This is a genomic window from Pseudocitrobacter faecalis (genome assembly GCF_965231525.1).
GTDB classification, from domain to species: domain Bacteria; phylum Pseudomonadota; class Gammaproteobacteria; order Enterobacterales; family Enterobacteriaceae; genus Pseudocitrobacter; species Pseudocitrobacter faecalis.
This window is the reverse complement of the sequence record NZ_CBDDNJ010000002.1, coordinates 4,658,127-4,887,313: the sequence shown is the minus strand read 5'-3', so window position 1 is coordinate 4,887,313 and position 229,187 is coordinate 4,658,127. Positions and strand designations below refer to the sequence as shown.

The window sequence follows — 229,187 nt, the reverse complement described above, 5'->3', positions numbered from 1 at the left end:
TGTTTCTTAACCAGGTTGATACCTTCAACAATGACCTTGCCGGAAGACAGGACATTTTTTACTTTACCGCGTTTACCTTTATCTTTACCGGTTAACACGATAACTTCGTCATCACGACGGATCTTCGCTGCCATGATTCGCTCCTTAGAGTACTTCTGGTGCCAGAGAGATAATTTTCATGAACTTCTCGTTACGAAGTTCACGAGTTACCGGCCCAAAAATACGCGTACCGATAGGCTGCTCGCTGTTATTGTTTAAAATAACGCATGCATTACCATCGAAGCGAATGACAGAACCGTCCGGGCGACGAACACCCTTCTTGGTGCGCACCACTACCGCCTTCAGCACATCACCTTTTTTGACCTTACCACGCGGAATTGCTTCCTTGATGGTGATCTTGATGATGTCGCCTACGCCTGCGTAGCGACGGTGCGAGCCACCCAGAACCTTGATACACATTACGCGACGTGCACCGGAGTTGTCGGCGACGTTCAGCATAGTCTGTTCTTGGATCATTTTAGTGCTCCGCTAATGTCAACTACTACTGAGACCCGAAAGTCAGGCCATTAAAAAGCCCCATATATCGAGGGCGCGGCATTATAACACCACTCTCAAGATATGGGTAGAAAAAATAAACGGCTCATCGCTGAGCCGTTTATTCGTATCGAGAATGCGTACTGTATTACAGAACCGCTTTCTCTACAACGCGAACCAGCGTCCAGGACTTAGTCTTGGACAGCGGACGGCATTCACGGATTTCAACCTTGTCGCCGATACCGCATTCGTTGTTCTCGTCATGTACGTGCAGTTTGGTCGTACGCTTAATGAATTTACCGTAGATCGGGTGTTTCACAAAACGTTCGATAGCAACAACAATGGATTTCTCCATTTTATCGCTAACAACGCGACCTTGCAGAGTACGGATTTTATCGGTCATTACGCACCCGCCTTCTCAGTCAGTAAAGTCTTAACACGTGCAACATCACGACGCACTTGCTTCAGCAGATGAGTCTGTTGCAGCTGGCCACTTGCAGCCTGCATGCGCAGGTTGAACTGCTCACGCAGCAAGTTCAGCAGCTCAGCGTTCAGATCTTCAACGCTTTTTTCACGCAGCTCTTTTGCTTTCATTACATCACCGTCTTAGTTACAAAGGTGGTTTTGATCGGCAGTTTCGCGGCTGCGAGGCCGAATGCTTCACGGGCCAGCTCTTCCGGTACACCGTCCATTTCATACAGGACTTTGCCCGGCTGAATCAAGGCAACCCAATACTCCACGTTACCTTTACCTTTACCCATACGAACTTCAAGAGGCTTCTCGGTAATCGGTTTGTCCGGGAATACACGGATCCAGATTTTACCTTGACGCTTCACTGCACGGGTCATAGCACGACGTGCTGCTTCGATCTGACGTGCAGTCAGACGACCACGGCCAACAGCTTTCAGACCGAAAGTGCCGAAGCTAACATCCGTACCCTGCGCCAGACCGCGGTTACGGCCTTTGTGCACTTTACGGAATTTTGTACGCTTTGGTTGTAACATCAGCGACGCTCCTTATTTACGGCCTTTACGCTGCTGCTTTTTAGGTTGAGCAGCCGGTTCCGGTTGTTCAACAGCAGCCATACCACCCAGGATCTCACCTTTGAAGATCCATACCTTAACGCCGATTACACCGTAAGTGGTGTGCGCTTCAGAGGTGTTGTAGTCGATGTCAGCACGCAGAGTGTGCAGCGGTACACGACCTTCGCGGTACCATTCGGTACGTGCGATTTCCGCGCCGCCCAGACGGCCGCTAACTTCAACTTTGATACCTTTAGCGCCCAGACGCATTGCGTTCTGTACAGCACGCTTCATAGCACGACGGAACATAACACGACGTTCCAGCTGAGAAGTGATGCTGTCAGCAACCAATTTAGCGTCCAGTTCAGGCTTACGAACTTCGGCGATATTGATCTGAGCAGGAACGCCAGCGATATCCGCTACGACCTTGCGCAGTTTTTCTACGTCTTCGCCTTTCTTACCGATAACGATACCCGGGCGAGCAGTGTGAATAGTCACACGGATGCTCTTAGCCGGACGCTCGATAACGATACGAGATACGGACGCTTTTGCCAGTTCCTTCGTCAGGTACTGACGGACTTTAAAATCGCTGTCCAGGTTGTCAGCGAATTCTTTGGTGTTCGCGAACCAGGTAGAGTTCCATGGTTTGACAATACCCAGGCGAATACCATTAGGATGTACTTTCTGACCCATTGCTAGTCTCCAGAGTCTCAGCGATCGGACACAACCACAGTAATGTGGCTGGTGCGCTTCAGGATGCGATCTGCACGACCTTTTGCACGCGGCATAATGCGCTTCATGCTCGGGCCTTCGTCTACGAAAATTTTCGCAACTTTCAGATCGTCAATGTCAGCGCCATCGTTGTGTTCAGCGTTAGCAATGGCAGATTCCAGTACTTTCTTGACCAGTACAGCCGCTTTCTTATTGGTGTAGGTCAGAATATCCAGGGCCTGCGACACTTTCTTACCGCGAATCAGGTCAGCAACAAGGCGAACCTTCTGAGCAGAAGAACGAGCATGGCGATGTTGAGCTAAAGTTTCCATCTCTTCCTCCTACCTTATTTCTTCTTCGCTTTTTTATCAGCAGCGTGGCCGCGATAAGTACGAGTCGGTGCGAATTCACCCAGTTTGTGACCAACCATTTCGTCGGTTACAAAGACTGGAACGTGCTGACGACCATTATGGACAGCGATGGTCAAACCGATCATGTTAGGAAAGATCGTTGAACGACGGGACCAAGTGCGCAGGGGCTTCTTGTCTCCGCTTTCCACCGCTTTCTCTACCTTCTTCAGCAAGTGCAGGTCAATAAAAGGACCTTTCTTGAGAGAACGTGGCATGGCTTATCCTCTAAAATTATTTGCTACGGCGACGTACGATGAATTTATCAGTACGCTTGTTGCTGCGGGTCTTCTTACCTTTGGTCTGCAGGCCCCACGGGGATACCGGGTGCTTACCAAAGTTACGACCTTCACCACCACCATGTGGGTGGTCGACTGGGTTCATCGCAGTACCGCGAACGGTAGGACGAACACCACGCCAGCGTGCAGCACCTGCTTTACCCAGAACGCGCAGCATATGCTCAGCATTGCCAACTTCGCCCAGAGTTGCACGGCAGTCTGCTTCGACTTTACGCATTTCACCAGAACGCAGACGCAGGGTGACATAAGCACCATCACGAGCAACGATCTGAACGTAAGTACCAGCGGAACGTGCCAGCTGACCGCCTTTACCTGGTTTCATTTCTACGTTATGAACGGTAGAACCAACCGGGATATTGCGCATCGGCAGGGTGTTACCTGCTTTGATTGCAGCATCAACGCCAGACTGAATCTGGTCGCCAGCTTTCAGGCCTTTAGGGGCCAGGATGTAACGGCGTTCGCCGTCTTTGTACAGAACCAGCGCGATGTTCGCGGAGCGGTTCGGATCGTACTCAAGACGTTCAACTGTTGCCGGGATACCGTCTTTGTTGCGTTTGAAGTCAACAATACGATAAGCCTGCTTATGGCCACCACCGATGTGACGAGTGGTGATACGGCCATTGTTGTTACGACCACCGGATTTGCTGTTTTTTTCCAGCAACGGAGCAAAAGGTTTGCCCTTGTGCAGCTCAGGGTTAACCACTTTAACTACGTGGCGACGACCCGGAGATGTCGGTTTACATTTAACAACTGCCATTGTATTACTCCTCCGACTTACTCAGCGCCGCCAACGAAGTCCAGATTCTGGCCTTCTTTCAGGGTGACGTAAGCTTTTTTCCAGTCGCTACGACGACCGATACGCTGTCCGTGACGTTTAACTTTCCCTTTAACGACCAGGGTGTTAACGACTTCGACTTCGACTTCAAACAGTTTCTGCACAGCAGCTTTGATTTCTGCTTTGGTCGCGTCTTTAGCAACTTTGAGAACGATGGTGTTAGTTTTTTCCATCGCAGTAGACGCTTTTTCAGAAACGTGCGGTGCGCGCAGCACCTTCAGCAGACGTTCTTCACGAATCATGCCAGCATCTCCTCAACTTGCTTAACAGCATCAGCAGTCATTACGACTTTGTCGAAGGCGATCAGGCTAACCGGGTCGATACCCGTTGCATCGCGAACGTCAACCTTGTGCAGGTTACGTGCTGCGAGGAACAGATTTTCGTCCAGCTCACCGGTGATGATCAGCACATCTTCCAGAGCCATGTCTTTCAGTTTCTGAGCCAGCAGCTTAGTTTTAGGCGCTTCTACAGAGAACTTCTCGACAACGATCAGACGATCCTGACGTACCAGTTCGGACAGAATGCTTTTCAGCGCGCCGCGGTACATCTTTTTGTTAACTTTTTGACTGTGGTCCTGCGGACGCGCAGCGAAGGTTACGCCACCTGAACGCCAGATCGGGCTCTTGATAGAACCTGAACGCGCACGGCCGGTACCTTTCTGGCGCCATGGTTTTTTACCAGAACCAGTTACTTCAGCACGAGTCTTCTGAGCACGAGTACCCTGACGAGCACCAGCTGCATAAGCAACAACAACCTGGTGAACCAGCGCTTCGTTGAAATCACGACCGAAGGTAGTTTCGGAAACAGTCAGCGCGCTCTGCGCGTCTTTCAATACTAATTCCATTGCTATCCCCTTACGCCTTCACAGCTGGTTTAACGATCAGGTCGCTACCGGTTGCACCCGGGACCGCACCTTTCACCAGCAGCAGGTTGCGCTCAGCGTCAACACGTACTACGTCCAGGCTCTGAACAGTTACACGTTCGTTACCCAGCTGACCTGCCATTTTCTTGCCTTTGAACACTTTGCCCGGAGTCTGGTTCTGACCGATAGAACCCGGAACGCGGTGAGACAAGGAGTTACCGTGAGTAGCGTCCTGGGTACGGAAGTTCCAGCGCTTAACGGTACCAGCAAAACCTTTACCTTTAGAGGTACCGGTTACGTCAACTTTTTTAACTTCAGCAAACAGCTCGACGCTGATGTTCTGACCAACAGTGAATTCTTCACCATCTGCCAGACGGAATTCCCACAGGCCGCGACCAGCTTCTACGCCAGCTTTAGCGAAATGGCCAGCTTCCGGCTTGGTTACACGGTTTGCTTTTTTAGCACCGGTGGTAACCTGAATAGCACGATAGCCATCGTTAGCCAGGTCTTTAACCTGAGTAACACGGTTTGCTTCAACTTCGATTACGGTTACTGGGATAGATACGCCATCTTCAGTGAAGATGCGGGTCATACCCACTTTTTTACCGACTAAACCAATCATTGTATCAACCTCTCAATCGCTCGATGACCTGATTAACCCAGGCTGATCTGCACGTCTACACCGGCAGCCAGGTCCAGACGCATCAGAGCATCAACGGTTTTCTCGGTTGGCTCAACGATGTCAACCAGACGCTTGTGAGTGCGAATTTCGTACTGATCGCGCGCGTCTTTGTTAACGTGCGGAGAGATCAGAACGGTAAAGCGCTCTTTGCGGGTCGGCAGCGGGATCGGACCGCGAACCTGCGCACCAGTGCGCTTGGCAGTCTCGACGATTTCCGCGGTTGATTGATCGATCAGACGATGATCAAACGCTTTAAGGCGGATACGGATTCTTTGGTTCTGCATGAGACCAGAGCTCCAATTATTTTATAGACGAAATGATTACTCCTCAAACCCATTACGATTGATGGGAGAGTGTAACCGTTCTTACGTAGCCCCCCAATTGGGGGCATTGTTGATGACCAAAAAGCGCCATCGGGTTCAGATTGAACCGCTGTCAATATTAGACAAGCCCGCGTATTATACGCAAATACCAGCGTGAAGCAAGGGGTGTTTAGAAATTAGTCATGATAATTTGCGGCGCTGCGCGCACTGCGTCCGGTAAATAATGTCATCCATGAAGAAATGCCGGATAACACCTCGCACTGCTGTCTTTTGCCTTTTGCACTCTGAACGCGCCTTCGCCACACTCCTGGCCAGGATAATTTACCGGACGCGAGTATGTCTTATGCCCCCCTGCCCTTTTTCGTTGTCTACACGCTGTTAACTCTGGCGCTTAGCTGGCATGACTGGCGTACCGGCCTCCTGCCTGACCGCCTGACCTGCCCGCTTTTATGGGGTGGCGTGCTTTATCATCTGTGCTTTTATCCTGCACGTTTATCTTTATCATTGTGGGGAGCCATCGGCGGATACATTGCCTTTGCGCTGATTTACTGGGGTTACCGAAGCCTGCGTCACCGGGAAGGATTAGGGTATGGCGATGTGAAATTTCTTGCCGCGCTGGGGGCGTGGCATGGCTGGCAAGCGCTACCGGAACTGATTCTTACTGCCACGTTGTTGGCCCTGATTTTCATCAGCCTGTCAGCGCTTCATCTGCGTGAATGGCAGGCACTAAAAAACCCGCTGCCTTTCGGCCCTTTTCTGGCCGCAGCGGGTTTCATCATATACGGGCTTGGGGTGACTTAGTCTTCGACTTTAATTTGTGACTGCAGATAATTTTGCAGACCAATTTTACCGATCAGATCCAGCTCAGTTTCGAGCCAGTCGATATGATGCTCTTCTTCACTGAGGATATTGATAAGCATATCGCGGCTCACATAGTCGTGAACACTGTCGGTATACGCAATGGCTTCACGTAAATCTTTCGCACCTTCCAGCTCAAGGCGGAGATCCGATTGCAACATCTCTTCCACATCTTCGCCAATTTGCAGTTTGCCAAGATCCTGAAGATTCGGTATCCCCTCGAGAAACAAAATACGCTCGATATATTTATCGGCATGTTTCATCTCATCAATTGATTCGTGGTACTCAATGTCATTGAGGCGCATCAGGCCCCAGTTTTTGAACATTCTCGCGTGGAGAAAGTATTGGTTTATTGCGACAAGCTCGTTTCCCAATAATTTATTGAGATAATTTATAACCTTAACATCACCTTTCATTATGTAGTCCCTCCGCTTCCACTTATTGAAGCGTAGAACGGGCTACAGGGATGTCAAAAAAAGAATAGGGCTCAGGCGATTTCCTGATATTCCGGCATCTGCGTTAATTCATCTTCCATCACTTCGCGGGCCGCACGTACGCACTTACCGCATTGATTTCCAACGGGTATAAATTTGCGTAATTGCTGGAAAGATTGTGGATGAAACTGGCGAACTGCCTGGCGAATTTTTTTATCGCTTACACCGTTACACAAACAAACGTACATAATCACTCCCGCTTAATTTATGAACAGAGTGTAAATGAGAATAGTTATGATTACAATAGCAGATGACAAATGACGCAGCGGGGGCGCATTTTAAAATAAATAAGAAGGCAGGTATCAGACAGCAAAAAGGGCGCCGAAGCGCCCTTTTTAAGCTCAAAACTAATTAATTAATAATTAGCTCATTACTTTAGCAACAACGCCCGCGCCAACGGTACGGCCGCCTTCACGGATTGCGAAACGCAGACCGTCGTCCATCGCGATCGGGTGGATCAGGGTAACAACCATTTTGATGTTGTCGCCCGGCATTACCATCTCTACGCCTTCCGGCAGTTCGATGGTGCCAGTCACGTCAGTAGTACGGAAGTAGAACTGCGGACGGTAGCCTTTGAAGAACGGAGTATGACGGCCGCCTTCATCTTTGGACAGGATATAAACTTCAGATTCGAATTTGGTGTGCGGCTTGATGGAACCCGGCTTAGCCAGTACCTGACCACGTTCGATTTCTTCACGTTTGATACCACGCAGCAGAACACCAACGTTCTCACCCGCACGGCCTTCGTCCAGCAGTTTGCGGAACATTTCAACGCCAGTACAGGTAGACTTAGCAGTCTCTTTGATACCAACGATTTCAACTTCTTCACCAACTTTGATGATACCGCGTTCTACACGACCGGTAACAACGGTACCACGACCGGAGATGGAGAATACGTCTTCGATCGGCAGCAGGAACGGCTTGTCAATCGCACGCTCTGGTTCCGGGATGTAAGAATCCAGGAAGCCAGCCAGTTCGATGATTTTCGCTTCCCACTCTGCTTCGCCTTCCAGCGCTTTCAGAGCAGAACCACGAACGATCGGCGTGTCGTCGCCCGGGAAATCGTACTGAGACAGAAGTTCACGAACTTCCATTTCTACCAGTTCCAGCAGCTCTTCGTCATCAACCATGTCGCATTTGTTCAGGAACACGATGATGTACGGAACGCCTACCTGACGACCCAGCAGGATGTGCTCACGAGTCTGCGGCATCGGGCCGTCAGTCGCAGCAACAACCAGGATCGCGCCGTCCATCTGCGCAGCACCGGTGATCATGTTTTTAACATAGTCGGCGTGGCCCGGGCAGTCTACGTGCGCGTAGTGGCGAGTCGGGGTGTCATATTCAACGTGAGAAGTGTTGATGGTGATACCACGAGCTTTTTCTTCCGGTGCGTTATCGATCTGGTCGAAAGCACGAGCAGCACCGCCGTAGGTTTTAGCCAGTACGGTGGTGATTGCAGCGGTCAGAGTAGTTTTACCGTGGTCGACGTGGCCGATAGTACCAACGTTGACGTGCGGTTTTGTACGTTCAAATTTTTCTTTAGACACGGCTATATTCCTTACTATAGTGCTCTCCCCTTCAGGAGAGAGCACGGGACTTAGGTTTTAACCCCGGGGATTATTTACCACGGGCTTCGATTACGGCCTGAGCAACGTTGTTCGGCGCATCATCATACTTCAGGAATTCCATGGTGTATGATGCACGACCTTTGGTCAGAGAACGCAGCTGAGTTGCATATCCGAACATTTCAGACAGCGGAACTTCAGCGTGGATCTTAACGCCAGTTACTTCAGATTCCTGACCGCGCAGCATACCGCGACGACGGCTCAAGTCACCGATAACATCACCAGTGTTCTCTTCCGGAGTTTCTACTTCAACCTTCATGATAGGCTCAAGCAGAACAGGTTTTGCTTTCTTAAAGCCTTCTTTAAAGGCAATAGAAGCAGCCAGTTTAAACGCCAGTTCAGAGGAGTCAACGTCGTGGTAAGAACCGAAGTGCAGACGAATACCCATGTCTACAACCGGATAACCAGCCAGCGGACCAGACTTCAGCTGCTCCTGGATGCCTTTATCAACGGCCGGGATGTATTCGCCAGGAATTACACCACCTTTGATGTCGTTGATGAACTCGTAACCTTTCGGGTTAGAGCCCGGCTCCAGCGGGTACATGTCGATAACGACGTGACCATACTGACCGCGACCACCAGACTGTTTCGCGTGTTTACCTTCGATATCGGTTACTTTCGCGCGAATCGCTTCGCGGTAAGCAACCTGAGGTTTACCGACGTTCGCTTCAACGTTGAATTCACGTTTCATACGGTCAACGATGATGTCGAGGTGCAGCTCACCCATACCAGCGATGATGGTCTGGTTAGATTCTTCGTCAGTCCATACGCGGAATGACGGGTCTTCTTTAGCCAGACGACCCAGAGCCAGACCCATTTTTTCCTGGTCAGCTTTGGTTTTCGGTTCTACTGCGATGGAGATTACCGGCTCAGGGAATTCCATACGTTCCAGAATGATCGGCGCATCTTGATCACACAGCGTGTCACCAGTGGTTACGTCTTTCAGACCGATTGCAGCAGCGATATCGCCCGCGCGAACTTCTTTGATCTCTTCACGTTTGTTAGCGTGCATCTGAACGATACGACCGAAACGCTCACGTGCAGCTTTCACGGAGTTCAGTACGGTATCACCAGAGTTAACCACACCGGAGTACACACGGAAGAAGGTCAGGTTACCTACGAACGGGTCGGTAGCAATTTTGAACGCCAGAGCAGCGAACGGCTCGTCATCACTTGCGTGACGCTCAGCCGGCGTGTCTTTACCGTCGTCCAGGATACCGTTGATCGCCGGAACATCGATTGGGGATGGCAGGTAATCAATTACCGCATCCAGCATCGCCTGAACACCTTTGTTCTTGAACGCAGAACCACAGGTTACCAGGATGATTTCGTTGTTCAGAACACGCTGACGCAGAGCAGTTTTGATCTCTTCTTCAGTCAGTTCTTCACCACCCAGGTATTTCTCCATCAGCTCTTCAGAAGCTTCAGCAGCGGATTCCAGCAGGTTCTGGTGCCATTCGTTGGCCAGTTCAACCATGTCAGCAGGGATATCTTCGTATTCGAAGGTAACGCCCTGGTCTGCATCGTTCCAGTTGATGGCTTTCATTTTCACCAGGTCAACAACACCGGTGAAATGTTCTTCAGCACCAATTGCCAGCTGCAGCGGAACCGGGTTCGCGCCCAGACGGGTTTTGATCTGACCAACAACTTTCAGGAAGTTAGCGCCCATACGGTCCATTTTGTTAACGAACGCGATGCGCGGAACTTTATATTTGTTAGCCTGACGCCATACGGTTTCAGACTGTGGCTGAACACCACCGACTGCGCAGTAAACCATTACCGCACCATCAAGAACACGCATGGAACGTTCTACTTCGATTGTGAAGTCAACGTGCCCCGGGGTGTCGATGATGTTTACGCGATGCGGTTCATACTGCTTAGCCATACCAGACCAGAATGCAGTAGTCGCTGCGGAAGTGATGGTAATACCACGTTCCTGCTCCTGCTCCATCCAGTCCATGGTAGCGGCGCCGTCATGAACTTCACCGATTTTATGGTTTACACCGGTGTAGAACAGAATACGTTCGGTAGTGGTGGTTTTACCGGCGTCGATGTGCGCACTGATACCGATGTTACGGTAGCGTGCGATGGGTGTTGTACGAGCCATTTGATTCCTCGTTTATCTTTTTAGGCGTTCAGTTAAGTAACCCAAAGCGGGCTGCTTCGCTGAAGCGCCCGCCTGGTGACTAATACTCCGAAGGGATTACCAACGGTAGTGTGCGAACGCCTTGTTGGCTTCGGCCATACGGTGAACGTCTTCACGTTTCTTAACTGCAGTACCTTTGTTCTCTGCAGCATCAGTGAGTTCGTTCGCCAGGCGCAGAGCCATGGATTTATCACCGCGTTTACGAGCAGCTTCAACGATCCAACGCATTGCCAGAGCATTACGGCGGACCGGACGGACTTCAACTGGTACCTGATAAGTAGAACCACCAACGCGGCGAGACTTAACTTCGACAGTCGGGCGCACGTTTTCGAGAGCTACTTCGAAAGCTTCCAGTTCATTTTTACCAGAACGCTGAGCCAGGGTCTCCAGCGCGCTGTATACGATAGTTTCTGCAGTAGATTTTTTACCATCTACCATCAGGATATTTACAAATTTAGCCAGCAGTTCTGATCCGAACTTAGGATCCGGCAGGATTTTACGCTGACCAATGACGCGACGACGTGGCATGGAAATACTCCGTTGTTAATTCAGGATTGTCCAAAACTCAAAGAGTTTAGTTTGACATTAATTTAAAACGTTTGGCCTTACTTAACGGAGAACCATTAAGCCTTAGGACGCTTCACGCCATACTTGGAGCGAGCTTGCTTACGGTCTTTAACGCCGGAGCAGTCAAGCGCACCACGAACGGTGTGGTAACGAACACCCGGAAGGTCTTTTACACGACCGCCACGGATCAGGATCACGGAGTGCTCCTGCAGGTTATGACCTTCACCACCGATGTAGGAGGTCACTTCAAAACCGTTAGTCAGACGAACACGGCAAACTTTACGCAGTGCGGAGTTCGGTTTTTTAGGAGTGGTAGTATATACACGAGTACATACGCCACGTTTCTGCGGGCAGGCTTCCAGTGCAGGCACGTTGCTTTTTGCAACTTTGCGAGCACGTGGTTTGCGAACCAGCTGGTTAACTGTTGCCATTAAATAGCTCCTGGTTTTAGCTTTTGCTTCGTAAACACGTAATAAATCGCCTCATATAATATGAGGACGCAGAATTTTAGGGCGGTGTCGAAAAGGTGTCAAGAAATATACAACAACCTGGCATCTACCAGGCCATCTGAGACGCATGTTTTACCGCCAGCCTGACGAAGTCAGTATAGCTAACCCTGACGACACTGTTCGAAATTTGACCACATAGCCCACGCGCTTCAACATCTTCTTGCAGCACGTGAAGGGATATGGGGGCGGAACGGAGGATATCAAGAAAGCGGCTGCCTTCAATTGCAGCCACCACGCCATCAGCACGAAGCAGCAAATCATCCCCCTCTTTCAGCACGCGCATCAGCGCGTTCATGTCCGTATGCCAGGGAGAAATACTTAAGGTATGCAGCATAGACGCCTCAGAAGCGGAGAATCACATCATAGCCATCAAGCTGCTGACGGAGCGCATCAGGCTCCAGCAACTCGACATCGGTGACAAAGGTCGTGGACGCACCTAAGCCGCGCTCCCGCAGCGACGCCGCGCACATCCAGACATTCTCAATATCGTAGAGCGACATCAGCTTAAAGGTCGCGATGTAATCGCGCGCCAGCACCGCTGACGGCTTTTGCTCGTTCAGTAGCTGAAACACCCCGTCGCCAATGAAAAATACACCGAGGTCTTCGCTTAATGCGGAGGCGGCCAGCAGGGCATCAAGCCCTTCACGGCCAGAAGCGCTCCCGTGCGGCGCCGTCGAAAAAATAAAAGCGACACGTTTCATCAGAACTGCACCATGCGATCGCAGGTCAGCGAAGCTTGCGCCAGCGCCCCCAGCCCGCTCAGAGAGAAGCCCGGCTGAAGATTAAAACCTGGCAGCGACAGATTTTTCGCTTCGGTTTCGTCCGTCACACCGCGACGTAATGCCGCCGCCACGCAAATATGCAGCTCGACACCCTGTTCATCATGCAGCCTCTGCCAGCCACGCACCACGTCAAACTCATCGCTGGCAGGTGCTGTAAGCTGATTGGCGTTGTAGACGCCCTCGCGATAAAAGAACACGCAGGCAAGCTCGTGACCTTCGCTCAGCACCGCCTGCGCAAACTGCAGCGCACTGCTGGCATGTTGCGTTCCGTAAGCCGGGCCGGTCACCATGATGGCAAAACGCATTACTTATCTTGCCCCACAAAGTCGCCGCTCTTGAACTGGCGGATGTAGAGATACACCGTGTGTTTGGAGATGTTCAGGCGGTCGGCCACCTGATTAATCGCATCCTTGATATCAAAGATTCCTTTCTCGTAAAGGTTAAGCACGATCTGGCGATTTTTAGCGTTATTGGAAACGTTGCGATCGGCATTCACCTCTTCAATCGTGAACTCCAGCGTTTGGGTCACCAGGTCTTCAACCGAAGAGGCAAAGTTAACCTGCGAGTTCACTTCCGGCGTTTCCGGCGGAATAAAGGTATTCATGATTTGGGAGAAAGGCACATCAAGATTCATGTTGATGCACAGCAGCCCGATAACGCGTTGTTCGCGGTTGCGAATCGCGATAGTTACGGACTTCATCAGCACTCCACTTTTGGCACGAGTAAAATAGCATTTGGAAACACTGCTATCTGCGCCGGTCATATCGTGCAGCATACGCAGGGCCAGGTCGGTAATCGGCGAGCCGATTTTCCGCCCGGTATGTTCACCGTTAGCGATTCGAATGGCCGAGCACTTCAGGTCCTGCAAAGAATGCAGCACAATTTCACAATGGGAACCAATGAGCATCGCTAACCCGTCCACGACCGCTTCGTAGGACTTCAGGATCTCGAAATCGGTTTTATCGAAAGGACGTTGATCCAGTAAATCAAGTTCACTGGTTTCGTTGGTTAAAAGCGACCTGGACATGTAAAAAAGCACTCCTTTTCAGGAGCCTGTCGTTATGTTGTCAGGGCAGGCTCATCACTAATAGGGGGATCTAAAGTAATACGCGCATCAGGCGCTTTCCAGCATTAATTATATCAGGCAGGTAATAAAAAGCCGCCGCCCAGTGGGCGGCGGCGGTCAGACTCTTATTTTTTATCTGCGGTTGCCGCTTTCTCAGCTGGCGCAGCGTCAGCTTTCGCGTCCGCTTTTGGTGCTGGCTTAACGTCTAACAGTTCAACGTCGAAGACCAGGGTGGAGTTAGCCGGGATCCCCGGAACGCCGGTTTTACCGTAAGCCAGATCTGGTGGGATAACCAGTTTGATTTTGCCACCTTTCTTGATGTTTTTCAGGCCTTCAGTCCAGCCTGGGATCACGCCATCAAGACGGAAGGAGAGCGGTTCGCCACGGGTATAAGAGTTATCGAACTCTTTACCGTCGATAAGCGTACCTTTGTAGTTGACCACCACGGTGTCGCTATCGGTCGGCGCGCTACCGGTACCCGCTTTCTCTACTTTGTAGAGCAGACCAGTAGACGAGGTTTTCACGTCTTTTTCTTTAGCAAATTTCGCGCGGTACTCTTTACCTTTCGCTTCGTTATCTGCGGCGTCTTTTTCCATCTTCGCCTGAGCGGAAGACTTCACGCGCGCTTCGAAAGCCTGCAGTGTTTGCTCGATTTCCTGATCGGACAGTTTGCTCTTATCAGCAAACGCATCCTGAACACCGGCGATCAGCTGATCTTTATCCAGTTTGATGCCCAGTTTTTCCTGTTCTTTCAGGGAGTTTTCCATGTAACGACCCAGCGATGCACCCAGTGCATAGGCGGATTTCTGGTCGTCGTTTTTGAAAGCGGATTTGCTTTCTGCGGCTGCTGCGGTTTTCGCGGAGTCAGCGGCAAACGCCAGCGGCGCATTCAGTGCAACGGCCATCGTGGTTGCCAGAAGCGTTACTTTAAACAGTGATTTCATCCATCTCTCCAGGGCCGGGGCCTCTCGCCCCAAGATTTACTAAGTGAGAAGCGTACTATATAGCCTTGCAGAACAAATCTACATACGAACGCTCCTGATTCTCGACACTTTTCAGACTATTTTTGTTTAAATTAGTTTCCCCCTTGACGAAGGAATGCTGCGTGGGTGCCGAAAGTTAAGTAGAATCCGCGGCACCGGGAAGTACGCCGGAACTAACAGCGAAGAGGTTAATGATGCAAGAAATGAGTATTGAAGCGCGGATGGAAGAACTTGAAAGCCGCCTGGCGTTTCAGGAGATCACCATTGAAGATCTTAACCAGACGGTCACCCAGCATGAGCTGGAAATGTCGAAGCTACGTGAACATCTGCGGTTACTGACGGAAAAACTGAAGGCCAGTCAGCCATCGCACATCGCGTCTCAGTCAGAAGAGACGCCACCGCCTCACTATTAAGACGTAAAAAAAGCGGGATTATTCCCGCTTTTTTGTTGCCGGATAGCGGTGCAAGCCCCTTGTCCGGCGAAGGCTAAATTAATGGCAACCGCAACCGCCGTTACCACAACCGCCTTTACCGTGTTCGTGACCATGGTCGTGACCGTGGCCGCCGCAGCAACCATCGTGGCCATGATCGTGATCGTGGTCGTGACCGTTCGCACCGTGAACGTGGCCATGAGCCAGTTCTTCTTCGGTAGCTTCACGGATAGCCACAACTTCCACGTTAAATTTCAGATTCTGACCCGCCAGCATGTGGTTACCATCAACCACAACGTGATCGTCTTCAACTTCAGTGATTTCAACCGGAACCGGGCCCTGGTCAGTTTCTGCCAGGAAGCGCATGCCAACCTGCAGTTCGTCAACGCCCATGAACACGTCTTTAGGAACGCGCTGCACCAGGTTTTCGTCATACTGACCGTAAGCGTCGTTCGCGCCGACAGCCACATCGAATTTATCGCCAACTTCGTGACCTTCCAGCGCTGTTTCCAGGCCAGAGATCAGGGAACCGTGACCATGCAGATAGTCCAGCGGCGCACTTACCGGAGACTCATCAACCAACACACCGTCTTCTGTACGTACCTGATAGGCCAGGCTGACCACCAGGTCTTTTGCTACTTTCATGATATCTCCTGAGCAAGGGAAGAATAGTGGCGCAGATTGTAGCGGAATTCTGCACCCGTGTACCCCTTAGCTTAAAAAAAGGCGAGCGATAACGCTAGTCGGGATGAAAAATGCCAATCACTTGCTCATCTTTGCGAACGTGCTCGCGCGCTTCTTTATCCGCTTCCCGCATCTGATGACCGCACTTAACACATTCAACAATATCAACATTATTTTCGCGCCACATGGCCATGGAATCCTGCGCCTGACACGCCGGGCATTTCGCGCCCGCGATAAACCGTTTACGTACCGCCATACTTCACCTTTTATTCAAATTCGTCCCAGCCATCCAGTTGGCGTCGCTCTTGTTGCATCTCTCGCTGGAAGATTTCTTCCAGTTCACGCCGGGCTTCCCGTACGCGCGAAATCTGCTGTGTATCGCTATGCACCGGCATCAGTTCACGCAGCATCCGCATATCGAGGCGACGGAAGTGCAGTTGCGCCCGCTGTGCCTGATGCGGATGCATTCCCGTCGAGATGAGCGCCTTACGCCCCAGTTCCAGCGCGCTGGAAAAGGTCTCACGGGAAAACTGTAACACGCCCGCCTGCAGCAGTTCGTGCGCTTCCACACGTCCCCGGGCACGCGCCATAATATTAAGGTGAGGAAAATGCTGCTGGCAGATTTCCACCAGCTTCATGGTGTCCTCCGGGTCGTTACAGGTGATGACTATCGACTGCGCCTGCTCCGCACCGGCAGAACGCAGTAACTCAACCTGCGTCGCGTCGCCGTAGTAGACCTTATAGCCATATTTTCGCATCAGGTTTACCGCACTGATATCGCGCTCCAGCACGGTGATGCGCAGCTTGTTCGCCATCAGCAAACGACCAATCACCTGACCAAAACGGCCAAAGCCAACCACAATCACCTGCGGCTTATCGTCTTCCACCCACGGCGCTTCCTCTTCTTCTTCCGGGCCGTTGAAGCGGCGCGACAGCACACGGTCGATTGTTTTCATCAGCAGTGGTGTGGTCATCATTGACAGGGTTACGGTCACCAGCAGCAGCGCCATCTGGTCGCCTTTAAACAGCTTCACGCTCGATGCGGCGGAAAAAAGCACAAACGCGAACTCCCCCCCCTGGCTGAGTACGCCAGCGAACTGCATCCGCTCGGAGCTACGCAGTCCATGCAGTCGCGCCAGCACATACAGCACCAGCGTTTTCACTGCCACCAGCACCACCACACTGCCGACCACCCACAGAATGTGGGTGTAGAGCACGCCAAGATTGAGCGCCATGCCCACAGAAATAAAGAACAGCCCCAGCAGCAGCCCTTAAAGGGCTCGATTGCTGTTTCCAGTTCATGGCGATATTCACTTTCCGCCAGCAGCACCCCGGCGATAAACGTTCCGAGAGCCATCGACAGCCCCAGCGCATCCATAAACAGTGCGGAGCCCAACACCAACAGAAGCGTCGCCGCCGTAAACACTTCACGCACGCCCGACGCCGCAATAAAGCGGAACACCGGACGCAACAGATAGCGTCCACCAATCAGTACACCACCAAACACCAGCACCTTCATGCCGATGGACATCCAGTCAAAATGGTCATCGCCCGATCCCGCCAGCAGAGGTACCAGCGCCAGCGCGGGGATCACCGCTAAATCCTGAAACAGCAGCACCGAAAAACCGAGTTGCCCCGATTCACTACGGTTCATCCCCTTCTCACGCATCAGTTGCAACGCCATCGCCGTTGACGACATCGCCAGGCCCAGCCCGCCAATCACCGCCGCTTGCCAGGAGAAATCCGTCAGCAGCAACAGGCCGCCGAGGATAAATGCACTCAACATGACTTGTGCCGCACCAATACCGAAGATAGGTCGCCGGAGTTGCCAGAGCTTGGCCGGGTTCAGTTCAAGCCCGATAATAAACATCAGAAAGACGACACCTAACTCCGAAAAATGAAGAATTTCATCGACGTCGCTGATAAAACCCAGCCCCCACGGGCCGATAGCAATCCCCGCCAGCAGGTAGCCCAGTACTGCGCCAATGCCCAAACGGGCAGCGAGCGGCACCGCCACCACCGCGGCAAACAGAAACAGCACACCGGCCAGTAACAGATCCGAACCTTCCATCAGCGGCCTCCTGGTGCAATCGGTGAGGCGAGCCACTCGCCATAGGCTCTCGCATGGCTCGCCAGCGCTTCCGGCGATTGACGGCGAGCCCAGTAGATGATCATCGGATTCATCCAGTGCATGCGACACATCGCCGCGGTCAGTTCAAAGGGACGTAAAATATCGCTCATCGGGTAGCGGTTCAGCGCGTCATAACGGTAGGCGCTTTCCGGTTCACCTGTAGTAATGACGCTACGCCAGTACTTTCCCGCCAGTTGGTTGCCCCCCACCCCGCTGGCAAAGCCGCGGCTGAGCACCCGGTCGAGCCACTCTTTAAGCAGCGCCGGGCAACTGTAGGTATAAAGCGGATGCTGGAACACAATCACCTCGTGCTCGCGCAGTAGCGCCTGTTCACGCGGGATATCAATAAAAAAATCAGGATAGTTTGCGTACAAGTCATGCACGGTCACGTTGCTCAGCTGCGTGGCAGGTTTGAGCAAAACCCGGTTCGCTACCGAGTCCTGTGATTCCGGATGGGCATACAGCAGCAATACTTTCGGCGTCTGCGACATCATTCCCCTCCGTTTATCATTTCCGGGCGCACGCGCAGCAGGAATGATTTTGTGTATCGTCATCATTTTGGGCTACCATTGCGGCCCGGTGTGGCGATTCGCTCACCACATTACATTATCACAATGACAATTTAACATACCCAGAACATACGGCGCCTTATGATTGTTTTCTCCTCGTTACAAATTCGACGCGGCGTGCGCGTCCTGCTGGACAACGCAACGGCCACCATCAACCCAGGGCAAAAAGTCGGCCTGGTGGGGAAAAACGGCTGCGGCAAATCCACGCTGCTGGCGTTATTGAAGAACGAGTTAAGCGCCGATGGCGGTAGCTTTACCTTCCCTGGCAACTGGCAACTGGCCTGGGTGAATCAGGAAACGCCTGCCCTTGCGGAGCCCGCGCTGGAGTATGTTATTGACGGCGATCGCGAATATCGTCAGCTTGAAGCGCAACTGAATGCCGCCAACGAGCGCAACGATGGCCACGCCATCGCCACCGTACACGGAAAGCTGGACGCCATCGACGCGTGGACCATCCGCTCACGTGCGTCCAGTCTGCTGCATGGTCTTGGCTTCAGTAATGAGCAGTTGAACAACCCGGTCAGCGACTTTTCGGGCGGTTGGCGTATGCGTTTAAACCTGGCGCAGGCGCTGATTTGCCGTTCCGATTTACTGCTGCTTGATGAACCGACCAACCACCTCGATCTTGACGCGGTTATCTGGCTGGAGAAATGGCTGAAGAGCTATCAGGGCACGCTGATCCTGATTTCCCATGACCGCGACTTCCTCGATCCGATCGTCGACAAAATTATTCATATCGAACAGCAGTCGATGTTCGAGTACACCGGGAACTACAGCTCCTTTGAGCGTCAGCGTGCTACGCGTCTTGCCCAGCAGCAGGCCACCTATGAAAGCCAGCAGCAGCGCGTCGCGCATCTGCAAAGCTTCATCGACCGCTTTAAAGCCAAAGCCAGCAAAGCGAAACAGGCACAAAGCCGCGTAAAAATGCTGGAACGTATGGAGCTTATCGCCCCGGCGCACGTCGATAACCCGTTCCACTTTAGTTTCCGCGCGCCAGAAAGCCTGCCAAGCCCGCTTCTTAAAATGGAGAAAGTCAGCGCGGGCTACGGCGAGCGCATTATTCTCGACTCTATTAAACTGAATCTGGTACCCGGCTCACGCATTGGCCTGCTTGGGCGTAACGGCGCGGGTAAATCGACGCTGATTAAAATGCTGGCGGGGGAACTTGCCCCAATAAGCGGCGAGATTGGTCTGGCGAAAGGCATTAAGCTTGGCTACTTTGCTCAGCATCAACTGGAGTTCCTGCGTGCCGATGAATCCCCAATTCAACATCTCGCGCGCTTAGCGCCGCAGGAGTTAGAGCAGAAGCTGCGTGACTACCTCGGCGGTTTCGGCTTCCAGGGCGACAAAGTGAGCGAGCCAACCGGGCGTTTCTCCGGCGGCGAAAAAGCACGCCTGGTGCTGGCGTTAATCGTCTGGCAGCGCCCGAACCTGCTGCTGCTCGATGAACCAACCAACCACCTTGACCTCGATATGCGTCAGGCGTTGACTGAAGCATTGATTGAGTTTGAAGGCGCACTGGTCGTTGTCTCGCACGACCGTCACCTGCTGCGCTCGACCACCGATGATCTCTATCTGGTGCACGATGGCAAAGTCGAACCGTTCGACGGCGACCTGGAGGATTATCAGAAGTGGCTGAGCGATTCGCAAAAACAAGAAGCGCAGGCAGAGGACGCACCGAAAGATAACGTCAACAGCGCCCAGGCACGTAAAGATCAGAAACGTCGTGAAGCCGAGCTGCGTACGCTTACGCAGCCACTGCGCAAGGAGATCGCCCGCCTGGAAAAAGAGATGGAGAAACTCAACGCGCAGCTTGCCAGCGCTGAAGAGAAACTGGGCGACAGCGACCTTTACGATCAGAGCCGCAAAGCTGAACTGACCGAATGTCTGCAACAGCAGGCGCAGGCAAAAGCAGGGCTGGAAGACGCAGAGATGGCCTGGCTGGACGCGCAGGAACAACTGGAAGCGATGCTTCAGAGCGAATAAAGGCGACACACCATGAACCCGGTCACGACCAACGACATCACATTCCGCAAGCTGGCCATCTTCATGACCTTTATGGAGAAGGGCAATATCGCGCGGACTGCTGAAGCGCTGGAACTCAGCGGCGTAAGCGTGCATCGCGCGCTGCACACGCTGGAAGAGAATGTTCGTTGTCCGTTGTTCATCCATAAAGGCCGCAATCTCGTCGCACTTCCGGCGGCCTGGACGCTGCTGGAGTATTGCCAGGAAGTGACCCAGTTGATGGCGCGCGGTCTGGAAGAGGCGCGTAAAACGGCGGGTGTTGGTCAGGGGCGTCTGCGCGTCGGCACGCTCTATTCACTGACACTGGAAACCGTGCCGCGCCTGATCATGGGGATGAAATTGCGGCGTCCGGATCTGGAGCTTGACCTCACAATGGGCTCTAACGACACCTTGCTGCATATGCTGGAAGACGGCACGCTGGATGCAATCATCATCTCTATCTCTGAGAGCGATATCGACCGCAACAACATGGAAGTGCTGCCGCTGTTCCACGATGATATTTTTCTCGCCGCGCCTGCCTCAGCCTCGCTGAATACCGACTCACTCGCCGATCTGCGTGATTATCGTGACCAGAAGTTTGTCTCGCTGGCGGAAGGGTTTGCCACCTACGCCGGTTTTCAGGAAGCGTTTCATATCGCCGGGTTTGAACCGGAGATCGTGACAAGGGTGAATGATATTTTCTCGATGTTGAGTTTAGTGCAGGCAGGAGTCGGTTTTACCCTGATGCCGGGGCGTATGAAGAAGGTGTATGAGAGTTCAGTACAGTTGCTGAAGTTGTCGCAGCCGTACCAGATGCAGCAGCTCATCGCGATCGTGTTCAGCCGCAACCGCGAGCAGGATCCAAACCTCCGCGCCCTCGCCGCTGAAGGACGCATGTACGCGCGGAGCCTGGAAGAAATCCCACACGGCCACACGGCCCCGTAGGCCTGATAAGCGCATCAGGCATTATCCGGCCTGGCGCAACCGCTGTGCCAGATGCACTGCCACATCCACGCCGCTACGCTCCAGCGAAATCGACTCGCCTTCCCACGCGGCCTGACGCGTTAAGCAGGTCAAAATACCGCCCGGCGGCATCTCAATCGCCAGCCGCGCTTCGCGTTCATTAGCGGAAATGACCGCCTCCTGCCAGCGCACGGTGCGCGCCATGTTCATTGCTAAATCATCAGCGATGCGTTCCGGCTGCCACAATACGCGCCCGGTGCTGCCACTCAGATACGCATAACGCGGACGCTTAAGCATCACACCGTTAAATGCCTGCACCAGCTTCTGCGCCGGTTGCGCCAGCAGTTCACAGTGCGACGGTACGCTTACCGCCAGGCGCGGCGCTTTGGTTGCGCCCTTCGCCATCGCGCGTTTTGCAACGATGGCCATGCCTTCATCCGGCCCGGCAATCACCGTCTGGGTTTCGGCATTGAGATTGGCGATGTACGTTCCCGTCCCCTCCAGCAACGGCTCAACCTGGCTCAGGGTTAACCCCATAATCGCCGTTAACCCGTAACCGTGGGGATACGCCTGCTCCATCAAATCACCACGCAGCGCCACCAGCGTCAGCGCATCACGGAAATCCAGCGCCCCCGCTACCACGGCGGCAGGATACGCGCCAATCGACAAACCGCTGACGATATCCGGCGCAACATCACGCCGCTCCAGCTCACGCGCCCAGGCAACGCCCGCAATCAGCAGCGACAGCTGTACCGCGCGCGTATGTTTCAGCGCATCGGGCGTATCCAGCGTCAGCGCCTCATCGCCCAGCACTTCACGGGCTTGCGCCAGTTCATCACCGGGCAGGTGTTGCAACATGCCGGGATGCTGCGTGCCCTGGCCGGGAAAGGTAAACAGAATTTTCATTATTCCTCCCTGCTCCAGGGGGAGCGAACAAGTCGCGGCCCCTGGCTGGTTTTCAGCAGCGCTTTGCCATCGCGCAGCCACTCCGCCAGCGCAAACGCGCCTTCCGGTGTTTCCACCTGGGTGTCAGCGCGGCACAGCGCGCCCGTCAGTTGCTGCTGCCAGCGCTGTAGCGCATCGCGTGTTAACGGCTCAGGCGCGCGGATCAACAGATCCAGATCGCTGGCGGCATGGATCACCGGGATGCCCGTTGCCAGCGCATAACCGGTACTGCCGGTGACGCCCCACGTCCACGGCCAGCGTTGTTGGGCCAGCATTAACGCCAGTTGTACGGGAGGCTGTGAAACAAACGGAGAACGGAGTAATTCGAGGGGATTGACCAGCGATTCAGGCGTGCATACGCGAACGACAGATTCTCGTTTAACCCACCCTGCGGCACGCTGGTCTCGACGCATTCCGCGCACCCCAACCGGGATGCGCCCCTGCGCATCAACATCACGCCGCACCACCACCGGCAGACCGGTATGCCAGATACCGTCTACCCACTCCTCTGTTACGGATTCCAGCGCATCGCGGGAATTAAGCCAGATAAGGTCGTGCGGGCGTAATGTCGTGGTCATAACTTAGATTCCTGAAGTCAGCGAGATAAACAGCGGCAGCGACAGGATACACAGAACCGAACTCAGCAGCAGCACCGCTTCCGCATCCGGCGATTGCACGCCAAATCGGTTACCGAATACCACGCCGAAGAAACCGGCAGAGAGTGCAATCATCAGAATAGCAGTGATGGCGACAGAACCATGCAGGCCAAACGCCAGCACGATACCCCATGCGATAAACGGCTGAATCAGCAGTTTGGCGATAGTCGCACTAATGACCATGGTGTTGATTTGCAGTTTACGCGCAGAGAGGATCACCCCGGTCAGGAACAGCGCCGCAGCGGTTGCCGACAGGCCCAGCGGTTTAATCGACGCCAGCAGCATTTCCGGCATTTTGATGCCAATTGCGGAGAGGATCACCCCCAGCAACGGGCCCATGACGATCGGTTTTTTCAGCGAGCGCCACATCAACACCGGAAGCATTGAAAGGGTATTACCGCTGTTACCGCCTTCGGCACGCGCTTTTTCACGTTCCAGAATCAGCAGGCAGAACGGCGTCATCAGTACGGAACCACAGGCAATAGAGACCGCCACAGACAGCGAGGTCGCCGGGGTTTCACCCAGCACACTGCCCAGAATCGGCAGGCCAAGCGCGGCGTAGTTCGGCAGTGCGACGGTCAGCGTCAGCACGGCAGCATCCTGCGGCGATTTATTGAAGACTTTCACGGCCATGAAGTAGATAGCCGCGTAGATAATCCACATCGCCAGGGTCAGTACCACAATCAGCGGCGACTGAGCGACAATCCCGGCCCACGGAGTTTGTACGGTGGCGCTGAACAGCGCGGCAGGCAGTGCGAAATCCATGACAAAAATATTAAGCAGGGAAACATTCTTGTTATCGACCATTTTGGCCTTACCTGCCCAGAATCCCAGTAGCATGATCACGAAAATCGGTGCAAGGGCATGAATAATTACGTAAGTCATAAATCACCTGTAGTTAAAAAGAAAAGTCACTGACGCGATGGTTATTATTTTCAGAGTGCAGACTCCCGGTGGGCGCAGCGGCTGTGCCCACGGGGTTGACTCTGGCAGGTCTCTTTTTACTTACCAGCTGGCGCGCATACGTTCACGAACGAGCGCCGAACTGCGGCGGTTGTCAGCACCCAGGCGATTTTTCAGCGAGGTGTCCTGACGAGCGTCTTTGATGGCCTGTTGCAGCGTGTTGTTCACCTGCGTCAGATCGTTATCGGTTGGGGCATCCGGGTTGCTGATATCCAGCAGTTTCGCCAGCAGGCCCAGCGTGGCGTAGTTGCTGATGTCATACGCCATCGGCGGAATGGTCGCCGCCAGTTTTTCCAGCGCTTCAACGGTACGCAGGGTGATACGCGCGGCAGACTCTTTGCCCATCGCGTGAATCAACACGCCGGAATCATTGAAGGCAATCAGTTGGTTAGCCTGATAGCCGTGCGCCAGAAACGCACCAGACATCGCTTTACCGACAATCAAACCAATCACCGGGTGGCCCGCCAGACGCGCATTGGCATACGCCCCTGCAGCACCGGCCAGCGCCTGGTGAATACCGAACGCTTCTTCACGACGGCCATAGGCCTGGCTCGGCACATCAATCACCGCGATAATCGGGCGTTTAACCGCTTTATCGGCATCGGCGGCGACCGTTTCGCTGACCACTTTCGCCAGCGTCCAGCCTTCAAGCAGGCCCACTTCGCCTTTTGCCGCGCGTGGGAAGTGGTTATTGGCATCGGGAACAACTGCCACAAAACGTACTGCTTCCCCATTAATTTCGCCATCAGCCGCCTGGACTGACGGGCAAAGACCTTGTACGCGTTGTGCGTTCGGGGCCAGTTTTTCCAGCCACAATGCCCCACGGCTTACTGAGTTACTCATCATTTCACCTCCCGGGCAAAAAGCGCTTTAATCTGTTCAGAATCAGCCTGTTTGCGGGTGTCGAAATTCGTCAGGCGATTCAGATACCAGTCGTAATTATCGGTGCGATGTTTCGCCGGTACGCCTTTAGCAATCGCGTCGTTCATCGCCGCTTTCACCGCGTTAACGCCGTCGCCCACCAGCGCATCGACCAGCCCGCTTTCATAACGCACTTCGCCACCGGTCATGCTCCAGATAAACGGACGATCGCGGGAGTCATATTCGGCAATCCCGGCTTCCTGTTCGATAACCTGCGGGCCGTTCAGGCCGAGACGCGCTTCGCGGGTGACAATCAGATAGCTGCAAAGCGCAGCAGCGATAGACATCCCGCCGAAGCAACCTACGGTACCGGCGACAATCCCGATCACCGGGGTATAACGGCGCAGGTCAACAATCGCGGCATGGATATCGGCAATTGCCGCCAGGCCGAGGTTAGCTTCCTGTAAACGCACACCACCGGTTTCGAGGCAAAGTACGGCCTGTGTTGGGATACCGTTACGGTTATCTTCCGCCGCCAGTTCAAGCGCCGCCGCCATTTTGGCACCGGAGACTTCGCCCATGCTGCCGCCCTGGAACGCGCCTTCAATCGCCACAACCACGGCCGGTTGACCGTTGATGGTGCCTTTGGCGACAACCATGCCGTCATCGGCCTGCGGCACGATGCCCTGCGGCCCAAGCCACGGTGAAACAATGCCTTCGAACGGGTCCAGCAGTTCGCGATAGCTGCCGTCATCCAGCAGCGCGTGCGCACGCTGACGTGCTTTTAATTCGATAAAACTGCGGTCATCACGCATAGCTCACCTCCTCAAAGACCTGTTCGATACGAATGCGAGCCACGCCCGGTGTTGCACCAAAATCGTGGACAACCAGCTTGCCGGATGGCAGTTCGCTCACAAGGCTCAGGCGGTTGAACAGCGCTTCCCAACGGGCGCGGCTGTTGTCCACCGAGGTGGTGATATCAATTGTCAGGGTTTTCTCCTGGTCGGCGGTGAATAACACCTCCATATCCCCGGAGCCCACAACGCCTGCCAGTGCTTTGCCGCTTAGTGTGCGGCTGGCAGGCAAAGAGATCGTAATGTGTTCCATAACATCCTCTTAATTCGGTAAATAAGGCGCGGAAGACGCGTCAATACGGTCGAGAAACAGCGTGGCGGCCAGCAGGTCGGCAGCGCCGCCCGGTGAAGCGTTGAGCGCCAGCATTTGTGCATCCAGCTTTGCCAGCGCCTCGCGCCCTTCGGGCTGTGCGGTGCCGCCAGCCAGCAGGACAGAACGCGCGCCGTTTTGCATGGTTTCCAGGCCGTGCATTCCGCTACGCGAGAGCACGCAGGTGTCGCTGAGCGAGGTCATGATCGCCATCAGCGCATCCAGCCTGGCGTGCGTTTCGCTGCTGCCGTTCAGGCGGCTTAAACGAAGCTGCGGCAATGCACGCTGCATCACATGCGGGAAAGCCTGTTGCGCTTCTTCTCTCGCGCCCGGCACTCGATAGCGGTGGGTGGCACGAAGCCCTTTGCTGAACACTTTCGGCGCGACAGCATCCGGCAACATCGCCAGTTTCGCCGCCGTGGTGCTGATGGCTTTCGCCGTACCAGCACCGCCGAGCATCGCCACCGCGCTAACCAGCAGACCCAGCGCCCAAATTGCGCCACGGTGAGTATTTACACCCTGGGTGGCGGCCATCATCTGTTGCTCGCCTTCGCGTCCCAGCCGCCCAATGGTTTGTCTGAGCGCAACATCCGCCGGACGCTGCCAGCTTTGCTGCGCCAGGGCATGAAACGTTGGGGTCAGGCTGTGGGCGGAACGCTCCATCAGCGCCAGCGTCAGGTCGTGATGCGCCCCGCTGCCCCGGCTGTCCACCAGACCGGGTTTCGGGCTTAAACGTGCTTCGTCGACAAGACATTGCGTGGCGGTTCGCGCCAGCCATTCGGCACCGCCTTCAACCTGAATCTGTGGCAGAAGTTTCATTACCAGCTCCGGAATTTCGCAGGTGGGTTGTACAAACCACCGGACCATTCCACCAGGTCGGACACGCTGCTGGCAGCCAGCAGGGAACGGGTGGCGTCGGTACGGCGAATGCCCATATCTTCCGGATAAACCACTTTGCCGCTCTTACGCAGCTCAGCGACGCGTTTGGCGTCAACGCCAAGGCCAATATCGGTAATACCGGCAACGGCGGCGACCATCGCGCGACGCTCTTCCAGGCTTTCCGCACGGTAGAGGTAAGCGATACCTTCTTCGGTCAGCACGTGGGTCACGTCATCGCCGTAAATCATGACCGGCGCCAGCGGCATCCCGGAGGATTTCGCCACTTCAACGGCATCCAGCGTTTCGACGAAGGTCGGTTTCACACCCGCCTGGAAGGTTTCCACCATCTGAACGACGAGTTTTTTACCGCGCTGCATTGGGTCTGGTTCGGTGATCATGTTCAGCCAGGCAGGCGTTGCATGACGACGACCGTGCGGGTCATGGCCCATGTTTGGCGCGCCGCCGAAACCGGAGAGACGACCACGGGTGACAGTCGAGGAGTTGGCGAGGCCATCAACCTGTAACGTTGAACCGATGAACATATCCACCGCGTACTGACCTGCTAACTGGCAGAACGCGCGGTTAGAACGCATTGAACCATCGGCACCGGTAAAGAACACGTCAGGACGGGCGCGGATGTACTCTTCCATTCCCAGTTCACCACCGAAGCAGTGCACACTTTCCACCCAACCGCTCTCAATCGCCGGGATCAGCGTCGGATGCGGGTTAAGCGTCCAGTGTTTACAGATTTTGCCTTTCAGGCCGAGCTGTTCGCCGTAGGTTGGCAGCAGCAGTTCAATCGCGGCGGTGTTAAAACCGATACCGTGGTTGAGTGACTGCACCTGATGCTCTGCGTAGATGCCTTTAATCGCCATCATCGCCATCAGGATGTGTTCTTGTTTAATCAGACGCGGGTCACGAGTAAACAGCGGTTCGATAAAGAACGGTTTGTCCGCAACGACCACGAAATCAATCCACGAACCGGGAATATCCACGCGCGGCAGGTCGCATTCGTCGTCCACCAGTTCGTTCACCTGTGCGATGACGATACCGTCATGGAAGGCGGCCGCTTCAACCAGCGCTGGCGTATCTTCGGTACTGGCGCCGGTGTAAAGGTTGCCTTTGCTGTCGGCTTTAAAACCGGCAATCAGCGCCACGTTCGGGGCCAGGTCAACATAGAGGCGAGAGTAGAGTTCGATGTAGGTGTGAATTGCACCGATTTCCAGCAGGCCATCTTCCAACAGCTGCGAAATACGCAGGCTTTGCGTACCGGAGAAAGAGAAGTCCAGCTTGTGGGCGATACCTTTCTCGAAGATGTCGAGGTGTTCACTACGACCGACGCTTGGCATGATCATATGCAGGTCGTGAACAATCTGCGGGTTGACTTCAGCAAGGGAACGAGACAGGAAATCTGCCTGTTTTTGGTTATTCCCTTCTAATACCACTCTGTCGCCCGGCGCGATCAGTTTTTCCAGCATTGCGACAAGGTCTGCCGTCGGTAGCACCTTGCCCTGCACCGGTACAGACGCCAGGCGGCGCTGTTTCTCGGTGCGTCGCGTGTTCCATACCCGTGCGGGTGTTTGCCCAGATAACATTATTAACCTCCTGATTCAGCGAATCATTTTGATTTGCTTAACACTGAGAAGAGTCTGAACCCTGGTGAGAAAGTCATCAATTAAGCTTAGGAAGGAATCATTAGCTTGAGAGTAATAATCACATGAAAAATTTGTGACGCAGGTCAACCCTAAAAGGAGTAAAAGAGGCTACCACCGCCCATTTTTTTAAACACAATCAAAAAGTGACGGTATAGTAGTCAGCAGATTAAAAGAGAACATCGCAACGTTATGGCCCAAATTACTCCCGCAGAGTTTGATGTCCCGCAGGACGACTCCTCATCCTTTCGTCCGATGCCTGGCATCAGCAACCCACATCTGCAAACTATGCTGCCGAGGCTTATCCGCCGTCGGCTACACTTTACGCCGCACTGGCAGCGCCTCGATTTACCTGACGGCGACTTTCTGGATATTGCCTGGAGCGAAGACCCGATGCAGGCGAAGCACAAGCCGCGTCTGGTGGTGTTCCACGGTCTGGAAGGCAGCCTGCACAGCCCCTATGCGCACGGCCTGATTCAGGCGGCGAAAGAACGCGGCTGGCTCGGCGTGGTGATGCATTTTCGCGGCTGCAGTGGCGAACCGAATCGCCTTAACCGTATTTATCACTCCGGTGAAACAGAAGATGGCACCTGGTTTTTAAACTGGCTGAAGCAGGAACTGGGTGAGGCGCCCACGGCGGCGGTCGGGTATTCGCTCGGCGGCAATATGCTCGCCTGTCTGCTGGCGAAAGAAGGCCACACGGTACCGCTGGATGCAGCGGTGATCGTCTCCGCGCCGTTCGTGCTGGAAGCCTGTAGTTACCATATGGAAAAAGGCTTTTCGCGGGTGTATCAGCGCTATTTGCTCAACCTGCTAAAAGGCAACGCGTCGCGCAAACTGGCGGCGTATCCCGGCACGCTGCCGGTCGATTTACGCCAGCTTAAGCGCGTGCGCAAAATTCGTGAATTTGATGACCTGATCACCGCCAAAATTCACGGTTTCGCCGACGCTATCGACTATTATCGTCAATGTAGCGCCATGCCGTTGCTCAATCAGATAGCGATTCCGACGCTGATTATTCACGCGAAGGATGATCCGTTTATGGATCACCACGTTATCCCTGACGCTGACACACTTCCTGCCTGCGTCGAATACCAGTTAACGGAACATGGCGGCCACGTTGGCTTTATCGGCGGTACCTTCCGGCGACCGCAAATGTGGCTGGAGAGACGTATTCCCGACTGGCTGATGCCGTGGCTTGGAGGTGAAAGATGATCATTCCCTGGCAAGATATCGACCCTGAAACGCTCGATAACCTGATTGAAAGCTTTGTGTTGCGTGAAGGCACCGATTATGGTGAATATGAACGTTCACTTGCGCAAAAGGTCGCCGACGTAAAACAGCAACTACAACGCGGCGAAGCGGTTCTGGTGTGGTCGGAACTTCATGAAACCGTCAACATCATGCCCCGCAGCCAGTTTCGCGGTTAATCTTACCGACTCGGGAGTTGTTCGCTATGTCTGCCAAACATCCGGTTATCGCCGTCACGGGTTCCAGCGGGGCGGGAACCACCACCACCAGCCTCGCGTTCCGCAAAATTTTCGCCCAGCTTAAGCTTCACGCCGCAGAGGTGGAAGGCGACAGTTTTCACCGCTACACGCGTCCGGAAATGGACTTAGCCATCCGTAAGGCGCGCGATATGGGGCGCCATATCAGCTACTTCGGCCCGGATGCCAACGACTTCAGCCTGCTGGAACAGACGTTCCGCGAGTACGGGCACAGCGGCACCGGACAGTCGCGAAAATATCTGCATACCTACGATGAAGCGGTGCCGTGGAATCAGGTGCCGGGAACCTTCACCCCGTGGCAACCTCTGCCAGAGCCAACCGACGTGCTGTTTTTTGAAGGGCTGCACGGTGGCGTGGTGACGCCGCATCACGATGTGGCGAAACATGTGGATTTACTGGTCGGCGTAGTGCCAATCGTTAACCTGGAGTGGATCCAGAAGATGATCCGCGACACCAGCGAGCGCGGTCACTCCCGCGAGGCGGTGATGGATTCCGTCGTGCGCTCAATGGAAGATTACATCAACTTCATCACGCCGCAGTTCTCACGCACACATCTCAACTTCCAGCGCGTCCCGACGGTCGACACCTCTGACCCGTTCGCCGCCAAAGGCATTCCGTCACTGGATGAGAGCTTTGTGGTGATCCACTTCCGCAATCTCGACAATATCGATTTCCCCTGGCTGCTGGCGATGCTGCAGGGATCATTCATCTCGCATATGAATACGCTGGTCGTTCCCGGCGGCAAGATGGGGCTGGCGATGGAATTGATCATGACGCCGCTGGTGCAGAGATTGATGGAAGGGAAGAAGATTGGGTGAACGGTGCGGGCTGGGCCCCTCACCCTAACCCTCTCCCAGAGGGAGAGGGTACCGATTGTGCGGTTTTCTCCCTCTCCCTCTGGGAGAGGGCCGGAGTGAGGGGGGCCGTCAACTTACCCCTCCACCACCTCATAAGAATGGGTAATGTTCACCGCTTTGCCCAGCATCAGCGCCACTGAACAATATTTCTCAGCCGACAAATCTACGGCACGGGACACCGCCGCATCTTTCAGCTCTTTGCCGGTCACTATGAAGTGCAGATTAATATGCGTGAACAGACGCGGCGCTTCTTCACGGCGTTCAGACGTCAATTTAACTTCACAATCGGTCACGTCATAGCGGCCCTTTTGCAAAATAGACACCACGTCGATGGCGCTACAGCCACCCGCCGCCATCAGCACGACTTCCATGGGGCTTGGCGCTTTATCACCTGAGTTGCCATCCATCAAAATCTGGTGCCCGGAAGCCGACTCACCCAGGAAGGTTAACCCTTCCACCCATTTCACACGCGCTTGCATAATTGTCACTCCAGAGTTGCAAATTTATTGTCAGATTACGCGCACATAACAAATCTCGCAACGGAAGTAGACCTGGGTCATGCTGAAGCGAGACACCAGGAGACACACGGCGAAAGCTATGCTAAAACAGTCGGGATGCTACAGAGATACATAAACGTACTGCATGTATGCAGAGGACATCACTTACTGGTCGCGACAATCTTTGACGGCCAACTTCCCAGGTAGAGGGAAGGATATTATTTCAACCAGTGGCGGCCTGATTTATGCCGCTGGCGATAGCTTATAACAGAGGATAACCGCGCATGGTGCTTGGCAAACCGCAAACAGACCCGACACTCGAATGGTTCTTGTCTCATTGCCACATTCATAAGTACCCATCGAAGAGCACGCTGATTCACCAGGGTGAAAAAGCGGAAACGCTGTATTACATCGTTAAAGGCTCCGTGGCAGTACTCATCAAGGATGAGGAAGGCAAAGAGATGATCCTTTCCTACCTCAACCAGGGCGATTTCATCGGCGAACTGGGCCTGTTTGAAGAAGGTCAGGAACGTAGCGCCTGGGTTCGGGCGAAAACCGCCTGTGAAGTGGCTGAAATCTCCTACAAAAAATTCCGTCAGCTTATCCAGGTTAACCCGGATATCCTGATGCGTCTCTCCTCTCAGATGGCGCGCCGTCTGCAGGTGACCTCTGAGAAAGTCGGTAACCTGGCGTTCCTCGACGTAACCGGTCGTATCGCGCAGACGCTGCTGAATCTGGCGAAACAGCCGGATGCCATGACCCACCCGGACGGTATGCAGATCAAAATTACCCGTCAGGAAATCGGTCAGATCGTCGGCTGCTCCCGCGAAACAGTGGGCCGCATCCTGAAGATGCTGGAAGATCAGAACCTGATCTCTGCACACGGTAAAACGATCGTCGTTTACGGCACGCGTTAATCTCGTCTGACGGCGTATTGTTCGCACAATACGCCGTTTTTGTCTCTTATGTGGCGCAGGCTGATTTACCACCCGGAAGTCAACTATGCACTGCGGCAAACGCTGGTGTTATGTTTGCCGGTCGCCGTCGGCCTGATCCTCGGCCAACTTCAACACGGTTTACTGTTTTCTTTGGTGCCTGCCTGCTGCAACATCGCCGGGCTGGATACTCCTCATAAACGCTTCTTCAAACGCCTGATTATCGGTGGGTCGCTGTTCGCTGGTTGCAGCCTGATTGTGCAACTGCTGCTGGCCGATGATATCCCGCTACCGTTTATCCTCACCGGGCTGGCGATGGTGCTGGGCGTTACCGCCGAAATCAGCGCCCTGCACGGGCGATTACTTCCGGCCTCGCTGATAGCCGCCATTTTTACCCTGAGCCTGGCGGGCAATATGCCCATCTGGGAGCCGCTACTTATCTACGCGCTCGGCACGTTGTGGTACGGGCTGTTTAACTGGTTTTGGTTCTGGTTGTGGCGTGAACAACCGCTGCGCGAGTCGTTGAGCCTGCTCTATCGCCAACTGGCCGAGTACTGCGAAGCTAAATATAGCTTGCTGACGCAACATACCGATCCCAATACCGCCCTGCCGCCGTTGCTTAACCGTCAGCAGAAAGTGGTCGATCTGATTTCCCAGTGTTACCAGCAAATGCATATGCTGGCAGCCAATCAACACAATGATTACAAGCGTCTGCTGCGCGCCTTCCAGATGGGGCTGGATTTGCAGGAGCACATTTCAGTGAGCCTGCATCAGCCGGAAGAGGTGCAAAAGCTGGTTGAGCGTAGCCACGCCGAAGCGGTGATTCGCTGGAACGCGCAGACCGTCGCCGCACGCCTGCGGGTCATGGCCGATGATATTCTCTATCACCGCTTCCCGACGCGCTTCAACATGGATAAACAAATTGGCGCGCTGGAGAAAATTGCCCGTCAGCATCCGGATAACCCGGTCGGGCAGTTCTGCGCCTGGCACTTCAGCCGCATCGCCAAAGTGTTGCGCGCGCAGCGCCCCCTTTATCCGCGAAACCTGATGGCCGACAAAGAACGTCGCCTGCCCCTGTTCCCGGCGCTGAAAAGCTATCTGTCGCTGAAATCGCCCGCGCTGCGTAATGCTGCGCGCTTAAGCGTCATGTTGAGCATCGCCAGCCTGATGGGGGCGGCGCTGCATCTGCCAAAACCCTATTGGATCTTAATGACCGTGCTGCTGGTGACACAAAACGGCTACGGCGCGACACGCGTGCGTATCTTCCACCGAGCGGCAGGCACGCTGGCGGGGCTGGTGATTGCCGCCGTAACGTTGCACTACCATTTCCCGGAAGGGTTTGCGCTGACCGCAATGCTGGTGATCACCCTGATAAGCTATCTGATTATTCGCAAAAGCTACGGCTGGGCGACGGTCGGTTTCACCATTACGGCGGTGTACACCCTGCAATTGCTGACGCTCAACGGCGAGCAGTTTATCGTAGCGCGTTTCGCCGACACCATTATCGGCTGCCTGATTGCTTTTGGCGGCATGCTGTGGCTGTGGCCGCAGTGGCAAAGTGGCCTGCTGCGCAAAAATGCACACTCCGCGCTGGAAGCGGATCAGGAAGCAATACAGTTAATTTTGAGTGACGACCCTCCTGCCGAAAAACTGGCGTATCAACGTATGCGCGTCAATCAGGCGCATAACGCCCTGTTTAACTCACTCAATCAGGCAATGCAGGAGCCGGGCTTTAATACGCACTATCTGGAAGATATGAAACTTTGGGTGACGCACAGCCAGTTCATCGTTGAACATATCAACGCCATGACCACGCTGGCGCGTGAGCACGATACGCTCTCACCGGAGCTGATGCAGCGTTATCTGGAATCGTGTGAAGTCGCCCTGCAACGCTGTCAGCAGCGGCTGGAGTATGATGAATCGGGCAGTAGCGGGGATGTGAACATCATGGAGTCACCGGATACGCTGTCCCACGGGCCACTCAGCACCATGGAACAGCATCTCCAGCGTGTTCTGGGCCACCTCAACACCATGCACACCATTTCGTCGGTGGCATGGCGTCAGCGGCCACGGCACGGTATCTGGCTAAACCGGCATATCAACTGACGACTTTCGCCACCGCCTGTGCAAAGCGCGTCATACCCTCGTCGATATCTTTCTCTTCCACCACCAGCGACGGCGCGAAACGCATCACGTCCGGCCCGGCGTTCAGCACCATGACACCGGCATCAGCGGCCGCATAAAGGAATTCACGCGCGCGGCCTTTATACGGTTCTTTCAACTCCGCGCCAATCAGCAGGCCCATTCCGCGAATATCGCTGAAGACATCATACTTCGCGTCGATATCCTGCAAATGCTTCACGAAACGTTCGCGTTTGGTATGAACGCCATCGAGTACGTCAGGCGTATTGATAATATCGAATGCCGCCCCTGCCACGGCGCACGCCAGTGGGTTACCACCGTAGGTCGAGCCGTGGGAGCCAACATGGAATGCGCTGGCAATCTCTTCGGTGGTGAGCATGGCGCTAATCGGGAAACCGCCGCCCAATGCTTTCGCGCTGGTGAGGATATCCGGCGTCACGCCATAGTGCATGTACGCGAACAGCGAACCAGTACGCCCCATACCGCTCTGCACTTCATCAAACACTAACAGCGCCTGATGCTTATCGCACAGATCCCGCAGCCCCTGTAAAAATTCCGGCGTAGCGGCCAGCACGCCACCTTCACCCTGAACAGGTTCCACCACAATCGCGCAAGTATGGTCGTCAATCACCGCTTCAACCGCGTGCAAATCGTTAAACGGAACATGGACGATATCCGCCGGTTTCGGGCCAAAGCCATCGGAATATTTTGGCTGACCGCCGACGGAAACCGTAAACAGCGAGCGACCATGGAAAGCGTTGTGGAAAGCAATAATCTTGCTTTTGTACGGGCTATGACGCGTGGAGGCGTAGTAACGCGCCAGTTTAAACGCGGTTTCGTTGGCTTCTGTACCGGAGTTCATGAACACCACGCGCTCGGCAAAGGTAGCGTCCACCAGCTTCTGACCCAGACGTAGCGCCGGTTCGTTGGTGAACACGTTACTGGTGTGCCACAGGGTTTCGCCCTGCGATTTCAGCGCCTCAACCAGCGCCGGATGGCAATGCCCCAGCGCCGTTACGGCAATCCCGCCCGCGAAATCGACGTACTCTTTCCCCTGCTGATCCCACACGCGGCTACCTTTGCCTTTTACCGGGATAAACTCCGCCGGTGCATAAATTGGCAGGATCACCTGATCGAATGTCGCGCGGGTAATTGCAGGTTGTTTGGTTGTCATGTCATGCCCTTCTGTGATTATGCAGCAATGATTATGAAATTATAATCACAAAATATGCATAAAAAATCACTTGATAGCAATGACTAAATTAGCGATTAAGGAAGTTTGCCAGCAGCGCATGCCCTTGTTCGCTGAGAATACTTTCCGGGTGGAACTGCACGCCCTCGATATCCCACTGGCGATGGCGAATGCCCATGATCTCGCCGCTTTCACTGCGCGCGGTCACCTCGAAGTTTTCCGGTAGCGTAGCCGGCTCGATCAGCAGGGAATGGTAGCGGGTGACGGTCAAAGGGTTATTCAGCCCCTGAAAAACGCCCTGCCCGTTATGCGTGATGGGCGAGGTTTTGCCGTGCATGACCTTTTGCGCCCGCACAATGCGCGCGCCAAACGCCTGCGCAATCGCCTGATGCCCCAGGCACACGCCCAGCAGCGGCGTTTTCCCGGCGTAATGGCGAATGACCGCCAGTGAAATTCCCGCCTCATCCGGCGTGCAGGGGCCGGGAGAGATCACGATTTTCGCCGGGTTGAGTACATCGATTTGCGCGAGGGTGATGTCATCGTTGCGCTTCACCAACACTTCAGCACCCAGCTCGCAAAAATACTGGTAAAGGTTCCAGGTAAAGGAATCGTAGTTATCAATTAGCAGGATCATGGCGGCTCCGGTTACAGCAAACCGGAGCATTCTACCGTTTGTAAGGCGTCTGGACGATGAAAAGGTGAGGGCTCGATCGGTTCCCTCTCCCTGTGGGAGAGGGTTAGAGTGAGGGGGAAACACTCCCCTCTCTCACCACTTTCGTAAACAACGCCAGCAGCGGCTTCAAATCGCCCATCGCCCCCTGCTGATTCGCATCATTCCAGCGCAGCGGTTCAATATCCCGCCAGTCCAGCACGTAGCCTGCGTGAATCGCCAATTGTTCGAAGAAAATACGCTGTGCCAGACCACTGCCAATGCGAAACGGATGCAGCACGTTGATTTCGCAGTAATACCAGGTCAGGCGTTCAATAAACGCCTCCTTTTCCAGCCCCGCTAACCAATCCTCATCTTCCAGTTCCTGCATCAGCGCATTGCCCTCTTTCTCGATGCGCGTGAAATGGCAGAACGGTGTGTCGCCGTGATAGATATTGATTTCCCGATACTTCCCCGCCCAGTCAAATATATCCTGATAGAGCTGATAATGAATGGCGCACAGCCAGGGAAGCCCGCGCACCTGCGGGCCCAGTTCGAGGGTGGCGGCACGCAGAGAGGTGAGTTCCCACGCGGCCTGTTCAAGACGAGTGGCTTCGTGAATGCCCAGTTTATTACGCATCACGTTTAAACCGGGGAACAGATAGGGGTCGCGGTCGTTACCGAATTTATCGCTCATAGTGCCCCCTCAGTTCTTCAATACGTGTCAGCGCGTCTTCAGCGCTAAGGGTGACTAACGGGATATCAACACCTTCCAGGCGGCGACTGGCCTGAAAATTCTCGTTGCGTGTTTTTTCCCAGAGCTGAGCTTTTTGCTTGTCGGTGAGTTTTTTCATGCAGCCTCCCTGAATCGTTCCCGTTTGCCACAAGTATAAGCAGCAAATGAATGTTATGCAGGAAGGCAAGAACGCGCGGACGATATGCCCGCGCGAAGAAGAATTTACGGCAGGACTTTCGCGGAGAGGATAACAACCGGTTTAGACGGCACATTCTGGTACGGCCCGACATTATGAGTCTGCACCTGTGAAATCTTATCGGCGACATCCATCCCTTTGACAACCTTACCAAATACCGCGTAACCAAAATCACGCTGGCCGTGATCAAGGAAGGCATTATCCGCCACGTTGATGAAGAACTGGCTGGTTGCGCTATCTTTATCTGCAGTACGCGCCATTGCGATGGTGCCGCGGGTGTTACGCAGGCCATTGTCCGCTTCGTTCTTGATGGGCGGGTTCGGCTGTTTCTGCTGCATCTGCTCGTTAAAACCGCCGCCCTGCACCATAAACCCGGGGATCACACGGTGGAAGGTCGTGTTGTTATAGAAACCGCTGTTAACGTAGTTCACGAAGTTTTCCACGGAAACCGGCGCTTTCTGGCTATTCAGCTCCAGCTCAATATTCCCTGCGGAGGTCGTCAGCAGCACATGCGGATCGCCAGTCGCAGCCAGGGCAGCCGGGGAGATCGCGGAGAGTGCAAAAACAGCCGTCATGGCCGCCAGAGTTGATTTGAGCATGAGAATTCCTTAACGGGTGCAGTAACAAAGGCAAGTGGCTTGATTCTAAAGAGGGTTTGCACCCCAGGCCAGACTTTTACTTAAGTTTACTTAGTTGAAACAGATGTAACCAGCGCGGCGCGGAGATCGACGTATTTTTAATGTGATACAAGTCACGTTAGTTAATGCAATAAATAACATCAGTGCAATAAAACTAGGAATGCATCACTTAAATGAATAAAATCTGCGCACCCGGCGGGGTGTCAACGCGTTTTACGTTTCTATTCACACAGGCCAGTCATGACTAACAGCAACCGTATCAAGCTCACATGGATCAGCTTCTTCTCCTACGCCCTTACCGGTGCGTTGGTGATTGTCACCGGGATGGTGATGGGAAATATCGCCGATTACTTTAATCTGCCCGTTTCCAGCATGAGTAACACCTTCACCTTCCTGAACGCCGGGATCCTGATTTCAATCTTCCTGAACGCGTGGCTGATGGAAATTGTGCCGCTGAAAACGCAGCTTCGCTTCGGCTTTGTGCTGATGGTGCTGGCGGTTGCCGGTCTGATGACCACGCACAGCCTGGCGCTGTTCTCTGCTGCGATGTTCGTTCTTGGGCTGGTTAGCGGGATCACCATGTCCATCGGGACGTTCCTGATTACCCACATGTATGAAGGCCGCCAGCGTGGCGCGCGTCTGCTGTTCACCGACTCCTTCTTTAGCATGGCCGGAATGATCTTCCCGATGGTCGCCGCGGTTCTGCTGGCGCGCAGTATCGAGTGGTACTGGGTATATGCCTGTATTGGTCTGGTCTACGTGGCAATCTTCATTCTGACCTTCGGCTGCGACTTCCCGGTTCTCGGCAAGAAAGCCGCGCCGGATGCACAGCCAGTGGTGAAAGAAAAATGGGGTATCGGCGTATTGTTCCTGTCGATTGCCGCACTGTGTTATATCCTCGGCCAGCTCGGCTTCATCTCCTGGGTGCCGGAATATGCCAAAGGCCTGGGCATGAGCCTGAACGACGCGGGTAAACTGGTCAGTGATTTCTGGATGTCTTATATGTTCGGGATGTGGGCATTCAGCTTCATTCTGCGCTTCTTTGACCTGCAACGTATTCTGACCGTGCTGGCGGGCCTGGCGACCGTGCTGATGTACTTCTTCATCCACGGCGAACCGCAGCATCTGGCATGGTTTATTCTGACGCTGGGCTTCTTCTCCAGCGCGATTTACACCTCAATCATTACCCTGGGTTCGCTGCAAACCAAAGTGGCCTCGCCGAAGCTGGTTAACTTCGTGCTGACCTGCGGCACTATCGGCACCATGCTGACCTTCGTGGTGACCGGCCCGATTGTGGCCCACAGCGGCCCGCAGGCTGCACTGATTACCGCTAACGCGCTTTATGCCGTAGTCTTCGTGATGTGTGCGATCCTCGGCTTCGTTAGCCGCCACCGCCAGCACGGCGCGGCGTCTCACTAAGGTGATTGTTGTGCCCGGTGGCGCTGGCGCTCACCGGGCCTACAAGGTGTGCCGCGTTGTAGGCCGGATAAGCGCCAGCGCCATCCGGCATTTCTTATCATCCGGCATTTCGCGTGAAACTCACGCTCTCTCCCCGAACCCAGGTCTGTGCTGGCTGCGTTTCGGCAATCACCTTTCCTTCCCGAATCGACCAGCGAACCGGCACCTGACGACGCACCGCCTCAAAGCCATTCTCCGCTGGCAAAATAATCAGGTTAGCCCTATTCCCCGCGGCGATGCCGTAATCCGTCACGCCAAACGTCCGCGCGCTATGGTGCGTAATCAGCTTCAGCCCATCATGGATTTGCTGATACCCCATCAACTGACACACATGCAGCCCCATATGCAGCACCTGCAACATATTCCCGGTGCCGAGCGGATACCACGGATCAAAAACATCATCATGCCCGAAGCAGACATTAATCTCAGCTGCCAGCATCTCTTTTACGCGGGTAATGCCGCGACGTTTGGGATAGTCATCAAAGCGGCCTTGCAGATGAATATTCACCAGCGGGTTGGCGACAAAGTTAATACCTGACATCTTCAGCAAGCGGAACAGTCGGGAGGTATAGGCACCGTTATAGGAATGCATCGCCGTGGTATGGCTCGCCGTCACCCGCGCGCCAATGCCCTCTTTCAGCGCCAGCGCCGCCACGGTTTCAACAAAGCGCGACTGCTCGTCGTCGATTTCGTCACAATGGATATCCAGCGGGCGGTCATATTTTTGCGCCAGACGAAATGCGATATGCAGTGATTCCACGCCATACTCGCGGGTAAATTCAAAGTGTGGGATCGCGCCAACCACATCCGCGCCGAGCTTTAATGCCTCTTCCAGCAACGCTTCGCCGTTGGGATAAGACATAATCCCTTCCTGCGGGAAGGCCACAATTTGCAGGTCAACCCACGGCGCAACTTCCTGCTTCACCTCAAGCATGGCTTTCAATGCCGTGAGCGATGGATCGGAGACATCCACGTGGGTGCGCACATACTGAATGCCATTCGCCATCTGCCACTTCAGGGTTTTCCACGCCCGGGCTTTCACATCATCATGACTCAGCAGCGCTTTGCGCTCGGCCCAACGTTCAATACCTTCAAACAAGGTGCCGGAGTGATTCCAGTTTGGCTCACCCGCCGTTTGCGTGGTGTCGAGATGAATATGCGGCTCAATAAATGGCGGTAGCGCTAAACCGCCCTCCGCGTCGAGAACCTGCGGATCGTCCGCCAGCCCCTCCCCCATAGGAGTAATGGCACCAAACCGGCCATTTTCTATCGTGATTTGCCATCGCCCTTCCTGGTCTGGCAAACGCGCATTCTGGATTAAGCGAAGCGGTACCGTTGTCATTCCTTTCTCCCCGTAGTAGTCGCTGTTTTTTTCATCAGCACGAAATGTTTACCCACCCCTGTTTTGTACATAAAAAGAGCAACCAGGAAAAGCGTGTCTTTTCCGCAACTTATAAAAATACTGACAAATCAGTGATATACCCATTAAGTGGTAGGCAAAGGTGTATTTGATTTGTATCAATAATCGCCATAGCTGAATCGTTAAGGTAGGCAGTAATAGAAAAGAAATCGAGGCAATAATGAGCAAAGTCAGACTCGCAATTATCGGTAACGGCATGGTCGGCCACCGCTTCATCGAGGATCTTCTCGATAAGTCCGACGCCAGCCTTTACGACATCACCGTCTTCTGTGAAGAACCGCGTAAAGCCTATGACCGCGTGCACCTTTCTTCCTACTTCTCTCATCATACAGCGGAAGAGCTGTCGCTGGTGCGCGAAGGTTACTATGAAAAGCATGGCGTTAAAGTACTGGTTGGCGAACGCGCCATTACCATTAACCGTCAGGAAAAGGTGATCCACTCCAGCGCCGGTCGTACCGTTTTTTATGACAAATTGATCATGGCAACGGGTTCATATCCGTGGGTACCGCCAATCAAGGGCTCTGAAACGCAGGACTGCTTTGTTTATCGTACCATCGAAGATCTCAACGCTATTGAATCCTGCGCGCGTCGCAGCAAACGCGGCGCAGTGGTTGGCGGCGGGTTGCTTGGTCTGGAAGCGGCCGGCGCACTGAAAAGTTTAGGTGTAGAAACCCACGTCATCGAGTTCGCACCGATGCTGATGGCTGAACAGCTTGATCAGATGGGCGGCGAGCAGTTACGTCGTAAGATTGAAAGCATGGGCGTGCGCGTGCACACCAGCAAAAATACCAAAGAGATCGTTCAGGAAGGTAAAGAGGCGCGTAAAACCATGCGCTTTGCCGACGGTAGCGATTTAGAAGTCGACTTTATCGTCTTCTCTACCGGTATTCGCCCACGCGACAAACTGGCAACCCAGTGCGGTCTTGCCGTGGCGCAGCGCGGCGGTATCGTGATTAATGATACCTGCCAGACCTCCGACCCGGATATCTATGCGATTGGCGAATGTGCGAGCTGGAACAACCGTGTCTACGGTCTGGTTGCTCCTGGCTACAAAATGGCGCAGGTCGCCGTTGACCATATTCTCGGTACGCAGAATGCGTTCCAGGGCGCAGACCTCAGCGCCAAACTGAAGCTGCTGGGCGTTGACGTCGGCGGCATCGGCGATGCGCACGGTCGCACGCCGGGCGCGCGCAGCTACGTTTACCTCGACGAAAGCAAAGAAGTCTATAAACGCCTGATCGTCAGCGAAGACAACAAATACCTGCTTGGCGCGGTACTGGTGGGTGATACCAGCGACTACGGCAACCTGCTGCAACTGGAGATGAACAAGATTGAGTTGCCGGAAAACCCGGACTCCTTGATTCTTCCTGCACACGCGGGCAGCGGGAAACCCTCTATCGGCGTTGATAAACTGCCGGATAGCGCACAAATCTGCTCCTGCTTCGACGTCACCAAAGGCGACCTTGTTGCGGCGATTAACCGTGGCTGTCACACCGTTGCGGCGCTGAAAGCGGAAACCAAAGCCGGTACCGGCTGCGGCGGTTGTATCCCGCTGGTGACGCAAGTGTTGAACGCGGAGCTGTCGAAACAGGGTATCGAAGTTAACAATAACCTGTGTGAACACTTCGCCTTCACCCGCCAGGAGCTGTATCACCTCATCCGTGTGGAAGGCATCAAAACCTTCGAGGAACTGCTGAAAAAATACGGTAAAGGCTACGGCTGCGAAGTGTGTAAACCCACTGTCGGTTCGCTGCTAGCCTCCTGCTGGAATGAGTACATCCTCAAACCAGAACACACGCCGTTACAGGATACCAACGATAACTTCCTGGCAAACATCCAGAAAGACGGTACCTACTCCGTTATTCCACGCTCCGCGGGCGGTGAAATCACGCCGGAAGGGTTGGTGGCTGTAGGCCGTATCGCGCGTGAATTTAACCTGTACACCAAAATTACCGGTTCCCAGCGTATCGGCCTGTTCGGTGCACAGAAAGACGACCTGCCGGAAATCTGGCGTCAACTGATTGAAGCGGGCTTCGAAACTGGCCACGCGTATGCGAAAGCGCTGCGTATGGCCAAAACCTGCGTAGGCAGCACCTGGTGCCGCTATGGTGTGGGCGATAGCGTGGGCTTCGGCGTTGAACTGGAAAACCGCTACAAAGGCATTCGCACGCCGCACAAAATGAAGTTTGGCGTCTCCGGCTGTACCCGTGAATGTGCGGAAGCGCAGGGTAAAGATGTGGGCATCATCGCCACCGAGAAAGGCTGGAACCTGTACGTCTGCGGTAACGGCGGGATGAAACCACGTCACGCTGACCTGCTGGCGGCTGACCTCGATCGCGACACGCTGGTGAAATATCTTGACCGCTTTATGATGTTCTACATCCGTACCGCCGACAAGCTGACGCGTACCGCGCCGTGGCTGGATAACCTGGAAGGCGGGATCGACTACCTGCGCGCCGTGATCATCGACGACAAACTGGGTCTGAACGAACATCTGGAATCAGAAATTGCGCGTCTGCGTGCGGCCTTCGCCTGCGAGTGGACAGAAACCGTTAACAACCCGGCGGCGCAGGTTCGTTTCCAACACTTTATCAACAGCGAGCAGCGTGACCCGAACGTGCAGGTTGTGCCTGAACGTGAACAACATCGCCCGGCAACGCCGTACGAACGCATCCCGGTCACTATGGTGGAGGAAAAAGCATGAGCCAGTGGGTAAATATCTGCAAAATCGATGCAATTTTGCCGGCAACCGGCGTCTGCGCGCTACTGGGCAACCAGCAGGTGGCGATTTTCCGCCCGTATGCTGACGACCAGGTTTTCGCTATCAGCAACATCGATCCGTTCTTTGAGTCCAGCGTATTGTCGCGCGGCCTGATTGCAGAACATCAGGGCGATTTGTGGGTCGCCAGCCCACTGAAAAAGCAGCGTTTCCGCTTAAGCGATGGATTATGCATGGAAGATGAAAGTCACTCTGTCGCCCATTTTGAAGTTCGTGTCAAAGACGGCCAGGTGCAGCTCAAAGCCTGACGTTACGGGTCATAGGTTCCTCCTATGACCTCTTAGAGGTAACAGCAGGAAAAGTCGTATGTTTCATACGGCTTCTGCTGTTATCCTACCCGCCCTGTTCACCCTGTTCTGTCCATTTAAGAGGCTACTCCGTGGATCACTTACCTATCTTCTGCCAGTTACACGACCGTGACTGTTTATTGGTTGGCGGCGGTGATGTTGCTGAACGTAAGGCCCGCTTGCTGCTTGATGCTGGCGCCCGTCTGACGGTCAACGCGCTGGAGTATGTTCCTCAGTTCAGAATATGGGAAGACGCGGGCATGCTGACCCTGGTTGAGGGCGAGTTTACTCCGTTGCTCCTTGATACCTGCTGGCTGGCGATTGCCGCGACGGATAACGATGTGGTGAATCAGCAGGTCAGTGACGCGGCCGAAGCACGACGCATCTTCTGCAACGTGGTGGATGCGCCGAAAGCCGCCAGTTTTATCATGCCGTCAATTATTGACCGCTCGCCGCTGATGGTTGCGGTCTCTTCCGGCGGTACGTCCCCGGTGCTGGCGCGTCTGCTGCGCGAAAAACTGGAATCGCTGCTGCCGCTGCATCTTGGACAGGTAGCACACTACGCAGGCCAGCTACGTTCACGGGTGAAAAAACAGTTTGCCACTATCGCGGAACGCCGCCGTTTCTGGGAAAAACTGTTCAGCCATGACCGTTTAGCCCAGTCACTGGCAAATCAGGATAAGATCGCCATTGAACAGGTCACCGAACACCTGCTCACCGAACCGCTGGATCATCGTGGTGAGGTCGTGCTGGTGGGCGCCGGGCCGGGCGATGCGGGTTTGCTGACGCTTAAAGGGCTACAACAAATCCAGCAGGCGGATGTAGTGGTTTATGACCGACTGGTCTCAGATGACATTATGAATCTGGTGCGCCGCGATGCCGACCGCGTCTTCGTGGGTAAACGCGCGGGTTATCACTGTGTGCCGCAGGATGAGATCAACCAAATCCTGCTGCGTGAAGCGCAGAAAGGGAAACGCGTGGTGCGGCTGAAAGGTGGCGATCCGTTTATCTTTGGGCGTGGGGGAGAGGAGCTTGAAACGCTGTGCGACGCCGGTATTCCTTTCTCTGTTGTACCGGGTATTACGGCGGCATCCGGTTGCTCGGCGTATTCCGGGATCCCGCTGACTCACCGCGATTACGCGCAAAGCGTGCGCCTGGTCACCGGTCACCTGAAGACTGGCAGTGAGCTGGACTGGGAAAATCTGGCGGCAGAAAAACAGACGCTGGTGTTCTATATGGGCCTGAATCAGGCGGCAACCATCCAGCAAAAACTGATTGAGCACGGTATGACCGCGTCAATGCCGGTCGCCATTGTGGAAAACGGTACGGCGATTACACAGCGCGTCGTTGACGGCACGCTGGCAGAACTGGGTGTTCTTGCGCAGCAAATGGCAAGCCCGGCGCTGATTATAGTAGGCAAGGTGGTTGCGCTTCGCGAGAAACTCAACTGGTTTTCACATCACTAATACCTTTCGGGCGCGGTACATCTGCCGCGCCCATATACTGTCAAGCCGTCTTTAAGCCAGGCACGCATTATTAATTCTTAAAACCCCTTTAAGTTAATCGAATTATTAATTTATTAATTCATGCCGTTAAATGAATGCCGCTGAGACCGAAATTACCATAGCTCAGTACAGGGATTTATTGAATTGTATTAATACCAGGGATATTTTATGAAGAAGATGTTAAAAGCAGCAGCCGTTGTGCTGGCACTCTCCACTTTGACTGCATGTACGGGTCACATCGAGAATAAAAGCAAAAACTGCTCTTACGATTATTTGCTGCATCCGGCAATTTCTGTTTCTAAAATCATTGGCGGTTGCGGCCCTGCTGCTGAGCAATAATTTAGAGAATATAAAAAAGCCGGGATATATCCCGGCTTAATGATTTACAGCGCTGGCTTACCGACAAATCCAATCGCCTCATACACCGCTTTCAGGGTTTGCCCGGCGCGTGCACTGGCTTTATCGGCACCCTCTTGCATAATTTTGTTGAGCAGCGCTTCATCGTTACGGAAACGATGGTAACGTTCCTGAAGCTCGGTCAGCATGCCAGAAACCGCTTCTGCCACTTCGCCTTTCAGGTGACCATACATTTTACCTTCGAAGTGTTTTTCCAGCTCAGGAATGCTCTGGCCGGTAACGGCAGAGAGAATATCCAGCAGATTGGAAACACCCGCTTTTTCTTTGACGTCATAACGCACCACCGGCGGCTCTTCCGAATCGGTCATCGCGCGTTTGATTTTTTTCACGACAGATTTCGGATCTTCCAGCAGGCCGATAACGTTATTACGGTTGTCGTCCGATTTGGACATCTTCTTGGTCGGCTCCAGCAGCGACATTACGCGCGCGCCGGATTTCGGAATGAACGGCTCAGGCACTTTAAAGATATCGCCGTAAATGGCGTTAAAACGCTGGGCGATATCGCGGCTCAGTTCCAGATGCTGTTTCTGATCTTCCCCAACCGGTACCTGGTTGGTTTGATACAGCAGGATATCTGCCGCCATCAGCACCGGGTAGTCGAACAGACCGGCATTAATGTTTTCCGCATAACGAGCGGATTTATCTTTGAACTGGGTCATGCGGCTCAGTTCGCCAAAATAGGTATAGCAGTTCAGTACCCAGCTCAGTTGCGCGTGCTCCGGCACGTGAGACTGAACGAAGATGGTGCTTTTCTCCGGATCGATGCCGCAGGCCAGATAGAGCGCCAGGGTATCTAACGTCGCTTTGCGCAGCGCCTGCGGATCCTGACGCACGGTGATCGCGTGCTGGTCAACGATGCAGTAGATGCAATGGTAGTCATCCTGCATGTTAACCCACTGACGCAGCGCACCCATGTAGTTGCCAATGGTCAATTCACCTGACGGCTGTGCGCCACTAAAAACGATGGGCTTAGTCATTTTCTAATTCCTGATTTTCACTGTGCGGAAGCCCGAGCGCGGGCAAGAGTTCATTAAACTGGTCGAAGATATAATCGGGCGAGCTGAGCGCGATGGATTCGCCATAGTTGTAGCCGTAGGTCAGCCCCACAGAGCAGCAGCCCGCCGCCTGTGCCGCCTGAATGTCGTTGCGTGAATCGCCCACAAACAGCAGATCAGCCGGTTCGATTTCGAGGCGCTTCGCCACCAGCAACAGCGGCTCCGGATGCGGCTTTTTGTTCTGCACATCATCGCCGCCAATCACCACGCTAAAGAAGCGCGCGATCCCGAGCGACTCAAGCAGTGGCGCGACAAACGGCGTCGGCTTGTTGGTCACCAGCGCCAGCGGCAGGCCTTTTTCATGCAGCGCCGCCAGCGTTTGTTCAACATGCGGGAAGAGAAAACTGCCCTCTTCGGCAAACTCGGCGTAATAGCGATCAAACAGGCGACGCAGCACGCGCAGCTGTTCATCCTGCGGGATATCCGCATGGTCAACGGAAGGTTTTCCCTGCGCCGCACGTTGCGTTGCACGCTCCTGACGAGACCAGGCCAGCGCCCGCTCCATCAAAACATCGGCACCGTTGCCAATCCAGGTCACCACGCGTTCTTCGCCAGCGACCGGGAGCTCCAGCGCGTAGAGCGCGCTATCTACCGCCGCGGTCAGCCCCGGCGCGCTATCCACCAGCGTGCCGTCGAGATCGAAAGCGACGCCGCGGAGGTTATGCAATTTATCCATGACTTACCTTTGCCAGTTCACTGCGCATTTCATCAATCACTTTTTTGTAATCCGGCTGGTCGAAAATCGCGGAGCCTGCAACAAACATATCTGCCCCGGCGGCGGCGATTTCGCCAATGTTGTTCACCTTCACTCCGCCGTCCACTTCCAGGCGGATGTCGTAGCCAGATTCATCAATACGACGACGCACTTCACGCAGCTTATCGAGGGTATGGGGAATAAAGGACTGGCCGCCAAAGCCTGGGTTTACCGACATCAGCAGGATCACGTCCAGCTTATCCATAACATAATCGAGATAGCTCAGCGGCGTCGCCGGGTTAAACACCAGCCCCGCTTTACAGCCGTGCTCTTTAATCAGTTGCAGCGTGCGGTCAACATGCTCAGACGCTTCAGGATGGAAGGTAATAATGCTGGCGCCTGCCGCCGCGAAATCGGGAACAATGCGGTCAACCGGTTTCACCATCAGGTGAACGTCGATAGGCGCGGTAATGCCGTATTTGCGCAGGGCCTTCAGCACCATCGGGCCGATGGTCAGGTTCGGTACATAGTGGTTATCCATAACATCGAAATGAACCACATCCGCACCGGCTGCCAGTGCGTTGGCGGTGTCTTCACCCAGGCGGGCAAAATCAGCCGACAGAATTGAAGGGGCAATCAAAAACTGTTTCATCCGCATCTCCTAAAAACTATTTTTTATCTGCCGGGCGATACAACGCCAGCAGCTCATCCACCTTATTACGCGTGCCGCCATTGCGGCTAATACTGCGTCGCACTTTTACGACGTGCTGTACTGCGTTGTTATACCACGCCACCGTCTCGGGTGTGCGATGGTTTGAAATCAGTACCGGAATACGCTTTGCCACCAGCTCTTCGGCTTTATTGGCCAACTGTTTCTGCTGTTCGCTGCTGAAGCTGTTTGTGTGATAGGCGGTAAAATTGGCCGTCGCTGAAAGCGGCGCATAGGGCGGATCGCAGTAGACAACCGCTTTATTTGCCTGATGGGCGCGGTCCATACACACTTCATATGACTCGCAATAAAACTCTGCATTCTGCGCTTTTTCAGCGAAGTGATACAGCTCGGCTTCCGGGAAGTAAGGCTTTTTGTATCGGCCAAAAGGCACATTGAACTCGCCGCGCAAATTGTAACGGCACAGGCCATTGTATCCATGGCGATTCAAATACAAGAAGAGAACCGCACGGCGCATTTTATCCGTGCTGGCGTTGAATTCTGTGCGAAACGCGTAGTAGCGTTCGGCATCATTCGTTTCTGGCGTGAAAACCTTACGCGCCTCAGCAACGTAGTCTTCAGGCTGGGTTTTTACGATGTTGTAGAGATCGATAAGATCGCTGTTGATATCAGCAAGGATATAACGAGAAAAGTCGGTATTAAGAAATACCGACCCGGCACCGACGAAAGGCTCTACCAGGCATTCGCCCTTGGGCAGGTGTCGGTCAATATCTTCGAGCAGGGGGTACTTACCCCCTGCCCATTTCAAAAAAGCGCGATTTTTCTTCATGCTGCCTAACTAATTACACTCTCTCCGGCTGTGGAGAAAGCTCCGACAGCATCCTGCGCTTGTAGCACGTCACATTACTTCAGGTCAGATTGCACCTGATGCAACGGTTTCGCCCACGGATTTTTTGCCTGTACATCGGCAGGCAGCGTGGTGACCGCGCGTTTCGCATCATCTTTCGAGGCGTAAACACCCGTTACCAGCACATACCACGGCTGACCGTTACGCGTGGTTTGATAAACCACGTAGTTTTTCAGATTCTCTTTCTTCGCCCAACCATTCAGGTTGTCGTAGTTGGAAGAGGAACTGAGCTGCAGCGTGTAATGGCCGCCAGGCGCAGATTTCAGTGAGTTCACATCGCCTGAGGATTTCGCCGCGCTGCTGGCTGCCGGGGCGCTGGTTGCCGCAGTGGCAGCCGGAGCGGTTGTTGCCGCAGGTGCCGTCGTGGTTGCCGTTGCAGCCGGTTTCGCCGGAGCTGTCGAGGTGGCAGGCGTTTTCGCCGGCGTGCTCGTGGTTGCGGTTTCGGTGTGTTTCGGCGGCTGAGCAACAGGTTTAGGCGTTGTCACCGGCGCCGGTTTTGCTGCCGCGGTGCTTTGCGGTTTGCTCTGCGGTTTCGGTTCAATCACAGCTTGTTTACGTTCAGGACGCGTTGCCGCGGCCTGCTGACGCGGTGCGGTTTCCGTTGCCGCCGGACGAGAAGCCGCGCCGTGACGGACAGGTGCCACGGTCGCCGGTTCGGTTGGCAGCGTGGAGTTAACCACCACGTTATCAACCTGACCCTGCTGCTGAGTCAGTGCGTTGTTCAGATCGCCCTGTACTTCCACACGCTGCTGTCCTTCAGCCGTTGCGGCTGGCTGACCCTGAGTCGGTGTAGAAGAGATTGGCGGCAGAGAAACGTCCTGCTGCGGATTAGCACCTGCGGTCTGCTCAGCGGAGGTGGTGCCTGGCGCTGGCTGAGTGCCATTTGCCTGATCGGCAGCATCACCGGAGAGATCGATATTTTTTTCCGCCGACGCGCTCTGGTCGCTGGAAGAGGAAGACGGTGATTTCAGCGCCGAACCGATGCCGACGATCAGCAGCAGCAGCACCAGAATCCCGACGCCCATCATAATGTACTGGCGGGAAGCCGGTTTACGCGGTGGGGATTTACGTTTACGCGGACGACGTTCGACGACCTCTTCCGCCTCGACATCTTCGTCGTCATACAGCTCATCTTCGGGCTCGACATCTTCACGTGCCTTGCGGCTACGTGCCGGACGGCGCTCATCCGCTTCCAGCTCCACATCATCAAAATTGATCTGCGGCTCATTGTCACGATCGGAAGATTGACGAGAGCGACCAGTACGACGATCGCTGGGATCGGGTTTCAGCTCGTCTTCTGGTTTAAATTCATCCATTTAACACCCCACTAAAAGGCTTACGCCCACAACTATTGCACTTCACCTGAAGATAAAACGCCGCGCGAACGCGGCTTGACCTTTCTTATTGTTACGCTCGCTGAGTATCAGCGATAGCGCCAAGAACCACATCATGCGGCACACCGCCGCGCACTTCACTTTTACCGATTGCCAGCGGGAGGACGAGTCGCATCTCACCGGCTAAAACTTTTTTGTCGCGCATCATGTGCGGCAGATAGGCTTGTGCCGACATCTCCTGCGGGCCTGTGACCGGCAGGTTTGCGCGCTTGAGCAGCGTAATAATACGCTGCGTCTCTTCCGGCTTAAACTGACCTAAGCGTTCAGAGGTATGCGCCGCCATAACCATGCCTGCGGCAACCGCTTCACCGTGGAGCCAGTTACCGTACCCCATCTCGGCTTCAATCGCATGTCCAAATGTATGTCCAAGATTGAGTAAAGCACGTAAGCCCGTTTCGCGCTCGTCCGCAGCCACAACTTCTGCTTTTAATTCACAGCAACGACGAATGCAGTACGCCATGGCTTTCTCATCAAGGGCCATCAGGGCATCAATATTCTCTTCCAGCCACTCAAAGAACGGCGCGTCGAGGATGATGCCATATTTGATCACTTCAGCGAGCCCAGAAGAGAGTTCACGCGCGGGCAGGGTTTTCAGGCAGTTCAAATCGACCACCACGGAAGCCGGTTGCCAGAACGCGCCAATCATATTCTTGCCAAGGGGATGGTTTACGGCTGTTTTGCCGCCAACCGAGGAATCTACCTGCGAAAGCAGCGTGGTAGGAACCTGAATAAAGCGCACGCCGCGCTGATAGCTCGCCGCCGCAAACCCGGTTAAATCGCCAATGACGCCACCGCCAAGGGCCACCAGGGTCGTATCGCGACCGTGCGGTTTTTGCAGAAGTGCAGTGAAGACGGTGTCCATCACGGCCAGGCTTTTATACTTCTCGCCGTCGGGAAGGATCACGCTATCGACCTTGACGCCAGCCTGTTCTAACACAGAGCGGACGTTATCAAGATAGAGCGGCGCCAGCGTTTCGTTGGTGACCAGCATAACCTGGCTGCCAGACTTGAGCGGTAAGAAGGAAGCTGGATCGTTAAACAAACCAGCCGCGATGGTTATCGGGTAACTACGTTCCCCGAGAGTTACAGTAAGCCTCTCCATAACGCGACGTCCACCTTGGTTACTTATATTCGCTTAAACGCTTTACGCTGACGCGGTGTTCGCTGCCCAGTATCAGTTGCTTTCCAGCATATGGATGATCTGGTTTGCGACCACTTTTGCACTCTGATCGTCAGTACGGATAGTGATGTCGGCAATCTCTTCATACAACGGGTTGCGCTCATCGGCCAACGCCACGAAGACATCGCGCTGCGGTGCATCCACCTGCAACAGCGGACGTTTTTTATCGCGCTGCGTACGTGCCAGCTGTTTTTCGATGGTTGTTTCGAGATAAACCACCACGCCGCGGGCGGAGAGACGATTGCGCGTTTCGCGAGATTTAACAGAGCCACCACCTGTCGCCAGAACAATGCCCTGTTTTTCGGTCAGCTCGTTGATGATCTTTTCTTCGCGGTCACGGAAACCTTCTTCGCCTTCGACATCAAAGACCCAGCCCACGTCAGCGCCTGTCCGTTTCTCAATCTCTTGATCAGAATCGTAAAATTCCATATTGAGCTGTTGGGCTAACTGGCGCCCAATAGTGCTTTTGCCGGCACCCATAGGTCCAACCAGAAAGATATTGCGTTTCTCTGCCATTTTTTTGGTACTACTAAGACTATTCGTTAATGATAAATCCGCGCCGCAAACATTCTGGCGTCGCCGGACATGAACTGAAACCTCTTGTGCGATACTGCGAGAGTCAGACTGAAAATTATCTCAATACTCCGGCTGGTTTGGCAACAGAATAAATTGCCGTCTTAAAGGAGACGGGAAAGAGGCGCCGACGCTCAAATCGGTACTCCTTGTATGCTAAATCCTGTCTCACGTCAAACACCTGACGCCAGTTCGTAAAGAAATTTCAGCGACTAGCGGGCGGAAATGATCCTTGGCGTGATAAACACCACCAGCTCTCGTCGCTCGTTATCTTTGCCATCATGGCGGAAAAGTTGGCCCAATAGTGGAATATCGCCCAGTAAAGGTACACCATCCCGCGCGGTTTTGTTTTTTTGCGAGAATATTCCGCCCAACGCCAGCGTCTCGCCGCTCTGTACTTCCACCTGGGTTTCAATTTCCTGCTTATCGATAGCCAGCACTTCACCATCGGCCTGCTGCAGTACCTGCCCCGGCATATTCTCACTGATGTGCAGTTTCAGACGAACGCGGTTTTTCTGTAGCACTGTAGGGGTCACTTCCATCCCCAGCACCGCCTCTTTAAATTCTACCGAGGTCGCGCCACTTTCGCCGCTGGAAACCTGATAGGGAATTTCGCTCCCCTGCTTGATGCTGGCAGGTTGCAGGTGCGAAGCCAGTAAACGCGGGCTGGCGATAATTTCCAGTTGCTGCTTTTGTTCCAGTGCCGAAAGTTCCAGCTCCAGCAGGCGACCATTAATACGGCCAATGTTAAACCCGGCGCGGGTTGTCGCATCCGTCACAGATAAATCGCTACTGAGGGTCGTCACTTTGCCCAACCCCGGCGGATTGGCTGCATCCGCCAGCGTCCACTTCACGCCAAGCTCACGCAGGCTCTTTTCATTAATAGTCACGATGTGGGCCGCCAGCTCAACCTGGCCCACGGGAATATCCATTTCGCTGGCCCAGCTATCAAACAGCGGCAGATGGTTTTCATCATCGCGCAGAATGAGCCGATTGGTGCGTTTATCAACGGTGAGCGTGCCGCGCGGGCTCAGCAACTTTTCCCCGGCTTTGGCGAGCTCCGTCGCATCGGCGTGATACAAAACGATACTGCGACTTTTCAGCGGAAGCGCCTGCTGGCGTTTTTCCTGCTCGGCCTGTGCTCGCTGCTGACGCGCTTCCTGCCAGGCCTGTGAGTGAATGGCGATAACGCTGCCTTCCTGGGTCATCGTTAATCCGCTGCTGGTTAAGACGGTTTGCAGCGCCTGCTTCCACGGTACATTTTTCAGCTGCAACGACAACGTACCCTGCACATCCGGCGCAATCACCATATTGCGCTGTTCGAGATCGGCCAGAGTTTGCAGCACCTGCGTCACCGGCACCTCATCGACAACCAACGACACATTTTTACTGGCGGCCAGCAGCGGCAGCAGTAACAGCGCCAGCAGGCTTATCCTTTTTATCATGCTCAACTTCTCCTTTAATGATTCGCCACTGCGACGGCTCGCAGGCTTCGCCCGTCTCCATCGTCAGACTTTCCGCTGTGATTTCCGTGATACGCCAGCCAGACATGACCAGGTCTTCTCGCTGTATTCGTCGCCACTTTCCTTTTTCGTCGCGCAAAAATGCAATCTGTCGTTGCCCGCTATCCACACTGCCCGCGTACCGTAACTGGCTGAGCTGCGCGATTCGACAGGGATCGTCTACCGGCAAAAATGGATCGCGCATGCCCAGCAGCAACGGGAGAAACAGCATCAGCGCGCTGCGTGATTTACTCTGCATCGTCCCCCTCCAGTTGCAGTGTCAGCACGTGCCGCGGCTCACCGGCCTTGAGGGAAAACGCCACTACCCGCATTCCCCGCTCAGCGAGTAGCGCAAAAACCGATGGCACCTGCTGCCACACGGTTTCCAGTACCAGCTCACCGCCGTGTCCGGTGGGCGACCAGCTCATCAGTTCCGCCCCTGGACGTTGAAAAGCCATCGGGGAAAAAGGCTTGCTCGCAGCCAGGCCTGTGTCACCGCCAACCTTCAGCGCCGCCTGTAGCGGCATCACGCTCCGCCAGCGGGCGATACGTAATATCTGCTGTTGCGTCCAGACGTTCTGTGGGATGGATGCAGGTCGTAGCAGGTACGCCACGCCGCTCCCCCCCAGCAACAGCAGCCCGGCAATCCCAATGAGCCAGCGTTCAGGGCGCAGCATCGACGGCCCTCCTTTTCATCTGATAGTTGAACAGCCAACGCCCGTCTTTATCGCGCGCCATTTTTCCGGCGATGGCCGGCTGGAAACCGTCAATGTGCTGCATCTGCTCATCAAGGGAGTGCAAGGCGGAAAAACGCACCAGAACGCCGGAAAGCTGCAAAACGTCGTTCTGGTAACTCAGACCGGTCAGCCATGCCTGCGTGGGCAACTGTTCGGCAAGCGCCGCCAGCCGCGCCTGCCAGGCAAGGGTTTGCCGTCGCGCAGTCTGTTGCCGCAGCTGCTGCTCGCGTTCCTGCAGACGGAGTCCGATCTGCTCTTCACGCAGGGTTAGTGCGCGAATCACCTGGCGCTCGGCATCAACATGGCAAACCAGCAGCCTCTCTTGCAGTCGCGATTGCGCTAACCTGCTGGCCCCTGACATCAAGAGCGCCAGCATGACACCGGCCAAAACGTGGCACCCAAGGCGGCGTCGTTTTCGCTGGCGGGATTGCCGCCAGGGGAGAAAATTTACCGAAGCGCTCATCCCTGTGCTCCTAACGCCAGGCCAATAGCGATGGCAAACGCATCGCTGTCTGCTGGCAGCGGCGGCTGAATTTGCCCCATCACACACCAGGGATCGAAGCGAGGAACGTTCTCAGCCTGCACGCAACAAAACGTCAGCTCAGGCATGGCTAGTCGCGTACTGAGTTGCTGTAACGAAGGCACCTCCGCCCGCGACACGCTTCCCCAGCCTGAGGCGCTGGCCCATAGCCACTGGCGACTATCCTTCCACGCCAGCCCGCCCGCCTCATGAGGCAGCCAGGGAAGAAAGTGCCGCAGTGCACAGGCGTCGGGCGTAATCGCCGTCACATGCAAACGGAGCGCGTGCGCGACGCGCTGTAACGGGTCGATGTCCTTACGCTGAGCCGCTGTCACGCTCCAGCCATCTGCCAGTATGTTTGGCTGATAATCGAAACAGAGCGCAGCAGGCTCCATTGCCAACTGCTGCGACATCGCGCTGGCGATCCACTGCGCCTGCTCGCTGTCACGCAGCGTCATGGCCGCCTGCGGCAGCGTTTTCTGTAAGGTGCGGTGTGCAGGAAATGCCAGGCTAACCGCATGTTGCCACGGAAGCTCGCGCCGCCAGGCAGAGAGTGCCGCCACCAGCGCGTTTTCCGTCTGGGCGGGTGAAAGTGAGGAGAAATCCGCGGGCAGCGGCAGAAGCCACCAGCGACGCAACGCCCAGCCGCCGCGCACGCGTTGCAGCGCGATGGCCGCGATTTTATCCTGTTGAATATGAAGACCTATTTGCCAGCATCCGAAAGCCATTTCGTGATATCCCTTAAACGCCATCATGGTGACGGCTATATCAATGCATCTGGCTTGCCTTTATACTACCGCGCGTTTGTTTATAAACTGCCCAAATGAAACTAAATGGGAAATCTCCGGTGAAGTTCGTAAAGTATTTATTAATCCTTGCAGTCTGTTGCATTCTGCTGGGAGCAGGCTCGGTTTATGGCCTCTACAAGTATATTGAGCCCCAGCTTCCTGATGTTGCGACGCTCAGAGACGTGCGTCTGCAAATTCCAATGCAGGTTTACAGCGCAGACGGCGAGCTGATCGCCCAGTATGGCGAAAAACGGCGTATTCCGGTCACCCTCAGTCAAATGCCGCCTGAGCTGGTGAAGGCGTTTATTGCCACGGAAGACAGCCGTTTCTACGAGCACCACGGGGTTGACCCGGTGGGGATTTTCCGTGCCGCCAGCGTCGCGCTGTTCTCCGGTCACGCATCGCAGGGGGCGAGTACCATCACCCAGCAGCTGGCGCGTAACTTCTTCCTCAGCCCTGAAAAGACGTTGATGCGTAAAATAAAGGAAGTGTTCCTGGCCATTCGCATCGAGCAGTTGCTGAGCAAAGATGAGATCCTCGAACTCTATCTGAACAAAATTTACCTCGGTTACCGCGCTTACGGCGTGGGCGCTGCGGCGCATGTCTATTTCGGCAAATCCATCGATCAGCTGAGCCTGAGCGAAATGGCGGTGATTGCCGGTTTGCCGAAAGCGCCTTCCACCTTCAACCCGCTCTATTCAATGGATCGCGCAACCGCCCGTCGTAACGTAGTGCTGTCGCGTATGCTGAACGAGGGGTATATCACTCAGGCACAGTACGATCAGGCGCGTAGCCAGCCGATTGATGCCGACTACCATGCCCCGGAAATCGCCTTCTCTGCTCCCTACCTGACCGAAATGGTGCGCCAGGAGATGGTGAAGCGCTACGGCGAGCAGGCGTATGAAGACGGCTATCGCGTTTACACCACCATCACGCGCAAAAATCAGCAGGCCGCGCAATTAGCCGTGCGAACCAATGTGATGGATTACGATATGCGCCACGGCTACCGCGGCCCGTCTAATGTGCTGTGGAAAGTGGGCGAAACGCCGTGGGATAGCAAAAGAATTACCGATTCTCTGAAAGCGCTGCCAACCTACGGGCCGTTGCGCCCGGCGGTGGTGATGTCTGCCAGCGCAACGGAAGCGACCGCACAGCTGGCCGATGGCACCTCTGTTTCCCTGACAATGGAAGGCGTTCGCTGGGCACGCGCCTGGCGTTCCGACACCTCGCAGGGGCCAACCCCGCGCCGCGTTAACGAAGTCGTACAGGCCGGGCAGCAGATTTGGGTACGTCAGGTTGGCGACAGTTGGTGGTTGTCGCAGGTGCCGGATGTAAACTCGGCACTGGTTTCCATCAACCCGCAGAATGGCGCGATCATCGCGCTGGTCGGCGGTTTCGATTTCAACCAGAGCAAATTTAACCGCGCCACCCAGGCGCTGCGTCAGGTGGGTTCCAACATCAAGCCGTTCCTGTACACGGCGGCGATGGACAAAGGCTTAACGCTCGCCAGCATCCTGAACGACGTGCCAATCTCCCGCTGGGATGCCGGGGCCGGTTCAGACTGGCGTCCGAAGAACTCGCCAAATGAATACGCGGGCCCGATTCGCCTGCGCCAGGGTTTAGGTCAGTCGAAAAACGTGGTGATGGTTCGTGCCATGCGTGCAATGGGCGTCGATTATGCGGCGGAGTATCTCCAGCGCTTTGGCTTCCCGTCGGAGAACATCGTTCGCACGGAATCACTGGCACTGGGTTCACCGTCCTTCACCCCGCTACAGGTCGCACGCGGCTATGCGGTAATGGCGAACGGCGGCTTCCTGGTTGATCCGTACTTTATCAGCAAGATTGAGAACGATCAGGGCGGTGTCATTTTCGAAGCGAAACCCAAAATCGCCTGTCCGGAGTGTAATATCCCGGTAATTTACGGTGAAACGAAGAAATCTGACGTGCTGGAAAACAAAAACGTTGAGGATGTCGCCGCATCTCAAACGCCGCAGAATTCCAGCGTACCGATGCCACAGCTTGAACAAGCTAACCAGTCGCTGGTTGCACAGACCGGCGCGCAGGAGTATGCCCCGCATGTGATCAACACGCCGCTGTCGTTCCTGATTAAGAGCGCAATGAATACCAACATCTTCGGCGAGCCGGGCTGGCAGGGTACTGGCTGGCGCGCGGGCCGTGACCTGCAACGCCACGATATCGGCGGTAAAACCGGGACGACCAACAGTTCGAAAGATGCGTGGTTCTCAGGCTACGGCCCGGGCGCGGTAACCTCAGTGTGGATTGGCTTTGACGATCACCGCCGCGATCTTGGCAGAACGTCTGCTTCTGGCGCGATTAAAGATCAAATTTCCGGTTACGAAGGCGGTGCAAAAAGTGCGCAGCCTGCGTGGGATGCATTTATGAAAGCCATTCTGGCCGGCGTACCGGAGCAGCCGTTAACGCCGCCGCCGGGTATCGTCACGATCAATATTGACCGCAGCACCGGCCAGTTGGCCAGCGGCGGCAACAGCCGTGCCGAGTACTTTATCGAAGGCACCCAACCGACGCATCAATCTATTCGCGAGGTGGGAACGGAAATTATTGATAACGGGGAATCGCAGGAGTTGTTCTGACAGCAGAGCGAAATTGCCTGATGCGCTTCGCTTATCAGGCCTACAAGATGCATGAATTGTAGGCCGGGTAAGCGAAACGCTAACCGGCTGATCTCTTTAAAGCCTGCCCTGCCCCTTCAACCACTCACGCACCAAAAACAGCGCGCTCACATTACGGGCTTCGTTGAAATCCGGCTCTTCCAGCAGTTCCATCATATTGGCGATAGGCCAGCGCACCTGCGGCAGCGGTTCCGGTTCATCGCCTTCCAGCGATTCGGGATAAAGGTCTTCCGCCACCACGATATTCATCTTACTGGAGAAGTAAGACGGCGCCATGCTGAGCTGTTTCAGGAATGTCAGGTTGTTGGCCCCGAATCCTACTTCTTCTTTCAGCTCGCGGTTCGCGGCTTCAAAAACGCTTTCACCCGGGTCGATGAGCCCTTTAGAGAACCCCAGTTCATAGGATTCGGTGCCCACAGCATATTCACGGATGAGAATTAAGTGATCGTCCACCACCGGCACAATCATGACGGCTTCACGCGACGACGGTTTCATGCGTTCATAAACGCGGCGTACTCCGTTACTAAACTCCAGATCCACGCTTTCAACATTAAATAAACGGGAGCGCGCGACCGTTTCAACATGGAGAATCGTGGGTTTTTGTAATGGTTTACTCATTGGACCGTTCTTTGCTGTGATGACTGTTGTCATTGTGAGCCAGGAGGCGCATTCCGGCAATTTAAAATGGCTGTTATTTACATTTTCGTAACTATTGTTTTTGATAACCCTTATTTGTTCCAAAAAGTCAAGAAGTTGAAACAAATTTGAGAATTTGCTGATATTCGCTGCCAGAGGGGTTTGTTATCCTCGCGAGTTGCGATAGTGTGCAACAAATCTGTGAAGACCTGAGTCATTCGTATTAAAAGTGAATAATAAAAAAGACGAATGAAGCGACCGACAAAAATAAGGATAATGGCAATAGCATGGGCACATTGACTCTCTTTACCGCTGCGATACTGGTCTGTGCCCTGGTGGCGGGCTGGTATATTCGCATGCGCGCAAAGCGACGCCGTTTACCCTGGCTGCATGCGTTCCCTGGCGCGACCACGCGCAAATTAACCGACGAAGAACGTCGCGGCATTGAGAACTATCTTGAAGATCTCAACCAGAGCCAGCAAATCCCCGCGTCGGGTTCCACGGTCGCCCCTGCGCTTATCTCGTTGAATGCGCAAAGCAATACCGTTTTCACCCTGACCCGTGCCATTACCCGCTACGGCATTACGACCGACGATCCCAACAAATGGCGCTATTTCCTCGACTCCATCGAAGTGCATCTGCCCCCCTTCTGGGAACAGCACATCAACGACGAAAACAGCATCGAGCTTATCGTCACCGAGGATATTCCGCTGGTGATTGCCCTCAACGGTTATTCTCTGAAAGAGTACACCCTTGAAGGCCAGCGTAAAGCGCTGGAATCACCCACCTCGACGCAGGCGTCGATTCGCGGTGAAGAGAGCGAACAAATCGAGTTGCTCAATATTCGTCAGGAGACGCATGAAGAGTACGCGCTAAGCCGCCCGGACGGGCTACGGGAAGCGCTGCTGATAGTTGGCGCGTTTCTGCTTTTCTATTGCAGCCTGGTCCTGCCTGGCATGTTTACCCCGTGGTTGCTGGGCGGTGCGGTTTTACTGCTGCTGGCCGGTCTGTGGGGGCTGTTTGCGCCGCCGACCAAAACGTCGCTGCGTGAGATCCACTGCCTGCGCGGCACGCCAAAACGCTGGGGTCTGTTCGGTGAAAACGATCAGGAGCACATTAACAACATCTCGCTCGGCATTATCGACCTGATCTATCCACGCCACTGGCAGCCGTTTGTCGCACAAGATCTTGGTCAGCAAACCGATATCGATATCTATCTCGACCGCCACGTGGTGCGCCAGGGACGTTTCCTGTCACTGCATGATGAGGTCAAAAATTTCCCGCTTCAGCACTGGCTGCGTAGCGCCGTTATTGCCGGTGGCGCGCTGCTGGTGGTGGTGATGCTATGGGTGAGCGTGCCGCTCAACATGCCGTTTAAATTCACGCTCTCCTGGCTGAAAGGCGCGCAGGTGATTGAAGCCACCACCGTCGATCAGCTTACTAAAGCAGGCGTGCGCGTCGGTGATACGCTACAGCTTCAGGGCACCGGGATGTGTAATATTCACTCGCCGGGCACCTGGACGGCACAGGAGAGTTCGCCATTCCTGCCATTCGACTGCTCGCAGATTATCTGGAATAACGCGCCGCGCCTGCCGCTGCCGGAATCCGATATCGTCAATAAAGCTACGGCGCTGGTGCAGGCGGTGAACCGTCAGCTGCACCCAACGCCGGATGACAGCTCGCGCGTCAGCCCGGCTCTGCGCTCGGCGATTCAAAAATCAGGCATGGTGCTGCTGGATGACTTTGCCGATATTGTGCTGAAAACCAAAGATCTCTGTTCGGCAGCAGACGAATGTTCGCGCCTCAAAAATGCGCTGGTGAACCTGGGGAATACGCGCGATTGGGAAACGCTGGTCAAGCGCGCTAATTCGGGGCGTCTGGACGGCGTGAACGTTCTACTGCGACCGGTTAGCGCTGAGTCGCTCGATAATCTGGTCGATACTTCCACCGCGCCATTTATTCTGCGGGAAACTTCGCGCGCGGCACAGGCGCTGAACAGCCCGGCACCCGGCGGTTTTCTTATCACCAGCGATGAAGGCAGCGATCTCGTCACCCAACCTTATCCGACGATGAGCCTGTATGACTTTCCGGCGCATCAGCAGTGGAGCGAGTTCCAGCGTCTGGCGGGAATGCTGATGCACACCCCGTTCCACGCAGAAGGCATCGTCACCAATATCTTTACCGACGCTAACGGCACGCAGCACGTTAACCTGCACCGCATGCCGGACAGTAGCGGTCTGTGGCGCTATCTGGCGACCACCCTGTTGATGATTACGATGATTATCTGCGCCGTCTACAATGGCGTTCAGGCGCTACGCCGGTATCAGCGTCATCGCGAGCGTTTGGTCGAAATTCAGAAATATTACGAAAGCTGCACCAACCCTGTTTTGCTCTCCAACCCTGAGGATTATGAGCAAAATATGCCGCATCAATGATCCCATCCACAATGAAGCAAAGCGGCAGGTTGTGCTAACCTGTCGCGCAATTCTTTGGCTGGAGGCTCCCCATGCATTTTGACATCACCTGGCAGGACGTCGATACCGTCCTGCTGGATATGGATGGTACGCTGCTCGACCTCGCATTCGATAATTACTTCTGGCAAACGCTGGTGCCTGAGACTTATGGCAGCCAGAAAGGTCTGACGCCACAGGAAGCGCGTGACGCGCTGCGCCAGGAGTACCACGATGTGCAGCATACGCTAAACTGGTACTGTCTTGATTACTGGAGTGACCGGCTGGGTTTGGATATTTGTGCGATGACCCGCGAGCAGGGGCCGCGTGCGGCGCTGCGTGATGATACTGTGCCTTTTCTCAATGCCTTACAGGCGAGCGGTAAGCGGCGCATTCTGCTGACCAACGCGCATCCGTACAACCTTTCCGTCAAGCTGGAACACACCGGTCTTGATGCACACCTTGATTTATTGCTTTCCACCCACACATTTGGTTATCCGAAAGAGGATCAGCGGTTGTGGCAGGCGGTAGCGGAACATACAGGGCTGAAAGCGGAGCGCACGCTGTTTATCGACGACAGCGAGGCGATTCTGGACGCGGCAGCGACATTTGGGATTCGCTACTGTTTAGGCGTCACCAACCCGGACTCCGGTCTGGCGGACAAAAGCTATTTACGTCATCCCGCCCTGAATGATTACCGTCGTCTGATCCCCTCACTCAAGTGAAGGAGTGACCATGAAAGAGAAGTCCGTAGCGGGCGTTCGGCTGGATAAATGGTTATGGGCCGCACGCTTCTATAAAACCCGGGCACTGGCGAGGGAGATGGTTGACGGTGGCAAGGTTCACTATAACGGGCAGCGCAGCAAACCCAGTAAAATAGTCGAACTCAACGCACAGATAACCTTACGCCAGGGCAACGACGAACGCGTGGTAGTGGTGAAAAACATTACCGAACAGCGTCGCCCGGCCAGCGAAGCCATGCTGCTTTATGAAGAGACGGCTGAAAGCATTGAGAAGCGCGAGAAAGTCGCGCTGGCACGTAAACTCAACGCGCTGACGATGCCGCATCCGGACCGACGCCCGGATAAAAAAGAGCGCCGCGACCTGGTGAGATTTAAATATGGCGACAGTGAGTGACTGGCGCCTCAAGAGAGAAAATTATGACTCAACACGATCAATTACATCGCTATCTGTTTGAAAACTATGCCGTCCGTGGCGAACTGGTCACCGTATCAGACACCCTCGAACAGATCCTCGCGAACCACGACTACCCGCAGCCGGTGAAAAACGTGCTGGCCGAGCTGCTGGTTGCCACCAGCCTGCTGACCGCAACGCTGAAGTTCGCGGGCGATATTACCGTTCAGTTGCAGGGTGATGGCCCGATGACGCTGGCCGTGATCAACGGCAACAACCAGCAGCAGCTGCGCGGCGTGGCGCGCGTGCAGGGCGATATTCCTGCCGATGCAGACCTGAAAGCGCTGGTCGGGAATGGCTATCTGGTTATCACCATTACCCCGGAAGAGGGCGAACGCTATCAGGGCGTGGTGGGTCTGGAAGGTGATACGCTGGCGGCATGTCTGGAAGATTACTTCCAGCGCTCTGAGCAGTTACCGACGCGTCTGTTTATCCGCACCGGCGAAGCGAACGGTAAACCCGCGGCTGGCGGTATGCTGTTGCAGGTGATGCCTGCACAGGACGCGCAGCGTGATGATTTCGATCACCTGGCAGCGCTAACCGAGACCATCAAAGGCGAAGAGCTGTTCACCCTGCCGGCGAACGATGTGCTGTGGCGTCTGTATCACGAAGAAGAAGTGACGATCTACGACCCGCAGGACGTTGAGTTCAAGTGTACCTGCTCCCGTGAGCGCTGCGCTGGCGCGCTGAAAACGCTGCCGGATGAAGAAATCGACAGCATCCTGGCCGATGAAGGCGAAATCGATATGCACTGCGATTACTGCGGTAGCCATTACGTTTTCAACGCCATGGATATTGCGGAAATCCGCAATAATGCCTCTCCGGCAGATCCGCAGGTGCATTAATTATCCGCCTTTGAAAAATGCCATATGTAGGCCCGGTAAGCGTAACGCCACCGGGCATTTTTTTAAATTCTGTTGTATCCCCAGAGTAACAACTTTAGCTCTCGAACATCACGTGGGGCGGGAAAATTCAACGTTATCCCTGTCCGTATCCACCAATGGGCTGTAAGCGCGAATATCACATTGGGTCTGCTATCAGGCTCAGAATGTGTGTAAATTCGCAAAATGGCTCAGCGAGGTGAATCGATTTTTTTCATGAAAGGGTTACGTAATTTTCTTTCAGAAATGCGATTACATTCACATAAACATCGTATTTTAAACCATTTTTTAACCAATTAAGAACATTTACCCCAATTCAAGTCATTTTCCTGCCATAATCGGTGCCGCTTCGTGACAGGAGTCACAATGAATTCGTAAGTAGACGTTTTGTCGGGATACGTAAATCTATGAGCCTGGTCGCGGTCAACACCCCTAAAATACCCATAGAATTTGTAGCAATACAATTGGCTAAGGAGCAGTGAAATGCGCAATGGTTTAACTCCGCAGGATCTCAAGGCTTATGGTATCAACGACGCACAGGAGATTGTCTACAATCCGGATTACGACACGCTGTATCAGGAAGAGCTTGATCCTAACCTGGAAGGTTACGAGCGTGGCGTCCTGACCAATCTCGGTGCTATCAACGTCGACACCGGTATCTTTACCGGCCGTTCACCGAAAGATAAGTACATCGTCCGTGATGACACAACCCGTGATACCGTTTGGTGGTCTGATAAAGGCAAAGGAAAGAACGACAACAAGCCGCTCTCTCAGGAAACCTGGCAGCACCTGAAAGGACTCGTTTCAAAACAACTTTCTGGTAAGCGTCTGTTTATTATCGACGCTTTCTGTGGCGCGAACGAAGATACCCGTCTTTCCGTGCGCTTCATCACCGAGGTCGCCTGGCAGGCACACTTCGTCAAAAACATGTTTATTCGCCCCACTGAAGAAGAACTGGCAACCTTCAAGCCAGACTTTATCGTGATGAACGGCGCGAAATGCACCAACCCGCAGTGGAAAGAACAGGGTCTGAACTCTGAGAACTTCATTGCCTTCAACCTGACCGAGCGCATTCAGCTGATTGGCGGTACCTGGTACGGCGGCGAAATGAAAAAAGGGATGTTCTCTATCATGAACTACCTGCTGCCGCTGAAGGGCATCGCGTCCATGCACTGCTCCGCAAACGTGGGCGAGAAAGGTGATGTGGCGGTCTTCTTTGGTCTTTCCGGCACCGGCAAAACCACGCTGTCCACCGATCCCAAACGTCGCCTGATTGGCGATGACGAGCACGGCTGGGACGACGATGGCGTCTTCAATTTCGAAGGCGGTTGCTACGCGAAAACCATCAAGCTCTCTAAAGAAGCGGAACCGGAAATCTACAACGCGATTCGCCGCGATGCGCTGCTGGAAAACGTGGTAGTACGTGCCGATGGCACCATCGATTTCGACGACAACTCGAAAACCGAGAACACCCGCGTCTCTTACCCGATTTATCACATCGATAATATCGTGAAGCCCGTTTCCAAAGCAGGTCACGCGACCAAAGTTATCTTCCTGACGGCAGATGCGTTTGGTGTACTGCCGCCGGTTTCTCGTCTGACCGCCGATCAAACGCAGTACCACTTCCTGTCTGGCTTTACCGCCAAACTGGCCGGCACCGAGCGTGGCGTTAACGAACCAACGCCAACCTTCTCCTCCTGCTTCGGCGCGGCATTCCTGTCGCTGCACCCGACGCAGTACGCAGAAGTGCTGGTGAAACGCATGAAAGCCTCTGGCGCGCAGGCGTACCTGGTCAACACCGGCTGGAACGGTACCGGCAAACGTATCTCGATTAAAGATACCCGCGCCATTATCGACGCCATTCTGAACGGTTCGCTGGATAATGCAGAAACCTTCACCCTGCCGATGTTCGATTTGCAGAACCCAACCGAACTGCCGGGCGTGGATACGCACATTCTCGACCCGCGTAACACCTACGGCTCACCGGAACAGTGGCAGGAAAAAGCCACCGCACTGGCGAAACTGTTTATCGAGAACTTCGAGAAATACACCGATACTCCAGCAGGTGCCGCGCTGGTCAGCGCTGGGCCAAAGCTGTAATCGGCCAGGATAGATGATGAAATCCCCCTTCCGTGAGGTTGGGGGATTTTTTTTGGCCAGGGTTTAGCGAGTGTGCCCGGCCTGCGACAACCCCTCACCCCGGCCCTCTCCCACAGGGAGAGGGGGAAAACAACGAGCACGATCGGTTCCCTCTCCCTGAGGGAGAGGGTTAGGGTGAGGGGGCTTTAACCCTCTTTCACCGGCCCCTGTACATGCGCCACCGGAATCGGAAGCCAGGCGCGAATCAACAGTCCGCCACGTTCGCTGGTGTCAATCTCCAGTAGGCCGTTATGGTTATCGATAATACGCTGCACAATTGCCAGCCCGAGCCCCGTGCCGCTGGTGCTGCGGGCGCTATCGCCGCGCACAAACGGCTGGAACAGATGTTTGCGCTGCTCGGGTTTAATCCCCGGGCCGTTATCTTCCACCTGGAACCACGCGCGGTTGAGTTCGCTGCCGCTGCTAACTTTAATCCAGCCATTACCGTAACGCGCCGCGTTCACCACCATATTCGCCAGCGCGCGTTTGATGGAGAGCGGATGCATACGCAGCAGAATTTCCCCTGCCTGGAGATCGGTCTCAATCTCGCGCTCATAACCACTTTCGGCGGCAATCACTTCGCCAAGCACAGCATTAAGATCCGCCATCTCCATCGGCATCTCCTGTCCGGTGCGCAGGTAGTCGATGAACTGTTCGATAATGGCGTTGCACTCTTCGATATCTTTGTTGATCGACTCCGCCAGATAGCCGTCCTGCTCGCCCATCATCTCCGTCGCCAGACGAATACGGGTGAGCGGCGTGCGCAGGTCGTGGCTGACGCCCGCCATCAGCAAGGTGCGGTCATCGGCCAGTTGTTTCACGCCCGCGGCCATATGGTTAAAGGCGCGGGTTACCGAACGCACTTCCGACGCGCCATATTCGCGCAGCGGCGGCGGGATCATCCCTTTACCGACCTGGAGCGCCGCATGTTCGAGGTCGACTAACGGTCGGTTCTGAATGCGGATAAACAGCCACGCACCGCCTATCGCCAGCAGCATGATTGCAAGTGTGTAACGGAACAGCGGCGAGAAATCGCCCTGATGAATTTCAGTGAGAGGAACGCGTACCCAGATGTTGGGAGACAACCAGGTTTTCAGCCAGACGACGGGCGAGCTTTTGTTGACCTCGACGCGCACTTCCGTTGGGCCACCCAGTTGCGTCGCCATCTGCTGGCTTAAAAATTCATAATGCTGCGCCCAGCGCAGCCCCGCCTCTTCCGCCGCTTCATCGGAATAGAGCGAGATACCAAGTTCGCGGTAAATTTCGCGGCGGAACGCAGGCGGCACCACCAGCTGCGTTCCGTCCTCCAGCTCAAGTTTATCGGTCATCAGCATACGGACTTCGTAGGCGAGAACCTTATTAAACTGCTGGAGGCTTGGCAGAATCGCGAAGTTCAGCACCACAAGATAGGTTGTCACCAGGCTGACAAACAGCAAGGTGACAATCAGCAATAACGTGCGGGCAAACGAGCTTCGCGGCGAGAAGCGCAATCGCCTCATGCCTTCGAACCGTCCGGGACAAAGACGTAACCCAGGCCCCAAACGGTCTGAATATAGCGCGGATGGGCCGGATCTTCTTCCACCATGCGGCGCAGGCGGGAGATCTGGACGTCGATGGAACGCTCCATCGCGGAGTACTCGCGACCGCGCGCCAGGTTCATCAGCTTATCGCGGGAGAGCGGTTCACGCGGATGGCTCACCAGCGCTTTGAGTACTGCAAATTCCCCGCTGGTCAGCGGCATCGGCTCATCTTCACGGAACATTTCACGCGTACCGAGGTTCAGCTTGAACTTACCGAAGGCAATCACCGCCTCTTCCTGAGAAGGCGCGCCCGGCAGTTCGTTCGCCTGACGACGCAGCACCGCACGGATACGGGCCAGCAGTTCACGCGGGTTGAACGGTTTTGGAATGTAGTCGTCAGCACCGATTTCCAGCCCGACGATACGGTCAACTTCTTCGCCCTTCGCCGTCACCATGATGATCGGCATAGGGTTGCTTTGGCTACGCAGACGGCGGCAAATGGACAAACCGTCTTCGCCTGGCAGCATTAAATCCAGTACCATAAGATGGAAGGATTCGCGGGTTAACAGGCGATCCATCTGTTCGGCGTTGGCTACGCTTCGAACCTGGAAACCCTGCTCGGTCAGATAACGTTCAAGCAGCGCACGCAGGCGCATGTCGTCATCGACCACCAGAATCTTATAATTCTCTTGCATTGTTTTTACTCCCAAAGGTTCGCAACAATTATGAGTGCGTATTCTTAAAAAAGCGTAAGCCGGTCACCAGTTAAATCTGGTATAAATTCCAGGCTAAATTGTTACAAAGCATATTTTACAGCGGCTTAAGTATACATTTAATCATAAGACACATTATTCATCCTGTTGGACTCTTTTGTGCTTTCCAACAGGCCAGCAGAAGGCAGGAAACGCGGATGAAAACGCCTTTAATTACCCGTGAAGGGTATGAAAAACTGAAAAAAGAGATGGATTACCTCTGGCGCGAGGAACGCCCGGAAGTCACCAAAAAAGTGACCTGGGCTGCAAGCCTTGGCGATCGCAGTGAAAACGCCGATTACCAGTACAATAAAAAGCGCCTGCGTGAAATCGACCGCCGCGTGCGTTATCTCACCAAATGTCTGGAAAACCTGAAAATTGTTGATTATTCACCGCAGCAGGAAGGAAAAGTCTTCTTTGGCGCATGGGTGGAAATTGAAAACGATGACGGCGATGTGAAACGCTTTCGCATTGTCGGCTACGATGAAATATTTGGCCGTAATGACTACATCTCAATTGATTCGCCAATGGCGCGCGGCCTGCTAAAAAAAGAGGTTGGCGATCTGGCGGTGGTGCAAACACCCGCCGGTGAAGCGAGCTGGTACATCAATGAGATCGAATATGTGAAGTAGCGCGCCTGGAACAATCCGAGAGAATACGGTGGCGACTGGCATTTTTGCCGGTCAATCCGTATAACTATCCCCTGATTTTTTCGACCCAACAGATGACAACACCATGATGAATGATTCGCTCTGCCGCATTATTGCGGGTGAACTTCAGGCACGCGCAGAACAGGTGGAAGCCGCCGTTCGCCTGCTTGATGATGGGAATACCGTGCCATTTATTGCACGTTATCGTAAGGAAGTCACCGGCGGTCTGGATGACACGCAGTTGCGTAATCTGGAATCCCGACTGGGCTATTTGCGTGAGCTTGAAGATCGTCGCCAGACCATCCTCAAGTCAATCAGCGAGCAAGGTAAGCTCACCGAATCGCTGGAAAAAGCCATTAATGGCACCCTCAGTAAAACAGAACTCGAAGACCTCTACCTCCCGTATAAACAAAAACGTCGCACACGCGGGCAAATCGCCATTGAAGCCGGGCTGGAACCGCTGGCTGAGCTGCTGTGGAACGAACCGTCACATGACCCGGAAACGGAAGCCGCCAAATTTATCGATGCCGACAAAGGCGTAGCGGACACCAAAGCCGCGCTGGATGGCGCGCGCTATATCCTGATGGAGCGTTTTGCTGAAGACGCGGGCCTGCTGGCGAAAGTGCGTGATTATCTGTGGAAAAACGCCCACATCGTGGCGACCGTGGTGGCAGGCAAAGAGGAAGAAGGCGCGAAATTCCGCGACTACTTCGACCATCACGAACCGATTTCTACCGTGCCGTCTCACCGCGCGCTGGCGATGTTCCGTGGCCGCAACGAAGGCATCCTGCAACTCTCACTTAATGCCGACCCGCAGTTCGACGAGCCGCCGAAAGAGAGCCACGGTGAACAGATTATTATCGATCACCTCGACCTGCGCCTGAACAACGCCCCGGCGGATAGCTGGCGTAAAGGCGTGGTGAGCTGGACGTGGCGCATCAAGGTGCTGATGCATCTGGAAACTGAACTGATGGGCACCGTGCGCGAGCGCGCGGAAGACGAAGCAATTAACGTCTTTGCCCGTAACCTGCACGACCTGCTGATGGCGGCGCCTGCGGGCCTGCGCGCGACGATGGGCCTCGATCCGGGCCTGCGTACTGGCGTGAAAGTGGCTGTGGTCGATGCGACGGGCAAACTGGTCGCCACCGACACCATCTACCCGCATACGGGGCAAGCGGCGAAAGCAGCCGTTGCCGTGGCAGCGCTGTGCGAGAAACATAACGTTGAGCTGGTTGCTATCGGTAACGGTACGGCTTCGCGCGAAACGGAACGTTTCTTCCTCGACGTACAGAAGCAGTTCCCGAAAGTGACGGCGCAGAAAGTGATCGTCAGCGAAGCGGGCGCATCGGTTTACTCGGCATCAGAACTGGCGGCACAGGAGTTCCCCGACCTCGACGTTTCCCTGCGTGGCGCGGTCTCTATCGCCCGTCGTTTGCAAGACCCGCTCGCCGAGCTGGTAAAAATCGACCCGAAATCTATCGGTGTCGGCCAGTATCAGCACGACGTCAGCCAGACTTCACTGGCGCGTAAGCTGGATGCGGTGGTGGAAGACTGCGTAAACGCCGTGGGCGTAGACCTGAATACCGCTTCTGTGCCGCTGTTAACGCGCGTGGCGGGGCTGACGCGCATGATGGCGCAGAATATTGTCAGCTGGCGCGATGAGAACGGTCAGTTCCAGAACCGTCAGCAACTGCTGAAAGTCAGCCGTCTGGGGCCCAAAGCCTTTGAACAGTGCGCGGGCTTCCTGCGTATTAACCACGGCGACAACCCGCTGGATGCCTCAACGGTGCACCCGGAAGCGTATCCGGTGGTCGAGCGTATCCTGGCGCGGACTCAGCAGGCGCTGAAAGATCTGATGGGCAACAGCAGCGAGCTGCGTAATCTGAAAGCCTCTGAATTCACCGACGAGCGTTTCGGCGTGCCAACCGTCACCGATATCATCAAAGAGCTGGAAAAACCGGGCCGTGACCCGCGCCCTGAGTTTAAAACCGCGAAGTTCGCTGATGGCGTTGAGACCATGAACGACCTGCTGCCGGGGATGATTCTGGAAGGTGCGGTTACCAACGTCACTAACTTTGGCGCTTTTGTCGATATCGGCGTGCATCAGGATGGTCTGGTTCACATCTCATCGCTGGCGGATAAGTTCGTGGAAGATCCGCACACAGTGGTGAAAGCCGGTGATATCGTCAAAGTGAAAGTGCTGGAAGTGGACCTGCCGCGTAAACGTATTGCGCTGACCATGCGTCTGGACGAGCAGCCGGGTGAAACCAACGCCCGTCGCGGCGGTAGCAGTAATGAGCGCAACCAGGGCAATCGCCCGGCGGCCAAAGCGGCAAAACCACGCGGTCGCGATGCGCAGCCTGCGGGTAACAGCGCGATGATGGATGCGCTGGCGGCGGCGATGGGAAAAAAACGCTAAATCGTGCGCTTTGTTTTGCCGGGTGGCGCTGCGCTGACCCGGCCTACACAATATAAACGTCTGTGGGCCCGATAACGTTATCGGGCTTTTTTATTTCAGAAATATATTAATTGTTTTTATATTTAGCATTATTATCACCCCATTAACATTCAATGAAATAAACAAACATACGGTTTACCCGAATTGTTTTGAGCCAAATCAACTTTGCGCCACTTTATTCTCAGAAAGAACATCCGCTCACATTTTATCTATTGAAGATACAAACCATTCTCATTATCATCGTATTGTAGATTAATTAACCTCTCTCATGTTCGCGCGCCTTTCCGTTCGTTTCTTTTGAACCCGCGCGACAGTGACTCGCGATGAAATAAGTAGGCCCTATGCAATTTACTCCTGATAGTGCGTGGAAAATTACTGGCTTCTCCCGTGAAATCAGCCCGGCCTGGCGTCAGAAACTGCTGTCGCTCGGTATGCTGCCCGGCTCCTCTTTCCAGGTTGTGCGTGTCGCGCCATTAGGCGATCCCATTCATATTGAAACGCGTCGAGTCAGTTTAGTCCTACGCAAAAAAGATTTGGAATTTCTGGATCTTGAATCCATTTCCCGTTAATCCGATTTAGCTGTTATAGAGTTCACAAAAATGAAAAAACTAACCATTGGCTTAATTGGTAATCCTAATTCCGGCAAGACAACTTTATTTAATCAATTAACCGGCGCGCGTCAGCGTGTGGGGAACTGGTCCGGGGTAACGGTCGAGCGTAAAGAAGGTACGTTTTCAACCACCGATCACATCGTCACGCTGGTCGACCTGCCGGGCACCTACTCCCTGACCACTATCTCCGCGCAAACCTCGCTCGATGAACAAATCGCCTGCCACTACATTTTAAGCGGCGACGCCGACTTACTGATTAACGTCGTCGATGCTTCAAACCTTGAGCGTAACCTCTATCTGACGCTGCAACTGCTTGAGCTGGGCATTCCCTGCATCGTGGCGCTTAACATGCTGGATATCGCGGAAAAACAGCAAATCCGCATTGATATCGACGCCCTCTCCGCCCGTCTGGGTTGCCCGGTGGTTCCGCTGGTTTCCACGCGTGGCCGCGGGATCGACGCCCTGAAGCTGGCGGTTGACCGTTATCAAAGTAACGATGAGATTGAACTGGTGCATTACGCGGCTCCCCTGTTACGGGAAGCAGGGAACCTGGCGCGCGCGATGCCGGAATCCATCCCCGAGAAACAGCGCCACTGGCTCGGGATGCAGATGCTGGAAGGCGATATCTATAGCCGCGCCTATGCGGGCAATGCGGCGGATAAACTCACTGTCGCGCTGGCTAACCTGAGCGACGAACTGGATGACCCGGCGCTACATATTGCCGATGCGCGTTATCAAAGCATCTCCGCCATTTGCGACAGCGTCAGTAACACGCTGACCGCCGAGCCCAGCCGCTTCACCGCGGCGGTGGATAAAATCGTGCTCAACCGCGTGCTGGGGCTACCGATTTTCCTGTTCGTGATGTACCTGATGTTCCTGCTGGCGATTAACATCGGCGGCGCATTGCAGCCCATTTTCGACGGCGGCTCGGTCGCTATCTTTATTCACGGCATTCAATGGGTTGGGGCAACGCTGCACTTCCCGGAATGGCTAACGATTTTCCTCGCCCAGGGGATTGGCGGCGGGATCAACACCGTGCTGCCGCTGGTGCCGCAAATCGGCATGATGTACCTGTTCCTCTCCTTCCTTGAAGACTCCGGCTACATGGCGCGTGCCGCATTCGTGATGGACCGTTTAATGCAGTCGCTTGGTCTGCCGGGCAAATCCTTCGTACCGCTGATTGTCGGTTTCGGCTGTAACGTGCCGTCGGTGATGGGCGCACGTACACTCGATGCGCCGCGTGAACGCTTGATGACCATTATGATGGCACCGTTTATGTCCTGCGGCGCACGTCTGGCGATCTTCGCCGTCTTCGCGGCGGCCTTCTTTGGTCAGCAGGGCGCGCTGGCTGTATTTTCGCTTTACGTGCTGGGCATCGTGATGGCGATCCTCACCGGTCTGATGCTCAAATACACCATCATGCGTGGTGAAGCCTCGCCGTTCGTGATGGAGCTGCCGGTTTATCACATTCCGCATCTCAAGAGCTTGTTTATCCAGACCTGGCAACGCCTGAAAGGTTTTGTAGTTCGCGCGGGTAAAGTCATCGTTATCGTCAGTATTTTCCTGAGTGCGCTGAACAGCTTCTCGCTGAGCGGCCAGGCGGTTGATAACATCAATGACTCTGCCCTCGCCTCTGTCAGCCGTCAGTTAACGCCGCTGCTGAAACCGATTGGCGTGCATGAAGACAACTGGCAGGCGGCAGTGGGCCTGTTTACCGGGGCGATGGCGAAAGAAGTGGTGGTCGGTACGCTGAACACCCTCTACACGGCTGAAAATATCCAGGAAGAAGATTTCGACCCGGCCACCTTCAGCCTGACCGATGAGCTTTTGGGCGCAGCCGATGAAACCTGGCAGAGCCTGAAAGACACCTTCAGCCTGAGCGTGCTGGCGAACCCAATCGAAGCCAGTAAGGGCGATGGGGAAATGGCGACCGGTGCAATGGGCGTGATGAGCAGCAAATTCGGCAGCGCGGCAGCAGCCTACAGCTACCTGATTTTCGTCCTGCTCTACATTCCATGCATTTCGGTAATGGGCGCGATTGCACGCGAATCCAGCCGTGGCTGGATGGGCTTCTCGGTGCTGTGGGGGCTGAATATCGCCTACTCGCTGTCTACGCTGTTCTATCAGGTCACCAGCTTCAAACAGCATCCACAATACAGCCTGGTGTGCATTCTGGCGGTGATTCTGTTTAACGTAATCGTGATTGGCGCGCTGCGCCGGGCTCGTAGCCGCGTAGATGTGAACCTGCTGGCGACGCGTAAAACCGTTCATGCCCACGAAACCTCTGGCAGTTGCCACTAAGGAGAGGTGATGGCATCGTTAATTGAGGTTCGCGATATGCTGGCACTGCAAGGGCGCATGGAAGCATCACAGCTCAGCGCGCAGTTACACACGCCGCAGCCGATGATCGATGCCATGCTGGAACGTCTGGAAGCGATGGGCAAAGCCCGTCGCATACAGGAAGAGGTGGATGGCTGTCTGTCAGGAAGTTGTAAGCAGTGCCCGGAAGGACGCGCTTGCCTGAGCGAATGGTGGGTGCTGTGCTGATGACAGAGTGCGCTTTGTTCTTGCCGGATGCGGCGTGAACGCCTTACCCGGCCTACAAAATAGTGCAAATTCAATATATTGCAGAAACCTGTAGACCTGATAAGCATAGCGCATCAGGCAATGTTGCGTTTGCTATCACTCTCAAGCGGGCCCGAAGACCCGCTTTTTTAATTACTTGTAAACGTCTGCGTTACCGTGCACGGTTTTTTCATTCTTTGAACCGGCGATAATCACATAGTACTTCCCGCCCAGCTCATCCGCTTTTTTTGACAAATCGCGCTTCGCATCCATCGGTGAAGTGGTGCGTGAGGTCGTAATTTCACCAATTTTGGTGAGATTCATCTTCGCGACATCTTCTTTCTGAATTTCTTTCGCCGCTAATGCACCGAAAGAGAGCGAGCCCATAACCAGCGTCGCGACAATACCTGTAACGAGTTTCATAACGTTATCCTTATATAAGTTTTTGTTTTATATACGGTACGCAACGGCTATCAACGCATTAAGCGTACCGGCAGGATAAGTATTATTCCGCTTTGAAACTTTTGCCATGTGGGCGCAAAAATTAAATTTTAGCGTCAGCAAACTCGCGAATAACCTGACAAAATTCATCCGGATGCGAGATAAACGGTGCATGGGCGGCTTTGGCAAAAAGGTACGATTCACTCTGTGGCCACAGGGCATCAAGCTCAGGAACTATCTTGCGTGGTACCAGACCATCCAGTCGGCCATAAAGACGCAGGAAAGGTTTCTCCAGCGAGGTCAGCGCCTGACGCAAATCAGCGGTTTTCAGGATCTCCAGCCCGCCATTAAGCGCATCGACGGTCGGCATCGGCAGTGAAAGCACTGTGCTTTTCAGCGCTCGCGCATCCTGCCTGGCGCTTTCCGTGCCCAGCGTTTGCAGTGCGAGGAAACGCTCAACGGTACGCTGAAAATCTTCGCTCAATTGCTGCTGGAAGCCCGCCAGAATCTCGGGCTTGATACCGGCCCAGTCGTCCTGCGCGCAGAAGCACGGGGATGACGCGACGGTAATCAGCGCCTGGACGCGCTGCGGGTGTGTCAGGGCTATCTGACTCGCCACCAGCCCACCGAGGCTCCAGCCCAACCAAATCGCCTGTTCAGGTGCCTGCGCGAGAACATGTTCCGCCATCGCATCCAGCGACATTGCACCGAAATCGCGGCTGCGGCCAAAGCCTGGCAGGTCGACAAGATGCAGCGTGAAATGCGCGCTCAGTTCCGCCGTGATGCAATCCCACACCTGCGCATTCAGTCCCCATCCGTGCAGCAGCACAAGATGACAATCTCCTTCACCTTTGGTTTGCCACCAAACGTTGTTCATCAGTTATTGTTCCCACATCCAGCTTTCGAGGTGCAATATGCTAACAGTCCACAGCTTGTGCTGGCTATGCCAAATGCCGTTGGCGATTTCACGATGGGGCGTCTGCTCCCGCTGCGCGCGAACGTTATTCAACACACAACCGCGCTGCCCACAGTGCGGCCTTCCGGCGGCCGCCGGGCATGTCGTATGTGGGCGCTGCCTGCGTAAGGCGCCGCCCTGGAGCCGGTTAATAGCGGTGAATGATTATCTCCCGCCGCTCAGTCATTTGATTCATGAATTTAAATTCTGCGATAAACCGGAGCTCGCCCCGATTCTGGCACGGCTAATGCTGCTGAAGGCGCGGCAAACGCCGGAATTCCCCCGGCCAGATCGGCTCATCAGCGTGCCGCTTTGGCAGCGGCGTCACTGGCGACGGGGATTTAATCAGAGCGATCTGTTGTGTCAGTCGCTCGCGAAATGGCTTGGCTGCGCCTGGCATCCTCACGCGCTTAAACGCGTGCGAAAAACCGCCACCCAGCACCAGCTCAGCGCAAGGTTACGCGCCCACAACCTGAAAAATGCCTTCCGGCTTGAATTACCGGTGAAGGGGCTCCATATGGTGATTGTGGATGATGTCGTCACCACGGGCAGCACTGTCGCCGAAATTTCCCGCCTGCTTTTGCGAAACGGCGCGGCGAGCGTTCAGGTATGGTGCCTGTGTCGCACCTTGTAGACCCCCTCTGATGGGCGTATTATAACCAACTAAAGTAGTCAACTATTAGGCCAAAGCTATGATCCGTATTTCCGATGCTGCACAAGCGCACTTTGCCAAACTGCTGGTAAATCAGGAAGAAGGTACACAAATCCGCGTATTTGTTATCAATCCTGGCACGCCAAACGCAGAATGTGGCGTTTCTTATTGCCCGCCGGATGCGGTGGAAGCAAGTGACACAGCCCTGAAATTTGAACAACTCACCGCTTATGTCGATGAGCTGAGCGCACCGTATCTGGAAGATGCGGAAATTGATTTTGTTACCGACCAGTTGGGTTCTCAGCTGACCCTGAAAGCGCCTAACGCCAAAATGCGTAAAGTGTCTGATGATGCGCCGCTGATGGAGCGCGTTGAATACATGATTCAGTCGCAGGTTAACCCGCAGCTGGCCGGCCACGGTGGCCGCGTGACGCTGATGGAAATCACCGACGAAGGTTACGCAATTCTTCAGTTCGGCGGCGGCTGTAACGGTTGCTCGATGGTAGATGTGACGCTGAAAGAAGGGATTGAAAAGCAGCTGCTTGCCGAATTCCCGGAACTAAAAGGCGTGCGCGACCTGACCGAACACCAGCGCGGCGAACACTCTTACTACTAAGTTTTACCCCCTTCCCTTTTGCCCGGTGGCGCTGCGCTTACCGGGCCTACGGTTTTGTGCTCGCTGTTGCCCGATGCGCTTTGCTTATCGGGCCTACGTGACTGTGCCTGCTATTGCCCGATCGGGCCTACGTTTTGTGCAGATTTTGTAGGCCGGATAAGGCGCAAGCCGCATCCGGCGAATGTCTCACCCCGCACACATCCACCACCGTAATGTTACCGCGCAACATGGCTCGCAATTCCCTATACACATCTTTGCAAAACCCCGGCAAATAGTATGACATCTGTCGCAATTTTTACATTTATGCTGCACAGGTAATTCTCACTCCCGCATGTTACCCGTATCATCCGCCCCATAGCGTCGTCACGCAGATCAATAGCCAGCTATCCTTTAGCTGGCATAAGTGAGATTCCGACGCAAAGAAGTGTGTCCACCCTCTCCGGGGACAATTGGACGTTGTCACTGAAACAATGACGTTACCCATATAAATTAAAGGCCAGGTGCATCATGCCATTAGTCATAGTAGCTATCGGGGTTATCCTGTTATTACTGCTGATGATCCGTTTTAAAATGAACGGCTTTATTGCCCTTATCCTGGTGGCGCTCGCCGTCGGGTTAATGCAGGGAATGCCGCTCGACAAAGTCATCGTCTCCATCAAAAACGGTGTAGGTGGAACCCTGGGCAGCCTTGCGCTGATTATGGGCTTCGGCGCAATGCTCGGAAAACTGCTGGCAGACTGCGGCGGTGCTCAGCGTATCGCCACCACGCTTATCGAAAAATTCGGTCGTAAAAATATTCAGTGGGCAGTGGTTCTGACCGGTTTCACCGTCGGTTTTGCCCTGTTCTATGAAGTCGGCTTCGTCCTGTTGCTGCCGCTGGTGTTCACCATCGCCGCTTCCGCACGTATTCCGCTGCTGTATATCGGTGTGCCGATGGCTGCTGCGCTGTCCGTTACACACGGCTTCCTGCCGCCGCACCCAGGCCCAACTGCGATTGCAACCATCTTCCACGCAGACATGGGGAAAACCCTGCTGTACGGTACGCTGCTGGCCATCCCGACCGTAATTCTGGCGGGCCCGGTTTATGCGCGCTGCCTGAAAAGCATCGATAAGCCGATTCCGGAAGGCCTGCACAACCCGAAAACCTTCACTGAAGAAGAAATGCCTTCTTTCAGCGTGAGCGTCTGGACGGCTCTGGTTCCGGTTATTCTGATGGCCCTGCGCGCCATTGCAGAAATGGTGCTGCCGAAAGGCCACGCGGTGCTGCCGTACGCTGAGTTTTTCGGTGACCCGGTCATGGCAACGCTGATTGCCGTCCTGATTGCCGTGTTCACGTTCGGCCTGAATCGTGGTCGTAACATGGATCAGGTGAACGATACGCTGACCTCATCCATCAAAATCATTGCCATGATGCTGTTGATCATCGGCGGTGGTGGCGCATTCAAACAGGTTCTGGTTGATAGTGGCGTGGACAAATACATCGCTTCAATGATGCATGGCTCCAGTGTTTCTCCGCTGCTGATGGCCTGGTCTATCGCCGCTGTGCTGCGTATCGCACTGGGTTCTGCAACCGTTGCAGCGATTACTGCTGGTGGTATCGCAGCCCCGCTGATTGCCACTACTGGCGTGAGCCCGGAGCTGATGGTTATCGCGGTTGGTTCCGGTAGTGTTATCTTCTCTCACGTGAACGATCCAGGTTTCTGGCTGTTCAAAGAGTACTTCAACCTGACTATCGGCGAGACCATCAAATCCTGGTCGATGCTGGAAACCATCATCTCCGTGTGTGGTCTGGTAGGTTGTCTGCTGCTCGGAATGGTTGTTTGATGTGAGATTTTCACCCTCACCCTTACCCTCTCCCTTAGGGAGAGGGCCGGGGTGAGGGGAATACTTTGCTTCGCGTTTACTTCTTCTTACCTGCCGCTTTGCGCCGCTTATCCAAATCCTTAATCAGCTTATTCACCCGTTCATCGGCAAACATCTGCTCAAGACTGGTAGTCAGCTTACGACGCCAGTTTTTGTACTGATCGCTGGTACCAGGGATATTGACCGGCTCTTCCATATTCAGCCAGTCTTCCGGTTGCAGCCCCAGCAGCGCACTGTTGCTGTCAGCGATATAACGCTGCATACCGCGGTTGAGCGTGTCGGTCATGCTCATCAGGCTGGCTTTATGACCGGCGCGTTTTGGCAGCACGCCATATTTGTGTAACGCATCCAGCAAGCCCTGCTTCGCCAGTTCGCGATCCTGATACAAACCACGCAGCACCACTTCATCCGGATAAAGCCCCAGCGCCCGACCGAGCGTCAGGTCACCGCTTTCCCAGTAGCCGCGCAGCGTCGGCAGATCATGGGTAGTGGCAACCGCCATGGATTGTTCCGGGTAAGCTTTTGGTGCGCGGAAGGTTTTGTCGCTGTCATTTTCGAAGTAGAGCACTTTGTACGAGTAAACCCCGCTTTTGCGCAGCTTGCCGACAATCTCCACCGGTACAGTACCGAGATCTTCACCAATCACCATGCAGCGATGGCGTTTACTCTCCAGCGCCAGAATCGACAGTAAATCATCCACCGGGTAATGCACATACGCGCCGTGGTCTGCCGTTTCACCGTAAGGGATCCACCACAGACGCAGCACGGACATCACATGGTCGATACGCAGCGCGCCGCAGTTTTTCATGTTTGCGCGCAGCAGGTCGATAAACGGCTCGTAGGCACGCGCGGTAATGATGTGCGGATCCATCGGCGGCAGGCCCCAGTTTTGCCCCAACGGCCCAAGGATATCCGGTGGTGCACCCACTGACGCTTTCAGGCAGTAAAGCTCACGGTCACACCAGGTTTCCGCGCCGCCTTCCGCCACGCCCACAGCCAGGTCGCGATAGAGGCCAATCGGCATGTCATATTGCTGGCTTTCCTGCCAGCAGACAGCAAACTGGGTGTACGCCAGCCATTGCAGCCAAAGATAGAAATCGACTTCATCGGCATGTTGCTCGCAGAAGGCGCGGACTTCCGGGCTATCGACGTCCTGATACGCTTCCGGCCAGGCAGGCCAGCCCCAGCGCAGTTTGTCGATTTTCACCTGGTTGGCGTGCAGCGCGTCATACGCCGCCTGCCAATAGAGGCTGTCACCTTCACGTTCAACAAAGTGACGGAACTGGGTCATCTGTGCGTCATCGCGTTTAGCGAAACGCGTCCACGCCATACGCAACGCGGTCATTTTCAGTTCCGTTACCGCCGTATAATCAACCCACACTGCATCGCAGGCGGCCTTCAGCGCGTTCTGCGTAGCCGGTTTTTTCCACCAGGCCTGCGCTTCTTCGCTGAGCTGGAAATCCTCCACCGCGTTGACGTCGATATAAATGACATTCAGCCAGCGGCGTGAAGACGGGCTGTACGGGCTGGCGCTTTCCGGGTTCGCCGGGTAGAGCGCGTGAATCGGGTTGAGGCCAATAAATGCCCCGCCGCGTTTGGCTATCTCAGGCAGCATCGCTTTCAGGTCGCCAAAGTCGCCAATTCCCCAGTTCTTTTCAGAACGCAGGGTGTAGAGCTGCACGCAGGCGCCCCACAGTTTTTCTTTCTCTTTCAACGCCAGCGGTTCGTAGCAGCGTTCCGGGGCAACAATCACCCGGCAATGCCAGCGTTCATCAGACTGAGTCAGCGTGAGGGAGTGATAGCCCTCAGGCAGCCGCGCGGGCAGCGCCAGGTTTTTGCCTCCTGTCGCTTCGCCCTGATACTGCTTGCCCTCTTCGGTGGTCAGCAGCCAGTGAAACTCACCGCTGCCTTCAACCGTCAGGGCCATTTTTTTGCCATGCGTCCAGACCATGACGTTCGGGACGGGCGTCACCGCCACTTTCGTGGCGGTAGCGTGCATTGCGTCCAGCAAACGCCGTTTGGTGTCAGCACCGATAGACTGCGGTTTACCGTGCGCATTGATATAGTTGGGGCTGATCCCCGCCGCCATCGCGGCATTGTCGAGGCGTTTGCTTTCCATAGGCCTGTCCTTAGCGTTTTGCCTGCCAGATACGTTTCTGATAATCGCGGATGGAGCGATCGGAGCTAAACATGCCGCAGCGCGCGGTATTCAGGATAGTGGCGCGAGTCCACGCTTCCTGGTCGCGATACAGCACATCAACCTGCTTCTGCGCTTCCACATAGGCTTCAAAATCGGCCAACACCAGGTACGGGTCGCCGCCTTTCAGCAGGCTGTGCAGCATCTGGTCGAACGCGTGTTTGTCGCCATCGCTGTATTTACCGCTCTCCAGCTCTTTAAGCACCGCATCCAGCAGTTTGTCTTTCTTACGCCATTTCAGCGGGTCGTAACCTTTGGCTTTCAGCGCCTTCACCTGTTCTACGGTGTTGCCGAAAATGAAGATGTTTTCATCGCCAACCACTTCCGCGATTTCCACGTTCGCACCATCCAGCGTGCCAACCGTCAACGCGCCGTTCAGCGCCAGCTTCATGTTGCCAGTACCAGACGCTTCTTTCCCTGCGGTAGAGATCTGCTCGGAGACGTCCGCCGCCGGGATCATTTTTTCCGCCGCCGACACACAGTAATCCGGCAGGAAGACCACTTTCAGCTTGTCGCCCACTTTCGGATCGTTGTTGACCGCTTCTGCCACCTTGTTAATCGCGAAGATAATGTTCTTCGCTAGGTAGTAGCCCGGAGCGGCTTTCGCGCCGAAGAGGAATACACGCGGTACGCGGTCTGCCTGCGGGTTCTCGCGGATCTCTTTATACAGCGCCAGAATGTGCAGCAGGTTCAGGTGCTGACGTTTGTACTCATGCAGGCGTTTGATCTGAATATCAAAAATCGCCTGAGTATTGATTTCAATGCCGGTACGCGCTTTCACGAACTCAGCCAGACGCTCTTTGTTGGCCTGTTTGATCTCACGGTATGTCTGGCGGAATTTGGCGTCGTCAGCGAATTTTTCCAGATTGATCAACTGGTCGAGATCGTTCGCCCACTCTTTCTTCAGCGACTTATCGAGCAGCGCAGCCAGTGCCGGGTTGCACTGTTTGATCCAGCGACGTGGCGTAATGCCGTTGGTGACGTTATGGAATTTGTTCGGCCACAGCTGGTGATATTCCGGGAAGAGATCTTTCACCACCAGGTCGGAGTGCAGCGCGGCGACGCCGTTCACCGCAAAACCACTGACCACGCACATGTTCGCCATGCGCACCTGTTTGTCATGCACGACCGCCAGTTTCGCCCACACCGCTTTGTCGCCCGGCCAGGTTTTATCCACCAGCTTCTTAAAGCGGGCGTTGATTTCGTTGATAATCTGCATATGGCGCGGCAGCAGCGCTTTAATCAGTTTTTCATCCCAGCACTCGAGCGCTTCCGGCATCAGGGTGTGGTTGGTGTAGGCGAACGTTTTGCTGGTGATAGCCCAGGCGTCGTCCCAGCTCAACTGGTGCTCATCAATCAGCACGCGCAGCAGCTCAGGAATGGCGATCGTCGGGTGCGTATCGTTAAGCTGAATGACTTCGAAATTCGCCAGTTCATGCAGTTTGCGGCCCGCCAGATGATGACGGCGCAGAATGTCAGCAACCGAACAGGCGCACTGGAAGTACTGCTGCATCAGGCGCAGTTTTTTACCCGCCGTGTGGTTGTCATTCGGGTAAAGTACTTTTGTCAGTTTTTCGGCGTCGATGCCCTGCTGCTCTGCGCGCAGGAAGTCGCCGTCGTTGAATTTGGTCAGGTTAAATGGATGCGCGTGCTTCGCCTGCCACAGACGCAGCGGTTGTGCGACGCCGTTACGGTAACCCAGTACCGGCAGATCCCAGGCTTCACCGGTAATTTCAAATGCCGGAGTCCAGTGGCCCTCTTTACTGACTTTGCCACCGATACCAACCAGCACATCCAGCGCCGCGTTGTGGCGGAACCACGGGTAGCTCCCGCGCTGCCAGTCATCCGGCGCTTCCATCTGCTGACCCTCTACGAAGGACTGACGGAACAGGCCATATTGATAGTTCAGGCCGTAGCCCGTTGCCGACTGCCCCACGGTCGCCATGGAGTCGAGGAAGCACGCCGCCAGACGCCCCAGACCGCCGTTGCCCAGCGCCGGATCGGTCTCTTCTTCCAGCAGGTCTGTCAGGTTGATATTAAACGGCTTCAACGCATCGCTCACGCCTTCATACCAGCCGAGGTTCAACAGGTTATTACCGGTCAGTCGACCAATCAGAAACTCCATCGAAATGTAGTTTACATGGCGTTGATCCTTCGCCGGTTTCGCTACGGGCTGAGCGGACAGCATTTCTGCCAGCGCACCGCTCACAGCCTGCCACCACTGGTGAGAGTTCATCTCAGAAGCCGCCTGTAAACCAAATCGTTGCCACTGACGCGTCAGGGCCGCCTGAAACAGTTCTTTATTGAAGGTTGGCTGTGACATAGGGAATTCGAGTCCTTTTTACATAAACGTTAGTGATAGTTTGCCTGGCTGACTGTGTGTCTTCCTCATCCCGTCCCGGATTAGGCGGGGAGGAGTCGCAGGGATGAGCGAAAAGTGTGATCGCAGACACTATTACGTTAGTGACTAACCCTGAGATTGCGCAAATTTCACACGCTCTCAGGCGGCCATCCATTCTGCCTGGCGGCAGTTTCGGGTATCAGAACGAAGATATCCGCGCGGCATGTCAAAAAAATGAAATGGTGTTTTTCCTAATTTACATTCTCAAGGAAATAGTCACTCTGATGAAATACCCTGAAACGAAAATAAGATGATTCATAAGCCAAATAGCGCATCCGACGGCAAATTTATTAGTAGTTTAATTAACCCCATGGTGTTTGTTCCTTTTTCAGAGTTTTACTCTTTTTGACAAACCCAGACACCACGCGCTCTGTAACCGGTCTCCGTAATTTAAATAGGCGATAAGAAGATTTGTGACAGAGTGCAAATTCGCAAACATCAAAAACGGACATAACTTGCAATAGATTGTCATTTGGCCGACCTTTGTATTGATTAATTACGAGCCCTAAAAAAAATCTTTTTCTCTCCTCACAGTGAAGTGATTGCTATGTTGATTCCGTCAAAATTAAGTCGACCCGTCCGTCTTGAACACACAGTGATTCGGGAACGGCTGCTGGCGAAGCTTTCAGGCGCGAACAATTATCGTCTGGCGCTGATCACCAGCCCTGCAGGTTATGGCAAGACGACGCTCATTTCACAGTGGGCGGCGGGAAAAAACGAACTGGGTTGGTACTCTCTTGATGAAGGGGATAACCAGCAGGAACGGTTCGCCAGCTACCTTATCGCTGCGATTCAGCAGGCGACGGGCGGCCATTGCAGCGCCAGTGAAAACATGGTGCAAAAACGCCAGTATGCGAGCCTGTCGTCACTGTTTTCGCAGCTTTTTGTCGAGCTGAGCGAATGGCAGAAACCGCTGTATCTGGTGATTGATGACTATCACCTGATCACCAACCCGGTGATCCACGACGCCATGCGCTTTTTCCTGCGCCATCAGCCGGAAAACCTGACGCTGGTCGTTCTGTCGCGTAATTTACCGCAGTTGGGTATCGCCAACCTGCGCGTACGCGACCAGTTACTGGAAATCGGCAGCCAACAACTGGCCTTTAACCACTCTGAAACCAAACAATTCTTCGACTGCCGCCTCACCTCGCCTATCGAGTTGGCTGAGAGTGGCCGTCTGTGTGACGACGTTGCCGGTTGGGCAACGGCGTTGCAGCTGATCGCCCTGTCGGCGCGTCAGCGTAATAACGCCACGCAGCACTCCGCCCGCCGTCTCTCCGGCATTAACGCGAGCCATCTGTCCGATTATCTGGTTGATGAAGTGCTCGATAACGTGGAGCCTGCCACGCGTAATTTCCTGCTCAAAAGCTCACTGCTGCGCTCCATGAACGACGCGCTCATTGTGCGCGTCACCGGCGAAGAAAATGGCCAGATGCGCCTGGAAGAGATTGAGCGTCAGGGGTTGTTCCTGCAACGCATGGATGACTCCGGTGAGTGGTTTAACTATCACCCGCTGTTCTGTAGTTTCCTGCGCCAGCGCTGTCAGTGGGAACTGGCGACAGAGTTACCCGATATTCATCGCGCCGCCGCCGAAAGCTGGATGACGCAAGGCTTCCCGAGCGAGGCGATTCATCACGCCCTTGCGGCGGGCGATCCAAAAATGCTGCGCGATATCCTGCTGAATCACGCCTGGGGTCTGTTCCATCACAGCGAACTCGCGCTGCTGGAAGAGTCGCTCTCCGCCCTGCCGTGGGAAAGCCTGCTGGAAAACCCACGTCTGGTGCTGTTACAGGCATGGCTGATGCAGAGCCAGCATCGCTATAGCGAAGTTAATACCCTGCTGGCGCGTGCCGAGCAGGAGATGGACTTCGAGATGGACAAAGCCCTGCATGGCGATTTCAACGCCCTGCGCGCGCAGGTGGCAATCAACGACGGCGATCCGGAAGAAGCCGAACGTCTGGCGATGGTTGCCCTTGATGAGCTGCCGCTGGCAAGCTTCTACAGCCGTATCGTCGCCACTTCAGTGCACGGCGAAGTGCTGCACTGTAAAGGGCAACTGGGTCAATCGTTGTCTGTAATGCAGCAAACGGAGCAGATGGCGCGCCGTCATGATGTCTGGCACTACGCCCTGTGGAGCCTGATTCAACAAAGTGAAATTCTGTTTGCCCAGGGCTTTTTACAGGCCGCCTGGGAGTGCCAGGAAAAGGCATTCCAGCTGGTGCGCGATCAGCACCTCGAACAACTGCCTATGCACGAGTTCCTGCTGCGCATTCGCGCGCAGTTACTGTGGGCGTGGGCGCGTCTGGACGAGGCTGAAGCCAGTGCGCGTACCGGCATGGACGTGCTGGTTAACTATCAGCCACAGCAGCAGCTTCAGTGCCTGGCCCTACTGGTGCAATGTTCTCTGGCGCGCGGCGATCTCGACAATGCTCGCAGCCATCTGAACCGTCTGGAAAATTTACTCGGCAATGGCCCGTATCACAGCGACTGGGTCTCTAACGCCGACAAAGTGCGCGTCATTTACTGGCAAATGGTCGGCGATAAAAAATCCGCCGCCAACTGGCTGCGCCATACGCCAAAACCGGCATTCGCCAACAACCACTTCCTGCAAAGCCAGTGGCGCAACATCGCCCGTGTTCAGATCCTGCTCGGCGAATTTGATGCCGCTGAAATGGTGCTGGAAGAGTTGAACGAAAATGCGCGTTCGCTGCGTCTGATGAGCGATCTCAACCGCAACCTGCTGTTGTTGAATCAACTGTACTGGCAGGCCGGAAGGAAAAATGAAGCCCAGCACGTGCTGCTGGAAGCACTGACGCTGGCCAACCGCACCGGGTTTATCAGCCACTTTGTGATTGAAGGTGAAGCGATGGCGCAGCAACTGCGCCAGCTAATTCAGCTCAACACGCTGCCGGAACTTGATCAGCATCGCGCTCAGCGTATCCTGCGCGAAATCAATCAACATCATCGGCATAAGTTTGCGCATTTTGACGAGAACTTCGTCGAACGTCTGCTGAATCACCCGGAAGTGCCAGAGCTTATCCGTACCAGCCCGCTCACTCAGCGTGAATGGCAGGTGCTGGGTCTAATCTACTCCGGCTACAGTAATGAACAAATTGCCGGTGAGCTGGACGTCGCCGCCACCACCATCAAGACGCATATTCGTAATTTGTACCAAAAACTGGGCGTAGCGCATCGTCAGGATGCAGTACAGCATGCGCAACATCTGCTGAAAATGATGGGATATGGTGTTTAATATATTTGGATGGTGAATTACACGCCATCCGAATATATTATATATTAATTTCCACGCCCAGGAAGAGATAGCTACGTCACATTAGAGAAGAAACATAAATCAGAAGTGAAAAATTAGAATATTTCTTCTTCGCCCCACCTTTTATAACTACCACGCGAGTTGGCACGTTATAAAAGGGTGAATATATGTCGGCATTAACCGAAAAAGTCAGTGCTAAAGAGAAATTTGGATTTGGTTTGGGCGATGCTGCAAGCCATATCGTTTTCGATTCCTCTGTTGCTATTCTGGCGTACTTCTACACAAATATTTATGGCTTACCCCCAGCCGTTATGGGGACATTATTTTTAGTCGTCAGAGTTCTTGACGCTATTACCGATCCGATCATGGGGGCCATTGCAGACCAGACAAAAAGTCGCTGGGGTCGTTTTCGTCCATGGCTGTTAATTATCTGCGTACCGTTTGCCGTTAGCTGTATTTTGGTTTATTCCACGCCAGACTTCGATCAGACCGGAAAAATTATTTACGCCGTTATCGCCTATATATTTATGACATTAATGTATACCGCGATTAATATTCCTTACTGCTCGCTCGGCGCAGCCATTACTGCCGATCCGTCAGAAAACCTCTCGCTGCAATCCTGGCGTTTTGCCATCGCGCCTATCGGCGGTGCAATGGGTACAGCGTTGATTCTACCGCTGGCAGACTTCCTCGCACCGGGCGATCGCGCAAGCGGTATGCAATGGGCGATGGGAATATTTGGCGTGATTGGTTGCATTATGTTCCTCATCTGCTTCCTGACCACCAAAGAACGTATTGAGCCGGTGAAAGAAGAAAACCTGAATATTCTGCGCGACGTGAAAATTCTGGCGAAAAACGATCAGTGGTGGATTCTGTCGGTTTATAATCTGGCAATGCTGTGTGGTGTGGTTGTGCGCGGCAGTTTACTGGTCTATTTCGTGCAATATATCCTCAATCAGGGTAGCAGCGTTATTTCCATGTTTATGCTGGCGACAACGGTCGCTGCGGTGGTCGGAAGCCTGGCCGCGAAACCATTGGGTTCAAAAGTATGTAAAATCCGCGCGTCTGTGTGGGTAAACATTCTGAGCGCCTTAATTGGATTGCTGTTCCTTGTATTGCCGAGCGAATACTGGATCCCTGCATTTATCGTTCACATTATTCTGAACGTATTACAGGGTATTAACGCGCCGCTACAGTGGTCAATGATCACCGACGCCAACAACTATGGCGAATGGAAAACCCAGCGTCGTATTACGGGTATGAACGTCGCAGCGAATATCTTTATCATCAAACTGGGCGTGGCAATTGGCGGGGCGCTCACCGGCTGGGGTCTGGCTTTCTATGGCTATCAGGCTGGCGTCGAGCAGCAGTCTGCCGAAGCAATTCGCGGCGTACTGATTCTGTTCACCGTGCTACCGGCTATCTTCTATCTGATTACCGCAATTTCCATTCGCTTCTATCAGCTGACGGAAGACAAAATGAATACCATCGTGACTGACCTGAGCAAAGGGCAGTTCCAGATGTAATCGATGCCTCCGGCCTACAAGCACTCCGTAGGCCGGATAAGGCGTAGCCGCATCCGGCAATTCTCACCGTTACTCCCGACACAACTCCAGTTGGATGTTATGTTCGGCAATCACCTTCATCACCCCATCCGGCGGCAGGGTATCTGTATAAACCGCATCGACCATGCTGATACTGCCCATATTCACCATCGCATTACGGCCAAACTTAGAATGGTCGACCACCAGCATGACATGGCGCGAGTTCTCAATAATGGCGCGCTTGGTGCGCACTTCATGGTAATCAAACTCAAGCAGCGAACCGTCGCTGTCGATACCGCTAATCCCCAGAATGCCGAAATCGAGGCGGAACTGGGAGATAAAATCGAGCGTGGCTTCCCCGATAATTCCACCGTCACGGCTACGCAATTCGCCGCCAGCAAGGATAATACGGAAATCCTCTTTCACCATCAGTGTGTTCGCGACATTGAGGTTGTTAGTAACGATACGCAGGTCGCTGTGATTCAGCAGGGCGTGAGCGACCGCTTCCGGTGTGGTGCCGATATCGATAAACAGCGTAGAGCCGTTAGGGATTTCGCTTGCCACCTTGCGGGCAATGCGCTCTTTCTCCGCCGTTTGCGTCGATTTTCGGTCGTGCCACGAAGCGTTTACCGAGCTTGATGGTAACGCCGCACCGCCGTGGTGGCGCAGGATCATCTTCTGCTCCGCAAGGTCGTTCAGGTCGCGGCGGATGGTTTGTGGACTAACGGAAAAGTGCTCCACCAATTCTTCAGTGCTGACATAGCCCTGCAATTTAACCAGCTCAATTATCGCGTCATGACGTTGTGTTTGTTTCATGGTGAGTCCCTGAAAAATTTACGCGCGCTTTCGCGCATTTAGCGTATCGACAAACGCCATCGCCAGACCGACCACCAGGCCGGTAACATGTGCGCCATTGGCAATCGACATGCCAAAAAGATCAAACCAACCGGCAACCAGCCAGACCAACGAAAAGATAATCAACCCACGCTGCAGGTAAATTCCGCTGTCCGGATCGCGCTCGCCGCGCAGCCAGACGTACCCCATCAGCGCATACACCACGCCAGACAACCCGCCAAACCAGGGGCCGCTAAACTGATGCTGTATAAAACCGCTCAACAGCGCGCTGATGGCGGTAATCACCACCAGTTTACCGCTGCCAATGCGTTTCTCCACTGCCCCGCCGAGATACCACCACCACAGCAGGTTAAACAAAATATGTAGCACCGAGAAATGCATCAGCGCGTGGCTAAAGTAGCGCCAGGCTTCAAACTGCACTGAACTGTCATAGGGCCATGCCAGCCAGATCATCACAGCCTGATCGCCCACCACGTTCATCAGGACGAAAACCAGAATACAGGCGATCATCACCGCCATGGTCACCGGCCCCGCGTTCGCTTTCAGCGTTTCGAGGAACGGGAAACGACGATAGTGCAACCCGCTATTGGTGTGGCCCGCTTGCCAGCTCGCCGCCAGATAACGCGGATCTGCCGGGTTTTCCAAAAAGCGGGTCAACTCGGCACGCACGCGTTCGGCCTGGCTTTCATCGGCGAGCCAGACATCACTCTGAGTATGTTGTTGTATTGTCAGGATAACACCCTGCGTCGCCATGTAGTCCACAAAGGCCTGGGCAACGCGTGGGTTAGTAAAAGAGGTGATCATCAACATGCAGAGGGTCGCTTATTCCACACAAAGGGGGACAGTATAACATCGCATTCAAATGCCTAAAGCGCGATGTGCTCAACCTCAGCCGGGAAGTGGCGATGCCAGGCGTCGAAGCCGCCGTCCACGCTATACACTTCATCATAGCCCTGCTGTAACAAATATTGCGCCGCGCCCTTGCTACTGTTGCCGTGATAGCACATCACCATCACCGGCGTGTCAAAATCATTATCGCGCATAAACGCGCCCAGCGTATCGTTGGTCAGATGAAACGCGCCCGGCGTGTGGCCCAGCGCATAGCTCTGCGGGTCACGAATATCTACCAGCACCGCGGTCTGCTGGCGTAATTTCTGGTGCGCTTCTTCTACATTGATACACACAAACTGTTCCATGGTTTTTCATCTCTTTATTGCAGGTGGGCGAACTCACGCCATTTTACCGCCAAGTGTACGTCCTGACGGCAGTGAAACGCCAATATGTTACACACATCACTGTAAATTGTTTTTTTGATGTTACCAAACGCGCGTTTGTTTGCTATTATTTTCGTTATCGAGCATTATTGAGCTATAACGAAAGTGAACGAGGTAGCGAGCATGGAAACCAAAGATCTGATTGTGATAGGTGGCGGGATCAACGGCGCAGGGATCGCAGCGGATGCCGCCGGACGCGGATTATCCGTTTTGATGCTGGAAGCGCAGGATCTGGCATGCGCCACCTCCAGCGCCAGTTCTAAGCTCATCCACGGCGGCCTTCGCTACCTTGAACACTATGAATTTCGCCTGGTGAGTGAAGCGCTCGCCGAGCGTGAAGTGCTGTTAAAAATGGCACCGCATATCGCTTTCCCGATGCGTTTTCGTCTGCCGCATCGCCCGCATCTGCGACCGGCGTGGATGATTCGCATTGGTTTGTTTATGTACGATCACCTGGGCAAACGCACCAGTTTGCCGGGGTCAACCGGTTTGCGTTTTGGCGCAGAATCGGTACTTAAGCCAGAAATCGTGCGCGGATTCGAATATTCCGACTGCTGGGTTGACGATGCGCGCCTGGTATTAGCCAACGCGCAGATGGTGGTGCGTAAAGGCGGTGAGGTACTGACTCGCACGCGCGCGACTTCCGCTCGCCGTGAAAATGGCCTGTGGATTGTTGAAGCGGAAGATATCGATACCGGCAAAAAATACACCTGGCAGGCGCGTGGCCTGGTTAACGCCACCGGCCCGTGGGTGAAGCAGTTCTTCGATGATGGTATGCACCTGCCCTCGCCTTACGGCATCCGCCTGATTAAAGGCAGCCATATTGTGGTGCCGCGCGTCCACACGCAGAAACAGGCGTACATCCTGCAAAACGAAGATAAGCGAATTGTGTTCGTGATCCCGTGGATGGATGAGTTTTCGATTATCGGTACGACCGATCAGGAGTACCACGGCGATCCGAAAAATGTCGAAATCGATGAAGGGGAAATCAGCTACCTGCTGAAAGTGTATAACGCACACTTCAAAAAACAGCTGGGGCGTGACGACATAGTCTGGACTTATTCCGGTGTGCGTCCGCTTTGTGATGATGAATCGGATTCACCGCAGGCTATTACCCGCGACTACACGCTGGATGTGCATGACGTCGATAACCAGGCGCCGTTGCTTTCAGTCTTTGGCGGGAAACTCACTACCTATCGTAAGCTTGCCGAGCATGCTCTGGAGAAACTGGCACCGTATTACAAAAATATCGGCCCGGCGTGGACTAAAGGCGCAACGCTGCCCGGCGGAGACATCAACGGCGACCGCGATGATTACGCCGCAACCTTACGCCGCCGTTATCCGTTTATCAGCGAATCGCTGGCGCGTCATTTTGCGCGCACCTACGGCAGCAACAGCGAACTGTTACTGGGTCAGGCGAAAAGTGTGGCTGATTTAGGTGAAGATTTCGGTCATGAGTTTTATGAAGTTGAACTGCGTTATCTGGTTGAGCATGAATGGGTACGCCGCGCCGATGACGCGCTGTGGCGCAGGACCAAGCAGGGAATGTGGCTGAACGCCGAACAGCAGTCGCGCGTGGCGCAATGGCTGCTGCAAAATGCGGGAAAGCGTGAACTGTCGCTGGCGTCTTAATAGCAATATCGCCGGACGCCGGTTTATCAATGTACTGAAGGGGCCGATTGGCCCCTTCATATTTTTAGTCCACTACAACCTTACCGGGTCAATATGCCAGATATTTTTGGCATATTCCTGAATCGTGCGGTCAGAAGAGAAGTAGCCCATATTGGCGATATTGTGCATCGCTTTAGTCGTCCACTCTTCCGGATTACGGTACAGCTCATCCACTTTATCCTGCGTGTCGATATAGCTGCGGTAATCCGCCAACACCTGATAGTGGTCGCCAAAGTTGATCAGAGAGTCGACCAGGTCGCGGTAGCGCCCCGGCTCTTCCGGGCTGAATAGCCCACTGCCGATTTGTGTCAGCACCTGATGCAGCTCTTCGTCCTGCTCGTAGTAGTCACGCGGTTTGTAGCCGTTCCGGCGCAGTTCTTCCACTTCTTCGGCGGTGTTGCCGAAGATGAAGATATTGTCTTCGCCCACTTTCTCCTGCATCTCAACGTTTGCGCCATCCAGCGTGCCGATGGTGAGCGCGCCGTTCAGGGCAAACTTCATGTTACTGGTGCCGGAGGCTTCTGTGCCTGCCAGCGAGATCTGCTCGGAGAGATCGGCGGCCGGAATGATCACCTGTGCCAGACTCACGCTGTAGTTCGGCACAAACACCACTTTCAGCTTATCGCCGATTTGCGGATCGTTGTTGATCACATTGGCAACATCGTTGATCAGGTGAATGATGTGCTTCGCCATGTAGTACGCCGATGCCGCTTTCCCGGCAAAGATGTTAACGCGCGGCACCCAATCGGCGGTTGGCTCGGCCTTGATGCGGTTGTAACGGGTAATCACGTGCAGCACGTTCATTAACTGCCGTTTGTACTCGTGGATACGCTTGATCTGCACATCAAACAGCGCGTTCGGGTTAACCACCACGTTAAGATGCTGGGCAATCGCCGCGGCCAGGCGTTTTTTGTTTTCCAGCTTGGCGCGATGCACCGCCTGATTCACCGTCGGATAATCGATATGCTGCTCAAGCTCACTAAGCTGGCTAAGATCGGTACGCCAGGTGCGGCCAATGTTCTCATCCAGAACCTCTGACAGTGGCGGATTCGCCAGGGCCAGCCAGCGGCGCGGCGTAACACCGTTCGTCACGTTGGTAAAACGCATCGGGAAGATCGTGGCGAAATCGGCAAACAGCGATTGCACCATCAGGTTGGAGTGCAACTCAGACACGCCGTTTACCTTGTGACTGGCGACAACCGCCAGCCACGCCATCCGCACGCGGCGACCATTAGACTCATCAATGATAGAGGTACGGCTCAGCAGCCCCATATCCTGCGGGTATTGCTCTTGCAGGGTTTTGAGGAAGTAGTCGTTGATTTCAAAGATGATTTGCAGGTGACGCGGCAGAATTTTACCCAGCATGTCGACCGGCCAGGTTTCCAGCGCTTCGCTCATCAGCGTGTGGTTGGTGTAGGAGAAGACCTGACAGGTCACCTCAAACGCGTCGTCCCAGCTGAATTTGTGCTCATCAATTAACAGGCGCATCAGCTCAGGAATCGACAGCACCGGATGGGTGTCATTGAGGTGAATCGCGATTTTGTCCGCCAGGTTGGCATAGGTTTTATGCAACTGATAGTGACGGCTCAAAATATCCTGGATGGTGGCCGATACCAGGAAATATTCCTGACGCAGGCGCAGTTCACGGCCCGAGTAGGTCGAGTCATCCGGATAAAGAACGCGCGAGACGTTTTCCGAGTGGTTTTTGTCTTCCACCGCCGCGAAGTAGTCGCCCTGGTTAAATTTACCGAGATTGATTTCACTGCTCGCCTGGGCGCTCCACAGACGCAGTGTGTTGGTCGCGTCGGTGTCGTAGCCGGGAATGATTTGGTCGTAGGCTTCGGCTATGATCTCTTCGGTTTCGACCCAGCGGCTCTTTTTGCCTTCCTGCTGGATACGACCACCAAAGCGCACTTTGTAGCGGGTATTGTGACGCTCAAACTCCCACGGGTTACCGTATTCCAGCCAGTAATCCGGTGATTCTTTCTGGCGACCGTCAACGATGTTCTGGCGGAACATACCGTAGTCATAACGAATACCGTAGCCACGCCCCGGCAGGCCGAGAGTGGCGAGAGAATCCAGGAAGCAGGCCGCCAGTCGGCCCAAGCCGCCGTTGCCGAGCCCTGGGTCGTTTTCTTCGTCGATCAACTCTTCGAGGTCTAACCCCATCCCTTCCAGCGCGTTTTTGACATCTTCGTAAATGCCGAGGGATAACAGCGCGTTGGAAAGGGTGCGGCCAATCAAAAACTCCATCGACAGGTAATAAACCTGTCGCGTTTCCTGAGAAAGCTGTGCGCGGTTGGAGCGCAACCAGCGCTCCACCATACGGTCACGCACCGCAAACAGCGTGGCGTTCAGCCACTCGTGTTTATTGGCAATGGCCGGATCTTTCCCAATCGTGAACATCAACTTATAGGCAATAGAGTGCTTGAGAGCCTCAACGCTAAGGGTCGGTGATGCATAGGTAAATGGTGCATTCATAGAAATGATTCCTGTGATTACATCAAGCGTTGATAAAGCTCGCGGTAAGAGTGCGCCGCGACTTGCCAGCTAAAATCCACGCTCATCGCCTGACGCTGTACATAGCGCCAGAGTGATGGGCGAGACCACAACACGAAAGCACGCCGGATGGCTCTTAATAGCGACCAGGCATTACTGTCCTCAAAGACAAAACCGCTGGCGACGCCATCGGCCAGGTTTTCCAGTGAACTGTCTGAGACGGTATCTGCCAGACCACCAGTACGACGCACAAGCGGTAGCGTGCCGTACTTCAGGCCATAAAGCTGCGTTAAGCCGCAAGGCTCGAAGCGGCTTGGCACAAGAATGACGTCGGCACCGCCCATAATGCGGTGCGAGAAGGCTTCGTGATAGCCTATCTGGACGCCAACCTGCCCCGGATGCTCCGCCGCAGCCGCAAGGAAGCCCTCCTGCAGAACAGGATCGCCGGCACCCAGCAGCGCCAGTTGCCCGCCTTGCTCCAGCAAGCCCGGTAAAGCTTCCAGAACCAGATCCAGACCTTTCTGGCTGGTTAATCGGCTGACAACAGCAAACAGCGGCACTTTATCGTTAACATTAAGGCCCATCGCAATTTGTAGCTGGCGTTTGTTTTCCGCTTTCTCCTCAAGAGTATCGCGGTTATAGCGCGACGCCAGCAGTAAGTCCTTTTCCGGACTCCATACGTTGTCATCCACGCCGTTCAGGATGCCGGAAAGTCGGCCCTCCTGGTGGCGCTGGCGCAGCAATCCTTCCATGCCATAAGCAAACTGCGGCTCGGTAATTTCCCGTGCATAGGTTGGGCTCACCGCCGTGATGTGATCGGCGTAGTAAAGCCCGGCTTTCAGGAACGAAATCTGGCCGTTAAACTCCAGCCCGTGCATGTTGAAGAACGACCACGGCAGGTCGATGTCATTCATGTGGTGCGCATAGAACATGCCCTGATAGGCCAGGTTATGCACCGTAAATACCGACTTCGCCGGTCGGCCACGCGCCGCGAGATACGCCGGAGCCAGCCCCGCGTGCCAGTCATGCGCGTGCACCACTTCCGGGCGCCAGAACGGGTCGAGCCCGCAGGCCATTTCACAGCCTACCCAGCCCAGCAGCGCAAAGCGCAGGACGTTATCGGTGTAGGCATGCAGGTTAGTGTCGTGGTACGGGCTCCCTGGGCGGTCATACAAATGCGGCGCGTCGATCAGGTAAATGCCCACTCCGTTAAAATGCCCGAACAGCAGCGAAATCGGCCCGGCAAAGGTTTGTCGACGCGTCACTACCTGCGCATCGGTGATACCCCGGCGAATATCCGGGAACCCCGGCAGCAGCACGCGCGTATCCGTTCCATCCGCAATTTGCGCTGCAGGCAGTGCACCAATGACATCAGCCAGACCGCCAGTTTTCAATAACGGGAACATCTCTGAACAAACATGTAAAACCTGCATTATCGCTCCTGTTTGACCTGCAATTTGCGCAGCATGTCACGCGTTACCAGCACAATACCCTCTTCCGAGCGGTAGAAACGGCGAGCATCGTCTTCCGCATTTTCACCAATCACCATTCCTTCTGGAATGACGCAGGCGCGGTCGATAACACAGCGGCGTAAGCGGCATGAACGCCCAACCCAAACGTCCGGTAATAAGACTGCCGAATCAATGTTACAGAACGAGTTCACGCGCACGCGCGGGAACAGAACGGATTGCACCACCACGGAACCTGAAATAATACAGCCGCCGGAAACCAGCGAGTTCAGGGTCATGCCATGGCTACCGGAGCGGTCCTGTACGAACTTCGCCGGCGGCAGGGATTCCATGTGAGTACGAATCGGCCAGTTCTGGTCATACATGTCCAGTTCGGGCGTAACGGACGCCAGGTCAAGGTTCGCTTTCCAGTACGCTTCCAGCGTACCCACATCACGCCAGTACGGTTCTGCATTCGGGTCAGACTGTACACAGGAGAGTGGGAAAGGATGTGCATAAGCCATGCCAGCTTTGGTGATTTTCGGGATGATGTCTTTGCCGAAGTCGTGGCTGGAGTTCTCGTCCAGATCGTCCTCTTTCAGCAGTTCATAAAGATAATCTGCATCAAAGACATAGATACCCATACTGGCAAGTGATTTGCCTGGGTCATTCGGCATCGCCGGTGGGTTTGCCGGTTTTTCGACAAAGTCGATAATCTTCTCGCTTTCGTCTACCGCCATCACACCAAACGCAGTTGCTTCTTCAATGGGCACCGGCATGCACGCAACGGTGCAGCGCGCCCCTTTTTCGACGTGGTCGATGAGCATGCGCGAGTAATCTTGTTTGTAGATATGGTCGCCCGCGAGGATCACCACATATTCCGCTTTATAGCGACTAATGATGTCGAGGTTCTGGGTTACCGCATCAGCGGTGCCGCGATACCAGTTTTCACCATGTACGCGCTGCTGAGCAGGCAGAAGATCGACAAACTCGTTCATCTCTTCACTAAAGAAGGACCAGCCGCGCTGAATGTGTTGTACCAGCGTGTGTGACTGATACTGTGTAATCACGCCAATACGACGAATCCCTGAGTTGATGCAGTTCGACAGTGCGAAGTCGATGATGCGGAATTTCCCGCCAAAGTGCACCGCCGGTTTCGCACGCTTGATAGTGAGATCTTTTAAGCGCGTGCCGCGGCCCCCCGCGAGGATCAGCGCAACCGTTTTATTCGGTAACTGGCGCGCCAGCATTAAGGGATCGTTTTTTTCCAGCCTAACCATGATTAACTCCTTTTGTTGCTCGTCTTCATCCGCCATCCGCGGAATGTTCAGAGCCTATGACCTTTGAAATACGCACACTCCGTGCGCGGGCCCATGCCAGACAGCCATGACGACCGGATTATCCTCTCCGGCGAAGGGGGGAACAGCGCGCCACTCCCCCTCAGGTAAAACGAGTGTAGCCACGTCGTGCGTCGCATTGAGCGTAATAAGCCAACGATGGGAAAGCAGGACTTGCATCCGCCTTACGCCGTTTTGCCACTCATCAGGATGCAGCGGTTGCGCATTCTGATTGAGCCACTGCACATTGCCGTCACCTTCTTGCCACCAGGCATCCTGCGTTAAGGCAGGGATGTTCTGGCGCAGATGAATCAGCGCGGCGGTAAATGCGGTAAGCCCGACATTGGCGTTTTCCCAATCCAGCCAGGTCAACGGATTGTCCTGGCAGTAGGCGTTGTTATTACCGTGCTGGCTGTGGCCATGTTCGTCACCGGCCAGCAGCATCGGTGTTCCCTGAGACAGCAGCAGCGTTGTCAGCAGCGCATGCACGCTGGCCCGACGGCGCTCAATAATGTCCAGGTTACCACCTAATCCTTCTATACCATGATTATTGCTATGGTTATTGCTGGTGCCGTCGCGATTTTCCTCACCGTTGGCTTCGTTATGCTTATTATTGAAGCAAACGCAGTCACGCAGCGTGAAGCCGTCGTGGGCCGTCACCAGATTCACCGCCGCCGATGGGCTGCGGCCATTTCGCGCAAAAACATCGCTGGAAGCAGCGAAACGTTGGGCAAATTCGCCCAGCGAGAGAGTCTCCTGCAACCAAAATCGGCGCATTGCATCGCGGAAATGGTCATTCCACTCCATAAACAGCGGCGGAAAATTACCGACCTGGTAACCGCCCATCCCGATATCCCACGGCTCGGCAATCAGCTTCACCGCAGAGAGAACCGGGTCGTGTTTAATCGCTTCAAACAGCGGCGCATCCTGACGAAATTCCGGCGTACGCCCCATGATGGTGGCTAAATCGAAACGAAAACCATCAACATGGCAGACATCCACCCAAAAACGCAGGCACTGGCGGGCGTACTCTACGCCACCCGGATGACTGAGATTGAGCGTGTTTCCACACCCCGTCCAGTTGTGGTAATCGCCATCTTCCCTGATCCAATAATAGCTACGGTTGTCGATTCCGCGCAGGGAGAAGGTTGGGCCATCGAGGTCAATCTCCGCGCTATGGTTCAGCACAACGTCGAGAATCACTTCGATTCCGGCGCGATGCAGCGCTTTTATCGCATCGCGAAATTCATCCAGCGCGCGCTCCGGTGAGCTGGCGTAGCGTGGTTCGAGGGCAAACATGGCCATTGGGTTGTAGCCCCAATAATTGCTTAGCCCCATGCGTTGAAGACGCGGTTCGCTGGCAAAATGCGCCACCGGCATCAGTTCCAGCGCGGTAATGCCCAGCGTGTTGAAGTAGTTGATCATCACCGGGTGTGCGAGCGCTTTGTAGGTGCCGCGAATCTCCTGCGGGATACCCGGATGGCGATAGGTCAGCCCCTTCACATGCGCTTCGTAGATGACGGTTTTACCCCACGCTGTGCGTGGCGGCGCGTCATCTTCCCACTGATAGTCCAGCGCGGTCACCACCGATTTCGGCGCGATCGCGGCGCTGTCGCTGTTATCCGGCTGCTGATACCCGCCGTGAAGGCCCGGCTCATCTTTCAGCGTGCCATCAACCCGATAGCAGCACGGGTCGATAAGCAGTTTCGCCGGGTTAAAACGATGCCCCTGCGCAGGTTCCCACGGGCCGTGGACACGATAGCCATAACGCAGCCCTGGGCGCGCTTTTGCCAGGTAACCGTGCCAGATATCGCCGCTGCGCGCGGGAAGGTCGTAGCGCGACTCGTTACCCTGCGCATCGAACACGCAGAGTTCCACCCGTTCAGCGTGGGCAGAGAAGAGCGTGAAATTTACGCCCTTGCCGTCATAGCGTGCGCCTAACGGCGTGGGTGTACCTGCGGCGAGTACGGTCATTCCCCCTCCCGAACCAGCCAGATGGTCGACAGCGGCGGCAGCGTCAGGCTCAGGGAGTGCTCACGACCATGGCTGGCAATGTGATCGCTGTGTACGACGCCGCCATTTCCGGCGTTGCTGCCGTGATAGTGCGAGGAGTCGGTATTCAGCTCTTCACGCCAGCGGCCTGGCTGATTGATACCGAAACGATAATTGTGGCGCGGTACGGGCGTAAAGTTGCTGGCGACAATCAGTTCGTTGCCCTGCTTATCACGGCGCACAAAGATAAACACCGACCGCTCGTGGTCATCGACAACCAGCCATTCGAAACCGTACGGGTCGAAGTCGAGCTCGTGCAGTGCTTTATGGTGGCGATAAGTGTGGTTCAGGTCACGCACCAGACGCTGAACGCCGTGGTGCCAGTTGTCGCCGCCTTCCAGCAGATGCCAGTCGAGGCTGCCGTCATGGTTCCACTCACGCCCCTGCGCAAATTCGTTGCCCATAAACAGCAGCTTTTTGCCCGGGAACGCGAACAGCCAGCCGTAGTAGGCGCGCAGGTTGGCAAACTTCTGCCACGCATCGCCCGGCATACGGTCAAGAATTGATTTTTTACCGTGGACGACTTCATCATGCGACAACGGCAGCACGAAGTTTTCCGTATAGTTGTACAGCAGACCAAAGGTCATTTTGTCGTGATGATACTGACGATATACCGGGTCAAGCTTCATGTAATCGAGCGTGTCGTGCATCCAGCCCAGATTCCACTTATACCAGAAGCCCAGACCGCCGGAGTCCTGCGGGCGCGAAACGCCGGGAAAATCGGTCGACTCTTCCGCCATACTCACCGCGCCGGGTACCTGCTCGCCCAGCACGCGGTTGGTATTTCGCAGGAATTCAATCGCTTCGAGGTTTTCGCGGCCACCAAATTCATTGGGGATCCACTCACCTTCTTTACGGCTGTAATCGCGGTAAATCATGGAAGCCACCGCATCCACGCGCAGCGCGTCAATGCCGAAGCGTTCGACCCAGTAGAGCGCATTGCCCTGCAGGTAGTTGCTGACTTCGCGGCGGCCATAGTTGTAAATCAGGGTATTCCAGTCCTGATGGTAGCCTTCACGCGGGTCATCATGTTCGTAGAGTTTGGTGCCGTCGAATTCCGCCAGCGCGAAGTCATCCGACGGGAAGTGGCCAGGCACCCAGTCGAGAATCACGTTCAGGCCCGCAGCGTGTGCGGCATTGATAAAGTAGCGGAAATCTTCACGCGTACCGAAACGGCGGGTTGGCGCGTACAGCCCGGTCGGCTGATAACCCCAGCTACCGTCGAAGGGATGCTCGTTAACCGGCAGCAGTTCCAGATGGGTAAACCCCATCCATTTCGCGTAGGGCACCAACTGATCAGCCAGTTCGCGATAGCTCAGCCAGAAATTGTTATCCGTATGACGACGCCAGGAACCGAGATGCACTTCATAGATAGAAATCGGCGCATCGAAGCCATTCGCCTTCTTACGCTCTTCCGTCTGCACCACTTTGTCCGGCAGGCCGCAAATCAGCGATGCCGTTTCCGGGCGCATCTGAGCTTCAAAGGCGTAAGGATCGGCTTTGATGCGAAGCTGGCCGCGCGCGTCGATCATTTCAAATTTGTAGAGCTGACCGTTATGCGCGCCGGGCACAAACAGTTCCCATATACCGGTTTCTTTACGCAGACGCATTGGGTGACGACGGCCATCCCAGTAGTTAAACTGCCCGACCACAGAGACGCGGCGGGCGTTAGGCGCCCACACCGAGAACCGCGTGCCGGTAACGCCGTCCATTGTGTCGGCATGCGCGCCCAGCGTTTCGTACGGGCGCAGGTGCGTACCTTCAGACAACAGCCACGCGTCCATCTCCTGCAACAGCGGGCCGAAACGATACGGGTCATCGATCAGATTCTGCTGGCCGTGCCAAACCACCGCCAGTTGATAACGAAAAGGATTTTTACGTCGCGGCAGAACGCCGCAAAAGAAACCGCGCGAGTCTAAACACTCGAGCTTACCGACTTTACGCCCGGTTTTCGGTTCGATAACCCAGACATCAGTCGCATCAGGTAAAAGCGCCCGGACTTCCAGCCCTGCTTCGGTGCTATGCATCCCCAGAACGGAAAAAGGATCCGCAAAATGGCCAGCAATTAGCGCGTTAATCACGTCTCTATCAATACGATCGGACATGGTTCATCATCCTGTTATATGAGTGTCGTCTCGTTCCAGTCATGTGGACGACATTTTTGACCTGCACGGCGCAGCACAATGTGCTTCCTCTCTGCCCCGCCCAACCTTCAGCCAAGGTCGCAAAAATTTAACCTTGCTTACAGCATAGCCAACGCTTTATTGAACCTCTGAGAAAAATGAATACATTCGCGTTTACTCCTTGTAGTACGCAAAACCTATCAGATGTAAACAGGGGGGCATAAAGCCCCCCTGAGAATATTAAGCCAGCTGACGCAACATGCGGCGCAGCGGTTCTGCTGCCCCCCACAATAACTGGTCGCCAACCGTAAAGGCTGAGAGATACTCCGGCCCCATGTTTAGTTTACGCAGACGCCCAACCGGCGTGGTCAGCGTGCCGGTGACCGCCGCAGGAGTCAGCTCGCGCATGGTGATGTCGCGATCGTTCGGGATGACTTTCGCCCACGGGTTGTGAGCCGCCAGCAGCTCTTCAACGGTAGCGATAGAGATATCTTTTTTCAGCTTCAGCGTGAAAGCCTGGCTGTGACAGCGCAGCGCGCCGACACGGACACAAAGGCCATCAACCGGAATGGTGGACGCGGTAGCGAGGATTTTGTTGGTCTCAGCCTGGCCTTTCCACTCTTCACGGCTCTGGCCGTTATCAAGCTGTTTGTCGATCCACGGGATCAGACTGCCTGCCAGCGGAACGCCGAAGTTATCGACCGGCAGGTCGCCGCTGCGCGTCAACGCCGTAACTTTACGTTCGATATCGAGAATGGCGGAAGCCGGGTTCGCCAGTTCATCAGCGACGTGATTGTGCAGTAGCCCCATTTGAGTCAGCAGCTCACGCATATGACGCGCGCCGCCGCCGGAAGCTGCCTGATAGGTAGCAACGGACGCCCACTCTACAAGGTCATTCGCAAACAGGCCGCCTAAGGACATCAGCATCAGGCTGACGGTACAGTTGCCGCCCACAAAGGTTTTCACGCCGTTGTTCAGGCCATCGGTGATGACTTTCTGGTTAACCGGGTCAAGAATGATAATGGCGTCGTCTTTCATGCGCAGCGAAGAGGCCGCGTCAATCCAGTAGCCCTGCCAGCCGCTTTCACGAAGCTTTGGATAGATTTCGTTGGTATAATCGCCGCCCTGGCAGGTGACAATAATGTCCAGGGCCTTCAGCGCGTCAAGATCGTAAGCATCCTGCAGCGTACCACCGCTGGTGGTGCCAAAAGACGGCGCCGCCTGCCCAAGCTGGGAGGTGGAGAAGAAGACCGGGCGAATGGCGTCGAAATCTCGCTCTTCCACCATGCGTTGCATGAGTACAGAGCCGACCATTCCACGCCAGCCGATAAAACCAACATTTTTCATAACGTTTTTTTCCTGCAGAGATGTGCTGTTAATGTCACCAGATCCGGTGCGACATCCTTCACATTACAAAAAGCAGCCAAAGTCGCAAGTGAAATTAATCAATGATTGCGCAGCAATCAGAAATGCAACTTATTACCCCCATTTTGGGAGCCAACACGCGCCACTTCGGAAACCGTTCCATCGGTCACGTGTTAAGCAGAAAATCCGTAATAATTATCAGGGAATTTTGGTTATGAATGAAATCTTTTCTGCATCGGTTTTATTGATCCTGATTATGGATCCATTAGGAAACTTGCCGATTTTTATGTCGGTATTAAAACACACGGAACCCAGGCGCCGCAGGGCGATCATGATACGTGAGCTTTTAATCGCACTCCTCGTCATGCTGATTTTTCTGTTCGCGGGCGAGAAGATTTTGGCCTTTTTGAACCTGCGTGCCGAAACGGTTTCTATCTCTGGTGGCATCATTCTGTTTTTGATTGCCATTAAGATGATCTTTCCCAGCAGCTCCGAAAACAGTTCCGGTTTACCGGCGGGTGAAGAACCTTTTATTGTGCCGCTCGCCATCCCGCTGGTCGCCGGGCCGACGCTGTTGGCCACGCTCATGCTACTGTCGCATCAATATCCCAACAATATAAGCCACCTCGTTATCGCCCTGCTCATCGCCTGGGGCGGCACGGTGGCTATTCTGCTGCAATCATCGCTATTCTTACGCCTGCTGGGCGAGAAAGGCGTGAACGCGCTTGAGCGCCTGATGGGGCTGATTCTGGTGATGATGGCAACGCAGATGTTCCTGGATGGGATTCGGATGTGGATGAAGGGGTGAAGAGTTGACCCACTGACAATAAAAAACCCCGGAGCCATTGAGATGATTCCGGGGTTATATCCTTTCGCCTGATATCGAAGAACTGGCACCACGACAAGGTGGGAGAAGAACTCTCGATTGGCTGCCAGACAAGTTTAGCTATTCAGAACGTACGCATCAAGATATCTCCCTCCTTTCCAGGCGAAGGTGAGTGTCCCGATCTGGACATATGTAACCTGATTCTTCTTTGAAATAATGGGGAAAACTGTCAGAGTTCTCCATCATGCCCGAAAACTACGATTATGCTGAACCCACTCGCTTACTAAGTACGGTGCGCCTGAGCAGCTACAAATCCTCCTTTCAACCTCAAAATGATGCCCAGCTTTTCGGTGCCTATTGCTGGAATCTTGCTGTCGTCAGCGCGTTTTATCCATTGCTACAAATGGTCGAAGTTTGCCTGCGTAATACGCTTAATCAGGTAGCCGCTGCGAAGTATCAAAGACATGATCAGGCGTTATGGTTTTCGGTCATCCCAGCCTGGCAAGATCACGATTTCAGTGGTTGCGAAGGCAAAGCGGAACAAGTTCGTAAATTTTGCGACAATATCAAAATTGCGACGAAAAGCGCCAAACGAAATCTTGAAGGAAAAGGGATTACGAACCCCGCCCCCACGCTTGACCAGATTATCTCTCAGAGCGATTTCTCAACATGGGAATACCTTCTTGATAAGCATTTTTATGATGGCGCTGACAAACGCTTTCTGTGGCCTCATGAATTGACGAAGGCCTTTCGGAAACTCCCACGACTCTCGGGCAGCAAAAATCCGATGTTTCATCAACGCGATATCATTCGCAGAAGGATAGAAGAAGTGCGCGCCTTCAGGAACCGTATCTCCCATAACGAACCCGCCTGGCGGATGGGTGAGGTTAAAAACCGGCAGGATGTTATTGCAGGGCTGACTGAAAAACTGGAAAAGATTCTGGAACTGGTATTCTGGATCTCTCCAAAATTTAGAAAATATGTGGCAGATATCGGCGTAGAGTCTCGAGTTCGTCAGGTACTCAACATCCATGAACTCGATAGGTATATGCAGCTCTATAAACGTCAAAATATCAGACAATTAAGAGAATTAAGCGAACTTCTAACGTTCTCGAATAGCCAAAATTTACGTTGCTACTTCATGCTCGACGATACGCCAGGCATCCTTTCACCTTGTACAACGTCGCTCTTACAATAAAAAAGGGCTTCCATCAGGAAGCCCTTTCGCAATAACGTTCTGTACAACCTAGCTCAGCAGGGTAAACGCAATCATACCGACAATCGCGCCCACGGTACCGAGGATGGTTTCCATCATGGTCCAGGTTTTCAGTGTCTGTGCTTCGGTGGCATTCGTAAACTTACCGAATAACCAGAAACCGGCGTCGTTCACGTGGCTGACAACAATGGAGCCACCCGCGATACAGATAGACAATGCCGCCATCTGCGCGCCGTTGTAGTTCAGTTGTTCGATAACTGGCATCACCAGGCCAACCGCCGTTAAGCAGGCAACCGTTGCGGAACCCTGAATGATACGTACCGCAGCCGCCAGGATGAAGCAGGTCAGCGCAATCGGCAGACCCATACCGGTCAGTGCTTCGCCCAGTGCCGGGCCCACGCCAGAATCAACCAGAACCTGTTTGAACACACCGCCTGCACCGATAACCAGCAGGATAATGCCCGCAGGTTGCAGCGCGTGACCACAAATTTCCATCACTTTGTCTTTCGCCATGCCCTGGCGATACGCCAGACCATAAATGGCAACCAGGCACGCAATCAGAATTGCAGTGAAGGGGTGACCGATAAATTCAAACCATTCGTACGCGGTAGAACCTTCAGCAACAAAGCGTGCGGCGATGGTTTTCAGACCGACCAGCACCAGCGGCAGCAGGATCAGCGCCAGGCTGAAACCGAAGGATGGCATTTTGCCTTCGCCCAGGTGCGGCTCGGTGATGTCTTCCGGAATGCTCAGCTCAACGTAGCGGCTGATGAAGTTGCCCCACAGCGGGCCCGCAATGATCATGCCCGGGATTGCCGCGCACAGACCAATCAGAATCATCCAGCCGAAATCAGCGTGCATCTGGGACGCCAGCAGCATGGGCGCAGGCCCAGGCAGCAGGAACGCCGCCGCAGCAGCAACACCGGCGAACAGCGGGATCACCAGTTTCACCAGGTTAGTCCCGGTGTGACGCGCCATAGAGAACGCGACGCTAATCAGCAGCACAATCGCCACTTCGAAGAACAGCGGCAGCGCACAAATCAGACCGGCCAGGCCAATCGCGTAGTGTGCGCGATTATGGCCAAAGGATTTCAGCATTTTGACGGCAATCTGATCGACTGCGCCCGTTTCATGCAGAATTTTGCCGAACATCGCGCCCAGCGCGACCACGATAGCCAGGAAGCCCAGCGTACCGCCCATCCCTTTCTCCATGGTTTGCGCGATTTTAATCAGCGGCATCCCCGAGAAAAGACCTGCTCCAATAGAAACCACCATCAAAGCCAGGAAGGCGTGCATACGCGCCTTCATGACTAAAAACAACAGCAGCAGAACGGAGCCGACTGCTGTTAAAACCAGCGTTAAAGTTGTCACGCGTTACTGCCTTTGTTAATCACTTCAATAGTACTGTTGATAACGCCTTCCAGCGGCTGATCGATATCAACCACCAGCACATCGCGTTCATCAGCGCTCGGTTCCTGCAGCGTTTCGAACTGCGTCACCAGCATTTGCGTTTTGAAGAAGTGGCCTTTACGTGCTTTCAGACGGCTTTCGATCAGGTCGAAATCGCCTTTCAGGTACACGAAGGAGAGATTCGGGTTACCTTCACGCAGAATGTCGCGGTACGCTTTTTTCAGCGCAGAGCAAACAATCAGGGAAACTTTGTTAGTACGCTGCATCGCAAATGCGGCATCGTTCAGGGCCTGCAGCCACGGTTTGCGATCGTCGTCGTTCAGCGGTTCGCCGGAGGACATTTTGACGATGTTGCTACGCGGATGAAGGAAATCGCCATCAAGAAACGCGGCATTCAGTCGATGCGCCACTTCACTGGCGACTGCGGATTTACCACTGCCAGATACGCCCATCAGAACGTAGACATGGTGATCATGATTAGTCGTGCTCAAAGCGTCCTCCTGCTGGACACAAGAATTTGTTACGGGTAACTGTTATCGGTAACATTGTCATGCCGGGCCAGTGGAGAAGCAATCACCATTCGTGCCGGAAATGAATATGTGTGATCTAGTTCAAATTTGTCAGGGCTAAATTGAACCGCCCGGTGACAAAGTGAAACCTAAATCTAACATTTTAGGCGTAACTGCTTCACCTCGGATCCGTGCTAACAGGCGTTCCGCGCCGATGCGGCCCATGCGCTCACGCGGCGTCAGGACGCTTGCCAGGCGGGGCTCCATCACTTGCCCGATGTCATGGCCGTGGAAACCGGCGATGGCGATATCATCAGGGATACGCAATCCCAGACGTTGGCACTCAAAGGATGCGCCTACCGCAAGGTCATCGTTGGTACAGAAGATGCCGTCCAACTGCGGATATTCACGACGCGCCTGACGCATCAGCTCAATCCCCGACGAGTAGGACGACGACTGCTCGACCATCACGCTGTAAGGCACCAGCCCGGCATCGAGCATTGCCTGCTCGTAACCCTTCTGTTTGATGATAGTACGTTCATCGAGACGCGCGCCAAGATAGGCGATATGGCGATGGCCGCGCGCGATAATCGCCGCCGTCATCTGCCGCGCGGCTTCGAAGTTATCGAAACCGACCGCAATGTCGAGGCACGGCGATTTGCTGTCCATCAGCTCAACGACCGGAATGCCGGCGACTTCAATCATCTTCAGGGTACGCGGCGTGTGTGAACGTTCGGTGAGGATCAGGCCGTCAATATTCCACGACAGCATTGATTCCAGCCGCTCCTGCTCCAGTTCCGGCTTATAGCCGTAGTGGGCGAGCATCGTCTGATAACCATAGGCGTCGGTCACGCTTTCAATGCCACGCAGCACTTCAGCGAAGACCTGGTTAGTTAAGGAAGGAAGGAGTACCCCAACCGCGCGGCTGGTGGCATTGGAGAGGATATCAGGAGCACGATTAGGAATATAACCCAGTTCATCAAGGGCTTGTGCAATTTTACCTCGCAGTGCGACGGAGACCTGCTCCGGATTGCGTAAGAAACGGCTGACCGTCATTTTGGTCACGCCAACGCGATCGGCCACATCCTGAAGTACGGGTCTTTTCTTTTTCATCGTCCTGAGAGAAATAAAAGTGAAACATTCCCTCAGTTTACCACGGAGATAAGAGAACCTCCCCGGTTGATTGGGGAGGTTCTCTTATTTATTTACGCATGATTATACTGGCGGCAGATCAAAGAGCAGAATTTCGCTTTCACTGTCAGCATGAACAGAAATCGCCTGCTCATCCCAAATCGCCAGGCCATCACTGGTGGTGGCTTTGGTACCATTGATGGTGACGTTACCTTTTACCACCTGAATCCACACGCGACGGTCAGCAGCAATCTGATGCACCGACTGCTCATCTTTCGCCAGCGCCCAACGATACAGTTCCATATCCTGGTGCACTTTCAGCGAACCATCACGCGCATCCGGCGACAACACCAGTTGTTTACCCTGCTCGGCGTCGAAGCGGCGCTGTTCGTAGCGCGGCGTAATACCGGTTTCTTCTGGAATGATCCAGATTTGGTACAGGCGCAGACGGTCGGTGCTGCTTGGGTTGTACTCGGAGTGACGCACGCCGGTACCCGCACTCATAATCTGGAACTCACCCGCCGGAACCTGTTCTTTGTTACCCATGCTGTCCTGGTGCTCAACGGCACCTTCCAGAACATAGGTCAAAATTTCCATATCTTTGTGCGGGTGCGTACCGAACCCCTGACCTGCGTCAATCACGTCATCGTTGATCACGCGCAGTGCCGAGAAGCCCATAAAATTCGGGTCGTAATAGTTAGCAAACGAGAAGGTATGCCAGGAATCCAGCCAACCATGATTTGCATGACCACGTTCATTTGCTTTGCGTAAGAAAATCATTTGTTACCCCCTCATGTTTTCGATGGAGTAAGTGTGGCCCTAAACCGACCGAGATGATAGTGGGTGAAAATTGACTCCTCTATTCAAAAAATGTGAACAAGAATAGAGGAGTCTTAACATCTTATCTGGCGAAGGTGATTGTGGCAGGCGAGGCCTGCTCGAAGGCGCGTTGGAGGATCTCAAGGTTAGTCAGAACGTCAGATTCCTTGACGTAATTTGGCGCCCCCTGGGTGATGGTTTGATACAGCGCATCGTAGACGCGGCCATAGTCGCCGGTCTCCGGTTTTACCTCTTCTTTCACCGTCACGCCTTCATCGTTGACGTACTCCAGCTGGCCGATGGAGTCATCAGCCGCAAAGCCCGGCTCACCCGGCATGATATTGGCTTTCAGGCTGGTTTCCTGCTGGTCGATGCCGTATTTCAGGTACGAGCCTTTGGTGCCATGCACAATAAATTTCGGGTAATCGATTTTCACCAGATGGCTGGTTTTGACGATGGCCTTCAGATCCCCGTAAAAAAGCTGCGCTTCGAAGGTGTCGTCCGGGTTGGCTTTATTCCGCAGGCTGCGGATGTCGTACGCGACGTGATCCGGGCGGCCAAACAGAGAAATGATCTGGTCCATCGTATGCACGCCCAGGCCGTAAAACGCGCCGTCCTGCGGTAATCCCGGTTTGGTTTCCGCTACCGGACGGAAGTAGTCAAAGTGGCTTTCGATTTCCACAATGTCACCGAGCTTGCCGCTTTCAATCGCTTTTTTCGCGGTGAGGAAGCAGGAGTCAAAGCGACGGTTCTGATACGGCGTTACGGTCAGCCCTTTGCTTTTCGCCAGCGCAAACAGTCCTTTCGCTTCGGCAAGCGTGGGGGTGAACGGCTTTTCAACCAGCACGTTTTTCCCGGCTTCCAGCGCACGCTTTGCGTAATCAAAATGGCTATCAGCGTGGGTACACACGACCACCAGCTTCACTTCCGGGTCATTCAGCACTTCATCCAGATCGCTGGTGAAATGAATGTGAGAATACTGCGGATGCTGCTCTTCCGGCTTCGCGCTGCGACGATAGATATGCGCTACGTGCCAGCTATCTTTGCGGTTCAGAACATAGGGAAGATGATAGCGCGTGGTACTTTTACCAAAACCAATGAATGCACAGTGTAGGGCCATGATGTCGTCCTTTAAAGGTATCTGGTTACACCATAGCGCAAAGTGAAGAGAGACAAAATGAGGAAGTTTGGCGAAGAAATGGCACAAATGCCCGCGCAGCAACCGGAGCGTACTTAATGTACGTGAGGATGGCGAGCACAGCCCGGGAACAAAATGGCAAGTAAGCCAGGCTGGAACACACCCCAAAAAAAAGCCAGCACGAGGCTGGCTAAAGTAATACTGGAAGCAATGTGAGCAATGTCGTGCTTTCAGGTTCTCCCTCAGGGGTCTTCCTGAATGCAGGACAATAATAATCATTCTCATTCGCACTTGTCCAACACTTTTTGCAAAAAATGTCAGTTGACTCCGCTTTTAAAGTCAATGATGTTGAAAGGGATAATCACCCCACGGAGGAAACAAGGAATGAGTGAGATAGTAATACGCCACGCCGAACCGAAAGACTACGCTGCCATTCGGCAGATCCACGCCCAGCCGGAGGTGTATTACAACACGCTACAGGTTCCTCATCCTTCTGAGCAGATGTGGGAAACGCGGCTGGCCGACCAGCCCGGCATCAAACAGCTTGTCGCCTGCATTGACGACACCGTGGTCGGGCATCTGTGCATCGACGTGGCGCAACGCCCTCGCCGCAGTCACGTGGCTGATTTCGGCATTTGCGTTGATGCGCGCTGGCAAAACCGCGGCGTCGCCAGCGCCCTGATGCGCGAGATGATTGATATGTGCGACAACTGGCTGCGCGTGGAGCGTATTGAGCTTACGGTATTCGTCGATAACGCCCCGGCGGTTGCGGTGTATAAGAAGCACGGATTTGTAATTGAAGGCACCGGGAAGAAGTACGGGCTGCGCAACGGGGAATATGTGGATGCGTATTTTATGACGCGTGTGAAAGGAATGAGTGCGGCCTGATGCCCTCACCCCGGCCCTCTCCCACAGGGAGAGGGAGAATCGGTCCCCTTTCCCTTGAGGGAGAGGGTTAGGATGAGGGAGGCAAATTCAGTACCCCGCCGCCAAATCATCCACCGAGCGCGGGTCAGACGCGCCATACAGCGTGCCATCTGGCCCAACCATAATACTTTGCGTACTGCCCATCGCCTCTTTCAGCGCCACTTTCTGCCCCTTCTGCTCAAGCAACTTCAGCGTATCCGGGCTAAAGCCCTTCTCCACGCGCAGCTCATCCGGCAGCCACTGATGGTGGAATCGCGGCGCGTTAGTGGCTTCCGCAACATTCATCCCATAATCGATGGTATTTACCACCATTTGCAGCACCGTGGTGATAATCCTGCTGCCGCCAGGGCTGCCGGTAACCAGCCAGGTTTTGCCGTCTTTCACCACAATCGTTGGCGACATGGATGACAGCGGGCGCTTCTTCGGCCCTACCGCATTCGCATCACCGCCGACCAGGCCATAAACGTTCGGCACACCCGGCTTGGCTGAAAAATCATCCATCTGGTTATTCATCAGAATGCCACTGTTTCCGGCGACAATCCCGGTGCCAAAGGTGGTGTTCAGCGTATAAGTCACCGCCACCGCGTTACCGTCTTTATCCACCACCGAGAAATGGGTCGTTTGATTGCTCTCATAAGGCGCGAGCTTGCCGGGGCGAATTTCGCTGGACGGTTTCGCCTTATTGAGGTCAATCTGTTCGGCGAGCGATTTCGCATAGGCTTTACTGGTCAGCGCCTGCCAGGGCACCTTCACAAAATCCGGGTCACCAAGGTATTCCGAGCGATCCGCATAGGCATGTTTCTCCGCTTCCGCCATCACCTGCATGGCGTCGGCGCTGCCAAAACCATATTTATGCATGTCGAAATTTTCGAGGATGTTGAGGATTTGCACAATGTGGATCCCGCCAGAAGAAGGCGGCGGCATGGAGAAGACCTGATAACCGCGATAATCACCGCTGATTGGCGTGCGCTCTACCGCTTTATACTCTGCGAGATCCGCTTTGGTGATCAGCCCGCCGTGCTTGTGCATCTCGTCGGCAATCTGATCGGCGATAGCGCCTTTATAAAACGCATCAGGGCCATTTTCGGCAATCAGCTCCAGGCTTTTCGCCAGATCTTTTTGCACCAGTTTGTCGCCCTTTTTCAGCGGCTCGCCGTCTTTCCAGAAAATCGCTTTACTGTTTTCATGGTTGGGAATGACTTCACTGCCGTAGGTTTTGAGATCGTCTGCCAGCGCATCGTTCACCACAAAACCGTCGCGCGCCAGTTTGAACGCGGGCTGAATTACTTTGTTGAGCGGTAGCGTGCCGTACTTTTCCAGCGCCAGTGAGAAACCGGCTACCGTACCCGGCGTGCCGGAGGCCAGATGTGACGTCAGGGATTTTTTGCTGTCCGGGTTGCCGTGATCATCAAGGAACATATCACGCGTAGCCTGGGCGGGGGCCATTTCGCGAAAATCGATTGCTGTCGTGTTCCCGTCTTTGGTTCGCAGCAGCATAAATCCGCCACCGCCCAGGTTCCCGGCTTGCGGATGCGTGACCGCCAGCGCGTAACCCACCGCTACCGCCGCGTCAACGGCATTTCCGCCCTCTTTCAGGATTTGCACCCCGACCTGAGTGGCGAGCGCGTCCACCGATGCCACCATCCCCTGATGCGCGCGCACCGGGTGAAAAACATCTTCCTCTACGCCATAAGATACCGGTGGTGCTGCAGGCTCGGTCGTCGCTGCCGCCACGGCAAAACTCCCTCCCGCGGTTAGCGCGGCAATCGCCAGCCAACGCGCAAACGTCTGTTTCATCATCGTTGTTCTCCAGAATTGGGGTCACAGTTCCCGTTTAAGCCTGGTTCAAAACTCCTAAATAATCATCGTTATGGCGAAAACGAGGTAAACTTAAGTGATCCCTCAGAAGGGAGGAGAGACAATGAAACGATTACTGATTCTGGCGGCATGGCTTCCGTTTGCCGCTTTAGCACAGCCACTCAATACCACCAATAACCCCAATCTGCCGGATTACAAAATCCCGAGCCAGCAGCGGTTACAAACTCAGATGAAATCGCAGCAGGTGCAGCAGAAAGGGATGCTGAATCAACAGTTGCAGACACAAACGCGCGTTCAGCAGCAACAGCTTCAGACGCAGATGAATAACGACAGGCAGCGGATACAGCAGGCCCAGCCGGGGGAGCGAAACCCCGCAGGTCAGCAAATGCTCCCCAATACTAACGGCGGGATGCTGAACCAGAGCGGGGCATCAGGGAATAGCGATTCGCTGCTGAATAATCAGCAGCATATGTTGCCGCAGCGGCAGAATGGCGACATGCTGAATAACAATCCTGATCTGCCAGTGAAAACGAATCTGCCTTAAGGCTGGAAATCCGGGCCGATAACGTCAATGGCATCGGTACAGATGCAGTTCACGCCCCAGCGCAGCAATTGCGAAGCGCGCTGGGGTCTGTTCACCGTATACACCAGAATCTTCAGGCCAGCTTCACGCAGGGCATCCACGCGCGCTTCATCCAGCAGTTTGTGGTTGAGGTGAATCGAGACGCAGCCCAGCCGCGTGGTCAGTTCACGCCAGTCATCGCGCCATTCGTCCAGTAACAACCCGCGCGGCAATTCCGGTGCGGCCTGCTGTGCCGCTTCCAGCGCATCAATTTCAAACGACGAGAGCAGCGGCGGCGTCATATCCGTCCACAGTTCGCGCGCCGCCAGCGCCACCACTTTGCCGGTTAGCGGCCCGGTTCCGGTGGTCGGCTTGATTTCGATATTCGCCATCATGCCGTATTCGCGGCAACGTTCCGCCACCTGCGAAAGCAGCGGCAGCGGTTCACCTTTGAATTCACCGCTAAACCAGCTACCCGCGTCCACGCGCAGTAAATCGTGCCAGTTCAGATCGCCCGCCACGCCCCAGCCGTTGCTGGTGCGCTCAAGGTTATCGTCGTGCAACAGGAAAATTTCGCCGTCTTTCGACAACTTCACGTCGAACTCAATCATGGTATGACCGTATCGCGCCCCTACATCAATGGCCGCCAGGGTGTTTTCCGGAGCCAGTCTGCCGCCGCCACGATGAGCCGCAACGTGGGGATAAGGCCAGTTACTCATATTCTTTGTCCTGTTTCGCCATCAAAAAGATGCAAATGATTATCCGGCAGATGCAGCCACAGCGTGCTGCCCGCCGTTGGGCGTTCCTGATGAGACAGACGCACCACCAGCTTCTGTGCGCCCCAGCGACCATGCGCAAGGTTATCCGCGCCCAGCATCTCCAGGGTATCCATCACCAGCGGTATGCCGCCTTCCGCCTGCGAGCTTAACGCAATATGCTCCGGGCGGATACCGAGCGTCATTTTACGCCCGGCGTGCTGGCGAGAGTAGCCATTGAGCGGCAACAACAGGCCATCTTCCAGCTCAAAGTGCGTGCCTTCATTGGTGATGCGCCCGGCCAGCAGGTTCATCGCCGGGCTGCCGATAAAACTCGCCACAAACAGGCTGGCGGGTTTTTCATAGACTTCAACCGGTGTACCAATCTGTTCGGCGATGCCGCCATTCATCACCATCACCCGCTGGGCGAGCGTCATCGCCTCAACCTGATCATGCGTCACGTACAGCGAGGTGGTTTTCAGACGACGATGCAGTTGTTGCAGCTCAAGGCGCATCTGCACGCGCAGCTTGGCATCCAGGTTCGACAGCGGTTCATCGAACAGGAACACCGCCGGGTCACGCACAATTGCGCGTCCCATCGCCACACGTTGGCGCTGACCGCCGGAAAGCTCGCGCGGGCGGCGTTTAAGCAGCCCGTCCAGCTCCAGGATACGCGCCGCTTCTTTTACGCGATCCGCAATCTGCTGCTTACCCATGCCGCGAATTTTCAGCCCCCACGCCATATTCTCCTCCACGCTCATATGTGGGTAGAGGGCGTAGTTCTGGAACACCATCGCAATGCCGCGATCTTTCGGTTCCATTTCTGTCACGCGCTTGCCGTCAATCCAGATATCGCCGCTGGTCGCACGTTCAAGCCCGGCCACCATGCGCAGCAGCGTGGATTTCCCGCAGCCAGACGGCCCGACCATCACGATGAATTCCCCATCGGCCACGTCCAGCGTCAACGGTTTAATGACCTGGGTTTTACCATCCCAGCTTTTGGTTATTGCCTGTAATTTCAGTCCTGCCATCTTATTTCTCACTGTCGACTAAACCGCGCACAAAGGCACGCTGCATCACTAAAACAATCACCACGGGTGGGATAAGCGTTAATAACATCGCTGCCATCACCTGGTTCCATTGGGTTGTGCCTTCGCCGGTGGCGATCATGCCTTTGATACCCGCAACGGTGGTGCCGAGATCAACATCAGTGATGATCAGCAGCGGCCACAAATATTGGTTCCAGCCGTAGATGAAGGTGATCACGAAAAGCGCCGCCAGGTTGGTTTTTGACAGCGGGAAGACGATATCGCGGAAGAAACGCATCGGCGATGCGCCATCAATACGCGCGGCTTCCACCAGTTCATCCGGCAGCGTCATAAAGAACTGACGGAACAGGAACGTCGCGGTTGCCGACGCCATTAACGGCAGCGTCAGCCCGGCGTAGCTATCCAGCATCTTCAGATTGGCAATGACCTCTACCGTCGGGAAAATACGCACTTCAACCGGCAGCATCAGGGTGATAAAAATCATCCAGAAAAAGAGGTTACGCAGCGGAAAGCGGAACCAGACGATGGCAAAGGCAGAGAGCATCGAGACGGTGATTTTGCCCAGCGTAATGCTGAACGCCATCACAAAACTGTTAAGCATCATCCGCCAGAACGGTGCACTGTTCACGCCAACACCGTTCACCCAGATGTGGTGCATATTTTCCAGCAAATGCGTCCCCGGCAGCAGCGTCATCGGCGTCGCAAAGACCGCCTGATCATCCAGCGTCGCCGCCACAAAGGCGACATACAGCGGGAAGAGAATGACCGCAATTCCCAGAATCAACATCGTATGGCTGAATATCGTCAGCCCCGGACGGTTCTCAATCATTGGTAACGCACCTTACTTTCCACATAGCGGAACTGCACCACCGTCAGCACGATGACGAGGAACATCAGCACCACCGACTGCGCGGCGGAGGCCGAGAGATCCAGCCCGGTAAAACCTTCGCGGTAAATTTTATAAATCAGCGTGGTCGTCGCCTGCACCGGCCCGCCCGCCGTCGCGGCATCGATAACCGGGAAGGTGTCGAAGAAGGCGTAGACCAGGTTCACCACCAGCAGGAAGAAGCTCACCGGCGCAATCAGCGGCAGGGCGAGTTTGAAGAAGCGGCGAATCGGGCCGGCGCCATCAATCGCCGCCGCCTCAATCAGCGAACGCGGAATGGACTGCAGCGCAGCGTAGAAGAACAGGAAGTTGTAGCTGATTTGCTTCCAGACCGAGGCGAACACCACAAGGAACATCGCCTGACCGCTGTTTTGCGCATGGTTCCAGTCGTAGCCAAATTCGGCGAGGAAATGGGTAATCAACCCGCGTCCTGGGTTGAAGAGGAAAATCCACAGCACCGCTGCGACGGCAGGCGCGACGGCGTAAGGCAGCAGCATCAGCGTTTGATACAGACGACTGCCACGCACGATGTACTCCACCAACGCGGCAAAAATAAGCGAGATCACCAGACCGCTGACGGTCACCATGGTGCTGAATTTTATCGTCGTCCAGAAAGAATCGAGATAGTAGCTGTCCTGGAACAGCGTGACGAAGTTATCCAGGCCGACAAACTGGCTGGAAAACCCAAAGGGATCCACGCTTTGCAGCGAGTACCACAGCGCTTCGCCCGCAGGCCAGATAAAGAAAATAACGGTAATGACCAACTGCGGGGCAACCAGCAAATAGGGTAGCCAGCGCGAGCGGAACACCGGACGGGAAGATGACATAGTTGGACTCTTGGTTGAATTGCCCCTCACCCCGGCCCTCTCCCTGTGGGAGAGGGTGAGTATTCGCGCCGATCTGTTCCCTCTCCCTGAGGGAGAGGGTTGGGGTGAGAGGTAAAGTACGGGTTAAGACTTCGTCGATTTCTCAAAACGGCGCAGCAGCTGATTTCCACGCTCGACGGCAGAGTCCAGCGCCTGCTGAGGCGTTTTCTTACCGGTCCACACGCTTTCCAGCTCTTCATCGACAATGACGCGGATCTGCGGCATGTTGCCCAGACGCAGCCCCTTGGTGAACGGCAGCGGCGGCTTGTTCAGCATCTGGCGCGTCGCGGTGTCGGCCCCCGGGTTCTTGTCGTAGTAACCCTGCTCGCGGGTCAGGTCATACGCCGCAGTGGTGATCGGCAGATAACCGGTTTTCTGATGCCACTCGGCGGCGTTTTCCGGCTTCGCCAGGAATTCGAGGAATTTCGCCACGCCGGTGTAGGTTTCTTTATCTTTACCCTGCATCACCCACAAGCTTGCTCCGCCGATAATGGCGTTCTGCGGCGCGCCTTTGGCGTCTGCATCGTATGGCATCATGCCCACACCGTAATTGAATTTGGCGTACTGACGGATGTTCGCCAGCGAGCCGGAAGAGGCGGTGGTCATCGCGCAATCACCGTTATAGAACTTCTCGGTCGATTCATCTTTACGACCTACGTAGCTGAAATCACCCTTCTTGTTCATCTCCTGCAACAGCGCGATGTGTTTCACCTGTTCCGGTTTGTTGAATTCCAGTACCGCATCAGTGCCGTCAAAACCGTTGTTTTTGCTGGCAAACGGCAGGCCGTTCCAGGCGCTGAAGTTTTCCAGTTGGATCCACCCCTGCCAGCCGCTGGCGTAGCCACACTTCATCCCCGCCGCTTTCAGTTTTTCGGTATAGGCCGCTAAGTCCTGCCAGGTTTTCGGCGGTTGTTCTGGGTCAAGTCCGGCTTTTTTGAAGGCGTCTTTGTTGTAGTAGAGAACAGGCGTGGAGCTGTTAAACGGCTGAGAAAGGAGATGCCCGGTTTTCGCATCAGAGTAATAACCGGAAATCGTCGGCACAAACTGCGACTCATCAAAGTTAATTCCGGCGTCTTTAAACACCTCATACACCGGTTTAATGGCTTTCGACGCCATCATCGTGGCGGTGCCGACTTCATACACCTGCAAAATCGCCGGGGCATTTCCGGTACGGAACGCGGCAATCCCCGCGCTCAGGTTCTGTTCGTAGTTGCCCTTGTAGATAGGCACAATTTTGTAATCCGGGTTGGCGGCATTAAAACGCTGCGCCAGAGAATCAACTTCTTTACCCAACTCCCCTTCCATCGAATGCCAGAACGGAATATTAGTCACTGCCAGTGCCTGGCCAACAAATACCAGACTGAGCGCCAATCCTGAGGCTGTATGTCGTAACAGTTTCATTGATTATCTCTCTTGTTGTTTCGAATGCGCGATTTCACGCGTTTTATGCTCGCGGGGGTAACATGACATGCTCGAATTACAGAAAAATAACGTTTTTATTACAAAAAAAAGATAGTCAGGCGTCAGGGGGATGGCAAGACGATGACGCTGCGGTGACAGGAAAATGGGAGGTGGGGCACGTATAGGTACGATTCAGGCACAATAAAGCCGGGTGGCGACGTCGCCTTACCCGGCCTGATGAGTATTGAAATTGTAGGCCCGGTAAGCGCAGCGCCATCGGGCATGTGCGTTAACCGCCCAAATACGCGCTTCTCACTGCTTCGTTCGCCAGCAGCGCGTCGCCAGTATCTTCGAGCACCACATGGCCGTTTTCGAGCACGTAGCCGCGGTCAGCGAGCTTCAGTGCCTGGTTGGCGTTCTGCTCGACGAGGAAGATGGTCATCCCCTGCTCGCGCAGTTGTTCGATGGTGTCGAAGATCTGCTGAATGATGATCGGCGCCAGGCCGAGCGAAGGCTCATCCAGCAGCAACAGGCGCGGGTTGCTCATCAGCGCACGACCTATCGCCAGCATCTGTTGCTCACCGCCGGACATGGTACCCGCACGTTGAATACGGCGCTCATGCAGACGCGGGAAGAGGTCGTACACCCACTTAATACGCTCATGGAACTGATCGCGTTCGGCAAAGAAGCCGCCCATCGCCAGGTTCTCTTCTACCGTCATACGCGAGAAGACACGCCGCCCTTCCGGGACAATCGCTACCGCTTCGTGCATGATTTTCGCCGTCTGCCAGTCGGTAATGTCTTTATCATCAAAGACAATACGCCCGCTGGTGGCGCGCGGATCGCCGCACAGCGTGCCGAGCAGCGTGGTTTTCCCCGCGCCGTTGGCACCAATCAGGGTGACGATTTCGCCCTGGTTGATATGCAGACTCACCTCATGTAGCGCCTGGATCTTGCCGTAGTGGGCATTAACCTTGTCAAAAGACAACATGACTTTTTCCATTTTATGCCTCACCAAGATATGCGCGGATGACGTCCGGGTTGTTACGAATTTGCTCCGGCGTACCGTTCGCCAGCGGTGTGCCCTGATTCACAACATAAATGCGATCGGAAATGCCCATCACCAGCTTCATATCATGCTCAATCAACAGAATGGTGGTGTTGTGCGCGTTACGCAGTTCGGCAATCAGCTCGTCCAGCTCTTTGGTTTCTTTTGGGTTGAGGCCCGCAGCAGGCTCATCAAGCATCAAAATTTCCGGCTGCGTGACCATGCAGCGAGCGATCTCCAGACGACGCTGGTCACCGTACGCAAGATTGCTCGCCTGACGGTTAGCGTGTTCCAGCAGGCCAATACGCTCAAGCCAGGTCGCGGCGCGATCGAGCGCTTCGCTCTGGGCGCGGCGGAATGACGGGGTTTTCAGCAGGCCGGAAAAAACGCCGGTTTTCAGTTGTTGATGCTGTGCCACCAGCAGGTTTTCAATCACCGTCATTTCACGGAACAGACGCACGTGCTGGAAGGTACGCACCACGCCCATACGGGCGATTTGCTGGCCGGGCAGCCCTTCCAGGTGCTGGTCGCGCAGCATGATGGTGCCGCCCGTCGGTTTGTAGAAACCGGTCAGGCAGTTAAAGACCGTGGTTTTCCCCGCGCCGTTCGGGCCAATCAGGGAGACAATCTCCTGCGGATGCAGCTCCAGATTGACGTTATTGACCGCCAGCAGGCCGCCAAAACGCATCATCAGGCCGCTCACGGATAATAATGGCTGACTCATGCCTGCTCTCCTTTCGCTTTCCCGTTTTTCAACTTCATCTGTACACGGGTCATCGGCAGCAAGCCCTGCGGACGCCAGATCATCATCAGCACCATCAAACCACCCAGCATTAACATGCTGTATTCGTTAAAGTCACGCATCAGTTCGCGCGAAACCACCAGCAGGATAGCCGCAAGAATAACGGCAAACTGCGAGCCCATCCCGCCCAGTACCACAATCGCCAGCACAAAAGCGGATTCGGCAAAAGTGAACGATTCCGGGCTGACGAACCCCTGACGTGCGGCAAACAGCGTACCGGCAAAACCAGCGAACGCGGCGCTGATAGTGAAAGCCGTCAGCTTGATGCGCGTTGGGCTCAGGCCCAGCGAGCGGCAGGCGATTTCATCTTCACGCAGCGCTTCCCACGCGCGGCCCAGCGGCATGCGCAGCAGACGGTTAATCACGAACAGCGAGAGCACCACCAGCAGCAGCGCCACCAGATAGAGCCAGATCACGCGGTCGGACGGGTCATACTTGACGCCAAAGAAGTTGCTGAAGGTATCCCAGCCACCTTCACGCGCGGTACGGCTGAACTCCAGGCCGAAGAAGGTCGGTTTAGGGATTTGGCTGATCCCGTTCGGGCCGCCGGTTACTTCGGTATTGTTGAGCAGCAGAATACGGACGATTTCCCCAAAACCTAAGGTGACAATCGCCAGATAGTCGCCGCGCAGGCGCAGTACCGGGAAACCGAGCAGGAAGCCCGCCGCCGCAGAAACCAGCCCCGCCAGCGGTAAACACGTCCAGAAACCGAGGCCGTAATAGTGGTTCAGCAGCGCAAAGGTGTACGCACCGATGGCATAAAAACCGCCATAGCCCAGCACCAGCAGGCCAGAGAGGCCAACAACCACGTTCAGTCCGAGACCGAGAATGATATAAATCATGGTCAGGGTGGCGATATCGACCGTACCGCGCGACACCATAAACGGCCATGCCACGGCAATCACCAGCAGCGCCACGAGGAACAGTTTCTGTTTAACGGTGGAGCCATCAATCGCTGGCAGAACAAACTTCGGCCCGGAGACGTTTTTCAGGGTGCTCTGGAAAACAGGACGTAGCAACTGGAAGAAGAAGACCACCGCCGTGCCGATGTATACCCACTGCCAGCGAATATCCGCCGCCGAGCCCACCACCAGTTTGGTGCCATCCAGCTGTAACTGAACGCCCATAAAGACGCCCGCCAGAATAAAGAACATGACGGCAGAGAGCAGCGCCATTGCGAAATGCATCGGTTTCATACTTTCTCTACCTCCGGGCGACCCAGAATACCGGTCGGCATCACCAGCAGCACCAGAATCAGCAGGGCGAACGACACCACATCTTTGTATTCCGTACTCAAATAAGCAGAAGAGAGCGCCTCGGCGATACCGAGGATCAGCCCGCCAATCATCGCCCCAGGAATGCTGCCGATACCACCCAGCACCGCCGCGGTGAAGGCTTTCATCCCGGCCATAAAGCCGATGTACGGGTTAATCACACCGTAGAACTGGCCGAGCAGCACGCCCGCAACCGCCGCCATTGCCGCACCAATCACGAAGGTGAGTGCAATCACGCGGTCGGTGTTGATACCGAGCAAACTAGCCATTTTCAGATCTTCCGAACAGGCGCGGCAGGCACGGCCCATGCGGGAATAGCGGATAAACAGCGTCAGCGCCAGCATAGAAATAAAGGTCACAATCCAGATAACCAGCTGCATGGTAGTGATGCTGGCCGAGAAGCTTTCGCTACTGCCAACAACCCACTGGCCATTGAACAGGCTAGGCAGCGCGACATCGCGCGAGCCTTCTGTCAGGCTGACGTAGTTTTGCAGGAAGATGGACATCCCAATCGCGGAGATCAGCGCGATCAGGCGCTTGGAGTTACGCACCGGGCGATACGCCACCCGCTCAATACTCCAGCCGTAGGCGCTGGCGATAATAATCGCGCCAATAAACCCAGCGGCAACCAGCAGCCAGCTGGTATCAATACCCATCATCATCAGGGCAGCGATGATCATAAAGGAGACATAGCTACCGATCATGTACACCTCGCCGTGGGCGAAGTTAATCATGCCGATAATGCCGTAAACCATGGTGTAACCGATGGCGATCAGTGCATAGGTGCTTCCCAGCGTAACGCCGTTAAACATCTGCTGCATGAAATAGAGAAACTGCTCTGACATAGAATGACCTTTTTCAACCCCTCCGGGTGTTGCGCCCGGAGGGTGGGATGACAGTTACTTCGCCGGGGTTGATGAGCCGTCGGCGTGCCACTGGAAGACACCAAACTCAAATCCCTTCAGATCGCCTTTTTCATCCCATTTCAGCGGCCCAATCACGGTGTTCGCACCGTTTGCTTTCAAATCTTTTACCAGCGCCAGCGGCTCTTCGCTGCCGGTACGCTCCATTGCGGTTGCCAGAGACTGCACCGCCGCGTAGGTGATCCACACATACGGGCCGCTCGGATCTTTCTTCTGCGCCTTCAGTGCATCCACAATCGCTTTGTTGGCCGGTTCCTGGTCATAGCGTTTCGGCATCGTGACCAGCATGCCTTCCCCGGCATCGCCCGCGATGTTAGAGAGTGATGCGTTACCCACACCTTCCGGCCCCATAAACTGGGTTTTCAGGCCGACGGAACGCGCCTGGCGCAGCATCTGCCCCATTTCCGGGTAGTAGCCGCCGAAGTAAACGAAATCGATATTCTCTTTTTTCAGGCGCGCGATCAGCGCCGAGAAATCTTTCTCACCGGCGGTAATCCCGTCGAAGAAGACGATATTGGCTTTACCCGCTTTCAGGCCATCCTGCACAGAACGCGCCAGGCCTTCACCGTACTGCTGCTTGTCGTGGATGATAGCGATACGCTGCGGTTTCACTTTCTCCAGAATATATTTCGCGGCGGTCGGGCCCTGAGAAGAGTCGAGACCGGCGGTACGCATGATGTGCTGATAGCCGCGCTGCGTCAGCTCCGGGTTGGTAGCGCCCGGCGTGATCATCAGAATACCTTCATCTTCATAGATGTCGGAAGCGGGCTGAGTGGAAGAAGAGCAGAGGTGACCGATAACGTACTGAATGCCGTCGTTGACGATTTTGTTAGCCACAGCGACGGCCTGTTTTGGATCGCACGCGTCGTCATACTCTACGCCAACCAGTTTGTTGCCTTTAATACCGCCTTTGGCGTTGATGTCTTTAATGGCCTGACGCGCGCCGTTGAACTCCATGTCGCCCCACTGGGCCACCGGGCCAGACATCGCGCCGACCACGGCCACTTTAATATCCTCTGCCATCGCAACATGCGACATGGCCAGTGCGAGCAACCCTGCGATCGCTGTTTTCGCATTCGGTCTCATTTTTATGAATCCCCACTCGTGACGTGATTTATTTATTTTGTAGTTTTATGGTTAAAACGCACTTGTTCTTTTTTTAAACAACGCTATTTTTACCAGTCTCTTTAATGGTTTAGCGCGGTTTTTTGGCTAATACCAGACTAAAATCTCTATTTTTCAGTCTATTAAGCAGAGATAATATTCTGTATTTCTGTCGAGATAAACAAAAAAAGTCCTGAATTCAGCATAAAATAACGGTACATAAGGCGGAATAAATCACTACTTTTTAGGGTAAAACACTGCCTATTTCTCAATCCATATTGAATAAAACTGCCTTTATCTGGCTAAAAAAATTAATCAGCTAATGAATGGATAAAAAACAGAATCGCCCTGAGAGGAAAATTAGGTACACTCAGTTACCCGTTTTGGCAGGATTTTTTCGAATGAAACTGACCATCATCCGCTTACAGCACTTCAGCGACCAGGATCGTCTCGATCTGGCAAAAATATGGCCGGAGTACGACATCAGCACGCTCACCCTTGATGATAACCACCGTATTTATGCGGCTCGCTTTAACGAGCGTCTGCTCGGTGCCGTGCGCGTCACGCTCGAAGGTACCCAGGCGACGCTCGACTCACTCCGCGTGCGCGAAATCACCCGCCGTCGCGGCGTGGGGCAATATCTGCTGGAAGAAACGCTTGCGGATAACGCGCAGGCATCCAGCTGGTGGATGGCGGATATCGGCGTGGAAGACCGCGGCGCAATGGCGGCGTTTATGCAGGCGCTGGGCTTTACGGCACAGGCGGATGGGTGGGAGAAGCGGTAAACAGTTTTTCAATTGATTGGGTAGGATAAAACAGCGCCCGACGATTCTCGCGAACCAGCGGGATAAAGCCCAGCGAAAGATAAAAAGCATGGGCTTTATCATTCAGCGCTTCTACAAATAGGCCATAAATACCCACGGCCTGTGAGGCCTGATGCACCACTTTCATGGCATGTGTCACCAGCAGCGAACCCCATCCTTCTCCCTGAAGCGATTTATCCACCGCCAGTCGACCCAACGTAACACTTGGGATATTGCGATAAGGTATTTTCTTTTGCCCTGATTTGGAAGGCAGCGCTATGCGCTCAAAACAGCTTCCGGACAAGGTGTAATAACCCAACACCACATTACCCCTTCTGAGCACGTAACCACGTAAAACTTTTCCGTCATGCTGGCGGCGAAGATGCTCTTTTAAAAAGAGATTCAACGACGCTTCGCCGCAATCAAACTGACGCCAGTCATACTCCACGTCATCCTGGAGAATCTCAATAATCAGGTCTTGCACGCTTTACTCCATGTCCAGAAGACGTCTCGCCGCGCGTTTCAGTTTTTCATTTGGCTCCGGAGGGTTATCAAGCGCATCCATCACGCGTTTCCAGGAGTCTTCATTCAATACAATACGTCGATGCTCCTCAATAACAGCCGCAGCTCTTTCCGAGGCGCTGTTCAGCATAAACTGAGTAATGGACTGGTTGGTGATCGCTGCGGCTTCCTCAATCATCGTTTTATCGTCATCACTCAATCGGAGATCGATTCGCTGTTTTTTTAGTGCTGGCATAACAGCCTCTTGGTTTTCAACTTCAATTTGTACGGCAGAATACCGTACAAGTAACTATACGCCAGTTAACAACGCTGGCAATAGTTGTCGTAAAAACCAGCAAAAAAAAGCCCCGGTTCAAAACCGAGGCTCACTATTCAAGTAAGAACCTTATTTGGCGTCAGTCGCCGTACCGTTGGCATGCCAGTCAAACACACCAAACTCAAAGCCTTTCAGATCGCCCTTTTCATCCCATGACAGCGGCCCCATCACGGTTTCTACGGAGTTCGCTTTCAGGTATTTTGCGATTTCCGCCGGGTCTTCAGACTGATTCAGGCCCGCCTGCAGCGATTGCAGCGCAGCATAGGTTGTCCACACGAACGCGCCGCTCGGATCCTGTTTCTTCGCTTTAATCGCATCCACAATCGGTTTGTTCGCCGGAACCTGATCGTAGTTCTTCGGCTTGGTCACTAACAGACCTTCCGCAGAATCGCCTGCGATGTTAGACAGTGAAACGTTCGCCACGCCTTCTGGCCCCATAAACTGAGTTTTCAGACCCGCCGCGCGAGACTGACGCAGGATCTGCCCCATCTCCGGGTGATAGCCGCCAAAGTAAACGAAGTCGATATTCTCCTTCTTCAGGCGCGCTACCAGCGTTGAGAAGTCTTTCTCACCAGCGGTAATACCGTCAAAGAAGACCACGTTAGCGTTGCCTTTCTTCAGGTTGTCCTGAACGGCACGCGCCAGACCTTCACCGTACTGCTGCTTATCGTGCACGATAGCAATACGCTGCGGCTTCACTTTATCGAGAATGTATTTCGCCGCAGTTGGGCCCTGATCAGAGTCCAGGCCAGTGGTGCGCAGCAGCAGGTGGTAACCGCGGGAGGTCAGCTCCGGGGCGGTTGCCGCCGGCGTGATCATCAGAATGCCTTCATCTTCATAGATATCAGAAGCGGGCTGGGTCGAAGAGGAGCAAAGGTGGCCGATAACATATTTGATGCCATCGTTAACCACTTTGTTCGCGACCGCGACCGCTTGTTTCGGGTCACAGGCATCATCATATTTTACGATTTGCAGCTTATTCCCCTTGATGCCGCCTTTGGCGTTGATATCCGCAACCGCCTGCTCAGCACCGGTAAACTCCTGGTCGCCGTACTGCGCAACCGGGCCAGACATCGCGCCCACGACCGCGACTTTAATATTCTCTGCGAAAGCCATGTTACTGAACGCCAGCGCAATACATCCTGCCAGTAACGCTTTACCCTTCATGTTCATCCTGAGGTTCCCCATTGTTATGGTGATTGTATTTGTTGTGATGTTGTTGTTCGACACGTTATTCTGCTTTTATCTATAAGATAAGCATATGATAGTAGTGATAACCGATGCATGCGGTGTCATAGCAGCATAGTCTGCTAAAAACATACCCCATTTTTCGGATTTTGAAACGAGAAATTTGGAAGGGATGTAACAGATTTATGACATTCTCTGCGCCGAAAGCGATTGCCGGATGGCGCTTCGCTTATCCGGCCTACCTGAGAATGTGCACGATAAAAAAACAAAAACCCCCGGACTTGCATCCAGGGGTTATCAGGTACTGCTTAACGCGTTGCGCGGTTACGCTTCAATCGCGGCGCGCAGTTTTTTCATCGCGTTCTTTTCCAGCTGACGCACACGTTCAGCGGAAACGCCGTAACGATCGGCCAGTTCCTGCAGCGTCGACTTGTTGTCTTCGTCCAGCCAGCGTGCGCGGATAATGTCCTGGCTACGTTCGTCCAGACCCATCATCGCGTCAGTCAGCTTGTTGGCCGCCTGCTCTTCCCAGTTATCGTCTTCAATGCCGTCGGCAAAGTTAGACGTTTTATCCTGAAGGTAAAGCACTGGTGCCATCGGTTGGCTGTCGGACTCGTCGTCGGAAGACATGTCAAAGGTCATGTCCTGCGCCGCCATACGGGATTCCATTTCACGGACATCTTTGCTGGATACGCCCAGTTCGCGCGCGACCATCTCGACTTCATCCTGGTTAAACCAGCCCAGACGCTGCTTGGTTTTACGCAGGTTAAAGAACAGCTTACGCTGTGCTTTGGTCGTGGCGACTTTCACGATACGCCAGTTACGCAGCACGTATTCATGAATTTCCGCTTTGATCCAGTGTACGGCGAAAGAGACCAGACGCACGCCCACTTCAGGGTTGAAGCGACGAACGGCTTTCATCAGGCCGATATTACCTTCCTGAATTAAGTCCGCCTGCGGCAGGCCATAGCCCGAGTAGTTACGAGCGATATGAACAACAAAGCGCAGGTGAGACAGGATCAGCGTTTTAGCTGCTTCCAGATCGCCCTGGTAATGCAGCTTTTCAGCGAGCGCCCGCTCTTCATCAGCCGTCAACATCGGCCATGCGTTCGCAGCCCGGATGTACGACTCCAGGTTACCAACAGGGGCTAAAGCTAAATTTTGCATTTCTTTGGTCATTCAATCCTCTCAATCAATATCGTCTGGCCGTTGAGCAACAACCGTGCCAGAGCTTTTGAGCAACGAGATTATCATTCACTCTTTTATCAGACAGTGATTTTATCCACAAGTTCAATGCAACACTGTGAATAGATTACGCACAAAATGTGACACTCGATAAGCGAGGGCAGGGGAAAGGTAAGAGTGGAACGTATCCCCTGCTAACGGGAACTCGTAGCAGGGGAAGAGTATAACAGAACTTTATTACTCGGGAGTAAATCGACGTAAATGTTGTGCGGTGGCAAGCCATGCCGCAATCCAGCCGATCATCGAGCAAACCAGCAGCAGCAACAGGCACTCATCGAACGATAAGCCACTGAGTTCAAACTGAGTTCCGAAAACGCGCGCCACATCCGTCACCGCAGAAGAGAGCCGCATCACCAAAATTTCTGACAGAATCAGTGAAAGAAATGCACCGGAAAAACCGAGCAGCGCGCCACCATAAAGGAACGGACGCAGGATGAAACCATCCGTTGCGCCAATCAGTTTCTGCACGTTGATGGTATCGCGACGGGCAAAGATGCTCAGACGCACGCTGTTACCGATGACGAGGAATACTGCCGCCACCATCAGCACGCCGATCATGGCCGATACGCGGCCCACCAGCCCGGTCAGCGACGCCAGGCGCGCAAACCAGCTATCATCCATGCGCACTTCGTCTACGCCATCAACCTGCGCCACACGGTCACGCAGGGTATTGAGCGAGTCAGTGCCCTGAAAATCGAGTTTAGGGATAACCACCGCTACCGCAGGCAACGGGTTCTCTTCCAGCATATCCAGCGCCCCGCCGAAGCCTGACCAGTTGCGGAATTCGCCCAGCGCTTCTTCGCGGGAAAGGTAATTGACCTTCTCAACGCCCTGCTCCGCCTGAAGCTGCGCCACCACGCGCGCCGCCGCGTCGTCATCCAACGTTTTTTGCAGATAGACCGTAATCTGCGGTGACGGATAATATTGTGACGCCGCCGTATTCACGTTCTTGTAAACCATGTAACACACGCTCGGTAGAGTCAGGGAGATGGCGATCACCATCACCGTCAGGAACGTGGCGAACGGCTTACTTTTCAGATCCTGTAATGCGCCCTGCCAGGCATAACGCACCTGCTCGTTGAACACATTGGTTTTGCGGTTAGCGGGTTTCGGTGCGGCTTTAGGGCGTTTTGGCGCATTACGTCCACCGCCTCCTTTCCCCACCGATTGACGAATACGATCCAGTCGGCCGCCAAACTGGCGGATGTGATTCATTGCTTCGCGTTTATTCACCCGTGTGGCCTCCATGCAAATGGCCGTCGCTCAGCGTCAGCATGCGGTAAGCGCGGCTGGAGATGAGCCCCAGGTCGTGGGTCGCCATCAGAACCGTGACGCCAACGCGGTTAAACTCTTCGAACAGACGCAAAATGCCTTCCGACAGCGCGTTATCCAGGTTACCCGTTGGTTCATCCGCCAGCAGTACGGCAGGCTTGTTCACCACCGCACGGGCGATACCCACGCGCTGCTGCTCACCGCCGGAAAGTTGAATCGGGAAGTTTTTCGCTTTGTCGAGCAGCCCGACTTTATCCAGTGCCGCCGAGACGCGACGGCGGATATCATCATAGCTTGCCCCGGCAATAATCAGCGGGATCGCCACGTTATCAAACACGGTGCGGTCCATCAGCAAATGGTGATCCTGGAAAATCATGCCGATCTGGCGACGCAGGAACGGCACCTCACGGTTTTTCAGGCGGCTGATATCATGCCCGCTGAAGTAGATTTTCCCGGCGCTGGGCCGTTCAATCCCACAGATAAGCTTCAGCAGGGTACTTTTCCCTGCGCCGGAATGGCCGGTCAGGAATGCCATCTCGCCTGGTTGCATATGGAAGGTCACTCCCTGCAACGCTTGTCTCCCGCCGAGATAGGCTTTGCTGACGTGTTCAAAGCGAATCATTGTTAGTCCTCTCGGGCAAAAAGTGCCTCAATAAAATCGCCCGCTTTAAACGGACGCAAGTCCTCGATACGTTCGCCGACGCCGATATAGCGAATCGGAATACCGAACTGGTCAGCCACAGAGAAGATAACCCCACCCTTCGCCGTACCGTCCAGTTTGGTGAGCGTAATTCCCGTCAGGCCAACGGCTTCATGGAACAGTTTGGCCTGGCTAATCGCGTTCTGACCGGTGCTGGCGTCAATGGTCAGCATCACTTCATGCGGCGCTTCAACGTCGAGTTTTTTCATGACGCGGACGATTTTCTTCAGCTCTTCCATCAGGTGCGATTTGTTCTGCAAACGCCCTGCGGTATCAGCGATGAGGACGTCAATATTACGCGCCTTCGCCGCCTGAATAGCATCGAAAATCACCGATGCGGAGTCTGCGCCCGTGTGCTGCGCGACCACCGGAATATTGTTACGCTGGCCCCACACCTGGAGCTGCTCCACCGCCGCCGCGCGGAAGGTATCACCCGCCGCCAGCATCACCGATTTGCCCTGCTGCTCGAACTGACGCGCCAGCTTACCTATAGTGGTGGTTTTACCCACGCCGTTGACGCCAACCATCAGAATGACGAACGGGGTTTTGCCTTCAATATTAAGCGGTTCATCCACTTTTGCGAGAATATCGCCCATTTCATCTTTCAGCAGGCCATACAGAGCTTCGGCATCGCGAAGCTGTTTGCGGCTGGCGCTTTCGGTCAGGCTGCTGATAATTTTACGGGTGGTTTCCACGCCGACGTCGGCAATCAGGAGCTGTTCTTCCAGCTCTTCAAACAGATCATCGTCGATTTTCTTGCCACGGAACAGGCTGATAAATCCGGAACCAAGATTTTCTTTTGTTTTCAGCAGGCTGCGCTTCAGTCGCGCGAAGAAACCTTCTTTGGTCGGCTTTTCTTGCTCCTGCTGCTCAGGCTGTTCCTGCGGCTCTTCAACGGTTTCGTCGTCGATAGCGTTTTCGGCGGCATCCGCCGCGGCCAGTGCCTGTGTTTCGAGCTCTTCATCGCTCATCACCGGCTCGTCTTCGACAACTGGCTCTACGGCAGCAGGCTCTTCAGCCGCCGCCGCTTCTACGGCAGGTTCTTCAGCAACAGGCGCTTCAACGACAGGTTCTTCCGCCGGCTCAACAACCACAACCTCTTCAATAACCGGTTCGGCCTCCTGAACAGGCTCAATCACCTCTTCAATGAGAACTGCTTCCGGCTGTACTTCAGGTTCAGCGATCTCTTCCGCGATCTCTTCCGGCAGCGGCAGCTCTTCGTGTTCAATTACCGCTTCTGGCGTGACTTCAGGTTCAATCACCTCAACGGGCTGCGGCTTTTCGCTTTCCACAACCTCTTCGGTCACCTCAACCACCTCAGCGGCGAACGCTTCGCTCTCCTGCTGAGTGTGTTCACCAGACGCCTCGACAACCGCCGCATCGTCCTGCGCAGGCTGCGTTTCTACCGCTGCCTGTTCTTCGATTTTTTGTTCAGATTCAACGTCCTGCTGCTGTTCTTTTTGCCCAAAGCCCAGCCAGGAAAAAAAGCCACGTTTCTTCTCTTTTGCCATTTGCGACTTAACTCCTCGCGGTTTATTTATGGCGCTGTTTCGCCATAACAGGGGCGAAAGCTAAAATAATGATGAAATTAGTCGGTTAGTCTACCACTTAACGCGGCGCGCATCACCGCCTGCGGATTAAGGTTTCGCCGAAGTAAGCAGATCGTTAGAATAGCAGGCCAAAAGAGCGACCTGAGCAAGAAAATGAAGAAACCAACCTCTGCGGGCAGCGGCCAGATCCGAATTATCGGCGGCCAGTGGCGTGGCCGAAAATTACCGGTTCCGGACAGCCCCGGCCTGCGCCCCACCACCGATCGCGTGCGTGAAACCCTGTTTAACTGGCTCGCGCCGTCAATGGTCGATGCCCGGTGTCTGGACTGCTTCGCCGGAAGCGGCGCACTCGGGCTGGAAGCGCTCTCGCGTTATGCCGCGGGCGCAACACTGCTGGAAATGGACAAACAGGTCGCCCAGCAGTTGCAGAAAAATCTCGCCACGCTGAAGGCGAATCAGGGCAAGGTCGTGAATACGAACACGCTCTCATTCCTCAACCAGCCGGGCACGCCGCATGATATCGTTTTTGTCGATCCGCCGTTCCGTAAAGGGCTGCTCGCTGAAACGCTCGCCCTGCTGGAAAATAACGGCTGGCTGGCTGACGATGCGCTTATCTATGTTGAAAGCGAAGTGGAAAATGGCCTGCCCGCGGTACCGGTAAGCTGGGACCTGCACCGTGAAAAAGTCGCCGGTCAGGTGGCTTATCGCCTGTACCATCGTGAAGCACAAGGGGAAAAAGATGCTGATTAATCTGGGTCGGTTACTGATGCTGTGCGTGTGGGCGTTTTTAGTGCTCAATCTTTTCCAGCCGTTTCCGCGCCCGCTGAATATTTTCGTCAACGTCGCGCTGGTATTTATGGTGCTGATGCATGGTATGCAAATGGCGTTGTTGCAGTCCACCATCCCGAAAGATGGCCCGCAGATGACCAAAGCAGAGAAGGTGCGCATCTTCCTGTTTGGCGTTTTCGAGTTGCTGGTGTGGCAGAAAAAAATCACGCCGAAGAAGAAGTAATGTGCGGTTTTTGCCGGATGGCGGTGACGCTTATCCGGCAACATGCATCACTGCACTTCCTTATCCGCCTCAAACGCCACAAACCGCGAACCTTTGTAGCTCAGCACGCCTTTGTCGCCCACCGTCAGCGCATGATACTGCGCGTCGTCGAGGCGAAAATGCATCTCCAGCCCGCCCTGCTCCGGCTTAAAGCTCACGTCATAGCGCATTGAACTGCCCGCCGGGATTTCCGTTTGCTGACGCGAGCGGCGATCGTTAAGCACTTTTTCCCGCTTATTGCTGACCGTAACGCGCTTTTGCATCAGTGGTGCAGCCTCGTTTTCCTGCTTTTCCCGCCGCTGCTGTACATAGCGAAACGATGCGGCAATCACAATAATTGCGACCACGACGACAAAAAATAACGGCATCTTACTCATCATCACATCTCATAGGAATTTACGGAATTCGGGCGTTACGGCATGTAAGGCGATTGTCATTAGGCGCTCATGAACACTACACTGAAGACCAAGACTACGCGTGTAATACCTAATTAATGATAACAGGGACTTAATATGCTTTGGTCGTTTATTGCTGTCTGCTTATCCGCATGGCTTTATGTCGATGCATCTTACCGTGGCCCGGCCTGGCAGCGCTGGGTGTTTAAACCGGTTACGCTCATTCTTCTTCTGTTTCTCGCCTGGCAAGCCCCGATGTTTGAGGCGGTTGGCTATCTGGTCGTCGCGGGGCTTTGCGCCTCACTGATCGGTGACGCGCTCACACTGCTGCCACGCCAGCGCCTGCTCTATGCCATCGGCGCATTCTTCCTGTCGCATCTGCTTTATACCATTTGGTTTGCCAGCCAAATGACGCTCAGCATTTTCTGGCCGCTACCGCTGGTACTGCTGGTGATTGGCGCGCTGCTGCTGGCGGTTATCTGGAGCAAACTGGAGGAGCTGCGCATTCCGATCGCCACCTTTATCGCCATGACGCTGGTGATGGTCTGGCTGGCGGGTGAACTGTGGTTCCTGCGCCCGACCAGCCCCGCGCTTTCGGGCTTCGTGGGGGCTGCACTGCTGTTGCTGGGGAATATCGTCTGGCTGGTTAGCCACTATCGCTATCGCTTCCGCGCCGATAACGCCATTTCGTCGGCCTGCTACTTCGCCGGGCACTTTTTAATCGTCCGCGCCCTCTATATGTAAAATGGCTCTTGACTCTGGAGTCGACTCCAGAGTGTATGCTGCGTTTAATGAAACAACGATCATTAACCGGAGGATACCATGTCGACTCCAGAGACGAAGCCCGCCAAAGCGCCGCAGTTTTCCTCACTGAAGTTTACCCCTGCGCCTGCCAAAACGGACGACTGCTGCTGCGACGGCGAGTGCGCGCCGACCGTTGCCGACAGCCTGGCTGATGCCCGCTATAGCTGGCTTGTCGACGGCATGGACTGCGCCGCTTGCGCCCGCAAAGTCGAAACAGCGGTAAATCAGATCCCCGGCGTTAAACAGGTTAAAGTCCTGTTCGCCACCGAAAAGCTGCTGGTTGATGCCGACGACGACATTCGCGACCAGGTCGAACGCGCGGTCACTGCCGCCGGGTACACCCTGCGCAATGCAAACACGCCTAAAGCGGAAGAAGCCCCTTCCCGTCTGCGCGAGAATCTACCGCTCATTTTGCTAACGCTGCTGATGGCGATCAGCTGGGGGCTGGAGCATTTCAACCATCCGCTCGGCAATGCCGCGTTTATCGCGACGACGCTGGTCGGCCTCTATCCGGTGGCGCGTCAGGCATTACGCCTGATCAAAAGCGGTAGCTGGTTTGCCATCGAAACGCTGATGAGCGTCGCGGCGATTGGCGCGCTGTTCATTGGCGCAACGGCGGAAGCGGCGATGGTATTACTGCTGTTTTTAATCGGCGAGCGACTCGAAGGCTGGGCGGCAACCCGCGCACGTCAGGGCGTGAGCGCGCTGATGGCGCTAAAGCCCGACACCGCCGTGCGCGTACGTGGCGATCGGCGTGAAACCGTCGCGCAGCAGGATTTACGCCCAGGCGATGTGATTGAAGTGGCGGCGGGCGGGCGCTTACCTGCCGACGGTACACTGATCTCACCCTTTGCCAGCTTTGATGAAAGCGCCTTAACCGGTGAATCTATTCCGGTGGAACACAGTGCGGGCGAGCGCGTCAGCGCCGGGGCCACCAGCGTCGACCGCCTGGTGCAAATCACCGTCACCTCACAGCCTGGCGACAGCGCTATCGACCGCATTCTGCGTTTAATTGAAGAAGCGGAAGAGCGCCGTGCGCCGATTGAGCGCTTTATTGACCGTTTCAGCCGCATCTATACCCCGGCGATTATGGTCGTGGCGCTGCTGGTTGCGCTGGTGCCGCCGCTGGCATTTTCCGCGCCGTGGCTGGAGTGGATCTACAAAGGTCTGACGTTACTGCTGATTGGCTGCCCGTGCGCGCTGGTAATTTCAACGCCGGCGGCGATAACCTCCGGCCTGGCAACCGCCGCACGCTATGGCGCACTGATTAAAGGCGGCGCGGCGCTGGAACAACTAGGCCGCGTGCAGCAGGTGGCGTTCGATAAAACCGGCACCCTGACCGTCGGCAAGCCGCAAGTGACATCCGTTGTCGCTGTGGCGGAGCTCGACGAAAACAGTCTACTGGCGCTGGCCGCCGCCGTAGAGCAAGGCTCAACGCACCCGCTGGCGCAGGCCATTGTTCGCGAGGCGCAACAGCGCCAGCTAACGTTGCCCGCAGCCGACAACCAGCGCACGCTGGCGGGTTCAGGTATCGAGGCGGACGTTAATGGGCAACGCATTCTGATTTGCGCGGCGGGTAAATTCGCGGCGGATGCCCATCAGATGCCGATCGAAGAACTGGAAAAAGCCGGTAACACGGTGGTACTGGTGACCCGTGGAGAGGCTCTGCTGGGCATACTGGCACTGCGCGATACGCTGCGTGATGACGCGCGCGAAGCCATCGACACCCTGCACACACTGGGCATTCAGGGCATTATTCTGACTGGCGATAACCCGCGTGCGGCAGCGGCTATCGCGGGCGAACTGGGGCTCGATTTCCGCGCCGGGCTGCTGCCGGCGGATAAAGTCACCGAGGTCACAGCGTTAAATGCGAAAGCGCCGCTGGCGATGGTCGGCGATGGTATTAACGACGCGCCAGCCATGAAGGCGTCTACTATTGGGATTGCGATGGGTAGCGGCAGTGATGTGGCGCTGGAAACCGCCGATGCCGCCCTGACGCACAACCGCTTAACCGGGCTGGCGCAAATGCTGCGTCTGGCGCGCGCTACGCACGCCAATGTGCGGCAGAACATTGCCATCGCGTTAGGGTTGAAAGGCATTTTCCTCGTCACCACTCTGCTCGGTCTTACCGGGCTGTGGCTGGCGGTACTGGCGGATACCGGGGCAACGGTGCTGGTCACGCTGAACGCGCTGCGGTTGTTGCGGATGAAGCTGCGGTGAGGAGGTTTGCCGGATGCGGCTGCGCCTTCTCCGGCCTACGAAAACATGCAGCGTCAATGAATGCGGTGCCGGGGTTAGCCGGATGCGGCTGCGCCTTATCCGGCCTACGGTAAGATTGCGGCGTGCCAATACATTTGTAGGCCGGATAAGCGAAGCGCATCCGGCAACAACGCGCACAAAACTCACATCCCCAATACCCCCGGCAACCATAACGATATCGCCGGAACGTAGGTCACCAGCGCCAGCACCATCAACAACATGCCGTAAAACGGCAACATTGCTTTCACCACGCTCTCAATTTTCTGCTTACTCACCGCGCTGGCGACAAACAACACCGAGCCCACCGGCGGGGTAATCAGGCCAATTCCCAGATTCACCATCATGATCATGCCAAAATGTACCGGGTCGATGCCCAGCGCATTGGTCACCGGTAACAGCACCGGCGTCAGGATCAGGATAATCGGCGCCATATCCATCAGCGTACCAATCAGTAACAGCATAATGTTCAGATACATCAAAATGACGTACTTGTTATCAGACAGCGACGTAAAGAACCCGGTGATGCGCACCGGAAGCTGCATATAGGTCATCACCGCGCCAAATGCGGCGGCAAAACCAATCAAAATCATCACGATACTGACCGTTTTCACCGTCCGGCACATCAGCTTCGGCAGCTCGCTCCACTTATAATCACGGTAGATAAACATGGTCACGAAGAACGCCCACAAGCAGGCGACCGCCGCCGATTCGGTGGCGGTAAAAATCCCCGAGAGAATACCGCCGAGAATAATGACCACCGTCATCAGCCCCCACAGCGCATCGACAAAAATCTTCACCGCCTGCTTAAACGGGATGCGCTCCCCTTTCGGATAACCGCGCTTATGGGCAAAACCGAGACACAGGATCATCAGGCACAACCCCAGCAATAGGCCTGGTAGCACGCCCGCAATAAACAACGACGCAATAGAAACCGTGCCACCCGCTGCCAGCGAGTAAATCACCGAGTTATGGCTGGGCGGGATCAAAATCGCCTGCACTGAACCGCTCGCCGTCACCGCCGCCGCGTATTCGCGCGGGTAACCTTTTTTTTCCATCTCCGGGATCATCACGCTGCCGATAGACGCCGTATCCGCCACCGATGAACCGGAAATCGCGCCGAAAAAGGTCGAGGCGACAATGTTCACCAGCGATAGCCCACCGCGAATAAAGCCTACGAACAGATAGGCGAAATTGACCAGCCGCCGGGCGATGCCCCCCTCGGCCATGATCGCCCCCGCCAGAATAAAGAACGGGATCGCCAGCAGGGTAAACTTGTTCACCCCGCTGGTTATCTGAATCATCAGCGCCTCCAGCGGCAGGTCAATCCACAGCGCGCCGGCAACGGCACTTAAGCCCACCGCGAACGCGACGGGCATCCCCACGGCCAACAGAATGGCGAGGGTGAAAAGCAAAATAAACGCATCCATCTTTCACCTCATTAACCGTGGTTACCGATGAGCACCACCGGGCGGTGTTCCTGCGAACCGAACAGCAGGCGCTCAATCACGAACAGAATCAGCACAGCGGAACCCACCGGCAGCGGCAGATAGCTCTCGCCGGAGGTCATCACCGGGAATTCCGCAACGGGCTGCTCCCACAACTCGACGCAGAGCCAGAAGCTGTACCAGAACATCAGGACGGTCACCAACAGCATCAGTAAGTCCACCAGCCGCGCCGCCGCTTTTTGCAGCGCTGCGGGCAAGCGGTCGGTGAGCATATTGACCGCGATATGCGACCCGGCCCGATAGCCCACCGCCGCGCCGATAAAGGTGAAGGTCACCATGCAGATAATGGCAATCGGCTCCGGCCAGGATTCGCCCCGGTTAAGCACATAGCGAGAAAAAATCCCCACCGGAATGACTATCGTCATCAGCAGCAGTGACAACCCGGCGACCCACATCGCCAGCATATAGAGCCGGTCCATTGCGCGCGAAAAATGCTCTGACATAACGCCTCCGCTACTGGACATCAGCAATGGCTTTCATCAGATCCTGATGCTTTTCGCCATAGGCTTTTCGCACCGGTTCCGTGGCCTGAACAAAGAAGGTTTTGTCGATTTCGTGGAACTGCACGCCGCCCGCTTTCATCTTCGCCAGCGCCTGGTCGTTGTAGGCTTTCCACAGTTCACGCTGCTCCAGCTGCGCTTCATGGGCCAGGGTGATGATTTTTTGCTGATCGTCCGGGCTCAGTTTGTCCCACTTCACTTTCGAGTAGAGCAGCATTTCCGGGGTAATAAAGTGGCCGCTCAGGGTGTAGTTTTTGGCGACGGGCAGATAGTTATGGGCAATAAACGTCGGCGGGTTATTCTCCGCGCCGTCAATCACGCCCGTTTGCAGGCCGCTGTAAACCTCGCTCACGCCCATCGCCACCGAGTTCGCGCCCATATCTTTGAGTGTCGCCAGCGCAACCGGGCTGCCCTGCACGCGAATTTTCATCCCCTTGAGATCTTCCGCCTTCAGCACCGGCTCTTTAGTGATGAGATTACGCGTACCGGAATCCATCCAGCCGAGGAAGACCAGCCGCGATTTCGGATTGTTAGTGAGCTTGTCGCCAATCTGCTTACCGATCTCGCCGTCAATCACCTTATGCATATGATCTTCATCGCGAAAAACGTAGGGCAGCGTGAAGACTTCGATATCCGGCAAAATCGCCGCGACCGGGGCCATCGATACGCGGATCATGTCGATCGCCCCCATCTGCGCCTGCTCGATCATCTGCTTCTCATCGCCCAGCACGCCGCCGGGAAAGACTTTAATCTCCAGCTTGTCACCGGTTTGCTGTTTGAGTTTCTCCCCCATATGCTGCACCGCCACCACGTTCGGGTAGCCCTCAGGGTGAACGTCTGCGGCCTTGATCACCTGCGCCGAGGCGTAAGAGGTAAACAGGAAGGCAGCGGAGGAAAGGCACAAAGCGGCCACGAATGGCTTAACAGTCATCTTCATCGGTCGGCTCCAGCGGTATTGTTGCGGTAAGAGATAAAACGTTGTTTTAGTTTTCCGCTTAAAAACTAGACGGGAAGCGCGAGGTGGGCGGTGAGATAACTCACAAAAGAAACAATTTCGAAACGCGATTTTAACGATGTGATAACGATATTTCAGGGCAGATCACAGAATCTGCCCTGACAAAACTAGTGGCTTTTACGCAGCAGGTAGCGATACGGCAGGGTGTCGGTCTCTTTAGCAATCAGTTCATGTTCCATGAACGTACAGAAGCCGGGAATATCGCGGGTGGTTGCCGGGTCGTCGGCAATAATCAGCAGCGTTTCGCCCACGGGCATCGTGCGCACGGTTTTGCGCACCATCATCACCGGCTCCGGGCAACGAAGGCCAAGGGCATCTAAAGTATGGTTTGGGCTGGCGAACAGATCGGTCATTGTGGTCTCACCGTAGAAAAATCGGGCTTAGTTTACGCCGTGATTTCTGTGACGCAAGTCAGGTTAACGATTGCGTGAAAAACAACCATTGCAATGATGCGCGGAAGCAGTATCATTCGCTCCCTTATCGCGCAGGTAACGATAAGAATACGAACAGTTTTATTGGGTTCCCTCACCCCAATCACTAAAAAGGTACAATATGACTCCCTTTACATCCGTACAGCGCAAGCACGCGCTGGTTTGGCTATCGCTATTCCATTTGCTGGTTATCATATCCAGTAACTATCTGGTGCAGCTGCCGGTTTCTGTTTTTGGCTTCCACACCACCTGGGGCGCGTTCAGCTTTCCGTTTATTTTCCTTGCGACTGACCTCACCGTGCGCATTTTTGGCGCGCCGCTGGCTCGACGCATCGTTTTCGCAGTCATGCTCCCCGCACTGATGGTCTCCTACGCTATCTCATCACTTTTCTATATGGGTGAGTGGCAGGGGTTTGGCGCACTGGCGAGTTTCAACCTTTTTGTCGCTCGTATCGCCGCCGCCAGCTTTATGGCCTATGCACTGGGGCAAATCCTCGACGTGCATGTCTTTAACCGCCTGCGTCAAAGCCGACACTGGTGGCTCGCGCCGACGGCCTCGACGCTGTTCGGCAATATCAGCGACACGCTGGCCTTCTTCTTCATCGCCTTCTGGCGCAGCACTGACCCGTTTATGGCACAGCACTGGGTGGAAATCGCGCTGGTCGATTACTGCTTTAAAGTGCTGATCAGCATCATTTTCTTCCTGCCGATGTACGGCGTGCTGCTGAATATGCTGATGAAACGCCTGGCAGACAAATCCGATTTGTCAGCAATGCAGCCAGGTTAAAGGTTCGTTTTCCGAGTTGTGATAAGATGGGTGAATGAGCCGTTAATGGCCGTTTATCGAAAGGAAGAAGTCAATGCGCAAATTGGTGAAATACGTTGGTATTGGCCTGCTGGTTGCCGGGCTGGCAGCCTGTGACAACAGCGATACCAAAGCTCCGGCACAGGGTGCGGCGGCAGAGAGCAACGCCTCCGGGCAGCCGATTAACCTGCTGGATGGCAAGCTGAGCTTCTCATTACCCGCGGATATGACCGACCAGAGCGGGAAGATGGGCACCCAGAGCAACAACATGCACGTTTACTCTGATGCGACCGGGCAGAAAGCCGTGATCGTTATCGTGGGCGACAACACCGATGAAGACCTCGGCGTGATGGCGAAACGTCTGGAAGAGCAACAGCGCAGCCGCGACCCACAGCTGCAGGTTGTGACCAATAAATCCATCGAGGTGAAAGGCCACACGCTGCAACAACTGGACAGCATTATTTCTGCCAAAGGCCAGACTGCATACTCTTCCGTTATCCTCGGCAAAATTGACGGCAAGCTACTGACCATGCAGGTTACCCTGCCGGCAGACAATCAGCAGCAGGCGCAAACTGCCGCTGAAAACATCATTAACACTATCGTTATCAACTAATTAGTCTGATGATGACGCGGCCTTCGGTTGTTCAACCGGAGGCCTTTTTTTTAGCCGCCATCCCAGTAGCAGCGCAATCGCCACCAGCCCGGCGGCAGCAAGATAAATCGTCGACACGCCCATCCACGCCATCATCAGCCCGGCGAGCGGCCCGGTAATCCCGAGCGATAAATCCATAAACACCGTGTAGGTTGCCAGCGCGGAACCCTGATTTTGCGGCGGTACGGCCTTCACTGCCACCACACCCAGCGCCGGGAAGACCAGCGAGAAGCCTGCTCCCGCCAGGAAGGTGCCGATTTTCGCTATCAGTGGCGTATCAGCGATTCCGACCAACAGAAGGCCGATAATCTCAACCGAAAAACAGATCATGGCTACGTTCAGCCCGCCCAGACGGTTGATCCCGTTGGGGAACAGCAGGCGCGTGCCAACGAATGCGCAGCTAAAGAGCGTGAGCGCGAAGGCTGCGCCGTCCCAGCCTTTGGCGTCATAAAACAGCGTAATGAAGGTCGCGATAACGCCGAAGCCCGCCGAGGCCAGCGCCAGCGCCATGCCGTAGGGCCAGACGCGCCCGAGCACCGCGCGAAACGACATCACCTTGCCCTTCGCCGCTTTCACTTCCGCACGCGGCAGTGCACAAATCACTGCCAGCGCAGCAACCGTCATAATCACCAGCGCCAGACCGTGCAGGCCGCCGTACTGGTAACAGAGCACGCCGAGTGGCGCGCCCATCGCCATCGCTCCGTAAGTTACGATGCCGTTCCAGGAAATGACCCGCCCAATATGCAGCGAGCCGACCACACCGACACCCCACAGCGTGGAGCCCGTCCCGGCAAAGCTCTGGCCAATCCCCAGAATCACCCGTCCCAGGCACAGCAGCACCAGGCTTACCATCGGCCAACTACCGCCCATCGCCGCCAGCAAATAACTCAGGCCGCTAAGAAAACAGCCGCACAGACCAAACACCACGATTTTCTTCGGCCCCAGTTGGTCGGCAAAGCGCCCGGCATGCGGACGACTTAACAGTGTGGCGAAGTATTGCAGGCTGATAACCAGACCCGCCCAGAAGGCGCTAAACCCCATGACATCATGGACATAGCCCGGCAGCACCGCGAGTGGCAGGCCGATGGTAAGATAGCTGGCGAAGTTGAAAATAACGACGGAAACGATGCGTAAATTGAGGCGAAAACCGCTGAGTTGTGCCCCATCTGCGGTGTCTGGCATGACAAACATCCGAATTTTAAAACGATGTTTTCATTATTGCATGCGCTGAAATTGAAGTCGCGCTTTTGCACCGCGCACTTTCAGATAATAAGCCTGCCGCTTCGCACTACACTTAAGTGCGAACGATCAAAAGGAATTCGATATGACCTCCCCACAGCCTGATAAAGCGGGCCTGCATATTTTACTCAAACTCGCCGCCCTGGTGGTGATCCTGGCCGGTATTCATGCCGCCGCCGATATCATCGTCCAGTTGCTGCTGGCGCTCTTTTTCGCCATTGTGCTTAACCCGCTGGTGACGTGGTTTTTGCGAAGGGGATTCTCGCGTGCGCTGGCCATCACCATTGTGATGATAGTGATGCTCTTCTTCCTTACGGCGCTGATGGCCGTCCTCGCCTCGTCGATCAATGACTTCATTGCCCTGATGCCGAGTTACAACAAAGAGCTCACCCGTAAGTTTATCGAGTTACAGGAGATGCTGCCGTTTCTGCATCTGCACATCTCGCCGGAAAGATTACTCCAGCGAATGGATTCCGATAAGGTGATGACCCTGGCGACGGCCTTAATGACCCAGTTATCCGGGGCGATGACCAGCATCGTGCTGCTGATCATGACCGTGGTATTCATGCTTTTCGAAGCCCGCCACGTCCCTTACAAAATGCGGTTTGCTCTCGTCAACCCGCAGGTACATATCGCCGGGCTCCACCGTGCGTTAAAAGGGGTATCCCATTATCTGGCGCTCAAAACATTTATCAGCGTGATGACCGGCGTGATTGTCTGGCTCGGCCTGTTGCTGCTCGATGTGCAATTCGCGCTGATGTGGGGCGTGCTGGCGTTTTTGCTGAACTACATTCCCAACATTGGCTCGGTGATTTCTGCCATTCCGCCGATGATTCAGGCACTGCTGTTTAATGGCTATTACGAATGTTTAATGGTCGGTGCGCTGTTCCTGGTGGTGCACATGGTGCTGGGCAATATTCTGGAGCCACGCGTGATGGGGCATCGTCTGGGGATGTCGACGCTGGTGGTGTTCTTGTCGTTGCTGATATGGGGATGGCTGCTGGGGCCGGTGGGCATGTTGCTGTCGGTGCCGCTGACCAGTGTCTGTAAAATCTGGATGGAAACCACAAAAGGCGGGAGCAAACTGGCGATACTGCTTGGCCCGGGGCGGCCCAAAAGCCGCCTGCCGGGCTAGTCTTTAGCGCAGGTTTGCCGGGAAATCTTTCGGCAGTTCACTGGCGGCACAGGCGATGACGCTGTCATCGTCCGGGCCGCAGTCGCGTACAAAGGTAATGGTCGCGAACTCATCAATCACTTCGGTCGGATAGGCCGGGCCGGCATCACGATACGAATTCATCAGCGGAATATGATCGTTCTGGAAGCAGACGGTTTTTTCCGGGTTGTTCATGATCCAACGCGGGAAGAAGATGGTGCCGTGGAACAGTTTGTCGCCCAGGTTAACAATCAGGCTGACGTCAGTACCGGTCGGTTCAGTCCATGAAATTTTGTAGATGCTTTCCCCGACACGCACGATGTATGCCTGCTGATCTTTCACCCAACGATTCCCTACCAGACCGCTGTGAATGCGGTAATCAAGGGTATTGGCGTTTTTGACGTAAATTTCGTAGTTCCAGCCGTTATCGTAGGTATAAACCAGATGTTTACCGATAAAACCGCTTAAGTCATGTTTATCAAAGCTGCTCATAATTCGTTCTCCTCTTTTCGATGGAGTTATCTTATTGCTTTAAAATATGAATGAATAACGCTATGTTTGAATGAAATTCATCTAAATTTTAAATCAATCATGCATAAAACAACGCTTGAGCAGTGGGCGCTCCTCGAAAAAGTAGTTGAATCAGGCAGCTTTGCCAAAGCCGCAGAAGAGACCAACCGTAGCCAGTCATCGGTAAGCTATAACTTGTCGTTGTTGCAGGAACGATTAGGCGTCGCGCTACTGGCACCAGAAGGCCGCCGTGCGGTACTGACACCCGCCGGGGAACTGTTACTCAGTCAGGTGAAACCGCTACTGAAAGCCTTCGCCTGGGTCGAAACCCGTGCCGCCACGCTACGCGACGGCATGCGCACGCGACTGGATTTAGTGGTGGACAGCATCTTCCCGCGCAAGCGGCTGTTTGCGATCCTGCGCGAGTTTCAGCAGGCGTACCCGAAAACGCAGGTGCGTTTGACGGAAGTGCTGGAGAACAGCACTAACAGCGATGCCGTTCAGGCAGAAGCGGATGTGATGGTGCTGACGCGACGTCAGGATATTACCGGGCGTGGCGAATGGTTGATGAATATCGATTTCATCGCCGTCGCGCATCGCGATCACCCGCTGTTTCACCAGGATGCCCCGTTCAGCGATGAGATGCTGCGTAACTGGCCGCTCATTCGTATTGCCGACCATGACAGCACACGCCAGCCGGGCAACGATGCGTGGACGTTCTCGACAATTGATGCAGCGATTGATGCGGTGATGTATCAGGTAGGCTACGGCTGGTTGCCGGAAGAGCGTATTCAGCGCCTGCTGGAACAAGGCGTATTGAAGCCTTTACCATTGCATCACGGCGCGCGACGCGCCACGCCGCTGCATTTGATCGTGAAGCAGGATCTCGCCCCGCTGGATGAGCAGGTTGAGACGCTGTTGCGGCTGTTTAGCGAAGGGTAGGGAAACGTGGTGCAGGGAAATGCCGGATGCGGCTACGCCTTATCCGGCCTACGAATGCATTGACGATACTCGCCATCCGGCAACCCCAGGCTACGCCATCGTCGCAATCGTCTTCCTGAAACGCAGCAGGGCAATCATAAAGAACACCCCACCAATCGCCAGCAGCGTGACAAACTGCGGCCAGACAATCTCAAACCCGGCACCGCGATAGAGAATCGCCTGCGCCAGGCTGACAAAATGGGTCGTCGGCATCGACAACATTATGTCCTGTACCATTTGCGGCATACTTTCACGCGGCGTCGAACCGCCAGAGAGCATCTGCAGCGGCAACAGCACCAGAATCATCAACAGCCCCAGTTGCGGCATCGAGCGCGCCACCGTACCCATGAAAATCCCGATAGACGTGGTGGCAAACAGACTTAACGCCACGCCGAGCATAAACAGCGGGATCGATCCTTCAATCGGCACGCCCAGCACACCCTGCACCATCAGCACCAGCGACAATCCGGACACTACCAGCACCACCAGCCCCATCGACCAGATCTTGGCCATCATGATTTCAAACGGCGTAATTGGCATCACCAGCAAATGCTCAACGGTGCCGTGCTCGCGTTCGCGGATAAGCGCCGAGCCTGTCAGCACAATCGCCAGCATGGTGATATTGTTGATAATCGCCATCACTCCGCCGAACCACGCAGGTTCAAGGTTCGGGTTAAAACGCATCCGCGTTTCCAGCGCCACCAGCGGCTCGCTGTTATCACGGTAGCGCGCGACAAAACTGTTCACCTCGCCGTTGATAATGCTCTGGATGTAGCTGTTGCCGGTAAACGCCTGGCTCATACGCGTGGCATCAACGTTCACCTGAATATCCGGCTGACGCCCGGCCAGCACATCACGCTGAAAATTGGGCGGTATATTCACCGCGAAGGTATAGCGCCCGGCATCCAGCCCGGCGTCCATTTCATCGGCGGTGATCATCTCCGGCGGCAGGAACCACGGGCGGTAGAAGCTGTTCACTATACGGTTAGAAAGCTGCGACTGGTCCATATCCGCAATAGCAATCGGCGCGAGATGCAGCGATCCCGGCGTGACCGTCGCCGACGAGTAAACCGACAGCGTAAACGCAAACACAATCAACGCCAGCATCGCTTTATCGCCCAGCAGGCTGCGCAGTTCCTTGATGCCCAGGTTATAAATATTGCGTAATCGGCGCATCATCCCTCCTGTTTCTTCAGCAGCAGCACGCTCAGGCCAATCACCAGCGGCACGGCAATCAGCAGCGGAATGAACAGCGGCCAGAGATCGCCCAGATCCAGCGCCTTCGAAAACGTCCCACGCGCGATGGTCAGGAAATGGCTGGTCGGGTAGATCTCGCCGATCCACCGCCCCGGCCCTTCGAGCGACGCCACAGGATCGATCATCCCGGAGAACTGCGTCGCCGGGATAAGCGTAATGATCGAGGTGCCAAAAATGGCGGCGATCTGGCTTTTCATAAAGGTGGAAATCAGCAGCCCCATGCCGGTGGCGATGGTGACATACAGCAGCGCTGCCAGCGTCAGGGTGAGGAAACTGCCTTTGTGTTCAACGCCAAACACAAACACCGACAACGCACATAGCAGGAAGAAGTTGAGCATCCCCAGCGCGATGTAGGGCAACTGTTTACCAAGCAGGAATTCGCTCCGTGTCGTCGGCGTAACGTACAAGTTGATGATCGACCCCAGCTCTTTTTCACGCACCACGCTTAACGCGCTGAGCATGGAGGGGATCATCATCAGCAGCAGCGGAATAACCGCAGGCACAATCGCCGGAAGGCTTTTTACATCCGGGTTATAGCGATAGCGGGTTTCGATGGTCATCAGGCCGTTCTGCGCATTTGACGTCGGCTGGCGACTGGCGACGTCCTGAAGCCAGGTCTGGTGCATCGCCTGCACGTAACCCTGCACCGTTTCCGCGCGGCTCGGCATCGCACCATCCACCCAGACGCCGATTTTCACCGGCGTACCGCGCGCAATATCACGGCCAAAGTTGGGCGGAATTTCAATCGCCACCGCCACGTCGCCTGCCCGCATTCGTTTATCCAGCTCGTCATAGCTGGTGAGCGGCGGCTGTTCGATAAAATAGCGCGAACCAGCAAGATTAAGCGTCCATTCCTGGCTGCTCATGGTTTGATCGCGATCGAGCACCGCGAAGCGCAGGTTTTCGACGTCCATGCTGATGCCGTAACCCATGATCAGCATCAGAATTACCGTACCGAGCATCGCCAGCGTAGAACGTACCGGATCGCGGCGCAATTCCAGCGCTTCCCGGCGGCTGTAGCTGAACAGACGGCGCAGGCTGAAGCCCTGACGCGGCGGCGTTGGTGCTTCATGCATCACCGGGATGTCATCTGGCGGCGTCACCGCCTGCGCAGGACCGGACGCTTCCTGAAGCCAGGCGATAAATGCCTCTTCCAGATTCGCCGCGCCACGGCGCTCAACCAGTTCCTGCGGCGTGCCGCTGGCCAGCACTTTGCCCGCGTGCATCAGCGACATGCGGTCACAGCGCTCCGCTTCGTTCATAAAGTGGGTGGAGATGAAAATAGTGACTTTATCCTGCCGCGACAAATCAACCATCAGTTGCCAGAACATATCGCGGGCTACCGGGTCAACGCCGGAGGTCGGTTCATCAAGAATGAGCATTTCCGGGCGATGGATCACCGCTACCGCTAGCGACAATCGCTGGCGGATCCCCAGCGGCAGCGAGGCAGGAAGCGCATCCTCGACGTCGGCAAGCATGAAGCGATCGCTCATTTCCGCGACGCGCTGCGGGATCTCCGCTTCGGGAATATGAAACAAGCGGGCGTGAAGCTCCAGGTTTTGCCGCACGGTGAGTTCACTGTAAAGGGAGAACGCCTGCGACATATACCCCACGCGGCGGCGGGTTTCGATATCGTTCGGGTCGACGGGCTGGCCGAACAGCCAGGCTTCGCCTTCGCTGGCAGGCAGCAGACCTGTCAGCATCTTCATGGTGGTTGATTTACCGCAGCCGTTGGAGCCGAGAAAACCAAAAATCTCGCCGCGCGGAATACGAAAGTTCACATGATCGACCGCGACAAAATCGCCGAAACGCATGGTGAGATCACGCGCTTCAATGGCGATTTCCGCATTTTCTGCCTGATACGGCGGAATGACGACCGGTTTATGCGCCTGCCGCTGCGCCTCTGGCAACAGGGCGATAAAGGCTTGCTCCAGCGTCTCGCTGTCGGTTTTATCCCGCAGTTGCTGCGCGCTGCCCGTCGCCATCACTTCGCCGTCGTTCATCGCCACCAGCCAGTCGAAACGCTCCGCCTCTTCCATATAGGCGGTCGCGACCAGCACGCTCATGTTGCTTTGTCGTTCGCGGATGCTGTCGATCAGATCCCAGAACTGCGCGCGTGAAAGCGGGTCAACGCCGGTCGTCGGTTCATCGAGGATCAGCAATTCCGGGTCGTGGATCAACGCGCAGCACAGCCCCAGCTTTTGCTTCATCCCACCAGAAAGCTTCCCGGCGGGGCGATCGCGGAACGGGGCCAGCCCGGTGCTGTTCAGCAGTTCGGTGATCCGCGCCTCACGCTCCGCTTTGTTGTGGCCAAACAGTCGCGCGAAGAAGTCGACGTTTTCATACACCGACAGCGTGTGATAGAGGTTTTTGCCCAGCCCCTGCGGCATCCAGGCGATACGCGGGCAGACATCGCGGCGGTGCGCCGCATCGCGCATATCGCCGCCGAGCACAATCACCTTGCCCTGCTCAATGACCCGCGCACCGGAAATCAGCGACAGCAGGCTCGATTTCCCGACGCCATCCGGGCCAATCAGGCCGACCATACAGCGTGAGGGAATGCTCAGCGTAATGTTCTTTAACGCCACCGTCGCGCCGTAACGCTGGCCGACGCCTTCGAGCTGCGCGACAGCGGGCCTTACCTGCCCGGTCATTGCGGCAGCCTCACCACCAGGTCATCCGGCCAGGGCTTCTGTTCATCCAGACGCACCCACGCCATGCCCGGCAGCCCGGTTTTTACATACTCAAGATGCTGTTGCAGCAGCTCTTGTGGAATGCGCGCTTTCACGCGGAACATCAGCTTCAGCCGCTCATCGCGGGTTTCCACGGTTTTTGGCGTGAACTGGGCGACGCTCGCCACAAAACTGATGGTGGCCGGAACGCGTAAATCGGGTGCGGCATCGAGCACCAGACGCGCTTCACCACCAATCTTCAGCAAACCTGCCTGCTCGGTCGGCAGGAAAAAGGTCATATAAACATCGCTGAGATCGACCATATTGAGCACTCTGCCGCCCGCCGCCAGCACTTCGCCCGGCTCGGCGACACGATATTGCACGCGCCCGTCGCGCGGGGCTTTTAGCTCGCTGTCGTCGATATCGGCCTGAATGCGCCGCTCGGTGGCCTGCGCTGCCTCGACGCGCGTTTGCGCCTGAATGATATTGGTGCGCGCTGCTTCAATCGCCGCATTGGACGCCGAAACCTGTGCCTTTGCCGACTCCAGCGCCGCACGCGCGCTCTCTGCCGCCGCGCGATCGTCATCTAATTGTTGCGCTGAGACCGCGCCGCGCGTCGACAGCGTCTGTGAACGGGTATGCCGTTTAGAGACGGATGCCAGCTCGGCATCACGCTGCTTCACCACCGCCTGTGCCGCACGCATCTCGCTCTGGCGCTGCTCCAGCAAGGCTCGTGCAGCCGCGACCGCGCTTTCCGCTTCTTTGATTTGCGCAATAGCTTCGTGGCGTTGCTCCTGAAGCACGCGGGTGTCCATCTTCGCCAGCACGTCGCCCTGACGCACAAACTGCCCTTCCGACACCAGTATGGTGTCGATGCGTCCGGCTATTTTAGTGGCGATATCCACTTCCGTGGCCTCGATTCTGCCATTGCTGGCCGCGAAACCCTCCGGTACGCCCGCGGGTCGTAACATCCACCACGCCACGGCGGCCACCACCACCACGATGCCAATAATCCACCACGTCAAATGACGCTTAATGTTGTCCATACTCGACCCGCCATAATCCCTGTTACCAAACCACGCGTGTCACAAAGCGCGCCGAACAAGCGTTCAGCGACGATTCCCCTCCGGGATAAGAGGGAAAGAAGAGAGAGAGCCAGACAGTGTACAGGCGTCGGGATGACGCTCACCGTGAAGGAGAGTGCTGGATGAAGGTGTTGCGAAATCGGGTAGTAATGTTGTCATCATCAGCGTTCCTGGCCGTAAATGAAACACGCGTACTCATTGATAGTGTCAATGTGATAGTAACACCTGGTTTTTGTATGTCTATTGTGTAAATGAAATGAGTTTAACCTCAACAAATTATAAACAGGCACAACTATTAATATTGTTAACTATTTTAATAATGGCTATTCTGCCGACTCAATTTAATGATCTCGTTATGGCGAGGCTCCTGTACAAAAATAAGTTATCGCCCTGTTGGTATCGAGAGAGACCGCTCAGGGAAATACAGGCATCCATCGAATCAAGGTGTTGCCAAGATAACTTCTGCCAAAATGCTTTTGGTCAGATACGTTGTACAGTGCTAAATCCAGGACGTAGGGATCTGCTTTGCTAATCCTGTCTTGTTCGCCCCTATGAGAACTTTTCTATAGGGTAATTTTATGTCCTCCATTCAATATGATGCTATCCACAATGGCTTAACGGCTTTCCAGGGTGATGCGATCGCACAATATATGCGTACTGATTTTATGACGCTACCCGACCATCTTTGCGTGGGCGAAGCGCGCGACCGCTTTATTTCTCAACTCTCTCTTCAGGATATACCAGGACAACTTTTTGTTGTCGCCGATAAAACGCTACGCGGCGTACTCTCAATTAAAAAGCTCCTTCAGGAAAAAGATTTAAAGCTTCCGATTAATCATCTAATGGACAATTGCTTGCTCCGCGTGAAGCCTGATGCAGAACGCGCTGACGTTGTGGCTATGCTGGCACAGCGCGAGCTGGATGTTATTCCCGTCGTCGATAAAGGCGAGCTTGTCGGCTGTCTGACGATGAAAGAGATTGTGCATTTGCAGGAAGACGACGTTACCGAGGATGCTCAATTACAGGGAGCCACGCTTCCTTTAGAAAAACCCTATCTTGATATGACGCCATGGGCGTTATGGAAAAAACGTTCTGTTTGGCTGCTATTACTATTTGTCGCTGAAGCCTATACCAGCAGTGTGCTTCAACATTTTGAGGAGTCGCTGGAGTCTGCTATCGCACTGGCGTTTTTCATACCTTTGTTGATAGGTACAGGAGGAAACAGTGGTACCCAAATTACCTCAACGCTTGTACGCGCGATGGCCCTTGGTGAGGTGCGTTTACGTGACATGGGGCAAGTCATTCGTAAAGAGGTGACCACCTCATTCATGATTGCGCTGACATTGGGTCTTGCGGGCTGTTTCCGAGCCTGGATGATGGGGATTGGCATCGAAATTACCATGATCGTTAGCCTAACGTTAGTTTGCATAACGCTTTGGAGCGCAATTGTGTCCTCAGTCATTCCAATGGTGCTTAAGCGGATTGGCATCGATCCCGCCGTTGTATCTGCGCCCTTTATTGCAACGCTGATTGATGGCACAGGTCTTATTATCTACTTTAAAATCGCCCAGTATTTTCTTGGGTTGAATTAATCATTATCCGGCAGCCTGGCTGCCGGCTTTGCAAGCACGAACAGGTGATAAGAGCACCTATTTGCCTGTAGCACTCTCCCCCAGCGCCTGCGCGCACGCCCAGGCGCTCGACCAGGCCCACTGGAAGTTATAACCGCCCAGCCAGCCGGTGACATCCATCACTTCACCAATGAAATACAGCCCCGGCACCTTGCGCGCTTCCATGGTTCGGGAAGAGAGTTCGTTGGTATCCACGCCGCCCAGCGTGACTTCCGCCGTGCGATACCCTTCCGTACCGTTCGGTTGCACACGCCATTCGGTCAACGTTTCCACCAACGTTTGCTGATCGCGCACATTAAGCTGTTTCAGCGTGACATCCGGAATCTGCCCCAGTTGCTGCAAACACTCCACCAGGCGTTTCGGCAGATGCATCGCCAGCGTGTTTTTCAGGCTCTGATTCGGGTGTTCCGCGCGCTGCGTATCAAGGAATTCGGCCAGGTCGATATCCGGCAGCAGGTTGATGGTGACGAACTCCCCTGGCTGCCAGTAGCTGGAAATCTGCAATACCGCCGGGCCGGAGAGGCCACGATGGGTAAACAGCAGGCTTTCACGAAAAACGGTGCCGTCTTGCGCGCTAATCACAGAGGGAACGGAAACACCTGAAATGGTTTGGGAAACATCCAGCATTGGTTTATGCAGCGTGAATGGCACCAGCCCCGCGCGGGTTGGTAGAACCTTCAGGCCAAATTGTTCGGCAATTTTGTAACCAAATGGCGATGCGCCAAGGCCCGGCATCGACAATCCGCCGCTGGCAATCACCAGTTTTTGTGTGGTGACCGTTTCGCCGTTGAGTTGCAGGCTAAAGCCTGCTTCATCACGCTCAACGCTCAATACTTCGCTGCGCAGGCGCATCGTAACGTTGCCTTTTGCACATTCATCCACCAGCAGCTTCACAATTTGCTCGGCGGAATCATCACAGAAAAGTTGCCCCAGCGTCTTCTCATGCCAGGCGATGCCGTGTTTTCCAACCAGGTCGATGAAATCCCATTGGGTGTAGCGCGCCAGTGCGGATTTGCAAAAATGCGGGTTTTGGCTGAGATATGCCGCGGGTTCGACATAAAGATTAGTAAAGTTGCAGCGGCCACCGCCGGACATCAAAATCTTACGCCCCGGCTTCTTACCGTTATCCAACAACAGCACGCGCAGGCCCGCCTGCCCGGCCTGCGCGGCACAAAACATTCCTGCGGCACCGGCCCCAATTACAATGGCATCAAACCTTTCCACGCACTATCCTCAACTTAGAGATTGTCGGGAATTGTAAATTTTTCACGCATGTCGTACCAGTGAAATATAAGACAATCCTGCATATCCGTTTGAAAATTCTTAAAAAATCATTTTCACTGCTTATACAAAGATGGGGAAATATCAAAAAAAGTCTATATTTCACTTTGCCCGCGCTGCCAAAGTCCATGATAATGCCGCGCGTTCATGTCCTCAAAATGGCGTAACGTACTATGTTACATTTGTTCGCAGGTCTGGATTTACATACCGGGCTTTTGTTGGTACTTGCTCTGATTTTTGTTCTGTTCTACGAAGCGATTAACGGCTTCCATGACACAGCAAACGCAGTGGCAACCGTGATTTATACTCGCGCTATGCGATCGCAGCTTGCGGTTGCCATGGCGGCTATCTTTAACTTCCTCGGCGTTCTGCTGGGCGGTCTGAGTGTAGCTTATGCCATCGTGCATATGTTACCGACAGATCTCCTGCTTAATGTCAGTTCGGCGCACGGCCTCGCCATGGTCTTCTCCATGTTGTTGGCTGCGATTATCTGGAACCTCGGCACCTGGTATTTTGGTCTGCCGGCGTCCAGTTCCCACACGCTGATTGGCGCGATTATCGGTATTGGTTTAACCAATGCGCTGATGACCGGCACATCGGTGGTGGATGCGCTTAACATTCCGAAAGTACTGAATATTTTCGGCTCCCTCATCGTGTCACCGATTGTCGGCCTGGTCTTCGCAGGTGGTCTGGTGTTCCTGCTGCGTCGCTACTGGAGCGGTACGAAAAAACGTGCGCGTATCCACCTGACGCCGGCAGAGCGTGAAAAGAAAGACGGTAAGAAAAAGCCGCCATTCTGGACGCGTATCGCCCTGATCATCTCGGCTATCGGCGTCGCGTTCTCTCATGGCGCGAACGACGGTCAGAAAGGCATTGGTCTTATCATGCTGGTACTGATTGGCGTGGCTCCGGCAGGTTTCGTGGTCAACATGAACGCGTCGGGCTACGAAATCACCCGTACCCGTGATGCTATCAATAACGTTGAAGTCTTCTATCAGCAGCATCCTGCGCTACTGAAAAAAGTCACCGGCGTTGACCAGATTATTCCTGAGCCTGACACCGCTATCACGCCGTCTGGCGAGCTGCACTGTCATCCGGCCAACTCTCTCTACGCGTTAACCCGCGTGAAGAACATGCTGGCGGATATCGAGACCTACGACAAACTGAGCGTTGAGCAGCGTAGCCAACTGCGTCGCATCATGCTGTGTATCTCTGATACCACCGATAAAGTCGCTAAGCTGCCGGAAGTGAGCGCTGACGATCAGCGTCTGCTGAAGAAACTGAAAGGCGACATGCTCAACACCATTGAGTACGCACCGGTCTGGATCATCATGGCCGTCGCGCTGGCGCTGGGTTGCGGTACGATGATTGGCTGGCGTCGCGTGGCAACCACCATCGGTGAGAAAATCGGTAAGAAAGGCATGACCTACGCACAGGGTATGGCGGCGCAGATGACCTCTGCAGTATCCATCGGCCTGGCGAGTTATACCGGGATGCCGGTTTCCACCACCCACGTGCTCTCCTCCTCTGTGGCGGGGACGATGATTGTGGATGGCGGCGGTCTGCAACGGAAAACCGTGACCAACATTCTGATGGCCTGGGTCTTCACACTGCCGGCGTCGATTCTGCTGTCGGGCGGGTTGTACTGGCTGTCGCTGATGATTATCTAATCATCAGGCAGACAAAAAAGACGGGTCAGGAAACTGGCCCGTCTTTTTTTATGTGGAAAGATTAATGCCAAAGAGCCAGTGCAATCAGGCTCACCACCACTAATCCACACAACGAACTGGTCAAAATGAACTGGCGGCGCACGCGTTCACAGCGGCGAATAAACTCGTCGTCATGATGATCGCGATAACGCTGACCGTAAATGTACCAAACCAGCCTTACCTGCTTGCTGGGTTGACCATGTGAGGTAAAAAACCCACCACCATCAACATATTGATAGAGCAAGGGATCGCAACCACGCAGTACCACTAGCAATGCACGTAACGACGAGAAATAGCGTGCCATATTTACCACACAGACGACACACAGGGCCCAAAACAGCGCGATTGTGCTGATCATACCTCCTCCCCGGCGACCCGCCCAAAGGAGATACCTCCCGGGCTACCGCACCCCAATTACCCATAGCTCCAGACAGCTCAGTGAAAAAGGTGAGAATCCGATCACGTTTATTTGTCCGACCGGCTCATTAAATAGTGTAGGAGATTAGTGAAATTTTTTACCACAACCTTAAGCGTTATCAATAGGTGTCTTTAGATAAATTTGTTTAACAAATTGGTGATCGCGTCGCATTGACGCGCAGACCCGGTCGCTATAATGTAGAAATATCTTCTACAATGAGGTCTTTAAGATTATTACAAGGCCTGATTAGCATCCACGGATGCGGCAGATTTTAGGCAGGGCTAAACCCCCGCGCAATCGACATGCAGGACGCGGGCGACTTCACGCCCATTGGTCATCGACAACTTTATGGAAGGAGTAACACCATGGCTTACAAACACATTCTTATCGCGGTAGACCTTTCACCAGAGAGTAAAGTGCTGGTTGAGAAAGCCGTATCTATGGCACGCCCATACAACGCGAAAGTTTCCCTGATTCATGTTGATGTGAATTACTCCGATCTCTATACCGGCCTTATCGATGTGAATCTGGGCGATATGCAAAAACGCATTTCGGAAGAGACTCACCATGCGCTGACTGAGCTGTCCACCAATGCGGGTTACCCGATTACCGAAACCCTGAGCGGCAGCGGCGATCTGGGCCAGGTGCTGGTCGACGCCATTAAGAAATACGATATGGACCTGGTGGTTTGCGGCCATCATCAGGACTTCTGGAGCAAGCTGATGTCTTCTGCACGTCAGTTGATCAACACCGTTCACGTGGATATGTTGATTGTTCCACTGCGCGATGAAGAAGAGGAGTAATCGCTTCCCGCGCATAATGACAACGCCCGCTTTTGCGGGCGTTTTTTTTCAGTACGCAAACCTGATAAGCGCAGCGCCATCAGGCTATTCGCTTACGCTTTGCGCGCGGCAATCCAGTCCTGAACTTCGATAACAAATTCATCCGGCGCTTTGCGGTACATCTTGCGGGCAAGGTCGAGGATCGTGTGCTGAGCCAGCGCCTCTTCCATACGCTGTTGCGCCATATCCATTACCGAACGCACGCCGCAGATACCTTCACACGCCCACGCTGGCGGCTGTTCCTCAAACACGGCCAGCCGCTGGCGAATTTCACGGCATTCAAAGATGCGTTTTTCACCGTCGATGGCAATAGCCACGTCTTTCACCGTGATATGCTCCGCCGGTTTCGCCAGCTGAAAACCGCCGCCCTTTCCTTCAATGCTACGCACCAGACCGGCTTTTGACAGGCGAGTGAAGATTTTGGCGAGGTAGTCATAGGGCACGCTTTGTAACTCCGCAATTTCGCGCACGCTCATGTCGCGGGCATCGCCCTTACTGTCTACCATGCACATCAGGCTATGAATGCCGTACTCAACCCCGGAACTGTAAAATGCCATGTTGTAATCTCAGCCAATATAACTCTGAGTTATTGTAGCTTTTCTGCCCTCTGCAATCCAGACGCCCTCGCGACACCCTATCAAAAAGAAGAAATAAATAGCGATTAATCAACGCCATAAACATGAAATCGCTACAGCGCTCTTTTTTCGCATTGCTTTTTCAAACTACGACCAATAGAATCCGAGTAAATTAATCGGAGTTAACAGAGTGAATAAGCAATGCGTAAACAAATTCTGATCGTCGGTGCCGGCTTTGCCGGTATGTGGGCGGCCCTGAGCGCGGCACGTCTGGCAGACAAAAACAACGGCCAGGCAATTGATATTACAGTGATTGCTCCGCAGCCAGAGCTACGTGTTCGCCCGCGTTTTTATGAAAGCCACGTGGAAACGCTGGTTTCCCCACTGATGCCGCTCTTCGACGCCACCGGTGTAACATTTCTGCGTGGCACCGTATCGGATATCCACACCGACTCACGTAGCGTGAGCTGGAAAGATGCCAACGGCGAATCCCACCAGCATGGCTACGATCGCCTGATTCTGGCGAGCGGGAGTCACGTAAACCGTTCATTTATCTCAGGTGTCGCAGAGCATGCGTTCGATCTCGATCAGTTAGAGAGCGCAGCCGTTTTAGAAAAACATCTGCAATCCCTGGCGAAGAAACCGGAAAGCGAGGCACGTAACACCGTCGTTGTCTGCGGCGGCGGGTTTACCGGTATTGAAATGGCGATGGAATTACCAGGCCGTCTGCGCGACATTCTTGGCTCAAATGCTAAGACCAGAGTAGTCGTAGTTGAGCGCGGCCCACAGCCTGGTTCACGTTACAGTGAAGAACTGCGTAATGTGGTTATTGATGCCTCCAACGAACTGGGCGTCGAATGGAGGGTGAATGCAGAGGTGGAATCAGTAGATGCCACAGGCGTCACGCTGAAAGACGGGCAGCGAATTGCCTCTTCAACCGTTATCTGGACCGTGGGCGTCCAGGCAAGCGACCTGACAGCACAGATTGATGCGCCTCGCGATCGTCAGGGGCGTCTGCATGTGGATGCGAATCTTCAGGTTGTCGGCCATAAAGAGATTTTCGCCACCGGCGACGTGGCTTATGCGGCAACGGATGACAAAGGCAACCACGCATTGATGACCTGCCAGCACGCGATTCTGCTGGGCAAGTTCGCCGGGAATAATGCTGCAGCCAGTCTGCTGGGTGTGGAGCCGTCACCCTATCGCCAGGAGATGTACGTCACCTGTCTGGATCTCGGCGCATGGGGCGCGGTGTATACCGAAGGTTGGGATCAGCAGGTAAAACTGACGCGCGAAGAAGCGAAGAAGTTGAAGGTGTCGATCGTCAGTGAGCTGATTTACCCACCGAAAGCAGAGAGAACAGCGGCGTTTGAGATGGCGGATCCGTACGCGCCGTTTGTGTAGGGGCCCTCACCCCGGCCCTCTCCCACAGGGAGAGGGAGAAAACCGCACAAGCTTAACCCTTGGCACAATCGGTTCCCTCTCCCTGTGGGAGAGGGTTAGGGTGAGGGGCATCAGGCCGCACCGCCCCTACTCCGCCGTCCCCGCATAAATATCAAACCGATGCCCTTTGGTGACCACCGCGTTCGTTGTTGCCACATCCGCGAGCGGCGGTGCGTAGTCTGGCCGTTTCACCACCACCCGTTTCGTCGCCAGCAAGCGTGCGGGTTCCAGCAATCCATCCGCGTCCAAATCCGGCCCCACCAGCGACTGAAACACGCGCATCTCTTTCTTCACCAGCGCGCTTTTCTGCTTATGCGGGAACATCGGGTCAAGGTACACCACCTGCGGGCGCGGCGTGATATCCGCAAGCGTCGTCAGGCTGGAAGCGTGGATCAACTGCAAGCGCTCCTGCAACCAGCCGCCGATTTCCGGGTCGGCATAGCCGCGCGCCAGGCCATCGTCGAGCAGCGCCGCCACGACCGGGTTGCGTTCCAGCATTCGGACATGGCAGCCCACCGAGGCCAGAACAAACGCATCGCGCCCCAGCCCCGCCGTGGCGTCAACCACGTCCGGTAAATAGCTGCCCTTAATGCCCACCGCTTTCGCTACCGCTTCACCGCGACCGCCGCCAAATTTGCGGCGGTGTGCCATCGCCCCGCCAACAAAATCCACGAAGATACCGCCAAGCTTAGGCTCATCACGTTTGCGCAGTTCCAGATGCTCTGGCGTTAACACCAGCGCCATCAGGTTGTCTTCATCGTGCTCCAGCCCCCAGCGGGCGGCAAGAACAGATAAGGCGCCGTCTCCGGCGCCCGTTTCATCAAGTAAACAGATTTTCACTGACTGATTAGCCTTTGATCCCGTAGTGCTCCAGCATCGCATCAAGCTGCGGTTCACGGCCACGGAAGCGTTTGAACAGTGCCATGGGCTCCTCAGAACCGCCGCGCGTCAGGATGTTATCGAGGAACGACTGCCCGGTATCGCGGTTGAAAATCCCCTCTTCTTCGAAGCGGGAGAACGCATCCGCCGCCAGCACATCGGCCCACAGATAGCTGTAGTAACCCGCCGCATAACCGCCAGCAAAGATATGGCTGAAAGCATGCGGGAAGCGGCCCCATGATGGCCCCGGTACCACAGCGACCTGTTTCTTGATTTCTGCCAGGGTTTCGAGGATTTTCGCGCCCTGTTCCGGGTTAAATTCCGCATGCAGACGGAAGTCGAACAGGCCGAATTCCAGCTGACGCAGGATAAACAGCGCCGCCTGGTAGTTTTTCGCCGCCAGCATTTTATCCAGCAGTTCCTTCGGCAACGGTTCGCCGGTTTCATAGTGACCAGAGATAAACGCCAGCGCGTCCGGCTCCCAGCACCAGTTTTCCATGAACTGGCTCGGCAGTTCGACCGCATCCCACGGTACGCCGTTGATCCCGGAAACGCCCGCGGTTTCGATGCGGGTCAGCATGTGATGCAGGCCGTGACCGAATTCGTGGAACAGGGTGATCACTTCATCATGCGTAAACAGCGCCGGTTTGCCGTTAACCGGACGGTTGAAGTTACAGGTCAGATAGGCGACCGGTTTTTGCAGCGAGCCATCGAGCTTGCGCATCTGACCAACGCAGTCGTCCATCCACGCTCCGCCGCGTTTGTGTTCACGTGCGTACAGGTCAAGGTAGAAGCTACCGCGCAGTTCGTTGTTTTCGTCATACAGCTCGAAGAAGCGCACTTCCGGGCTCCAGACGTCAACATCGTTGCGCTCTTTGGCGGTGATACCGTAAATGCGTTTCACCACTTCAAACAGGCCGTTAACGGCTTTGTTTTCCGGGAAGTACGGGCGCAGTTGCTCGTCGCTGATGCTGTAGAGGTGCTGTTTCTGTTTTTCGCTGTAGTACGCGATATCCCACGGTTGCAACTCATCGACGCCAAATTCCGCTTTCGCGAAGGCACGCAGTTGCGCCAGCTCTTTTTCACCCTGCGGACGCGCACGTTTGGCGAGATCGGTTAAGAATTCCAGCACCTGCTGCGGGTTTTCCGCCATTTTGGTGGCGAGAGATTTAGAAGCATAACTTTCGAAGCCCAGCAGTTGCGCCAGTTCGTGACGCAGGGCGAGGATTTCCGCCATCACCGGGCTATTATCCCATTTACCGGCATTCGGGCCTTGATCGGAGGCGCGGGTGCTGTAGGCGCGATACATCTCTTCACGCAGGGCCTGGTTGTCGCAGTAGGTCATCACCGGGAGATAGCTTGGGATATCCAGCGTCAGCAGATAGCCATCCAGCTCTTTGGCTTCGGCCTGAGCTTTGGCGGCGGCCAGCGCGCTTTCCGGCATACCGGAGAGCTCCGCTTCGTCGCTTACCTGCTTCGTCCAGCCCATGGTGGCATCCAGCACATTGTTGCTGTAGATGTTGCCCAGTTCAGACAGTCGCGTCGCAATTTCGCCGTAGCGCTGCTGTTTCTCTTTCGGCAGTCCGATACCGGACAGCTCGAAATCGCGCAGTGCGTTATCGACCGCTTTTTTCTGTGCGGTAGAGAGCGTGGCGTAGTTATCGCCGTCGCGCAGGTCGCGATACGCTTTGTACAGCCCTTCATGCTGACCGACCCAGGTGCTGTATTCCGACAGCAACGGCAGGGTTTGCTCGTAAGCCTCACGCAGTTCCGGGCTGTTTTTAACCGAGTTCAGGTGGCTGACCGGCGAGAAAATACGCCCCAGCACATCGTCCACTTCCGCCAGCGGCTGGCATAAGTTTTCCCAGGAGTACGGTGCGCCCTGTGCTACCACACGTTCCACATTTTCACGACAGTCGTTCAGCGCTTTGGTGACAGCGGGAACAACATGCTCAGGTTTGATGGCGGAAAACGGCGGCAGTTCGAAGGGAGTCAGTAATGGATTCGTCATATGCACAGTCCTGGTTAAAAAGGGGGAACAAACGCTCAAGCGCGTAGCGTCGCCTTCCGGCGCGTAATGTATGTAGCATGGGGTTAAGTGTAGTGAATTTCAATGATAAGCGTTGCGCTTTCGCGGCGGCGGCGACTTTTCGGTATACTGTTCGAAGAGACTTTTTTGTTGCCCGGTAACGGGCCCATGTTTTACTTAGCGGAACCCCTTTACCCATGCTCAGTTATCGCCACAGCTTTCACGCTGGCAACCACGCCGACGTCCTTAAACACACCGTTCAGAGCCTGATCATCGAATCACTGAAAGAGAAAGAGAAACCGTTTCTCTATCTGGACACCCATGCGGGCGCAGGCCGTTACCAGTTAAGCAGCGAGCATGCCGAGCGTACCGGTGAGTATCTGGAAGGTATCGCCCGTATCTGGCAGCAGGACGATCTGCCTGCCGAACTGGAGCCGTACATCAGCGTGGTACAGCACTTTAACCGCAGCGGTCAGTTGCGCTACTACCCAGGCTCACCGCTGATTGCGCGTCAGTTACTGCGTGAACAAGACAGCCTGATGATGACCGAACTGCACCCAAGCGATTTCCCGCTGCTGCGTTCCGAGTTCCAGAAAGACGATCGTGCGCGCGTGGAGAAAGCCGACGGTTATCAGCAACTCAAATCCAAACTGCCGCCGGTTTCTCGTCGTGGGCTGATCCTCATCGACCCGCCGTATGAAATTAAAACCGATTACCAGGCAGTCGTGACGGGTATTCACGAAGGCTATAAACGCTTTGCGACAGGCACCTATGCGTTGTGGTATCCGGTCGTCCTGCGTGCGCAAATCAAACGCATGATCAAAGACCTCGAAGCCACCGGCATCCGTAAAATTCTGCAAATCGAGCTGGCGGTGCGCCCGGACAGCGACCAGCGCGGTATGACCGCGTCCGGTATGATTGTTATCAACCCGCCGTGGAAGCTGGAACAGCAGATGAACGCCGTGCTGCCGTGGCTGCACAGCAAGCTGGTGCCGAACGGTATCGGCCATACCACGGTAAACTGGATCGTACCTGAGTAATTGCAGACATAGCCAGAACCTATCAGTTTCAGGTATACAATCGCGGATCTTTGGCGCTGGGCGCAGAGCCCTCGCCTGACAATGAACAGGAAGGAGCGGTCATGACCAAACATTACGACTATATCGCTATTGGCGGCGGCAGCGGCGGCATCGCCTCGATTAACCGTGCGGCGATGTACGGCCAGAAGTGCGCGCTGATTGAAGCCAAAGAGCTGGGCGGCACCTGCGTTAACGTCGGTTGCGTGCCGAAAAAAGTGATGTGGCATGCCGCGCAAATCCGCGAAGCCATCCATATGTATGGCCCGGATTACGGTTTTGATACCACCATCAATGACTTCGACTGGAACAAGCTGATTGCGAGCCGTACCGCCTACATCGACCGTATTCATACATCGTATGACAATGGCCTGGCGAAAAACAAAGTCGATGTGATCAAAGGCTTTGCCCGCTTTGTTGATGCGAAAACCGTGGAAGTGAACGGGGAAACGATCACCGCCGATCATATCCTGATCGCCACCGGCGGTCGCCCAAGTCATCCGGATATTCCGGGCGTGGAATACGGTATCGATTCCGACGGTTTCTTCGCGCTGCCAGCACTGCCGAAACGCGTCGCCGTTGTCGGTGCGGGCTACATTGCTGTGGAACTGGCAGGCGTGATTAACGGACTGGGCGCAGAAACGCATCTGTTTGTGCGTAAACACGCGCCCCTGCGTACCTTCGATCCGCTGATTACCGAGACGCTGGTTGAAGTGATGAACGCGGAAGGCCCGACGCTGCATACCCAGGCGGTGCCAAAAGCGGTGGTGAAAAACGCCGATGGTAGCCTGACGATTGAACTGGAAGATGGCCGCAGCCAGACAGTAGATTGCCTGATTTGGGCAATTGGCCGTGAACCGGCAACTGACAATTTCAACCTGGCGGCAACGGGCGTGAAAACCAACGATAAAGGCTATATCGTGGTTGATAAATTCCAGAACACCAATGTTCCGGGGATTTATGCGGTCGGTGATAACACCGGTGCCGTTGAGCTGACGCCGGTTGCGGTCGCGGCGGGCCGTCGTCTTTCAGAACGTCTGTTTAATAACAAACCGGAAGAGCATCTGGATTACAGCAATATCCCGACCGTGGTCTTCAGCCACCCGCCCATCGGCACCGTCGGTTTAACCGAACCGCAGGCGCGTGAGCAGTATGGCGACGACGCCGTGAAGATCTATAAGTCCTCCTTCACCGCGATGTATACCGCCGTTACTTCGCACCGCCAGCCGTGCCGTATGAAGCTGGTTTGTGTTGGCCCGGAAGAGAAAATTGTCGGTATTCACGGCATCGGTTTTGGTATGGATGAAATGCTGCAAGGTTTCGCCGTGGCGCTGAAAATGGGCGCAACCAAAAAAGATTTCGATAATACCGTGGCAATTCACCCGACAGCGGCGGAAGAGTTTGTTACCATGCGTTAATATATGACGCGCAATCCCCTACATGGCAACATGTAGGGGATATCTGACTCTCTCGTTCATTCTCTGTGGGTTTATGAAGAATAAGAAAACTAAATTATTTTCAGGCTTTATTATTGTTCTTATTTGTATTTTCTCTTTCTATTACTACATCACAAATTACCCACAAATAGATAACTACCACGTCACGATCGACGCTAAACCGATCTCAGATTTAGAGGGAGGATTATCCGGCCTGACCTGGAATAAAGACACGCAAACACTATTCGCCGTCACCGATGCGCCCTCTTTAATTCTGGAACTCAGCACGGATGGAAAGGTGCTGCGCCGCATCAAAACGGATAAACCCGCTGACCTTGAGGCGATTGAATACATCGGCAATCAACGCTTCTACCTTTCCAAAGAAAAGAGCGGCACGCTGGCTATTATCACCATTAATAACGATACGCAAAAAGTGGATATCAGCCATGCCGAAACTTATCGTCCGGCAGTTCAGGTCGAAAAACAAAACAGCGGCGTGGAAGGATTAGCCTGGAAACCCGAACTGTCTCGCATGGTGACCGCCCAAGAGAAAAAACCCGTCCGTATTTTTAATATCCTCGATAACGAAGGGGCATTCAAAACAGACAAAAGCCCACTCAATGAATTAATGCTCTCCTGGTATGTGCGCGATATCTCCGGAATGGATTTTGATGGTTCAACGTCTAACCTCTATATTCTCTCCGATATTTCGCAAAAAGTCGTTATGGTCGACCGCGAGCATAAGCTGAGATTTATGTCGCTGACGGCAGGGCATTACGGCCTCTCGCGTGATATACCTCAGCCGGAAGGTATCGCCACCGATGGCACAGGTAACCTCTATATCGTGAGCGAGCCGAATCTGTTTTATAAATTCAGCCCACGTTAAAACCCGTTACAATCGATTGTTCTGAAAATCCCGGCACTGATAAAATCCGGGATTTCATTTTTTTATTGTTTTTCAAAAACCTGAAAAAATCCCAATCTTCCCCCCCTCAAAAAAGTGTGATCTTCCGCACGCTTTGTTCACCCGTAACCGAAGCGAATGTCTACGCTTTATAGGTGGCCGGATAAAACCGGGATGTAAAACGACGCTCACCGGAGGTGACCTGCGCTATGTTCAACCAGAAAATACGTCACGAAGAGTCCGAAGCCTTAGCCATTGAAGTCGAGCTGTGCTACGAGGCGGATCCGTACGAATTAAAACTGGATGAAATGCTCGATGCCGAACCGGAACCGGAAGTCATTGAGGGGCTACCCGCCTCCGATGCCCTGACCCCAGCCGATCGTTATCTGGAACTGTTCGAAAACGTTCAGCGCGCGCGCATTTTTAGCGATAGCAAAACGTTTCCTGACTGCGCGCCGAAAAAAGATCCGCTGGATATTCTCATCCACTATCGCCGCATCAAGCGCAAACCTGGTTTTGACCTGCGCCGCTTTGTGGAAGAGAACTTCTGGCCACCGGAACTGCGCGACAGCGAGTACGTTTCGGATCCGGAAAAAACGCTGAAAGAGCACATCGACACGCTCTGGCCGGTGCTTACCCGCGAGCCGCAGGATCATATTCCCGGTTCATCGCTGCTGGCGTTGCCACAGTCCTATATCGTGCCCGGCGGGCGGTTTACCGAAACCTACTACTGGGACTCCTACTTCACCATGCTGGGGCTGGCGGAAAGTGGCCGGGAAGACCTGCTGAAATGCATGGCCGATAATTTTGCGTGGATGATTGAGCGCTACGGGCATATTCCTAACGGCAACCGTACCTACTATCTTAGCCGCTCGCAGCCACCGGTCTTTGCACTGATGGTCGAGCTGTTTGAAGAGGATGGCGTGCGCGGTGCGAAACGTTATCTTGACCATTTGAAGATGGAGTACAGCTTCTGGATGGATGGCGCGGAATCACTCATTCCTAACCAGGCTTACCGCCATGTCGTGCGCATGCCGGATGGCTCGCTGCTCAACCGTTACTGGGATGATCGCGACACGCCGCGCGATGAGTCGTGGATTGAGGATGTCGAAACGGCGCAGCATTCAGGCCGACCGCCGAATGAGGTGTATCGCGACCTGCGCGCCGGGGCGGCATCCGGTTGGGACTACTCCTCGCGCTGGCTGCGTGATACCTCGCGGCTGGCGAGTATCCGGACGACCCAATTTATTCCCATCGATTTGAATGCCTTTTTGTTCAAACTGGAAAACACCATCGCCAATCTTTCCGGTTTGAAGGGCGATAAAGAGACGCAGGCGCTGTTTAAGCAGAAAGCCAGTGCACGCCGCGCGGCGGTGACGCGTTATCTGTGGGATGAAGAAAATGGCCTGTTCCGTGACTACGACTGGCGTCGCGAACAACAGGCGCTGTTCTCTGCCGCCAGCGTCGTGCCATTGTATGTCGGTATGGCGACACATGAGCAGGCAGACCGGCTGGCGCTTGCCGTCCGCGCCCGGTTGCTGACACCACGCGGTATTCTGGCGACGGAATATGAAAGCGGCGAGCAGTGGGATTATCCGAACGGCTGGGCACCGCTACAGTGGATGGCGATTCAGGGGTTCAAACTCTACGGCCACGACGTGCTGGGCAACGAAATCGCCCACAACTGGCTGGAGACGGTGAATCATTTCTATCGCGACCATCATAAGCTGATTGAGAAGTATCACATCGCCGAAGGTACACCGCGCGAAGGGGGCGGCGGGGAGTATCCGTTGCAGGATGGTTTCGGCTGGACCAACGGCGTGGTGCGCCGTTTGATTGGTTTGTATGGTGAGCCTTAACAGAAGCCGGGGGCGCTGCGCTTGCCCGGCCTACAACGGATCAATACTCGCTATTTAATCACCGCATAAATCTCGCGCTGCACGTCCAGCCATCGTTTATTGTGTGTCGTCGGCTCGGCCTTCACGCGTTGCCGGGCGTTATCCACCTCCCGCCGTTGACGTTCAACCACGGCGGGGCGGGTGCAAAACGCCTGCAAAAGATCTCTTCTGGCGGACGTGAGCGCCTCACCGCCCGCCAGCGCGTGGCTCAGGGTGGTGATAAAGCGCCGACACGGTTTTGGCTCGTCCATTTGCAGGCGGTAACGCAACAGCAAAGCAATCACTTCATCATGCTGTGCTGACAGCGCCTGCTCCGTCCAGGCGAGCTGCCACGCCATTCCGCCGCGCATAAAGAGCCGCACAACATCACCATCGTTACGATCGATAGCCGACCGTAATCCATTGATATCCCAATTAATACCGCGATTCGCCAGTTGTTCTCGCGGCGACTCTCGCGACGGCGCTTCAATGCCCGGCGCAGGCGTTGTCGATGCGCTGGCCGTTGGCGCGGCAGGCGACGTATTGAGCATCCAGATGCCCCCAACAACCATCGCCAGTACCATCAGGCCCACGGCGGCCCACAGCCCTGAAGAGATTAATTTATCCCGAGCCTCCACCGTGCGGGCTGATTTTTTACGAATACGTTCAATTGACTCATGGATAGGCTGATCATCCGCACTGTTAAGCCGGGCAAACTCACGCTCTTCATCCCAGAAATGCTGCACCTCGTTGCCGTCCGTCGCCATCAGACTGGCGGGATTCACCAACGTTCTGCCCTGCTCAAACGCACGCTGAATCGGCGTCGCAATCTGGCGAGCGTAAATATCCAGCAGCAAAAATGCGGTGGATGACACGGTACGCTGGCTGACCACCGCCCTGCGCATCTGGCGGATATCGTCAAGGAAAGCATGCAGTGTTAAACGCGGATCCGCATGGAAGGTAAGCAGGGTCGCGCTATGAAAAAGCGAAGCGTAGTGGCGCGAAAACTCTTTTTTATCCACCACCAGCAGCGCCAGCTCGCTAAACTGCATGCCACTGAGAATATCGCCCTCTTTGCTGCGCGAGAGCCAGCGCCGCACGCAGTCCGCGCCAAACTGCAGCTTGAGGTGATTGTGCAAACGGGTGGTATCCGGCCAGGCCTGACGAATAAGCGCGGTCAGCATCAGTTGGATCATGCGCAACTGCCGCAGCGCCAGGGCTTCCAGTTGCTCGGCATCCGCATCAGAGTCGCTCTCAAAGACCAGCAGCGGCTGACGGCGGCGCATCAGCTCCAGCGCAGCCACCATGCGCGCCGCCGCAATCAGCTGATCCTCCGTGATGGATTGCCCGCGCTCATATTGCGGTACCAGTTTCTGTAAATGGCGAAGTTGCAGAGTGAACTCGCTCAGCTCAGCATCATTGAGGTTCAGCTTTTTCGCCACACTCGCCCAGCCGCCCAGATTCAGCCGAGCCTGATCCAGTTGTTCCAGAAACCAGCGAGGATCCTTACCTTCCCCGACACGCATATCGAGCAGGTTAAGGATCTCCACTGACGCCTGACGGATCACGCCCAGACAATGTTCAAATAATTGATGCGATGGAGTTGGCATCATCCACATCCTTAACCCACAGTGGGAAATAACCCGAAGATTAGTAAGGTTTATTTTTGTTTTTTTGCTGATACAACATATACGAAACCTTCAAAATTAAAAGGCCGCGGCGCCGTCACAGATGCGAAAGTCGATCCCTCTCACGACATTCCGCAAACGATTGGCCTGTCTTTCTATTGTTGCAGCGAATTTTACGATTGAGGGGAAATATTCTCGCCTCCTACCCGATTGAACCAGGCCATCTGGCGAATAGGCGCGCGTCATCGCATCCTCTACACTCGCTAACCATCTGAGTGAGGAAGAAAAATGCCAAATACAGCCCTGCGTCTCAGCCCAGAAGGGTTAGCGTTTATTAAAAAATGTCAGGGATTTTCTGCCGAGCCCTACCAGGATGAGTGTCATCTGTGGGTCGTGGGTTATGGTCATTTGATTCAGGGAAGCGAGGCGTTCGATATGCCGCTTAGCCAGCAGCAGGCCGATGTGTTATTGCAATGGGATATTCACGTCTGTCAACGCGTACTGGCACACGAAATACAGGTGCCCCTTCTCCAGTCTCAATACGATGCGTTGCTATCGCTGGCGCTCAGTGTGGGGCCAGAGAGGTTTGCCGCCTCCGCTATCGTGCGCTACATCAATCAGCAACAGTTCGCGAAAGCACTTGCGGTATGGCGAGCCGAAACAGAGCTTAACGGGGTGAAAAGCAACGGCCTGAACAGACAACGTCAGGCCGAATGTGCCTTATTCCGAGCAGATCTGGGACGGGAATTCGTGTGCGCCGAATAACATCGCCGCCTGAGTACGATTTTTCACATCCAGACGTCGGTACAGTGATTCCAGATGCGCTTTCACCGTACCTGCGCTGATATTCAATGCCCGACTGATCTCCTTATTCGACTCGCCATTAGCCAGCAGTTCCAGAATTTCACGCTGGCGATGGCTGAGCTGATCGAGACCACGCTTCTCGTTTTCGTAATTAAACATCCAACCGCCGGGAAGACACATTAACCCACACGCGGCGCTATTGATCGCCTGCACAAACGTTTCGACACTTTCATGGCGCGGCACAATAGCCTGAACATTCCATGCAAGCGACTCTTTGAGCCACGCTTGCTGACAATCACTCGCTACAATCACCGTGTGTGATAACGGAAATTGCTGTGCTTTTTCCTGCAATAACCAACTGCAAAACGATTTATCCATGTCGCCATCCAGAATAAGTAATGACTCTGGATATTCCAGCAACCGTCGCCACAGTTCATCAGCCTGACTGACGGCGTAAATATCTACTTCAGGAATATTTTCCTGCAAACTGATTTTCATTCCATGAATAAATATTGACTGCCTGTCAAACATGATTACCTGCATACTGATTCCTCATCAGAAAAATGAACCCTACACATTGAGGGGTGAAGGGTATTACTTGCGGAGGTAAATAAGAACTCGCTGTTTGGCCTGGGCTATTTTACTGATGAAAATAAAAATAAAAACATTTTTGTTATGAATGATTTGGAGTCCTGGGGAGAGATTACTTATTCACATTATTTATTACATTCTATTTAAGGAAATCCTGAATATAATTTTCAGCGGAATAAATATTAATTTTGCGAAGAATAGCGCGATGGCGAAAATAAAGGAAAGGTGATGGAAAGAGGCGAGTGTTACAAGGTGTGAAATAGCACGCGTTGTTGGGTTCCCCCCTCACCCCAGCCCTCTCCCACAGGGAGAGGGAGAAAACCGACGCAGTTCTGTAAGCTATGCACAATCAGTCCCCTCTCCCTGTGGGAGAGGGTTAGGGTGAGGGGGTACTACAAAAACATTCCCCCAGACACTTCCACCCGCTGCGCATTCATCCAGCCAAGTTTATCGCTTAGCAGCGCGGCAATCGCGTCACCAATGTCATCTGGCACGCCCACGCGCCCCAGCGCGGTTTGCGAGGCAATATACTGATTCATCTGTTCATTATCCCGCACGCTGCCGCCGCCAAAATCGGTTTCTATCGCCCCTGGCGCAATCACATTCACCGAAATGCCGCGCTCGCCCAGCTCTTTCGCCTGATAGCGCGTCAGCACTTCCATCGCCCCCTTCATGGCGGCATAGGCGGCAAAGCCCGGAAGCGCGAAACGTGCCAGCCCCGTCGAAACGTTCAGGATGCGTCCGCCGTTTTTTATCAGCGGCAACAGATGCTGAGTCAGGAAAAACGGCCCCTTAAACTGAATGTTCAATAATTCATCAAACTGTGCTTCCGTGGTCTCGGCAAACGGTACATTGATCCCGATTCCAGCATTGTTCACTAAATAATCAAACGTGTCGCGCTGCCACGTCTCTTTCAGCGCCTGTGTAACCTGCTGCGTAAAATCGCCAAACGTGCTGATATCACTAACATTCAACTGTAATGCCACCGCTTTCACGCCTATTTGCTGAAGTTCTTCTACCACATCCTGTGACGCCTGCTGCTGGCTATTCCAGGTAAAGATAATATCTGTTCCCTGAGCCGCCAGCTTTAATACGGCATTTTTGCCCAGTCCACGGCTGCCGCCAGTCACTAATGCGATACGTTGCATCATGAGAAACCTCATTTCAGTGGGTATGTTCGTTGAGAACAAGCTTATTAGGTGATAAAAGAACAATAAATATTGCTGATTACGCTTCACTGTCTCATTTAAAACAACAATAAGGGTTAGGGATGGATAAAATTCATGCAATGCAACTGTTCATCCGCGTGGCGGAACTGGAGAGTTTCTCCCGCGCCGCCGATACCCTCGGCCTTCCTAAAGGTAGCGTATCGCGCCAGATTCAGGCGCTGGAAAACCAGCTTGGCTGTCGTTTGCTGCACCGCACCACGCGGCGTGTTCACCTGACGCAGGACGGTATGGTCTACTATGAACGCGCCAAAGATCTGCTCAGCAATCTTGAAGAGCTCGACAGCATGTTCCAGAGCGACCCCAGCAGCGTCAGCGGGCGCTTGCGCGTCGATATGCCCGTAGCCGTCGCGCAAAATGTGGTCATTCCCCGGCTGCCCGCGTTTTTGCAGCACTACCCCGGCATTGAGCTGGAGCTAAGCAGCAGCGATCGCCTGGTGGATGTCATTCGTGAAGGGTTCGACTGCGTGGTACGCGTAGGCCATCTTAAGGATTCAGGATTAATCGCCAGGCCGCTCGGCAAGCTGACGGTGGTAAACTGCGCCAGCCCGGATTATCTGGCCCGATTCGGCTATCCAGAATCGCTGGATGAGCTCGAGGATCATGCGGTGGTGCATTACGCCACCAGCCTCGGTGTGCGCCCACAGGGGTTTGAGGTGCTGGTGGATAAAACCACGCGCTGGGTGAAAACCGGTGGTGTACTGACGGTCAACAGCACCGAAACCTATCACGCCGCCTGCCTTGCCGGGCTGGGGATTATTCAGGTGCCGCGCGTTGGCGTGCGGGAGGCGCTGCGCAGCGGTAAGCTCATCGAAATTTTGCCACAGTATCGCGCGGAGCCGATGCCGGTCTCGTTGATTTATCCCCATCGCCGCAACCTGTCACGCCGGGTGCATCTGTTTATGGAATGGCTAACTGAGGTGATGAAAGCGTACGTTGATTAGCAGAGTCTATAATTTAGTGATAGTAAACAAGAGAAAAGGAAAACCGACCTGATGACGCCGGAAAATGACGTAAAACGTCCTACTCAGGAACTGGAGCACGACCCCATCAAACCCATCGATACCGAAATGCATCGGGCTCCAGAGGAGCCAGGAAAAGCCACGCAAGCGCTGAACAAAGTCACACATACCGCGCAGAAAATTCAGCAGCAGCCGATCATCGCCCACCTGCTCCGCGCCGCCGAGCGCTTTAACGATCGTCTGGGCAATCAGTTTGGCGCGGCAATCACCTACTTTTCGTTCCTGTCGATGATTCCGATTCTGATGGTGTCGTTTGCTGCTGGCGGTTTTATTCTCGCTTCGCACCCGACGCTGTTGCAGGACATCTTCGATAAAATTCTGACTAACGTGAGCGATCCGACGCTTGCCGCCACGCTAAAAAGCACGATCAATACCGCCGTCCAGCAGCGTACCACCGTCGGTTTAGTCGGCCTTGCAGTGGCGCTCTACTCAGGCGTGAACTGGATGGGTAACCTGCGTGAGGCCATCCGCGCGCAATCGCGTGATGTCTGGGAGCGCACCCCGCAGGATCAGGAAAAAATCTGGGTTAAATACCTGCGCGATTTTGTCTCGCTGATTGGCCTGCTGGTTGCGCTGATTGTCACCCTGTCGATTACCTCGGTTTCTGGCTCGGCACAGCAGATGATCATTTCAGCCCTCTACCTCGACAGCATTGAGTGGCTGAAACCGGCCTGGCGGTTGATTGGCCTGGCGATTTCCATTTTCGCCAACTATCTGCTCTTCTTCTGGATCTTCTGGCGGCTGCCGCGTCATCGCCCACGTAAAAAAGCCCTGATTCGCGGCACGTTCATTGCGGCTATTGGCTTTGAGGTGATTAAAATCATCATGACCTGGACACTGCCTGCACTGGTGAAATCCCCGTCCGGCGCGGCGTTCGGTTCGGTTCTGGGTCTGATGGCGTTCTTCTACTTCTTCGCGCGCTTAACCCTGTTTTGCGCCGCATGGATTGCCACCGCGCAGTACAAAGATGACCCGCGCATGCCGGGCAAGACGCATCGTTAATGCGCTATCGGGCTGAATGAAAATGCAAAATTTCAGCCCGATTCATCATTTCAGCAGATAAATCCAGTTAGTAACTTTTTTTTAACCAAAATCCAGTTTTATCCACTAACGTGTAATTTCTGTGAAGCATTTCATAGAAGCGATTTCGCTGGCTTAAAAACTATCCACTTTTTGCCGTTTTTCCACGCTTCCGCCCGGTCTGTTACAGATTGAAATGTCGATTTTGCTATGTCTAATATGGCCGTTCGTTCGCTATAAAATAAGAAAAGACTATGCAAGCTACCGCCACAACACTCGATAACGAACAAGACATCGCACCGGTTAACTCACGTAATAAAGTCGTCGTCGCTTCACTCATCGGCACCGCCATCGAGTTCTTCGATTTCTATATTTACGCCACCGCCGCAGTGATTGTTTTCCCACACATCTTCTTCCCGCAGGGCGACCCTGCCGCAGCCACGCTTCAGTCGCTGGCGACCTTTGCCATCGCCTTCGTCGCGCGTCCGATTGGCTCTGCGCTGTTCGGCCACTTTGGCGATCGCGTTGGGCGTAAAGTGACGTTAGTGGCCTCGTTATTGACGATGGGGATTTCCACGGTGGTGATCGGCCTGCTGCCGGGCTACGAGACTATCGGCATTCTGGCACCGATGCTGCTGGCGCTGGCGCGTTTTGGCCAGGGGCTGGGGTTGGGCGGTGAATGGGGCGGCGCGGCGCTGCTGGCAACGGAGAACGCCCCGCCGCGTAAGCGCGCGCTGTACGGTTCCTTCCCGCAACTGGGCGCGCCTATCGGCTTCTTCTTTGCCAACGGCACCTTCCTGCTGCTCTCCTGGCTGTTAACCGACGAGCAATTCATGAGTTGGGGTTGGCGCGTGCCGTTTATTTTCTCTGCGGTGCTGGTCATTATCGGTCTGTACGTCCGCGTGTCGCTGCATGAAACGCCGGTGTTCGCCAAAGTCGCCGCCGCGAAAAAACAGGTAAAAGTGCCGATGGGCACGCTGTTGACGAAGCACGTGCGCGTGACGGTTCTCGGCACCTTTATCATGCTGGCGACCTATACGCTGTTTTATATCATGACCGTTTACTCCATGAGTTACAGCACCGCCGCTGCGCCGAACGGTTTAGGGCTGCCGCGCAATGAAGTGCTGTGGATGCTGATGCTGGCGGTGATTGGTTTTGGCGTGATGGTGCCGATTGCCGGGCTGCTGGCCGATCGTTTTGGCCGCCGTTCCAGCATGATTGTCATTACCTCGCTGATTATTCTGTTCGCGCTGTTCTTCTTCCAGCCACTGCTCGGCTCCGGCGAGCCGTCGCTGATTATGCTGTTCCTGTTTATTGGCCTGAGCCTGATGGGGCTGACGTTTGGCCCAATGGGCGCACTGCTGCCGGAGCTGTTCCCGACGGAAGTGCGTTATACGGGGGCGTCGTTCTCTTATAACGTCTCGTCGATTCTTGGCGCGTCGGTTGCGCCGTACATCGCAGCCTGGTTACAGGGCAGCTACGGGTTGTACTACGTAGGCGTGTATCTGGCAGCGATGGCGGCGTTGACGCTGATTGCGCTGCTGCTGACCCATGAGACGAAGCATCAGGCGTTGTAAAACGTCCCCTCACCCCGCCCTCACCCACAAGGAGAGGGCGAAAATCGCACGATCTGTCCCCTCTCCCTGTGGGAGAGGGTTAGGGTGAGGGCATCAGCGCGCACCGTCCAGCATCAATGCTTCATCTGCGACAAAATCGTCTGGCACTGATTCACCTCCCCTTCTGACGGCGAAATCAACGCCAGCAGCGCCGCCGCCGGTGTGACGAGCGTTGCCAGCGCCGCCGCCACCGCACCGCGTGCAATCAGCGGCCCGGCTTTCACGCCTGCCTGCGGGTTCTTAAAGCTGCCGCGCACATACAGCGGCGAGCGCAGGGTAATGATGCGAATCCCCTTACTTTCCGGGTCAATCGTCAAATCGAGCTGCTCTGAAGCGAAACTGGCGGTGCCGGTCACGTTAATCAGCGCGTTTTCCGTATCAAAGGCAAAAATCTGCGGACGCGCTACGCCGTTGACAATATCGAGGTTTGCCGCCGCACAGTTCACCCGCACTTCATCATCGCCAAAAATCTGCCCAACGATAAAGTTGCCCACGTTCAGACCAACAATCTCCATTAAGTTACGGCTGATAAGCCCATCGTTCATCAGCAGCTTCAGGTTACCGTTGCTGTTACCCAGCAGCGCCGCCACGGAATTCCCGGTACCGCGGAACTGCGCATCGCCGTTCATCTCACCGAGCGTTTTCTGCATCAGTTCCACGTTGGGCATCAGCTCTTTCAGCTTCAGACGACGTGCCTGAATATCCGCCTGACCACGCATCGGTTTACGGTCGCCCTCCAGATGGATATTGCCGCTGATCGTGCCGCCCGCGAGCCCAAGTTTGATAGGCTGCAGTCGCAAATCGGCATTTTTGAGGATGATGTGCGTCGACAAATCGCTAATCGGCAACGTGCTGCCATGCTCAATACGGCGCCCTTTAAAACGCACATCCGCATCCATCACGTCCCATTTGTCGGTTTCGAAGCGGTCGTAAGGCAACACTTTGTTGGCAGGCTGGACTGTAGCTTCCCCTTTACGTGCTTCAGCGCTTTTCGCTTTTTGCGCACCTTTCCCGGAGTCCACGCCAATCAGCGGGCCTAAATCCGCCAGCCGAAGCTGACGCGATTCCAGATCGCCTTCCAGTTTCGGGCGCGGTTTCCCGGTGGTATAGGTCAGCGAGCCATGGATATCGCTGTCGCCAATACGACCATTGAATTTGCGATAGTCAAAGACGGACGACTTTTCGCTATCAATTTTCGCCACCAGCCGACCATCCGTTTCAAACGGCGGGGTGTCAGGCAGAAGTACGCCCGTGAGATCGTAGAGATCGCTCAGGGAGTCACCGGAGAATTTAAGCTGCAGATCGACACCGCCCATCTTCATCGGATCGTTGATCGCGCCAACAAACGCCACTCGTGTATTACCGGATCGGAAATCGGCCTGTACCGGGAAAGGTTGCCCTTCACCGCGCAACGCCAGCATGCCGCCAATCTTACCCGTGCCGGTAAGCGGTTCGCCGCGATAGCGCCCCTGCGCTTTCAGGCCGAAAACATAATCCCCGGCCTTCGTGTTATCGCCCTTTCCTTTACTGCCGGTGACTTCACTGAACGGCAGCGGTTTGCCGAGCGGATCGACCAGGATCTCAATATCTGCCTTGCTCACTTTGTCATCCACGGTAATGCGCCCGCGATCGAACAAAATATTATCCAGACGGAATGACCACGCCGATGGCTGGGCGTTTTTCTCATCCTTGCCGTCACCGATATTGAAAGTCCAGTTATTGTTTTTTTCCGAGAGGCGAATCAGGCGCGCGTCCGGCTGTTCCAGCTTAATCCACGGTAGCCAGACCGTTTTGGTCAACAGCGCCAGCGGCGCAAGCGTAGCTTCTACGCGCGGAAGGTGCACCATGGTGACGTCCGGGATATCCGGCGGGTTGCCGAGCATGATGTCTTCAGCATGCACGTGCGGCCAGGGGATCCAGCTTCGCCAGCCGGTCTCCTGCTTCTGACGCTCCCACACCACGCCAAGATCGCCGCGAATGGCGAAGGGCCGGTGCAGTTCTGTGGAGACTTTTTCGTTGATGGTTGGCTTCAGCCGGTTCCAGTCGAAGGTCGCAATAATTATCACCAGCAGGATAATCAGGGCCACTAATACCCCTGCGGTGATGGCAATCGCTTTGCTTAATTTCGTCACGCTCGCTCCTTTCATGAAATTCCTCACCTCTCATAAAGATAGCTGAGGGAGAAGAGAGCGGCGTAAATCAGGAAAATGCTATTACCACATCGTCGAGCGTCTTCATGGGAACCGGGCGGGAAAGAAAGTAACCTTGTGCTGCAAAGGCGGGCGATTCCTGTACGTCCTGCCACTCTTCCTGAGTTTCCACGCCTTCCACTATCACACCGCGGCAGTAGCGGTTCATCAACTGTAAGAGCATGGTGAAGAGATTGCGCCCCTCGGGCGTTTTGCGCAGCATGATAAACAGATCGCGGGCGACTTTGATGTAGTCGTAGCGCACTTCACTGAGCGATGAGAAGTTTGCCATGCCCGTGCCAAAATCATCGAGCCACAGCGGGCCAAACTCGCAAATGGACGCATACGACGATTCCTGCGGCAGACGCGTATGCTCAACTAATTCGAAACGCAGCCAGTCGAGCGGCTCAATCATGTCTTTTAACGCCTGATCCTGCTGCATCGCCATCAGCGTGGGGCCGTCCACGTTGACCGACGCCAGGATGTGGTTCTGCGCGAAGAATTCCTGCTTCAGCATCAGCATGTGCAACTGCTCTTTTAGGACGGCGATACGCTGGCTGACCGGCACTTCAGAGAAATAGCGGTCGGGCGCAATGCGTTGAGAGGGATGGTTGGGATGCGTCACGACCGTCAGCACTTCAATCGCCATCAGGCGGCCTTCAGTGGTATAGATGGGCTGGTAAGTGTAGGCGCGTTCACACTCCAGCCAGTCGTGCTGTGCCTGCAGATTCGCGAGACCTGGCTCAGGAATGCTCAACTGCGGGATGACCGGCGTTAACTTCATTTCAGCTTCCTGTTGCAATGAGGGATCGAATGGAACTCGTCAACAGGTTATCGGCGGGTTAAAGGAGAACTTTATGTGCAAAAATTTGCGCTAACACGCGCTAGCTCAAAAAAATAATGGAACGATGTTTTAATATAGTTGACCACTAAAACAGCGCAGCGCACACTAGCGCTAATATTCCGATTCAGATCAGGTTCACGACTATGTCTAAAAAAATTGCCGTGATTGGCGAATGCATGATTGAGCTGTCCGAGAAGGGCGCAGACGTTACCCGCGGCTTTGGCGGCGACACTTTAAACACATCAGTGTATATCGCACGCCAGGTTGATTCTGCTGCGCTGCGCGTCGACTACGTCACCGCACTGGGCACCGATACGTTCAGCCAGCAGATGCTGGATGCCTGGCAAGCAGAAAACGTCGGTACCGGGCTGATTCAGCGTATGAGCAACCGCATGCCAGGCCTCTACTACATCGAAACCGACGACACCGGCGAGCGTACGTTCTACTACTGGCGTAACGAAGCCGCGGCAAAATTCTGGCTGGAAAGCGATGAGGCCGCCGCCGTTTGCGAAGAGCTGGCGACCTACGACTACCTCTACCTGAGCGGGATCAGCCTGGCGATTTTAAGCCCGACCAGCCGTGAAAAATTGCTCTCTCTGTTGCGCGAATGCCGCGCCAACGGCGGGAAAGTCATTTTCGACAACAACTACCGTCCGCGCCTGTGGGCCAGCAAAGAAGAAACCCAGCAGGTTTACCAGCAGATGCTGGAATGCACCGACATCGCCTTCCTGACGCTGGACGACGAAGACGCGCTGTGGGGCGAGAAGCCGGTTGAAGACGTCATTGCGCGTACCCACGCGGCAGGCGTGCAGGAAGTGGTGGTGAAACGCGGCGCAGACTCCTGTCTGGTAGCGATTGCAGGCCAGAACGTGGTTGATGTTCCTGCGGTGAAACTGCCGAAAGAGAAAGTTGTGGATACCACCGCAGCGGGCGATTCTTTCAGTGCGGGTTACCTGGCGGTACGTCTGACCGGTGGCGATGCGGTCGCGGCGGCACAACGTGGTCACCTGACCGCCAGCACCGTGATTCAGCATCGCGGCGCGATTATTCCGCGCGAGGCGATGCCGGCTTAAGGGCAAGCCCCTCACCCCGCCCTCTCCCTGAGGGAGAGGGAGAAAAACCGCACACCCTTAACCTTTGGCACAATCGGTCCCCTCTCCCTCTGGGAGAGGGTTAGGGTGAGGGTTGTGTTACTGCCCCGGCGGAATATCCGACACTTCCTGGTGCACGTCATCCCCGCTTACCGGTTCTGCCGCCACAGGCGCTGCCATCACGTTATCCCAGGTCGCCTTCAGTTCCTTCATGTTATGCTCTGGCTCACCGGCCGGCTGCTGCAAAATCAGCGCCATATCCTGCGACAGCTGGCTGCGCAGATCCTGATTCACCATATCGAGTGTTAACGTATCAAGGAAGTTCTGGCGCAGTTGCTGATACTGCTCTGGCGCGATATCCACGACCTGATTTTGCAACGAACGCATACGCTGGCTCATCAGCACATCGGTGTCGGTGCGCGCGTAAGTCGCGAACAGTTTTTGCAGCTCCAGTTTTTTCTGCGCCACCAGCGCGTCGAATTCTTCAACCGGCAAACCCTTTTCGCGGACTTCCGCCAGCTCCTTCGCCACCACGCCGAGATTGCCGTCGAGCTTATCGCCCGGAGAATCCAGGTTGATAGAACACTGCGCACGCAGATACAGCACCCGGCAATCAAAGCCTAACGCAATATCTTTCGCGTTGTTTTTGCTCAGTTTCTGCTGAACATGCCAGAACAGCGCTTCACGCGCGAGATCCGCACGCCAGTAGCGCAGCATAGCCGCAGATTCGCGAATCGGTTGCCATGGGGTATCCCACATCAGCGACAGGCGATCCTGGGTGACGTTTTTGGTCATGATGCTGACGGCTTCCGGGCGTAGCGGCGAAAGCGTCGGTACCGCCGCTGGCGTTTCACGTTTGCCCTTCAATTCGCCGAAGGTTTTGTTGATTTGCTCTGCAACCGTGCGGCTGTCAACGTTCCCCACCACAATCAGGGTCATCGCATCCGGGGTGTACCATTTCTGGTAGAACGCTTTCACCTGTTCCGCATCCACCGGACGCTTCAGCGGTTCTGCCGGGTCGTGACCCAGCATGGTTGAACCTTTCAGACGATAGCGCCACCAGCCGTCTTTGGTATCCTGCGGCCAGGTTGCAACCATATCCTGCGTATTCAGCGCATGTTCAATAGTTTGAGGCGTAATCGACACGCTGTTGCCCGCGCTGGCAAGCCAGGCGAGAGACTCTTTCAGTAAGTCTGTGCGGTTATTCGGCAGGCTTAAATTAAAGTGGGTGTAATCATAAGAAACGATCGCGGGCGGCAGCGGCCGTTTCGGGTCGATGCCCTGCTGCCACAGTGAGCGCGCCTGCATCGGTTGTAAGCTTCCGCTTTGCGTCAGCGCAATGCGGGGAATGAGATGGCTGTAGCCGGTTTGTTGCGCGCTTTCAGAGAGCGAGCCGATATTCACCACCAGCCGGATTTCAACGCGATCGCTGGGACGCTGAGGCGTGGAAAGCACCTGCCACTGAAAACCATTAGCCAGGGTACCCTGTTGCCAGGCGGGATCGGGCTGTAGCGCCTCTGCCTGCACATAACCCGCTGTCGCCATCATCAGCAAACTGCCAGCTAAGAGTCGAATTTTTGTGCCCTGCATGTGAACCCCTGATGAACGTTCCTGGTTACAAAGGCAATCCACACGTCGTGGTTGCCGAAAAGAATGTCGTAAACACGTCTGTTTGACCACACGATCGTCAAAACGTCACATCGCTACGAAAAATAATGTCTTACGATAGCATGACGTCGCTGCATGCAATAATGCAACGCCGCCTAATTATGCGCAGGAGCCCGCACTCCAGCAAGGGAGCGCGAGCATAAGATGAGGATTTAAGAGGATAATTCGTGCGGTTTGTTGGCTGGCGTACGATTATTCAGCACATCATCCAGTTGTTGCTGGTCGAGCTGCTTAACGCGTTTTGCCACCACAATGGTTGCCACGCCGTTACCAATCAGGTTAGTCAACGCGCGCGCTTCCGACATAAAGCGGTCGATACCCAGAATCAGCGCCAGGCCGGCTACCGGTAAATGCCCCACGGCGGAAATGGTTGCCGCCAGCACGATAAACCCGCTTCCGGTGACACCCGCCGCCCCTTTGGAGGAGAGCAACAGCACCACCAGCAGGGTGATTTGATGGAAGATATCCATGTGGCTGTTGGTCGCCTGGGCGATAAACACCGCCGCCATCGTCAGGTAAATTGAGGTGCCGTCGAGGTTAAACGAGTATCCCGTCGGTATTACCAGCCCCACCACCGATTTCTTACAACCCAGTTTCTCCATCTTGTCCAGCATACGCGGCAGCGCCGATTCGGAGGACGATGTCCCCAGCACAATCAGCAGCTCTTCACGGATGTAGCGGATAAATTTGAAGATGCTAAAGCCGGTCGCCCTGGCGATAGAACCCAGTACCACCACCACGAACAGAATACAGGTGATGTAGAAGCAGATGATCAACTGACCGAGTTGCACCAGCGTGCCCACGCCGTACTTACCGATGGTGAAGGCCATGGCCCCGAAAGCCCCAATGGGTGCCAGGCGCATAATCATGTTGATGATGCCGAAGATAACCTGCGAGAAGCTCTCGATAACGTTAAAAATCAGCTGGCCCTTGCTGCCCAGACGATGTAGCGCAAAACCAAACAGCACCGCAAACAGCAGCACCTGCAGAATGTTACCGCTGGCGAACGCGCCAATCACGCTGGAAGGAATGATATCCAGGATAAAGGCGACGATGCCCTGATCCTTCGCCTGCTCGGCATACACCGCAACCGCCCCTGCATCCAGGCTTGCCGGATCAACGTTCATGCCCGCACCGGGTTGCACCAGGTTTACTATAATCAGGCCGATTATCAGCGCAATGGTACTGACCACTTCGAAGTAGAGTAGCGCCACCGCACCGGTGCGCCCTACCGCCTTCATGCTTTCCATCCCGGCAATACCGGTCACGACGGTACAAAAGATGACAGGCGCGATGATCATTTTAATCAGCTTAACGAACGCATCGCCAAGCGGTTTCATTTGCGCGCCTAACTCAGGGTAGTAGTGTCCCAACAGCACACCGATGACGATGGCGGTCAGAACCTGCACGTAGAGGCTTTTGAAGAAAGAGGTTTTCATAGGATGTCCTTAAGATAAAACCACAAACCAGGTAGGGGATTACCCAACTTGTGACCTCAAAATAACACCCACGAAACATTACGGAAATATATATAGCCTTATTTGCAACTGAATTGTTAAAAAACTTGAGCTGACTCGCACAACTGCGCAATCATTTTCAATCGGGTTTCACCGCCGCATCCGGCAGGTAGTCCTGCTCAAAACTTTCCGGTGATACCGCACGCGCGAACAGGAAGCCCTGCAACACATCCACTTTCGCTTCTTTCAGCCACGCATATTGTTCCTGCGTCTCTACGCCTTCCGCCACCAGGCGCAAATTCAGGCTACGCGCGAGTTGAATAATCGCCGCCACCATACTGGCATCTTCCGGCAGGGTATCCACAAACAGCTTGTCGATTTTGAGGATATCCACCGGCAGCGACTTCATATGCTGAAGCTGCTGGAGCCCCGCATAGCCCATGCCGAAATCATCCAGCGCGATACGCACGCCAGCATTGCGCAACGGGCGCAGAATCGCTACAGCGGCTTTGGGATCGTCAATGCTGCGGCTTTCAGTCACTTCCAGCACCAGCGTGCCCGGTGCAATGCGGTAGCGTTCGAGCAGCGCCAGCATGTCCGGCACCATGTTGTGATGCATCAGTTGCAGAGCAGAGAGATTGACCGACAGCGGCAGCATGATGCCGCGCTTCTGCCACGCGGAGAGCAGGCGACACGCCTCTTCCAGCACCCAATGGCCGACGGTCACCATCAGCCCGCAGGATTCAATGGTGTCGATCAGGTCGTTTGGCAACTCCCAATCGCCATTCCCCTGCTGCTGGCGCAGCAACACTTCCGCGCTGCACACCTTGCCGGTCTCGGTATCGATTTGCGGCTGTAACCAGACAGCAAACTGATGGTGTTCCAGCGCCGAGAGAATATCGCTCTCCTGGGTCAGGCGTTTTTGCGCTTTTTCCATCTGCTCCGGGTTAAAAAACTCAATCTGATTTTTACCCTTACGGCGCGCGCTAAAGGCCGCCGAAATCGCGCGACGATAGAGTTGCTCGGCGCTCAGTCCACCTTCAAACATGGCGATACCGACGCTTGCGGTTGGGCGCAGTTGAATACCCTGCAACGGCAAACGCTCATTCATGACAGTGAGTACTTGCTGACCTAATGTGATGGCGTGCCACGGCTCGGTGACACCTTCGGCCAGAATGGCGAAGTCATAGGCGCTGATCTGCGCCAGCACCATGCGCGGCGAAATCACCTGTTTCAGCTTCTCAACCAGGGTCAGCAGCAGCATTTCGCGCTGCTCTTCTTTCAATACGCCTGCCGTGTCCTGCAAGGTCTCGCACGCCACCATCAACAGCGCGGTGGTTTTCTGCTGGCTGACGGTTCGCTCAAGCAACGCCAGTAAGAAGGCTTTGTTGGGTAACTCGGAAACCGGGAAACGCGTCGCACGGCTGCAAAGCTCATCATACTGGCGCAAAGCGAGCTGCTGATGGCGGTTGTAGCTGCGCACCATTTTGCCAATTTCATCGTCGTGATGCAGACGCGGCAGCGCGAGCTGATGCCCCACGCGCTCTTCCGGCGAGAGGTCGTTCAGTTCATTGGCAATCGCGCGCAGCGGACGCACAATCAGGCGGTTAATACTCCACGTCAGCGCCACGGTGAGGATCAGCACTAAAAGTAAGTAAGCAGTCACTAACGTAGCAAGGGCGCTCATTACAAATTTGTACATGCGGTATGAATCGGACTGAAGCACCAGATAAGCCAGCGGCTGTGGATTTGCCGGGCGTTCCAGCGAATAGAGCGGCAGCGAAATTTGCACCGGTAGCTCAAAAATACGGGTGATCATCACCGGAACCGGGCGTTCCGGGATAAAGCTCATGCGCAGCGCCTGAAACTGGTTAGGCAACACCACATCGGCCCGGCTCACAATGCCGGAGGGCTGAATGCGGCCAAGAATGGTTTCCGCTTCCGGGATATCGGCCTTGAGAATAGCCGCCGAGAGCGGCTGGCGAACAGAACGGGCGATGCTTTCAAGTTGCGTGGCCGTGTTATAGCGGTTCTGCTGCACAAAGTGAAAAAGCAGAATGAAACAAAAGACAAACACGAACACCATGGTTACGCCTGCAACCATTGCCATTTGTTTGATAGTAAGTGAACGGCTGACGCGCAAAAGAATTCTCCACTAAAAACTTAACGCACTGCCCGTCATGAGGATAACGAGGTCGATGACAAAGTCAAAAGGTGACCAAAAAGGAACAGGCCGACAAAACGACGATCCGCAACAGAAAACGCAAAAGCCTACTGTGCAGATATCAGATGCGCAACAAAACAGGACAAAGCCCGCGATAACGTAACAAAATATTATGCTTCGCGGGCCGATTATACGCTAAGAGAATGGATTTCGTGACAGTTGCCGGTTAATTTCAGCGATTAAAATCACCAGTCAGCATAAGGAACCAGTGGCTGAGGCGGCATATCCAGATCGCCCTGCCAGCCTGCCGCTGAGTAACGCACATACAGCAACGCATGGCTTGGGGTGTAATCCTTCGCTTCCTGAATATCCACCGCCGCGCCAACAAACCAGTTTGAGGTCACCCGACGTTCGACCAGCGCACGCGCGGTGTAACCGAAGCCCTGACTGCTGCCGCCACTGCTGCTATCCTGGCTGGCGTTTTCCCGCCAGTCGGGCGGGATCAGATTCATCAGCGGATAGCTGGCCTGAGACTTGGTGCGCGAATGCGACCACGATACCGAACCGCCGAGCTCCCACGACCAGTTCTCCGTGCGCTGACGCCAGGTCACCGGCACGGCAAACGACACATACTCTTGCGGGCTGTAGTATCCCCCCTGACCGAGGGTATAGCCGCTCAGATCCTTCTGATAATGCCAAATCATGTTATTCAGGCCGACCGTCACCCGGCGATTATTTTCATTAATCACCTTGTAGTAGTAACCGGTCATCCAGCGCACGCGCCAGTTATCGTCAACGTTCTTGCCGGTTAACTGATCCGCGCCCAGCGACGCCCATACACCGTTGGCTTCGCCTTTGTCATAACTCAGGCTGAGCACGCCACCGTCGGCGCGTACCCCGCCCCATTTCTTGCCGGTGTGTCCCTCTTTGCTGTTATCCTGCTGGCCACCAAAGGCCAGCAGCGAACTGGAGATCGGGCGACGGTGACCTTCGAGAGTGTAACCAATCGGACCCGCTTTGCTGCTGTAGCTCAGGCCGCCGACCACATCGACCACGTTAAAGCCCATCGGCGTGGTACCGATATCGCCGCTCCAGGTGTCGTTTTTCCAGCCCACCGCTACGCTGACGCCGTTATCGCTTGCGCTCGCGCCACCGCGACAGGCGTGATCTTTAATGCCACAGGTACCCCAGTCCGGTGCGTAGCTGCCATCACTTTTACGCGAGAAGCTGCCAACGTTCATGTTCACCCAGTCGGAGCGGAAGAACATCCGCCCGTCTGAGAGCGGCGCATCCACCTGAAGCATGGTGGTATGTGCTTTCAGGGCTGAATACCCGCCCGTGCCGCTGGAGCCCCAGTAATCATGTTCCAGTGTCACGTTGAGATCTTGCTGGCGATAGAGATCGGCTGCGTCACTTCGTACGCCGCGCTTAAGCCAGTCATCGCTGGCATCGTTGCGCGTCAGGCGGGTGAAGGTGTCGTTATCCTGCGGTCGCGTCGGCGTAATACCGGTGGCGACCATCGTGTCTTTATAGGTTTCCAGCGCCTGCTGCGGATTGCCGTCCTGCGCCTGAAAACGTGCCGCATCGCGTAGCACCAGCGCGCTGTCCATTGACGGCGGCTGAGATTTCGCCTGCTGTGCCAACGTGTTAAAGGTATTACGCGCTTTTTCGTTTTCACCGAGGCCAGACTGCACCAGCGCAATACGCCGCTGCATACCCATCGATGGCGCTTCGCCCGTAGTGGAGAGTTGTGCCAGTTGCGCACGCGCGGCGGCTTTATCGCCCTGCGCTAAATAAAGCTCGGCCAGCCCCAGTCGCGCATCGTCATTCTGCGGCTCTTTGCTCAGCACCTCGTTGTAGAGCGCGATAGCCTGCGGCGCATCGCCGCGCTGCTCTGCCCAGTCGGCGAGGGTCAACGTGATTCGCGTAGATGCGGGTTGTTTGCGCAGAAGCGCAATCGCCTGTTTCTCCTGACCGGCGTCACGCAGCCGGTTCGCCTCCTGCATCGTCTTCGCAACGTGCAGGCGGTCTGAGAGCTCCTGAATATTGCTGTTCCACTGACTGCGTGGCAGCGTACCTAAATGGGAAATGGCGGCAGCATCACGGTCGGTGCTGGAGAGATACAGGCTGTAGGCATACACCTGATCCGGGTCTTTGGCTTGCTTCTGCGCCAGATTGCGCATCAGCGAATCGGCTTCACCGCGCTTGCCCGCGCTGTCGAGGTCTTTCGCCAGACGATAGGTTATCCAGACGCTGTCCGGGTTGAGCGCCAGACGCTGACGCTGAACCTCGGCGGCCTGCGCCCACTGGCCCTGGCTCTCAAGCGTTTCCGCCTGCTGTTCAAGGCGATCGTTAGTCAGGCCGCGTTCAATATCATCAATGCTGCGACGCTGTGCGGCGGGTAACGACTGAATGTAAGCGGTCGCTTTCTCGGGAGACTGCGCCCGGTATACATTCGCCAGGCCACGCACGGCGAGATTGTTATCTCTGTCCATGCGCAGGGTTTGTTTATAGTAGCCTTCCGCCGTCGGGTAATCCTTCCGTGCGGCAGCGACGTCGCCCAACCCAAGAATCGCATAGCTGTCGCTGTTATCCACCCGCTGTGCCTGCTGGTAATACGTTTGCGCCTGCGCCGGATTGTTTGCCTTCAACGCCGCATCGCCCTGCTGAATCAACAGCCAGTAGCGGTTGGTTTTCAGCAGGCTATCCCACTTGCTGCGGCTGGTGTTTTGCGGGTCGAGGGCAATCGCTTTTTGCAGTTGCGCTACCGCACGCGCGCGGTCGCCTTTCTGTGAATAGGCTTCGCCGAGCGTACCGATAGCGTCGGCATCTTTGTTGTTTGTTGCTACAGCGCGTTGCAAATCCGCAATGGCAGACGCGGCATTGCCTGACGCCAGCGCGGCAGCGGCTTCGCTCTTCGCGCGAACGGTAGGATCAGACAGGGTTTTCTGTTGTTCAGCCAGCAAGCCACGGGCGTCATCCGCCTGCTCGCCGGTAGTGAAAATTTGCAGGAAACGCTGAAGCGATTGCACGCTCGCCTGGCTCGGTGGCTGATCTTTAATGGCATTGAACCAGACATCGCCCGCTTCATTGCGCCCGTTGGAGGATTTCGCCATCTGTTCCAGCACGGCAAACGCGTCGTCGCGACGGTTATCCGCCAGCAACGTGCGCGCCAGAGTGGATTGCAGCGTGACGTTGCCCGGCATCTGCTTATTCAGCGCCTGCAGACGTGCCAGCGCATTATTGTGGCGCGCCGGAATTTTCAGCGCCGTCGTCCAGTACTCAACCGCATAGTCACCGTCCGGCGGCGGGCCGTTAAACGCTTTCTCATAGGCCGCGATGGCTTCATCGGCATGGCCGGTAGTCGCCAGCAGACGCGCCTGTTGCAGCGCCTGGCGACCTTCCGCCGAATTCAACAAAAGCTCTGTACGCGAGGCGTTGTATTCCGTTGAATTGGGTGCCAGCGTTTTCAGCCGCTCAAGTTGTTTCTGCGCCCCGGCGGTATCGCCCTGACGCAGCATGTAACGCAATCGCGCGGCGAGAACCTGCGGATTATTTGGGTCAATCAGCTCCAGGCGATACAGCGACTGCTGCACAATATCTTCGCGCTTGCTGGCTTCCCCCAAACGTACCTGATTGAGCAGTTGTTCCTGCGCGGAAGGCGCGGCATAACTCGCCGGAGCCAGCGTAATACCTAACGAGAAAGTGAGTAAACTTAGTGTGAACTTGCGCATTCCTGGCCCCAGTCAGGTAGTAATTCACCGCGGGCGCTGAAGCGAAAACGGTGTTGGTCCCAGCCCTGGCCAAAGAGGGTCAGGACATAGCTGTAATAGGCGTCTGCGCCAGGGAAGTTGTCGGCCACGCGCTGGCGCTGAACGGCCTGCGCATCGCGATCCTGTAGGAACGGCAGCAGTGAGGCAGAAAAGCCTACCGGGCCATTGCCGGTCACGTTGCCAGTGAGGGTGTCGACTTTTTCCGGCGGAACGCCTTCGCGGGCGGTCTGCGCCGCCATCGCTTTAAATCGGGTTAACAGACGGGCTTTTTGCGGGTCGCTGTTGTGCATCATGCCCACCCACAAATAGACGCGGATGGCGTCATAACCGCCCACCAGTGGCGTTTTGCTCTGCTTCTGCCAGCCCTTGCCTTTCTCGTAATTCACCCAGTCGGGCGAATAACCTTTCGTGGCCGTTTCCATCAGCAGACGCTGGTTGGTTTCACGCAGCGTCGTCCACGGCGCGCCAAAGCGGGTGAAATAACTTGCCAGTTGCGGCGGGAGGTAGCTTGGGTTAAAACGCCAGCTATTCGCTTCGGCAAAACCAATTTTGCCCGGCAGCAGCATCGAGCCCAGCCCCGGCACGTTCACCACCTCTTCACGGGCAATGCGCGAGAGTAACGCTTTCCCGGTTTCGGTATAGTTCGCGTTCTTCCACAGGCGGCCTGCTTCCAGCAGCGACCAGGCGATCCAGACGTCAGAATCGGACGCGGAGTTGGTATCCAGCACCGTCCAGGTGTTGTCCTCTTTCTTGCCCCACAGCCAGGCGGGCAGCGTGCTTTTCAGGTCACCCTGCGCCAGGTTGTTCTGCGTCCAGTCGAACAGTTTGCCGAACGTTTCGCGATCGTTAGCCGCCAGCGCGAAGAACAATGCGTAGCTCTGCCCTTCGGAAGTGGTAATTTTGCGCGCATCGCTCGGGTCGATGACGCGCCCTTCAGCACTGACATAGTCTTTTTTGAACTGATCCCAGGCAGGCCAGTTACAGGCCGCCCGGGCCTGTATCATTGTGCCCAGCGCTAACAGCAAAACTATCCAGCGTACGCTTTTCATCACGGCTTACTCGTCTTCAGGATCCAGTCGACGGCGGCTGATAATGCGCAGCAGTCGCCACAGTACCCACGCCAGCAATACGATGCTGATAGCGGCAAACAGCGCCAGCAGAATCGGATGGTTAGAGAGGGCAAACCACAGGCGCTCAAACCATGGCAGGTGACCGACGTAATACACATCGCCCACGCGCAGGCTGCTTACGCCCGATTCGCGAATCACCGACACCGAACCAAACATCGCCGCGCGCTTGCCGCTGTCGTTCAGTGCGCCGTTCAGCAGTTCATAACCGCGCGGGCTGTCCGCCAGTAGCGCAACCACACTGCGTTGATCGTTATACGGCGACTGGAAACCGACTATCGCCGCCATCGGGCCGGAGGAGGTGACGTCCGTCTGCACGTTCGGCTTACGTTCGTTTTCATCAAGATAGATGCTCGGCAGGTCATGATGACGCAGCGGCGTTTTCACCCAGCTCTTCGTGGCGTCGACCAGCAGGTCAATCTGCTTGTCGTTTTTCAGTTTTTGCGGAATAGAGCCAATCAGCAGCAGGTCGGTATCTTTGCCCTGAATGTCGCTGCCCTCATCGGCGAGCGTGACGTTCATCGCCGGGAAGCCGGTCTGTGCGCCCATCTCACCCACGGTATTCAACAGCGTGGTCACCTGTTCAACGGTCGGGTTTTTCGGCATCACCACGGTGGTGTCAGAGAGATCCGCCATACGGCTGAACGGGAAGCCCGCGTTGGCAAACGCGCGCAGGTCAGGCATCGCCAGGAAGTGATAGTAGTTGGAGAAGTCGATCGTCGAGTCATCGCCAATCACTACATGGTTCTGCACCGGCTGGAAGGTAATACAGTTATCAATCGAGCCGCCCGGCATCGGGTTCATATACTGGAAGTCGAAGCGCAGCTGGTTCATTGCGCCCAGGCGCAGCGCCGGAATGGTCACTTCGTTTTTACCGTCAACTAACCCCTGCAATACTGGCAGACGCAGCAGCAGACTACTCACTTCCTGGGTGCTGTTAAGGTTAAACGACTGCAGGAACTGATCGTTCAGGCTGATATCCATTCGCGAACTGTCTTTCACCGCAGGCATGGTAAAGCGATATTTGAGGTCCATATCGATACCATTGCTGCGCAGCAGGTAGAGATCCGGCGGCAGATTCAGCGCCACGTTAATGGACGCCGGTTCCAGCCCGGTGGATTGCAGTTGTTGCTCATAGGTTTTCAGCTCACCAAACGTCACCGGACGATCGGTACGCACCCAGTTCGGCGCATCGTACGGCACACGTGCCAGCAACGGTTTCACATCATCCACCACCACGCTGTCGCCACGGAACAAGATATTGCCCTGAGCAATGCCTTTCGCGGCCATCAGCAGGTCTTTATCATCGCGACCCATGATCACCAGCAGCTTGACGTAAGGATCGTTGGGATGGTTGATCATCTCGATCGTCGGAGCTTTCACCGGCGGATGATCGCGCAGGAAATCAGGGCGCTTGTCGTTGGTGGCAAAGACAATGGCATTTTTATCCGGCAGCGTGTTGTAGCTGACCGGGAAGTTTTGCCCACGCCAGCCCGCACGCGAACCAAACCACGAGGCGACAATCCCCGCCGCCTGCTGCTGTTGCAGATCCGGCGTCGCCGCAAAAACGATCGGCAACGTTAAGGGGCGGTTATCGCGAGAATCAAAGAATGGAACCGGGAAGTGCGACAGATCGTTACGCACATTCAGCGCCTGATAGGTTAAATCCAGCGAACTGTTACGGCCCACGTCCAGCCAGACGGTGGTGTTGGCCGGGTTTTCACAGACGTCACGGTAGTGGCCGACAAACTCCAGACGCACGCGGTTAAAGTCGGTGATATAGAGCGGGTCGATAGGAATTTGCGCGCTGACCTTTTTCCCCAATTGCTCTTTGGTGACCGGCAGCACGTCCATCAGCTCTTCATTCAGATACACCTTCAGTTGCGACAATACCGGCTGAAGCGATGGCGATGGCGTATAGGTGAGATTCAGCAAGGCTTTCGACACGACTTCGTCGCTGCGCATACCAAATTCAATAGAGCCATTAGGATTCGCGCCGCGCAGCACCATGCTGCCCGGCGGCGGCGCAATTTGCGCGAAGGTGAGTTTAACATCGCGCGATGGCACGCTTTCCACCACCACGGGTGAAGCATCAGACGGCGCAGCAGCAGGCGTCGTCGCGCTCTCCTGAGCAGGCGGCATGACCGGCGTTGCGGTCGTCGGTTCAGACCAGGTTGTCGCAGGCAGCAAGCTGCCCATTCCCATCGCCACTGCACAAATCCAGGAGAGTTTTCTTTTCATCGTGTAATCATCATTATTGTTGAGCCATAACCGGCTGTGAGTGCGGCTGCACAGCTTCACGCTCAGGGCGACGCGGGACAAAAGAAGCCACCCAGGCCACCAGCGAAGTGAGCGTACGGAAAATTACTTTTGCAAACGGAGGGGCGAATTCCGCCAGATGGCGATAGCCCCGGAAACCGAGCTTGAGAATATCCAGCAGGCTTTCCAGTGGTTTATCTTCCGGATAGCTGTCCTGCCAGAGCGCCCAGGTATCGGCACGCGCGAAGGTACATTGAACAAAATCGATATGCTGACGGGTGGTCATCGGTAACAGTTTGAGACCAACTTCGCTACCAATCACGCGCACCACTTGCGTCGGGAAGACGTACTCCTGCTGGCCACGCTTGAGCAGCAGATTCACTTTCTGCTCTTCGAGCACCTGTGCGTCGCCGTTAATTTTGATCCCCACGCCGCCATCGGAGAAGTCATGCACCGTACAGGAGAAGAGATGACCGTCTTCGCGGGCAATTGCGCCAGGCATTTTGATCTCTACGCGATGCGAGCGGCGAACCTGTTTACTTTCCACCGAAACGGCCACCGCGCCGCCGAGGATAATCAGGTTGTAGAAGACCCATATCAGGCTGACCCAGACCGTGAGAATTTCATCTTCCGGGCCGTACATAAAGCGCCAGATACCAAACGCCACGCCCACAAGGTTGAGTAAAACAAGATAGATGTATGGCCGGGAAATCACCCAGTCGACATACTCCTCTTTCACCAGCCCGCCTTTCGCCGTGACGTTGAATTTGCCTTTGTGCGGGTTAATCAACGCTACCAGCGTTGGCGGCGCGATATACCACGCCAGTACCGTTTCGTAGATTTCGCTCCAGAAGGAGTGGCGGTATTTGCCCTGAATCTTCGAGTTGGTCAGGCTGGCGTGGATCATGTGCGGCAGTACAAACAGCGCGATCATCAGCGCCGGAGCGTAGATGATGTAGGCGTGCAGCAACAGGAAAGCGAGCGGTGCGGTGAGGAAGATAAGCCTCGGCACGCCGGACAAGAAGTGGAACATGGCGTTGACGTAACAGAGCCGCTGCGCGAATTTTAACCCTTTGCCAAACAAGGGGTTATCCAGGCGGAAGATTTGCACCATTCCGCGCGCCCAACGAATACGTTGGCCGATATGCGCGGATAGACTCTCCGTCGCCAACCCCGCCGCCTGTGGAAGACGCATATACGCAGAGGTGTAGCCCAGACGGTGTAAACGCAACGAGGTGTGCGCATCTTCCGTCACCGTTTCCACGGCGATGCCGCCAATTTCATCGAGCGGTTTACGGCGAATGACGGCACAGGAACCGCAGAAGAAGGTCGCATCCCACATGTCGTTACCATCCTGCACCAGGCCATAGAACAGCGTGCCTTCGTTCGGCGTTTTACGAAAACGACCCAGGTTACGTTCAAACGGATCGGGCGAGAAGAAGTGGTGCGGCGTCTGCATCATCGCCAGCTTTTTATCCTTCAGGAACCAGCCCATGGTCATTTGCAGGAACGAGCGCGTTGGCACGTGGTCGCAGTCAAAAATCGACACGAATTCGCCTTTCGCCAGCTTCAGCGCATTGTTGATGTTCCCGGCTTTCGCATGCTCATGGGTGCTACGCGCCACATACTCGACGCCGACATCTTTCGCAAACTGACGAAACTCAGGGCGGTTACCGTCATCCAGTATCCAGATTGACACTTTATCCTTCGGCCAGTCGATACCCAGCGACGCGTAGACCGTGTTCTTCACCACGTTGAGGTCTTCGTTGTAGGTCGGCACAAAGATATCGACCGTTGGCCACTGGTTCATATCTTTTGGCAGCGGAACGGGCTGGCGGTTGAGCGGCCAGACAACCTGGAAATACCCCAGAACCAGCACAATCCACGCGTAGGTTTCAGCGAACAGCAGAATGAGGCCACACACCAGGCTCACCGGATCGTTCCAGTTCAGCGTCGAGGTGTAGCGCCACCAGATATAGCGGCAGGACACGGTGAGCGACAGTACAATCAGCATCAATGCCGAGAAGCGCCCTGGGATGCGTCTGACCAGCAGCGCCACGCCCCACAGCAACATTAAAAAGATGAACTGAGACAGTGGATTAAAGGGTTGGGTGATACAGATGAGCGCCAGCGCGAGCGACAGCGTCACCACCACGCCCAACACGATACGGCGGATTTTAGGGTTGATGTGCGCCAGCTCTTTGTGGCTATCGAGATGCCCGGTTCGCGCGTTGACCTTCGCCGGAATCGCCTCGACCCACTGATGATAGCGCCCCATCACGCCCTGCACCGCCGCAAGCGATCGCCAGCCAGGACGCTTCGCCGGCTCAGGCCGCTTTGTCGCCAGCAGCCACACGCTTTGCAGCAGATAGCGTAGCGGGTCGAGCGGACGCGGACGCTCAGCATCAATATGGGGATAAAGCTCATCCTGGCGGGCGATCAGCCGCTGCCAGTTCGCCTGTTCAAGCGGAATAAACGCCCACACCAGTACCACCCAAAAGCAGCCCAGCGACGCGCTAAAACGAGATGCGCCCGCGCGCCGGTAGCCCTGATAACGTGCATGAAGGCGCGCATAGGCTTCCGGGGCAAACAGCCAGGCGCTCAGGCGAATCATGATGCCGACTCCTCTGGAGCACGAACACCGGCGTAATGCAGCAAACACCAGCTCGCCAGCGTCAGGATCTCTTCCGCTGCCAGCGAGTCATGGCGATATTCGCCCAGCGGTTGTTTCGCCGCCATACACTCGGCCATCGCTTCATCGCGATGGACGGCAATCGGCAGCAGGCGACGTTGGGTTTGCAGCCATACCTGATACAGATCTTCCTGAAGCTGGCTGCCGACGCGCAGGTCGTTAATCAGGATATGGGCATTTACCGGCAGCGCCTGCTGATGCAGGCGCACGTGACAGTTGGTGTCGGGCTGGACAATCATCAGTGTATGGTGGCAGGCCGCCATCAGAGATTGCGTCCACGGATAAAAGCCGTGCGGCAGGTCGAGGAGGATCCAGCGATACTCTCCTTTACGCTCGAGCGCTTCGGCAATGGCGGTGATTTCAGCAAGTTGATCTGCCAGCGACAACACGTTTTCACGCTCGCCCGGCGTCAGCGTGCCAAACGGCAAAACATCGATTAGCGAGGTGTAACGCATCCCGGCGTCGCGCCAGTCTTCACCGTCAAGCACCGCGCGCGCCCAGCCGCCTTTATGGGCTATCTCGTCATTAAATGACAGGCGCAGCAAATTGTCGGGGCAGGCGTCAATCACCAGCACCGATTCGCCAAGTAGTTGTAATGACCAGGCTAGCGCCGCCGTAACGGAAGTGGTCCCCACTCCGCCACGCAAGCCCTGTAATCCCAGAATGGCCATTATGGCTTCCTTATTTTTGTTCGACTATTTGATCTGCAAACTCAGCCAGCAAAGGCCAACGCTTAAAAGCTGCGGCGAGTTGTTCGCGCTGAGAAATATCGGTGTAATCAATATCTGGCAAAGAAAATGCCCGGCTCAACGCCAGGAAGTCATTCTGAAATGTATAACCGAGCGTCGAATCTGACGAAGTCATGGGTTCATTATCCGGCATTTTTGTCGATCCCTATGGAATAAACCAGGAACTACGCTACGGTGCTAAGCAAGCTTTTCCTGAAATTCGTTTACATGCTAAATCTGATGTTATTTAATTTCAATCTTAGGTTTATTCTACTGCTTTCGCTAGTAAACTGATATGCAGGCAAATCCGCAAAAAGAAGGACACGATGAACCCCATATTTTCTATTGGTATTCAGTCATTATGGGACGAAGTCAGTCACGTGCCGACCGGTGGCGTTTGGTGGGTTAATACCGATCGCCATGAAGACGCTGTCAGCCTGCTAAACCAAACCCTTGCCGCGCAACAAAAAGAGGCGCGGGTCGCGGTGGTATGCATGGGTTCAGATCCAAAGAAAATCATAAGGTTAGAAGAAGACCGCGGGCCTCAAAAAATAGATCTTTTTTCCATGCAGGAAAATGAAAGTAGTCTATACTTTATGCGCCGCGATTTACTCTGCTCTCTCGATCCTACAAATTTCCTGATTGTGGTTTTATGCAGCAATAATGCATGGAAAAATATTCCTCCAGAAAAATTTCATGATTGGCTTCGTAAATCCAATAAGTGGGTTAAATACCATTGTTGCACCCTTCTGATTCTCAGCCCCGGAAACAATTCTGATGCGCAAACCTCGCGTTTGTTAAGTGAGTACGGTTCACTTGCCGGTCTGGCAAGTTTACGTTATCAGGGCGATGGGCTGCTTTTTGACATTGCTTTTTGGGCGAATGAAAAAGGCGTAAGCGCCCGTCAGCAGCTTCTCGTTAGGCAACATGATAACGGCCTGGAATTAGTTCAGGAAGAACTGGCAAATGTTCAGCCGCGCACGGATGAAAAGGAAGTGTTCAGCAATATCGCCTTTCTGGAAGGCGCTCCGCCCCTTTCTGAACACTGGACGGTATTCGATACCAATGACGCCGTCTTTAATGCCGCGCGCAGCGCACAGGCCGCGACGATTATTTTCGTTATGGGCCAGAACAGCCAGATTGAACAGCTCGCGCGATATATTCACACGCTACGGCGTCAGCGCGGTACGGCAATTAAAATCGTGGTGCGTGAAAGCGTGCCCAGTCTGCGCGCCACCGATGAGCGTCTACTGCTAAGCTGCGGTGCAAACCTGGTTATCTCGCACAGTTCGGCGCTTTCGCGCTGCCTGACGTTAATTGAAAGCGTGCAAAATCAGCAATTCAGCCGCCGCGTGCCTGAAGATTTGGCTACGCTGTTTAGTAATACCGAACCATTGAAGCTCAAAGGCTACCAGAAGTGGGATGTGTTCTGCGAGGCGGTGCAAAAAATCGTCAACAATCCGCTGCTCCCAGCCGATGGTAAAGGCGTGCTCGTCGCGCTGCGTCCGGCACCGGGCTTACGTGTTGAACAAGCGCTGACCCTGTGCCGCCCGCACCGTATGGGGGATATTGCTACCATTGCGGATAAGCGGCTGATGATCTTTTTATCCTTTTGTCGGGTCAACGATCTTGATATCGCCCTGAACCATATTTTCCCACTGCCAACGGGCGACATTTTTTCTAACCGGGTAATTTGGTTTGAAGATAAGCAAATCGCGGCAGAACTGGTGAATATGCAGGACGTGAAACCGGAAAGCTGGACGAAACCGCTGCCAGTGACCACCCAGCCGGGCAAAATTATCAACGCCACGCACGATGGCCGACACTGGCGCCGTTATCCGGAACCGCATCGTTTATCCACCGATACGGGAGAACAACCAACATGATGTCGATAAGCGATATTATTCAGTTAGTTGTCTTGTGCGCGCTGCTCTTCTTCCCGCTGGGATATTTGACACGCCACTATCAACGCCGCATCGAAAACGCCTTCCGGCTGATGTTCTTTAAACCGCGTTATGTTAAACCTGCTGGCGTCCTGCGCCGGGGTTCAAGTTCCAGAGCGAAAACAGAAAAATGACCCAATCAACCCAAACCGCCACGGCCTCATCGCCACTCTGGCAATACTGGCGCGGCTTGTCCGGCTGGAACTTCTATTTCCTGGTAAAATTTGGCCTGCTGTGGGCCGGTTACCTCAATTTTCACGCCATGCAGAACCTGGTGTTTATGGCGTTTCTGCTGTTTCCACTGCCCAATCGCCGTCTGCATAAGTGGCGCAACTGGATTGCCATTCCGATAGGCTTTGCCCTCTTCTGGCATGATACATGGCTGCCTGGTCCGGAAAGTATTATGAGCCAGGGCTCGCAAATTGCGGGCTTCAGCGCGGACTATATGTGGGATCTGGTCACCCGCTTTATCAACTGGCAGATGGTTGGCGCCTTCTTTGTGCTGCTGGTCGCCTGGCTGTTCTTAACCCAGTGGATCCGCGTGACGGTGTTTGTGGTCGCGGCGATGGTCTGGCTGAATCTGATTACGCTGGTTGGCCCTTCCTTTAGCCTGTTCCCCGGCGGTCAGCCGACCAATACCGTCACCACCACCGGCGGCACGGCTGCCGCGACGGTCGCTACGGCGGGCAATACGCCGGTTGTGGGTGATATTCCGGCGCAAACCGCACCGCCGACTTCCGCCAATCTTAATGCCTGGCTGAGCAGTTTCTATCAATCGGAAGAAAAGCGCTCGACCAAATTCCCCGATGCGTTGCCTGCCGATGCCCAGCCTTTTGAACTGCTGGTGATCAACATCTGCTCGCTCTCGAACGCCGATATTGAAGCGGCTGGTCTGATGCAGCACCCGCTGTGGTCGCACTTTGATATTCGCTTTACTAACTTCAACTCAGCCACGTCCTATAGCGGCCCGGCGGCGATTCGTCTGCTGCGCGCCAGTTGCGGTCAAGCGTCGCATACCAATCTGTATCAGCCCGCCGGTAATCAGTGCTACCTGTTCGATAACCTGAGCAAACTGGGCTTCGCGCAGCAACTGATGCTGGATCACAACGGCGTCTTCGGTGGCTTCCTGAAAGAGATACGTGATAACGGGGGTGTGCAAAGCCCGTTGATGGATCAAAGCAAACTGCCGATTAACCTGCTCTCGTTCGACGGCTCACCGGTATATGACGACCTTGCCGTCCTGAAACGCTGGCAGGAGTCGGAAGGCCAGGGCGCGGAAAAACGTACCGCAACCTTCTTCAACATTCTGCCGCTCCACGACGGTAACCACTATCAGGGCCAGAGCAAAACAGCCGATTACAAAGCGCGTGCGCAGAAGCTGTTTGACGAGCTGGATACCTTCTTTACCGAGCTGGAAAAATCGGGGCGTAAAGTGATGGTGGTTGTGGTGCCGGAACACGGCGCGGCGCTGCAGGGCGATAAAATGCAGGTTTCTGGCCTGCGCGATATTCCTAGCCCGTCTATTACGCATGTTCCCGCCGCGGTGAAATTCTTCGGTATGAAAGCACCGCATCAGGGCGCGCCGATCGTTATCGATCAGCCGAGCAGCTACCTTGCGGTCTCGGAACTGGTTGCCCGCGCCGTTGACGGTAAGATGTTTAATGAAGATAGCGTGGACTGGCAGGCCTACACCAACAGCCTGCCGCAAACGGCGCCGGTCTCCGAGAACTCCAACGCCGTGGTGATGCAGTACCAGGGTAAACCGTACGTTCGCCTGAACGGTGGCGACTGGGTGCCGTATCCGCAGTAAGCAAAAAAGGCCGCAGGATGTTACCCCTGCGGCCCGATTCGGGCGCGCGTTGCCATCTCGACAGCCTGACGCCCGCCTGCATATTATCTCCGGTTACGCCACCCGCTCACGATTGCGGTGGTGATAATCCCCACCAGAATCGGCGCTGCCAGATCGTGCCAGAAGATCACACAGAGTTGTGCGAACGTCATATAGCCGCCTTGCTTGAAATGACAACAGTTCGCGGCTATTCTTGAATTGTCTAGAGTCAAGATTAGCCCCCGTTATGTTGTCAGGTTAAACCTCTCAACGCGCGGGGGTTTTCTCTTTCCAGCAACCAATGCCGCCGGGGATCAAGCCCCCGCAACATTGCGCCTGACCGGGCGAACCCGGCCTGGCGTCGATACTACGCTTTTCTGTTTATTCCCTTCACCAGGCAATCTCGCAATATGCGCACTGCCTTCCAGACCTTATAACGCCTTTTCAGGGTTTTCATCCTGGTCTACGGCGAAGCACGCAACCAATTGACCACCATACTCTTTTAGCTGCGGCGCAAGTTGGGTACATGGCCCAAAGCGACGACGGCAGCGGGCGTTGAAGGCACAGCCCGGCGGCGGATTCAGCGGGCTTGGCAGTTCGCCGGTGAGTTTAATACGCTCACGGCGATCGTCCGGATTCAGACGTGGTGTCGCCGATAGCAGCGCCTGGGTGTACGGGTGACGCGGGTTATTGAAGATCTGGTCTTTCGTTCCCTTCTCCACGCAGCGCCCCAGATACATCACCATCACTTCATCGGCAATGTGCTCGACCACGGACAGATCGTGCGAGATAAACACATAAGACAGCCCCAGCTCCTGCTGCAAATCCATCATCAGGTTGAGCACCTGCGCGCGCACCGAGACGTCCAGCGCGGAAACTGGTTCATCGGCAATCACCACGTCCGGATCGAGCATCAGACCACGGGCGATGGCGATACGCTGACGCTGGCCGCCGGAGAACATATGCGGATAACGGTCATAGTGTTCCGTTTTCAGGCCCACTTTCGCCATCATCGCCAGCGCTTTTTCACGGCGTTCAGCTTTGCTAAGTGAGGTGTTAATCAGCAGCGGCTCTTCCAGAATCTGTCCCACTTTTTTACGCGGGTTCAGAGAGCCGTAAGGATTCTGGAAGACTATTTGAATTTTCTGCCGACGCAGCTTCTGCGCATGCGGGTCATGTTTCAGCAGATCCTGGCCCTGATAAGACAGCGCCCCGCCGGTGGGGGTTTCAATCATCGTCAGCAGACGGCCCAGCGTTGATTTGCCACAGCCAGATTCGCCCACCACCGCCAGCGTTTTACCGCGTTCAAGCGTAAACGACACGCCATCCAGCGCTTTCACCAGGCGCTCAGGGGCAAACAACCCTTTCTTCACCGGGTAGTATTTTTTCAGATCGGTTGCCTGCAACAGCGGTTGCAGAGCGGCCTCTTGCGTACTCATCGTGTAGGCCTCCCGGCATCATCGAGTGGGTAGTGACATTTGGACTGACGCGCGCCATCCAGCAGGTTCAGATCCGGCTCTTCAGTGCGGCATTTATCCGTGGCATACGGGCAGCGCGGATTCAGCAGACAACCGTTCGGGCGGTCATATTTGCCCGGAACCACGCCCGGCAATGAGGCCAGACGCGCTTTGTCCTGGGCAAACTCCGGCAGCGCGCGCAGCAGCGCCTGAGTGTATGGATGACGCGGCGCGCGGAAAATATCGCGCGCCGCCCCGGTTTCCACCACCTGGCCGGCATACATCACGATAATTTTATGCGCCGCTTCCGCCACCAGCGCCAAATCGTGGGTGATCAGGATCAGCGCCATATTCTCTTTCTGCTGCAACTCCAGCAGCAGTTCGATGATCTGCGCCTGAATGGTCACGTCGAGCGCCGTCGTCGGTTCATCGGCAATCAGCAGTTTTGGCCGGCAAGCAATCGCCATGGCGATCATCACGCGCTGACTCATCCCGCCGGAAAGCTGATGCGGATAGACATCCAGCCGCGAGGCCGGATCGGGAATACCGACCTGATTCAGCAGGTCAATCGCCCGCTGGCGACGCGTTTTCTTATTGCCGCCCTGATGCACCTTAATCGCTTCCATTATCTGGAAACCGACGGTGTAGCACGGGTTAAGACTGGTCATCGGGTCCTGGAAGATCATCGCCACTTCGGCGCCCACCAGGTTACGACGCTCTTTTTCCGAAATACGCTGCAAATCCTGGCCGTTGAACGCCAGGCTCTCCGCCATGACACGGCCCGGATAATCAATCAGCCCCATGATCGCCAGCGAACTGACCGATTTACCGGAACCCGACTCGCCAACAATCCCCACAACTTCACCCTGATCCACACTATAACTGACGCGGTCCACGGCGCGAAACGGTGTGCCTTCGTCGCCGAAGTGCACCGATAATTTATCTACATGTAATAACGCCATCTCGAACCTCTTACTGCTTCAGTTTGGGATCGAGCGCGTCACGCAGACCGTCACCCATCAGGTTAAATGCCAGCACCGTCAGCAGGATCGCCAGACCCGGGAAGGTCACGACCCACCAGGCGCTTTGCGCGAACTGCAACACATCGGAGAGCATGGTGCCCCACTCCGGTGTTGGCGGCTGCGCCCCCATGCCGAGGAAGCCAAGGGCGGCCATATCGAGAATGGCGTTAGAGAAGCCGAGCGACGCCTGAACAATCAGCGGCGCAAGGCAGTTCGGGAAGATATTGACGAACATCTGGCGCATCGCCCCCGCCCCCGCCACGCGAGACGCGGTGACGTAGTCGCGATTGACTTCCACCAGTACGGCGGCGCGCGTCAAACGGACATAGTGCGGTAGCGCAACAAAGGTCAGCGCCAGCGCGGCGTTACCGATAGAGGGGCCGAAAATCGCCACCAGAACCAGCGCGAGCAGCAGGCTCGGCAGCGCCAGCATGATATCGACCACGCGCATAATGACGTTATCCACCAGGCCGCCGAAGTAGCCCGCCACCAGCCCGAGGACAATCCCCAGCACCAGCGACAGCACGACCACCAGACAACCCACCAGCAGCGATAAACGCGCACCGTACATCAGACGCGACATCACATCACGGCCTACGTCATCAGTCCCCAGCAAATGCGCCCAGCTTCCGCCTTCCTGCCACACAGGCGGGGCGAGTAAGGAATCACGGAACTGATCCGCCGGGTTATAAGGCGCTATCCAGTTAGCGAAAATCGCAATAAACAGCACAATGACCACGTAAATCAGGCCAACCACCGCACCTTTGTTACGTTTAAAGTAGTGCCAGAACTCCTGCATCGGCGTCATTGGCACCGGTGCGGACACCGTTTTATTTTCAGTGACTTGTGACATGATGGCCCCTTACTTCTTATGCCGGATACGCGGGTTCACCACGCCATAGAGAAGATCAACCAGCAGGTTGACCAGGATTATCATCGTCGCTACCAGCAGCACGCCGCCCTGTACCACCGGATAATCACGGCGCTGTAACGCGTCAATCAACCAGCGGCCAAGGCCCGGCCAGGAGAAGATGGTTTCTGTCAGGATCGCGCCTGCCAGCAGCGTACCGACCTGCAGGCCGATAACGGTCACCACCGGCAGCATGGCGTTACGCAACGCGTGTACGATGATAACTCGCATGCGGGTCAGCCCTTTGGCGCGTGCGGTGCGGATATAATCTTCACCCAGCACTTCCAGCATGGAGGAGCGCGTCATACGTACAATCACCGCCAGCGGGATGGTACCCAGCACGATGGCGGGCAAAATCATGTGCGCCACCGCGTCGATAAAGTTACCCTCTTCGCCCCAAATGGCGGTATCAATCAGCATGAAACCGGTCAACGGGTTCGAGTCATCAAGGAACACCATGTCGCTCACACGCCCGGAGACCGGCGTCAGGTTCCAGTGCACCGAAACCAGCATGATCAGCATCATGCCCCACCAGAAAATAGGCATGGAATAGCCGGTCAGCGCCAGGCCAACGGCGGTGTGATCGAAGATAGAGCCGCGTTTTACCGCAGCCAGCACGCCCACCGGGATACCCACGGCGACGGCGAACATCATGGCGCAGATGCCGAGTTCCAGCGTTGCTTTAAAACGCGGCACAAACTCGTCCCACACCGGAAGACGGCTTTTCAGTGAGATCCCTAAATCACCATGCATGACGCCCCAGATATAGTGGAGATACTGCTGCCACATCGGCTTATCAAGGCCGAGCGCGGCCAACAGTTCGGCATGGCGTTCAGGGGAGATGCCACGCTCGCCCGCCATAATCATCACCGGGTCGCCGGGGATCATATGGACAAACGCAAACGTGAGAAGGGTAATACCGATAAACGTGGGGATGACGAGCCCCAAACGTCGGAGAATAAACTGCAACATAACCCGGATTCTCTCTAGTGACACGCAGCCTGGAACTGGGTGTCTGTATTGCTCACAAATGTAAATACCCGCCCCCTCAGGGCACAGGAGAGGCTAAAGGTGACACCAGGCCACCCTCACCCCGCCCTCACCCCTGAGGGAGAGGGGGAACATCGTTATTATTCGATAGAGACGTTGTCGAAGTGGTGTTTGCCCAACGGATCAACCACATAGCCTTTGACTTCTTTACGCACCGGCTCGTACACGGTGGAGTGAGCAATGATCAGCGCTGGCGCCTGGTCGTGCATCACTACCTGAGCTTGTTTGTAGAGTTCAATACGCTTGTTGTGATCGTCGGTCGCGCGTGCCGGTTGAATCAGGTCTTCAAACGGCTTGTAGCACCATTTTGAGTAGTTGGAGCCTTGCTCTGACGCTGCGCAGCTAAACAGGGTTGCGAAGAAGTTATCCGGATCCCCGTTATCACCGGTCCAGCCCATCATTACCGTCTGGTGTTCACCGGCTTTCGCGCGTTTCAGGTACTCACCCCATTCGTAGGTGACGATGTTGGCTTTCACGCCCACTTTGGCCCAGTCGGCCTGGATCATCTCCGCCATACGGCGTGCGTTCGGGTTATACGGACGCTGAACCGGCATCGCCCACAGATCGATGGTGAAACCGTCCGCGTGACCCGCTTCTTTCAGCAGCGCTTTCGCTTTTTCAGGATCGTAGCTGTAGTCTTTAACGTCATCGTTATAGCCCCACATGGTTGGCGGGATCAGGTTTTTCGCGGCCACGCCAGCGCCCTGATAAACGGCTTTGATGATCGCTTCTTTGTTCACCGCGTAGGTCAGCGCCTGGCGAACTTTCACATCATCGAGCGGTTTTTTCTGCACGTTGTAGGAGAGATAGCCCACGTTCAGGCCCGCCTGCTCGTGCAGGGTAATATTTTTATCCTGCTTCATGCGCGCGATGTCTGCCGGGTTCGGGTACGGCATCACCTGGCATTCGTTCTTCTGCAGCTTGGCGTAACGCACGGAAGCGTCAGGCGTGATGGAGAAGACCAGACGGTCGATCTTCGGCTTGGTGCCCCAGTAGCCCGGGAAGGCTTTATAGAGAATACGAGAGTCTTTCTGGTACTGCTGCAGCTGGAATGGCCCGGTACCGATTGGGTTCAGGTCAACTTTGTCCGGCGTACCGGCTTTCAGCATGTTGTCAGCATATTCTTTTGACAGAATAGAGGCGAAGTCCATTGCCAGGTCGGCGAGGAACGGCGCTTCCGGACGAGTCAGCACGAATTGAACCGTGTGGTCATCGACTTTTTTCACTTCGCTAATCAGCTCCGGCAGGCCCATGCCTTCGAAGTATTCATAGCTGCCACCAGAAATTTTATGGTACGGGTTCTGATCGTTTTTCTGACGATCGAATGAGAACACCACGTCATCGGCGTTGAAGTCACGCGTTGGTTTGAAATCTTTGCTGTCCTGCCACTTCACACCATTACGCAGGTGGAAGGTGTAGGTTTTGCCATCTTCGCTGACTTCCCACTTTTCAGCGAGCCCAGGAATGACTTCAGTGGTGCCGGTTTTGAACTCCACCAGACGGTTATAGATTGGCACCGAGCTGGCGTCGTAGGTGGTTCCCGAGGTAAAGAGCTGTGGGTTAAAGCCTTCCGGCGAGCCTTCAGAACAATAAACCAGGGTTTTAGCCTGTACGCCCGCTGCGACGGTCATCGCCACCAGGCTGAGACCAAGCTTCAGCATCCCTGACTTCTTCAAGGAAATACTCATTATTCTGCTCCAGGTTATGTGTGTTGTGTTGTTGTTATTCCGCCAGCCTTTATTTGTTTTTTAACCGGTCTGGTCGGTGGTGCCCGAAGGCGTTACAGGGGATGGAGATTCCTTTCAGGTGAGCGTGTGAGTTGCAGCGCAGATCCTCCCTGAAATGCCCCTCGTGCCCTACAATCTGTCAACAGAATGTGAAAACGTCAATACACTCATCCGGGATTTACAACAAGGGTGAGAATTGACAGGCAAAGATTAAAAAAACTCCAGAGCGGTATTTTCAGCAGAGAAATTTATGCTACTCGCGACAAGCCAGAGTTTTGTTCTTGATAATTCCAGGTGGTCAGTGATTAACGTTTAATCACATTATGAAAAAATAATGACAGAATGGTGATTATCTGAGCGATAAATACCGCGAACGTTAAAACGCACAGGGGAAAATGCTGAGGTTATCCATAAGCAACGAAAAAAAAGATCTGACTATGTATAAAAAAAAGCAATGGAATAGGTCACAAAATGGAGAGGTCGCGATGATTCAGATGCGTAAAGGGCCTTATGTGTGATCGTCGCACGCTGTTGCCCTCACCCCAGCCCTCTCCCACAGGGAGAGGGAGAAAACCAGCGCCAAACGTAAACCTCGTACGATCGGCCCCCTCTCCCTCAGGGAGAGGGAGAAAACCAGCGCTAAACGTAAACCTAGTACGATCGGCCCTCTCCCTCAGGGAGAGAGAAAACCAGCGCTAAACATAAACCTGCGGGCGATCGGCCCCCTCTCCCTCAGGGAGAGAGAAAACCAGCGCCAAACGTAAACCTGCGGGCGATCAGTCCCATCTCCCTCAGGGAGAGAGAAAACCAGTGCTAAACGTAAACCTCGTACGATCGGCCCCCTCTCCCTCAGGGAGAGAGAAAACCAGCGCTAAACGTAAACCTGCGTGAGATCGGTCCCCTCTCCCTCAGGGAGAGAGAAAACCAGCGCTAAACGTCAACCTGCGGGCGATCGGTCCCCTCTCCCTCAGGGAGAGGGTTAGGGTGAGGGTTGTCTTCAAACACCAGACGCAAAAAAGCCCGCTCAAAGAGCGGGCTTTTCAAATTTGGTCGGTGATAGAGGATTCGAACCTCCGACCCCTTCGTCCCGAACGAAGTGCGCTACCAGGCTGCGCCAATCACCGAATGCGGGGCGCATCTTACTGCTGCGATGCATCCCCGTCAATCCCTTACCTTAAAAAAGCCATTCGTTCGGCGATAAACTCGCCATCGCGGTTAATTGGTGGCTTTCTTGCTGGCATCCGGGATGTGACACCAGTTGTTATTCTCGTTAATCCCGCCGTTTGGCGAGGTGTAACCGAGGCATCCCATAATCGTGTCGTACAGCTCAACATGACGGCGCGGCTGCTTCATATCCGCTTCCTTCTTCAACTGCGCAAACGCCGCAGCATTAGACGGATTCTCCAGATATTTATCCGACATCCACACCATCATCGGCACGCGGAACTGCTCCGGTGGGGCCATATGGCGCGGCGTACCGTGCAGGTGCTCGCGCTCTTCAATCGACTCACCGTGGTCAGAGGCGTAGAACACAATCGCTTTCTTATCGCGCACCTGATCGATAATGGTATCGATAAAGTGATCGACATAGGTGATGGAGTTATCAAACGAGTTAATCATCAGGTCTTTTGGACACTTACGATCGACGGCATAGCACTCCGGCCCCCACTTCGCGAACGCGCGCGGGTAACGCTGGGTGTAGTTGTAGTGCGACCCTTTGGTGTGCAGCACAATCAGGTGTTTACCCTGCGGGTTATCATCCAGCGAGCGCTGAACTTCGCTCGACAGCAGCATGTCATCCACGGCTTTACCGCGGTTGCGCGGCTCTGCGGCGATCTGCTCACGGTAAGCGATATTATCCGCCATCGTATTGGTGTAGAACCACATCTCGCTCTGCATCGCATAGAGGTCAGAACTGAAGCCTAACTGCTTAAGCACCGCAAACACGTTCTGCTCTTTCAGCGTGCGCTGCGGGTTATCTTCCGCCCCGCCCTCACGCACAAACATGCAGCGAAGCGACAGCTTCGTCGCGGTGTCACAGGAGTAACCGCGGTACATCACGAGGTTCTTCTCTTTAGAGAGTTTTGGCGTGGTGTCGCGCTCATAACCCAGCATCCCCATATGATCCCAACGGGTGGTTTCCCCGATGATAAAAATCACGTAGGTATCGTCGAGGTTTTGCGTCGGCGTATAGGTAAATTTCTTCGCCGGGTTCATCAGGGATTTGTTATCTGATGATTCATCTACCTGTGCAAACGCGTAAAGCCCCAGTGCAGAAAGCCAGTTGGACGGCAGATAGGAGTTAGCCAGTACACCGCCGTAGCTCGGCATATCCACGCCCGCAATACGGTCATCGCGTTTCTGGCGCGTATCCAGAAAACGTACCGGCCCCCAGACCATCAGACCCGCCAACAGAACCACCAGCACGCTGCGCCAGCGCAGTGCCGGCGTGCGAATCTGACGCCACAGCGTCATGTTGCTGCCGTTGAACCAGATAAGGAACAGCGGAATGGCGCTTATCAGCACCACCGAGACAACCAGCGTCCAGCCAACCACTTCTTTCGACAGATCGATATCCGTCGTCATAACCGACGCGACAATACCGTAGCCAATCATGACGTTCATGGTGGTCATGTAATAACACGCGCCAGCGGAAATCAGAACCAGCAACGACGCCAGTACCTGCCAGACGCGTCTGCCGAGCAACGACAGAATACGCAGGAGGAAAAAGCAGATCAGAACGGCGGCAACCATTTCAACGATAGCCGCGACGCCTTTCCAGAAAGTGAGTTCCTGAGCGTAACCTTCAAAGCGACGAAGGAACACGGAAGCATTCATAAACAGACCGATGTAAACGGCCAGCAGCCAGCACAGCGTCTGCTGAGACATCGTTTTAATATATCGCATGCAAATAACCCTGAAAAAAGGGAAAAAACAGATCCAGCGCTAAACCATCCAGGTTGGCGCATCAGGCAATTGTGCGGGAGTAATAGAGTCCATTCAGAACGCGCGCGGCTAAGTAGACCACAGTAAGAGGGAAAAGTGGCAATGATGTGCATTTTCGCTACAGATATTTACAAAAAAGCAAGTGTGGAAGTGGACAAATGAGGGATTAAAAACAGCAAAAGAGGAGCCATCGCTCCTCTTTTTTCGGACTGGCAATCAGTGAGCGTGTATCTGGCGCAGCGTTGGCTGGACCGGTTGACGAATCGTCGTGGACAGTGCCAGCGAGATAATCAGCAGAGCGAAGATGACGCAGAAGGTCACGTAGAAGCCGCCGAACAGCGAGGCAATCAACGAACCGCAGATGCTGCCGATACCAAAGCCTAAGTAAATCACACCGTAGTTTTTCGCCAGATTGTTCAGGCCGAAGAACTCACTCACCAGCGACGGGAACACAGTGATGGTGCCACCAAAGTTAAAGGCGACGCAGGCAATTGCCGCGAAGAAAGTGGTCGCGTTGAGCGGAGCGAAGAGCAGCGCAGCCATACCCACCAGCGAAATGACCTGACCGATAGTAATGACACGGATACGGGAGATTTTATCGGACAGGATACCGAGCACCAGACGGCCACTCAGGTTAGCGATTGAGATAATGGTTACCGCATTCGCCGCCGTCGCGATATCCAGATGCACCATGCCCTGGGCAATATCTTTCGCCACGCCAATCACATACAGGCCACTCATGCAGGCCGTCAGGAACATCACCGCCAGCATCCAGTATTGCGGTTTACGCATGGACTGCGCCAGGGTGAAGTCGTTTTCAACCACGCCGTTAACGCTTTTTACTTCCTGCTGCGGCGCATCCGTCATCAGCATCGCGCCAAAGACAATCATCACCAGCACAATCGCGCCCCAAATCATAAAGGTTTTTTCCAGGCCGACGGTTTCCAGCAGGTGACTGTCAATGAATTTAAAACCGAGGCTACCTAAACCGTAAGAACCGATGGCAAACGCGGAAATCAGCCCCTTACGTTCCGGGAACCATTTCACACAGTTGGAGAGCGTCAGCAGATAGCCCGCGCCGTCGGCGAGGCCAACCAGCACGCCCGCGCTCAGCCACAGCATCATCAGGCTGTTAGAGTGCGCCGTCAGGAAGAAACCGACGCCAAGTAAAATCCCGGAGGCCATAGTGACGCGTTTTACGCCAAAACGCTCCTGTAATTTCCCGGCCACGGAAGAAGAAAGCGCGAGGCCGAGACTTAATAAACCGAAGGAGAAAGCGACCTGGCTGACCGGCGCATCCAGCTTGCTGGAGAGCGAGCTGTTAAACAGACTCCAGGTGTAAACTGACCCCAGAGCAAACTGGGTAATGATAGTGCCGATAAGCGTCAGCCAGCGAGTATGGTTTTGAGTTGCAGCGTTCATAATGAAGATGCCTTCTTGAATTAACTGCGGCTACGATAACGAAACCCGCGTATTCCATGGGGGAAAAAGGCATGAAGTGCGTCAAGGACGGAATGAAATGCACTGAGAGGGGAATGAATGGCATTGCGTGCAGCTTACGCCCGATGGCGCGGCCAGGCCCGTGCCATCAGACAATGTTAAAAGCGTGCGCTAACGCCCATCGTATAGAGGTAGTTAGAACCCGTGGTCATGTTGTCTGCCTGCGAGAGAGCCGCATACGCAGCAACGTGTTGATTAAGCAACATATCCGCACCCAGCGTGACATCGACCCAATTACCTTCCTGATTGGTACCCGGCATGCGATTAAGGCCAGACTGGGCTTTCCACTGGTTTTCGCCATACTGCTGGTTATAGCTCACCTGCGCCCACGGATGCACGCCCCACCAGGAGCGGGAATCCACGCGCCAGCCCAGCGTACTGATACTGGCATGCCACATAGGATCGGTATAACTGCCAATATCGCCCGCCTCATTAAACACTGCGCCAGGCGTGCCGTCATAACTCCACACGGCCACGGGCCCGGTCGTAATACCTGCCGTCAGCGGCATATTCCAGCCGACGCTCATTGATTTGGTTGCATCCAGCGGCGTCTCGTCCGGCATGGTTATCGCAAGCCCAGGCCCATCGCTGGCGGCCTTGATACGCTCCGCCAGAATATCGTCATAACGCGGTTGGTGATCGCTATCCCATGTATAACGTTCAGCGGTACGACTTTCTGTGTCAGTCACGATATATTCTTGCTGCCAGGCGTGTGCCTTAGCCGCAAATAATAAGTAAAAAAAGACAGGCGCAGTCAAAACGGCTGGTCGAAAGCCAGTGCATTTCTTATCAATCATTTAAGCGACTCCAGAAAAGAGCCGAACCCGGCGATATTGTTATGTTTTTAGGGGGTGTGTATCCCTGTATTAAATATTGTCTTTTTATTTCTGGCGTCAAGCATGATTTGCAGGTTTTATTATCAGATCAGGGCCATGAAACAGGAGAAGGGTATGCAGCGTTGTGGTTGGGTCAGTCAGGATCCGCTCTATATCGACTATCACGACAAGGAGTGGGGTGTTGCGCAGAGAGACGGGCAGCAGCTGTTTGAAATGATTTGCCTTGAAGGCCAGCAGGCCGGGCTGTCGTGGATAACGGTGCTTAAGAAACGGGAAAACTACCGTCATGCTTTCCACCATTTCGACCCGCGCAAAGTGGCGGCCATGACGGAAGAAGACGTTGAGCGACTGGTGCTGGACGCGGGAATTATCCGCCATCGAGGGAAAATTCAGGCCATTATTGGCAACGCGCGCGCCTGGTTGGCGATGGAAGAAAACGGTGAACCGTTTGTCGATTTCGTCTGGTCATTCGTGGATAACACGCCCGTTGTTACCCAGGCGGCAGAGCTGTCCGGCATTCCCACCTCGACGACCGCGTCCGACGCCTTATCAAAAGCGCTGAAAAAACGTGGCTTTAAGTTTGTCGGCACCACGATTTGCTACTCCTTCATGCAGGCGTGCGGCCTGGTTAACGATCACGTGACGGGCTGTTTCTGCCATCCCGGAGGCCAGCATGATCCGCAAGTGGACAGCTAAATCCCTCGACCCGGTGCTGACGCTGTGGCTGGAAAGCACCACCTTCGCCCATCCTTTTATTGATGAGCTGTACTGGCATGACAGCCTCGCGCTGGTACGCGACGTTTACCTTCCGGCGGCACAAACCTGGGTGTGGGAAGAAAATGACACGCTGCTGGGATTCATCAGCGTAATGGATAACCAGTTTGTCGGGGCGTTGTTCGTGGCCCCGCAGGCATTACATCGCGGCATTGGCAGCGCGCTGCTCAACGAGGTTAAGCAGCGCTATCCGATGTTAAGCCTGGAGGTGTACCAGAAAAATGGCCGCGCGGTGAATTTCTACCATGCGCTCGGCTTTCGCATTGAAGACGGCGCATGGCAGGAGGAGACCAAACATCCCACCTGGATTATGCGTTGGCAGGCGGATCAAACGCCGTTATCGTAAGCGCCGGGCCGCGGTATTTCTCTACCCACGCCAGCGCCGTATTCCCCGCACAACCATTCCCCAGCTTCGAGCTGGGGAGGTCTTTGGTCAGTACGTTGACCGCACCGTTTTTACAGATGCCTCCGGCCTGAAGATCAAGATCCGGCCACGCGCCTTCATGCAGGCAAATCACGCCAGGCTTAATGCCGTCGCTCACCACCGCGCCCGCCAGTACCTGCCCGCGATGATTCCACACGCGCACCAGATCACCATCCTGAATATTTCGTGCACGTGCATCCTGCGGATGCAGGGTAAGCGGTTCCCGCCCCGCGACCGCATACCGCTCGCGAAGGGAGGTGTGGTTGAGCTGGCTGTGCAGACGATGGGCCGGATGCGCGGAAAGCAACTGCAACTGCTGCGGCTCGGCATTGCCGTGCCATTCGTCCGGCGCCAGCCACATTGGATGCGGCGGGCAATCGGCATAATTAAAGCTGGCGATGCGCTCGGAATAAATCTCGATTTTCCCGCTCGGCGTTTTCAACGGATTAGCCTGCGGATCGGCGCGGAAGGCCGCGAAACGCACAAACTGAGCGTTTTGTTCGCTGGTCGGCATTTCGATAAGTTGATTCGCCTGCCAGAACTCCGCAAACGGCGGCAGCGTCACCTGCTGGCTGGCGCCCCGTTCTGAGGCGATCTGATAAAATGTTTCCAGCCATTGCAGGTCGCTTTTGCCTTCGGTAAAACGCTCGCGCCCGCCCGTTTCCCAGCGCTCGCTCAGCTCAGCGAATACCTCAAAATCATCGCGCGCTTCACCCTGCGGCATCACCACGCGCTTCATTGGCACCAGGTGTTGATTACTGTAATCACCGGTCATGGTGAGATCGTTGCGCTCGAAGGATGTGGTGGCAGGCAGCACGATATCCGCATGACGCGCCGCCGCCGTCCAGTTGCACTCGGAAATCACCACCAGTTCCGGGCGCTGCCAGGCGCGAATTAAGCGGTTGGTGTCCTGATGATGCGTAAAGTTGGCCCCACCCGCCCACCAGACGAAACGGATATCCGGGAAGTGTCTGTCCATGCCGTTGTGTTGATACGGTGCGCCAGGGTTTTCCAGTGCCTCGACAATTCGCGCGACGGGGATTTTATCGACCGTATCCGCTCCGCCTTTTACCGCGCCCTGCATCGACGCCAGCACCGCGGCGCGGCGCGTCGGGTTGCCGCCGTTGGCGAAGTGATAGGAGAGGCCAAAGCCCCCGCCCGGCGTACCGATTTGACCGAGCATGGCGGCGAGCGTCACCACCATCCAGTGCTTTTGTTCGCCAAACTGTTGACGCTGCATGCCCCAGCCCGCCATTAACATGGTGGTGTTTTCGTGGAAAAGTTTCGCCAGTTCACGGATTTTAGCTGCACTGACACCACATATGGCTGATGCCCATTCAGCCGTTTTCGGCAGACCGTCACTGTTGCCCAGCAGATACGCTTCAAACCGGGCATAACCGGTCGTACAACGCTGCAGGAATTCCACATCATGCCAGTCGTTTTCCACCAGCGTATGGGCAATGCCGAGCATCATCGCCACGTCCGTCCCCATATGCGGCGCGATCCACTCCATCGTCTCACCAAAGAAATCGACCGTCTCCGAACGCATCGGATCGATGCAGATCAGGCGTTTGCCGCTGTTGCGCAGTTGTTCAAAGTAAGGAATGCCTTGCTCATCCGAAGCGTTCCAGGCAATTTTCAGCGTATTCAGCGGGTTGGCGCTCCACAGCACCACCACGTCCGTATGCTCCAGCACCAGCGGCCAGCTGGTTTGCTGCTGATACACTTCGTTGCCGCCAACCACGTGCGGCATGATGGCCTGCGCCGCGCCGGTCGAGTAATCCCCGAGATGACCGGTATAACCGCCCGCCAGGCTCATATAACGCTGTAACAGCGTCGCCGCTTTATGAAGAACGCCATTGGAGCGCCAGCCGTAGGAACCCGCAAAAATCGAGGACGGGCCATACGTTTCGCGAATACGTTTGTGCTGCGCGTGTATGAGATCCAGCGCTTCGTCCCAGCTTACCCGCACGAATTCGTCCTGCCCACGCACACCCTGCGGCGACGCTGGTGAGGCCAGATAACCTTTGCGCACCATCGGGTAACGCACTCGCGTTTTACTGTGCACCTGATCGCGCACAGCGCTTTGCAAAGAGTTCACAAACGTGGTTTTAAGCGCCCCGCGCGAGGAAAAAACGGTTTCACCGTCGGTTTCGACGAGCATGGGCCCCCAGTGGGCGGCAGTTAAGATCGTGTGCGTTTTCGCTGTATTAGCCAAAGCGTGCTCCTGAGCGTTCGATGCAGGTGTTGTGGCGATAGATTAACCATCACTCATTATTTTTTACATAAATCGGAGTTATAGAGGGAATTTTCCGCTTCTTTCCACGTCATAATCAACCGTCACGGTCGCCGTGGCAAAGAATAAAAAAGGATTAAGGAACTGAGATGAAAAAAAGCGTACTGATGATTGCTGCCGTTGTGAGCGGAGCTCTGGCAGTTTCTGGCTGCACCACTAACCCTTACACCGGTGAGCGCGAAGCGGGCAAATCCGGCATTGGCGCCGGTATCGGCTCTCTGGTTGGTGCCGGTGTTGGCGCACTCTCTTCGTCGAAGAAAGATCGCGGCAAAGGCGCGTTGATTGGTGCGGCAGCGGGTGCGGCTCTTGGCGGCGGCGTCGGTTACTACATGGACGTGCAGGAAGCTAAACTGCGCGACAAAATGCAGGGAACGGGCGTGAGTGTGACGCGAAATGGCGACAACATTGTGTTAAACATGCCGAACAATGTCACCTTCGACAGCAGCAGCGCGACGCTGAAACCGGCGGGCGCGAATACCCTGACCGGCGTCGCGATGGTGCTGAAAGAGTATGAAAAAACCGCGGTGAACGTGGTCGGTTACACCGACAGCACCGGCGGGCAGGATCTGAACATGCGCCTGTCTCAGCAGCGTGCGGATTCCGTCGCCAGCTCGCTGATTACGCAGGGCGTGGCGGCAACGCGCATCCGCACCAGCGGGATGGGCCCGGCGAATCCAATTGCCAGCAACAGCACCGAAGCGGGCAAAGCGCAGAACCGTCGCGTTGAAATCACGTTAAGCCCTCTCCAGTAATACTCCGGCCCGGTAACACCTCGTTTACCGGGCAAATCACTTGCTTAGCCAGATTTTCGCGCTAAGGTGTTCTCACTTTGCAAAGAGAGGCTCCCTATGGCGAAATCAACACGCCCGACAATCAGCGACGTCGCAAAAGCAGCGAAAACCGGCAAAACCAGCATCTCCCGTTATCTTAACGGTGAGAAGCATCTGCTTTCCGATGCGCTTCTGGCGCGTATTGAAAACGCCATCGCCGAACTCGATTATCGCCCCAGCCTGATGGCGCGCAGCCTGAAGCGTGGCCGCACCCGCCTGATTGGTCTGATTATCGCCGATATCACCAACCCCTACTCGGTTAACGTGTTAAGCGGTATTGAGGCCGCCTGCCGCGAGAAAGGGTTCACTCCGCTGGTGTGTAACACCAACAACGAGGTTGATCAGGAGCAACATTATCTCGACCTGCTGCGCAGTTATCAGGTGGAAGGGATTGTGGTCAATGCCGTCGGGATGCGCGAAGAGGCGCTCAATCGCCTGCAACAATCCTCACTGCCGATGGTTCTGATTGACCGTAAAATTCCCGATTTCGCCTGCGATGTGGTGGGGCTCGATAATACCCAGGCAGCAACAACCGCCACCGAACATCTCATTGACCAGGGTTTCGAAGCCCTGCTGTTTCTCAGCGAACCGCTGGGCACCGTCAACACCCGCCGCGAACGTCTGGCGGCGTTTAATGCCACCCTGGCGCGCTACCCAGGCGTGCTGGCCGAAAATGCGGAAGTGCCGCTGGCTGAGAATGCACTGCTGGATAATACTCTGCGCCAGTTTCACACCCGCTATCGCGGCATGCGCAAAGCAATTATCTCCGCTAACGGCGCGCTCACGTTACAGGTTGCCCGCTCGCTCAAACGCATCGGTTTGAACTGGGGCAGCGATATTGGACTGCTGGGTTTCGATGAACTGGAATGGGCAGAACTGGCGGGTGTCGGCATCACCACCCTCAAACAGCCCACCTGGCAGATTGGTTTTGCGGCGGTCGAACAGGTCGTGCGCCGCATCGAAGGCGGCAGCACCGCCATCCATGAACAGGTTTTCTCTGGTGAACTGATTATCAGGGGATCAACCTCCCGTTAACGATCCTTCGTGATGACGATCATAAATTCAACATCCTGAGCTTTTCTTTGGAACCGGTTCCATCTAGCGTATTAACTATACGATGACGCTGGAGTTCCCCATGAAAAGACAAATTATCGTGGTTACCGCCGCTTACGGACATGACCAGGTCCGCGCCGCGGGTGGCCAGGCGGCGATGCTGCCGATAATCGCGAAAGCCGGGGCGGACGGTGTTGAAATCCGCCGCGAGATGTTTAATGACGCCGAGCTAAACGCCCTGCCAGAACTGGCATGCGCGATTGAAGCGCAGAAATTACTGGCCTGCTATTCCGCCCCTGAACCGCTGTTTCTTGCCGATGGCACGCTTAACCCACACCTTCCCGCCCTGCTCGAAGAAGCTCGCACGCTGAACGCCCTGTGGCTGAAAGTCTCCCTCGGCCATTTCGAGCGCAAAGCGCCGCTCGAAACCCTGCGTACCTGGCTGGAGGTCAGCGGCATGGCGCTGGTGGTAGAAAACGACCAGACCGAATGCGGCCAGTTGCCGCCGATGCAGCGCTTCAAAGCCGCCTGCCGTGTACTCAACCTACCCGTGCGCCTGACCTTTGATATGGGTAACTGGCTATGGGTTGGAAACTGCCCGCAGGAAGCTGCCCAGCAACTGGCGCCTTCGGTGTGCTACATCCACGTTAAAGCGGCGACACCACATCATGACAGCTTCCGCGCCGTACCACCTGACCCCATTAATACCGACTGGCTGGACGTACTGCGCGCCCTGCCCGCCGATGCGCCGCGTGGAATTGAGTTTCCGCTGGAAGGCAACGACCTGACCGCAGTAACCCGTCGCTATGTCGAACTGTTACGCGAGGATTAAGCAATGCATAAGCAACTGGATGTCATCACCATCGGTGAAGCCATGGCGATGTTTGTGGCAACACAAACGGGCGATCTCAGTGAGGTGGAGCAGTTTATCAAACGTGTCGCCGGGGCTGAGCTCAACGTGGCAACCGGGCTGGCGCGTCTGGGCCTGAATGTCGGCTGGGTCAGCCGCGTCGGGAACGACAGCTTCGGCCAGTTTGTCATCAATAGTCTGAAAAAAGAGGGAATTGATGCGACGGGCGTTACCTGTGATGCACGTTTCGCAACCGGCTTTCAGGTGAAATCTAAAGTTGAAAATGGAACCGATCCCATCGTGGAGTATTTCCGTAAAAACTCAGCGGCCAGCCATCTTTCGCTTGAGGACTTCAACGATAACTATTTCGCCAGCGCACGCCATCTACACTTAAGCGGCGTGGCAGCAGCGCTTTCTGACTCGTCCTACGCCCTGCTCGACCATACGGCCCAAACAATGAAAGCCCAGGGCAAAACAATTTCATTCGACCCGAACCTGCGCCCGGTGCTGTGGAAAAGCGAGGCGGAGATGGTGGAAAAACTTAATCACCTGGCGTTCCAGGCCGATTGGGTTTTACCCGGTTTGAAGGAGGGCATGATTCTGACCGGCGAACAAACGCCGGAAGCTATCGCCGATTTCTATCTGGCTCGCGGTGTAAAAGCGGTGGTGCTGAAAACTGGGGCGGACGGCGCCTGGTATAAAACCGCAGATGGAGAAAAAGGCTGCGTCGCGCCGGTGAAAGTCGACAAGGTGGTCGATACGGTGGGCGCGGGCGATGGCTTCGCCGTCGGGGTAATCAGCGCCCTGCTGGAAGGACGCTCGTTGCATGATGCGGTAACCCGCGGGAATAAGATTGGCGCACTGGCCATTCAGGTTCAGGGCGACAGCGAAGGATTACCGACGCGTGAGGCGTTGGGGGTGTAGTGCATTTCCCTCTCCCTCAAGAGAGAGGGGACAGATTGTGCAGATTATTGGTTTTCCCCCTCTCCCTGTGGGAGAGGGCCGGGGTGAGGGCTCCCGCGCGCACCTTTCCCGAATAACACTCTGACCCTACAACTACAGAGGCAGGACTATGAATAGCTCAACCAATGCAGCCAAACGCTGGTGGTACATCATGCCAATCGTGTTTATCACGTACAGCCTGGCGTACCTCGACCGCGCAAACTTCAGCTTCGCTTCCGCCGCAGGCATTAACGAAGATTTAGGCATCACTAAAGGGATCTCCTCCCTGCTGGGCGCCCTCTTCTTCCTCGGCTACTTCTTCTTTCAGATCCCCGGCGCGATGTATGCGGAACGCCGCAGCGTGCGCAAACTGATTTTCGTCTGCCTGATCCTGTGGGGAGCCTGTGCCTCACTCACCGGGATGGTCAACAATATTCCAATGCTTGCCGCCATTCGCTTTATCCTCGGCGTCGTGGAGGCAGCGGTAATGCCCGCAATGCTGATTTACATCAGCAACTGGTTCACCAAATCCGAACGTTCGCGCGCCAATACTTTCCTGATCCTCGGTAACCCGGTGACGGTGCTGTGGATGTCGGTGGTTTCGGGCTACCTGATTCAGGCGCTCGGCTGGCGTGAAATGTTTATTATTGAAGGCTTCCCGGCCATCATCTGGGCATTCTGCTGGTGGGTGCTGGTAAAAGATAAACCGGCGCAGGTAGGCTGGTTGTCTGAATCCGAAAAAACGGCCTTGCAGGCCGAGCTCGATAAAGAGCAGCAGGGCATTAAAGCCGTGCGTAACTACGGCGAAGCGTTCCGTTCACGCAACGTGATTCTGCTGTGCATGCAGTATTTCGCCTGGAGCATCGGCGTGTACGGTTTCGTACTGTGGCTGCCGTCGATTATTCGCAGCGGTGGCGCAAACCTTGGGATGGTAGAAGTGGGCTGGCTCTCTTCGGTGCCGTATCTGGCCGCAACAACCGCGATGATTCTGGTCTCCTGGGCTTCCGATAAAATGCAGAACCGTAAACTGTTTGTCTGGCCGCTGTTGCTGATTGCCGGTTTCGCCTTCATCGGTTCCTGGGCAGTGGGTGCCAACCACTTCTGGATCTCCTATACCCTGCTGGTTGTCGCCGGTGCTGCGATGTACGCGCCGTATGGCCCGTTCTTCGCCATCATCCCGGAAATGCTGCCGCGCAACGTCGCAGGCGGTGCGATGGCATTAATCAACAGTATGGGCGCACTGGGCTCATTCTTTGGCTCCTGGTTCGTCGGCTACCTTAACGGCGCGACCGGTTCGCCGTCTGCCTCTTACATTTTCATGGGGGTGGCGCTTTTCGCCTCGGTATGGCTTACTTTGATTGTTAAGCCTGCTAAGAATCAACAACTTCCCGTTGGCGCACGCCACGCTTAAATCACACTTACGGAGAGTCGCATGAAGCCGTCCATTATTCTCTACAAGGCACTGCCTGACGATCTACTGCATCGCCTGGAAGCCCACTTTACCGTTACGCAGGTGCCAAACCTGCGCCCGGAAACCGTCCAACAGCACGCAGAGGTGTTTGCTAACGCCGTCGGCCTGCTGGGCTCCAGCGAAGCCGTTAACGAAGCGCTGCTGGAGAAAATGCCGAAGCTGCGCGCGACCTCGACCGTCTCCGTAGGATATGACAACTTTGATGTTGAAGCCCTGAACGCGCGTAACATTCTGCTGATGCATACGCCAACCGTTCTGACGGAAACCGTCGCCGATACGGTGATGGCGCTGGTGCTCAGCACCGCGCGTCGGGTGGTGGAAGTCACCGACCGTGTAAAAGCGGGCGAGTGGAAAAAAAGCATCGGGCCGGATTGGTTCGGTACCGATGTGCACCATAAAACGCTGGGCATTGTAGGGATGGGGCGCATCGGCATGGCGCTGGCTCAGCGCGCGCACTGCGGATTCGGCATGCCGATTCTGTATAACGCGCGCCGCCAGCATCCGCAGGCCGAAGAGCGTTTCAGCGCGCGTTATTGTGACCTCGACACGCTGTTGCAGGAATCCGATTTCGTGTGTCTGATCCTGCCGCTCACCGACGAAACGCATCATCTTTTCGGTAAAGAACAGTTCGCGAAAATGAAATCCTCCGCCATCTTTATTAACGCAGGGCGTGGCCCAGTAGTGGACGAGCAGGCGCTGATTGCCGCGCTGCAGGCGGGTGAAATCCACGCTGCCGGGCTGGATGTATTCGAGAAGGAACCGCTGCCGGTCAGCTCACCGCTGCTGACGCTGCCGAACGTTGTTGCGCTGCCGCATATCGGTTCTGCGACGCATGAGACGCGCTTTAACATGGCGGCCTGCGCGGTGGATAACCTGATTGATGCGTTGCAGGGGAAGGTTGAGAAGAACTGCGTTAATCCGCAGGTAATAGGGAAATAAATCGAATAAGGCGGGGATTACCCGCCTTATTTTGTCGGATGGCGGTCTAAATTAAAACGCCATCTAACATGCCGTCACTTCGTCGCTTCAACCGCTGCGTTCCAGGCCTGAGTAAATGCCTGATGCTGGGAAGCCAGTGGGCCAATCAGCGAGTTATACTGACTCGCCTGCTGTGAGGTCGGGAACTGAATACCGTTCGCCACGAAGCTCACCTGCTCGCCCTGCTGCGCGACAAAATCCCCGACCTGAACCAGCTGCTGCGTGAAGATTTGCGCCGCCGGGATCAACGGCTGCATTGCATTTGCAGGCGCCGTCACCACTTTGCTGTATACCTGGTCAAAGACCGGCTTCAGGTCATCCGCCTGTTTCAGCGCCGCATGTGCCGCATCGGCCTGCATCTTCGCATTTTCCAGTTGTTGGCTCAGCACGCCCAGCGAACCGTTCGCCTGACGCAGCGGCTCGCGCTGAGTCATATAATCCTGCGGTACGCGAATGGCGTTAACGCTATCGACAACCGGGCGCAGACCCGCATCCATCGCCTGGCTCACCTGCTGCGAATAGCCGTAAATGACGGCGTAATCGGAGACAAAAGGACCAAACTGTTTTTTCTGGTCAGCGGTCAGCGTTGGCAGACGTTCACCCCCACGCATCACTGTATTTTGCAGGAAATCGACAAACGCTTTGCGCTGGTCGCCTTCTTTATCAAAACACCCACTCAGGCTAACAACCATCAATAACGCCGCAACAGGCGCAAACCAGCGAGAGCAGGACTTTCCTGTCGCCATTTTATTACTCCTTCAGCCAAAAAAAGCGCAAACAGGCACCCGCGTGCCCGACGCTGACAAGGATAGTCCAGCAGCGCGTTGCAGGATACCTTTTCCTGACAAAGTTATGGCAGGAAATTGCCGTGTGGAAAGGGATAAAACATGGATGTTAATACATTGTTGCACGCATCACATTTATGACCACAACCTTTATGCGAAAAATCATGATTAATCTATTGTTTTAAAATGATTTTAAACTCAGCGTGCGATTACCTCCCCCTGAGCAGTACGATAATCGCACACTTCCTGATTTCCCCTGCATTGTCGCCGCAAACGTAAAGTGTTTTGATGAATTGAACGATTACCGGAAATAGGTTCGATAATCGCACAACTTCATGGGGGAGAACGCCTCTCCCGCTGTTTTCAGGAACTGCCACATGACGAAAACAACCACGGATATTCAGGCTTTTATCAACGATCATCCCTTTTCTAAATACCAGTGGATGATCCTCGCATTATGCTTTGTTACCGTCGCCATGGACGGTTTCGATACCGCAATTATTGGCTTTATCGCTTCTGACCTGGTGCAGGAATGGGGTGTGCAGAAAGCGGATCTCGGGCCGGTGATGAGCGCCGCGCTGGTTGGCCTGGCAGTTGGAGCCTTAACGGCAGGCCCGATGGCGGATCGCATTGGCCGCAAGAAAGTGCTGGTGCTGTCGATTCTGGTTTTTGGCGGCTTTAGCCTGGTCACCGCGTTTGCCACCAACCTCACCCAGCTTACGCTGCTGCGTTTCCTGACCGGGCTGGGCCTGGGTGCGGCGATGCCCAATGCCGCCACCCTGATGAGCGAATATGCGCCAGAGCGTCGTCGCGCACTGCTGGTGAATCTGATGTTTGTGGGCTTCCCGATCGGCTCGTCGATGGGCGGGTTTATCTCAGCGTGGCTTATTCCTCACTACGGCTGGCAGAGCGTACTGATCCTCGGCGGCGTCATGCCGCTGGCGCTGGCGGTGCTGCTGATTTTCCTGCTGCCGGAATCTGCACGTTATATGGTGGTCAAAAACCAGCCTCAGCACAAAATCGCCACCATCCTCAAACGTATCGCCCCGGTAGCGGATAACGCGAGTTTTGTCTTGCAGGAAGCCGGGCAGGTAAAAGAGAAATCGGCGCTGGGGGTGATTTTCTCGCCTCGCTATGCCGTCGGCACGGTGATGCTGTGTCTGACCTACTTTATGGGCCTGCTGATTTTCTATTTACTGACCAGTTGGCTGCCGCTGTTAATCCGCGAAACCGGCGCTTCGTTGAGCCAGGCATCCATTATCACCGCCCTCTTCCCCTTAGGCGGTGGTATTGGCGTGCTCATCCTGGGTGCCCTGATGGACAAACTCAACCCGAATAAGGTGGTGGCGGTAGGCTACGTACTGACCGGCGTTTTTGTCTGCCTTGTTGGGTTCTCAACCAACAGCCTGGTGCTGATGGGCGTAATGGTCTTTATTGCCGGTACCATCATGAACGGCGCGCAATCCTCGATGCCGGCTCTCGCGGCGGGTTTCTACCCGACACAAGGGCGTGCAACGGGCGTGGCGTGGATGTTGGGTCTGGGCCGTTTCGGCGGCATTCTGGGTGCATTCAGTGGGGCGTTCCTGATGCAGGCGGAACTCTCCTTCCAGACCATTTTCACGCTGCTGGCGGTTCCTGCCCTGGTGTCTGCTCTGGCGCTGCTGGTAAAACACCTGGTCAGCCAGCGGCAGACGCTGAAGCGCGAAGCGGAAACACCTGCATTAAACAACAATACGCAGAAAGCCTGAGTTAGCGAGCCGACGGTTCAGCCGTCGGTTTTAGCGATTTTTTACAAAAATATACCTGGCGGCGCTAGCCTTGATTTATGGGCAATTTTTGCGCTATTTGCGCTGTGTGGAAAACGATCCTACGAATAATCACTTACGCAACCAACTTTTGTTCGGATTTCCCGACTATTCTTAACAGGCTGTACCTATTCACGATCACGCTGTGTGTATATAGGAGTTATCAATGGAAGAAAAAGATCCAACATTTGAACTGCTGAGCAGTCTGGAACAGATTGTCTTCAAAGATGCATCATCAGTGATTACCCTGACACCTAAGCCCTCCATCTTTACCGAGTTCGAAGAGCTTCGCAAAAGCACCGGTTTGCAGATGACAGAGTTTGCTAAAGCAATGGGCGTAAGTGTTTCCACGGTACAGGAATGGGAGTCCAGAAGGCTGAAGCCTTCAGTTACCGAACTTAAATTGCTACGTCTGATTCAGGCTGACCAACAAATTGTTAACAGCTAACCACCTGAAAAAGAGATGTTTATTAATTATTTAACGGCCCTTTTTCAGGGCCGTTTTATGTTTTTATCAGATAACGTTTGCGTTTAGGGGCAGAAGTATGCGTTAATAGCTTCACGGTTTGACGCACAGACCACAAAGCAGTTGAGTAAAGCAGTTCCCTTCAAGGTTATCCATTGGTACCCCTCGTAGCGACATTTCCTTTACGCTTTAAATTCTGTAAAGCATGCCATATTGCCGTAAGGCTCACTTAATTTATAAAGGTAATTTCTATGTCCGGTAAAATGACTGGTATCGTAAAATGGTTCAACGCTGATAAAGGTTTCGGCTTCATCACTCCTGACGATGGTTCTAAAGACGTGTTCGTACACTTCTCTGCTATCCAGAACGATGGTTACAAATCTCTGGACGAAGGTCAGAAAGTGTCCTTCACCATCGAAAGCGGCGCTAAAGGCCCGGCAGCTGGCAACGTAACTTCCCTGTAAGTTCAAGCCACTCAGTATTCGAATCCCTGCCCTCGGGCGGGGATTTTTTTTGCCTGTGATATAGCGTCGAAGCGTTAAGATATATTTGCAGCATAAATAAAAGGGTGCATTGAAAATGCATCGCACCGTAAGAATGGCGGAGATTTCTCCCCGCCAGATACTCTTACTTTTTATTGCCACAGGCTAAAAATGCCGCCAACTCGTTATTTCCCTGTTTGATATGCAATTCACACAGTGAATCTCTCACCATCCAGGTAAATAATAAAAGCGTGAAACAAACCACGACCAAGCCAAATAATACATATTTTTGCGGCATTCCCAGCCTCCGGTGTTGATTTCCAACAAGCAAGAGGCTACCTTTATGGTGTTCATGCATAGAGGGGCCTCACTTTGATTTATAGTCAGGTGGGGCTTTTCTCTGTCTGCCTTTCGGTGATACCTGAGACACACAGTCTCAAGCACCCGTTTCTATTCTAGCAACAACCGCTATTTCAAAAGAATTGATGTTTTCTGAAAAGAATCTTCCAGATAGAGCGGAAGGGTTCTTTTTATAAAAGGGTGCATTGAAAATGCATCGCACTGTGAGAATGGCGGAGATCTCTCCCCGCCAGATACTCTTACTTTTTATTGCCACAGGCTAAAAATGCCGCCAGCTCGTTATTTCCCTGTTTGATATGCAATTCACACAGTGAATCTCTCACCATCCAGGTAAATAATAAAAGCGTGAAACAAACCACGACCAAGCCAAATAAAACATATTTTTGCGGCATCCCCAGCCTCCGGTGTTGATTTCCAACAAGCAAGAGGCTACCTTTATGGTGTCTATGCATAGAGGGGCCTCACTTTGATTTATAGTCAGGTGGGGCTTTTCTCTGTCTGCCTTTCAGTGATACCTGAGACAAACAGTCTCAAGCACCCGTTGCTATTCTAGCAACAACCGCTATTTCAAAAGAATTGATGTTTTCTGAAAAGAATCTTCCAGATAGAGCGGAGGGTTCTTTTTATAAAAGGGTGCATTGAAAATGCATCGCACCGTGAGAATGGCGGAGATCTCTCCCCGCCAGATACTCTTACTTTTTATTGTCACAGGCTAAAAATGCCGCCAGCTCGTTATTTCCCTGTTTGATATGCAATTCACACAGTGAATCTCTCACCATCCAGGTAAATAATAAAAGTGTGAAACAAACCACGACCAAGCCAAATAATACATATTTTTGCGGCATTCCCAGCCTCCGGTGTTGATTTCCAACAAGCAAGAGGCTACCTTTATGGTGTTGATGCATAGAGGGGCCTCACTTTGATTTATAGTCAGGTGGGGCTTTTCTCTGTCTGCCTTTCGGTGATACCTGAGACAAACAGTCTCAAGCACCCGCTTTTATTCTAGCAAACAAGGTCATCGCAAAAGAATTAATGCAATCCGAAAAAATTTTCGATAAATAAATACATTAACAGGTTTGTATTAATAAACTCATTATTACGCGTCTATTTAAACCCATAAAAAAAACCTGCCAGATGGCAGGTTTTTTTCGACACTAAACTTACTGCAGCAGCGAAATATCCGCAACCTGCAGGAACAGTTCACGCAGCTTCGACAGCATGGTCAGTCGGTTGATGCGCAGTTCTTTGTCATCCACCATCACCATCACTTTGTCGAAGAAAGCATCGACGGGTTCACGCAATTCAGCCAGCTCAACCAGCGCTTCCTGATAACGCCCTTCGGCGAAAGCCGGTGCCAGTTTGTCACGCAGCACGACTACCTGCATTGCCAGCGCAATTTCTTCTGGCTCTTTCAGGGTCGCCGCGTTTACGCGGTCATTCAGCACTTCATCGGTTTTCGCCAGGATGTTAGACACACGCTTGTTGGCCGCAGCCAGTGCAGACGCCGCTTCCAGGGTACGGAAGTGAGAGACTGCTTTCATACGCGCATCGAAATCTGCCGGACGAGTCGGACGACGCGCCAGCACGGCCTGGATGGTGTCAACGGTGTAACCGGCATCCTGGTACCAGGCGCGGAAGCGCCCCAGCATAAAGTCGATAACGTCATCAACCACGTTGACGTTAGTCAGCTTATCACCATACAGGCGCGCCGCTTCTTCGGTCAGGGTTTGCAGATCAAGATTGAGGTTCTTCTCAACGATAATACGCAGCACGCCGAGTGCCGCACGACGCAGCGCAAACGGGTCTTTGTCGCCTTTAGGATGCTGGCCAATACCAAAGATACCCGCCAGGGTGTCCATCTTGTCAGCAATCGCCAGTGCGCAGGCTACCGGGTTAGAAGGCAGGTCATCACCGGCAAAGCGCGGCTGATACTGCTCGTTCAGTGCCACGGCAACATCTTCCGCTTCGCCATCGTGACGTGCGTAGTGCATACCCATTACGCCCTGAGTGTCGGTGAACTCAAAGACCATGTTGGTCATCAGGTCGCACTTAGACAGCAGGCCCGCACGGGTAGCGTGATTCACATCCGCGCCAATTTGTTCGGCAATCCAGCCAGCCAGCGCCTGGATACGGTCAGTTTTGTCACGCAGCGTACCCAACTGTTGCTGGAACAGCACGGTTTGCAGGCGCGGCAGGTTATCTTCCAGACGTTTTTTGCGGTCGGTATTGAAGAAGAACTCGGCATCAGCCAGACGCGGACGAACCACTTTCTCGTTGCCGGAGATAATCTGCTGCGGATCTTTGGACTCGATGTTGGAAACGAAGATAAAGTTCGGCAGCAGTTTGCCGTCGTTCGCATACACCGGGAAGTACTTCTGGTCACCTTTCATGGTGTAAACCAGCGCTTCGGATGGAACGGCGAGGAATTTCTCTTCGAATTTCGCGGTCAGCACAACCGGCCACTCCACCAGCGAGGTCACTTCCTCAACCAGACTGTCGCTAAGATCAGCCTTACCGCCAATTTTACGCGCCGCTTCTTCGGCATCCGCTTTAATCTTCGCTTTACGCTCAGCGTAATCGGCGATGACTTTCCCACGCTCACGCAGAATTTCCGGATACTGATCGGCATTGTCGATAGTGAATTCCGGCTCGCCCATAAAGCGGTGGCCGCGAATTACGCGATCGGACTGAATACCCAGAATGGTTGCCGGAATGACTTTATCGCCCAGCAGCAGGGTCACGGTGTGAACCGGACGCACGAAGTGTACGTCGGACGCGCCCCAGCGCATCAGTTTCGGAATCGGCAGTTTCGAAAGCGACGTCGCGACCATATTCGGCACCAGCGCTTCAGTGCTTTCGCCTTTCACGTGAGCGCGATAGAGCAGCCATTCGCCTTTGTCGGTAGTCAGACGTTCAGCCTGGTCTACGGTGATCCCGCAGCCACGCGCCCAACCTTCTGCCGCTTTGCTCGGTTTGCCTTCGGCGTCGAAAGCCTGAGCTATCGCCGGGCCGCGTTTTTCAACTTCGCGATCGGCCTGAGCTTCCGCCAGGTTAGCAACCTTCAGCGCCAGACGACGCGGGGCAGCAAACCATTCAACGTTGCCGTGTGCGAGGCCGGCGTTATCCAGCTCCGCAGTGAAATTCGCAGCGAAGGACTCAGCCAGGCTGCGCAGTGCTTTTGGTGGCAGCTCTTCAGTGCCGATTTCCACCAGAAAAGTTTTTTCAGACATGGCCGCCTCTTACTTGTCTTTGTTGCACATCGGGAAGCCGAGGGCTTCACGGGAAGCATAATAAGCTTCTGCCACTGCTTTGGTCAGGGTACGAATGCGCAGAATGTAGCGCTGACGCTCGGTGACGGAGATGGCTTTACGCGCATCCAGCAGGTTGAAGCTGTGGGCGGCTTTCAGAATACGCTCGTAGGCTGGCAGCGGCAGCGGATTTTCCAGCGCCAGCAGCTGCTGCGCTTCTTTCTCGTACTGCTCGAAGCAGGTGAACAGGAAGTCCACATCCGCGTATTCGAAGTTGTAAGTGGACTGCTCCACTTCGTTCTGATGGAAGACGTCACCGTAGGTGGTTTTACCCAGCGGGCCGTCGCTCCAGACCAGGTCGTAAACGCTGTCTACGCCCTGAATGTACATAGCCAGACGTTCCAGACCGTAGGTGATCTCGCCGGTAACCGGTTTACATTCCAGGCCGCCAACCTGCTGGAAGTAAGTGAACTGCGTCACTTCCATGCCGTTCAACCACACTTCCCAGCCCAGCCCCCAGGCGCCCAGCGTCGGGTTTTCCCAGTTATCTTCCACGAAACGGATGTCGTGGATGGTCGGGTCCATTCCCAGCTCTTTCAGGGAACCGAGGTACAGCTCCTGAATGTTGTCCGGCGATGGCTTGATGACCACCTGGAACTGATAATAGTGCTGTAAACGGTTCGGGTTTTCGCCGTAACGGCCATCGGTCGGACGACGGGAAGGCTGCACATAAGCAGTTGCCATCGGCTCTGGCCCCAGCGCGCGCAGGCAGGTCATTGGGTGAGAGGTTCCCGCGCCAACTTCCATGTCCAATGGTTGAACAATGGTGCAGCCCTGGCGAGCCCAGTAATCCTGTAAGGTCAGGATCAAGCCCTGGAAGGTCCTGGTATCAAACTTTTGCATATTATTTCGTGCTGGATACGTGTGGATTTAAAGGAAGGGATCAGTATACCCGCTGGATGGAAGATATACAGTATGAAAGCGGCCTGTTTAGGGAAAATAGAGGAAACAGGCCGACTTTTGGTGCCATATTGCTGCGCTTAACGCATCGATAAGTGCAAAAAATCACCATTTACATCAAAAGAGCAGACAAAACCTTCATTGCGGGCAGTATAGCCGCGTAATTCATAGCTGCCCTGAAAACGCTCAAAGCCCGTGACGTCAATTTTCTGCGCCGCGGTGTTATAGCGCTCTGCCGCCCGTTCTTTGCATAAATTTTCCATTCCCAGCGAGCGCGCAGGGTTCGCTTTCGCATTTTGCGCTTTCATCGGCGCCACGGGTTCAGACGCGGCGCATCCCGCCAGTAATATCCCCATTAGCAGGGGAAGAAGTCGCTTCATCATCATTTTTCATTACCGCCTTACGATCGGGCTGTTATTTTAGTGGGTAGTCACTGCTGTGATGGCATTCTGCGAATCACACCACAACACGACAAGTGTGGGGTGAAAAACTCAGAATAATCCAGTCAAATAGCCTAATAAAAATCGAGTCACACTTTGTTTGAAAGGAGAAACCTGCCCCAATGCAGCCCAAAATAAACTGGATTGATAACCTACGCGGAATAGCCTGCCTGATGGTAGTGATGATCCATACGACAACCTGGTACATTACCAACGCGCACAGTATCAGCCCGGTGAACTGGGATATTGCGAATGTTCTCAACTCGGCTTCACGCGTAAGCGTGCCGCTGTTCTTCATGATTTCCGGCTATCTGTTTTTCGGCCCGCGCAGCGCTCAGCCGCGCCATTTTCTGCGGATTGCGTTGTGCCTGCTGTTTTACAGCGCGGTGGCGCTTATCTATATCGCGGCTTTCACACATATTAATATCGAAGGGTCGCTTAAGAATATCCTGCAGAAGCCTGTTTTCTATCACCTGTGGTTTTTCTTCGCCATTATCGTGATTTACCTGGTCTCACCGCTGATTGAGGTGAAAGCAATTAGCGGCAAAATGCTGTTGGCGTTGATGGTGGTGATTGGCATTATCGCTAATCCCAACACGGTGACGCTGAAAACCGACGGTATTGAATGGCTGCCGGTGAATCTCTATATCAACGGTGACACCTTCTACTACCTGATTTACGGCCTGCTGGGGCGCGCCATCGGCATGATGGAGACGCAAAAACGCGGATTAAGCTGGCTGTGTGGCATCGGTTTTGTACTGGCAGTGGTGGTGATTTCGCGCGGCACGCTGCACGAACTGAGCTGGCGCGGCAACTTTGCCGACACCTGGTATCTCTATTGTGGGCCGATGGTGTTTATCTGCGCGGCGACGCTGTTTGTGGTGGTAAAAAACGGTCTCAACGACCGCGTATTGCCGGGATTAGCGCTAATTTCACGCCATTCACTCGGCATTTACGGTTTCCACGCGCTGATTATTCACGCCCTGCGCAGTAGCGGCGCAGACATGAAAAGCTGGCCACTGCTCGATATCGTGTGGGTTTTCTGCGCCACGATTGCGGGGAGTCTGTTACTGTCAATGCTGGTACAACGCGTGGATAGTAAACGGTTTGTCAGCTAGCGCCAGCGCGCCGCACCGTATGTCGCGGCAAACCAGGCGATAATGCAAAGCCCCTTTTCCGTGAGGCTAAGGGGCAAATTCCAGACACCTACCAGCATTAACCCCGTTGCCAGCAGCAACACAAATCGACACAGCCCGGCGAAACGCCCTTCGTCCTTCTCTTTTCCGGTTAACCGCTGGTACGTTAGTACGGTGAATACACCAAGAACCAACACAGCCAGAAAATAGCCTTTATCCGTCAACTGCGGGCAGTCTCCCCACAAACAGACCACATAGAGAATAACTCCCGCACATAACAGACCCTGCGGGGCATTGAGTGCTAACTTCATGGCGATCTCCTTATCCATAGCAAACGCATTATGAACGGAAACCGCAGCGCAACATTAGAGCAACACGAAATTTCCAGCAAATTCGGAATTCATCAATTCTGGCAGGAGATCCGCCCCCTCACGGGGCGGAGAACATCAGGACATCAGCGGCAGAAGTTGCTGATAGAGTTGACGGAAGGTTTCGCGGCGCGGCACATAGTGCGCATGGCGCTGTGCGTCCGGGTAGTGCGCCTGCTCAAGCGGTAACTGCGGCAGCAGGTCAGCAAATGGTTTATCGTGGCGAATCGCCAGTTGCGCCAGACGCGCCGCGCCCAGCGCCGGGCCAACATCACCGCCGGTGCGGTAATCCAGTTGCTGACCGCTGATATCCGCCAGCATCTGGCGCCAGTAAGCGCTACGCGCGCCACCGCCAATCAGGGTCACACTTTTCGGTGTGACGCCGCAGGCGTGAACCACATCCATACCGTCGGCCAGCGCAAAACCCACGCCTTCCAGCACCGCACGCGCCAGTTCCGCCGGGCCGTGCTGATGCGTCAGACCAAAGAAAACGCCCTTAGCCTGCGGATTATTGTGCGGCGTACGCTCACCGGAAAGATACGGCAGGAACCACACCGGCCCGGCACGCTCATCGGCGGATTGCGCCGCGTTAATCAGCGTCGGTACACTCTCCAGACCGGTGAGTTTTGCCGCCCAGTCGAGGCACGACGCGGCACTCAGCATCACCGACATTAAATGCCAGCGCCCCGGCAGCGCATGACAGAAGCTGTGCACCGCGCTTTCTGGCTTGCTGAGGAAACCTTCGCTTACCGCAAAGTAAACACCTGACGTACCGAGCGAGAGCATCGCCTGCCCGGCATCCGCCATGCCTACGCCGACCGCGCCCGCCGCGTTGTCACCGCCGCCCGCAACCACCGGCACCGCTGGCATATTCCACGCCTGCGCGACAGATGGCAGCAGCGTGCCGGTAATATCACAGCCTTCAAACAGCGCAGGCATGTTGTCACGGCTCAGCCCACAGGCCGCGAGCATCGTGTCGCTCCAGTCGCGTTTTGCCACGTCCATCCACATCG

General features: G+C 54.8%; 214 protein-coding genes, 1 tRNA gene, 1 pseudogene and 1 riboswitch (2 of these 217 cut by a window edge). Of the genes and pseudogenes, 72 read left to right on the top strand and 144 right to left on the bottom strand.

Going from position 1 to position 229,187, the window contains the following annotated elements; all coding sequences use genetic code 11:
• The 13 genes from rplX to rpsJ all read right to left on the bottom strand — a co-directional run.
• Nucleotides 1-134, bottom strand: partial view of a 50S ribosomal protein L24 gene (gene rplX / locus ACOXYR_RS23530; protein WP_015962742.1) — the start only. Its footprint begins 181 nt before the window's first position; 134 of the gene's 315 nt are visible here — the first part of the coding sequence; the start codon lies at nt 132-134; its stop codon lies off the left edge, out of view.
• Nucleotides 135-144: 10 nt separating this feature from the next.
• Nucleotides 145-516, bottom strand: a complete 372-nt coding sequence (rplN, locus tag ACOXYR_RS23525) for a 50S ribosomal protein L14 (protein ID WP_000613954.1) — start codon at nt 514-516, stop codon at nt 145-147.
• 166 nt (nt 517-682) lie between these two features.
• Nucleotides 683-937, bottom strand: coding sequence for a 30S ribosomal protein S17 (gene rpsQ, locus ACOXYR_RS23520; RefSeq protein WP_002438707.1), 255 nt, complete (start codon nt 935-937; stop codon nt 683-685).
• A complete protein-coding gene (gene rpmC, locus ACOXYR_RS23515) occupies nt 937-1,128 on the bottom strand; it encodes a 50S ribosomal protein L29 (RefSeq protein ID WP_108477147.1) in 192 nt (63 codons plus the stop codon). The genes rpsQ and rpmC overlap by 1 nt, the downstream gene beginning before the upstream one ends.
• Nucleotides 1,128-1,538, bottom strand: a complete 411-nt coding sequence (gene rplP, locus ACOXYR_RS23510) for a 50S ribosomal protein L16 (protein WP_002919759.1) — start codon at nt 1,536-1,538, stop codon at nt 1,128-1,130. The genes rpmC and rplP overlap by 1 nt, the downstream gene beginning before the upstream one ends.
• 12 nt (nt 1,539-1,550) lie before the next feature.
• Entirely contained in the window at nt 1,551-2,249 is a 699-nt protein-coding gene (gene rpsC / locus ACOXYR_RS23505) for a 30S ribosomal protein S3 (RefSeq protein WP_006817277.1), read from the bottom strand.
• Between the two features lie 17 nt (nt 2,250-2,266).
• Nucleotides 2,267-2,599, bottom strand: a complete 333-nt coding sequence (gene rplV, locus ACOXYR_RS23500; protein ID WP_002919773.1) for a 50S ribosomal protein L22 — start codon at nt 2,597-2,599, stop codon at nt 2,267-2,269.
• Between the two features lie 14 nt (nt 2,600-2,613).
• Complete coding sequence (gene rpsS / locus ACOXYR_RS23495; protein WP_001138117.1) at nt 2,614-2,892, bottom strand: 30S ribosomal protein S19; 279 nt, start codon at nt 2,890-2,892, stop codon at nt 2,614-2,616.
• Nucleotides 2,893-2,908: 16 nt separating this feature from the next.
• Complete coding sequence (rplB, locus tag ACOXYR_RS23490) at nt 2,909-3,730, bottom strand: 50S ribosomal protein L2 (protein WP_015962739.1); 822 nt, start codon at nt 3,728-3,730, stop codon at nt 2,909-2,911.
• Between the two features lie 17 nt (nt 3,731-3,747).
• Nucleotides 3,748-4,050 carry a 50S ribosomal protein L23 gene (rplW, locus tag ACOXYR_RS23485; protein WP_000617546.1) on the bottom strand — a complete coding sequence of 101 codons (303 nt, stop codon included), beginning with the start codon at nt 4,048-4,050 and terminating at the stop codon, nt 3,748-3,750.
• Nucleotides 4,047-4,652 carry a 50S ribosomal protein L4 gene (gene rplD / locus ACOXYR_RS23480; RefSeq protein ID WP_000424395.1) on the bottom strand — a complete coding sequence of 202 codons (606 nt, stop codon included), beginning with the start codon at nt 4,650-4,652 and terminating at the stop codon, nt 4,047-4,049. Before rplD ends, rplW begins: the two co-directional genes overlap by 4 nt.
• Nucleotides 4,653-4,662: 10 nt before the next feature.
• Nucleotides 4,663-5,292, bottom strand: a complete 630-nt coding sequence (rplC, locus tag ACOXYR_RS23475; RefSeq protein ID WP_061492925.1) for a 50S ribosomal protein L3 — start codon at nt 5,290-5,292, stop codon at nt 4,663-4,665.
• Between the two features lie 32 nt (nt 5,293-5,324).
• Nucleotides 5,325-5,636, bottom strand: a complete 312-nt coding sequence (rpsJ, locus tag ACOXYR_RS23470; protein WP_001181005.1) for a 30S ribosomal protein S10 — start codon at nt 5,634-5,636, stop codon at nt 5,325-5,327.
• Nucleotides 5,637-6,011: 375 nt separating this feature from the next.
• Here rpsJ and ACOXYR_RS23465 point away from each other — a divergent pair, with 375 nt between their 5' ends.
• On the top strand, nt 6,012-6,476 hold the full coding sequence (locus ACOXYR_RS23465) for a prepilin peptidase (protein WP_421356664.1): 465 nt from the start codon (nt 6,012-6,014) through the stop codon (nt 6,474-6,476).
• Here ACOXYR_RS23465 and bfr read toward each other — a convergent pair.
• The 11 genes from bfr to fkpA all read right to left on the bottom strand — a co-directional run bounded on the left by bfr (nt 6,473) and on the right by fkpA (nt 14,666).
• On the bottom strand, nt 6,473-6,949 hold the full coding sequence (bfr, locus tag ACOXYR_RS23460) for a bacterioferritin (RefSeq protein ID WP_108477145.1): 477 nt from the start codon (nt 6,947-6,949) through the stop codon (nt 6,473-6,475). The two genes, ACOXYR_RS23465 and bfr, sit on opposite strands and share 4 nt — an antisense overlap.
• 71 nt (nt 6,950-7,020) lie before the next feature.
• A complete protein-coding gene (bfd, locus tag ACOXYR_RS23455) occupies nt 7,021-7,215 on the bottom strand; it encodes a bacterioferritin-associated ferredoxin (protein ID WP_108477144.1) in 195 nt (64 codons plus the stop codon).
• A 174-nt stretch (nt 7,216-7,389) separates the two neighbouring features.
• Nucleotides 7,390-8,574: an elongation factor Tu gene (tuf, locus tag ACOXYR_RS23450; protein ID WP_003031109.1), complete on the bottom strand. Its 1,185-nt coding sequence runs from the start codon at nt 8,572-8,574 to the stop codon at nt 7,390-7,392.
• A gap of 70 nt (nt 8,575-8,644) precedes the next feature.
• Nucleotides 8,645-10,759: an elongation factor G gene (gene fusA / locus ACOXYR_RS23445; protein WP_108476645.1), complete on the bottom strand. Its 2,115-nt coding sequence runs from the start codon at nt 10,757-10,759 to the stop codon at nt 8,645-8,647.
• 96 nt (nt 10,760-10,855) lie between these two features.
• Nucleotides 10,856-11,326, bottom strand: a complete 471-nt coding sequence (rpsG, locus tag ACOXYR_RS23440; protein ID WP_108476644.1) for a 30S ribosomal protein S7 — start codon at nt 11,324-11,326, stop codon at nt 10,856-10,858.
• Between the two features lie 95 nt (nt 11,327-11,421).
• Complete coding sequence (gene rpsL, locus ACOXYR_RS23435) at nt 11,422-11,796, bottom strand: 30S ribosomal protein S12 (RefSeq protein ID WP_000246815.1); 375 nt, start codon at nt 11,794-11,796, stop codon at nt 11,422-11,424.
• Between the two features lie 124 nt (nt 11,797-11,920).
• A complete protein-coding gene (gene tusB, locus ACOXYR_RS23430; RefSeq protein WP_108476643.1) occupies nt 11,921-12,208 on the bottom strand; it encodes a sulfurtransferase complex subunit TusB in 288 nt (95 codons plus the stop codon).
• A 7-nt stretch (nt 12,209-12,215) separates the two neighbouring features.
• Nucleotides 12,216-12,575 (bottom strand): sulfurtransferase complex subunit TusC, encoded by a 360-nt coding sequence (gene tusC, locus ACOXYR_RS23425; protein ID WP_350436282.1) that lies wholly within the window; start codon nt 12,573-12,575, stop codon nt 12,216-12,218.
• Nucleotides 12,575-12,961: a sulfurtransferase complex subunit TusD gene (gene tusD, locus ACOXYR_RS23420; protein WP_108476641.1), complete on the bottom strand. Its 387-nt coding sequence runs from the start codon at nt 12,959-12,961 to the stop codon at nt 12,575-12,577. Before tusD ends, tusC begins: the two co-directional genes overlap by 1 nt.
• Entirely contained in the window at nt 12,961-13,683 is a 723-nt protein-coding gene (locus tag ACOXYR_RS23415; RefSeq protein WP_015962730.1) for a helix-turn-helix transcriptional regulator, read from the bottom strand. The genes tusD and ACOXYR_RS23415 overlap by 1 nt, the downstream gene beginning before the upstream one ends.
• Before the next feature lie 164 nt (nt 13,684-13,847).
• Nucleotides 13,848-14,666 carry an FKBP-type peptidyl-prolyl cis-trans isomerase gene (gene fkpA / locus ACOXYR_RS23410; protein WP_108476640.1) on the bottom strand — a complete coding sequence of 273 codons (819 nt, stop codon included), beginning with the start codon at nt 14,664-14,666 and terminating at the stop codon, nt 13,848-13,850.
• 233 nt (nt 14,667-14,899) lie between these two features.
• On the opposite strand from fkpA, the gene ACOXYR_RS23405 reads away from it, so the two are divergent.
• Nucleotides 14,900-15,118 carry a protein SlyX gene (locus tag ACOXYR_RS23405; RefSeq protein WP_108476639.1) on the top strand — a complete coding sequence of 73 codons (219 nt, stop codon included), beginning with the start codon at nt 14,900-14,902 and terminating at the stop codon, nt 15,116-15,118.
• Between the two features lie 78 nt (nt 15,119-15,196).
• Here the strand turns inward: ACOXYR_RS23405 and slyD are convergent, their stop codons facing one another.
• The 4 genes and pseudogenes from slyD to kefG all read right to left on the bottom strand — a co-directional run bounded on the left by slyD (nt 15,197) and on the right by kefG (nt 18,442).
• Nucleotides 15,197-15,781 (bottom strand): peptidylprolyl isomerase, encoded by a 585-nt coding sequence (gene slyD, locus ACOXYR_RS23400; RefSeq protein WP_108476638.1) that lies wholly within the window; start codon nt 15,779-15,781, stop codon nt 15,197-15,199.
• Between the two features lie 94 nt (nt 15,782-15,875).
• Nucleotides 15,876-16,076 carry a YheV family putative zinc ribbon protein gene (locus ACOXYR_RS23395; protein WP_108476637.1) on the bottom strand — a complete coding sequence of 67 codons (201 nt, stop codon included), beginning with the start codon at nt 16,074-16,076 and terminating at the stop codon, nt 15,876-15,878.
• A 10-nt stretch (nt 16,077-16,086) separates the two neighbouring features.
• Nucleotides 16,087-17,891, bottom strand: a pseudogene (kefB, locus tag ACOXYR_RS23390) (glutathione-regulated potassium-efflux system protein KefB).
• Entirely contained in the window at nt 17,891-18,442 is a 552-nt protein-coding gene (gene kefG, locus ACOXYR_RS23385) for a glutathione-regulated potassium-efflux system ancillary protein KefG (protein ID WP_146745469.1), read from the bottom strand. Before kefG ends, kefB begins: the two are co-directional and overlap by 1 nt.
• A gap of 159 nt (nt 18,443-18,601) precedes the next feature.
• Between kefG and ACOXYR_RS23380 the strand changes: the two genes are divergently transcribed.
• Nucleotides 18,602-20,506 (top strand): ABC transporter ATP-binding protein, encoded by a 1,905-nt coding sequence (locus ACOXYR_RS23380; RefSeq protein ID WP_108476634.1) that lies wholly within the window; start codon nt 18,602-18,604, stop codon nt 20,504-20,506.
• A 12-nt stretch (nt 20,507-20,518) separates the two neighbouring features.
• Nucleotides 20,519-21,469 (top strand): LysR family transcriptional regulator, encoded by a 951-nt coding sequence (locus ACOXYR_RS23375; protein ID WP_108476633.1) that lies wholly within the window; start codon nt 20,519-20,521, stop codon nt 21,467-21,469.
• Nucleotides 21,470-21,490: 21 nt separating this feature from the next.
• Here ACOXYR_RS23375 and mdcH read toward each other — a convergent pair whose 3' ends face one another.
• From mdcH to mdcA, 8 genes are all read right to left on the bottom strand, one after another.
• Entirely contained in the window at nt 21,491-22,393 is a 903-nt protein-coding gene (gene mdcH / locus ACOXYR_RS23370) for a malonate decarboxylase subunit epsilon (RefSeq protein ID WP_108476632.1), read from the bottom strand.
• Complete coding sequence (locus ACOXYR_RS23365) at nt 22,393-23,010, bottom strand: malonate decarboxylase holo-ACP synthase (protein ID WP_113858447.1); 618 nt, start codon at nt 23,008-23,010, stop codon at nt 22,393-22,395. Before ACOXYR_RS23365 ends, mdcH begins: the two co-directional genes overlap by 1 nt.
• 3 nt (nt 23,011-23,013) lie before the next feature.
• On the bottom strand, nt 23,014-23,973 hold the full coding sequence (locus tag ACOXYR_RS23360) for an AEC family transporter (protein ID WP_421356275.1): 960 nt from the start codon (nt 23,971-23,973) through the stop codon (nt 23,014-23,016).
• Between the two features lie 120 nt (nt 23,974-24,093).
• A complete protein-coding gene (mdcE, locus tag ACOXYR_RS23355; protein WP_421356276.1) occupies nt 24,094-24,894 on the bottom strand; it encodes a biotin-independent malonate decarboxylase subunit gamma in 801 nt (266 codons plus the stop codon).
• A complete protein-coding gene (locus tag ACOXYR_RS23350; RefSeq protein ID WP_350436287.1) occupies nt 24,894-25,727 on the bottom strand; it encodes a biotin-independent malonate decarboxylase subunit beta in 834 nt (277 codons plus the stop codon). Before ACOXYR_RS23350 ends, mdcE begins: the two co-directional genes overlap by 1 nt.
• Nucleotides 25,720-26,019, bottom strand: coding sequence for a malonate decarboxylase acyl carrier protein (gene mdcC, locus ACOXYR_RS23345; protein ID WP_015962716.1), 300 nt, complete (start codon nt 26,017-26,019; stop codon nt 25,720-25,722). Before mdcC ends, ACOXYR_RS23350 begins: the two co-directional genes overlap by 8 nt.
• A gap of 9 nt (nt 26,020-26,028) precedes the next feature.
• The gene (locus ACOXYR_RS23340) at nt 26,029-26,895 is read right to left on the bottom strand and encodes a triphosphoribosyl-dephospho-CoA synthase (protein WP_421356274.1); all 867 of its coding nucleotides are present in this window, start codon (nt 26,893-26,895) and stop codon (nt 26,029-26,031) included.
• A complete protein-coding gene (gene mdcA / locus ACOXYR_RS23335) occupies nt 26,895-28,550 on the bottom strand; it encodes a malonate decarboxylase subunit alpha (protein ID WP_108476626.1) in 1,656 nt (551 codons plus the stop codon). The genes ACOXYR_RS23340 and mdcA overlap by 1 nt, the downstream gene beginning before the upstream one ends.
• 249 nt (nt 28,551-28,799) lie before the next feature.
• Between mdcA and ACOXYR_RS23330 the strand changes: the two genes are divergently transcribed.
• From ACOXYR_RS23330 to ACOXYR_RS23320, 3 genes are read left to right on the top strand one after another with little or no spacing between them, the layout of a single operon-like run.
• A complete protein-coding gene (locus ACOXYR_RS23330) occupies nt 28,800-29,822 on the top strand; it encodes a hydrolase (protein ID WP_415729300.1) in 1,023 nt (340 codons plus the stop codon).
• Nucleotides 29,819-30,037: a YheU family protein gene (locus ACOXYR_RS23325; RefSeq protein WP_108476624.1), complete on the top strand. Its 219-nt coding sequence runs from the start codon at nt 29,819-29,821 to the stop codon at nt 30,035-30,037. The genes ACOXYR_RS23330 and ACOXYR_RS23325 overlap by 4 nt, the downstream gene beginning before the upstream one ends.
• A gap of 26 nt (nt 30,038-30,063) precedes the next feature.
• Nucleotides 30,064-30,933, top strand: coding sequence for a phosphoribulokinase (locus ACOXYR_RS23320; protein ID WP_421356273.1), 870 nt, complete (start codon nt 30,064-30,066; stop codon nt 30,931-30,933).
• Nucleotides 30,934-31,046: 113 nt separating this feature from the next.
• On the opposite strand, the gene ACOXYR_RS23315 is transcribed toward ACOXYR_RS23320, so the two are convergent.
• The gene (locus ACOXYR_RS23315) at nt 31,047-31,451 is read right to left on the bottom strand and encodes an OsmC family protein (protein ID WP_108476622.1); all 405 of its coding nucleotides are present in this window, start codon (nt 31,449-31,451) and stop codon (nt 31,047-31,049) included.
• Between the two features lie 302 nt (nt 31,452-31,753).
• Here ACOXYR_RS23315 and crp point away from each other — a divergent pair, with 302 nt between their 5' ends.
• Both crp and ACOXYR_RS23305 read left to right on the top strand, forming a co-directional pair.
• Nucleotides 31,754-32,386, top strand: coding sequence for a cAMP-activated global transcriptional regulator CRP (gene crp / locus ACOXYR_RS23310; RefSeq protein ID WP_000242758.1), 633 nt, complete (start codon nt 31,754-31,756; stop codon nt 32,384-32,386).
• A gap of 48 nt (nt 32,387-32,434) precedes the next feature.
• Nucleotides 32,435-34,510 (top strand): YccS/YhfK family putative transporter, encoded by a 2,076-nt coding sequence (locus ACOXYR_RS23305; protein WP_108476621.1) that lies wholly within the window; start codon nt 32,435-32,437, stop codon nt 34,508-34,510.
• On the opposite strand, the gene argD is transcribed toward ACOXYR_RS23305, so the two are convergent.
• The 5 genes from argD to ppiA form a co-directional block, all read right to left on the bottom strand.
• Nucleotides 34,503-35,720 carry a bifunctional acetylornithine/succinyldiaminopimelate transaminase gene (gene argD / locus ACOXYR_RS23300; protein ID WP_108476620.1) on the bottom strand — a complete coding sequence of 406 codons (1,218 nt, stop codon included), beginning with the start codon at nt 35,718-35,720 and terminating at the stop codon, nt 34,503-34,505. The genes ACOXYR_RS23305 and argD overlap by 8 nt on opposite strands.
• A gap of 88 nt (nt 35,721-35,808) precedes the next feature.
• Nucleotides 35,809-36,372 carry an aminodeoxychorismate synthase component 2 gene (gene pabA, locus ACOXYR_RS23295; RefSeq protein ID WP_421356272.1) on the bottom strand — a complete coding sequence of 188 codons (564 nt, stop codon included), beginning with the start codon at nt 36,370-36,372 and terminating at the stop codon, nt 35,809-35,811.
• Between the two features lie 103 nt (nt 36,373-36,475).
• Nucleotides 36,476-37,084, bottom strand: coding sequence for a putative adenosine monophosphate-protein transferase Fic (locus tag ACOXYR_RS23290; RefSeq protein WP_421356271.1), 609 nt, complete (start codon nt 37,082-37,084; stop codon nt 36,476-36,478).
• On the bottom strand, nt 37,074-37,241 hold the full coding sequence (locus ACOXYR_RS23285) for a YhfG family protein (protein ID WP_108476617.1): 168 nt from the start codon (nt 37,239-37,241) through the stop codon (nt 37,074-37,076). The genes ACOXYR_RS23290 and ACOXYR_RS23285 overlap by 11 nt, the downstream gene beginning before the upstream one ends.
• Nucleotides 37,242-37,345: 104 nt before the next feature.
• Nucleotides 37,346-37,918 carry a peptidylprolyl isomerase A gene (gene ppiA, locus ACOXYR_RS23280; RefSeq protein WP_189624014.1) on the bottom strand — a complete coding sequence of 191 codons (573 nt, stop codon included), beginning with the start codon at nt 37,916-37,918 and terminating at the stop codon, nt 37,346-37,348.
• Between the two features lie 279 nt (nt 37,919-38,197).
• Between ppiA and tsgA the strand changes: the two genes are divergently transcribed.
• Complete coding sequence (gene tsgA, locus ACOXYR_RS23275; protein WP_108476615.1) at nt 38,198-39,376, top strand: MFS transporter TsgA; 1,179 nt, start codon at nt 38,198-38,200, stop codon at nt 39,374-39,376.
• Here the strand turns inward: tsgA and ACOXYR_RS23270 are convergent.
• Both ACOXYR_RS23270 and ACOXYR_RS23265 read right to left on the bottom strand, forming a co-directional pair.
• On the bottom strand, nt 39,339-39,467 hold the full coding sequence (locus tag ACOXYR_RS23270; protein ID WP_350436292.1) for a hypothetical protein: 129 nt from the start codon (nt 39,465-39,467) through the stop codon (nt 39,339-39,341). The two genes, tsgA and ACOXYR_RS23270, sit on opposite strands and share 38 nt — an antisense overlap.
• 6 nt (nt 39,468-39,473) lie before the next feature.
• On the bottom strand, nt 39,474-40,757 hold the full coding sequence (locus tag ACOXYR_RS23265; RefSeq protein WP_407731702.1) for a cytosine deaminase: 1,284 nt from the start codon (nt 40,755-40,757) through the stop codon (nt 39,474-39,476).
• Nucleotides 40,758-40,995: 238 nt separating this feature from the next.
• On the opposite strand from ACOXYR_RS23265, the gene nirB reads away from it, so the two are divergent.
• From nirB to ACOXYR_RS23245, 4 genes are all read left to right on the top strand, one after another.
• Nucleotides 40,996-43,539: a nitrite reductase large subunit NirB gene (gene nirB / locus ACOXYR_RS23260; RefSeq protein WP_421356270.1), complete on the top strand. Its 2,544-nt coding sequence runs from the start codon at nt 40,996-40,998 to the stop codon at nt 43,537-43,539.
• Complete coding sequence (gene nirD / locus ACOXYR_RS23255; RefSeq protein WP_108476612.1) at nt 43,536-43,862, top strand: nitrite reductase small subunit NirD; 327 nt, start codon at nt 43,536-43,538, stop codon at nt 43,860-43,862. The genes nirB and nirD overlap by 4 nt, the downstream gene beginning before the upstream one ends.
• A gap of 131 nt (nt 43,863-43,993) precedes the next feature.
• The gene (cysG, locus tag ACOXYR_RS23250) at nt 43,994-45,367 is read left to right on the top strand and encodes a siroheme synthase CysG (RefSeq protein WP_421356269.1); all 1,374 of its coding nucleotides are present in this window, start codon (nt 43,994-43,996) and stop codon (nt 45,365-45,367) included.
• Nucleotides 45,368-45,574: 207 nt separating this feature from the next.
• Nucleotides 45,575-45,745 (top strand): YhfL family protein, encoded by a 171-nt coding sequence (locus tag ACOXYR_RS23245; protein WP_108476610.1) that lies wholly within the window; start codon nt 45,575-45,577, stop codon nt 45,743-45,745.
• Nucleotides 45,746-45,789: 44 nt separating this feature from the next.
• Here the strand turns inward: ACOXYR_RS23245 and trpS are convergent, their stop codons facing one another.
• The 12 genes from trpS to ACOXYR_RS23185 form a co-directional block, all read right to left on the bottom strand.
• A complete protein-coding gene (trpS, locus tag ACOXYR_RS23240) occupies nt 45,790-46,800 on the bottom strand; it encodes a tryptophan--tRNA ligase (protein WP_108476609.1) in 1,011 nt (336 codons plus the stop codon).
• Nucleotides 46,793-47,554, bottom strand: coding sequence for a phosphoglycolate phosphatase (gene gph, locus ACOXYR_RS23235; RefSeq protein ID WP_108476608.1), 762 nt, complete (start codon nt 47,552-47,554; stop codon nt 46,793-46,795). Before gph ends, trpS begins: the two co-directional genes overlap by 8 nt.
• Entirely contained in the window at nt 47,547-48,224 is a 678-nt protein-coding gene (gene rpe, locus ACOXYR_RS23230) for a ribulose-phosphate 3-epimerase (RefSeq protein ID WP_108476607.1), read from the bottom strand. Before rpe ends, gph begins: the two co-directional genes overlap by 8 nt.
• Before the next feature lie 16 nt (nt 48,225-48,240).
• Complete coding sequence (gene dam, locus ACOXYR_RS23225; RefSeq protein WP_108476606.1) at nt 48,241-49,071, bottom strand: adenine-specific DNA-methyltransferase; 831 nt, start codon at nt 49,069-49,071, stop codon at nt 48,241-48,243.
• A 74-nt stretch (nt 49,072-49,145) separates the two neighbouring features.
• Complete coding sequence (damX, locus tag ACOXYR_RS23220) at nt 49,146-50,465, bottom strand: cell division protein DamX (RefSeq protein WP_421356268.1); 1,320 nt, start codon at nt 50,463-50,465, stop codon at nt 49,146-49,148.
• Nucleotides 50,466-50,556: 91 nt separating this feature from the next.
• Entirely contained in the window at nt 50,557-51,645 is a 1,089-nt protein-coding gene (gene aroB, locus ACOXYR_RS23215; protein WP_350435988.1) for a 3-dehydroquinate synthase, read from the bottom strand.
• A 72-nt stretch (nt 51,646-51,717) separates the two neighbouring features.
• Nucleotides 51,718-52,239 (bottom strand): shikimate kinase AroK, encoded by a 522-nt coding sequence (gene aroK / locus ACOXYR_RS23210; protein ID WP_108476603.1) that lies wholly within the window; start codon nt 52,237-52,239, stop codon nt 51,718-51,720.
• Between the two features lie 269 nt (nt 52,240-52,508).
• Nucleotides 52,509-53,741: a DNA uptake porin HofQ gene (gene hofQ, locus ACOXYR_RS23205; RefSeq protein ID WP_421356267.1), complete on the bottom strand. Its 1,233-nt coding sequence runs from the start codon at nt 53,739-53,741 to the stop codon at nt 52,509-52,511.
• Nucleotides 53,683-54,057, bottom strand: a complete 375-nt coding sequence (locus ACOXYR_RS23200) for a HofP DNA utilization family protein (RefSeq protein ID WP_113858433.1) — start codon at nt 54,055-54,057, stop codon at nt 53,683-53,685. The genes hofQ and ACOXYR_RS23200 overlap by 59 nt, the downstream gene beginning before the upstream one ends.
• Nucleotides 54,047-54,475, bottom strand: coding sequence for a HofO family protein (locus ACOXYR_RS23195; RefSeq protein WP_421356266.1), 429 nt, complete (start codon nt 54,473-54,475; stop codon nt 54,047-54,049). The genes ACOXYR_RS23200 and ACOXYR_RS23195 overlap by 11 nt, the downstream gene beginning before the upstream one ends.
• On the bottom strand, nt 54,462-54,896 hold the full coding sequence (locus tag ACOXYR_RS23190) for a PilN domain-containing protein (protein ID WP_421425924.1): 435 nt from the start codon (nt 54,894-54,896) through the stop codon (nt 54,462-54,464). The genes ACOXYR_RS23195 and ACOXYR_RS23190 overlap by 14 nt, the downstream gene beginning before the upstream one ends.
• Before the next feature lie 98 nt (nt 54,897-54,994).
• Nucleotides 54,995-55,783 carry a pilus assembly protein gene (locus ACOXYR_RS23185; RefSeq protein ID WP_421356264.1) on the bottom strand — a complete coding sequence of 263 codons (789 nt, stop codon included), beginning with the start codon at nt 55,781-55,783 and terminating at the stop codon, nt 54,995-54,997.
• A 119-nt stretch (nt 55,784-55,902) separates the two neighbouring features.
• Here ACOXYR_RS23185 and mrcA point away from each other — a divergent pair, with 119 nt between their 5' ends.
• Nucleotides 55,903-58,455, top strand: coding sequence for a peptidoglycan glycosyltransferase/peptidoglycan DD-transpeptidase MrcA (mrcA, locus tag ACOXYR_RS23180; RefSeq protein WP_350435993.1), 2,553 nt, complete (start codon nt 55,903-55,905; stop codon nt 58,453-58,455).
• 96 nt (nt 58,456-58,551) lie between these two features.
• Here mrcA and nudE read toward each other — a convergent pair whose 3' ends face one another.
• Entirely contained in the window at nt 58,552-59,112 is a 561-nt protein-coding gene (gene nudE / locus ACOXYR_RS23175) for an ADP compounds hydrolase NudE (protein ID WP_108476596.1), read from the bottom strand.
• Nucleotides 59,113-59,417: 305 nt separating this feature from the next.
• On the opposite strand from nudE, the gene ACOXYR_RS23170 reads away from it, so the two are divergent.
• From ACOXYR_RS23170 to pckA, 5 genes are all read left to right on the top strand, one after another.
• Entirely contained in the window at nt 59,418-61,565 is a 2,148-nt protein-coding gene (locus ACOXYR_RS23170; RefSeq protein ID WP_421356263.1) for an intracellular growth attenuator family protein, read from the top strand.
• A gap of 71 nt (nt 61,566-61,636) precedes the next feature.
• Nucleotides 61,637-62,305 (top strand): GMP/IMP nucleotidase, encoded by a 669-nt coding sequence (gene yrfG, locus ACOXYR_RS23165; RefSeq protein ID WP_421356262.1) that lies wholly within the window; start codon nt 61,637-61,639, stop codon nt 62,303-62,305.
• Between the two features lie 10 nt (nt 62,306-62,315).
• Nucleotides 62,316-62,717: a ribosome-associated heat shock protein Hsp15 gene (hslR, locus tag ACOXYR_RS23160; protein WP_421356261.1), complete on the top strand. Its 402-nt coding sequence runs from the start codon at nt 62,316-62,318 to the stop codon at nt 62,715-62,717.
• A 23-nt stretch (nt 62,718-62,740) separates the two neighbouring features.
• On the top strand, nt 62,741-63,619 hold the full coding sequence (gene hslO / locus ACOXYR_RS23155) for an Hsp33 family molecular chaperone HslO (protein WP_108476592.1): 879 nt from the start codon (nt 62,741-62,743) through the stop codon (nt 63,617-63,619).
• A gap of 519 nt (nt 63,620-64,138) precedes the next feature.
• On the top strand, nt 64,139-65,755 hold the full coding sequence (gene pckA / locus ACOXYR_RS23150; protein ID WP_421356260.1) for a phosphoenolpyruvate carboxykinase (ATP): 1,617 nt from the start codon (nt 64,139-64,141) through the stop codon (nt 65,753-65,755).
• A 185-nt stretch (nt 65,756-65,940) separates the two neighbouring features.
• Here the strand turns inward: pckA and envZ are convergent, their stop codons facing one another.
• Nucleotides 65,941-67,293 (bottom strand): two-component system sensor histidine kinase EnvZ, encoded by a 1,353-nt coding sequence (gene envZ, locus ACOXYR_RS23145; protein ID WP_108476590.1) that lies wholly within the window; start codon nt 67,291-67,293, stop codon nt 65,941-65,943.
• Nucleotides 67,290-68,009: an osmolarity response regulator transcription factor OmpR gene (gene ompR / locus ACOXYR_RS23140; protein ID WP_001157751.1), complete on the bottom strand. Its 720-nt coding sequence runs from the start codon at nt 68,007-68,009 to the stop codon at nt 67,290-67,292. Before ompR ends, envZ begins: the two co-directional genes overlap by 4 nt.
• A gap of 215 nt (nt 68,010-68,224) precedes the next feature.
• Here ompR and greB point away from each other — a divergent pair, with 215 nt between their 5' ends.
• The 5 genes from greB to feoC all read left to right on the top strand — a co-directional run bounded on the left by greB (nt 68,225) and on the right by feoC (nt 74,332).
• Nucleotides 68,225-68,698, top strand: coding sequence for a transcription elongation factor GreB (gene greB, locus ACOXYR_RS23135; protein WP_015962674.1), 474 nt, complete (start codon nt 68,225-68,227; stop codon nt 68,696-68,698).
• Nucleotides 68,699-68,801: 103 nt separating this feature from the next.
• Nucleotides 68,802-71,135, top strand: coding sequence for a Tex family protein (locus ACOXYR_RS23130; RefSeq protein WP_189624024.1), 2,334 nt, complete (start codon nt 68,802-68,804; stop codon nt 71,133-71,135).
• A 380-nt stretch (nt 71,136-71,515) separates the two neighbouring features.
• Nucleotides 71,516-71,743, top strand: a complete 228-nt coding sequence (gene feoA / locus ACOXYR_RS23125; protein ID WP_015962672.1) for a ferrous iron transporter A — start codon at nt 71,516-71,518, stop codon at nt 71,741-71,743.
• A 30-nt stretch (nt 71,744-71,773) separates the two neighbouring features.
• The gene (feoB, locus tag ACOXYR_RS23120; protein ID WP_421356259.1) at nt 71,774-74,086 is read left to right on the top strand and encodes a Fe(2+) transporter permease subunit FeoB; all 2,313 of its coding nucleotides are present in this window, start codon (nt 71,774-71,776) and stop codon (nt 74,084-74,086) included.
• A 9-nt stretch (nt 74,087-74,095) separates the two neighbouring features.
• Nucleotides 74,096-74,332 carry a [Fe-S]-dependent transcriptional repressor FeoC gene (gene feoC, locus ACOXYR_RS23115; protein WP_189624026.1) on the top strand — a complete coding sequence of 79 codons (237 nt, stop codon included), beginning with the start codon at nt 74,096-74,098 and terminating at the stop codon, nt 74,330-74,332.
• A gap of 171 nt (nt 74,333-74,503) precedes the next feature.
• On the opposite strand, the gene ACOXYR_RS23110 is transcribed toward feoC, so the two are convergent.
• Together ACOXYR_RS23110 and bioH are read right to left on the bottom strand one after the other, a co-directional pair.
• A complete protein-coding gene (locus tag ACOXYR_RS23110) occupies nt 74,504-74,773 on the bottom strand; it encodes a YdgH/BhsA/McbA-like domain containing protein (RefSeq protein WP_108476585.1) in 270 nt (89 codons plus the stop codon).
• 121 nt (nt 74,774-74,894) lie between these two features.
• Nucleotides 74,895-75,668 (bottom strand): pimeloyl-ACP methyl ester esterase BioH, encoded by a 774-nt coding sequence (bioH, locus tag ACOXYR_RS23105; protein WP_108476584.1) that lies wholly within the window; start codon nt 75,666-75,668, stop codon nt 74,895-74,897.
• A gap of 37 nt (nt 75,669-75,705) precedes the next feature.
• Here bioH and gntX point away from each other — a divergent pair, with 37 nt between their 5' ends.
• The 3 genes from gntX to gntT all read left to right on the top strand — a co-directional run bounded on the left by gntX (nt 75,706) and on the right by gntT (nt 78,838).
• Nucleotides 75,706-76,380 (top strand): DNA utilization protein GntX, encoded by a 675-nt coding sequence (gntX, locus tag ACOXYR_RS23100; protein WP_108476583.1) that lies wholly within the window; start codon nt 75,706-75,708, stop codon nt 76,378-76,380.
• A gap of 58 nt (nt 76,381-76,438) precedes the next feature.
• On the top strand, nt 76,439-77,014 hold the full coding sequence (gene nfuA, locus ACOXYR_RS23095) for a Fe-S biogenesis protein NfuA (RefSeq protein ID WP_108476582.1): 576 nt from the start codon (nt 76,439-76,441) through the stop codon (nt 77,012-77,014).
• A 507-nt stretch (nt 77,015-77,521) separates the two neighbouring features.
• Nucleotides 77,522-78,838, top strand: coding sequence for a gluconate transporter (gntT, locus tag ACOXYR_RS23090; protein ID WP_108476581.1), 1,317 nt, complete (start codon nt 77,522-77,524; stop codon nt 78,836-78,838).
• 76 nt (nt 78,839-78,914) lie between these two features.
• Here gntT and malQ read toward each other — a convergent pair whose 3' ends face one another.
• Complete coding sequence (malQ, locus tag ACOXYR_RS23085) at nt 78,915-80,996, bottom strand: 4-alpha-glucanotransferase (protein ID WP_421356410.1); 2,082 nt, start codon at nt 80,994-80,996, stop codon at nt 78,915-78,917.
• A 10-nt stretch (nt 80,997-81,006) separates the two neighbouring features.
• Nucleotides 81,007-83,397 carry a maltodextrin phosphorylase gene (gene malP / locus ACOXYR_RS23080; protein WP_421356411.1) on the bottom strand — a complete coding sequence of 797 codons (2,391 nt, stop codon included), beginning with the start codon at nt 83,395-83,397 and terminating at the stop codon, nt 81,007-81,009.
• A gap of 625 nt (nt 83,398-84,022) precedes the next feature.
• Between malP and malT the strand changes: the two genes are divergently transcribed.
• Nucleotides 84,023-86,728, top strand: a complete 2,706-nt coding sequence (malT, locus tag ACOXYR_RS23075; protein ID WP_421356412.1) for an HTH-type transcriptional regulator MalT — start codon at nt 84,023-84,025, stop codon at nt 86,726-86,728.
• Nucleotides 86,729-86,913: 185 nt separating this feature from the next.
• Nucleotides 86,914-88,272, top strand: coding sequence for a glycoside-pentoside-hexuronide (GPH):cation symporter (locus ACOXYR_RS23070; protein WP_189624033.1), 1,359 nt, complete (start codon nt 86,914-86,916; stop codon nt 88,270-88,272).
• Between the two features lie 69 nt (nt 88,273-88,341).
• Here the strand turns inward: ACOXYR_RS23070 and ACOXYR_RS23065 are convergent, their stop codons facing one another.
• From ACOXYR_RS23065 to glpE, 3 genes are read right to left on the bottom strand one after another with little or no spacing between them, the layout of a single operon-like run.
• Complete coding sequence (locus ACOXYR_RS23065) at nt 88,342-89,106, bottom strand: DeoR/GlpR family transcriptional regulator (RefSeq protein WP_108476576.1); 765 nt, start codon at nt 89,104-89,106, stop codon at nt 88,342-88,344.
• An 18-nt stretch (nt 89,107-89,124) separates the two neighbouring features.
• Nucleotides 89,125-89,955 (bottom strand): rhomboid family intramembrane serine protease GlpG, encoded by an 831-nt coding sequence (gene glpG, locus ACOXYR_RS23060; RefSeq protein ID WP_108476575.1) that lies wholly within the window; start codon nt 89,953-89,955, stop codon nt 89,125-89,127.
• A 56-nt stretch (nt 89,956-90,011) separates the two neighbouring features.
• Nucleotides 90,012-90,341, bottom strand: coding sequence for a thiosulfate sulfurtransferase GlpE (glpE, locus tag ACOXYR_RS23055; RefSeq protein WP_015962658.1), 330 nt, complete (start codon nt 90,339-90,341; stop codon nt 90,012-90,014).
• A 201-nt stretch (nt 90,342-90,542) separates the two neighbouring features.
• On the opposite strand from glpE, the gene glpD reads away from it, so the two are divergent.
• The gene (gene glpD, locus ACOXYR_RS23050; RefSeq protein ID WP_421356413.1) at nt 90,543-92,051 is read left to right on the top strand and encodes a glycerol-3-phosphate dehydrogenase; all 1,509 of its coding nucleotides are present in this window, start codon (nt 90,543-90,545) and stop codon (nt 92,049-92,051) included.
• Between the two features lie 72 nt (nt 92,052-92,123).
• Here the strand turns inward: glpD and glgP are convergent, their stop codons facing one another.
• From glgP to asd, 6 genes are all read right to left on the bottom strand, one after another.
• Nucleotides 92,124-94,571, bottom strand: a complete 2,448-nt coding sequence (gene glgP / locus ACOXYR_RS23045) for a glycogen phosphorylase (RefSeq protein ID WP_407731718.1) — start codon at nt 94,569-94,571, stop codon at nt 92,124-92,126.
• A 17-nt stretch (nt 94,572-94,588) separates the two neighbouring features.
• The gene (glgA, locus tag ACOXYR_RS23040) at nt 94,589-96,022 is read right to left on the bottom strand and encodes a glycogen synthase GlgA (RefSeq protein ID WP_108476572.1); all 1,434 of its coding nucleotides are present in this window, start codon (nt 96,020-96,022) and stop codon (nt 94,589-94,591) included.
• Nucleotides 96,022-97,317, bottom strand: coding sequence for a glucose-1-phosphate adenylyltransferase (gene glgC, locus ACOXYR_RS23035; protein ID WP_108476571.1), 1,296 nt, complete (start codon nt 97,315-97,317; stop codon nt 96,022-96,024). The genes glgA and glgC overlap by 1 nt, the downstream gene beginning before the upstream one ends.
• A gap of 54 nt (nt 97,318-97,371) precedes the next feature.
• Nucleotides 97,372-99,348 carry a glycogen debranching protein GlgX gene (gene glgX / locus ACOXYR_RS23030; protein WP_415728858.1) on the bottom strand — a complete coding sequence of 659 codons (1,977 nt, stop codon included), beginning with the start codon at nt 99,346-99,348 and terminating at the stop codon, nt 97,372-97,374.
• Nucleotides 99,345-101,531, bottom strand: a complete 2,187-nt coding sequence (gene glgB / locus ACOXYR_RS23025) for a 1,4-alpha-glucan branching enzyme (RefSeq protein WP_350436249.1) — start codon at nt 101,529-101,531, stop codon at nt 99,345-99,347. The genes glgX and glgB overlap by 4 nt, the downstream gene beginning before the upstream one ends.
• A 258-nt stretch (nt 101,532-101,789) precedes the next feature.
• Complete coding sequence (asd, locus tag ACOXYR_RS23020) at nt 101,790-102,896, bottom strand: aspartate-semialdehyde dehydrogenase (protein WP_108476568.1); 1,107 nt, start codon at nt 102,894-102,896, stop codon at nt 101,790-101,792.
• A gap of 232 nt (nt 102,897-103,128) precedes the next feature.
• On the opposite strand from asd, the gene ACOXYR_RS23015 reads away from it, so the two are divergent.
• Both ACOXYR_RS23015 and ACOXYR_RS23010 read left to right on the top strand, forming a co-directional pair.
• Nucleotides 103,129-103,722 (top strand): YhgN family NAAT transporter, encoded by a 594-nt coding sequence (locus ACOXYR_RS23015; RefSeq protein WP_108476567.1) that lies wholly within the window; start codon nt 103,129-103,131, stop codon nt 103,720-103,722.
• A gap of 262 nt (nt 103,723-103,984) precedes the next feature.
• Nucleotides 103,985-104,938: a hypothetical protein gene (locus tag ACOXYR_RS23010; RefSeq protein WP_421356414.1), complete on the top strand. Its 954-nt coding sequence runs from the start codon at nt 103,985-103,987 to the stop codon at nt 104,936-104,938.
• 48 nt (nt 104,939-104,986) lie between these two features.
• Here the strand turns inward: ACOXYR_RS23010 and gntU are convergent, their stop codons facing one another.
• The 5 genes from gntU to ACOXYR_RS22985 all read right to left on the bottom strand — a co-directional run bounded on the left by gntU (nt 104,987) and on the right by ACOXYR_RS22985 (nt 109,945).
• Nucleotides 104,987-106,327, bottom strand: a complete 1,341-nt coding sequence (gene gntU / locus ACOXYR_RS23005) for a gluconate transporter (protein WP_108476565.1) — start codon at nt 106,325-106,327, stop codon at nt 104,987-104,989.
• A complete protein-coding gene (gntK, locus tag ACOXYR_RS23000) occupies nt 106,324-106,857 on the bottom strand; it encodes a gluconokinase (RefSeq protein WP_108476564.1) in 534 nt (177 codons plus the stop codon). The genes gntU and gntK overlap by 4 nt, the downstream gene beginning before the upstream one ends.
• Nucleotides 106,858-106,992: 135 nt before the next feature.
• Nucleotides 106,993-107,988, bottom strand: a complete 996-nt coding sequence (gene gntR, locus ACOXYR_RS22995) for a gluconate operon transcriptional repressor GntR (RefSeq protein ID WP_015962646.1) — start codon at nt 107,986-107,988, stop codon at nt 106,993-106,995.
• Nucleotides 107,989-108,090: 102 nt separating this feature from the next.
• The gene (locus tag ACOXYR_RS22990) at nt 108,091-108,786 is read right to left on the bottom strand and encodes a pirin family protein (protein WP_108476563.1); all 696 of its coding nucleotides are present in this window, start codon (nt 108,784-108,786) and stop codon (nt 108,091-108,093) included.
• A 121-nt stretch (nt 108,787-108,907) separates the two neighbouring features.
• Nucleotides 108,908-109,945, bottom strand: a complete 1,038-nt coding sequence (locus ACOXYR_RS22985; protein WP_421356415.1) for an oxidoreductase — start codon at nt 109,943-109,945, stop codon at nt 108,908-108,910.
• Between the two features lie 402 nt (nt 109,946-110,347).
• Between ACOXYR_RS22985 and yhhY the strand changes: the two genes are divergently transcribed.
• Nucleotides 110,348-110,851: an N-acetyltransferase gene (yhhY, locus tag ACOXYR_RS22980; protein ID WP_421356416.1), complete on the top strand. Its 504-nt coding sequence runs from the start codon at nt 110,348-110,350 to the stop codon at nt 110,849-110,851.
• Between the two features lie 87 nt (nt 110,852-110,938).
• Here the strand turns inward: yhhY and ggt are convergent, their stop codons facing one another.
• Complete coding sequence (gene ggt / locus ACOXYR_RS22975) at nt 110,939-112,690, bottom strand: gamma-glutamyltransferase (protein ID WP_208638232.1); 1,752 nt, start codon at nt 112,688-112,690, stop codon at nt 110,939-110,941.
• A 121-nt stretch (nt 112,691-112,811) separates the two neighbouring features.
• Between ggt and ACOXYR_RS22970 the strand changes: the two genes are divergently transcribed.
• Nucleotides 112,812-113,252 (top strand): DUF2756 family protein, encoded by a 441-nt coding sequence (locus ACOXYR_RS22970; protein WP_421356417.1) that lies wholly within the window; start codon nt 112,812-112,814, stop codon nt 113,250-113,252.
• Here the strand turns inward: ACOXYR_RS22970 and ugpQ are convergent.
• The 10 genes from ugpQ to livK form a co-directional block, all read right to left on the bottom strand.
• Nucleotides 113,249-113,989 carry a glycerophosphodiester phosphodiesterase gene (ugpQ, locus tag ACOXYR_RS22965; RefSeq protein WP_407731723.1) on the bottom strand — a complete coding sequence of 247 codons (741 nt, stop codon included), beginning with the start codon at nt 113,987-113,989 and terminating at the stop codon, nt 113,249-113,251. The genes ACOXYR_RS22970 and ugpQ overlap by 4 nt on opposite strands.
• Nucleotides 113,986-115,056 carry a sn-glycerol-3-phosphate import ATP-binding protein UgpC gene (locus ACOXYR_RS22960; protein ID WP_113858409.1) on the bottom strand — a complete coding sequence of 357 codons (1,071 nt, stop codon included), beginning with the start codon at nt 115,054-115,056 and terminating at the stop codon, nt 113,986-113,988. The genes ugpQ and ACOXYR_RS22960 overlap by 4 nt, the downstream gene beginning before the upstream one ends.
• Before the next feature lies 1 nt (nt 115,057).
• On the bottom strand, nt 115,058-115,903 hold the full coding sequence (gene ugpE / locus ACOXYR_RS22955; protein WP_108476801.1) for a sn-glycerol-3-phosphate ABC transporter permease UgpE: 846 nt from the start codon (nt 115,901-115,903) through the stop codon (nt 115,058-115,060).
• Nucleotides 115,900-116,787, bottom strand: coding sequence for a sn-glycerol-3-phosphate ABC transporter permease UgpA (gene ugpA, locus ACOXYR_RS22950; RefSeq protein WP_108476800.1), 888 nt, complete (start codon nt 116,785-116,787; stop codon nt 115,900-115,902). The genes ugpE and ugpA overlap by 4 nt, the downstream gene beginning before the upstream one ends.
• Before the next feature lie 123 nt (nt 116,788-116,910).
• Nucleotides 116,911-118,227 carry a sn-glycerol-3-phosphate ABC transporter substrate-binding protein UgpB gene (gene ugpB, locus ACOXYR_RS22945; protein ID WP_113858407.1) on the bottom strand — a complete coding sequence of 439 codons (1,317 nt, stop codon included), beginning with the start codon at nt 118,225-118,227 and terminating at the stop codon, nt 116,911-116,913.
• Nucleotides 118,228-118,516: 289 nt separating this feature from the next.
• Entirely contained in the window at nt 118,517-119,230 is a 714-nt protein-coding gene (gene livF / locus ACOXYR_RS22940) for a high-affinity branched-chain amino acid ABC transporter ATP-binding protein LivF (protein ID WP_421356418.1), read from the bottom strand.
• 1 nt (nt 119,231) lies between these two features.
• Nucleotides 119,232-119,999 (bottom strand): high-affinity branched-chain amino acid ABC transporter ATP-binding protein LivG, encoded by a 768-nt coding sequence (gene livG / locus ACOXYR_RS22935; protein WP_015962634.1) that lies wholly within the window; start codon nt 119,997-119,999, stop codon nt 119,232-119,234.
• Nucleotides 119,996-121,273: a high-affinity branched-chain amino acid ABC transporter permease LivM gene (locus ACOXYR_RS22930; protein ID WP_113858405.1), complete on the bottom strand. Its 1,278-nt coding sequence runs from the start codon at nt 121,271-121,273 to the stop codon at nt 119,996-119,998. The genes livG and ACOXYR_RS22930 overlap by 4 nt, the downstream gene beginning before the upstream one ends.
• A complete protein-coding gene (livH, locus tag ACOXYR_RS22925; protein WP_113858404.1) occupies nt 121,270-122,196 on the bottom strand; it encodes a high-affinity branched-chain amino acid ABC transporter permease LivH in 927 nt (308 codons plus the stop codon). Before livH ends, ACOXYR_RS22930 begins: the two co-directional genes overlap by 4 nt.
• A 54-nt stretch (nt 122,197-122,250) precedes the next feature.
• Nucleotides 122,251-123,360 carry a high-affinity branched-chain amino acid ABC transporter substrate-binding protein LivK gene (gene livK / locus ACOXYR_RS22920; protein ID WP_421356419.1) on the bottom strand — a complete coding sequence of 370 codons (1,110 nt, stop codon included), beginning with the start codon at nt 123,358-123,360 and terminating at the stop codon, nt 122,251-122,253.
• Nucleotides 123,361-123,779: 419 nt separating this feature from the next.
• Between livK and panM the strand changes: the two genes are divergently transcribed.
• Complete coding sequence (panM, locus tag ACOXYR_RS22915; RefSeq protein WP_113858403.1) at nt 123,780-124,163, top strand: aspartate 1-decarboxylase autocleavage activator PanM; 384 nt, start codon at nt 123,780-123,782, stop codon at nt 124,161-124,163.
• Here the strand turns inward: panM and ACOXYR_RS22910 are convergent.
• The 7 genes from ACOXYR_RS22910 to ftsY all read right to left on the bottom strand — a co-directional run bounded on the left by ACOXYR_RS22910 (nt 124,129) and on the right by ftsY (nt 130,935).
• Complete coding sequence (locus tag ACOXYR_RS22910) at nt 124,129-124,665, bottom strand: GNAT family N-acetyltransferase (protein ID WP_421356420.1); 537 nt, start codon at nt 124,663-124,665, stop codon at nt 124,129-124,131. The genes panM and ACOXYR_RS22910 overlap by 35 nt on opposite strands.
• 3 nt (nt 124,666-124,668) lie before the next feature.
• Nucleotides 124,669-124,938: a type II toxin-antitoxin system TacA family antitoxin gene (locus ACOXYR_RS22905; RefSeq protein WP_113858401.1), complete on the bottom strand. Its 270-nt coding sequence runs from the start codon at nt 124,936-124,938 to the stop codon at nt 124,669-124,671.
• A gap of 150 nt (nt 124,939-125,088) precedes the next feature.
• Nucleotides 125,089-126,192 carry a branched chain amino acid ABC transporter substrate-binding protein LivJ gene (gene livJ / locus ACOXYR_RS22900; RefSeq protein WP_041686153.1) on the bottom strand — a complete coding sequence of 368 codons (1,104 nt, stop codon included), beginning with the start codon at nt 126,190-126,192 and terminating at the stop codon, nt 125,089-125,091.
• Between the two features lie 339 nt (nt 126,193-126,531).
• Complete coding sequence (gene rpoH / locus ACOXYR_RS22895; protein ID WP_015962625.1) at nt 126,532-127,386, bottom strand: RNA polymerase sigma factor RpoH; 855 nt, start codon at nt 127,384-127,386, stop codon at nt 126,532-126,534.
• Nucleotides 127,387-127,629: 243 nt separating this feature from the next.
• Nucleotides 127,630-128,685, bottom strand: coding sequence for a permease-like cell division protein FtsX (ftsX, locus tag ACOXYR_RS22890; protein WP_108476793.1), 1,056 nt, complete (start codon nt 128,683-128,685; stop codon nt 127,630-127,632).
• Nucleotides 128,678-129,346, bottom strand: a complete 669-nt coding sequence (gene ftsE / locus ACOXYR_RS22885) for a cell division ATP-binding protein FtsE (RefSeq protein WP_015962623.1) — start codon at nt 129,344-129,346, stop codon at nt 128,678-128,680. The genes ftsX and ftsE overlap by 8 nt, the downstream gene beginning before the upstream one ends.
• A 2-nt stretch (nt 129,347-129,348) precedes the next feature.
• On the bottom strand, nt 129,349-130,935 hold the full coding sequence (gene ftsY / locus ACOXYR_RS22880; RefSeq protein ID WP_421356421.1) for a signal recognition particle-docking protein FtsY: 1,587 nt from the start codon (nt 130,933-130,935) through the stop codon (nt 129,349-129,351).
• Between the two features lie 192 nt (nt 130,936-131,127).
• Between ftsY and rsmD the strand changes: the two genes are divergently transcribed.
• Nucleotides 131,128-131,724, top strand: a complete 597-nt coding sequence (rsmD, locus tag ACOXYR_RS22875; RefSeq protein ID WP_421356422.1) for a 16S rRNA (guanine(966)-N(2))-methyltransferase — start codon at nt 131,128-131,130, stop codon at nt 131,722-131,724.
• Nucleotides 131,714-131,986, top strand: coding sequence for a DUF1145 family protein (locus tag ACOXYR_RS22870; protein WP_108476790.1), 273 nt, complete (start codon nt 131,714-131,716; stop codon nt 131,984-131,986). The genes rsmD and ACOXYR_RS22870 overlap by 11 nt, the downstream gene beginning before the upstream one ends.
• A gap of 47 nt (nt 131,987-132,033) precedes the next feature.
• On the opposite strand, the gene ACOXYR_RS22865 is transcribed toward ACOXYR_RS22870, so the two are convergent.
• The gene (locus ACOXYR_RS22865) at nt 132,034-132,393 is read right to left on the bottom strand and encodes a DUF2500 domain-containing protein (protein WP_167405901.1); all 360 of its coding nucleotides are present in this window, start codon (nt 132,391-132,393) and stop codon (nt 132,034-132,036) included.
• Nucleotides 132,394-132,537: 144 nt separating this feature from the next.
• Here ACOXYR_RS22865 and ACOXYR_RS22860 point away from each other — a divergent pair, with 144 nt between their 5' ends.
• Together ACOXYR_RS22860 and zntA are read left to right on the top strand one after the other, a co-directional pair.
• Nucleotides 132,538-133,164 carry a lysoplasmalogenase gene (locus ACOXYR_RS22860; RefSeq protein ID WP_108476788.1) on the top strand — a complete coding sequence of 209 codons (627 nt, stop codon included), beginning with the start codon at nt 132,538-132,540 and terminating at the stop codon, nt 133,162-133,164.
• Between the two features lie 78 nt (nt 133,165-133,242).
• On the top strand, nt 133,243-135,444 hold the full coding sequence (gene zntA, locus ACOXYR_RS22855) for a Zn(II)/Cd(II)/Pb(II) translocating P-type ATPase ZntA (protein ID WP_421356423.1): 2,202 nt from the start codon (nt 133,243-133,245) through the stop codon (nt 135,442-135,444).
• A 182-nt stretch (nt 135,445-135,626) separates the two neighbouring features.
• Here the strand turns inward: zntA and ACOXYR_RS22850 are convergent, their stop codons facing one another.
• The 4 genes from ACOXYR_RS22850 to tusA all read right to left on the bottom strand — a co-directional run bounded on the left by ACOXYR_RS22850 (nt 135,627) and on the right by tusA (nt 138,856).
• Nucleotides 135,627-136,910, bottom strand: coding sequence for a TRAP transporter large permease (locus ACOXYR_RS22850; RefSeq protein ID WP_108476786.1), 1,284 nt, complete (start codon nt 136,908-136,910; stop codon nt 135,627-135,629).
• A gap of 11 nt (nt 136,911-136,921) precedes the next feature.
• Nucleotides 136,922-137,431: a TRAP transporter small permease gene (locus ACOXYR_RS22845; protein ID WP_015962615.1), complete on the bottom strand. Its 510-nt coding sequence runs from the start codon at nt 137,429-137,431 to the stop codon at nt 136,922-136,924.
• A 10-nt stretch (nt 137,432-137,441) separates the two neighbouring features.
• Nucleotides 137,442-138,425, bottom strand: a complete 984-nt coding sequence (locus tag ACOXYR_RS22840; RefSeq protein WP_108476785.1) for a TRAP transporter substrate-binding protein — start codon at nt 138,423-138,425, stop codon at nt 137,442-137,444.
• A 185-nt stretch (nt 138,426-138,610) separates the two neighbouring features.
• Nucleotides 138,611-138,856 (bottom strand): sulfurtransferase TusA, encoded by a 246-nt coding sequence (gene tusA / locus ACOXYR_RS22835; protein ID WP_015962613.1) that lies wholly within the window; start codon nt 138,854-138,856, stop codon nt 138,611-138,613.
• 199 nt (nt 138,857-139,055) lie between these two features.
• Between tusA and ACOXYR_RS22830 the strand changes: the two genes are divergently transcribed.
• Nucleotides 139,056-139,721, top strand: coding sequence for a 7-cyano-7-deazaguanine/7-aminomethyl-7-deazaguanine transporter (locus ACOXYR_RS22830; RefSeq protein WP_189624045.1), 666 nt, complete (start codon nt 139,056-139,058; stop codon nt 139,719-139,721).
• A 73-nt stretch (nt 139,722-139,794) separates the two neighbouring features.
• Complete coding sequence (locus tag ACOXYR_RS22825) at nt 139,795-140,352, top strand: DcrB family lipoprotein (protein WP_015962611.1); 558 nt, start codon at nt 139,795-139,797, stop codon at nt 140,350-140,352.
• Here ACOXYR_RS22825 and ACOXYR_RS22820 read toward each other — a convergent pair whose 3' ends face one another.
• Nucleotides 140,353-141,573 (bottom strand): MFS transporter, encoded by a 1,221-nt coding sequence (locus tag ACOXYR_RS22820; RefSeq protein ID WP_421356438.1) that lies wholly within the window; start codon nt 141,571-141,573, stop codon nt 140,353-140,355.
• 142 nt (nt 141,574-141,715) lie between these two features.
• On the opposite strand from ACOXYR_RS22820, the gene ACOXYR_RS22815 reads away from it, so the two are divergent.
• Nucleotides 141,716-142,765, top strand: coding sequence for an AI-2E family transporter (locus tag ACOXYR_RS22815; protein ID WP_108476783.1), 1,050 nt, complete (start codon nt 141,716-141,718; stop codon nt 142,763-142,765).
• Nucleotides 142,766-142,768: 3 nt separating this feature from the next.
• Here the strand turns inward: ACOXYR_RS22815 and ACOXYR_RS22810 are convergent, their stop codons facing one another.
• The gene (locus ACOXYR_RS22810) at nt 142,769-143,278 is read right to left on the bottom strand and encodes a phenolic acid decarboxylase (protein WP_108476782.1); all 510 of its coding nucleotides are present in this window, start codon (nt 143,276-143,278) and stop codon (nt 142,769-142,771) included.
• Between the two features lie 96 nt (nt 143,279-143,374).
• On the opposite strand from ACOXYR_RS22810, the gene ACOXYR_RS22805 reads away from it, so the two are divergent.
• Nucleotides 143,375-144,235, top strand: coding sequence for a LysR family transcriptional regulator (locus ACOXYR_RS22805; protein ID WP_421356439.1), 861 nt, complete (start codon nt 143,375-143,377; stop codon nt 144,233-144,235).
• A gap of 90 nt (nt 144,236-144,325) precedes the next feature.
• Here ACOXYR_RS22805 and ACOXYR_RS22800 read toward each other — a convergent pair whose 3' ends face one another.
• Genes ACOXYR_RS22800 through ACOXYR_RS22790 form a run of 3 tightly spaced genes read right to left on the bottom strand, consistent with a single transcriptional unit; the run spans nt 144,326 to nt 149,249 of the window.
• Entirely contained in the window at nt 144,326-145,450 is a 1,125-nt protein-coding gene (locus ACOXYR_RS22800; protein WP_108476780.1) for an ABC transporter permease, read from the bottom strand.
• On the bottom strand, nt 145,450-148,185 hold the full coding sequence (gene rbbA, locus ACOXYR_RS22795; protein ID WP_421356440.1) for a ribosome-associated ATPase/putative transporter RbbA: 2,736 nt from the start codon (nt 148,183-148,185) through the stop codon (nt 145,450-145,452). Before rbbA ends, ACOXYR_RS22800 begins: the two co-directional genes overlap by 1 nt.
• Nucleotides 148,182-149,249 carry an HlyD family secretion protein gene (locus ACOXYR_RS22790; RefSeq protein WP_421356441.1) on the bottom strand — a complete coding sequence of 356 codons (1,068 nt, stop codon included), beginning with the start codon at nt 149,247-149,249 and terminating at the stop codon, nt 148,182-148,184. Before ACOXYR_RS22790 ends, rbbA begins: the two co-directional genes overlap by 4 nt.
• 381 nt (nt 149,250-149,630) lie before the next feature.
• Nucleotides 149,631-149,813, top strand: a riboswitch (M-box (ykoK) riboswitch).
• Nucleotides 149,814-149,866: 53 nt separating this feature from the next.
• Here ACOXYR_RS22790 and ACOXYR_RS22785 point away from each other — a divergent pair.
• A complete protein-coding gene (locus ACOXYR_RS22785; RefSeq protein ID WP_113858392.1) occupies nt 149,867-150,880 on the top strand; it encodes a magnesium transporter in 1,014 nt (337 codons plus the stop codon).
• Between the two features lie 57 nt (nt 150,881-150,937).
• Here the strand turns inward: ACOXYR_RS22785 and ACOXYR_RS22780 are convergent, their stop codons facing one another.
• Complete coding sequence (locus ACOXYR_RS22780) at nt 150,938-152,143, bottom strand: BaiN/RdsA family NAD(P)/FAD-dependent oxidoreductase (RefSeq protein WP_421356442.1); 1,206 nt, start codon at nt 152,141-152,143, stop codon at nt 150,938-150,940.
• Nucleotides 152,144-152,373: 230 nt separating this feature from the next.
• On the opposite strand from ACOXYR_RS22780, the gene pitA reads away from it, so the two are divergent.
• Entirely contained in the window at nt 152,374-153,870 is a 1,497-nt protein-coding gene (pitA, locus tag ACOXYR_RS22775; RefSeq protein WP_108476775.1) for an inorganic phosphate transporter PitA, read from the top strand.
• A gap of 61 nt (nt 153,871-153,931) precedes the next feature.
• On the opposite strand, the gene uspB is transcribed toward pitA, so the two are convergent.
• Complete coding sequence (gene uspB, locus ACOXYR_RS22770; RefSeq protein ID WP_015962600.1) at nt 153,932-154,267, bottom strand: universal stress protein UspB; 336 nt, start codon at nt 154,265-154,267, stop codon at nt 153,932-153,934.
• A 425-nt stretch (nt 154,268-154,692) separates the two neighbouring features.
• On the opposite strand from uspB, the gene uspA reads away from it, so the two are divergent.
• Complete coding sequence (gene uspA, locus ACOXYR_RS22765; RefSeq protein ID WP_108476774.1) at nt 154,693-155,130, top strand: universal stress protein UspA; 438 nt, start codon at nt 154,693-154,695, stop codon at nt 155,128-155,130.
• A gap of 92 nt (nt 155,131-155,222) precedes the next feature.
• Here the strand turns inward: uspA and ACOXYR_RS22760 are convergent, their stop codons facing one another.
• Complete coding sequence (locus ACOXYR_RS22760) at nt 155,223-155,726, bottom strand: RrF2 family transcriptional regulator (RefSeq protein WP_421356443.1); 504 nt, start codon at nt 155,724-155,726, stop codon at nt 155,223-155,225.
• A gap of 219 nt (nt 155,727-155,945) precedes the next feature.
• On the opposite strand from ACOXYR_RS22760, the gene ACOXYR_RS22755 reads away from it, so the two are divergent.
• A complete protein-coding gene (locus tag ACOXYR_RS22755; protein WP_113858390.1) occupies nt 155,946-157,148 on the top strand; it encodes an NAD(P)/FAD-dependent oxidoreductase in 1,203 nt (400 codons plus the stop codon).
• A 126-nt stretch (nt 157,149-157,274) separates the two neighbouring features.
• On the opposite strand, the gene rsmJ is transcribed toward ACOXYR_RS22755, so the two are convergent.
• Both rsmJ and prlC read right to left on the bottom strand, forming a co-directional pair.
• Nucleotides 157,275-158,027, bottom strand: coding sequence for a 16S rRNA (guanine(1516)-N(2))-methyltransferase RsmJ (rsmJ, locus tag ACOXYR_RS22750; RefSeq protein WP_108476771.1), 753 nt, complete (start codon nt 158,025-158,027; stop codon nt 157,275-157,277).
• A gap of 7 nt (nt 158,028-158,034) precedes the next feature.
• Nucleotides 158,035-160,077 (bottom strand): oligopeptidase A, encoded by a 2,043-nt coding sequence (gene prlC, locus ACOXYR_RS22745; RefSeq protein WP_189624058.1) that lies wholly within the window; start codon nt 160,075-160,077, stop codon nt 158,035-158,037.
• Between the two features lie 215 nt (nt 160,078-160,292).
• On the opposite strand from prlC, the gene ACOXYR_RS22740 reads away from it, so the two are divergent.
• From ACOXYR_RS22740 to ACOXYR_RS22725, 4 genes are all read left to right on the top strand, one after another.
• Nucleotides 160,293-161,135: a 23S rRNA (adenine(2030)-N(6))-methyltransferase RlmJ gene (locus tag ACOXYR_RS22740; protein ID WP_113858387.1), complete on the top strand. Its 843-nt coding sequence runs from the start codon at nt 160,293-160,295 to the stop codon at nt 161,133-161,135.
• A gap of 101 nt (nt 161,136-161,236) precedes the next feature.
• Complete coding sequence (gene gorA / locus ACOXYR_RS22735; protein WP_350435829.1) at nt 161,237-162,589, top strand: glutathione-disulfide reductase; 1,353 nt, start codon at nt 161,237-161,239, stop codon at nt 162,587-162,589.
• Nucleotides 162,590-162,662: 73 nt separating this feature from the next.
• On the top strand, nt 162,663-163,493 hold the full coding sequence (locus ACOXYR_RS22730; RefSeq protein ID WP_421356444.1) for an SdiA-regulated domain-containing protein: 831 nt from the start codon (nt 162,663-162,665) through the stop codon (nt 163,491-163,493).
• A gap of 227 nt (nt 163,494-163,720) precedes the next feature.
• The gene (locus ACOXYR_RS22725; RefSeq protein ID WP_108476766.1) at nt 163,721-165,370 is read left to right on the top strand and encodes an alpha,alpha-trehalase; all 1,650 of its coding nucleotides are present in this window, start codon (nt 163,721-163,723) and stop codon (nt 165,368-165,370) included.
• Nucleotides 165,371-165,420: 50 nt separating this feature from the next.
• On the opposite strand, the gene ACOXYR_RS22720 is transcribed toward ACOXYR_RS22725, so the two are convergent.
• Nucleotides 165,421-167,001 carry an STY4199 family HEPN domain-containing protein gene (locus ACOXYR_RS22720; RefSeq protein ID WP_421356445.1) on the bottom strand — a complete coding sequence of 527 codons (1,581 nt, stop codon included), beginning with the start codon at nt 166,999-167,001 and terminating at the stop codon, nt 165,421-165,423.
• 303 nt (nt 167,002-167,304) lie between these two features.
• On the opposite strand from ACOXYR_RS22720, the gene ACOXYR_RS22715 reads away from it, so the two are divergent.
• Nucleotides 167,305-167,781, top strand: a complete 477-nt coding sequence (locus ACOXYR_RS22715) for a lysozyme (RefSeq protein WP_407731740.1) — start codon at nt 167,305-167,307, stop codon at nt 167,779-167,781.
• Here the strand turns inward: ACOXYR_RS22715 and ACOXYR_RS22710 are convergent.
• Together ACOXYR_RS22710 and ACOXYR_RS22705 are read right to left on the bottom strand one after the other, a co-directional pair.
• Entirely contained in the window at nt 167,737-168,363 is a 627-nt protein-coding gene (locus ACOXYR_RS22710) for a response regulator transcription factor (RefSeq protein ID WP_108476763.1), read from the bottom strand. The two genes, ACOXYR_RS22715 and ACOXYR_RS22710, sit on opposite strands and share 45 nt — an antisense overlap.
• Before the next feature lie 440 nt (nt 168,364-168,803).
• Complete coding sequence (locus ACOXYR_RS22705; RefSeq protein ID WP_421356446.1) at nt 168,804-169,562, bottom strand: SDR family NAD(P)-dependent oxidoreductase; 759 nt, start codon at nt 169,560-169,562, stop codon at nt 168,804-168,806.
• 119 nt (nt 169,563-169,681) lie between these two features.
• Here ACOXYR_RS22705 and ACOXYR_RS22700 point away from each other — a divergent pair, with 119 nt between their 5' ends.
• The 3 genes from ACOXYR_RS22700 to ACOXYR_RS22690 all read left to right on the top strand — a co-directional run bounded on the left by ACOXYR_RS22700 (nt 169,682) and on the right by ACOXYR_RS22690 (nt 173,256).
• Nucleotides 169,682-170,581: a LysR family transcriptional regulator gene (locus ACOXYR_RS22700; RefSeq protein WP_108476761.1), complete on the top strand. Its 900-nt coding sequence runs from the start codon at nt 169,682-169,684 to the stop codon at nt 170,579-170,581.
• 51 nt (nt 170,582-170,632) lie between these two features.
• Nucleotides 170,633-171,661 (top strand): inner membrane protein YhjD, encoded by a 1,029-nt coding sequence (yhjD, locus tag ACOXYR_RS22695; RefSeq protein WP_108476760.1) that lies wholly within the window; start codon nt 170,633-170,635, stop codon nt 171,659-171,661.
• 272 nt (nt 171,662-171,933) lie between these two features.
• Nucleotides 171,934-173,256, top strand: coding sequence for an MFS transporter (locus tag ACOXYR_RS22690; RefSeq protein WP_421356447.1), 1,323 nt, complete (start codon nt 171,934-171,936; stop codon nt 173,254-173,256).
• Nucleotides 173,257-173,369: 113 nt separating this feature from the next.
• Here ACOXYR_RS22690 and ACOXYR_RS22685 read toward each other — a convergent pair whose 3' ends face one another.
• Both ACOXYR_RS22685 and pdeH read right to left on the bottom strand, forming a co-directional pair.
• Nucleotides 173,370-175,427 carry an AsmA family protein gene (locus ACOXYR_RS22685; protein ID WP_421373452.1) on the bottom strand — a complete coding sequence of 686 codons (2,058 nt, stop codon included), beginning with the start codon at nt 175,425-175,427 and terminating at the stop codon, nt 173,370-173,372.
• Between the two features lie 67 nt (nt 175,428-175,494).
• A complete protein-coding gene (gene pdeH / locus ACOXYR_RS22680; RefSeq protein ID WP_350435825.1) occupies nt 175,495-176,268 on the bottom strand; it encodes a cyclic-guanylate-specific phosphodiesterase in 774 nt (257 codons plus the stop codon).
• 203 nt (nt 176,269-176,471) lie between these two features.
• Here pdeH and kdgK point away from each other — a divergent pair, with 203 nt between their 5' ends.
• The gene (gene kdgK / locus ACOXYR_RS22675; protein WP_167405898.1) at nt 176,472-177,401 is read left to right on the top strand and encodes a 2-dehydro-3-deoxygluconokinase; all 930 of its coding nucleotides are present in this window, start codon (nt 176,472-176,474) and stop codon (nt 177,399-177,401) included.
• 117 nt (nt 177,402-177,518) lie between these two features.
• On the opposite strand, the gene ACOXYR_RS22670 is transcribed toward kdgK, so the two are convergent.
• The 9 genes from ACOXYR_RS22670 to bcsR form a co-directional block, all read right to left on the bottom strand.
• Nucleotides 177,519-179,009: a M16 family metallopeptidase gene (locus ACOXYR_RS22670; RefSeq protein ID WP_108476757.1), complete on the bottom strand. Its 1,491-nt coding sequence runs from the start codon at nt 179,007-179,009 to the stop codon at nt 177,519-177,521.
• Nucleotides 179,010-179,239: 230 nt separating this feature from the next.
• Nucleotides 179,240-180,526: a dicarboxylate/amino acid:cation symporter gene (locus ACOXYR_RS22665; protein ID WP_350435823.1), complete on the bottom strand. Its 1,287-nt coding sequence runs from the start codon at nt 180,524-180,526 to the stop codon at nt 179,240-179,242.
• Between the two features lie 157 nt (nt 180,527-180,683).
• Complete coding sequence (hmsP, locus tag ACOXYR_RS22660) at nt 180,684-182,687, bottom strand: biofilm formation regulator HmsP (RefSeq protein WP_108476755.1); 2,004 nt, start codon at nt 182,685-182,687, stop codon at nt 180,684-180,686.
• Nucleotides 182,688-182,953: 266 nt separating this feature from the next.
• Nucleotides 182,954-186,442 carry a cellulose synthase complex outer membrane protein BcsC gene (gene bcsC, locus ACOXYR_RS22655; RefSeq protein WP_415728829.1) on the bottom strand — a complete coding sequence of 1,163 codons (3,489 nt, stop codon included), beginning with the start codon at nt 186,440-186,442 and terminating at the stop codon, nt 182,954-182,956.
• Complete coding sequence (gene bcsZ / locus ACOXYR_RS22650; RefSeq protein WP_189624143.1) at nt 186,424-187,530, bottom strand: cellulose synthase complex periplasmic endoglucanase BcsZ; 1,107 nt, start codon at nt 187,528-187,530, stop codon at nt 186,424-186,426. The genes bcsC and bcsZ overlap by 19 nt, the downstream gene beginning before the upstream one ends.
• Before the next feature lie 6 nt (nt 187,531-187,536).
• Complete coding sequence (gene bcsB / locus ACOXYR_RS22645; protein ID WP_421355858.1) at nt 187,537-189,849, bottom strand: cellulose biosynthesis cyclic di-GMP-binding regulatory protein BcsB; 2,313 nt, start codon at nt 189,847-189,849, stop codon at nt 187,537-187,539.
• A gap of 13 nt (nt 189,850-189,862) precedes the next feature.
• Nucleotides 189,863-192,481, bottom strand: coding sequence for a UDP-forming cellulose synthase catalytic subunit (bcsA, locus tag ACOXYR_RS22640; RefSeq protein WP_421355859.1), 2,619 nt, complete (start codon nt 192,479-192,481; stop codon nt 189,863-189,865).
• Nucleotides 192,478-193,230: a cellulose biosynthesis protein BcsQ gene (gene bcsQ, locus ACOXYR_RS22635; RefSeq protein ID WP_108476750.1), complete on the bottom strand. Its 753-nt coding sequence runs from the start codon at nt 193,228-193,230 to the stop codon at nt 192,478-192,480. Before bcsQ ends, bcsA begins: the two co-directional genes overlap by 4 nt.
• 10 nt (nt 193,231-193,240) lie before the next feature.
• Entirely contained in the window at nt 193,241-193,441 is a 201-nt protein-coding gene (gene bcsR / locus ACOXYR_RS22630) for a cellulose biosynthesis protein BcsR (protein WP_108476749.1), read from the bottom strand.
• A gap of 172 nt (nt 193,442-193,613) precedes the next feature.
• On the opposite strand from bcsR, the gene bcsE reads away from it, so the two are divergent.
• The 3 genes from bcsE to bcsG are packed head-to-tail and all read left to right on the top strand — an operon-like array spanning nt 193,614 to nt 197,040.
• Nucleotides 193,614-195,173, top strand: coding sequence for a cellulose biosynthesis protein BcsE (gene bcsE / locus ACOXYR_RS22625; protein WP_421355860.1), 1,560 nt, complete (start codon nt 193,614-193,616; stop codon nt 195,171-195,173).
• On the top strand, nt 195,170-195,364 hold the full coding sequence (gene bcsF / locus ACOXYR_RS22620; protein ID WP_108476747.1) for a cellulose biosynthesis protein BcsF: 195 nt from the start codon (nt 195,170-195,172) through the stop codon (nt 195,362-195,364). Before bcsE ends, bcsF begins: the two co-directional genes overlap by 4 nt.
• Entirely contained in the window at nt 195,361-197,040 is a 1,680-nt protein-coding gene (gene bcsG, locus ACOXYR_RS22615; protein WP_189624068.1) for a cellulose biosynthesis protein BcsG, read from the top strand. Before bcsF ends, bcsG begins: the two co-directional genes overlap by 4 nt.
• A gap of 83 nt (nt 197,041-197,123) precedes the next feature.
• Here bcsG and ACOXYR_RS22610 read toward each other — a convergent pair whose 3' ends face one another.
• The 10 genes from ACOXYR_RS22610 to ACOXYR_RS22565 form a co-directional block, all read right to left on the bottom strand.
• Complete coding sequence (locus ACOXYR_RS22610; RefSeq protein WP_113858375.1) at nt 197,124-197,231, bottom strand: type I toxin-antitoxin system toxin Ldr family protein; 108 nt, start codon at nt 197,229-197,231, stop codon at nt 197,124-197,126.
• Between the two features lie 258 nt (nt 197,232-197,489).
• Nucleotides 197,490-198,497: a dipeptide ABC transporter ATP-binding subunit DppF gene (gene dppF / locus ACOXYR_RS22605; protein WP_108476745.1), complete on the bottom strand. Its 1,008-nt coding sequence runs from the start codon at nt 198,495-198,497 to the stop codon at nt 197,490-197,492.
• Nucleotides 198,494-199,477, bottom strand: a complete 984-nt coding sequence (gene dppD / locus ACOXYR_RS22600) for a dipeptide ABC transporter ATP-binding protein (protein ID WP_113858373.1) — start codon at nt 199,475-199,477, stop codon at nt 198,494-198,496. Before dppD ends, dppF begins: the two co-directional genes overlap by 4 nt.
• 10 nt (nt 199,478-199,487) lie before the next feature.
• A complete protein-coding gene (gene dppC, locus ACOXYR_RS22595) occupies nt 199,488-200,390 on the bottom strand; it encodes a dipeptide ABC transporter permease DppC (protein WP_108476743.1) in 903 nt (300 codons plus the stop codon).
• A gap of 9 nt (nt 200,391-200,399) precedes the next feature.
• A complete protein-coding gene (dppB, locus tag ACOXYR_RS22590; RefSeq protein WP_113858372.1) occupies nt 200,400-201,419 on the bottom strand; it encodes a dipeptide ABC transporter permease DppB in 1,020 nt (339 codons plus the stop codon).
• 158 nt (nt 201,420-201,577) lie between these two features.
• On the bottom strand, nt 201,578-203,185 hold the full coding sequence (gene dppA, locus ACOXYR_RS22585; protein WP_108476741.1) for a dipeptide ABC transporter periplasmic-binding protein DppA: 1,608 nt from the start codon (nt 203,183-203,185) through the stop codon (nt 201,578-201,580).
• 1,086 nt (nt 203,186-204,271) lie between these two features.
• Nucleotides 204,272-204,348 (bottom strand) — tRNA-Pro (locus tag ACOXYR_RS22580).
• Nucleotides 204,349-204,439: 91 nt separating this feature from the next.
• Nucleotides 204,440-206,131 (bottom strand): kdo(2)-lipid A phosphoethanolamine 7''-transferase, encoded by a 1,692-nt coding sequence (gene eptB, locus ACOXYR_RS22575; RefSeq protein ID WP_113858371.1) that lies wholly within the window; start codon nt 206,129-206,131, stop codon nt 204,440-204,442.
• Nucleotides 206,132-206,386: 255 nt separating this feature from the next.
• The gene (locus tag ACOXYR_RS22570) at nt 206,387-207,592 is read right to left on the bottom strand and encodes an L-lactate MFS transporter (RefSeq protein ID WP_407731749.1); all 1,206 of its coding nucleotides are present in this window, start codon (nt 207,590-207,592) and stop codon (nt 206,387-206,389) included.
• A gap of 176 nt (nt 207,593-207,768) precedes the next feature.
• The gene (locus ACOXYR_RS22565; RefSeq protein WP_421355861.1) at nt 207,769-208,467 is read right to left on the bottom strand and encodes an autotransporter domain-containing protein; all 699 of its coding nucleotides are present in this window, start codon (nt 208,465-208,467) and stop codon (nt 207,769-207,771) included.
• 153 nt (nt 208,468-208,620) lie between these two features.
• Here ACOXYR_RS22565 and tag point away from each other — a divergent pair, with 153 nt between their 5' ends.
• The gene (gene tag / locus ACOXYR_RS22560; protein WP_421355862.1) at nt 208,621-209,202 is read left to right on the top strand and encodes a DNA-3-methyladenine glycosylase I; all 582 of its coding nucleotides are present in this window, start codon (nt 208,621-208,623) and stop codon (nt 209,200-209,202) included.
• A complete protein-coding gene (locus ACOXYR_RS22555) occupies nt 209,180-209,626 on the top strand; it encodes an N-acetyltransferase (protein WP_421355863.1) in 447 nt (148 codons plus the stop codon). Before tag ends, ACOXYR_RS22555 begins: the two co-directional genes overlap by 23 nt.
• On the opposite strand, the gene ACOXYR_RS22550 is transcribed toward ACOXYR_RS22555, so the two are convergent.
• Complete coding sequence (locus ACOXYR_RS22550) at nt 209,589-211,868, bottom strand: molybdopterin guanine dinucleotide-containing S/N-oxide reductase (RefSeq protein ID WP_421355901.1); 2,280 nt, start codon at nt 211,866-211,868, stop codon at nt 209,589-209,591. The two genes, ACOXYR_RS22555 and ACOXYR_RS22550, sit on opposite strands and share 38 nt — an antisense overlap.
• Before the next feature lie 221 nt (nt 211,869-212,089).
• Between ACOXYR_RS22550 and ACOXYR_RS22545 the strand changes: the two genes are divergently transcribed.
• From ACOXYR_RS22545 to ghrB, 6 genes are all read left to right on the top strand, one after another.
• Nucleotides 212,090-212,752, top strand: coding sequence for an OmpA family lipoprotein (locus ACOXYR_RS22545; RefSeq protein ID WP_108476452.1), 663 nt, complete (start codon nt 212,090-212,092; stop codon nt 212,750-212,752).
• 96 nt (nt 212,753-212,848) lie between these two features.
• Entirely contained in the window at nt 212,849-213,865 is a 1,017-nt protein-coding gene (locus ACOXYR_RS22540; RefSeq protein WP_108476453.1) for a LacI family DNA-binding transcriptional regulator, read from the top strand.
• 100 nt (nt 213,866-213,965) lie between these two features.
• The gene (locus tag ACOXYR_RS22535) at nt 213,966-214,715 is read left to right on the top strand and encodes a sugar phosphate isomerase/epimerase family protein (protein ID WP_108476454.1); all 750 of its coding nucleotides are present in this window, start codon (nt 213,966-213,968) and stop codon (nt 214,713-214,715) included.
• 3 nt (nt 214,716-214,718) lie between these two features.
• Nucleotides 214,719-215,657: a sugar kinase gene (locus tag ACOXYR_RS22530; RefSeq protein ID WP_407731753.1), complete on the top strand. Its 939-nt coding sequence runs from the start codon at nt 214,719-214,721 to the stop codon at nt 215,655-215,657.
• A gap of 148 nt (nt 215,658-215,805) precedes the next feature.
• A complete protein-coding gene (locus ACOXYR_RS22525) occupies nt 215,806-217,086 on the top strand; it encodes an MFS transporter (RefSeq protein ID WP_113858366.1) in 1,281 nt (426 codons plus the stop codon).
• 21 nt (nt 217,087-217,107) lie between these two features.
• A complete protein-coding gene (gene ghrB, locus ACOXYR_RS22520) occupies nt 217,108-218,085 on the top strand; it encodes a glyoxylate/hydroxypyruvate reductase GhrB (protein ID WP_421355864.1) in 978 nt (325 codons plus the stop codon).
• A 74-nt stretch (nt 218,086-218,159) separates the two neighbouring features.
• On the opposite strand, the gene ACOXYR_RS22515 is transcribed toward ghrB, so the two are convergent.
• Entirely contained in the window at nt 218,160-218,870 is a 711-nt protein-coding gene (locus tag ACOXYR_RS22515; protein WP_015962550.1) for a DUF3053 domain-containing protein, read from the bottom strand.
• Between the two features lie 416 nt (nt 218,871-219,286).
• On the opposite strand from ACOXYR_RS22515, the gene ACOXYR_RS22510 reads away from it, so the two are divergent.
• The 3 genes from ACOXYR_RS22510 (at nt 219,287) to cspE (ending at nt 221,644) form a co-directional block, all read left to right on the top strand.
• Entirely contained in the window at nt 219,287-220,657 is a 1,371-nt protein-coding gene (locus tag ACOXYR_RS22510; RefSeq protein WP_108476458.1) for an MFS transporter, read from the top strand.
• Between the two features lie 223 nt (nt 220,658-220,880).
• Complete coding sequence (locus tag ACOXYR_RS22505) at nt 220,881-221,162, top strand: HTH-type transcriptional regulator (RefSeq protein WP_108476459.1); 282 nt, start codon at nt 220,881-220,883, stop codon at nt 221,160-221,162.
• Between the two features lie 269 nt (nt 221,163-221,431).
• Entirely contained in the window at nt 221,432-221,644 is a 213-nt protein-coding gene (cspE, locus tag ACOXYR_RS22500; protein WP_000014594.1) for a transcription antiterminator/RNA stability regulator CspE, read from the top strand.
• A gap of 163 nt (nt 221,645-221,807) precedes the next feature.
• Here cspE and hokA (ACOXYR_RS22495) read toward each other — a convergent pair whose 3' ends face one another.
• From hokA (ACOXYR_RS22495) to ACOXYR_RS22470, 6 genes are all read right to left on the bottom strand, one after another.
• A complete protein-coding gene (gene hokA, locus ACOXYR_RS22495; RefSeq protein WP_108476460.1) occupies nt 221,808-221,960 on the bottom strand; it encodes a type I toxin-antitoxin system toxin HokA in 153 nt (50 codons plus the stop codon).
• 301 nt (nt 221,961-222,261) lie between these two features.
• Nucleotides 222,262-222,414: a type I toxin-antitoxin system toxin HokA gene (hokA, locus tag ACOXYR_RS22490; RefSeq protein WP_108476460.1), complete on the bottom strand. Its 153-nt coding sequence runs from the start codon at nt 222,412-222,414 to the stop codon at nt 222,262-222,264.
• A 300-nt stretch (nt 222,415-222,714) separates the two neighbouring features.
• Complete coding sequence (gene hokA, locus ACOXYR_RS22485; protein WP_421355865.1) at nt 222,715-222,867, bottom strand: type I toxin-antitoxin system toxin HokA; 153 nt, start codon at nt 222,865-222,867, stop codon at nt 222,715-222,717.
• 315 nt (nt 222,868-223,182) lie between these two features.
• On the bottom strand, nt 223,183-225,252 hold the full coding sequence (gene glyS, locus ACOXYR_RS22480; RefSeq protein WP_421355866.1) for a glycine--tRNA ligase subunit beta: 2,070 nt from the start codon (nt 225,250-225,252) through the stop codon (nt 223,183-223,185).
• Between the two features lie 9 nt (nt 225,253-225,261).
• Nucleotides 225,262-226,173, bottom strand: a complete 912-nt coding sequence (gene glyQ / locus ACOXYR_RS22475) for a glycine--tRNA ligase subunit alpha (RefSeq protein ID WP_001168551.1) — start codon at nt 226,171-226,173, stop codon at nt 225,262-225,264.
• Between the two features lie 137 nt (nt 226,174-226,310).
• Nucleotides 226,311-226,616, bottom strand: a complete 306-nt coding sequence (locus ACOXYR_RS22470) for a YsaB family lipoprotein (RefSeq protein WP_108476462.1) — start codon at nt 226,614-226,616, stop codon at nt 226,311-226,313.
• 176 nt (nt 226,617-226,792) lie between these two features.
• On the opposite strand from ACOXYR_RS22470, the gene ACOXYR_RS22465 reads away from it, so the two are divergent.
• The gene (locus tag ACOXYR_RS22465) at nt 226,793-227,788 is read left to right on the top strand and encodes an acyltransferase (RefSeq protein ID WP_108476463.1); all 996 of its coding nucleotides are present in this window, start codon (nt 226,793-226,795) and stop codon (nt 227,786-227,788) included.
• Here ACOXYR_RS22465 and ACOXYR_RS22460 read toward each other — a convergent pair.
• Nucleotides 227,785-228,117 carry a YiaA/YiaB family inner membrane protein gene (locus ACOXYR_RS22460; protein ID WP_158529116.1) on the bottom strand — a complete coding sequence of 111 codons (333 nt, stop codon included), beginning with the start codon at nt 228,115-228,117 and terminating at the stop codon, nt 227,785-227,787. The two genes, ACOXYR_RS22465 and ACOXYR_RS22460, sit on opposite strands and share 4 nt — an antisense overlap.
• A gap of 135 nt (nt 228,118-228,252) precedes the next feature.
• Nucleotides 228,253-229,187 carry the 3' portion of a xylulokinase gene (gene xylB, locus ACOXYR_RS22455; protein WP_421355867.1) on the bottom strand. The gene runs 520 nt beyond the window's last position, so 935 of the gene's 1,455 nt are visible here — the last part of the coding sequence; the start codon falls outside the window, past its right edge — the gene reads right to left on this strand; it ends in the stop codon at nt 228,253-228,255.

Bases quoted from the DNA above. Each gene is read 5' to 3' on its own strand.
- rplN (WP_000613954.1), bottom strand. From the start codon at position 516: ATGATCCAAGAACAGACTATGCTGAACGTCGCCGACAACTCCGGTGCA.
- rpsQ (WP_002438707.1), bottom strand. From the start codon at position 937: ATGACCGATAAAATCCGTACTCTGCAAGGTCGCGTTGTTAGCGATAAA.
- rpmC (WP_108477147.1), bottom strand. From the start codon at position 1,128: ATGAAAGCAAAAGAGCTGCGTGAAAAAAGCGTTGAAGATCTGAACGCT.
- rplP (WP_002919759.1), bottom strand. From the start codon at position 1,538: ATGTTACAACCAAAGCGTACAAAATTCCGTAAAGTGCACAAAGGCCGT.
- rpsC (WP_006817277.1), bottom strand. From the start codon at position 2,249: ATGGGTCAGAAAGTACATCCTAATGGTATTCGCCTGGGTATTGTCAAA.
- rplV (WP_002919773.1), bottom strand. From the start codon at position 2,599: ATGGAAACTTTAGCTCAACATCGCCATGCTCGTTCTTCTGCTCAGAAG.
- rpsS (WP_001138117.1), bottom strand. From the start codon at position 2,892: ATGCCACGTTCTCTCAAGAAAGGTCCTTTTATTGACCTGCACTTGCTG.
- rplB (WP_015962739.1), bottom strand. From the start codon at position 3,730: ATGGCAGTTGTTAAATGTAAACCGACATCTCCGGGTCGTCGCCACGTA.
- rplW (WP_000617546.1), bottom strand. From the start codon at position 4,050: ATGATTCGTGAAGAACGTCTGCTGAAGGTGCTGCGCGCACCGCACGTT.
- rplD (WP_000424395.1), bottom strand. From the start codon at position 4,652: ATGGAATTAGTATTGAAAGACGCGCAGAGCGCGCTGACTGTTTCCGAA.
- rplC (WP_061492925.1), bottom strand. From the start codon at position 5,292: ATGATTGGTTTAGTCGGTAAAAAAGTGGGTATGACCCGCATCTTCACT.
- rpsJ (WP_001181005.1), bottom strand. From the start codon at position 5,636: ATGCAGAACCAAAGAATCCGTATCCGCCTTAAAGCGTTTGATCATCGT.
- ACOXYR_RS23465 (WP_421356664.1), top strand. From the start codon at position 6,012: ATGTCTTATGCCCCCCTGCCCTTTTTCGTTGTCTACACGCTGTTAACT.
- bfr (WP_108477145.1), bottom strand. From the start codon at position 6,949: ATGAAAGGTGATGTTAAGGTTATAAATTATCTCAATAAATTATTGGGA.
- bfd (WP_108477144.1), bottom strand. From the start codon at position 7,215: ATGTACGTTTGTTTGTGTAACGGTGTAAGCGATAAAAAAATTCGCCAG.
- fusA (WP_108476645.1), bottom strand. From the start codon at position 10,759: ATGGCTCGTACAACACCCATCGCACGCTACCGTAACATCGGTATCAGT.
- rpsG (WP_108476644.1), bottom strand. From the start codon at position 11,326: ATGCCACGTCGTCGCGTCATTGGTCAGCGTAAAATCCTGCCGGATCCT.
- rpsL (WP_000246815.1), bottom strand. From the start codon at position 11,796: ATGGCAACAGTTAACCAGCTGGTTCGCAAACCACGTGCTCGCAAAGTT.
- tusB (WP_108476643.1), bottom strand. From the start codon at position 12,208: ATGCTGCATACCTTAAGTATTTCTCCCTGGCATACGGACATGAACGCG.
- tusC (WP_350436282.1), bottom strand. From the start codon at position 12,575: ATGAAACGTGTCGCTTTTATTTTTTCGACGGCGCCGCACGGGAGCGCT.
- tusD (WP_108476641.1), bottom strand. From the start codon at position 12,961: ATGCGTTTTGCCATCATGGTGACCGGCCCGGCTTACGGAACGCAACAT.
- ACOXYR_RS23415 (WP_015962730.1), bottom strand. From the start codon at position 13,683: ATGTCCAGGTCGCTTTTAACCAACGAAACCAGTGAACTTGATTTACTG.
- fkpA (WP_108476640.1), bottom strand. From the start codon at position 14,666: ATGAAATCACTGTTTAAAGTAACGCTTCTGGCAACCACGATGGCCGTT.
- ACOXYR_RS23405 (WP_108476639.1), top strand. From the start codon at position 14,900: ATGCAAGAAATGAGTATTGAAGCGCGGATGGAAGAACTTGAAAGCCGC.
- slyD (WP_108476638.1), bottom strand. From the start codon at position 15,781: ATGAAAGTAGCAAAAGACCTGGTGGTCAGCCTGGCCTATCAGGTACGT.
- ACOXYR_RS23395 (WP_108476637.1), bottom strand. From the start codon at position 16,076: ATGGCGGTACGTAAACGGTTTATCGCGGGCGCGAAATGCCCGGCGTGT.
- kefG (WP_146745469.1), bottom strand. From the start codon at position 18,442: ATGTCGCAGACGCCGAAAGTATTGCTGCTGTATGCCCATCCGGAATCA.
- ACOXYR_RS23380 (WP_108476634.1), top strand. From the start codon at position 18,602: ATGATTGTTTTCTCCTCGTTACAAATTCGACGCGGCGTGCGCGTCCTG.
- ACOXYR_RS23375 (WP_108476633.1), top strand. From the start codon at position 20,519: ATGAACCCGGTCACGACCAACGACATCACATTCCGCAAGCTGGCCATC.
- mdcH (WP_108476632.1), bottom strand. From the start codon at position 22,393: ATGAAAATTCTGTTTACCTTTCCCGGCCAGGGCACGCAGCATCCCGGC.
- ACOXYR_RS23365 (WP_113858447.1), bottom strand. From the start codon at position 23,010: ATGACCACGACATTACGCCCGCACGACCTTATCTGGCTTAATTCCCGC.
- ACOXYR_RS23360 (WP_421356275.1), bottom strand. From the start codon at position 23,973: ATGACTTACGTAATTATTCATGCCCTTGCACCGATTTTCGTGATCATG.
- mdcE (WP_421356276.1), bottom strand. From the start codon at position 24,894: ATGAGTAACTCAGTAAGCCGTGGGGCATTGTGGCTGGAAAAACTGGCC.
- ACOXYR_RS23350 (WP_350436287.1), bottom strand. From the start codon at position 25,727: ATGCGTGATGACCGCAGTTTTATCGAATTAAAAGCACGTCAGCGTGCG.
- mdcC (WP_015962716.1), bottom strand. From the start codon at position 26,019: ATGGAACACATTACGATCTCTTTGCCTGCCAGCCGCACACTAAGCGGC.
- ACOXYR_RS23340 (WP_421356274.1), bottom strand. From the start codon at position 26,895: ATGAAACTTCTGCCACAGATTCAGGTTGAAGGCGGTGCCGAATGGCTG.
- mdcA (WP_108476626.1), bottom strand. From the start codon at position 28,550: ATGTTATCTGGGCAAACACCCGCACGGGTATGGAACACGCGACGCACC.
- ACOXYR_RS23330 (WP_415729300.1), top strand. From the start codon at position 28,800: ATGGCCCAAATTACTCCCGCAGAGTTTGATGTCCCGCAGGACGACTCC.
- ACOXYR_RS23325 (WP_108476624.1), top strand. From the start codon at position 29,819: ATGATCATTCCCTGGCAAGATATCGACCCTGAAACGCTCGATAACCTG.
- ACOXYR_RS23320 (WP_421356273.1), top strand. From the start codon at position 30,064: ATGTCTGCCAAACATCCGGTTATCGCCGTCACGGGTTCCAGCGGGGCG.
- ACOXYR_RS23315 (WP_108476622.1), bottom strand. From the start codon at position 31,451: ATGCAAGCGCGTGTGAAATGGGTGGAAGGGTTAACCTTCCTGGGTGAG.
- crp (WP_000242758.1), top strand. From the start codon at position 31,754: ATGGTGCTTGGCAAACCGCAAACAGACCCGACACTCGAATGGTTCTTG.
- ACOXYR_RS23305 (WP_108476621.1), top strand. From the start codon at position 32,435: ATGTGGCGCAGGCTGATTTACCACCCGGAAGTCAACTATGCACTGCGG.
- argD (WP_108476620.1), bottom strand. From the start codon at position 35,720: ATGACAACCAAACAACCTGCAATTACCCGCGCGACATTCGATCAGGTG.
- pabA (WP_421356272.1), bottom strand. From the start codon at position 36,372: ATGATCCTGCTAATTGATAACTACGATTCCTTTACCTGGAACCTTTAC.
- ACOXYR_RS23290 (WP_421356271.1), bottom strand. From the start codon at position 37,084: ATGAGCGATAAATTCGGTAACGACCGCGACCCCTATCTGTTCCCCGGT.
- ACOXYR_RS23285 (WP_108476617.1), bottom strand. From the start codon at position 37,241: ATGAAAAAACTCACCGACAAGCAAAAAGCTCAGCTCTGGGAAAAAACA.
- ppiA (WP_189624014.1), bottom strand. From the start codon at position 37,918: ATGCTCAAATCAACTCTGGCGGCCATGACGGCTGTTTTTGCACTCTCC.
- tsgA (WP_108476615.1), top strand. From the start codon at position 38,198: ATGACTAACAGCAACCGTATCAAGCTCACATGGATCAGCTTCTTCTCC.
- ACOXYR_RS23270 (WP_350436292.1), bottom strand. From the start codon at position 39,467: ATGCCGGATGGCGCTGGCGCTTATCCGGCCTACAACGCGGCACACCTT.
- ACOXYR_RS23265 (WP_407731702.1), bottom strand. From the start codon at position 40,757: ATGACAACGGTACCGCTTCGCTTAATCCAGAATGCGCGTTTGCCAGAC.
- nirB (WP_421356270.1), top strand. From the start codon at position 40,996: ATGAGCAAAGTCAGACTCGCAATTATCGGTAACGGCATGGTCGGCCAC.
- nirD (WP_108476612.1), top strand. From the start codon at position 43,536: ATGAGCCAGTGGGTAAATATCTGCAAAATCGATGCAATTTTGCCGGCA.
- ACOXYR_RS23245 (WP_108476610.1), top strand. From the start codon at position 45,575: ATGAAGAAGATGTTAAAAGCAGCAGCCGTTGTGCTGGCACTCTCCACT.
- trpS (WP_108476609.1), bottom strand. From the start codon at position 46,800: ATGACTAAGCCCATCGTTTTTAGTGGCGCACAGCCGTCAGGTGAATTG.
- gph (WP_108476608.1), bottom strand. From the start codon at position 47,554: ATGGATAAATTGCATAACCTCCGCGGCGTCGCTTTCGATCTCGACGGC.
- rpe (WP_108476607.1), bottom strand. From the start codon at position 48,224: ATGAAACAGTTTTTGATTGCCCCTTCAATTCTGTCGGCTGATTTTGCC.
- dam (WP_108476606.1), bottom strand. From the start codon at position 49,071: ATGAAGAAAAATCGCGCTTTTTTGAAATGGGCAGGGGGTAAGTACCCC.
- damX (WP_421356268.1), bottom strand. From the start codon at position 50,465: ATGGATGAATTTAAACCAGAAGACGAGCTGAAACCCGATCCCAGCGAT.
- aroB (WP_350435988.1), bottom strand. From the start codon at position 51,645: ATGGAGAGGCTTACTGTAACTCTCGGGGAACGTAGTTACCCGATAACC.
- aroK (WP_108476603.1), bottom strand. From the start codon at position 52,239: ATGGCAGAGAAACGCAATATCTTTCTGGTTGGACCTATGGGTGCCGGC.
- hofQ (WP_421356267.1), bottom strand. From the start codon at position 53,741: ATGATAAAAAGGATAAGCCTGCTGGCGCTGTTACTGCTGCCGCTGCTG.
- ACOXYR_RS23200 (WP_113858433.1), bottom strand. From the start codon at position 54,057: ATGCAGAGTAAATCACGCAGCGCGCTGATGCTGTTTCTCCCGTTGCTG.
- ACOXYR_RS23195 (WP_421356266.1), bottom strand. From the start codon at position 54,475: ATGCTGCGCCCTGAACGCTGGCTCATTGGGATTGCCGGGCTGCTGTTG.
- ACOXYR_RS23190 (WP_421425924.1), bottom strand. From the start codon at position 54,896: ATGTCAGGGGCCAGCAGGTTAGCGCAATCGCGACTGCAAGAGAGGCTG.
- ACOXYR_RS23185 (WP_421356264.1), bottom strand. From the start codon at position 55,783: ATGGCTTTCGGATGCTGGCAAATAGGTCTTCATATTCAACAGGATAAA.
- nudE (WP_108476596.1), bottom strand. From the start codon at position 59,112: ATGAGTAAACCATTACAAAAACCCACGATTCTCCATGTTGAAACGGTC.
- ACOXYR_RS23170 (WP_421356263.1), top strand. From the start codon at position 59,418: ATGGGCACATTGACTCTCTTTACCGCTGCGATACTGGTCTGTGCCCTG.
- yrfG (WP_421356262.1), top strand. From the start codon at position 61,637: ATGCATTTTGACATCACCTGGCAGGACGTCGATACCGTCCTGCTGGAT.
- hslR (WP_421356261.1), top strand. From the start codon at position 62,316: ATGAAAGAGAAGTCCGTAGCGGGCGTTCGGCTGGATAAATGGTTATGG.
- hslO (WP_108476592.1), top strand. From the start codon at position 62,741: ATGACTCAACACGATCAATTACATCGCTATCTGTTTGAAAACTATGCC.
- pckA (WP_421356260.1), top strand. From the start codon at position 64,139: ATGCGCAATGGTTTAACTCCGCAGGATCTCAAGGCTTATGGTATCAAC.
- envZ (WP_108476590.1), bottom strand. From the start codon at position 67,293: ATGAGGCGATTGCGCTTCTCGCCGCGAAGCTCGTTTGCCCGCACGTTA.
- ompR (WP_001157751.1), bottom strand. From the start codon at position 68,009: ATGCAAGAGAATTATAAGATTCTGGTGGTCGATGACGACATGCGCCTG.
- greB (WP_015962674.1), top strand. From the start codon at position 68,225: ATGAAAACGCCTTTAATTACCCGTGAAGGGTATGAAAAACTGAAAAAA.
- ACOXYR_RS23130 (WP_189624024.1), top strand. From the start codon at position 68,802: ATGATGAATGATTCGCTCTGCCGCATTATTGCGGGTGAACTTCAGGCA.
- feoA (WP_015962672.1), top strand. From the start codon at position 71,516: ATGCAATTTACTCCTGATAGTGCGTGGAAAATTACTGGCTTCTCCCGT.
- feoB (WP_421356259.1), top strand. From the start codon at position 71,774: ATGAAAAAACTAACCATTGGCTTAATTGGTAATCCTAATTCCGGCAAG.
- feoC (WP_189624026.1), top strand. From the start codon at position 74,096: ATGGCATCGTTAATTGAGGTTCGCGATATGCTGGCACTGCAAGGGCGC.
- ACOXYR_RS23110 (WP_108476585.1), bottom strand. From the start codon at position 74,773: ATGAAACTCGTTACAGGTATTGTCGCGACGCTGGTTATGGGCTCGCTC.
- bioH (WP_108476584.1), bottom strand. From the start codon at position 75,668: ATGAACAACGTTTGGTGGCAAACCAAAGGTGAAGGAGATTGTCATCTT.
- gntX (WP_108476583.1), top strand. From the start codon at position 75,706: ATGCTAACAGTCCACAGCTTGTGCTGGCTATGCCAAATGCCGTTGGCG.
- nfuA (WP_108476582.1), top strand. From the start codon at position 76,439: ATGATCCGTATTTCCGATGCTGCACAAGCGCACTTTGCCAAACTGCTG.
- gntT (WP_108476581.1), top strand. From the start codon at position 77,522: ATGCCATTAGTCATAGTAGCTATCGGGGTTATCCTGTTATTACTGCTG.
- malQ (WP_421356410.1), bottom strand. From the start codon at position 80,996: ATGGAAAGCAAACGCCTCGACAATGCCGCGATGGCGGCGGGGATCAGC.
- malP (WP_421356411.1), bottom strand. From the start codon at position 83,397: ATGTCACAGCCAACCTTCAATAAAGAACTGTTTCAGGCGGCCCTGACG.
- malT (WP_421356412.1), top strand. From the start codon at position 84,023: ATGTTGATTCCGTCAAAATTAAGTCGACCCGTCCGTCTTGAACACACA.
- ACOXYR_RS23070 (WP_189624033.1), top strand. From the start codon at position 86,914: ATGTCGGCATTAACCGAAAAAGTCAGTGCTAAAGAGAAATTTGGATTT.
- ACOXYR_RS23065 (WP_108476576.1), bottom strand. From the start codon at position 89,106: ATGAAACAAACACAACGTCATGACGCGATAATTGAGCTGGTTAAATTG.
- glpG (WP_108476575.1), bottom strand. From the start codon at position 89,955: ATGTTGATGATCACCTCTTTTACTAACCCACGCGTTGCCCAGGCCTTT.
- glpE (WP_015962658.1), bottom strand. From the start codon at position 90,341: ATGGAACAGTTTGTGTGTATCAATGTAGAAGAAGCGCACCAGAAATTA.
- glpD (WP_421356413.1), top strand. From the start codon at position 90,543: ATGGAAACCAAAGATCTGATTGTGATAGGTGGCGGGATCAACGGCGCA.
- glgP (WP_407731718.1), bottom strand. From the start codon at position 94,571: ATGAATGCACCATTTACCTATGCATCACCGACCCTTAGCGTTGAGGCT.
- glgA (WP_108476572.1), bottom strand. From the start codon at position 96,022: ATGCAGGTTTTACATGTTTGTTCAGAGATGTTCCCGTTATTGAAAACT.
- glgC (WP_108476571.1), bottom strand. From the start codon at position 97,317: ATGGTTAGGCTGGAAAAAAACGATCCCTTAATGCTGGCGCGCCAGTTA.
- glgX (WP_415728858.1), bottom strand. From the start codon at position 99,348: ATGACCGTACTCGCCGCAGGTACACCCACGCCGTTAGGCGCACGCTAT.
- glgB (WP_350436249.1), bottom strand. From the start codon at position 101,531: ATGTCCGATCGTATTGATAGAGACGTGATTAACGCGCTAATTGCTGGC.
- asd (WP_108476568.1), bottom strand. From the start codon at position 102,896: ATGAAAAATGTTGGTTTTATCGGCTGGCGTGGAATGGTCGGCTCTGTA.
- ACOXYR_RS23015 (WP_108476567.1), top strand. From the start codon at position 103,129: ATGAATGAAATCTTTTCTGCATCGGTTTTATTGATCCTGATTATGGAT.
- ACOXYR_RS23010 (WP_421356414.1), top strand. From the start codon at position 103,985: ATGCCCGAAAACTACGATTATGCTGAACCCACTCGCTTACTAAGTACG.
- gntR (WP_015962646.1), bottom strand. From the start codon at position 107,988: ATGAAAAAGAAAAGACCCGTACTTCAGGATGTGGCCGATCGCGTTGGC.
- ACOXYR_RS22990 (WP_108476563.1), bottom strand. From the start codon at position 108,786: ATGATTTTCTTACGCAAAGCAAATGAACGTGGTCATGCAAATCATGGT.
- ACOXYR_RS22985 (WP_421356415.1), bottom strand. From the start codon at position 109,945: ATGGCCCTACACTGTGCATTCATTGGTTTTGGTAAAAGTACCACGCGC.
- yhhY (WP_421356416.1), top strand. From the start codon at position 110,348: ATGAGTGAGATAGTAATACGCCACGCCGAACCGAAAGACTACGCTGCC.
- ggt (WP_208638232.1), bottom strand. From the start codon at position 112,690: ATGATGAAACAGACGTTTGCGCGTTGGCTGGCGATTGCCGCGCTAACC.
- ACOXYR_RS22970 (WP_421356417.1), top strand. From the start codon at position 112,812: ATGAAACGATTACTGATTCTGGCGGCATGGCTTCCGTTTGCCGCTTTA.
- ugpQ (WP_407731723.1), bottom strand. From the start codon at position 113,989: ATGAGTAACTGGCCTTATCCCCACGTTGCGGCTCATCGTGGCGGCGGC.
- ACOXYR_RS22960 (WP_113858409.1), bottom strand. From the start codon at position 115,056: ATGGCAGGACTGAAATTACAGGCAATAACCAAAAGCTGGGATGGTAAA.
- ugpE (WP_108476801.1), bottom strand. From the start codon at position 115,903: ATGATTGAGAACCGTCCGGGGCTGACGATATTCAGCCATACGATGTTG.
- ugpA (WP_108476800.1), bottom strand. From the start codon at position 116,787: ATGTCATCTTCCCGTCCGGTGTTCCGCTCGCGCTGGCTACCCTATTTG.
- ugpB (WP_113858407.1), bottom strand. From the start codon at position 118,227: ATGAAACTGTTACGACATACAGCCTCAGGATTGGCGCTCAGTCTGGTA.
- livF (WP_421356418.1), bottom strand. From the start codon at position 119,230: ATGGAAAAAGTCATGTTGTCTTTTGACAAGGTTAATGCCCACTACGGC.
- livG (WP_015962634.1), bottom strand. From the start codon at position 119,999: ATGAGTCAGCCATTATTATCCGTGAGCGGCCTGATGATGCGTTTTGGC.
- ACOXYR_RS22930 (WP_113858405.1), bottom strand. From the start codon at position 121,273: ATGAAACCGATGCATTTCGCAATGGCGCTGCTCTCTGCCGTCATGTTC.
- livH (WP_113858404.1), bottom strand. From the start codon at position 122,196: ATGTCAGAGCAGTTTCTCTATTTCATGCAGCAGATGTTTAACGGCGTT.
- livK (WP_421356419.1), bottom strand. From the start codon at position 123,360: ATGAGACCGAATGCGAAAACAGCGATCGCAGGGTTGCTCGCACTGGCC.
- panM (WP_113858403.1), top strand. From the start codon at position 123,780: ATGAAACTGACCATCATCCGCTTACAGCACTTCAGCGACCAGGATCGT.
- ACOXYR_RS22905 (WP_113858401.1), bottom strand. From the start codon at position 124,938: ATGCCAGCACTAAAAAAACAGCGAATCGATCTCCGATTGAGTGATGAC.
- livJ (WP_041686153.1), bottom strand. From the start codon at position 126,192: ATGAACATGAAGGGTAAAGCGTTACTGGCAGGATGTATTGCGCTGGCG.
- rpoH (WP_015962625.1), bottom strand. From the start codon at position 127,386: ATGACCAAAGAAATGCAAAATTTAGCTTTAGCCCCTGTTGGTAACCTG.
- ftsE (WP_015962623.1), bottom strand. From the start codon at position 129,346: ATGATTCGCTTTGAACACGTCAGCAAAGCCTATCTCGGCGGGAGACAA.
- ftsY (WP_421356421.1), bottom strand. From the start codon at position 130,935: ATGGCAAAAGAGAAGAAACGTGGCTTTTTTTCCTGGCTGGGCTTTGGG.
- rsmD (WP_421356422.1), top strand. From the start codon at position 131,128: ATGAAGAAACCAACCTCTGCGGGCAGCGGCCAGATCCGAATTATCGGC.
- ACOXYR_RS22870 (WP_108476790.1), top strand. From the start codon at position 131,714: ATGCTGATTAATCTGGGTCGGTTACTGATGCTGTGCGTGTGGGCGTTT.
- ACOXYR_RS22865 (WP_167405901.1), bottom strand. From the start codon at position 132,393: ATGCCGTTATTTTTTGTCGTCGTGGTCGCAATTATTGTGATTGCCGCA.
- ACOXYR_RS22860 (WP_108476788.1), top strand. From the start codon at position 132,538: ATGCTTTGGTCGTTTATTGCTGTCTGCTTATCCGCATGGCTTTATGTC.
- zntA (WP_421356423.1), top strand. From the start codon at position 133,243: ATGTCGACTCCAGAGACGAAGCCCGCCAAAGCGCCGCAGTTTTCCTCA.
- ACOXYR_RS22850 (WP_108476786.1), bottom strand. From the start codon at position 136,910: ATGGATGCGTTTATTTTGCTTTTCACCCTCGCCATTCTGTTGGCCGTG.
- ACOXYR_RS22845 (WP_015962615.1), bottom strand. From the start codon at position 137,431: ATGTCAGAGCATTTTTCGCGCGCAATGGACCGGCTCTATATGCTGGCG.
- ACOXYR_RS22840 (WP_108476785.1), bottom strand. From the start codon at position 138,425: ATGAAGATGACTGTTAAGCCATTCGTGGCCGCTTTGTGCCTTTCCTCC.
- tusA (WP_015962613.1), bottom strand. From the start codon at position 138,856: ATGACCGATCTGTTCGCCAGCCCAAACCATACTTTAGATGCCCTTGGC.
- ACOXYR_RS22830 (WP_189624045.1), top strand. From the start codon at position 139,056: ATGACTCCCTTTACATCCGTACAGCGCAAGCACGCGCTGGTTTGGCTA.
- ACOXYR_RS22825 (WP_015962611.1), top strand. From the start codon at position 139,795: ATGCGCAAATTGGTGAAATACGTTGGTATTGGCCTGCTGGTTGCCGGG.
- ACOXYR_RS22820 (WP_421356438.1), bottom strand. From the start codon at position 141,573: ATGCCAGACACCGCAGATGGGGCACAACTCAGCGGTTTTCGCCTCAAT.
- ACOXYR_RS22815 (WP_108476783.1), top strand. From the start codon at position 141,716: ATGACCTCCCCACAGCCTGATAAAGCGGGCCTGCATATTTTACTCAAA.
- ACOXYR_RS22805 (WP_421356439.1), top strand. From the start codon at position 143,375: ATGCATAAAACAACGCTTGAGCAGTGGGCGCTCCTCGAAAAAGTAGTT.
- ACOXYR_RS22800 (WP_108476780.1), bottom strand. From the start codon at position 145,450: ATGCGCCGATTACGCAATATTTATAACCTGGGCATCAAGGAACTGCGC.
- rbbA (WP_421356440.1), bottom strand. From the start codon at position 148,185: ATGACCGGGCAGGTAAGGCCCGCTGTCGCGCAGCTCGAAGGCGTCGGC.
- ACOXYR_RS22790 (WP_421356441.1), bottom strand. From the start codon at position 149,249: ATGGACAACATTAAGCGTCATTTGACGTGGTGGATTATTGGCATCGTG.
- ACOXYR_RS22785 (WP_113858392.1), top strand. From the start codon at position 149,867: ATGTCCTCCATTCAATATGATGCTATCCACAATGGCTTAACGGCTTTC.
- pitA (WP_108476775.1), top strand. From the start codon at position 152,374: ATGTTACATTTGTTCGCAGGTCTGGATTTACATACCGGGCTTTTGTTG.
- uspB (WP_015962600.1), bottom strand. From the start codon at position 154,267: ATGATCAGCACAATCGCGCTGTTTTGGGCCCTGTGTGTCGTCTGTGTG.
- uspA (WP_108476774.1), top strand. From the start codon at position 154,693: ATGGCTTACAAACACATTCTTATCGCGGTAGACCTTTCACCAGAGAGT.
- ACOXYR_RS22760 (WP_421356443.1), bottom strand. From the start codon at position 155,726: ATGGCATTTTACAGTTCCGGGGTTGAGTACGGCATTCATAGCCTGATG.
- ACOXYR_RS22755 (WP_113858390.1), top strand. From the start codon at position 155,946: ATGCGTAAACAAATTCTGATCGTCGGTGCCGGCTTTGCCGGTATGTGG.
- prlC (WP_189624058.1), bottom strand. From the start codon at position 160,077: ATGACGAATCCATTACTGACTCCCTTCGAACTGCCGCCGTTTTCCGCC.
- ACOXYR_RS22740 (WP_113858387.1), top strand. From the start codon at position 160,293: ATGCTCAGTTATCGCCACAGCTTTCACGCTGGCAACCACGCCGACGTC.
- gorA (WP_350435829.1), top strand. From the start codon at position 161,237: ATGACCAAACATTACGACTATATCGCTATTGGCGGCGGCAGCGGCGGC.
- ACOXYR_RS22730 (WP_421356444.1), top strand. From the start codon at position 162,663: ATGAAGAATAAGAAAACTAAATTATTTTCAGGCTTTATTATTGTTCTT.
- ACOXYR_RS22725 (WP_108476766.1), top strand. From the start codon at position 163,721: ATGTTCAACCAGAAAATACGTCACGAAGAGTCCGAAGCCTTAGCCATT.
- ACOXYR_RS22720 (WP_421356445.1), bottom strand. From the start codon at position 167,001: ATGATGCCAACTCCATCGCATCAATTATTTGAACATTGTCTGGGCGTG.
- ACOXYR_RS22715 (WP_407731740.1), top strand. From the start codon at position 167,305: ATGCCAAATACAGCCCTGCGTCTCAGCCCAGAAGGGTTAGCGTTTATT.
- ACOXYR_RS22710 (WP_108476763.1), bottom strand. From the start codon at position 168,363: ATGCAGGTAATCATGTTTGACAGGCAGTCAATATTTATTCATGGAATG.
- ACOXYR_RS22705 (WP_421356446.1), bottom strand. From the start codon at position 169,562: ATGATGCAACGTATCGCATTAGTGACTGGCGGCAGCCGTGGACTGGGC.
- ACOXYR_RS22700 (WP_108476761.1), top strand. From the start codon at position 169,682: ATGGATAAAATTCATGCAATGCAACTGTTCATCCGCGTGGCGGAACTG.
- yhjD (WP_108476760.1), top strand. From the start codon at position 170,633: ATGACGCCGGAAAATGACGTAAAACGTCCTACTCAGGAACTGGAGCAC.
- ACOXYR_RS22690 (WP_421356447.1), top strand. From the start codon at position 171,934: ATGCAAGCTACCGCCACAACACTCGATAACGAACAAGACATCGCACCG.
- pdeH (WP_350435825.1), bottom strand. From the start codon at position 176,268: ATGAAGTTAACGCCGGTCATCCCGCAGTTGAGCATTCCTGAGCCAGGT.
- kdgK (WP_167405898.1), top strand. From the start codon at position 176,472: ATGTCTAAAAAAATTGCCGTGATTGGCGAATGCATGATTGAGCTGTCC.
- ACOXYR_RS22670 (WP_108476757.1), bottom strand. From the start codon at position 179,009: ATGCAGGGCACAAAAATTCGACTCTTAGCTGGCAGTTTGCTGATGATG.
- ACOXYR_RS22665 (WP_350435823.1), bottom strand. From the start codon at position 180,526: ATGAAAACCTCTTTCTTCAAAAGCCTCTACGTGCAGGTTCTGACCGCC.
- bcsC (WP_415728829.1), bottom strand. From the start codon at position 186,442: ATGCGCAAGTTCACACTAAGTTTACTCACTTTCTCGTTAGGTATTACG.
- bcsZ (WP_189624143.1), bottom strand. From the start codon at position 187,530: ATGAAAAGCGTACGCTGGATAGTTTTGCTGTTAGCGCTGGGCACAATG.
- bcsB (WP_421355858.1), bottom strand. From the start codon at position 189,849: ATGAAAAGAAAACTCTCCTGGATTTGTGCAGTGGCGATGGGAATGGGC.
- bcsA (WP_421355859.1), bottom strand. From the start codon at position 192,481: ATGATTCGCCTGAGCGCCTGGCTGTTTGCCCCGGAAGCCTATGCGCGC.
- bcsQ (WP_108476750.1), bottom strand. From the start codon at position 193,230: ATGGCCATTCTGGGATTACAGGGCTTGCGTGGCGGAGTGGGGACCACT.
- bcsR (WP_108476749.1), bottom strand. From the start codon at position 193,441: ATGCCGGATAATGAACCCATGACTTCGTCAGATTCGACGCTCGGTTAT.
- bcsE (WP_421355860.1), top strand. From the start codon at position 193,614: ATGAACCCCATATTTTCTATTGGTATTCAGTCATTATGGGACGAAGTC.
- bcsF (WP_108476747.1), top strand. From the start codon at position 195,170: ATGATGTCGATAAGCGATATTATTCAGTTAGTTGTCTTGTGCGCGCTG.
- bcsG (WP_189624068.1), top strand. From the start codon at position 195,361: ATGACCCAATCAACCCAAACCGCCACGGCCTCATCGCCACTCTGGCAA.
- ACOXYR_RS22610 (WP_113858375.1), bottom strand. From the start codon at position 197,231: ATGACGTTCGCACAACTCTGTGTGATCTTCTGGCACGATCTGGCAGCG.
- dppF (WP_108476745.1), bottom strand. From the start codon at position 198,497: ATGAGTACGCAAGAGGCCGCTCTGCAACCGCTGTTGCAGGCAACCGAT.
- dppD (WP_113858373.1), bottom strand. From the start codon at position 199,477: ATGGCGTTATTACATGTAGATAAATTATCGGTGCACTTCGGCGACGAA.
- dppC (WP_108476743.1), bottom strand. From the start codon at position 200,390: ATGTCACAAGTCACTGAAAATAAAACGGTGTCCGCACCGGTGCCAATG.
- dppB (WP_113858372.1), bottom strand. From the start codon at position 201,419: ATGTTGCAGTTTATTCTCCGACGTTTGGGGCTCGTCATCCCCACGTTT.
- dppA (WP_108476741.1), bottom strand. From the start codon at position 203,185: ATGAGTATTTCCTTGAAGAAGTCAGGGATGCTGAAGCTTGGTCTCAGC.
- eptB (WP_113858371.1), bottom strand. From the start codon at position 206,131: ATGCGATATATTAAAACGATGTCTCAGCAGACGCTGTGCTGGCTGCTG.
- ACOXYR_RS22570 (WP_407731749.1), bottom strand. From the start codon at position 207,592: ATGAACGCTGCAACTCAAAACCATACTCGCTGGCTGACGCTTATCGGC.
- ACOXYR_RS22565 (WP_421355861.1), bottom strand. From the start codon at position 208,467: ATGATTGATAAGAAATGCACTGGCTTTCGACCAGCCGTTTTGACTGCG.
- tag (WP_421355862.1), top strand. From the start codon at position 208,621: ATGCAGCGTTGTGGTTGGGTCAGTCAGGATCCGCTCTATATCGACTAT.
- ACOXYR_RS22555 (WP_421355863.1), top strand. From the start codon at position 209,180: ATGATCCGCAAGTGGACAGCTAAATCCCTCGACCCGGTGCTGACGCTG.
- ACOXYR_RS22550 (WP_421355901.1), bottom strand. From the start codon at position 211,868: ATGCTCGTCGAAACCGACGGTGAAACCGTTTTTTCCTCGCGCGGGGCG.
- ACOXYR_RS22545 (WP_108476452.1), top strand. From the start codon at position 212,090: ATGAAAAAAAGCGTACTGATGATTGCTGCCGTTGTGAGCGGAGCTCTG.
- ACOXYR_RS22540 (WP_108476453.1), top strand. From the start codon at position 212,849: ATGGCGAAATCAACACGCCCGACAATCAGCGACGTCGCAAAAGCAGCG.
- ACOXYR_RS22535 (WP_108476454.1), top strand. From the start codon at position 213,966: ATGAAAAGACAAATTATCGTGGTTACCGCCGCTTACGGACATGACCAG.
- ACOXYR_RS22530 (WP_407731753.1), top strand. From the start codon at position 214,719: ATGCATAAGCAACTGGATGTCATCACCATCGGTGAAGCCATGGCGATG.
- ACOXYR_RS22525 (WP_113858366.1), top strand. From the start codon at position 215,806: ATGAATAGCTCAACCAATGCAGCCAAACGCTGGTGGTACATCATGCCA.
- ghrB (WP_421355864.1), top strand. From the start codon at position 217,108: ATGAAGCCGTCCATTATTCTCTACAAGGCACTGCCTGACGATCTACTG.
- ACOXYR_RS22515 (WP_015962550.1), bottom strand. From the start codon at position 218,870: ATGGCGACAGGAAAGTCCTGCTCTCGCTGGTTTGCGCCTGTTGCGGCG.
- ACOXYR_RS22510 (WP_108476458.1), top strand. From the start codon at position 219,287: ATGACGAAAACAACCACGGATATTCAGGCTTTTATCAACGATCATCCC.
- ACOXYR_RS22505 (WP_108476459.1), top strand. From the start codon at position 220,881: ATGGAAGAAAAAGATCCAACATTTGAACTGCTGAGCAGTCTGGAACAG.
- cspE (WP_000014594.1), top strand. From the start codon at position 221,432: ATGTCCGGTAAAATGACTGGTATCGTAAAATGGTTCAACGCTGATAAA.
- hokA (WP_108476460.1), bottom strand. From the start codon at position 221,960: ATGCCGCAAAAATATGTATTATTTGGCTTGGTCGTGGTTTGTTTCACG.
- hokA (WP_108476460.1), bottom strand. From the start codon at position 222,414: ATGCCGCAAAAATATGTTTTATTTGGCTTGGTCGTGGTTTGTTTCACG.
- hokA (WP_421355865.1), bottom strand. From the start codon at position 222,867: ATGCCGCAAAAATATGTATTATTTGGCTTGGTCGTGGTTTGTTTCACA.
- glyS (WP_421355866.1), bottom strand. From the start codon at position 225,252: ATGTCTGAAAAAACTTTTCTGGTGGAAATCGGCACTGAAGAGCTGCCA.
- glyQ (WP_001168551.1), bottom strand. From the start codon at position 226,173: ATGCAAAAGTTTGATACCAGGACCTTCCAGGGCTTGATCCTGACCTTA.
- ACOXYR_RS22470 (WP_108476462.1), bottom strand. From the start codon at position 226,616: ATGATGATGAAGCGACTTCTTCCCCTGCTAATGGGGATATTACTGGCG.
- ACOXYR_RS22465 (WP_108476463.1), top strand. From the start codon at position 226,793: ATGCAGCCCAAAATAAACTGGATTGATAACCTACGCGGAATAGCCTGC.
- ACOXYR_RS22460 (WP_158529116.1), bottom strand. From the start codon at position 228,117: ATGAAGTTAGCACTCAATGCCCCGCAGGGTCTGTTATGTGCGGGAGTT.